This is a genomic window from Pseudomonas sp. JS425 (genome assembly GCF_018223845.1).
GTDB classification, from domain to species: Bacteria; Pseudomonadota; Gammaproteobacteria; order Pseudomonadales; family Pseudomonadaceae; genus Aquipseudomonas; species Aquipseudomonas asiatica.
The window spans coordinates 5751917-5982602 of record NZ_CP073661.1; the positions used below are offsets into that span (position 1 = coordinate 5751917).

The window sequence follows — 230686 nt, forward strand, 5'->3', positions numbered from 1 at the left end:
ATTGCCTACCAGGTGAACGAGAAGACCGAGAACATCGGTGCCCGCCGCCTGCACACCCTGCTCGAGCGTTTGCTCGAAGAGGTGTCGTTCAGCGCTGGCGACCTGGCCAGCACCCATGACGAAGCGCCGATCCAGATCGACGCGGCGTACGTGAACAGCCACCTGGGTGAGCTGGCGCAGAACGAAGACCTGTCGCGTTACATCCTGTAAGACCGCAGGGGGCCGCCTTGCGGCCCATCGCGACGCAAGGCCGCTCCCACAGGTAGGGCGTTGCCCTCCAATGCAGCGCTGAACTTGTGGGAGCGGCCTTGTGTCGCGAAAGGGCTGCGCAGCAGCCCCAATGTCCCTTGAATCCCTCCTCCATAAGCTGGAAGCTTGCACCATCAGCTCCCGAGAGATTCCAGCCATGGCCCGCCTGCCCACCGCCATCAACCTGCACAAAGCCTCGAAAACCCTCAGCCTCACCTACGCCCCCGGCGAGGTCTACCACCTGCCCGCCGAATTCCTGCGCGTGCACTCCCCCTCCGCCGAGGTCCAGGGCCACGGCAACCCCATCCTGCAGTTCGGCAAGATCAACGTCGGCCTCAGCGGGCTGGAACCTGCCGGGCAATACGCACTGAAACTGACCTTCGACGACGGCCATGACAGCGGCCTGTTCACCTGGGAATACCTCGAGCAGCTGTGCCTGCGCCAGGAACAGCTGTGGGCCGAGTACCTCGACGAACTGCACAAGGCCGGGAAATCCCGCGACCCCGCCGAGTCGGTGGTCAAACTCATGCTCTAGCGCAAGGCCTTCAGGATTTAGAGCGCATTTTCTAAATTCATTTGTTTGAATACCTTACAGACAGCCCAGTGACGGGCTGTCTTGCGCATTACATGAAAGTCGGGTAACCAATGGGGGGTGGCAAGTTCCCTGCATCAAACTGCAGATAGCCAGAACCCTCGCAGCACCGCTGTTCCTTATCACTGGTCACCCGAGTAGCAGTACCGGGCTCAGAACTGTGCACCCGCCACAGAAACCGGTACTCGTCTCAGGACAACGGAGCGTCGTAGATGAGTAACAAGAACAACGATGAGCTGCAGCGGCAGGCCTCGGAAAACACCCTGGGGCTGAACCCGGTCATCGGTATCCGTCGCAAGGACCTGTTGAGCTCGGCACGCACCGTGCTGCGCCAGGCCGTGCGCCAACCGCTGCACAGCGCCAAGCATGTGGCCCACTTTGGCCTGGAGCTGAAGAACGTGCTGCTGGGCAAATCCAGCCTTGCCCCGGAAAGCGACGACCGTCGCTTCAATGACCCGGCATGGAGCAACAACCCACTTTACCGCCGCTACCTGCAAACCTATCTGGCCTGGCGCAAGGAACTGCAGGACTGGATCGGCAGCAGTGACCTTTCGCCCCAGGACATCAGCCGTGGCCAGTTCGTCATCAACCTGATGACCGAAGCCATGGCGCCGACCAACACCCTGTCCAACCCGGCAGCGGTCAAACGCTTTTTCGAAACAGGCGGCAAGAGCCTGCTCGATGGCCTGTCCAACCTGGCCAAGGACCTGGTCAACAACGGCGGCATGCCCAGCCAGGTGAACATGGACGCCTTCGAGGTGGGCAAGAACCTGGGCACCAGTGAAGGCGCCGTGGTGTACCGCAACGATGTGCTGGAGCTGATCCAGTACAGCCCCATCACCGAGCAGGTGCATGCCCGCCCGCTACTGGTGGTGCCGCCGCAAATCAACAAGTTCTACGTATTCGACCTGAGCCCGGAAAAGAGCCTGGCGCGCTACTGCCTGCGCTCACAGCAGCAGACCTTCATCATCAGCTGGCGCAACCCGACCAAAGCCCAGCGCGAATGGGGCCTGTCCACCTATATCGATGCGCTCAAGGAGGCGGTCGACGCGGTGCTGGCGATTACCGGCAGCAAGGACCTGAACATGCTCGGTGCCTGCTCCGGCGGCATCACCTGCACGGCATTGGTCGGCCACTATGCCGCGCTAGGCGAGAACAAGGTCAATGCCCTGACCCTGCTGGTCAGCGTGCTGGACACCACCATGGACAACCAGGTCGCCCTGTTCGTCGACGAGCAGACCCTGGAGGCCGCCAAGCGCCACTCCTACCAGGCCGGCGTGCTCGAAGGCAGCGAGATGGCCAAGGTGTTCGCCTGGATGCGCCCCAACGACCTGATCTGGAACTACTGGGTCAACAACTACCTGCTCGGCAACGAGCCGCCGGTGTTCGACATCCTGTTCTGGAACAACGACACCACGCGCCTGCCGGCCGCCTTCCACGGCGACCTGATCGAAATGTTCAAGAGCAACCCGCTGACGCGCCCGGACGCCCTGGAGGTTTGCGGCACCCCGATCGACCTGAAACAGGTCAAATGCGACATCTACAGCCTTGCCGGCACCAACGACCACATCACCCCGTGGCAGTCGTGCTACCGCTCGGCGCACCTGTTCGGCGGCAAGATCGAGTTCGTGCTGTCCAACAGCGGCCATATCCAGAGCATCCTCAACCCGCCAGGCAACCCCAAGGCGCGCTTCATGACCGGTGCCGATCGCCCGGGTGACCCGGTGGCCTGGCAAGAAAACGCTACCAAGCATGCGGACTCCTGGTGGCTGCACTGGCAAAGCTGGCTGGGCGAACGTGCCGGCGAGCTGAAAAAGGCACCGACCCGCCTGGGCAACCGTGCCTATGCCGCTGGCGAGGCATCCCCGGGCACCTACGTTCACGAGCGTTGAGCTGCAGCGCCGTGGCCCCTGCGGGGCGCCACGGTGTTCATTTCACCCCATGAGTCACGCGCATGCCGCAACCCTATATCTTCAGGACCGTCGAGCTGGACAACCAGTCCATCCGCACCGCCGTCCGCCCGGGCAAGTCGCATCTGACGCCGCTGCTGATCTTCAACGGCATCGGCGCCAACCTGGAGCTGGTGTTTCCGTTCATCGAGGCGCTGGACCCGGACCTGGAAGTCATCGCCTTTGACGTGCCCGGGGTCGGCGGCTCGTCCACGCCGCGCCACCCTTACCGCTTCCCCGGGTTGGCCAAGCTGACGGCACGCATGCTCGACTACCTCGACTACGGCCAGGTCAATGCCATCGGCGTGTCGTGGGGCGGCGCCCTGGCCCAGCAGTTCGCCCACGACTACCCCGAGCGCTGCAAGAAGCTGGTGCTGGCCGCCACTGCCGCCGGTGCGGTGATGGTGCCGGGCAAGCCCAAGGTGCTGTGGATGATGGCCAGCCCGCGGCGCTACGTGCAGCCGTCGCATGTCATCCGCATTGCGCCGACGATCTATGGCGGCGGCTTCCGGCGTGACCCGGACCTGGCCATGCAGCACGCCGCCAAGGTGCGATCCGGCGGCAAGATGGGCTATTACTGGCAGCTGTTCGCCGGGCTTGGCTGGACCAGCATCCATTGGCTGCACAAGATCCAGCAGCCGACCCTGGTGCTGGCAGGCGACGACGACCCGTTGATCCCGCTGATCAACATGCGCCTGCTGGCCTGGCGAATTCCCAATGCCCAGCTACACATTATCGACGACGGCCATCTGTTCCTGATCACCCGGGCCGAGGCCGTCGCCCCGATCATCATGAAGTTCCTTCAGCAAGAGCGTCAGCGCGCTGTCATGCACCCTCGCCCGGTTTCGGGTGTGTGAAGGCGATTTGGGACCCTGTGGGAGCGGGTTCACCCGCGAAGAATCCAACTCGGTGTATGGCACCGGCTTCGCCGGTGTTCGCGGGTGAACCCGCTCCCACAGAGACCCTGCTAAATCAGTGAATATGTTTAGTCATGAGGCACCAGGTCAGGACGAGGGAGTGTTGCCATGAAAGACAAAACGGCCAAAGGAACGACAACGCTTCCCGCCACCAGCATGAACGTGCAGAACGCCATCCTCGGACTGCGCGGCCGTGACCTGATTTCCACGCTGCGCAATGTCAGCCGCCAAAGCCTGCGTCATCCGCTGCACACCGCGCATCACCTGTTGGCCCTGGGTGGTCAGCTGGGCAGGGTGATGCTGGGTGACACACCGTTTCAGCCGAACCCGCGGGATCCGCGCTTCAGCGACCCGACATGGAGCCAGAACCCGTTCTACCGGCGCGGCCTGCAAGCCTACCTGGCCTGGCAGAAGCAGACCCGCCTGTGGATCGAGGAAAGCCACCTGGACGATGATGACCGGGCCCGTGCGCACTTCCTGTTCAACCTGATCAACGATGCACTGGCGCCGAGCAACTCGCTGCTCAACCCGCTGGCGGTCAAGGAACTGTTCAACAGCGGTGGCCAGAGCCTGGTGCGCGGCGTGGCCCACCTGCTCGATGACCTGCGCCACAACGATGGCCTGCCACGCCAGGTCGACGAGCGCGCCTTCGAAGTGGGCGGCAATCTGGCTGCAACCGCCGGCGCCGTGGTGTTTCGCAACGAGCTGCTGGAGCTGATCCAGTACAAGCCGATGAGCGAAAAGCAGCACGCCCGGCCACTGCTGGTAGTGCCGCCACAGATCAACAAGTTCTACATCTTCGACCTCAGCTCGACCAACAGCTTTGTCCAGTACATGCTCAAGAGCGGCCTGCAGGTGTTCATGGTGAGCTGGCGCAACCCCGACCCGCGCCACCGCGAATGGGGCCTGTCGAGCTACGTGCAGGCCCTGGAAGAAGCGCTCAACGCTTGCCGCAGCATCAGCGGCAACCGCGACCCCAACCTGATGGGCGCCTGCGCCGGCGGCCTGACCATGGCCGCGCTGCAGGGCCACCTGCAGGCCAAGCACCAGCTGCGCCGGGTGCGCAGCGCCACCTACCTGGTCAGCCTGCTGGACAGCAAGTTCGAAAGCCCCGCCAGCCTGTTCGCCGACGAGCGGACCATCGAGGCCGCCAAGCGCCGCTCCTATCAGCGCGGCGTGCTGGATGGCGCCGAGGTGGCGCGGATCTTCGCCTGGATGCGGCCCAACGACCTGATCTGGAACTACTGGGTCAACAACTACCTGCTCGGCAAGACACCACCAGCCTTCGACATCCTGTACTGGAACGCCGACAGCACGCGCCTGCCCGCCGCGCTGCATGGCGACCTGCTGGACTTCTTCAAGCTCAACCCGCTGACCCACCCCGCCGGCCTGGAGGTATGCGGCACCCCCATCGACCTGCAGAAGGTCGATCTGGACAGTTTCACCGTGGCCGGCAGCAACGACCACATCACCCCGTGGGATGCGGTGTACCGCTCGGCCTTGCTGCTGGGCGGCGACCGTCGCTTCGTGCTGGCCAACAGCGGGCACATCCAGAGCATCATCAACCCGCCCGGCAACCCCAAGGCCTATTACCTGGCCAACCCCAAGCTGTCCAGCGACCCGCGTGCCTGGTTCCACGATGCCAAGCGCAGCGAAGGCAGCTGGTGGCCGTTGTGGCTGGAGTGGATCACCCCGCGCTCCGGCCCGCTCAAGGCACCGCGCAGCGAACTGGGCAATGCCACCTACCCACCGCTGGGCCCTGCGCCGGGCACCTACGTGCTGACCCGATGAGCATGCCGACTGGATGAAGACTCGCGACCGTATCCTCGAATGTGCCCTGCAGCTGTTCAACCAGCAGGGCGAACCGAACGTATCCACCCTGGAAATTGCCAACGAACTGGGCATCAGCCCCGGCAACCTCTACTACCACTTCCACGGCAAGGAGCCGTTGGTGCTGGGGCTGTTCGAGCGCTTTGAAGAAGCGCTGATGCCTTTACTCGACCCGCCGCTGGAGGTACGCCTGGATGCCGAGGATTACTGGCTGTTCCTCCACCTGATCGTCGAACGCATGGCGCAGTACCGCTTCCTGTTCCAGGACCTGTCGAACCTGACCGGGCGCCTGCCCAAACTGGCCCGCGGCATGCGCAGCCTGATCAACGCGCTCAAGCGCACGCTGGCGGCGTTGCTGGCCAGCCTCAAGGGCCAAGGGTTGGTAGAGAGCGAGACCCAGGCGCTGGGGCAACTGGTGGAGCAGATCACCCTGACACTGATGTTCTCGCTGGATTACCAGCGGGTACTGGGGCGCGAGGGGGATGTGGGGATTGTGGTGTACCAGGTGATGATGCTGGTGGCGCCGCATCTGCAGGCCAAGGCGCGGGGGGCGGCAGAGCAGTTGGCGGTGAGGTATCTGGAGGGGTAAGCCTGACAGGAATGTATTGCAGCGGCCGACGCATTCGCGGGTGAACCCGCTCCCACAGGTACGGTGCAGAGCTTACAAGCGGCGCAGCACCTGTGGGAGCGGGTTTACCCGCGAAGAAGGCGACGCGGTATCAGATCAGGGTACCGTTGCCTGTCGGTGCCGAAGGCGGGTTGCTGGCCGGAGCCGCGGTTGGTGCAGGAGCTGCGCTAGCGGCCGGAGCGGCGCTCGCCGCTGGAGCTGCCGGCTTGGCGGCTGCTGGCTTGGCCGGTGCTTTCTTCACTGCCGGCTTCTTCGCCACAGCCGGCTTGGCCGCTGCCGGTTTCGCTGCAGGCTTGGCCGCCGCGGTCTTGACAGCAGGTTTCGCCGCAGCAGTCTTGGCCGCCGGCTTGGCCGCCGCGGTTTTCGCCGCAGGCTTGGCCGCTGCCGTCTTGGCCAGTGGCTTGGCCGCCGCCTTGCTCGCAGCCGGTTTGGCCGCAGCGCGCGACGAAATCGGCGTAACCGAAGCGCCGGTGAGTTTCTCGATCTGCTTGGTCAGGCTGTCCACCTGCTGGTGCAGGGCCTTGATCTCGTTGCGGCTCGGCACGCCAAGGCGCGAGATGGCGCTGTTCAGGCGCTTGTCGAAGGCCTCTTCGAGTTCGCTCCACTTGCCCAGCGCACGGTCCTTCACGCCCGACACACGCGAAGTGGTCGACGACTTGGCAGTTTCAGCAACACCTTCGGCGGTCTTCTTCGCCTGCTTCTCGGCCTTCTCGCCATCCTTCACCAGCGAGTCGAACAGCTTCGGGCCGTCCTGGTCGATCTTCGAATAGATACCAAGCCCCGCCAGCCAGATCTTGCGGGAGTACTTCTCGATCCCGCCGACCCAGGAGCTGCCTTCTTTCTCGGAATTCTTCTTGCCAGCCATCCTGCTCTCCTTATGGTTTGTGCGCGACGCGCTCGAGCAGCTCGTGCAGCTGTTCAAGCTTGATGGACAACGCCTCAACGTCATGTTTAGACGGAATGCCAAGGCGATTCAAGGCGCGACCTACCCGCGCGTCGAAAGCTTTTTCGATCTTGTCCAGTTGAACTTCGACCTTGCCGCGTACGCGACTGACTTCCTGGGTCGCTTCGTCGATCTGGTTGTTGGCAGCATCGAGCTCCTTGTCGATGCGCTTCTTGCCACGCTTCTCGACGCCTTCGCCGGCCTTGACCAGCTCATTGAAGTAGTCGGAGCCTTCCTGGCCCACACGCGCATAGGCGCCGATGCCTGCCAGCCAGATCTTGCGCGCGTAGCCGCGCACCTCGCCCAGCGTGCCCGGGGCGTCGTCCTTTTTCTTCACAGTCACTTTGGCCATGCTCTGTACCTCATGCTCATGAGTGGAGGAGAAACCGCCCATGGAGGTTGGGCTTGAGCACAAGGTAGAGAGGTAAATTAGAATCTTCACCCTAAGGTGAACGAGCATGGCCCCGGGAAGGGGTCAGGCCAGGGCTTTGTCCAGCGCCCGCTCGATCTCGCCCTTGATGGTGCCGCTCATCATCGACAGCATCATGCCCAGCTTCAATTCGACGCGGATGCGGTCATCGAAGATGTGCACACTGCCGTTGGCACCGCTGCGCGCCACCTCGACCCGGTCACCGTTCCAGGTGGCCTTGAGGTCGTACTCGCGGGTCAGTTTGTCGACCAGCGCTTCAGCCTTGGCACGGGCGGCATCGCGGCCGAGGGAATGTTTGCGTTCGACGCTGATCTGGGTCATGCGGGTGTTCCTGAAGATGAAGACATAATGGGCATTATGCCCGCCCCTGCCCACTGGCACACCCCGCCAAGACAAATCTGCCCGTTCGCCCTAGAATGGCGGTAATTTTTTCCGGTGAAGCGATATGAACGACCAGCGCAAAGGCGACCACGCCGAACCCACCACCCATTTCGGTTACCAGGACGTCCCTGAAAGCCAGAAGGCGAAGAAAGTCGCCGAGGTGTTCCACTCGGTAGCGGCCAAGTACGACCTGATGAACGACGTGCTTTCCGGCGGTATGCACCGCCTGTGGAAGCGCTTCACCATCGAGCTGTCGGGCGTACGCGCCGGCAATCGTGTACTGGACATCGCCGGCGGTACCGGCGACCTGGCCGCCAAGTTCTCGCGGCTGGTCGGCCCGACCGGTCAGGTAGTGCTGGCCGACATCAACGAATCGATGCTCAAGGTCGGCCGTGACCGCCTGCTCGACCGTGGCGTGGCCGGCAACATCGAGTTCGTTCAGGCCGACGCCGAGAAGCTGCCATTCCCGGACAACCACTTCGACTGCGTGACCATCGCCTTCGGCCTGCGCAACGTCACCCACAAGGACGAAGCCATCCGCTCGATGCTGCGCGTGCTCAAGCCAGGCGGTCGCCTGCTGGTGCTGGAGTTCTCCAAGCCGACCAACAAGCTGATGTCCAAGGCCTACGACGCCTACTCGTTCGCCTTCATGCCGCTGGCCGGCAAGCTGATCACCAACGACTCGGAGAGCTACCGTTACCTCGCCGAGTCGATCCGCATGCACCCCGATCAGGAAACCCTGAAGGCCATGATGGTCGAGGCCGGTTTCGACCGGGTCACTTACCACAACATGACCAGCGGCATCGTTGCCGTGCATCGGGGGATCAAGCCCTGATGCTGCTGGCCGGGCTGCTCGCCAGCGCCGAACATGGCCTGAACCGCGTCCTGCGCATGGACAGCACGGCCCTGCCGCGGCTGGCCGCGCTGGAGGGCAAGGTCATCGAGATCGACTGCCGCCAGCCAGCCTTGCAGGTGTTCATCCTGCCCGATGAAGAGGGCCTGATGCTCGCCGCCCACTGGCAAGGCGAGGTCGACTGCAGCCTGCGCGCCCCGGCCGGCAGCCTGGCGCAACTGGCCCTGGCCAGGGACAAGACCGCCGTGCTGCACAGCCCGCAAGTCGAACTGCATGGCGACAGCGCCGTGTTGCTGGACCTGTTCGGTGTGCTGCAGGACCTGGATCTGGACTGGGAACACGAACTGCAACGCTGGCTTGGCCCGGTCGCCACGGCGCTGCTGGCCGGCCACATCCGCCTGCGTGCACGCTGGACCCGCCAGGGCCTGGCGCGCTTCAGCCAGAACCTTTCCGAGTACCTGGCCGAAGAGTCCCGTACCCTGGTCGGCAAGCGCGAAGCCGAAGCCGCCTTCAGTGAGCTCGATACCCTGAAGCTCGATACAGAACGCCTCGAGGCGCGCCTCAAGCGCCTCTCCCGATCCCTTGATACCAGCGATAACGCATGAAGCTGCTCGCCGTCCGCCGTCTTTTTCGCATCCAGCGTGTGGTGATCCGCTACCGTCTCGATGACCTGCTGTTCGACCTGCCGCTGCCCTGGTGGCTGATGAGCCTGCGCCTGCTGATGCCGTGGCGCTGGCTGCCGCGCAAGCCGTCCGAGCTCAACCGAGGCGCGCGCCTGCGCCTGGCCCTGCAGGACCTGGGGCCGATCTTCATCAAGTTCGGCCAGTTGTTGTCCACCCGCCGTGATCTGCTGCCCAACGACATAGCCGATGAACTGATGCTGCTGCAGGACCGCGTGCCGCCGTTCGACCCCAAGCAGGCCGTGGCACTGATCGAGGCACAGCTGGGCGCCCCGGTAACGCAACTGTTCAGCCGCTTCGACGTCGAACCACTGGCCTCGGCCTCGGTGGCCCAGGTGCATGCTGCGCGCCTGAAAAGTGGCGAAGAAGTAGTGGTCAAGGTGGTTCGCCCGGGCCTGAAGCCGGTGATCGCCCAGGACCTGGCCTGGCTGTTCCTGATCGCCAAGGCCGCCGAGCGCGCTTCGGCCGACGCCCGCCGCCTGCACCCGGTGGAAATCGTCGGCGACTACGAAAAAACCATCTACGACGAGCTCGACCTGCTGCGCGAAGCGGCCAACGCCAGCCAGTTGCGGCGCAATTTCGAAGGCTCCGAGCTGATGTACGTGCCCCAGGTGTACTGGGACCTGTGCCGCCCCAAGGTGCTGGTGATGGAGCGCATCTACGGCGTGCCGGTGACCGACATGGCCACCTTGGCCGATCAGCGCACCGACATGAAGCTGCTGGCCGAACGAGGCGTGGAGGTGTTCTTCACCCAGGTGTTCCGCGACAGCTTCTTCCATGCCGACATGCACCCGGGCAACATTTTCGTCAGCACGGTCAAACCATGGAGCCCGCAGTACATCGCCATCGACTGCGGCATCGTCGGCAGCCTGACCGCCGAGGACCAGGACTACCTGGCGCGCAACCTGATCGCTTTCTTCAAGCGTGACTACCGCCGCGTCGCCCAGTTGCACATCGACTCGGGCTGGGTGCCGGCGCACACCAAGGTCAACGAGTTCGAAGCGGCGATCCGCACCGTGTGCGAGCCGATCTTCGAAAAACCGTTAAAGGATATTTCCTTCGGCCAGGTGCTGATGCGCCTGTTCCAGACCGCCCGGCGCTTCAACATGGAAGTGCAGCCGCAGCTGGTGTTGCTGCAGAAGACCCTGCTCAACATCGAAGGCCTGGGCCGCCAGTTGTACCCAGACCTGGACCTGTGGAGCACCGCCAAACCATTCCTCGAGCGCTGGATGCGCGACCGCATGAGCCCCAAGGCCGTGCTCGGCAACATCCACAGCCAGGTCGAGCAACTGCCTCACCTGGCCGACATGGCCCGCGACCTGCTCGAGCGCCTGTCGCAACCGCACCTGCACGATCCGCAACTGCCGGAGCGGCGCCGCCAGGGTGACCGCTGGGCGCTGCGCCTGCTCGGCGCCGGCCTGCTCGGAGGTGGCGCGGTACTGGCCGCTGGCGCCGCCGCAGCCGCCAGCCTGGCCGCCCCTGCCGCCTGGCCGGCCTGGCTGATGCTGGCCGCCGGCCTTTACCTGATCGTGCGCCAATAGCCAGCCGCGCCCATGGCTGGCACACTAGCGCAAAGGGCCCGGCACAGGAGCGGGCCCGCTTTGGAGTCGACGATGAAAGACTGGCTGGACGAGATCAAGTGGAACAGCGAGGGCCTGGTACCGGCGATCGCCCAGGACCACAAGACCGGACGCGTGCTGATGATGGCCTGGATGAACCGCGAATCGCTGGCCCTGACCGCCGCCGAGCAACGCGCCATCTACTGGTCGCGTTCGCGTGGCAAGCTGTGGCGCAAGGGCGAGGAATCCGGGCATGTGCAGAAGCTGCATGAAATGCGCTTGGACTGCGATGCCGACGTGATCATCCTGATGGTCGAGCAACTGGGCCATATCGCCTGCCATACCGGCCGTGAAAGCTGCTTCTACCGCGTCTTCGAAGACGGCCAGTGGAAAACCGTCGACCCGGTCCTGAAAGACCCGGATGCCATCTACAGCGCAGGACACTGACATGAGCGACACCCTGAACCGCCTGGCCGAAGTGCTTGAAGAACGCAAGCAAGCGGCCCCCGACAGCTCCTACGTGGCCAGCCTGTACCACAAGGGCCTGAACAAGATCCTCGAAAAGCTCGGCGAAGAGTCGGTCGAGACGATCATTGCCGCCAAGGATGCCGCGGTCAGCAAGGATTACAGCGATGTCATCTACGAAACCGCCGACCTGTGGTTTCATAGCCTGGTAATGCTCAGCGCGCTGGGCCAGCATCCGCAAGCCGTGCTCGATGAGCTGGAGCGTCGCTTCGGGCTTTCCGGGCATGATGAGAAGGCGGCTCGACAGCCGTCTGCCTGATGTAATTCAAGTGCGCGGGGCCCCCTCTCTTTTTTGTGGGAGCGGGTTCACCCGCGAAGAATGCGACGCGGTGTATGGCACCGGCTAAGCCGGTGTTCGCGGGTGAACCCGCTCCCACAGGGGCCGCGTTGCCAGAACAATTCGCTTTACCTGTAAATTTCAGGAGTACGAAATGGGTATCTTTGACTGGAAACACTGGATCGTCCTGCTGGTGGTCGTGGTCCTGGTGTTCGGTACCAAGAAGCTGAAGAACTTCGGCAGTGACCTGGGTGAGTCGATCAAGGGCTTCCGCAAAGCCATGAGCGACGAAGAGAACAAGCCGGCCGAGCAGACCCCGCCGCCTGCCCAACCCGTTCCACCGGTGCAGAACACTGCCCAGCAGAACCAGGGCCACACCATCGAAGGCCAGGCCCAGCCGGTCCAAGAGCCACAGCGGAAAGACTGACCCATGTTCGGCATCAGTTTCAGCGAGCTGCTGCTCGTCGGTCTGGTCGCCCTGCTGGTGCTCGGCCCCGAGCGCCTGCCCGGTGCCGCGCGCACCGCAGGCCTGTGGATCGGCCGGCTCAAGCGCAGTTTCAACAGCATCAAGATGGAAGTGGAGCGCGAAATCGGCGCCGACGAAATCCGCCGCCAGCTGCACAACGAGCACATCCTGCAGATGGAGGAGGAAGCCAAGCGCATCCTCAACCCGATGACGCCGCCGGCGCAGCCGCCTGTCACCACCGCCACCGTTCAGCCCCCCGCCGGGCTCGAAGCCAGGCCGGTCGAGACCGCTGCCGCCCCGGCCACGCCTTCTGAACCGCCTCAACCGCCGCGAGCCCCATGAGCGAAAATCCGGAACACGACCAGCCAATGCCGCTGGTTTCGCACCTGACCGAACTGCGCACCCGCCTGTTGCGCTGCGTTGCCGTCATTTTCCTGATCTTTGCCGGGCTGTTCTCCTTCGCCCAGCAGATCTACACCCTAGTCTCCGCACCGCTGCGCGAGCACTTGCCGGCCAATGCGACGATGATCGCCACCGACGTGGCATCGCCGTTCCTCACGCCGTTCAAGCTGACCATGATCGTCTCGCTGTTCCTGGCGATTCCGTTCATCCTCCAGCAGATCTGGGGCTTCATCGCACCCGGGCTGTACCGCCATGAAAAGCGCATCGCCATTCCGCTGCTGGTGTCGAGCATCTTCCTGTTCTACGCCGGCATGGCCTTCGCCTATTTCCTGGTGTTCCCGCTGATCTTCGGCTTCTTCGCCAGCGCCACGCCGGAAGGCGTGTCGATGATGACCGACATCGCCAGCTACCTCGACTTCGTGATGACGCTGTTCTTCGCCTTTGGCGTGGCCTTCGAAATCCCGGTGGCGGTGGTGCTGCTGGTATGGATCGGCGTGGTCGACGTGAAGTACCTGAAGAAGATTCGCCCCTACGTGATCATCGGCTGCTTCGTGGTCGGCATGGTCCTTACCCCTCCGGACATCTTCTCCCAGACCCTGCTGGCCGTACCCATGTGGCTGCTGTTCGAGATCGGCGTGCTGTGCGGCAGCCTGATCCGCAAGCGCAGCGCCCACGACGAAACCGCCAACGACCACAACGACCAGCCACCAGCGACCCAACCGTGAACCTGTTGCTCCTTGAAGAGGCCGACTTCGTCTCGGCCGACCGCGTCGTCCTCGCAGATCGGCGCTTCACCCACATGCAGGATATCCACCGTGTGGCGGTGGGCGACAACCTGCGCGTTGGCCGTATCAACGGCCTGATGGGCAAGGCCACGGTGCTGCGCCTGGAAAAGCACGAAGCCGAACTGGAAGTCGCCTTTGACCAGCAGCCACCGGCCAAGCTGCCGCTGACCCTGGTGCTGGCCGTACCTCGGCCAAAAATGCTGCGCCGGCTTTTCCAGACCGTGGCCACCCTTGGCGTGCCGCGATTGATCCTGCTGAACAGCTACAAGGTCGAGAAAAGCTTCTGGCAAACACCGTTCCTGCACCCGGACAGCGTTCGCGAGAACCTCATCCTGGGCCTGGAACAAGCCCGCGACACCGTGCTGCCCGAAGTGATCATCGAGAAGCGCTTCAAACCGTTCGTCGAAGACCGCCTGCCGGCCATCGCCGCAGGCACCCTGGGCCTGGTCGGGCACCCCGGCCCCTACCCCGCCTGCCCGCGCGCCGTGGAACAGCCCGTGACCCTGGCCATCGGCCCGGAGGGCGGCTGGATCCCTTACGAAGTCGATCTGCTGGGCAAGGCTGGCCTGGCACCCGTGCAGCTGGGAGACCGCATTTTGCGGGTCGAGACTGCGGTGACAGCACTGCTATCACGAATTTTCTGACACATAAGTCAACTTTCAGCCATAAAGTTTCCCTCCCCCAGGCCGATTGTCTTGGCAACACAACAATTAATCGTGGTGCCAAGCCGCCGGGGAGTCGTACATGTATCAATGGTTCGCCCACTCATTGGGCAATGTGAGTGTCAATCGCAAACTGGGGCTAGGCTTCGGCCTGGTACTGCTGTTGACCCTGGCCATCACCCTGGCCGGCTGGCACGGCATGGACAGCATCATCAACCGTGGCGACAAGCTGGGAAACATCTCTGTCATCCTGCAGTACACCCAGGAACTGCGCATCGCCCGCCAGCATTACCAGCGCCAGCCTGACGAAGCCTCGGTGGCAGAGTTGGAAAAGGCACTGGGCAACCTCGAACGCCAAGTGCAGTTTATGCTCGGGCAGATCGAGCAGCCCGTTGACAGACAGCGCCTTGAGCAGCAGCGCGAGGCCGTGCGCGGCTACCAGCAGGCATTCAACGACCTGAAACAGGCCGGCCAGCGCCGCGAGGCCAGCCGCGCCGTACTTGGCGACACTGCCGATAAGGCCGCGGAGCTGATTGGCCGGGTGCAACGCGGCCTGCTGCAGGGAGGCGATATCAGCCAGTACCAGCACGCAGTGGAAGTCAGCGCCCTTTTGCAGCAGGCGCGCTTCCAGGTACGCGGCTACACCTACAGCGGCAACGCCGACTATCAGCAAACGGCGCTGAAAGCTATCGACCAGGCCTTGGCCGAACTGCGCGCGCTACCGGCCAAAGTGCCGGCGGAGCATGCTGCCAGCCTGGACGATGCCACCACCGCCCTGGCAGGCTACCGCGACGCGGTCACCCAGTTCGGCAGTGCCCAGGTCGCCAGTGAGCAGGCCCTGCAGAGCATGGTCGAGCACGGCACGGTACTGCTGGAGACCAGCCAGGCGATGACCACCTCACAAACCGCCGTGCGCGACGCCGGGGCGGCCCAAGCCAAGACCGTGCTCGCCGTGGCCACCGTGCTGGCGCTGGCTCTCGGCCTGCTGGCGGCATGGGCCATCACCCGGCAGATCATCGTCCCGCTGCGCCAGACCTTGCACGCCGCCGAGCGCGTGGCCAGTGGCGACCTGACCCTGAGCCTGCAGGTACAACGTCGCGATGAACTGGGCCAGTTGCAGGCCAGCATGCAGCGCATGACCCAGGGCCTGCGCGAACTGATCAGCGGCATCGGTGATGGTGTGACGCAGATCGCCAGTGCTGCCGAGGAGCTGTCGGCGGTGACCGAGCAGACCAGTGCCGGAGTCAACAACCAGAAGGTCGAGACCGATCAGGTGGCAACCGCCATGAACCAGATGACCACCACCGTGCATGAGGTGGCGCGCAATGCCGAGCAGGCCTCGGAAGCTGCGTTGATGGCCGATCAGCAAGCCCGCGAAGGCGACCGTGTGGTGGGCGAGGCAGTGGCGCAGATCGAGCGCCTGGCCGGCGAAGTGGTCAACTCCAGCGAAGCGATGAACCAGCTCAAGGCCGAAAGCGACAAGATCGGCAGCGTGCTCGACGTGATCAAGTCGGTGGCCCAGCAGACCAACCTGCTGGCCCTCAACGCGGCGATCGAGGCGGCCCGGGCCGGCGAGGCCGGGCGTGGCTTTGCCGTGGTGGCCGATGAGGTGCGCAGCCTGGCGCAGCGCACCCAGCAATCGACCGAAGAGATCGAAGAGCTGATTGCCGGCCTGCAGAGCGGCACCCAGCGCGTGGCCAGCGTGATGGACAGCAGCCGCCAGTTGACCGACAGCAGCGTCGAACTGACCCGCCGCGCCGGCAGCTCGCTGGAAACCATCACCCGGACCGTATCGTCGATCCAGGCCATGAACCAGCAGATTGCCACGGCAGCGGAAGAACAGACGGCCGTGGCAGAAGAGATCAACCGCAGCGTGATGAACGTGCGGGATATTTCTGACCAGACCTCGGCGGCCAGTGAAGAGACGGCCAGTTCCAGCGTGGAGCTGGCGCGGTTGGGTACCCACCTGCAAGGGTTGGTGGGGCGGTTCAGACTCTAGGCTGATGTGTAAGTCGCCTGTACTGGCCTCTTCGCGGGTAGACCCGCTCCCACAGGTACCGCACAGTTCTCAAAATCTGTGCAGTACCTGTAGAAGCGGGTTTACCCGCGAAGAGGCCGGCACAGATGGAATATTCCTACCTGTTGAAGTGAAATTTCCTACCTGATTATCAGGTCAAGTCCTACAGCTCCGCTGCCGATTGGCAAAGGTGTGATGCCAGCAATACGCCTGCATCCTCGCCCCCAATCGCACGGAGATTCCTCATGCTCGGCTACCTCAACCGCAAGCTCGGCAACATCAGTGTCGCCGCCAAGCTCGCCCTCGGCTTTGCCGTAGTCCTGCTGCTTACCCTGGCCACCACCGTCAGTGGCTGGCGTGCACTGGATGACGCCATTGTGCGCTCGCAGCAACTCAGCGAAATCGGCCTGATCAACGACCTGACCAAAGACTTGCGCGCAGAGCGCATCACTTACCGCGTACTCAACGACAACGCCAGCAGAACGCGGATAGCCAACATTCTCGACCAGCTCAACAGCATGCTGAGCACCTTGCAACAACGTAGCAGCGTGGATGAATCCCGGCAGATGCTGACCGAAAAGCTGGCGTTGCTGCAGCGCCTGCGCGGCGATTTCAGCGAGTTGGAGAATACTGTCGCCAAGCGTATCGCCCTGCGCCAGGCCATGCAGGCCCGTGAGCAGAAGCTCACCGAAGTAATCGACGATCTCCAGACCCAGGCCTTGCTGAGGATGCCTGCCAACAGCCAGCAAAGCGGTGTGCTGGGGCTGATGGACACGCTTAGCCGACATATCGACGGTGCCAACCAGCAGAGCCTGGTTCCGGCCTACACCTTCTCCCCTGTGGAAAGCTTCGCCAAGGTCGGCGACAGCTCCCTGGATGCCGCCGCCAGCAGCCTTGCGCAACTGCTCAAAGGCCTTGCTCCACTTGGCTTGCCGCTTACGCTCACCCAGCAGCCTGGGGAGCAGCTGGCCAACTACCGCGCCAGCCTGGATGAGTATCGTCGGGCTGCGGTGCGTGTCGAACAGCTGCAAAACAATATGGAGAACATGGGCAACGAGCTGCGTGCGGTAAGCCTGGAACTTGGCAAACGCAAGATCGAGCAGCGCGACAGGGAGGCCCTTGAGGCCCGCTCACTGCTGACCACTGTAGCCCTGCTGGCGTTGGCCGTAGGCGTCCTGTCGGGCTGGCTGATCACTTTGCAAATCACCCAGCCGCTGCGTCAGACCCTGGCCGTGGCCGGGCGCATCGCCAAGGGCGACCTGAGCCAGGTCGAACCGGTGCAACGCCGCGACGAGATGGGCCAGTTGCAAACCAGCATGCGCGAAATGACCTTGAGCCTGCGCGAGCTGATCGGTGGCATCGACCAGGGCGTCAGCCACCTGTCACAGGCCGCCACACAGCTGGCGGCCAGTAGCGAAGACACCAAGCTGCGCATCAACCAGCAACGCGAGGAAACCGATCAGGTGGCCACGGCCATGAACCAGATGAGCGCCACCGTGCAGGAAGTGGCGCAGAACGCCGAACAGGCCTCGCTGGCGGCGACCAACGCCGACCAGCAGGCACAGATCGGCGACCAAGTGGTGGCCGAAGCTATTGGCCGTATCGAACAGCTGGCCGGGCAGATGGACCATTGCCTGGCGGCCATGCAGCACCTGGCGGGCGAGAGCCAGCGCATTGGCAGCATCCTCGATGTGATCAAGTCAGTGTCCGAGCAGACCAACCTGCTGGCCCTGAACGCGGCGATCGAAGCGGCACGGGCGGGTGAAGCCGGGCGTGGTTTTGCCGTGGTGGCCGATGAAGTGCGCGGTCTGGCCCAGCGCACCTCGACGGCGACCGAGGAAATCGGCCAACTGATCGACAGCCTGCACAACGGCACCGACGAAGTGACCCGCCTGCTGGACAACAGCAAGAACCTGACCGAGCAGAGTGTGGAGCTGAGCCGCAAGGCTGGGCATGCGTTGAGCCAGATCACCGACACGGTGTCCAGCATCCAGGGCATGAACCAGCAAATTGCCACGGCCAGCGAAGAGCAGAGCGTGGTCGCCGAGCAGATCAACCGCAGTGTGCTGAATGTGCGCGATGTGTCGGATCAGACCAGTGCGGCCAGTGAGCAAACGGCGACTTCGAGTGGGGAACTGGAGCAGTTGGGGCAGCAGTTGCGGGGGATGGTGGGGCGGTTCAATATTTGAGTTTGCCGGGGCTGCTCTGCAGCCCCTCAACCGTTCAACCAGGGCTTGGGTATAAAGAATTAACTGAGCACACCAACCTAGCATTTTTGCCAGTTGTTGGGGCTGCCTTGCTGCCCGCACCCTTGAGGCCATGATTCAATAGGGAGTCATCTCATGGGTAATCGTCAATTACGCTTTTATGAACATGATCGGCTCGCCTCTATTGGAGTGCCCGGCAACCCAGTAAGAATAATGTACGCGGCCGGCAGCCCGATATGCCAGCTAGGGGGCTCATCCTTTGCCGAGGGCAACCTGATTGCTATCGACCAAGCAAACTCCGTCTTGGCTTCGAGCCATAGTTCTGCTGTCAACAGGCTGACATACTGTGCTTATGGATATAACCCCATTGGGCCTTCACCTGTAGCACCAGGTTACAACGGAGAGTATCTTGAGGATTTCGGCGTTTACTTGTTAGGCCGCGGCGAACGAGGATACAGCCCCCGCCTTAGGCGATTTATTTCTTCCGATCGTGCCAGCATCTTCCTGACTGGCAACCTTAATGCATACGCTTACACTGCGGGCGATCCGATTAATTATAACGATCCCTCAGGAAATATCCGCGGACCTATAGCGCGCTACTACGATTGGAAAGCTGGAAAGTCCCTAGTCAAAGCCTCAAAAAATTTGAAAAACCGCATAGACAGCACTCGAAACTTAGAATACAACATCGGCCACGAAAAAAGAAAAGACGCGCAAAGAGCGAGGGACATTAAAACGACTGACATCGCACTTAAGAAAACAGAAACCGAAATGTTAGCGCTCATAGATTCCATGGCGAAAATGGATGGCACAGTAACATACGAGAGCAGCAAGCATGGATTAAAGGCAAGTTATTTGTACGAAGACTACGCCAACCAAGCTGCCAAACTAAAAAGCCTAGAATCCACTTTTGAAGCGCTGAGCACCAAGCGCTCGGAACTAGAGAAAGCAACATCTCAAGTTTCGCGCGCAAAATCGGAATTTGAACAGAATGAATTAGCAATCCAGACAGCCCGCAGCCGTCTAGATTATCTAGAAAAGAAATATCCTCATCTAGCTTCAAAGGCAATAAGAAAAAACCTTTAAGCAACATGCAGCGCAACTTTTCTTTGCCTCCTGCATTCCAAACAACAAATGAGCGAGACAGCCAACCCGCAGGAAGCGAGCTTTGGGGTTGGCTACGCTCTACCGTTCACTACCTGTCACAACACCTGGCGCAGGAACGCCTGCGCACGCGGGTCTTTCGGCGAGGCGAAGAACGCGGCTGGGGCCGAATCTTCCAGCAACTTGCCATGGTCGAAGAACAGCACGCGGTCCGCCACTTCACGGGCAAAGCCCATTTCGTGGGTAACGCAGACCATGGTCATGCCTTCCTGGGCCAAGGTCTTCATCACGTCCAGCACCTCGCCGACCATTTCCGGGTCAAGCGCCGAGGTTGGCTCGTCGAACAGCATCACTTTCGGGTCCATGGCCAGGGCTCGGGCGATCGCCACCCGCTGCTGCTGGCCACCGGACAGGCGCGACGGGTATTCGTTGGCTTTCTGCGCAATGCCTACCTTCTCCAGCAGCGCCCGGGCCTTGGCTTCGCGGTCGGCCTTGTTGCGCTTGCGCACCACCTTCTGTGCCAGGCACAGGTTCTCCAGCACGGTCATGTGCGGGAACAGGTTGAAGTGCTGGAACACCATGCCGACTTCGCGGCGGTAGGCGTTGATGTCGGTCTTCGGGTCGGCCAGTTGCAGGCCGTCGATGGCCACATGGCCTTCGTCGAAATGCTCCAGGCCGTTGAGGCAACGCAGGAAGGTCGATTTGCCCGAACCCGACGGGCCGAGCACCACCACCACCTCGCCCTTGGCGACCTGGGTGGTGACGTTATCCACAGCCCGTACCACGTGGCCACGGGTGTCGAAGACTTTCAGCAGGTCACGGACTTCAATCACTTTGCGCAAGCCTCCGCTCGAGCCGGCTGGCCAGGTGCGACAGCGGCAGGTTGATCAGCAGGTACAGGCCTGCCACGCAGAACCAGATCTCGAAGGTCGAGAACGAGGTGGTAATGGCCTCGCGGCCGCTCTTGGTCAGTTCGGTGATGGCGATCACCGACACCAGCGAGGTGTCCTTGACCAGGCTGATGAACTGGCCGGCCAAAGGCGGCAGCACGCGCTTGAAGGCCTGCGGCAGGATGACGTGGCGCATCGACTGGCCTGCGTTCAGGCCCAGCGAGCGGGCCGCTTCGTTCTGGCCCTTGGCAATGGACTGCACGCCGGCACGAACGATTTCGGCCACGTAGGCGCCGGTGAACAGCGCCAGTGCAGCCACCCCGGCAAACTCGCGGGACAGGTTGAGCACGGTACCGATGAAGAAGTAGAAGATGAAGATCTGTACCAGCAGCGGTGTACCGCGCACCAGCTCGACGTACACCGTCGACAGGTCCCGCAGCGTAGGGTTGCTAGACAGGCGGCAGAGGCCGGCGAACAGGCCGATCAACAGGCCCAAGGCACCGGATACCACCGAAATCCAAAGCGTGGTCCACAGGCCCCAGGCCAGCGGGCCGGCCGCCCAGTGACGGGTGACGCCAATCTGGTCGCCTTCGGAAACATCGTCGCCGCGGGCCAGCTGCAGGCTGTCCTTGGCCACATCGAGCACCTGCTCGGCACCGTTCTCGTCCTTCAGCGTGACACGGGCATTATCGCCAGAGATGACGATGTCCTGCACGGTGCCGTAACCGGCGGCGCGCTGTGCTTCCTCGGCCTTGTAGGCGAAGTACTGCGGTACGCGGTTCCAGCGCCACTCGTAGGAAATCATCGAGGTGGCCATGTACAGGCTGAACGCCAGGCCCACCAGGACCAGGGCAGTCAAACCGTGCCAGGGCCACTGGGCTTTCTTGTGTTTGATCACGTGGGGTACTTCCGTAAATGCGAACGCGCAGGGTTTGCCTGCGCGTCGGGGTCATAAAGCCGGCTTGTGGCCTGGGCCTTATTCCATTTCCTTCAGCCAGTCCTTGTTCTTGAACCACTTGTCGTGAATACGATCGTAGGTCCCGTCATGCTTGATCTGGTGCAGGAAGTTGTTGATGAAGTTGATGCTGTCGTAGTCGCCTTTCTTCAGGCCGAAGGCCAGCGGCTCGTAGGTGAAGGGTTCTTCGAGGAACAGCAGCTTGCCGGCACCGGCCTTGTCCACTGCCACCACGTTGTACGGCGCGTCGTAGACGAAGGCGTCAGCCTTGCCGTTGACCACGTCCATCACCGCTTCCTGCTCGTTGTCGTAGCCGTGGTACTTGGCCTTGGCGATCAGCTTCTTGGAAACCATTTCGCCGGTGGTGCCGAGCTTGGAGGTGATGCGGTACTTCTCGTTGTTCAGGTCCTTGTACGACTTGATCTCGCCCGCCAGTTCCTTGCGGATCAGCAGGGTCTGGCCGACCACGATGAAGGGTTCGCTGAAGTTCAGGCGCAGGTTGCGTTCCTGGGTCAGGGTCATGCCGCTACCGATCATGTCGAACTTGTCGGTCAGCAGGGCCGGGATGATGCCGTCATAGGCCGTGGATACCGGCTCGAACTTGACGCCCATGGACTTGGCCATGGCTTTGAGGATATCGACTTCAAAGCCGATGATCTCGCCACGCTTGTTGGTCATCTGGAACGGCATGTAGGTCGGGTCCATGCCCACGCGCAAGGTGCCGCGCTTGACCGCGTCATCGATCGCGCCCGCCTGGGCGGCCGTTACGGCGACCAGGGCGGTGACACCGACCAGCAGTCGCGAAAGGTATTTCTTGATCATCACCAAGTCCCCTAGCAAGAAAAGTAGCGAATCTTATTGTTGGCATGGCCGTCGTGGCCAATGCGTCATATCGGAGAGGGATGCTAACGCATGGCGGCTCGGGGACCTAGAGCCGGGGGGGACTTTGTTGGCCAAAATCGGTGGGAGCCCTGAAAAGCTTCGCGGGCACGCCCGCTCCCACAGGTACAGCGCATGCCTCAAAGGCTGTGAAGTACCCTGTGGGAGCGGGCGTGCCCGCGAATAGGCCCTGTCAGGCGCCGACGAGTGCCGGTTGGCCTTCATTCTCCGGATGCAACGGCAACAGCGGCGAATGCGGGTCGTTCTTGATCGACGCACGCCACACGTCGATCCACGCCGCATTGTGCTCGGCCCAGACCTGCTCGTGCAGGCGGGTCAGCGCCACCGGGTCGCTGAGCAGGGCCAGGCGGGTATTGAGGTCCAGCCCTTTCGGCCCTACCTCCATCGCCTTGGCCACGCGCTCGGCGCGCAGTGCCTCGATCGGCGCTGCCTGACCATGACGGGCAGTGGCCATGGCGCAGGCCAAGGCGTTCTGCCGCGGGTCGACCACAGCCCGTACGAAGCCGTCATGCAGGGCATGCCAGCGGTTTTCGTGGGTGTACTGGTCGGTGGCCAGCAGCTCCTGCGGAGTGGCGTATTCCTCGGGGATGAGGAACAGCTTCTCGTCCTTGGCCGCCAGGCCCAGGCGGGTACGGCTGGAGATCACCGAAACCGGGATCGACAGCACCAGCGAACCAACGATTGGCGCCAGCCACCACAGGAAGCTCGGGTTCAGCCAGGCCACCAGCGCCGCCCAGGCAATACCCAGCAGGGTCTGCGGGCCGTGGCGGCGCACTGCTTCGCTCCAAGGCGTGGAGTCGTCGTCACGCTGCGGCGAGTTCCAGGTCGCGGCCCAGCCCAGGAACGCGGCCAGCACGAAGCGGGTGTGGAAGATCATGCGCACCGGTGCCAGCAGCATGGAGAACAGCATCTCCATCAGCATCGACAGGGTGACCTTGATGCGCCCGCCAAACTCTGTCGCGCCCTTGGCCCAGATCAGGATGACGCTGAGCAGCTTGGGCAGGAACAGCAGCACGATGGTGGTGGAGAACAGCGCCACGGCCTTCTCCGGGTGCCACTGCGGCCACAGCGGGTAGAGCTGGTACGGTTCGATGAAGTACTGCGGCTCCATCAGCGTGTTGGTGGCCAGCAGCGCGGTCGACAGCACCAGGAACAGGAACCACAGCGGTGCCGACAGGTACGACATCACACCGGTGAGGAACACCGCACGGTGCACCGGGTGCATGCCCTTGACCAGGAACAGGCGGAAGTTCATCAGGTTGCCGTGGCACCAGCGGCGGTCGCGCTTGAGCTCATCGAGCAGGTTCGGCGGCAGTTCTTCGTAGCTGCCCGGCAGGTCGTAGGCAATCCACACGCCCCAGCCGGCACGGCGCATCAGCGCGGCTTCGACGAAGTCGTGGGAGAGGATTGCACCGGCGAACGCACCCTTGCCCGGCAATGGCGCCAGGGCGCAGTGCTCGATGAACGGCTTCATGCGGATGATCGCGTTGTGGCCCCAGTAGTGCGACTCGCCTAGCTGCCAGAAGTGCAGGCCGGCGGTGAACAGCGGGCCGTACACGCGGGTGGCGAACTGCTGCAGGCGCGCATACAGGGTGTCCATGCCCGAGGCCTTCGGCCCGGTCTGGATGATGCCGGCGTCCGGGTTGGCCTCCATCAGGCGCACCAGGCTGCTCAGGCACTCGCCGCTCATGACGCTGTCGGCGTCGAGTACGACCATGTACTTGTATTCGCCGCCCCAACGACGGCAGAAGTCGTCGAGGTTGCCACTCTTGCGCTTCACCCGGCGCCGACGACGACGGTAGAAGATGCGGCCGAAGCCTTTGGTTTCGCGGCACACGTCCAGCCAGGCCTGTTGCTCGGCAACGGCGATGTCGGTGTCGTTGGTGTCGCTGAGCACAAAGAAGTCGAAGCGATCGAGGTTGCCGCTGGCGGCCACCGACTCGAACGTTGCGCGCAGGCCGGCGAACACGCGCGGCACGTCTTCGTTGCAGATCGGCATCACCAGCGCGGTACGCGCCTCGGGCGCGATCGGCTCGTTGCCTGCACTGCTACCCGAAATCTTGTACTTGTCGCGCCCGGTGAGCAGCTCGAGGAAGCCCATCAGCGCAGTCCAGAAGCCCGCCGATACCCAGCAGAACAGGATGCCGAAGAGAACCAGGATGGACGTCTGCAAGGCATACGGCCAAACCTGCACCACGGTGTCCCACAGCGGCTGGTTGACGACTTCGTCAAAGTCCACGAACGACCAGCCCTGGTACGGCAGGATGCCCTTCATGTACCAGCCGGCAACGATGGTCTGGCCGATCATCAGCGCCAGCAGGATGTAACGGCGGATCGAACCGACCGTACGCCAGCGGGCTGGCGGCAGCTCGCGCTTGGGCGGCTGCGGGGCGTTGGTGCGGCCAGTCATGCGCCGCCACATGCGGATCAGCACGTTGGTACGCCATGGCTCGGGCACGACCTTGGTGCGCTTGATCGGCGGGGCGATCTTCAGGCACAGGCGGCCGCTGCCGTCGACACCAAGCATTTCGGCGTCTTCCAGCTCGGCGGCGCTGCCTACGGTCAGGCGCGGGCCCACCGAGGCCTGCACGGCCTCGGCAGAGCTGGCGGCCGGGTTGGCCGCCAGGCGTTGGTGCAGCTCACTGAATGACGTGCAGCTGGCGAGTTCCGCCCGTTGCTCGTCGCTCAGTGGTAGGTGGGCCAGGTACTCGCGAAGCGATTCCGGCCTTGCGCTTGAGTTACTCATCGGCAGGCAACTGATAGCTCCAGGTCTCGGTCAGCACCTTCTCGGTGGTGGCCGGGGTCCCGTTGGTGGGCGCCGCATCGGCGGCAGGTTGTTCGGCCTTGGCGGCTTTCTCGGCCTTGGCTTGCTTGGCTGCAGCCTTGTCCTGCTTGGCGTCCTTGGCAGGCTTGGCGGCTTCGACCGGCACGTCACGCACAAGCGCGGCACGCATTTCGGTCGATTTGTTGGCTTCCTTGACCTTCAAACGCAGGGTCAGGCGCCAGCCCTTGGTCTCAGGGTTATAGCGCAGGTTGTTCTCGACCACCTCGGCATTGTCGCCCACGCTGATCTGGCTGCGCACGGCGGTGTCTTCCGGCAGGGCGGCCAGCGCCGGGCCGGCGAAGTCGACCAGGAAGGCCACGCTGCCGTCTGGCTGGCGGATCAGGTTGGATTGCTTGACGTCGCCGGTGGAACGCAGGGTCTGCTTGACCCAGCCCAGCTCGGGAGCCTGGAACTTCGGCTCGTCGATGGTCCAGTGCAGGCGGTACGCGTACTCGAATGGCTTGCCTGGCTCAGGCAGCTTTTCCGGGCTCCAGAAGGCCACGATGTTGTCATTGGTCTCGTCGGCAGTCGGGATTTCGACCAGGTCGACGGTGCCCTTGCCCCAGTCCCCCTTCGGCTCGATCCAGGCGCTCGGGCGCTTCTGGTAGTTGTCGTCGAGGTCTTCGTAGTCGCTGAAGGCGCGCTGGCGCTGCATCAGGCCGAAACCACGCGGGTTCTCGACGCTGAAGTTGCTCACGGCCAGGTGTTTCGGGTTGTTCAGCGGGCGCCACAGCCATTCGCCGTTGCCGGCATGGATCGACAGGCCTTCGGAGTCGTGCAGGGCCGGACGGTAGTTGAGGACCTTGGACGGCTGGTTGGGGCCGAACAGGTACATGCTGGTCAGCGGGGCAATGCCCAGGCGGCTGACATGGTCACGCAGGAACACGCGGGACTGCACGTCGACCACGGTATCGTTGCCTGGGCGCAGGGTCAGCTTGTAGGCGCCGGTGGAACGCGGCGAGTCCAGCAGGGCGTAGATGACCAGGTGCTTGTCGGCCGGCTTGGGCTTCTCGACCCAGAACTCGGTAAAGCGCGGGAACTCCTCGCCCGACGGCAGTGCGGTGTCGATGGCCAGGCCACGGGCCGACAGGCCATACACATGGCCCTTGCCGACCACGCGGAAGTAGCTGGCGCCAAGCAGGGTCATGATCTCGTCCTGCTTGTCGGCCTTGTTGATCGGGTACAGCACGCGGAAACCGGCGTAACCCAGGTTCTTGGTGGTTTCCGGGTCGTGTGGCACGTCACCGAACTCGAAACGGCTCGGGTCGTACTTGATTTCCTCGACCTTGGTGGCGGTGACCTCGTTGATCTTCACCGGGGTATCGAAGTGCATGCCCTGGTGATAGAACGACAGCTTGAACGGGGTCTTGTCCTTGGCCCACTCGGCCTTTTCCTGCAGGAAATGAATCTTCTGGTAGTCCGCGAACTTCATGTCGCGGAATACGGCCGGCAGGTTGCTTTTCGGTGCTTCGTACTTCTGGCCGGCCAGATCCTTTGCCTTGGCTGCAACATCGTCAAGATTGAATGCCCACAGCTGGCCCGCGCTCATCAGGCCGACCAGTGCAACACTGGCCATCAGGGCCTTGCGCAGCCCGGTACCGGGGATTCTTGATGCTTTTTGGGGACTAACAATCACGAGCAACCCTCGCCGAAAACAGATCATGAAACCAACGGCCAGCGACAAATGCCGGGTTGGCGAGCACTGTTCGGACCCCGTGAGGGCGTAATGATTCCCCAAACGGATCCAGACAATACTCGAGTCAGAGTGAAACGAACCTGCGAACGCAGGTCCATGCAGCGCGCGAATATCCAGCAGGTCGCGTGACAACGCATCAGGCTGGAACAACTATTTATCGTACAAAACCCCTTGTTTTCCTGTGAACAAGGGGTTTTTTAACCTCATATTTGTAACATAAATGTTACGGGGCCATCATTGACCAGGTGCACCTGCATGTCTGCGCCGAATTGCCCGCTTGCCACATCAGCGTGCCGGGCCTTCGCCTGCTGCAAAAGATAGTCGAACAACTCGGCGCCGAGGGCCGGTGGCGCTGCCGTCGAGAAGCTCGGGCGCATGCCGTTGCGGGTGTCTGCCGCCAGGGTGAATTGCGACACCAGCAACAAACCTCCCCCGACATCCTTGAGCGACAGGTTCATCTTGCCCTGCTCGTCGCTGAACACCCGGTAGTTCAACAACTTGTGCAACAGCTTGTCGGCCTGCTCACGGGAATCTTCAGGCTCGACGGCCACCAGCACCAGCAAACCCTGGTCGATGGCACCCACTACCTCCCCCTCTACTTCCACCCGCGCACCACGCACGCGCTGCAGCAGGCCCCTCATGCTTCTTCCAGGGGCAGGTCGAGCAGGCGCCGGGCCATCTGGTCGGCGGCACGCACCAGGGCATCGGTGATGCCCGGCTCGGAAGCCGCGTGGCCAGCGTCACGGATCACCTTCAGTTCGCTGTTCGGCCAGGCCTGGTGCAGCGCCCAGGCGTTGTCCAGCGGGCAGATCACATCATAGCGGCCATGCACGATCACGGCCGGCAGGTGGGCGATCTTCGGCAGGTCGCGGATCAGCTGGTCCGGCTCGAGGAAGGCGTTGTTCATGAAGTAGTGGCATTCGATACGGGCGATCGACAGTGCACGCTGCGGCTCGGAGAAGCGGTCGACCACCAGCGGATTGGGGCGCAGGGTGGCGGTACGGCCTTCCCAGGTGGACCAGGCCTTGGCCGCGTGCATCTGGGCAATCTGGTCGTTGCCGGTCAGGCGCTTGTGGAAGGCCGTGACCAGGTCACCGCGCTCCTCCGGCGGGATCGGCGCGATGTAGTCCTGCCAGTAATCGGGGAACAGGCGGCTGGCGCCTTCCTGGTAGAACCATTGGATTTCCTGGGGCCTGCACAGGAAGATGCCGCGCAGGATCAGGCCATGCACCCGCTCGGGGTGGGTCTGGGCGTAGGCCAGCGCCAGGGTGGAGCCCCACGAGCCGCCGAACAGCACCCACTTGTCGATGCCAAGGTGCTCGCGGATGCGCTCGAGGTCCTCGACCAGGTGCCAGGTGGTGTTGTTCTCCAGGCTCGCGTGCGGCGTGGAACGGCCACAGCCGCGCTGGTCGAAGGTGATGATGCGGTACAGGGTCGGGTCGAAGTAGCAGCGGCTCTGGGCGTCGCAACCGGCTCCCGGGCCGCCGTGGATGAATACCACCGGCAGACCTTCTGGCGAGCCGCTTTCGTCGACATACAGCACATGCGGCGCTTCCACGGCCAGATCGTGCCGGGCGTAGGGTTTGATCTGCGGGTACAGGGTCTGCATTGCGCACTCCGTGTGAGGATTATTCGGCCGTGGGCCATCATAAACCTGAATTGCGCTTTGAGCACTGCCCGCGCTGATGCCGCCGCACCTCGAGGGCACATATATCTACCTCCAGCAGCTCAGACAGGCCCGCGATAGTCCCTCGCCCCAAATCAAGCAAGGGCTTCGCCATGCCAACTGCAGTCACTGCCGTACCTAGTGTTCATTACGCCACCATCGAGCGCAGAATCCCCACCTGGCTCAAGCAGGCTCCGCCAGAAACCCAGAGCGCGATGCGCAACTGACATCAAGCCCCTGCCTGGCTGTCGACGGCAATCCAGCAACAACCGGAAGTCGCCAAGGCATGGCAGGAAGAGCACGCACGTCACCGCGAGCACCAGGTGCAGGTGCACAAGCTGTTCGAAAAGCTTCCAACCCTGGAAGCGTACGCCACCAAGACACTCACCGAAGCCATCAAGCAGCGATTCAGGCTTGACCTGGACGTGCGCAACACCTACCTCGTCGATGCCCGCCAGATCGAAACGACCAATGCCATCGACAGCCGCCAGGCCGTCGACCGGGCTACACGCTCGCTGCTGCACTGCGCCTTGCACAACTTCGACCAGGATGCCGCTGCCGAACATGGCATGGACGCGCCCGCCTCCCTGCTCAAGAGGTCGGTCATAGTCGATCACCGGCGCTTCATGGGCACCGTGCCGATCAACAATGCACTGGATATCGCCGCCGAAGATTTCGCCGACTTGTGTCGTACGCTGGATATCGGCGGCAAATACCATCAACAGGTACATGCCATCTACTATCCAGCGGCCACGCCGCCACTCGGCGCGGATGAAGCCGCACTGGCCGTTTATGAAACACTGGGGCGTGCAGAGGTATCGGCATTCCGGCAATCACTGCATTTCGCCCGCCTCAAGGGGGATATCAGCGAGGCGCTATATTCCGCCGCTCTTGCCACGCCACTTGACCAGGCGCCATCGCCCTCTTCGCCGGTGACGTTCAGCCTGCTCGACTTGTGGGAAGCCGAGCTGACCGGCGTTGTGCTCATCACCCTGCAAGCTGAAGAGCATCACGCAGTGGCGCTGTACATCCCCGAAGACAGCACCACGCCCCTCAAGGAATTCGCCAGCCAGGAAGCCATGAACGAAGAGTTGCGCGACAGGCTCCAGGCCGATATCGGCTACCTGGACAGGCACCTCGCCGACCGCGACAAGGCGCCGATAACCACCCGTCTGAAGGATCGGCTAATGCCCCTGGCCTGGAGTGCCCGCGGCCTGCATGAGCGTGTTCCGGATCCGCACGCCACCCTGTATCCGGTCAAAAAGCCTTTCAGCCACGCCTTCCAGGGCGTGATGACGTTCCAGAAGACCCAGCGTCATGAGAAGGATGTGCTGTTCCACGCCACGCCAACCGAAATCGTCGATCGGCGCACCGCCCAAGCCCACCGAGAGCTGATTGCCGGCCGTGTGCTCACGGCCTTGAACATCGCCGGCTTCTTCGTGCCAGGGCTTGGCGAGGCAATGCTTGCTGTTTGCCTGGCCCAGCTGGCCCATGAGGTGTATGAAGGGATCGACGCCTGGGAAAACGACGAACGTGATACTGCCTATGGCTATCTGGTCGATGTGATCGAAAACGTGGCCATCATGGCCGCCCTCAGCGCAGCAGCCAAAGCTTTGAGAGGCTTGCACGGCAGCGAAACCGGCACGTCGCTGGAAGGGCCGGAGATTGAAGAGCCAGAGGATGAGGAGCCAGGGATAACCCGTATTCCGGTAGAAACGCCTTCATTCATCGAAGAACTGGAAGACGTGGAAACATCCGATGGTCAGACGCGGTTGTGGAAACCCGACCTCACGCCCTACCGGAGTCACGAGACGCTGCCCCATGACCTGGTACCGGACGAACTGGGCCTACGGCATCACCAAGGCAAACGCTGGCTGGTACTGCAGGGCAATCAGTACATCGTCAGCCAAACGCCAACGACTGGCGAATATCGTTTGCAACACCCTGCAAGTCCTCGCCGTTACCAGCCGCCAGTGCGGCACAACGGTGCCGGAGCATGGTTGCACGTTACCGATAAGCCACTGAGTTGGTCGGGCATGACACTCCTGCGCCGCATCGGCCACTTGAGTGGGCACTTCGACGAGCCGACGCTGCAACGGATTATCGCCGTCAGCGGCGTACACGAAGACGAGCTGCGCCGCGCCCTGGCCGAAAGCCAGCGGCTGCCGGCCTTGCTGGAAGACACCCTGCAACGTTTCAAGCTGGACGAAACGGTCCGCCAGCTGGCGGACGAGAGCACTCGGCCCGCTGAGTTTGCCAGGGCCTACGCCGGCCTTTCGCGCGACCTAGCGCCGGGCGCCGAGGCCATCCAGAGGGCGTATCCGAAATTGCCGTCAGCAGTCGCCAATGAGCTGGCGCGCGAGGCCAGTGCCAACGAACTGCAGATACTCGACAACGGCAAGGTACCACTGCGCCTTGCCGAAGAGGCCCGCATCTACCAGCAACAAATTCGCCTTGCCCGCGCCTGCGAAGGGCTGTACCTGTCCAGCGTGCCGAACTGGGATAGCGACCTGTTGATCGTGCATACGCTCGAACGCTTGCCAGGCTGGCCTGCACAGACCAGGCTCCGGCTGCTCCAGCGCATGTCCTGGCCGACCCAGGATCATGCCATAGGCACACTGGACACCCGCCCATTCAAGACCATCACCCATGCCCAGGCAGGGTACATCGTCCACGACGAAAGCCTGCCCAGCGCGGCGGTCAAGGTGTATTCAAGCCTTTACGCTGCATTGTACGAGGCACTGCCAGCGGCCATGGCAAGCATGGACGTCGCCGATCAGCAAGCGCTGCAGCGCCTTGTACAGGAAAGCCCGTTGCTGCCTCGCCCGGCCTTGAGGGTGCTGCTGGGCATGCAGCCCGTACGCCCAGGCTACCGTTCTCCCATGCGCCTGGCTGATGGCCGCCTGGGCTACCCACTCAGTGGCGGCGGCCCGGCCACCCATGGCATCACCCGCCAGCAGCTGTTCGAAGCTATCGAAGCCACAGGGCTCGCCGAACGCACCGGCCGCTCGGCGGCTCAGGTTCTGCAGGCACTTGCCAGCCGCGGCCGTACGCAACTGCAGATATTCGAACATTTGCAGACACTACTGGAGCAGCGCAACGAGCTGCAAAGCAGCCTGGACGATTGGAGTGAAGCCATTTCGCCGGCAAGCGACCAAGCAGCACAGGACTACGACAGCCTGCGTGACTCGATCATGCAACACTGGTACGACACTGCGCTGGACGAGAGCACCGGGCCCACCACGGAACTGCGTATCGCCCGCGTCCCCCTTGCCGATGTGCCCCTCACCTTGCCCGCTTTTTTCAACGCACGCGTGCGCAGCCTGAGCCTGATCGACTTACCGTCAGGGTCCTTGGCGGGCTGGGCGCAAAACGAGCGCCTGCTGCAACGCCTGCTCAGGCAGATGCCGCAGATCGAGTCGCTGGAAATCAGCCGTCCGTTTGACCCCAGGGCAACGCCCTCGCCCTTCCTGTTCAGCGTGCCCACCATCACCGAGTACCTGCCAGGCTTGCAACGACTGGTGCTCACCAACCAGAACATGGCGCTCTCCGAAAGCGACCTGAACCTGCTGTCAGGGCTTCGCCAATTGAGATACCTGGACCTGAGTGGTAACCGGCTGGCGCAGAGCAACAGGCCAAGTTTCCATGAGTTGACCCTGGACTACCTGGGCCTGGACCAGATGCAGCTGGCCCAATGGCCGATCGGGATTGGCAGCGACGCCCTGGCGCGCATTGCCCACCTGTCGTTGCGCCACAACAATCTCAGGTCTTTGCCCTCGTTCCTGCTTCATGAAGCGGACATGCTGACCACCCCACCGGTGATCTCGCTGGAAGGCAACAGCATCAATGAATCTCACCTGCAGCGATTGTTGCTGAACGAGCGCGTCGACACCTCGGGCATCACCACGGACCAGCCAGAGGCAATGTCCGAACAACTCGCACGCATTCGCGATGAGCGACGGCAGATGCGCGATGCGATCGATGGCTGGGCCCAGGCATCCAGTTCGAGCAACCCATTGACCCAGGCCGCACTGACGGACAGGCAACGTATCGCGTCAGCGATCGATCAATTCTGGGAACAACAGGAGCAGGGCCAGTCATACCTGCGCCTGCAACTCGAGGACGTGGCCATCGAGCATTTCCCCAGGCGGCTTCCAGCGTTCTTCGGCGCCCGCGTACACGCGCTCAGCCTGACGCGGTTGCGGGGCAGCGCCTCGCAGCTCGACGAACTACTCAGCCGGTTCCCTAACATCAGCCGGTTGACCATCGATGCACACCAGGCCGCCATGCCCTCGCTGGCATCTGCCCTGGCTCGCCTTCCCCAACTCACCTACCTGGAGTTTCGCAACATGGGGCTGGAGGTCGACCAGGCCATGATGGACATTTTCGCAGGGCTGCGAAACCTGACCTCGCTGGACCTGTCGGGCAACCGTGCAGGCAACATCGACCATGTGCCCGCATCGCTGGCCAGCAACCTGCAGTCACTCGCATTGACCAACATGAACCTCCAAGCCTGGCCCAGCTGGTGTGACAGTTTGCTGCCATTGGAACTTCTGGACCTGAGCTCGAACAACATCACCCAGTTGCCCGAGCACATCCTGACGAACCTGAACAATCCCATGCCAATCTCGTCGATCGCCTTGTTCGACAACCCGCTGCCTCCTGAAACCATCCTGCGGGTACGCAGCTTCTCGGACAGCCAGCACAGCTATTCCTTTGCCCTGGATATCCCCGACGACCTGATGTTCTTCGATACTTCCAGCGAAGGATCTCTCGACCACCTTCACTTCCCACTGCTGGGCGATGATACGCCCAGGCTGAAGGACTGGATGCTGGGTAGCGAAGCACAGAATGCCGCATTGCAGGACTGCTGGGAGCGGCTCGAAGGTAGTGATCTGTTGCGTCTGGTGGGCCGTTTGCACAATGCCGCCCCATACCTTGACCCAAATACGCAAGCCACCTTCTGCGAACGGGTGCGCTTGATGCTGGTGGTGGCTGCAAGCAACGAAACCGAACGCCCGATCATGGAGAGCATCGCCGCAGCGGCATTGCCAGACCCGGTAACCGGCTCGCAGACCTGCCATGACGGAGCGCTGCAGGAGTTCAACAATATTGAACTGTACCTGATGAGCCAACGCCTGTTGGTCGACGCCGGCGATTCCCTGCAAGCACTGCGTCGTCGGCTATTGCAGCTTTTCCGGATCGAACAGCTGGAGCTGCTGGCCAACCAACGGACTGGCCCGGGTGACCTGGTCTCGGTACGTCTGGCCTACCGCCGGGAACTGGCCAGGGAACTGGACCTGCCGATCGCCGATAGCATGCGTTTTCGAGGTGCTGCGAACCTGGCGCGGGACGAGCTATCCAGTGTGCTGGAAAAGGTTCGGAAAAGTGAACTGAGCGATGCACTGGTCGGATACATGCTGGCGAATACGGATTGGACCACGCGTCTGCGAGCCGAATTTGCCGACCGCTTCGCCGAAATAGAAGCACGTTTCCGCCTGCGGGTGCTTGAGCTGGCAAGCAAGGACCACTCGCTTCAGGACGAGTTGAACTTGCAGCAAGGCCTGCAAGATGACAAGGAGCAGGAAGAGAAGGAGCTACTGCGCGAACTTACCATCAAGCAGATCAACAACAACTGAGCAGTAGTGACTGGCGACGCGAACAACCTGCATCGCGTCGCCATTCTTACTGGCGAACTTCACCGCCCGTAATGCGCCTTGCCCCAGTCCAGCACTGCCTGCAGAAGCTGCTTCAACACCTCCTGTGTCGGCCGTGCCAGGTCTTCGCGGTAAGCGAACGGCTCGGCTTCTTCCATGTAAGTGCTCTGCGCCAGCTCCAGCTGCACCGCATGGATGTGGTTGGCCGGATCGCCGTAATGCCGGGTGATATGCCCGCCCTTGAAGCGGCCATTGAGCACGTGGCTGTAACCTTGGGCCTGGGCGCACACCTCTTTCAGCCGTTCGGCCAGGGCCGGGTCGCAGCTGGCGCCGTTGAAGGTACCCAGGTTGAAGTCCGGCAGCTTGCCGTCGAACAGGTGCGGGATCAGCGAACGGATCGAATGGGCGTCCCACAGCAGGGCGTAGCCGAACTGCTCGCGCAGCCGCGCCAGCTCGCGACGAATCGTGTCGTGGTAGGGGCGCCAGATCTGCTCCAGATACTGCTTGCGCTCCTCGCCTGTCGGCACCAGCCCGTCCTTGAACAATGGCTCGCCATCGAACAGCGTGGCCGGGTACAGGCCAGTGGTGGCACCGGCGTACAACGGCTTGTCGTCATCCGGCCGATTCAGGTCGATGACGAAGCGCGAATACTCCGCCGCCACCACGCTGGCGCCCATTTCACGGGCAAAGTCATACAGCCGTGGAATATGCCAGTCGGTGTCCGGCAGGCTGCGCGCCTGGTCGACCAGGCCGTCTCTTACCGCCGGCGACAGTTGCAGGCCGGCATGGGGCATGCTGATCAGCAGCGGCAGGCGCCCCTGGTGAAAACTCAGTACCTTGTCCATCGTGCCTCACTCAGTTGGAAATCTCGTGGCCCTTGCGCACCACGCGCTTGGGCAGGTCGCCGCCCAGCCAGTAGGCCAGGTCGGCGGGGCGTTCGATCTGCCAGGCGACGAAGTCCGCGACCTTGCCCACTTCCAGCGAGCCGTGGCTGTCGCCCAGGCCCAACGCAGTGGCGGCGTGCACGGTGACACCGGCCAGGGCTTCTTCCGGGGTCATGCGGAAGCAGGTGCAGCCCATGTTCAGCATCAGCCGCAGCGACAACCCTGGCGAGGTGCCGGGGTTGAGGTCGCTGGCCAGGGCAATCTTCACGCCGTGGCGGCGCAAGGCGTCCATCGGCGGCAGCTGGGTTTCGCGCAGGAAGTAGAACGCGCCCGGCAGCAGCACGGCGACCGTGCCGGCTTTTGCCATGGCAATGGCGTCTTCCTCGGTCATGAATTCCAGATGGTCAGCCGAAAGCGCCTGGTAGCGCGCAGCCAGGCTGGAGCCGTGCAGCGACGACAACTGTTCGGCGTGCAGCTTGACCGGCAGGCCCAGCTCGCGCGCCTTGATGAACAGCCGCTCGACCTGGGCCGGGGAGAACGCCAGGTGTTCGCAGAAGGCATCCACTGCGTCCACCAGGCCTTCGGCGGCCAGGGCCGGCAGCATTTCATCGCAGATGTGCGCGATGTAGTCGTCAGCCCGGCCGACGTATTCCGGCGGCAAGGCATGGGCTGCCAGGCAGGTGGCGCGCACCGCCAGAGGCAACTCGTCGGCCAGGCGCCGGGCCACACGCAGCATCTTGCGCTCGTTGGCCAGGTCCAGGCCGTAGCCTGACTTGACCTCGATGGTGGTCACGCCATCGCGCATCAACGCCTGGACCCGCTGGCGAGCACTGGCGAACAGCTCGTCCTCGCTGGCCGCACGGGTGGCCCGCACGGTGCTGGCGATGCCACCGCCCTGTGCGGCGATTTCGGCATAGCTCACACCCTGCAGGCGCTGCTCGAACTCACCGCTGCGGTTGCCACCGAACACCGCGTGGGTGTGGCAGTCGATCAGCCCCGGGGTGACCCAGGCGCCGCCCAGGTCCACCGTACGCTCGGCATCGACCGACGCCAGCTCGACGCGTGGGCCGATCCACTCGATCAGCCCGGCGTTGGTGACGATGGCCGCGTCCTCGATGGCCGAGTAACGGCCCTCGGCCATGGTTGCCACATGGCAGTGCTGCCAGACGGTTCTCATACATTGACTCCTGTACTTAGCGGTGCAGCTCGGCCGGTTCCGCTACCGGTTTGCCCTGCCCTGCGCGCGGCTTGCACCACAGCAGGTAGGACGCCACCAGGAACACCACCCAGACCACGCCGACGAGCAGTGCCGCCTGGGTATCCGGGAAGTAACCGAGCACGCCAAAGATGAACACCATGAACGCAATGGCCATGGCCGGGCCGTAAGGCCAGAACGGTACCGGGAACTGTAGCTGGGCCACTTGTTCACGGCTCATGCTGCGGCGCATGGCCACTTGGGTGAGCAGGATCATCAGCCATACCCACACGGTGGCGAAGGTAGCGATCGAGGCGATCAGCAGGAACACGTTCTCCGGGATCAGGTAGTTGAGCAGCACGCCGATCAGCAGCGCAGCCCCCATCACCACCACGGTCATCCACGGCACGCCGTGCTTCGACAGCTTGCTGAAGCCGCGCGGCGCGTGGCCTTGCTGGGCCAGGCCGTACATCATGCGGCCGGCGCCGAAGATGTCGCTGTTGATGGCCGAGATCGCGGCGGAAATCACCACGATGTTCAGCACTGCGGCGGCAGAGCCGATGCCCAGGTTACTGAAGATCTGCACGAACGGGCTGCCCTGGCTGCCGATTTGCGGCCATGGGAACAGGCACATCAGCACGAACAGGGTGAGCACGTAGAACAGCAGGATGCGCAGCGGCACGGCGTTGATCGCCTTGGGGATGACCCGCTGCGGGTCCTTGGCCTCACCGGCGGTGACGCCGATGATTTCGATACCGCCGAACGCGAACATCACCACGGCAAAGGAGGCGATCAGGCCACCCACGCCATTGGGCATGAAGCCGCCGTGGTCGAACAGGTTGCTGACACCCACGGCCTGCCCGGTGCCTACCTGGCTGAAGCCGAAGGCCATGATGCCGAGGCCGGCCAGGATCATCGCCACGATGGCGCCGACCTTGAGCAGCGACAGCCAGAATTCCATTTCGCCAAAGACCTTGACGTTGCACAGGTTGAGGCCGCCGATCAGGAAGACGATGCCCAGCACCCAGATCCAGCGGGCCACTTCCGGGAACCAGAAGCCCATGTAGATACCGAAGGCAGTGACGTCGGCGATGGCGACGATGACCATCTCGAAGGCGTAGGTCCAGCCGAGGATGAAGCCGGCCATGGGGCCGAGGTAGGTGCTGGCGTAGTGGCCGAACGAACCGGCGACCGGGTTGTGCACAGCCATTTCGCCGAGGGCGCGCATGACCATGAACACGGCGGCGCCGCCGATCAGGTAGGCCAGCAGCACAGCCGGGCCGGCCATCTGGATGGCCGAGGCGGAACCGTAGAACAGCCCGGTGCCGATGGCGGAACCGAGGGCCATGAAACGGATGTGGCGGGCACTTAGCCCGCGCTTTAGACCTTGAGCTTGTTGCATGTCACGTCCTTAAATTGTTTTTGTGGTCGTGAGATCGAGGGGGGCTGCCTTGCAGCCCAATCGCCGGCAAGCCAGCCCCCACAGAGATGGTGTGTCGCATCTCCATCTGTGGGAGCCGGCTTGCCGGCAATGAGCCGCACAGCGGCCCCTGGGGGCATTACAGGCTTGGCAGCACACCAGCCGGCAGCAGGCCGGTCAGGCGACCCTTGGCCAACAGTTCCACGGCCTTTTCGATGTCGGGCGCGAAGAAACGGTCACGGTCGTAGTGCGGCACTTCGCTGCGCAGCGCCTGGCGCGCCTGCTCCAGCTTGGCCGAGGTCTTCAGGCCCTTGCGCAGGTCCAGGCCCTGGCAGGCGCCCAGCCATTCGATGGCCAGCACGCCACGGGTGTTTTCGGCCATTTCCCACAGGCGCTTGCCGGCAGCCGGGGCCATCGACACGTGGTCTTCCTGGTTGGCCGAGGTCGGCAGGCTGTCGACGCTGTGCGGATGCGACAGGGCCTTGTTCTCGCTGGCCAGGGCAGCAGCGGTGACCTGGGCGATCATGAAGCCCGAGTTGACCCCGCCGTTTTCCACCAGGAACGGCGGCAGCTGGGACATGTGCTTGTCCATCATCAGCGAGATACGGCGCTCGCTGAGCGAACCGATTTCAGCGATGGCCAGGGCGATGTTGTCGGCGGCCATGGCCACCGGCTCGGCGTGGAAGTTACCGCCGGAAATCACGTCACCTTCGGCAGCGAACACCAGCGGGTTGTCCGACACGGCGTTGGCTTCGATGCCCAGTACCTCGGCGGCCTGGCGCAGCTGGGTCAGGCAGGCGCCCATGACCTGCGGCTGGCAGCGCAGCGAGTACGGGTCCTGAACCTTGTCGCAGTTCTTGTGCGACAGCGACACTTCGCTGGAGTCGCCCAGCAGGTCACGGAAGCAGGCAGCGGTGTCGATCTGGCCGCGCTGGCCACGCACTTCGTGGATGCGCGCATCGAACGGCGAGCGCGAGCCCAGTGCGGCTTCGACGCTCAGGCCGCCGCAGGCGATGGCAGCGGCGTACAGGTCTTCACCCTGGAACAGGCCACGCAGGGCATAGGCGGTGGACGCCTGGGTGCCGTTGAGCAGGGCCAGGCCCTCCTTGGCGGCCAGGGTCAGCGGCTCGAGGCCGGCCACGGCCAGGGCTTCGGTGGCTGGCAGCCACTGGCCCTTGTAGCGGGCCTTGCCTTCACCCAGCAGCACCAGCGACATGTGCGCCAGCGGGGCGAGGTCGCCGGAGGCGCCCACCGAACCCTTCAGCGGGATGTGCGGATAGACTTCGGCGTTGACCAGGGCAATCAGCGCGTCGATGACTTTGCGACGGATGCCGGAGAAACCACGGCTGAGGCTGTTGATCTTCAGCACCATGATCAGCCGCACCAGGGCGTCATCCAGCGGCGCGCCGACACCGGCGGCGTGGGACAGCACCAGCGAGCGCTGCAGGTTTTCCAGGTCGTGGCTGGCGATGCGGGTCGAGGCCAGCAGGCCGAAACCGGTGTTGATGCCGTAGGCGGTACGGTCTTCGGCAATGATCTGCTCGACGCAGGCAACGCTGGCGTCGATGGCCGGCGCGGCGCTGGCGTCCAGTTGCAGGCGCACGGGCGCGGCATGGATGGCGCGCAGCTGGGCCAGGGTCAGGGTGCCGGGCTTGAGGGTCAATTCGGTCACTTCACTACTCCAATCGCGTGGAGCCGCAGGCCCGTTTGTGAGTGCCTGCGTGCTCCTTCTTGTTGTTCAGTATCACCCCTCGTGGGATGCGATCCAAAGCGTGGCGATCAGCCAGTGATCATCGGCAGGTCCAGGCCCTGCTCCTTGGCGCACTCGATGGCGATGTCGTATCCGGCATCGGCATGACGCATCACACCGGTCCCTGGGTCGTTGGTCAGCACGCGAGCGATACGCTCGGCGGCTTCGTCGGTACCGTCGCAGACGATGACCATGCCAGAGTGCTGGGAGAAGCCCATGCCCACGCCACCACCGTGGTGCAGCGAAACCCAGGTAGCACCGCCGGCGGTGTTCAGCAGGGCGTTGAGCAGCGGCCAGTCGGAGACAGCGTCGGAACCGTCGCGCATGGCTTCGGTTTCACGGTTGGGGCTGGACACCGAACCGGAGTCCAGGTGGTCACGGCCGATCACGATCGGTGCCGACAGCTCGCCGCTGCGTACCATTTCGTTGAACGCCAGGCCCAGCTTGGCGCGCAGGCCCAGGCCAACCCAGCAGATACGTGCCGGCAGGCCCTGGAAGCTGATGCGCTCGCGGGCCATGTCCAGCCAGCGGTGCAGGTGGGCGTCGTCGGGGATCAGTTCCTTGACCTTGGCGTCGGTCTTGTAGATGTCTTCGGCATCACCGGACAGCGCCGCCCAGCGGAACGGGCCGATGCCACGGCAGAACAGCGGGCGGATGTAGGCCGGCACGAAGCCCGGGAAGTCGAAGGCATTGGCCACGCCTTCTTCCTTGGCCATCTGGCGGATGTTGTTGCCATAGTCGAAGGTCGGAACACCCTGCTTCTGGAAATCGAGCATGGCTTGCACGTGCACGGCCATCGACTGCTTGGCGGCCTTGACCACTGCAGCCGGCTCGGTCTGCGCACGGTCGCGGTACTGTTCCCAGGTCCAGCCGGCTGGCAGGTAACCGTTCAGCGGGTCGTGGGCGCTGGTCTGGTCGGTGACCATGTCCGGGCGCACGCCACGCTTGACCAGCTCTGGCAGGATTTCAGCAGCGTTGCCGTGCAGGGCGATGGAGATGGCCTTGCCTTCGGCGGTGTACTTGGCAATGCGTGCCAAGGCGTCGTCGAGGTCAGTGGCCTGCTCGTCGACGTAGCGGGTTTCCAGACGGAAGTCGATGCGGCTCTGCTGGCATTCGATGTTCAGCGAGCAGGCACCGGCCAGGGTGGCGGCCAGTGGCTGGGCACCGCCCATGCCGCCCAGGCCGGCGGTCAGTACCCACTTGCCTTTCAGGCTGCCGCCGTAATGCTGGCGGCCGGCTTCGACGAAGGTTTCGTAGGTGCCTTGGACGATGCCCTGGCTGCCGATGTAGATCCAGCTGCCGGCGGTCATCTGGCCGTACATGGCCAGGCCCTTGGCGTCCAGTTCGTTGAAGTGTTCCCAGTTGGCCCAGTGCGGTACCAGGTTGGAGTTGGCGATCAGTACGCGCGGGGCGTTGCTGTGGGTCTTGAACACGCCGACCGGCTTGCCCGACTGCACCAGCAGGGTTTCGTCGCCTTCCAGGCGGGTCAGGGTCTCGACGATCTTGTCGTAGCACGCCCAGTTACGGGCAGCGCGGCCGATACCGCCGTACACCACCAGTTCTTTCGGGTTTTCCGCGACCTGTGGATCGAGGTTGTTCATCAGCATGCGCAGTGGCGCTTCGGTCAACCAGCTTTTGGCAGTCAGCTTGTTGCCACGTGGGGCACGGATTTCAACGTCACGGTATTTGTTGTTGTCGGTCACGGGAAAGGTCCTCTGCGGTCGTCCGCGGGCGGGTATGTCGTGGTAGATATACAAACACACCTTTACTTGTATGTACAAGCATGGACAACCAAAATAATTGGACTTTTCCGCTGAGCGGCAAAAGAAATGGGGCCGCTGCGCGGCCCTTCGCGGGCTTGCCCGCTCCCACAGAGAGCTCCACTGCCTTCAAGGCGTGCGCTGTACCTGTGGGAGCGGGCAAGCCCGCGAAGGGCTGCGCAGCAGCCCCCGGCTATCTCAACGTGAAACGAGTTCGATCAGGCAGAACCGCCCCTGCACATCCAACCCCAGCAACTGGTCATTGCCCTCCAGCCGCAGGCAGTCATACAACCCCAACCGCTGCGTCTCGCGCCCGGCAATGCCAACCTCGACCTGGCTGCTGGCAGCGAACAGCAACACTGTCGACGCCGAACTGTACAAGCGGCTGGTGCCATCGAACCACTGCAACCGCGCCCGGTAGCGCTGCGGTGCGTAGATCAGGTTGAAATCGCGGATCGCCCCGCCCAGCAGCTTGCAGCTGACCTGACTCTCGCCACTGAAGGCGAAGGCATCGAACGGCAGCAACGGCCTGCTGGCCTGGCCGTCGACCAGCAGGCGCATGCCGTCACCCTGCAGCACGGTGATGATCCGCTGGTAGCCGGCGAAGGTGGAAAACCCGCCGGACTCCTCAATATCGGCAATCGACAAGCGCCAGCCAAAGCCGTCCAGGCCTTCGCCACTGTCGCGGGTAATCTCTTCGGTGAAACCGCCACCGTTCTTCCACGGCATGCGCGGGTAGCCCTGCGCACGCAACAACTGCAGCTGACTCATTTACTGAAACGTCCTTCCAGGCGGTGACGGGAACCGGGGTGGATCAGCCGCGCGGCGGTCACCGGCTGGCGGCCGGACCAGGTGCGACGGCGGATCAGCAGGCAGGGCTCGCCCCGCTCGATCTGCAACAGGCGGCATTCTTCCGGCTCGGCCAGGATTGCCTCTACCACGTGCTCACCCTCGGTCAGCGGCGCCACCTGCGACAGGTAGGCGTATGGCGTCTGCCGGGTGAAGTCCTGCTTGAGGTAGTCGGGGGCAATCGCCGCATTGACGTAGCGGTCCTCGATCTGCACCGGCACGCCGTTCTCGAAATGCACGATCAGCGAGTGGAACACTCGCTGGCCTTCGCGCATGTCCAGGGCCAGGGCCCGCTCGGAACCGGCCGTTTCCTCGGTGAGGGTAATCACCTGGCAGCTATGCTGGTGGCCACGCGCGGCAATTTCGTCGGCGATGTTGTTGACCTCGAACAACGCCGAACGTCCCTTGGGCTCGGCCACGAAGGTACCGACCCCTTGCATGCGCACCAGCAGGCCTTCTGCGGTGAGCTCGCGCAGGGCGCGGTTGATGGTCATGCGGCTGAAGCCCAGCTCGCTGACCAGTTCGCTCTCCGAGGGCACCCGGTGATGCGGTGGCCAGCTGCCGTTGTCGATCTGCTGGATGATCATCTGTTTGACCCGGGCGTAAAGCGGAGCCGGGCCCTCGCCCATCTGGGCAACCAGCGCGGAGACAGGAGGTGTCGGCACGGCGTTGGATCCTTGTGCAAATGGAATGAGCGGTAGCTTGCCGCAGTTTACCCGGCAGGCAAACGCCTGTATATGTATATACAAGTTAACAATAACAGGATTTTCACCGATGTCCGCCTACTTCGCCGAACGCGCCCTGCTACCCACGGGCTGGGCCAGCCATGTTCGCATCGAGGTCACCAGTGATGGCCATGTGGCCCGCATCGAACCAGGTGCCTCGGCCGAAGGCGCCGAGCGGCTGGCCGGCCCGCTGCTGCCCGGCATGCCCAACCTGCACTCGCATGCCTTCCAGCGCGCCATGGCAGGGCTGGCAGAAGTCGCCGGCAACCCCAACGACAGTTTCTGGACCTGGCGCGACCTGATGTATCGCCTGGTCGGCCAGATCAGTCCAGAGCAGCTGCAGGTCATCGCCCGCCAGCTGTACATCGAAATGCTCAAGGCCGGCTATACCTCGGTCGCCGAGTTCCACTACGTGCACCATGACCAGGCCGGCAGGGCCTACGCCGATCCGGCCGAACTGTCCCACCGCATCAGCGCGGCTGCAGCCGACAGCGGCATTGGCCTGACCTTGCTGCCGGTGCTTTACAGCCACGCAGGCTTCGGCGGCCAAGCCCCGAATGACGGGCAACGGCGCTTCATAAATTCCACTGAACAGTACCTGCAACTACAAGCGCAGCTGGCCCCGCTGCTGGCCGCGCAACCCGCGCAGCAACTGGGTCTGTGCTTCCATTCGCTGCGCGCGGTGACGCCCGGGCAGATCGCCGAAGTGCTGGCAGCCAGCGACAAACAGTGCCCGGTGCATATCCATATCGCCGAGCAGCAGAAGGAAGTCAACGACTGCCTGGCCTGGAGCGGCCTGCGCCCGTTGCAGTGGCTGTACGAGCATGTAGATGTGGACCCGCGCTGGTGCCTGGTGCACGCAACCCACGCAGAGCCGGATGAAGTCACCGCCATGGCCCGCAGCGGCGCGGTAGCCGGGCTTTGCCTGACCACCGAGGCCAACCTGGGCGACGGGATTTTCCCGGCAGTGGACTACCTGGCGCAGGGTGGGCGCATGGGCATTGGTTCGGACAGCCATGTGTCGCTGAGCGTTGTGGAGGAACTGCGCTGGCTGGAATACGGCCAGCGGCTGCGCGACCAGCGGCGTAACCGCCTGTATCGCGGCGACCAGCCGATGGTCGGGCGAGCGCTGTATGACGCTGCCCTGGCGGGCGGTGCGCAGGCGCTGGGGCAGGCGGTCGGGGAACTGGCCGTGGGCAAGCGCGCCGACTGGCTGGTGCTCGATGGGCAGGACCCTTACATCGCCATGGCCGATGGGGATGCGATTCTCAACCGCTGGCTGTTTGCTGGCGGCGATCGGCAGGTGCGGGATGTGATGGTGAATGGGCAGTGGGTGGTGCGCCAGGGGCGGCATGCGCAGGAAGAGCAAAGCGCGCTGGCGTTTGCCGAGGTACTGCGGCAGCTTTTGGGCTGATCTGCCGGCAGTTCTATCGCATTCGCGGGTAAACCCGCTCCCACAGGTGAGGCGCTGAACTCAGATACTGTGCAGTACCTGTGGGAGCGGGTTTACCCGCGAACACCGGCGAAGCCGGTGCCATAAATCGCGGTTGCGGGTAGGCCCACACCCACAACTACTCTGAACCTCAGTGCATCTTGACGATCTGCTGGTCAGACGCGCGCCAGATCAGCCGGCTGGTGTCATAACCCTGCTGCCGGGCCTTGGACATCAGGTTCTCGCGCTCCCAGGCTGGTAGCGTCGGCGTACGCGACAGCAGCCACAAGTGCTTGCGGTCCGGGCTGCCGACCACCGCCGTGCGATAGCGATCATCCACATACAGAATCCAGTACTCGCCCCTCGCCACCCCTGGCACCAGCTTGGTGAACCAGTTGTCGAACTCGACCCACAATTTGTCGGTGTGCCCTGGCTCCTGGATGTTCGCATGCCCTTCGGCGCGCAGCCATTCGTCACCCATGGTGCGGCAGCGGTTGAGCACGCCGAGGCTACCATCGAGTCTGAGGTTGTAGTGCGCTTCGGACTGCTCACAGCCGGTCTGGTAGCGCATTGGCAGGCGCGCCAGTTCGTACCACTTGCCCTGGTAGCGCTTGAGGTCGATGTTGCCCGCGGTCTTCGGCGCCAGCGGGTCGTGCACGGAGCCGGCACAACCGCCCAGCAGCAACGCCAGGCATACCCCCATCAGCAGATACACGCGCCTCATTTGAGACCCTGCCCTGAATACATGAGCACCTTGTCAGCCGCGTACTGCACACTGATGAAGCTCTTCTCGTCCCCCCAGGTGCAGCTGCTCATCCCCAGCGCGCCAGAGCACTCGGTCGGCGTGCCGAGCAGCTGCTCGACCTCGGCCTTGTTCATACCGGCCTTGATCTTGGAATAGTTTTCCTGGTTGATCTTGCTGCAGGCAGTCAGGACGACGCACAGCGACAACAGGGCGAGGGAACGCAACGACATGAAGGACACTCCTGGAGAGGGGATACAGGCGAGTGGCCTGCAGTGACCTTCGACGGTAAAAACCCTCCCAGGTTCCCTGCTCCCCCTCCTCTACCCCTACGCCATTGGTCGGATGGCCACTACTGTGCGATTAATCACAAAGCATTACCCCGCACAAACAAAAAGGCCGCCCCGTGCAGGAGGCGGCCTTGCGTCGCGACGGCCTGCGCAGCAGGCCACGAAACCTCAGAACCTGGACCCAGGTTCCAGCAAAAAGTCCATCTCTTCGCTGGTACTCGGCCGCTCCAGCACCAGGTTGCGGTGCGGGAAGCGCCCGAAACGGGCAATTACCCGCTGGTGCTGCTCGGCATAGTCGAGGAAGCCTTCGAACAACCGGCGGTTGGCTTCGGGTTGCTCGTCCAGCAGCACCTGGTAGCGCTCGACGCACAGGTTCTGCCAGTCCAGCACTTCGGCATGTTCCAGAACCAGCAGCACGAACACCCGCTGTATCGGCAGCAGTTGGTAATCCCAGTTCTTCTGCAAACCCTGCATCGCCACCACCTGGGCACGCCGGTCGCCCTCGAAGGCACGCGGCGTGTCGCGGTAGATCATGCGCGGCAACTGGTCCAGCAGGATCAGCAGGCCCAGCCAGCCCTGCGGGCTTTGCTGCCACTCGTCGAGCCCACCCGCCAGGGCATGCTCGACCAGGTCGCCAAACAGCGCATGGGCGTCGGCGTCATGATGCTTGCCGAACCACAGCGTGCTCTTCTCGTCAGCCACGGCCTGGGGACTGGTGCCCCAACCGAACCACCACTCCAGCAACGGCTGCCAAGGTGCGAGCATGACTTACTCCTTGTGGTAGGCGGTGACGCGCTCGACCTCTTCCTTCGAGCCGAGGATTACCGACACACGCTGGTGCAGGCTTTCTGGCTGGATGTCGAGGATGCGATCGTAACCGTTGGTGGAGGCACCGCCGGCCTGTTCGATGATGAAGGACATCGGGTTGGCTTCGTACATCAGGCGCAGCTTGCCCGGCTTGCTCGGTTCGCGAGCGTCACGTGGGTACATGAACAGGCCGCCACGGGTCAGGATGCGGTGTACGTCCGCCACCATCGAGGCGATCCAGCGCATGTTGTAGTTTTTCTTCAGCGGGCCGGTCTCGCCTGCCAGCAGTTCGCCCACGTAACGCTGAACCGGGGCTTCCCAGTGGCGCTGGTTGGACATGTTGATGGCGAATTCTGCGGTAGTTTCCGGCACGCGGATGTTTTCGTGGGTGAGGACGAAGCTGCCCAGTTCGCGGTCCAGGGTGAAGCCCTTGACGCCGTTGCCCAGGGTCAGGATCAGCATGGTCTGCGGGCCGTAGATGGCGTAACCGGCGGCGACCTGCTGGGTGCCTGGTTGCAGGAAGGCTTTTTCGTTCAGGGTTTCGTTCTGGCTCAGGTATTCGTTAGGGCAACGCAGTACCGAGAAGATGGTGCCGACCGAAACGTTGACGTCAATGTTGGACGAGCCGTCCAGCGGGTCGAATACCAGCAGGTAGGCGCCTTTCGGGTACTTGCCCGGGATCTGGTAGGCGTTGTCCATTTCTTCGGAAGCCATGCCGGCCAGGTGGCCGCCCCACTCGTTGGCTTCCAGCAGGATATCGTTGGAAATCACGTCCAGTTTCTTCTGGACTTCGCCCTGCACGTTTTCAGTGCCCATGCTGCCCAGCACGCCACCGAGGGCGCCTTTGGACACGTGATGGCTGATTTCCTTGCACGCACGCGCCACCACTTCGATCAGGAAGCGCAGATCGGCAGGGGTATTGTTGCTGCGGGTCTGCTCAATCAGATAGCGACTCAGGGTAACGCGGGACATGTATGGCTCCGAAAGGATTGGGGGATAAAAACCCCCGCAGTTTACAGGGAGAGTTGCAGGCTAGCGAGTGATGAGACTCGCAACGGCTCTCAGACGGCACAATAGGTCGGTAGTTCAGCGCGCGCCAGGCCGGTGGTCTGGTTGTGGGCCCATTCGCGGGCACGCCCGCTCCCACAGGGACTGCACAAGATTTCCAAGGTTGTGCAAATCCTGGGGGAGCGGGCGTGCCCACGAAGAGGCCGGCACAGGCTTACCTCAATCCAAAGCCTTCCAGATCTCGCTGGCATATTCCCGAATGGTCCGGTCCGAGGAGAACCAGCCCATCCGCGCGGTATTCAGCACCGCCATGCGCCACCATTCCTGCGGCGTGTGCCAAAGCTCCTCGACCCGTCGCTGGGCATCCCAGTAGGCATCGAAATCGGCACACACCAGGAAACGGTCATGAGCTACCAGCCCGTCGATCAGCGCGCTGTAGCGCGACGGGTCGTCCGGTGAGAACACCCCGCTGCGAACAGCCTGCAACACGTCGTTCAGGCGGCTGGACGCGGCAATCGCCGCACTGGCGCCAAAGTCACCGTCGCGCCGCCTGGCCTCCACCTGCTGCGCAGTAAGGCCGAAGATGAACATGTTTTCGGTACCCACCTGCTCGCTCATCTCGACATTGGCACCATCCAGGGTACCGATGGTCAACGCGCCGTTCAGGCCGAACTTCATGTTGCTGGTGCCGGACGCTTCGTAACCGGCGGTGGAGATCTGCTCGGAAAGGTCCGCCGCCGGGATGATGCTTTCAGCCAGACTGACGTTGTAGTTGGGCAGGAACACCACCTTCAGCAGGCCGCGCACGGTGGGGTCGTTGTTCACCACCCGGGCGATGTCGTTGGCCAGCTTGATGATCAGCTTGGCCTGGTGATAGCTGGCCGCGGCCTTGCCGGCGAAGATCTTCACCCGCGGCACCCAGTCGGTACCGGGGTCGTTGCGCATGGCCTGGTACAACGCCACGGTGTGCAGCAGGTTGAGCAACTGGCGCTTGTATTCGTGGATGCGCTTGACCTGCACGTCGAACAACGCCTCGGGGTTCACCGTAACGCCCAGGCGGTCCTGGATGATGCTGGCCAGGGCACGCTTGCTGTGCAGGCGCTGCGCGGCGAACTGCTTGCGGAAACCGCTCTTGTCGGCGAACGGTACCAGATTGGCCAGGCGTCCTTCGGGGTCGTCCAGCAGCTCAGGGCCCAGCGCCTCGATCAGCATCGCGGTCAGCTGCGGGTTGGACTGGTACAGCCAGCGGCGGAAGGTAATGCCGTTGGTCTTGTTGTTGATCCGTTGCGGGTAGAGCTTGTGCAGCTCGGCGAACACCGTGCTTTTCATCAGTTTGCTGTGCAGCGCCGACACACCGTTGACGCTGTGCGAGCCGAGGAACGCCAGGTTGCCCATGCGCACCCGGCGGCCATTGTCTTCCTCGATCAACGACACAGCCCGCAACACGTCGAAGTCGTGCAGGCCTTTCGCCCGCAGCGCGTCGATGTGGTAGGCGTTGATCAGGTAGATGATCTGCATGTGCCGCGGCAGCATGCGTTCCATCAGCGCAACGGGCCAGGTTTCCAGGGCTTCGGGCAGCAAGGTGTGGTTGGTGTAGGCCAGGGTGCCGACGGTCAGCTCCCAGGCGGTATCCCAAGGGATCTCATGCTGGTCGACCAGCAGGCGCATCAGCTCGGCCACGGCGATCGACGGGTGGGTGTCGTTGAGCTGGATGGCCGCCGCATCCGGCAGGTTGAGCAGGTTGTCGTGCATGTTCAGATGGCGGCGCAGCAGGTCCTGCAACGAAGCCGAGACGAAGAAGTATTCCTGGCGCAGGCGCAGTTCCTGGCCCGCCTCGGTGCTGTCGGCCGGGTACAGCACCCGCGAAATGCTTTCGGCCCGTGCCACCTCGGCCACCGCGCCCAGGTGGTCGCCGGCATTGAAGCGTTCCAGGTGCAGCTCTTCCAGCGCCCGCGCACGCCACAGGCGCAGGGTATTGACGCTGGCCCCGCGCCAACCGACCACCGGGGTATCGTAGGCCACCGCCCGCACGGTCTCGCCCGGCCACCACACCTGACGCTGCTGGCCGTGGGTGTCGTGCACCGTTTCGACGCTGCCGCCAAAGCTGATGGGGTAGATCACCTCGGCGCGCTCGAACTCCCAGGGGTTGCCGAAGTCGAGCCAGTTCTCGGTCTGCTCCTGCTGCCAGCCATCGACCATGGCCTGACGGAACAGCCCGTGCTCATAGCGGATGCCATAACCGTGAGCAGCGATGCCCAGGGTCGACATGCTCTCCATGAAGCACGCCGCCAGGCGGCCCAGGCCACCGTTGCCCAGCGCAGCATCGGGCTCGAGCAGGCGAATGCGCTCCAGGTCCACATTCAGCCCTTCCAATGCGTCGCGGGCAATGTCGAGCAGGCCCAGGTTGCTCAGGCTGTCATACAGCAGCCGGCCGATGAGGAATTCGAGAGAAAGGTAATAGACCCGCTTCTGGCTGCGGCGATACGCCTGGCGGGTGTGGTCCATCCAGTGATCGACCATGTGATCGCGCGCGGCCAGGGCGATGGCCTCGAACCAGTCGTGGTCGAAGGCGTGCTCTGGGTCCTTGCCAACCGCGTAGGTCAGCTTGTCCAGTACAGCGGCGCGAAATTCGGCCACCTCGGCGTCACGAGCTTTGGGTTCCTGGGACATGCGGCATCCTCGGGCAAGTTGACGAAAACGGAGGGAGACTGTTGAGCCTAGACCCTTCGACAGGGAGTGACAGTTAGCGTTCGCAGTTTTCATGCCCACTTTGCGATTCCGGCAAAAGGTTGTTCATAAATTGAACAATTCCGGTATGATCGCGCGCCCCAAGACCGTGATACACCCCATAAAGATGAAAACGACCCTGATCGCCGCAGCCGAAGTCGACCGCCTGGAGACCTGGCAGCGCTACACCAGCAACATGTGTCATGGCTGCCATTCGACCTGCTGCACCCTGCCGGTGGAGGTGAAGATCAAGGATCTGATCCGTATCGGCGTGGTCGACGAGTTCGAGAAAGACGAACCGCCGAAGAACATCGCCAAGCGCCTGCAGAAGGACGGCATCATCGAACGCTTCAACCAGAAGTCGGGGATCTTCACCCTGACCCGGATGAGCAATGATGACTGCCTGTATCTGGATCGTAAAAGCCGGCTGTGCACCATTTATGACAAGCGGCCGGATACCTGCCGCAACCACCCCAAGGTCGGGCCACGGCCGGGGTATTGTGCGTACAAGCCCAAGGTGGTCGGGCGCTGATCGCTAGACTTCAAGGGCCTCTTCGCGGGCTTGCCCGCTCCCACAAGGGTCGCGCAAATCATGGGTTCAGCGACACACCTGTGGGAGCGGGCAAGCCCGCGAAGGGCCGCAAAGCGGCCACTGCTGGCCAATTATGTGCCAAGCCAGAATTCTACTTTCCGCCAGAGGGAAAGCTCCTGCACGCACCACCCTGCTCCGCCGGTGGATGTCCGGGATAGGTCTGCGGCAGCACGCTGACCGGGCTGGTTGCGATAAAGCCATCAGCAAACTTCGCTTCGACGAACTGCGCCTGCCATCCCACCGCCGGCGGCGTGCGCTGCAGGGTGAAACTCTGCATGGGAGCGAGCGTCTCGGATTGGTAGCGCACCCCGCAGGCAAAACGGAAGTCGCGGTCCTGGCTGTTACTCGCCGTCCAGACCTTAACCGCCACTGGCGGCTCGGAGAATTCGACGCTCATCTGCCCGCCTTGCCCGTTCGGCGACACCTGCACGCTTGGCAGAGGGGCCCCATCGCGCAAGCGCGACACCGCAGGTACCAAGGTACTGACTACCGCTTGACGCACCCCGCCATGGTCGGAGTTCGGCAATACCCTGAGGCTGGTCTGGCCCGGCAGGCGCTGCTGATAATCGGTGACCGGGTCAGGGGCGAAGAAATCGTCACCACTGGCGGACACCAGGTACTTGGGAATGGCCAGACGCTGCCTTTTCTCGTTCAGGTACTGCATCGGGTCCATCATCGCCATCAGCTGCTCGAAAGCCGGGGTGCCCAGCTGTTGCAGGACACCAGCCTGCTGGTAGGAACCCAGCGCCAGGGGCCAGTGACCACCATAGCGCTTGCGCAATCCGGCCAGCATGTCCGAAGTATCCGCGACGTCGATCACACTGGGCACGATGGCCATCACCCGCTCATCGGCCAATGCCGTGAGCCATGCGCTCCAGCCGCGCTTGGAGGCACCCGTGATAATGAAGCGGTCCACCGTGAGCCCTTGCCCTGCCAGCTCTTGCTCGGCCAGATCCATCGCCCGGCTTGCCGCCGCGGCCATCGGCACGTGCAGTGGCAATTCCGGCGCGGCGCCGCGAAGCGCATGAGCCCAGGTATGGGCCACGGCGTCATCCTCGCGCAAGGGCTTCTCGTTATCGTTGAAGGTCACGTACTGATTGGGCACATCGCTGATCATGACCACGGCCATCCGTGCCTTGAGGGCGACTTCGCGCAATGCCTCGCGGGTATAGTCCGGGGTTTGCGCCGGTCCGAACCGTACACCGTTGTTCACCACCAGCAAGGCTTTGCCGGGCACGGCATTGTGCGGGATATGCAGCTCGACATCATGCTCCCAGCGGCGCGGCTCAACCACCGGCGCTGGCTCCCAAACCTGGGAAACCATCTGCAAGCGACGAAACACATAACCAGGCTCGGAGGTTTGCTCGAGCAATACCGCTTCCAAGGGTGCCTGACGCACCTTGCCAATATGGCACTGGACAACATCCTGCGGACGCAGGCTGGCACAATCCTGCATGGTGCAAGCCTGCAAGCCAGCCATCAGGCAGGGGATGGCCAGCGCTAAACGGTAATTCATGTGCATGCTTCCTGCTTCGAGAAAGCACTTCACGCTAGGCATCACAACAAGCGCGCACAAGTCGCAAAAGGCCGTGAAGGATGCAACCTACATCAGCTTGAGATATCACCTACAAAAACCTGCGTCAGACAAACAAAAACGCCCCCGTCCTTTCGACCGGGGGCGTTTTCGTTTCAGCTCAAGCTAGACGATCAAGCCTTGGCTTTCTTGGCAGCGCGGGTACGCTCGCCTTCGTCCAGGATCTTCTTGCGCAGGCGGATCGACTTCGGAGTCACTTCGCACAGCTCGTCGTCCTGGATGAATTCCAGGGCCTGTTCCAGGGTGTGGCGAACCGGCGGTACCAGGGCGATGACTTCGTCTTTGCCCGAAGCACGCATGTTGTCGAGCTTCTTGCCTTTGGTCGGGTTCACGCCCAGGTCGTTGTCACGGCTGTTCAGGCCGATGATCTGACCGTTGTAGATGTCCTGGCCGTGCTCGATGAACAGCTTGCCGCGAGCCTGCAGGGTTTCCAGCGAGTAGGTCAGCGCCTTGCCGGTCTCGATCGAAACCAGTACACCGTTCAGACGACCGGACATCTGGCCGGCTTTCATGGTGTCGTAGCGATCGAAGATCGAGGTCAGGATGCCAGCACCGTTGGTCAGGGTCAGGAACTGGTTACGGAAACCGATCAGACCACGAGCAGGTACGTTGTACTCCAGACGTACACGGCCTTTGCCATCCGGCGCCATGTTGGTCAGGTCGCCTTTACGCAGGCCCATTTCTTCCATGACCTTGCCCTGGGATTCTTCAGGGATGTCGATGGTGACGTTCTCGAACGGCTCCTGCTTCACGCCGTTGACTTCGCGGATGATCACTTCAGGGCGGCCTACAGCCATCTCGAAGCCTTCACGACGCATGGTTTCGATCAGAACCGACAGGTGCAGCTCACCACGGCCGGAAACCTTGAACTTGTCAGCCGAGTCGCCTTCTTCAACGCGCAGTGCAACGTTGTACAGCAGCTCTTTGTCCAGACGTTCCTTGATGTTACGGCTGGTGACGAACTTGCCTTCCTTGCCGCAGAACGGCGAGTCGTTGACCTGGAAGGTCATCGAAACGGTCGGCTCGTCAACGGTCAGTGGCTTCATCGCCTCGACGTTGTTCATGTCGCACAGAGTGTCGGAGATGAACAGCTCGTCGAAACCGCTGATGCAGACGATGTCGCCAGCCTGGGCTTCTTCAACGTCGACGCGGTGCAGGCCGTGGTGGCCCATCAGCTTGAGGATACGGCCGTTACGCTTCTTGCCTTCGGTGTCGATGGCAACAACCGGGGTGTTCGGCTTGATACGACCACGGGCGATACGGCCAACGCCGATAACACCGAGGAAGCTGTTGTAGTCCAGAGCGGAGATCTGCATCTGGAACGGGCCATCGACGTCAACGTTCGGCGCCGGTACGTTGTCGACGATCGACTGGTACAGCGGGGTCATGTCTTCGGCCATGTCGGTGTGGTCCAGACCGGCGATGCCGTTCAGGGCCGAGGCGTAGACAACCTGGAAGTCCAGCTGGTCGTCGGTGGCACCGAGGTTGTCGAACAGATCGAAGATCTGGTCCAGAACCCAGTCAGGACGCGCGCCCGGGCGGTCAACCTTGTTGATCACGACGATCGGCTTCAGGCCAGCTTCGAAAGCCTTCTTGGTCACGAAGCGGGTTTGCGGCATCGGGCCGTCCTGGGCATCGACCAGCAGCAGCACGGAGTCGACCATCGACATTACACGCTCAACCTCGCCACCGAAGTCGGCGTGGCCGGGGGTGTCGACGATGTTGATGTGGTAGCCGTTCCAGTTGATGGCGGTGTTTTTCGCCAGGATGGTAATGCCGCGCTCTTTTTCCTGGTCGTTGGAGTCCATCACGCGCTCGTCGTTGAGCTCGTTACGCTCCAAGGTGCCGGACTGGCGCAGGAGTTTGTCGACCAGGGTGGTTTTACCATGGTCAACGTGGGCGATGATGGCGATGTTACGCAGATTTTCGATCACAACTGTATCTCGATCAGAGGATTCGGTTGCCGCCAGTGTAGGCGGCGAATATGTACGGTTTGAGGCTCAGCGGGCCCGGTGGTCGGGAGGGCGATGGCGGATGCTGCCGCCATACAGCCCTGGCGTCTTATGCCGGACGATAAACACGCACATTGGCATGTCCCTCACTGAGCAGGTGGTGTGCGTGCAGACGGCTCATCACACCTTTGTCGCAATACAGCAAGTACTGGCGGTTGGCATCCAGCTGCTTGAACTTGCTGTTGATGGCATAGAACGGCATGGCCTGGACTTCGATACCGTCCAGCACCAGAGGTTCGTCTTCCTGGGCATCGGGGTGACGAATGTCGATGACGATCTGGCCGGGCAGCGCCTCGGTCACTTCCTCGATTTCGATGTCCTTGCCCAGTTCGTCGATCACATGGTCGATGGAGATCAACCGGGCGCGTTCCAGGGCGCGCTCCAGCACGGCCATGTCGAACTGCTTCTCTTCATGCTCCATGCGGTGGCGCTTGGCGTGGGTGGTCGGGTTTACCGAGATCACGCCGCAGTATTCTGGCATGTGCTTGGCGAAGTCGGCAGTGCCGATCGCGTAGGCCTGGTCGATGATGTCCTGCTTGTGGCTGGCCAGCAGGGGGCGCAGCACCAGCTTGTCGGTGGCCGAGTCGATGATCGACAGGTTCGGCAAGGTCTGGCTGGACACCTGGGAAATCGCTTCGCCGGTGACCAGGGCATCGATCTCCAGGCGGTCGGCCATGTGCGCGGCACCACGCAGCATCATGCGCTTCAGCGTCACACCCATGTAGCTGTTGTCGACCTTGTTCAGAATCTCGCCGACCACTTCCTCGAACGGCACGCTGATGAACAGCACGCGCTGGCTGCTGCCGAACTTCTTCCACAGGTAGTGAGCCACTTCCATCACGCCCAGCTCGTGGGCACGGCCACCGAGGTTGAAGAAGCAGAAGTGGGTCATCAGGCCGCGGCGCATCATCTGATAAGCCGCCACGGTGGAGTCGAAGCCACCGGACATCAGTACCAGTGTCTGCTCCAGGGCGCCCAGCGGGTAGCCGCCGATGCCCTGGTGCTGGTTATGGATCACGTACAGGCGCTGGTCGCGGATTTCGATGCGCACCAGGACTTCCGGGTTCTTCAGCTCGATGCCGGCGGCGCCGCACTGCTGGCGCAGCTGGCTGCCGACGTAACGGTCGACGTCCATAGAGGTGAAGTCGTGGTGACCACCGCGCTTGCAGCGCACGGCGAAGTGCTTACCGGCCAGCAGGTGGCCGAAGTGCTGCTTGCACTTGGCGACGATGTCATCGAAGTCGCCGAGCGGGTATTCCTCTACCTGCAGGAAGTGGGTGATACCCGGGGTGCAGGTGAGGCGCTCGATCATCTCGCGCTGGACCTTTTCGTCTTCGACGCGGGTGACCACTTCGAGATTGTCCCAGACACCATCGACCACGAGCTCAGGATCCAGGTCCTTGAGCACGTTGCGGATGTTCTTGCCGAGCTGGCGGATGAAGCGCTTGCGCACCGGCCGGCTCTTGATGGTGATTTCTGGGAAGACTTTGACGATAAGTTTCATTGGTTAACAGCGCGCGCAGGGCCTGCCGAAAATGAGGGGCGCGAATTATAGCGGAAATTGCTCAGGATTTGACCAACTTTTGTACAGAAGGTCGGATTTATATTGCCTGCACCGGCCTCATCGCCGGCAAGCCAGCTCCCACAGGCTATCCACAGTTCTCAAGACCTGCGCCCTACCTGTGGGAGCTGGCTTGCCAGCGATGAGGCCCTCAAAGAAAGCACATAACTCAAGCAATGCACACTATTGGTGCACTGCTACCAAAATTCGCATCTTAAGAGTGCACTTTTCCCCAGCAACCCACCCCCAGATGCCCGCAAACGCCCCCTTTTATCCCGCCCTCGCCATTTTCGGGCACTGGCATGCAATTTGCTCCCTTGTGAGGCAGGTAAGCTTGGCCGACTATCCGCGCCCGGCAACACCCTTTTTCCAGGGCAGCGGCCCACCGCGCTCTAGACCATCCGGAGGACAACATGTCGAAGTCGGTTCAACTCATCAAAGATCATGACGTCAAGTGGATTGATCTGCGTTTCACGGACACCAAAGGCACTCAGCACCACGTGACCATGCCGGCGCGTGATGCACTGGAAGACGACTTCTTCGAAGTCGGCAAGATGTTCGACGGTTCCTCCATCGCTGGCTGGAAAGGCATCGAAGCCTCCGACATGATCCTGATGCCGGTCGACGAAACTGCCGTACTGGACCCGTTCACCGAAGAGCCGACCCTGATCATCACCTGCGACATCGTCGACCCGTCGAGCATGCAGGGCTACGATCGTGACCCTCGCGCCATTGCCAAGCGCGCCGAAGAGTACCTGAAGAGCACCGGCATCGGTGACACCGTATTCGCAGGCCCGGAGCCAGAGTTCTTCATTTTCGACGAAGTGAAGTTCCAGTCGGACATCTCCGGCTCGATGTTCAAGATCTTCTCCGAGCAAGGCTCGTGGATGACCGGCGCTGACGTGGAAGGCGGCAACAAAGGCCACCGTCCAGGCGTGAAGGGCGGCTACTTCCCGGTTCCGCCGTTCGACCACGACCACGAAATCCGTACTGCCATGTGCAACGCACTGGAAGAAATGGGCCAGACCGTCGAAGTTCACCACCACGAAGTGGCGACTGCCGGCCAGAACGAAATCGGCGTCAAGTTCAACACCCTGGTGAAGAAGGCTGACGAAGTACAGGCGCTGAAGTACGTCGTGCACAACGTTGCCGACGCCTACGGCCGCACCGCTACCTTCATGCCGAAGCCACTGTACGGCGACAACGGCTCGGGCATGCACGTGCACATGTCGATCTGGAAAGACGGCAAGAACACCTTCTCGGGTGAAGGCTATGCCGGCCTGTCCGACACCGCCCTGTACTTCATCGGCGGTATCATCAAGCACGGTAAGGCCCTGAACGGCTTCACCAACCCGTCGACCAACTCCTACAAGCGTCTGGTCCCAGGCTTCGAAGCCCCGGTAATGCTGGCCTACTCGGCTCGCAACCGTTCCGCCTCGATCCGTATTCCTTACGTCGGCAGCCCGAAAGCCCGCCGTATCGAAGCTCGCTTCCCGGACCCATCGGCCAACCCATACCTGGCCTTCGCGGCCCTGCTGATGGCCGGCCTGGACGGTATCCAGAACAAGATCCACCCAGGCGATGCTGCCGACAAGAACCTGTACGACCTGCCGCCTGAAGAGGCCAAGGACATTCCGCAGGTTTGCGGCAGCCTGAAGGAAGCTCTGGAAGAGCTGGACAAGGGCCGTGCGTTCCTGACCAAGGGCGGCGTGTTCTCCGACGACTTCATCGATGCCTTCATCGAGCTGAAGAGCGAAGAAGAAATCAAGGTCCGCACCTTCGTTCACCCGCTGGAATACGAGCTGTACTACAGCTGCTGATCTGATCGGCGCCTCGCGCCGATGACATGATCACGAACGGCCTCCTTCGGGAGGCCGTTTTCGTTTCCGTGGCTGCGTCCTCGATTTCATACAGAACCGGCAGATGCCGCTGACATTTCGCCGCCCCCCTCAGCACGCAGGGTAGGCGTCCCTTCAGTCAAAGGACATCACGCCATGCGCAAACTTCTACCTGCAATGATTACCGTATCCGCCCTCCTCACCGGCTGCGCCAGCAATGGCACCGCGCCAGGCCAGGCAACGTCACAGGTGCTTCACCGCGCCACCGGCAGTTGGGACGGTACTCCCTATCTCGATTACCCCGAAGGACGACCAGTGCTGTCGCTTGTGAAAGTCAGCATTCCCGCCCACACCACCCTTGGCTGGCACTGTCACCAGGCGCTCAATCTAGGCTATCTGACCGAGGGACGACTCGAGGTGGAAACCCGCGACGGCAAGCGGACAAGCCTGGTTGCAGGCCAGACGCTGGCCGAACTTCAAGGGGAAGTGCACCGCGGGCACACCACTGGGCAGCCCGCCACTGTCATGGTGTTCCACGCAAGCAATGAAGACCTTGCGTTTTCAACGCCAGAAGCCGAATGCCCGCCAACTGTGCGATAAACCCTGAAACCACCTATGCTCCATATTGGTGCGCGCTGTGGACTAACGCCCCCGAATGCACCCCAAAAGCGATCACATGAACCGTTTAATCAGTTCATTCTGGTGCGAATTTTCCCGTTTCCAGGGCTTTATCGGCAAATTCCGCTTCTTTTCGGAGCCTTGGTTTGGTTCTTGCATTTTTTGCCCAAAGACTGGAATCAGCGGATCCACCGCGCGCCCGACCATGGCCGCGCCCATGCCCGACACGCGCCAAAAGAGGTCGACGACGCCCTATGACCATCAGCGATGCCCAGCACCGTCTACTTCTGGACAACCTGACCACCGCCACGCTGCTGCTCAACGCCGAGCTGCGCCTGGAGTACATGAACCCGGCCGCGGAAATGCTTCTGGCAGTGAGTGGCCAGCGCAGCCATGGGCAGTTCATCAGCGAGCTGTTCACCGAGTCGACCGAAGCGCTCAGCTCGCTGCGCCAGGCGGTCGAGCAGGCGCATCCGTTCACCAAGCGCGAAGCGCAGCTCACCTCGCTGACCGGGCAGACCATCACCGTCGACTACGCGGTTACGCCGATCCTGCACCAGGGCCAGACCCTGCTGCTGCTCGAGGTGCACCCGCGCGACCGGCTGCTGCGCATCACCAAGGAAGAGGCCCAGCTGAGCAAGCAGGAAACCACAAAGATGCTGGTACGCGGCCTGGCCCATGAAATCAAGAACCCCCTCGGCGGCATTCGCGGCGCAGCTCAGCTGCTGGCCCGCGAGCTGCCTGAAGAAGGCCTGCGCGACTACACCAACGTGATCATCGAGGAAGCCGATCGCCTGCGTAACCTGGTCGACCGCATGCTCGGCTCGAACAAGCTGCCGTCGCTGGCCATGACCAACATCCACGAAGTGCTTGAGCGGGTCTGCAGCCTGATCGAGGCCGAAAGCCAGGGTTGCATCACTTTGGTGCGCGATTATGACCCCAGCCTGCCTGACGTATTGGTCGACCGCGAGCAGATGATCCAGGCGGTGCTCAACATCGTGCGCAATGCCATGCAGGCGATCAGTTCGCAGAACGAACTGCGCCTGGGCCGCATCACCCTGCGCAGCCGTGCCCTGCGCCAGTTCACCATCGGCCATGTGCGCCATCGCCTTGTGGCGAGGGTGGAGATCATCGACAACGGCCCGGGCATCCCGCCGGAACTGCAGGACACCCTTTTCTATCCCATGGTCAGCGGTCGCCCGGACGGTACCGGGCTGGGCCTGGCCATTACCCAGAACATCATCAGCCAGCACCAGGGCCTGATCGAGTGTGAAAGCCATGCAGGCCACACCGCATTCTCGATCTACCTGCCCCTGGAACAAGGAGCCACCGCCTCATGAGCCGAAGTGAAACCGTATGGATCGTCGACGATGATCGCTCCATCCGCTGGGTCCTGGAAAAAGCCCTGCAACAGGAAGGCATGACCACCCAGAGCTTCGATAGCGCCGATGGCGTCATGGGCCGCCTGGCACGCCAGCAACCTGACGTGATCATTTCCGACATCCGCATGCCGGGCACCAGCGGCCTTGACCTGCTGGCACAGATCCGTGAGCAGCACCCGCGCCTGCCGGTCATCATCATGACCGCCCACTCCGACCTGGACAGCGCCGTTGCGTCGTACCAGGGCGGTGCATTCGAGTACCTGCCCAAGCCATTCGATGTGGACGAGGCGGTCTCGCTGGTCAAGCGCGCCAACCAGCACGCCCAGGAGCAACAAGGGCTGGATGTGCCGCAGAGTCTGGCGCGCACCCCGGAAATCATCGGTGAAGCACCGGCAATGCAGGAGGTGTTCCGCGCCATCGGCCGCCTCAGCCACTCCAACATCACCGTGCTGATCAACGGTGAGTCCGGTACCGGCAAGGAGCTGGTGGCCCACGCCCTGCACCGCCACAGCCCGCGTGCGGCCTCACCGTTCATCGCCCTGAACATGGCAGCCATCCCCAAGGACCTGATGGAGTCCGAGCTGTTCGGCCATGAAAAGGGCGCCTTCACCGGCGCCGCCAACCTGCGCCGAGGGCGCTTCGAGCAGGCCGACGGCGGCACCCTGTTCCTCGACGAGATCGGCGACATGCCCGCCGACACACAGACCCGCCTGCTGCGAGTGCTGGCCGATGGCGAGTTCTATCGCGTGGGCGGCCACGTACCGGTCAAGGTCGATGTGCGCATCATCGCCGCCACTCACCAGAACCTGGAGTCGCTGGTGCAGGCCGGCAAGTTCCGCGAGGACTTGTTCCACCGCCTGAACGTGATCCGCATCCACATTCCGCGGCTGGCCGACCGCCGCGAAGATATCCCTGCCCTCGCCCGCCACTTCCTCGCCCGCGCCGCCCAGGAACTGGCGGTCGAACCGAAGATCCTCAAGCCGGAAACCGAGGAATTCATTTGCAATCTGCCGTGGCCGGGCAACGTACGGCAGATGGAAAACACCTGCCGCTGGATCACCGTGATGGCCTCCAGCCGCGAAGTGCTGATCGGCGACCTGCCGCCGGAGTTGTTGAACCTGCCACAGGACGCCGCACCGGTAACCAACTGGGAGCAGGCCCTGCGCCAGTGGGCCGACCAGGCGTTGGCGCGTGGGCAGACCAGCCTGCTGGACAGCGCAGTGCCGAGCTTCGAGCGGATCATGATCGAGACGGCGCTCAAGCACACCGCTGGCCGTCGGCGCGATGCGGCACTGTTGCTGGGTTGGGGACGCAACACCCTGACGCGCAAGATCAAGGAACTGGGGATGAATGTGGCGGGGGGCGATGATGAGGAAGGTGACGAGCACTGAGTTCCAGGTAAACCCATAGTTCTCTGGGGCTGCTGCGCAGCCCATCGCGACACAAGGTCGCTCCTACAGGAGAATGCGATCCCCTGTAGGAGCGGCCTTGTGTCGCGATGGGCCGCAAAGCGGCCCCAAACATTTCAGCCCTTCGATGCACCGATCCTGTGCCCGATGCACCTCACTAAGGCACAAATCCCCTCAAAAAACGGCCAATTCACCCTGAAAGCCCAGATTCACGGGCTTTTCAAAACTGGCACGCCCCCTGCAATAAACAATACATATCCAGTTTCGGGGGCCCTGGTACAGGCAGGCCGGGTGAACCCCTCTTTTATTCGCAACATCGCCAGTTTTGGGGACCTCGGTACAGGCAGGCCGGGCCATCCCCTCTTTATACGCAGTACCCCTTTCGGGGACCCTGGTACAGGCAGGCCGGGATATCCCCTCTTTTATTCGTGCAGTTTCACCTGCAACCGCCAGCGCCCAGCGTCCTCTGCACCGGCCCACTCGCCGTGCAGGGGGCGCGCGGCCACCACCGTCAGCAACAGCCCTTCCTTGCTATTCTGCACCCGCCAACTCACAGGCTTGCCCTGCAGGCTCAGTTGCCCTTGCCGGGCCTTGCCTTGGGCCTGGAACAACAGTGCTACGGTTCCGTCCACATTCTCGCCATGCAGCTGAGGCTCTTCGTTGAACCACAGCTCCAGGCCATCCTGCACCACCTCCACCTGCTGCAACTCGCGCTCGTCGGGTGTAGTCAGGCGGCCGATCATCAACCCTACCATCAAGCCGACGATCGCCAGCGACAGCATCACCCGCGGGAACGCCTTCGAACGCACGTCCGGTTCGGGGGTAGAATGCCCGTCATCTTCACGCTTGGAGCCGTGCATGTTTCACGTCATCCTTTTTCAACCAGAAATTCCGCCGAATACCGGCAACATCATTCGCCTCTGCGCCAACAGCGGCTGCGACCTGCACCTGATCGAGCCCATCAGCTTCGAACTGGACGACAAGCGCCTGCGGCGCGCGGGGCTGGATTACCACGAGTATGCCACGCTCAAGCGCCACGAGAGCCTGGCCGGATGCCTGGAAAGCCTGGGCAACCCACGGCTGTTCGCCTTCACCACCAAGGGCTCGCACCCGTTCCACGAAGTGGCTTACCAGCCGGGTGATGCCTTCCTGTTCGGGCCAGAAAGCCGCGGCCTGCCGGCCGAAGTACTGGACAGCCTGCCGGCCGAACAACGCCTGCGCCTGCCGATGCGGCCGGGGTGCCGCAGCCTGAATCTGTCCAATACCGTGGCTGTGACGGTGTATGAGGCGTGGCGGCAGAATGGGTTTGCCGGCAGTTGATGCGCTGCCTGCACTGGCCCTATCGCCGGCAAGCCAGCTTGTGTCTTCAAGGTCTCTTAAACTCGAAAGGGTGAGAGCAGTGGATGGCAGACTGAAAGCCAGGTGTGCTCTAAAGCACGAGTGGGAGCCTAGTCGCCATCCACCTCCCACTCTGACCTAAGCCCGAACAGTTGAATGAGTGGCGAACTCGCAGTCACAAGCTAGGGCTAAGTCAGAGTGCTCTCACTTCTTGAGTGTAAGAGGGCTTGGCGATGATTTCCTACTTCGTTGGTCTCGACGTTTCGAAAGCGACTCTGGATGTGGGCTTTCTTCCTGAAAGTATTCCCCAGTTCCAGGTCAGGAATGACTCTGAGGGCTTTGCGCAACTGATCGCATGCCTGAACGAGCTTGAGGTCGAACGGGTCTTGCTGGAAGCCACCGGTGGCTATGAACGGGCCGTATTCAAAGCCTTGCGACTGGAGGGTTTGAACGTCGTCAGGGTCAACCCCAGGCGCTGTCGGGACTATGCGAGTGCCATGGGCAAAATTGCCAAGACTGACAAGATCGACGCCCAGATGCTGGCGCGGTTTGCCAGGGACTTCGAGGACTTGCCGCAGATAGAGCCTAATCAAGATCGGGATGAACTGGGAGAGCTCATCAAACTCCGTGGCAATCTTGTCCAGCATCGGGATGATGACAAGCGTCGGATGAAACAAACCACTTCAGCTACGGCCATTACCGTTTATACCGAGCATGTCGCTTACCTGAATGATCAGATTAAGGCCTTGGACAAGGCGATTGAGCGTGCCTCGAACGTGCTGGATCGCACGACAGCCATGCGGCTAAGGTCTGTGAAAGGGATTGGCGTCATCAGTTGTGGCACCTTCATGGCCTACCTACCTGAGCTGGGAAGCGTGACGGGGCGCGAAATTGCAGCCTTGGCTGGGTTAGCGCCGTACAACAAAGACAGCGGCAAGAAGAGTGGCCCGAGGAAGATCGAAGGCGGGCGTTACAGAGTCCGCAAGGCGGCCTACATGTCGATCTGGTCAATGATCCAGCATGTCCCAGAAGTTAGAACCCGCTATGAAGCCCTGATAGCCCGAGGCAAGCGCGCAAAAGTTGCCGCAGTGGCGTGCATGCGCGTGTTGCTGGTGCGCCTGAACGCAATGCTGCGTGACGGAACGGAGTGGAAAGAGCTCAAGCCTCAGGTACCCGCACCCTGATCACGAACGAGGATCGATTTTCTACAAATGCGGGCTTCGCCAGCGACACCGCTACGCGGTATCGAGCGAAGCCCTGCCCGAATGGCACGCTTGAAAATAAATCTCTAAAGACAGTTGCTCCCACAGGGACCGCACCAGCCTTGAAACCTGTGCAGTACCTGTGGGAGCTGGCTTGCCGGCGATAGGGCCGGAACAGGCCAACAAAAAAGGCGACCGAAGTCGCCCTTTTTCAAATGCAGCTATTACTGCACAGTTGGCGCTTCGCCGGCTTCCTGCATGCGCTGCATTTCTTGCGCGTACAGGGCGTCGAAGTTGACCGGCGAGAGCATCAGGGCCGGGAACGAACCGCGGGTCACCAGGCTGTCCAGGGTCTCGCGGGCGTACGGGAACAGGATGTTCGGGCAGAACGCACCCAGGGTGTGGCTCATCGAAGCCGCGTCCAGGTTCTTGATCAGGAAGATACCGGCCTGCTGCACTTCAGCGATGAAGGCCACTTCGTCACCGTTCTTGACGGTAACCGACAGGGTCAGTACCACCTCGTGGAAGTCGCCTTCCAGGGCTTTCTGCTTGGTGTTCAGGTCCAGGGCAACGCTCGGCTCCCAGGTCTGGCGGAAGATCTGCGGGCTTTTCGGGGCTTCGAACGACAGGTCGCGCACATAGATGCGCTGCATGGAGAACTGAGGGCTGTTGTCTTCTGCAGCAGCGCCGTTGGTCTGTTGGTCAGTCATGGCAGATCCTTATCCTAATGTTTTTGAATGCAGTGCAAATCAGGCCGCCAGCAGCGCGTCGAGCTTGCCGGCGCGCTCCAGGGCATAAAGGTCATCGCATCCACCGACGTGGGTGCTGCCGATCCAGATCTGCGGCACAGATGTACGGCCGGCCTTCTGGCTCATCTCGGCACGAACCTGTGGCTTGCCGTCGACCTTGATTTCCTCGAAGGCCACGCCCTTGCTCTCGAGCAGGTACTTGGCGCGCATGCAGTAGGGGCAGTAGTCGCTGGAATAGACGATGACGGGCTTCATATCACTTCACCAGGGGCAGGTTATCGGCTTTCCAGCTGGAAACGCCACCGCTCAGTTTGGCGGCGTTGTAACCAGCCTTGAGCAGCTCGCGGCAGATGGTGCCGGACTGCTGGCCCATCGAGTCGACGACGATCAGGGTCTTCTCTTTGTGCTTGTCCAGCTCGCTCATGCGGTTGACCAGCTTGTCCTGCGGGATGTTCACCGCACCGACGATGTGACCGGCGGAGTATTCCTTGGTCGGGCGGATGTCGATGACCAGGGCTTTCTCGGCATTGACCAGGGCAGTCAGCTGGCCGTTGCTCAGGCTCTGGCCGCCGCGACGGATTTCGTTGACCAGCAGCGCGACCAGCAAAACAACGAAGATCGCCACCAGGATGTAGTGGTTTGTCGCAAATTGAATCAGGTTAGCAACCATCTGGGGTGTTCCACGCGATTGAAAATGCCGGCCAGTATACACAGGCCCTTATTGCCACCAAAGCCCGACGGGCCGGCCGGAAAGGTACCTTCATGTTGCCACATTGGCCACGCTGGTCAGGGAACAGGACGAATATTCGCCGCCGGTGGCGCATTTGCCCTAAAATGCGTGTCTTTATCATCTTTGAACAACCGTGAGTTTGATTGATGACGAGTACGCCCAAACCCCTGGTCCTGATCATCCTGGATGGCTTCGGCCACAGCGAAAGCCCCGAATACAACGCCATCTATGCCGCCAACACACCGGTCTATGACCGCCTGCGCGCCAGCCAGCCGCATGGCCTCATTTCCGGCTCGGGCATGGATGTCGGCCTGCCGGACGGGCAGATGGGCAACTCCGAAGTCGGTCACATGAACCTCGGCGCCGGCCGCGTGGTGTACCAGGACTTCACCCGAGTGACCAAGGCCATCCGCGACGGCGAGTTCTTCGAGAACCCGGTTCTGACCGGCGCCGTGGACAAGGCAGCCAGTGCCGGCAAGGCCGTGCACATCCTCGGCCTGCTGTCGGACGGCGGCGTACACAGCCACCAGGACCACCTGGTAGCCATGGCCGAACTGGCCGCGCAGCGCGGTGCGGAAAAGATCTACCTGCACGCCTTCCTCGATGGTCGCGACACGCCACCACGCAGCGCGCAGTCGTCCATCGAACTGCTCGACGCCACCTTCGCCAAGCTGGGCAAGGGCCGCATCGCCAGCCTGATCGGCCGCTACTACGCCATGGACCGCGACAACCGCTGGGACCGCGTCAGCGCCGCCTACAACCTGATCGTGGACAGCGCTGCCGAATACACCGCCGACACCGCCTTGGCCGGCCTGGAAGCGGCCTACGCCCGCGACGAGAGCGACGAGTTCGTCAAGGCCACGCGCATCGGTGAAGCCGTCAAGGTCGAAGACGGCGATGCGGTGATCTTCATGAACTTCCGCGCCGACCGCGCTCGCGAACTGTCGCGCGTGTTCGTCGAAGCCGACTTCAACGAATTCCCGCGTGCCCGCCTGCCAAAACTGGCCGCCTACATCGGCCTGACTCAGTACTCGGCGAAAATCCCGGCCCCCGCCGCCTTCGCCCCGGCCAGCCTGAACAACGTGCTGGGCGAGTACCTGGCGAAGAACGGCAAGACCCAGCTGCGCATCGCCGAGACCGAGAAATACGCCCACGTCACCTTCTTCTTCTCCGGTGGCCGCGAAGAGCCGTTCGAAGGCGAAGAGCGCATTCTGATCCCATCGCCGAAGGTCGCCACCTACGACCTGCAGCCGGAAATGAGCGCACCGGAAGTTACCGACCGCATCGTCGAGGCTATCGAGCAACAGCGTTATGACGTGATCGTGGTCAACTACGCCAACGGCGACATGGTCGGCCATACCGGCGTGTTCGAGGCTGCGGTGAAAGCCGTCGAGGCCTTGGATGGCTGCGTCGGGCGCATCGTCGAAGCTCTGGACAAGGTCGGCGGCGAAGCGCTGATCACCGCCGACCACGGCAACGTCGAACAGATGGAAGACGAATGCACCGGCCAGGCGCACACCGCGCACACCACCGAGCCGGTGCCGTTCATCTATGTCGGCAAGCGCAACGTCAAGGTGCGTGACGGCGGCGTGCTGGCCGATGTGGCGCCGACCATGCTGAAGCTGCTGGGGCTGGAAAAGCCGGTAGAAATGACCGGCACCTCGATCCTGGTCGACGCCTGACTCGGTGCCAAAGGGGGCCGCTTTGCGGCACATTCGCAGCACAAGGCTGCTCCTACAAAGGGCTCATGCAATGCCTGTAGGAGCAGCCTTGAGCTGCGAATGGGCTGCATAGCAGCCCCAATAACACATGAATTCCAGACAAACGCCCCTCTGCACCCGCAGCGAGGCGTTTTTTTTGCCCGCCCGCGCGGGCATACTAGGCCAGTCTCCATCCTTGGTACGCCAAACCCCATGCTTCGCGCCCTGATCCTCCTAGCCCTGTCTTGCCTGCTCAGCCCGGCCTTTGCCGATGAGCGTGCGCAGACCCAGCAGCAACTGGACGCCACCCGCCAGGACATTGCCGAGCTCAAGAAGACGCTGGGCAAGCTCCAGGAAGAAAAGGCCGGTGTGCAAAAGGACCTCAAAGCCACCGAGACCGATATCGGCAACCTCGAAAAGCAGGTGGAGGCCCTGCAGCAAGAACTAAAAAAGACCGAGGGCGAGCTGGAGCGCCTTGATACCGAGAAAAAAAAACTCCAGAGCGCCCGCGTTGAACAACAGCGACTGATCGCCATCCAGGCCCGTTCGGCCTACCAGAACGGCCGCGAGGAATACCTCAAGCTGCTGCTCAACCAGCAGAACCCCGAGAAGTTTGCCCGCACCCTCACCTACTACGACTACCTGAGCAAGGCGCGCCTGGAGCAACTGCGCACCTTCAACGAGACCCTGCGCCAGCTGGCCAACGTCGAACAGGAAATCGCTACCCAGCAGCAACAGCTGCTGGCCCAGCGCGCGGACCTCGACAGCCGCCGCCAGGCCCTGGAAACCGAGCGTGGCAAGCGCCAGCAGGTGCTGGCCAAGCTCAACAGCGACATGAAGGACCGCGACCAGAAGCTGCAATCGCGCGAGCAGGATCAGGCCGACCTGTCCAAAGTACTCAAGACCATCGAGGAAACCCTCGCCCGCCAGGCCCGCGAAGCCGAAGAAGCGCGCAAGAAGGCCCTGCTGGCCCAGCAGGAAGCGGAAAAACGCCGCCAGCAGGAAGCCCTGGCCGCCGCTGCCGCCCGCGAGCAGGCCCGCGAACCGGTGGAGCCACCGAAAAAGGCCCGCACCACCCTGGGCCCGCTGGTTTCCAGCGACGGCGCGAACTACGGCGGCGCATTTTCTGCCGCACGGGGAAAACTTCCCTGGCCAGTCAATGGTCGATTGCTGGCACGTTTCGGTGATGCCCGCGGCAGCGATGCCCGTGCCAAGTGGGACGGGGTGATGATCAGCGCCAACCCGGGCACCCAGGTCCGTGCCGTGCACGGCGGGCGCGTGGTGTTCGCCGACTGGTTGCGCGGTGCCGGGCTTCTGGTCATTCTCGACCATGGCAACGGTTACCTGAGCCTGTACGGCCATAACCAGAGCCTGCTCAAGAGCGCCGGTGATATCGTCAAGGCTGGCGAGGCCATTTCCACCGTTGGCGACAGCGGCGGCCAGGACGCTTCCGGCTTGTACTTCGCCATCCGCCAGCAGGGCCGGCCTACCGACCCTTCGCAGTGGTGCCGGGGCTAAGTCAAATTTCTACGGGGTAGCCCACGGGCTGCGCCGATGCTCCCAAGGGAGCGCTTACAGGATCAGGAGTTCGTTCGACATGCTGCACTCGCCTCGTCTCACCCAGCTGGCCCTGTCCATCGCCCTGGCGGTCGGCGCGCCCCTGGCCACTGCCGCGGAGCCGGCCAAGCCGGCCGCAGTACCGGCCACCGAGGTGACCGCCAAGGCGCCACTGCCGCTTGAAGAGCTGCGCACCTTCGCCGAGGTCATGGACCGCATCAAGGCGGCCTATGTGGAGCCGGTGGATGACAAGACCCTGCTGGAAAATGCCATCAAGGGCATGCTCAGCAACCTCGACCCGCACTCGGCCTACCTCGGCCCCGAGGACTTCCAGGAGCTGCAGGAAAGCACCAGCGGCGAGTTCGGCGGGCTGGGCATCGAAGTAGGCCAGGAAGACGGCTTCATCAAGGTGGTCTCGCCGATCGACGACACCCCGGCCTCACGTGCCGGCGTGCAGGCCGGCGACCTGATCGTCAAGATCAACGGCGCCCCGACTCGTGGCCAGACCATGACCGAAGCGGTCGACAAGATGCGCGGCAAGGTGGGCGAGAAAATCACCCTGACCCTGGTGCGCGACGGCGGCAATCCCTTCGACGTGACCCTGGCCCGGGCGGTCATTCAGGTCAAGAGCGTGAAGAGCCAGCTGCTGGAGAACGACTACGGCTACATCCGTATCACCCAGTTCCAGGTCAAGACCGGCGACGAAGTAGGCAAGGCCCTGGCCAAACTGCGCAAGGACAACGGCAAGAAGCTGCGCGGCGTGGTGCTGGACCTGCGCAACAACCCGGGCGGCGTGCTGCAGTCGGCGGTGGAAGTGGCCGACCACTTCCTGACCAAGGGCCTGATCGTCTACACCAAGGGCCGCATCGCCAACTCCGAGCTGCGCTTCTCGGCCGACCCGGCAGACGCCAGCGACGGCGTGCCACTGGTTGTGCTGATCAACGGCGGCAGTGCCTCGGCCTCGGAAATTGTCGCCGGCGCCCTGCAAGACCAGAAACGCGCCGTGCTGATGGGCACCGACAGCTTCGGCAAAGGCTCGGTGCAGACCGTGCTGCCACTGGCCAACGATCGTGCGCTGAAGCTCACCACCGCGCTGTACTTCACCCCCAACGGCCGCTCGATCCAGGCCCAGGGCATCGTCCCCGACATCGAAGTGCGCCCGGCCAAGCTCACCGCCGAAGCCGACACCGACAACTTCAAGGAAGCCGACCTGCAGGGCCACCTGGGCAACGGCAACGGCGGCGCCGACCGACCGACCGGCAGCGGCAAGCGCAAGGAGCGCCCGCAGGATGACGACTTCCAGCTGAGCCAGGCCCTGAGCCTGCTCAAAGGCCTGAACATCACCAAGGGCGACTGATCCACCCCATGCGTTATCTGCTGTGTCTGCTGTTCTGCCTGATGGCCGGGGTCGCGCAAGCGGCACCGGCCGGCAAGGCCTACATGAGCATCATCATCGACGACCTGGGCCAGAGCAGCGAGCGCGACAGCCGTACCTTGGCCCTGCCCGGCCCGGTGACCATGGCGATCATGCCCGACACCCCGCATGCCACAACGTTCGCCCGTCAGGCGCACAAGGCCGGCAAGACGGTGATCCTGCACATGCCCATGGACCCGGCCACCGGCCCTTACGCGTGGCACCCCGGCACGCCGATCGATGAACTGGCCAAACGCCTGGACGCAGCCCTGGCCAAGGTTCCGTATGCCGCCGGCATCAACAACCACATGGGCAGCCTCATGACCGCCCAGCGTGAGCCGATGGCCTGGCTGATGGGAGAACTGCAGCGCCGACACCTGTTCTTCGTCGACAGCCGCACCAGCGCCGCCACCGTAGCGGCGGCCGAGGCCCAGGCGCTGGGGCTGGCACATGTTTCGCGGGATGTGTTCCTGGATGACGTGCGCACCCCCGAGGCGATTACCCTACAGCTTCAGCAAGGCATCGCACTGGCGCGCAAGCAGGGTTCTGCCGTGCTGATCGGCCACCCCTACCCGCAGACACTTGAAGTATTGGCGCACGAGCTACCACACCTGCGCAGCCAGGGCGTCAGGCTGATAAACCTGCAGCAGATGATCGCCGAGCGGAGTAATCAGGCCATGCCCGCACATGGCAAGCATGGCCGCTACAGCAACCGCTGAAACATCCACCACTTGGCCGCTGCACTATTCGGGTGGAAGCCTTCAGTCGAACGGAATGATCCCGTCTACCTGCTCCAGGCGCAGGTCACCGCGGTAGATCGATAGCAGCTCTTTACGCTGGGTCGCTGCACGCAACTGGGCCTTGCGCCCTAGCTTGCGCTCCCTCCAGAGCTTGAGGTGGCCTTTGACGAACTCGCGTGCCGCTGCACTTTCACTCGTATAGTGGAAGTGCGCCTCCCACACACAAATGCCCTGTGTTCGCCCAGTCGCCGGCGGCCGACGGATCTCGTAGATGTCGAGGTAGTCCTCGACACTGATCCGCTTCCGCTCAGGGACGCGAGAGATGGTCACTAGGCGCCGCTTCCACAGAAACCGCAAACTTTCAGCCGTGGGACGGTGGCTAGAAAGGTATAGTTCCGTCAAACATTCATCATGCGAAGTTTCCAGCCGGGTGATGCCATCGCTCAGCGCCTCGATCACCTGTTTCGTCGAGTCGAGACGCGGCAACCGCCCAAGCACTTCTTCAAGTTTTTCCTTATGCCCGTCAATGATGGTTGAAAGACTAATGGGCTGATCAGACTTGATATATTGCCTGGCAAGCTTGATGACCGACTCGATGTCACCTATCAGCGCTTGCGCCTGCTTGGTGAGCGCACCCGAAGCCACGGGCGTTACTAAATCCTCTGGAGTAACCGTGACATCCTCGACCCACTTCCCATCCTTTTCACGGAACGTTTTCAGCACGGCCTTGCGATAGTCGAGTTGCTCAATGACCGACCGCCCATCGACCTCCCGCTGTAGGCCGACAACGCTCCTGCCCCGCTGGGTCCGCACGACTCGGCGCTTACCGCCGCGGGCGGGGTAAAGTGATACCCGCGGCCTTGGCTGCTCGGCCAGCTCCTGCTCGCGCACGAGCTCCTCAAACGCAGCCTCGGCCCTTGCCTTCAATCCCTTCAGAACCCTTCGGTAGTCTTGCAGCGACGCCGCTCTGATCGCCTTGCCGCCAAAACTGCGCAGGTACTCACTCATGGCCAGCGCCTGCTCGTAGGCGTCCACCACACCTTTCAGAATTTCAATGCGTTCCACGGTAGAGAACACGCCTCCCGCAAGATCTGCATGAGCGGCCCCGGCGCTCTGCAATTCAGGCCCATTCAGATAGGCCTCGTATTCCACGAGTACGCGCTCGTCGACCTCCGCCAGGCGGTCCAGGCTAGCTTCCGCCAAGTCCGTCAACTGACGAAACGCCAGGCCTGTTGCCGACAGCCGACGCCGCTCGATGAGACCGTTGAGTTCCTTCGTTTTACTCATACTCTTGCCAGTGACGGCATCGGTAAAGACAATCTCGTCGTCCTTGAGCGTGCACTCCAGTAGCCGGTCGAAGTCGACCAATATTTTTTCAAGGTCGCGCTCCCACTCCACCACTTGCTGAAGCTTTGTGTAGAAGTCCCGATAGTGCTGCTTCTCACCTTCCAGTTCAGGCAGGACGACCAGGGATTCGGCAAGCGTGTTTATATCAGCAGCGTTAATCAGGCTCGCCAATTCGTTGTAGTAACTTTCGCAGTTCGAGATCAGCTCTTGCCGGCTTGAACTGCGTTGCTGCTTCAAGGCGTCTTCCAGGCTGAGCCCATAAGAGCTCAGCGGAATGATCTTGGTGAGTACCTCATCGTGCTCGAGCGCGTTGCGTATCACACTTTTCAAATCAGCCAGAACCCGCAACTTGGCTTGGTGATTGAGTGACTCCAGGAGTTTGACCCGTTCACTGCCGCTGCTTCTGGCCGCCTCGAGCTTCTTGGTACTGTCCAGCAGAAACTCACGATGTTTGCGGAATTCCTCGCTAAGTGCGTTATTTTTCAGGGTCAAGTTTTTTTCAAGGTCCATCAATTCTTCAAGCTTCTGCCTGTTCTGCCGCTGCAGAATTTCCCGGCGGGTTTTCGGCCCTCCACCCAACAGTCGCAATGACCGGTCGATGCGCCATGCGCCGTTTTCCAAACTTAGCCAAGGCCCGATGCTGCCCTGCGGACCGACGATGCGGACCTGATCAGTGATCAGCTCGACCCTGTAGACCTCTGCACCCATCTGCGCATATAGCCGATCTTCGATCTGGTACAGCCCTTTGGTAGAGCCTGAAACCACCGGCGTTCGAGCGCTCAAGTCCTGGCCCGAGCGTAGCGCCTTGAGCGATTCACGCTGGGACGGTGTTATCCAGTTGAAACCCTGGTTTCCTCGCCAGGAGAAGTCCAGTTGAATGCCAGTCAGAGACCCTGGCAGCCCCACCTTGCCTTGAGCAGGCACCACCTGCTGCTGGCTGCCTGACGGCAAGGGCCGAGCGCCCCACTCCAACGCCACGGCAGAAGGGGGCGACGCCAGTTGTGGGCCGGGCAACCGCGCGTGCATCAGGGTCATGCCGACGTTGAGTATCAGGTCGACCACCGCAGCCGAACGCTCGAACTCGCTGCCTTCACTCAAAGCCGACACATCGTCCCTGACTGCCGCAACACCCTGCGCCAACCAGGCCACAACGGCGACAGGCCCTCGCAGCAGCGGCGTAACGGTCTGGAACAGCAACCAGGCACCGCGCTCGAGCAGCGCCCAGCGGCTTTCGGCATTGGACGTGACATCTTGCTCTGCAATCGCCACCAGCAGGTCACGATTGGCGTTGTAGAGCTTGGTATCCACATCGATGCTCCACAGACGCAGGGCAAGCTGTGCCGACTCAGGCAGCAGCAAAGGGTCTCCTCCCACGTGCACCAGGCGAGTGTCAGCGCTCAGATCGCTGTGGTAGAACGCACGCGCTTCAGCGCTCATCCACTGCAAGATGCTCGCTTGCAGCGACTCCGACTGGGCAATGTAGGCTTTGAGTTTATCCAGGCTGGCAAACTCCCGGAGCGCTTCGCTTTTGTACAATGGCCGATAGAGCAGAACCACGGAAGGCTCCGCGCAATACAGCAGGTACATGCCCGAGACCAGGTCGTAGCGTTCGGACTGGGTAGCCGTGGTGAATGCCAGCGGGATCAACGACGCCGCCGGCCCCGCGCTGTAAAAGCCTCGGCAGTAGTCGGTAACAACCTGCAGACCGGCATCACTGAGCCTGCGCTCCAGCCTCGCGTCGAGCGCACTGAATATCATCGTCTGCCGCCATTCGCGGGCAAAACGCTCGACCCGTTGCGGGCGCTTCACGGGCTCGTTCATGGCCTGCGCCACATACGCGGGATATTTGCCGCCTATATCAACGCGCTGGACCAGTTCACGCAGGTAGGCGCCTGTCAGCCAAGGCATGATCAACTGGTCATTCTTATGCCGGATACCGGTGATGACGGCATCACCCAGCGAGCTGAGGTTACCGATGGCGAATTCGGTCAACGTCTTGTCGGCAAGCCGTACCCACGGCTCCCCACCGCCCGCCCCAGTAGCAGCACCACCCGGCACGCCTTGGGACAACTTGAGCTCCAGTATCAGATCATCAGGCTGGTAATTGGCCTCGAGCGGATAGTCCGCCAGTAGCGCTTCGCGAAGTTTCTGGCGGGTATAGGAATGCAGATCCAGAATCTCATCCGGCGCCGTGGAGCCTTCGCATATCGCCTGCTCCAGGGCCAGTTCGAATACCGCATCCTGATAGGCAAAACTGTCAGCCGCCTTGGCCTTGAGCAGGCCAGGCAGGGGCTTCGCCGGCTCATCCTGACCGACGAAGTAGCCGTCGATGAACCACTGCTCCGGGGCGCTCAGCGCGTCGAACACCTGCTCCAGTTCCGCCACGTTACCCAGGTGATAATGCCGGACGCCGCTGGCACGGGTAAGCATATTGTCCAGCAGAAGTGCCGTTTGCTGGGCGAAAATATCGCCTTCCAGCTCCTGACGGTGCCAGGTGAATGCATCGTATTGGAACCGTTCAGCCAATGTGTCCCGCAGGGCTTCGGCAAACTCATCAAGCGAATCGAACGCACGAACAACGCTTGAGGGAGAACACCACAGCACGACCTGCCTTTCATCCCATTCTCCGGTAACCAGCAGCATGGTCTGCATCTCGCGGGTTTGCTGCCGCGCAAATCCAGTTGCACTTCCACGACGAACACTGAAGGCGATGCCGTACCACCACCCAGCAGCCCGTGCACACAGGCCTGCTGCTGGGCATCCAGGCCCTGCAGAGGCAAATTACTCAGCAATGCTGTCTTCAGCAGCAACTGCAACCAGCGGTCGCGTGACACACCTGCTGAGCCAATGGCTTGCCAGTAGTCGATCTGCGCCTGGCACCAGTCTTCGTCCAACTGCGCGATCAATGCGTCGAAACCATCCGTCCCGGCAACCAGTTGTATCACACCGAATGCGTCATCGGCCCCTGGGAACAGGACAGGGGAAGCCAGAGTCAGCGCAAAAGCTCGCCCGTTTATCGGCTCCAGATCTAGCGACTTGCCATCCAGCCAAGCCTGCAGCACTGCATCAATCAGGGGCTTTCGATCCCAGTGCGGCTGGCTTGGATGAGGTATCAGCAGCTCCAGCGCTTCAGCGGTAAGTACCGGTTCGACATCAGTCAACACTGGGTGCCGCACTTTCAGCTGCGCCAGCAATTGGTCGCCGACCACCTTTCGCAGGGTAGGTCGGCCTGCGAACTGGCGAGCGACCGCCGCCTTGAAATCGAATACAGAATCAGGGGGGGGTTGGCATGACAGGTCCTCTTGTTGGTGGGGTGGCCAACCTAGAGAAACCGCTCTTATCCATGGTGCTGGATAAATAGCACCCGCCCAACAAAAAAGGCCCTGTTCTTGGGAACAGAGCCTTTCTCACTCAACGCAGCGATCAGCTGTACACACGCCCCAGCAACTGGCGGTGGCTTTCGAACTGGTCCAGCACATCACGCACGATCTGCTCCGGCGCAAAGCCCATCAGGTCGTACTCCTGGCTGCCATCGTGCAGGTACACCTCGGCGCGGTAGAAGCGCTGGCGCACTTCCGGCTCACCTTCCACCGGCGCTTCGCTCGGCGCGGCCAGGTAGCCATCCAGGCTTACTTCATAGACGAACGGGTTGCCCTCTTCCATCAACACCCGCAGGCCCATCATGTTGCGCGACTGGCCAACCCGGGTTTCCACCTCGAAGCCCAGGGTCTGCAACTGCGCGGCGGCTTCTTTCAGCGCCGGGCTGACCTGCTTGTCCATGAAACGCTGCACCACGGCCTGGGTCGGCTGCAGTTCCAGCTGGGTCAGGCGCTCGCTGAAGCCACGACGGCCACGTGCGGCCAGCTCGGCACGCTCCTGCTCCACCACCACGTCCTGCTTCATGGCCTTGTACAGGCCGAACATGAACAGCACCAGCACCACCGAGAACGGCAGGCCCGCCAGTACCACCATGGTCTGCATGGCCTCGAAGTTACCGGCGAACAGCAGGCCGATGGTGACCAGGGTGATGACCACCGACCAGAACACCACCATCCAGTGCGGGGCGTCTTCGTCAACCTTGCCACCTTTGCACGACAGGTTGGCCATCATCACCGCGCCGGAGTCGGCCGGGGTGAGGAACAGCACGAAGCCGACGAACACCGCTACACCGATGACGATCTTGGCCGCCGGGAAGTATTCCAGCAGCTGGTAGATCGACATCGACGGCTGTTCCAGGGCGGTCTTGCCGAGTTCCACGGCGCCCTGGTTGATCACCAGGTCCAGCGCGGTGTTGCCGAAGATCGACAGCCAGGCCAGGGTGAAGCCCAGCGGGATCAGCAACACGCCGCTGACCAGTTGGCGCACGGTGCGGCCCTTGGAGATACGGGCAATGAACATGCCGACGAACGGGCCCCAGGAGATCCACCAGGCCCAGTAGAACACAGTCCACAGGCCCAGCCAGCGCTCGGACTTGCCGGCTTCGCCTTCATACACATAGAGGTCGAAGGTTTTCAGCACGATGCCGTTGAGATAGTCGCCGATGTTCTGCACGAAGCCGTTGAGCAGGTGCAGGGTTTCGCCGCCCAGCAGGACGAAGATCAACAGGCCGCTGAACAGCACGATGTTCAGGTTGGACAGGCGGCGAATGCCGTTTTCCACACCCGAGACCGCCGCCACGGTGGCAACGCCGGCCATGACCAGGATCACCACCAGCAGGTTGGTCTTGCTGTGGTCCATGCCGAACAGGTATTCCAGCCCGGAGGCCACCTGCATCGAACCGATGCCCAAGTTGGTCACCAGGCCCAGAAGTGTGACGAACATGCCGAAGATGTCCACGGCATTGCCGGCAGCACCCTTGACCCAACGCTCACCCACCAGCGGGTACAGCGCCGAGCGCAGCGCCAGCGGCTGGTTGTGGCGGTAGGCGAAGTAACCCACGGCCAGGCCGACCAGGGCGTAGATCGCCCAGCCATGCAGGCCCCAGTGCAGGAAGGTCAGCTGCAGGCCCTGGCGCGCTGCGTCGAGGCTGGCAGAAGTGCCTTCCGGTGGGTTGAAGTAGTGGTCCAGCGGCTCGGAGGCGCCGAAGTACAACAGCGAAATGCCGATACCGGAGGAGAACAGCATGCCGGCCCAGGCGCCATAGCTGAAGTCGGGCTGGTCATCCTTGCCGCCAAGCTTGAGCTTGCCGTAGTCGGAGAAGGCCAGGTAGATGACGAACAGCAGGTAACCGCCGATTACCAGCATGTAATACCAGCCGAAGGTGCGCGTCAGCCATTTCTGGGCTACGCCCAGCACTTGGCCGGCGGTTTCGGGTACAGCGATAAGCAAGGCAGTCAAAACGAGAATCATCAGCGCGGAGGTGAAGAACACCACGCGGTTGACCCGTACCCTCTCGGCCGGAGGGTTGGTAAGTGAGGCAGAACTCATTGCACGAATGCTCCGGGCAGTGCGGCTGTGGAGGCTAATCAGTCTTTCCCGAGCAATTGGTGGAATATCCCCACTGCATCAGGTGTTATAAAAGCACCCTTGGAAACCGTGATCCCGAATCGATACGTTGCAAAAAACAGACAGGTGGCCTGCTGCAAATGCCACGCCTCAGCTGAGGTGCGCGCATTCGTCACAGATCACCCCGCCCGCTCCAAGGGCCCGCCGCAGGGTCCATGACCGCACGGCAGAATCTGCATTTCGCATCGCTCATGCCCGTCAACGCCTTGTATTCAGGGGGTTACGCGATTTCCTGGGGTGTCAATCCGTGCTTTCTCGACCGCCTTAAAAACTGTCAATGGCACAAATTGTCGCAGAGCTTATTCTTTATTGATTGAACGTTCAATCAAAACAAAATAGACTGGCCTTCGCCGAGTCAGCCGCCCGTCGTCTGCTCGCAGGCCTGAGGAGAACGCAAGATGCCCAAGGTCGGTATGCAACCCATCCGCCGCCAGCAGTTGATCGAAGCCACGTTGCAGGCGGTCGATCAGGTCGGACTGGGTGACGCCAGCATTGCGCTGATTGCCCGTTTGGCCGGTGTGTCGAACGGCATCATCAGTCACTACTTTCGGGACAAGAACGGCCTGATAGCAGCGACGATGGGTTACATCATGAACATGCTCAACGAAGGTGTCAGAGCACGTCGCCAGGCCCTGACGGACGACAGCCCGCGCGCCCACCTGAAAGTGATCATCGAGGGCAACTTCGATGCCAGCCAGGTAAACGGCCCGGCGATGAAAACCTGGTTGGCCTTCTGGGCTTCCAGCATGCACCAGCCCGATTTGCACAGGTTGCAGCGGATCAACGACCACCGCTTGTATTCCAACCTGTGCTGCCAGTTCCGCCGCGCCCTGCCGCTCTACCATGCGCGCAAGGCAGCCCGCGGCCTGGCAGCTTTGATCGACGGCTTGTGGCTGCGTGGCGCCCTGTCGGGTGATGCATTCGACACCGACCAGGCGATACGGATTGCTTACGAATACATGGATCTACAACTGGCTAAACAGCACACCCTGGGTACAAACGACCAGGCCGCTGAACAACCGCGCACGGCCCTTGCCAACCCAGCAGGAGCGTGACGCGCAAGCCAAACCACACACTGCACTTGCGAGGACACTATGGCCCGTTTCGGAACGCAAAAACTCTACATTGATGGCGCTTACGTCGACGCTGGCAGCGATGCCACCTTCGAAGCCATCAACCCGGCTACCGGCGAAGTCCTCGCCCACGTGCAACGTGCCACCGAGGCTGACGTCGAGAAAGCCGTCGAAAGCGCCGAGCGTGGCCAGAAAGTCTGGGCCGCGATGACCGCCATGCAGCGTTCGCGCATCCTGCGCCGCGCCGTCGAGATCCTGCGCGAGCGCAACGACGAGCTGGCCATGCTGGAAACTCTGGACACCGGCAAGTCGTACTCGGAAACCCGCTACGTCGACATCGTCACCGGCGCCGACGTGCTGGAGTACTACGCAGGCCTGGTTCCGGCCATCGAAGGCGAGCAGATCCCGCTGCGTGAATCGTCCTTCGTCTACACCCGCCGCGAGCCGCTGGGCGTGACCGCCGGTATCGGCGCCTGGAACTACCCGATCCAGATCGCCCTGTGGAAATCCGCTCCGGCCCTGGCCGCCGGCAACGCGATGATCTTCAAGCCGTCGGAAGTCACCTCGCTGACCACCCTGAAACTGGCCGAGATCTACACCGAAGCCGGCTTGCCGAACGGCGTGTTCAACGTCCTGACCGGCAGCGGCCGTGAAGTCGGCACCTGGCTGACCGAACACCCACGCATCGAAAAAGTCTCCTTCACCGGCGGCACCACCACCGGCAAGAAGGTCATGGCCAGCGCCTCGAGCTCGTCGCTCAAGGAAGTCACCATGGAGCTGGGCGGCAAGTCGCCACTGATCATCTGCGCCGACGCCGACCTGGACAAGGCCGCCGACATCGCCATGATGGCCAACTTCTACAGCTCGGGCCAGGTTTGCACCAACGGCACCCGCGTGTTCATCCCGGCTGAAATGAAAACTGCCTTCGAGGCCAAGATCGTCGAACGCGTTGCCCGCATCCGCGCTGGCAACCCGGAAGACGAAAACACCAACTTCGGCCCGCTGGTCAGCTTCCAGCACATGGAAAGCGTGCTTGGCTACATCGCCAAGGGCAAGGAAGAAGGTGCCCGCGTGCTGTGCGGTGGCGAGCGTCTGACCGCCGGTGATTTCGCCAAGGGTGCATTCGTGGCCCCGACCGTGTTCACCGACTGCACCGACGACATGACCATCGTCAAGGAAGAGATCTTCGGCCCGGTGATGAGCATCCTCACCTACGAAACCGAAGAAGAAGTCATCCGTCGTGCCAACGACACCGAGTACGGCCTGGCCGCCGGTGTCTGCACCAACGACATCACCCGCGCCCACCGCATCATCCACAAGCTGGAAGCCGGTATCTGCTGGATCAACGCCTGGGGCGAATCGCCGGCCGAAATGCCGGTCGGTGGCTACAAGCAGTCGGGCGTCGGCCGTGAGAACGGCGTCAGCTCGCTGGCTCAATACACTCGCATCAAGTCGGTCCAGGTCGAGCTGGGCGGCTACAACTCGGTCTTCTAAGGCCCTGTCCAGCCACGCCCGTGCCTCAGCGCACGGGCGTTCCTGCTCCCTGAACACCGCCAACACGAGGGTACTTTCATGTCCCAAGAATTCGATTACATCATCGTCGGTGCCGGTTCGGCCGGTAACACCCTGGCGACCCGCCTGACCGAAGACGCAGGCGTCACCGTATTGCTGCTGGAAGCCGGTGGCCCCGACTACCGCTTCGACTTCCGCACCCAGATGCCAGCAGCCCTGGCCTTCCCGCTGCAGGGCCGCCGCTACAACTGGGCCTACGAGACCGATCCGGAGCCGTACATGGACGGCCGCCGCATGGAATGCGGTCGCGGCAAAGGCCTGGGTGGCTCGTCGCTGATCAACGGCATGTGCTACATCCGCGGTAATGCCCTGGACTTCGATGGCTGGGCAGAACTGCCAGGCCTGGAAGACTGGACCTATCTGGACTGCCTGCCGTACTTCCGCAAGGCCGAAACCCGCGACATCGGCCCGAACGACTACCACGGTGGCGAAGGCCCGGTCAGCGTGACCACGCCGAAAGCCGGCAACAACCCGCTGTTCCACGCCATGGTCGAAGCCGGCGTGCAGGCCGGTTACCCGCGCACCGAAGACCTGAATGGCTACCAGCAGGAAGGCTTCGGCCCGATGGACCGTACGGTGACCAAGAACGGCCGCCGCTCCAGCACCGCCCGCGGCTATCTGGACCAGGCCAAGAAGCGCCCGAACCTGACCATCGTCACCCACGCCCTGACTGACCGCGTGCTGTTCGACGGCAAGCGCGCCATCGGCGTGACCTACCTGGTCGGTGACAGCGAAGAGCGCGTTGAAGCCCGTGCCCGCAAGGAAGTCATCGTCAGCTCCGGCGCCATCGCTTCGCCGCAGCTGTTGCAGCGCTCCGGCGTTGGTCCGCGCGCCCTGCTGGAAAGCCTCGACATCCCGGTGGTGCACGATCTGCCAGGCGTTGGCGAAAACCTGCAGGACCACCTGGAGCTGTACCTGCAGTACGCCTGCACCCAACCGGTGTCGCTGTACCCATCGTTGCTGTGGTGGAACCAGCCGGCCATCGGTGCCGAGTGGATGTTCAACGGCACCGGCATCGGCGCCAGCAACCAGTTCGAGGCCGGTGGTTTCATTCGTACCCGCCCTGAATTCAAATGGCCGAACATTCAATATCACTTCCTGCCAGTGGCCATTAACTACAACGGCTCCAATGGCGTGAAGGAACACGGCTTCCAGGCACACATGGGTTCCATGCGCTCGCCTGCCCGCGGCCGCATCCAGGCCAAGTCGAAGGACCCGCGCCAACACCCGAGCATTCTGTTCAACTACATGTCCACCGAGCAGGACTGGCAGGAATTCCGTGACGGCATCCGCCTGACCCGTGAAATCATGGCCCAGCCGGCACTGGACCCGTACCGTGGCCGTGAGATCAGCCCCGGCGCGCACGTGCAGACCGATGAAGAGCTGGACAAGTTCATCCGCGAGCACGCCGAAACCGCCTTCCACCCGTCCTGCTCGTGCAAGATGGGCACCGACGACATGGCGGTGGTCGACGGCGAAGGCCGCGTGCATGGCATGAAGGGCCTGCGTGTGGTCGATGCGTCGATCATGCCGCTGATCATCACCGGTAACCTCAACGCCACCACGATCATGATCGCCGAGAAAATCTCGGACAAGATCCGTGGCCGCAAGCCGCTGCCGCGCAGCACTGCCAAGTACTACGTGGCGGGCGATGCACCGGTGAAGGGCAAGCCGATGCGCGAGGTCAAGCAGGCGTAAGCCTGCACCGGCCTCTTCGCGGCTAAAGCCGCTCCCACAGGGCTCACACAGGTTTTGAAACTGTGCAGTACCTGTGGGAGCGGGTTCACCCGCGAAAGGGCCCGCCCAGGCAACACCCGAAAAGGCACCCACCGCGGTGCCTTTTTTTCATCTGCAGAAACGCTTTACAGCCTGCCAATTCATCAGGTTAGAATCATTTGGCACGCGACCTGCTAGCGTCATGCTATCAAGTCCCCTCCCCCGCGGTCCCCGGAGTACCTGCCTTTGGATGCAAGCACCATCAACAGCCTGTTCCTGATCGGCGCATTGCTGGTGGGCGCAAGTATCCTGGTCAGTTCGCTGTCGTCGCGCCTGGGCATCCCTATCCTGGTCATCATCCTTGCGGTCGGCATGATCGCCGGCGTCGATGGTGGCGGCATCATCTTCAACAACTATCCGACCGCCTACCTGGTGGGCAACCTGGCGCTGGCCGTGATCCTGCTCGACGGTGGCCTGCGCACACGGGTGGCGAGCTTCCGCGTGGCGCTGTGGCCGGCGCTGTCGCTGGCCACCATCGGCGTAATGATCACCACCGCCCTCACGGGCCTGGTCGCCGCCTGGCTGTTCGACCTGAGCCTGATCCAGGGCCTGCTGATCGGCGCCATCGTCGGTTCCACCGACGCTGCGGCGGTGTTCTCGCTGCTCGGCGGCAAAGGCCTGAACGAGCGGGTCACCGCCACCCTGGAGATCGAGTCGGGTAGCAACGACCCGATGGCAGTTTTCCTCACCGTCACCCTGATCGACATGATCGCCAGCGGCCAGACCGGCCTGCACTGGAGCCTGCTCACCCACCTGCTGCGCGAATTCGGCATCGGCGGGCTGGTGGGCCTGGGCGGCGGCTGGCTGATGCTGCAACTGGTCAACCGCATCAAGCTGGCTGGCGGCCTGTACCCCATCCTGGTGATCGCCGGCGGCCTGGTGGTGTTCTCGCTGACCAACGCCCTGCACGGCAGCGGATTCCTTGCCGTGTACCTGTGCGGCCTGGTGCTGGGCAACAAGCCCATCCGCAGCCGCCACGGCATCCTGCACATGCTCGACGGCATGGCGTGGCTGGCGCAGATCGGCATGTTCCTGGTGCTGGGGCTGCTGGTCACGCCCCACGACCTGCTGCCCATCGCCCTGCCGGCGCTGGGCCTGGCGCTGTGGATGATCCTGGTGGCGCGCCCGCTGTCGGTGGTCGCCAGCCTGTTGCCGTTCAAGGCCTTCCACGGCCGTGAAAAAGCCTTCATTTCCTGGGTCGGCCTGCGCGGTGCGGTTCCGATCATCCTCGCGGTGTTCCCGCTGATGGCCGGCCTGCCGGACGCCCAGCTGTTCTTCAACCTGGCCTTCTTCATCGTGCTGGTGTCGCTGCTGGTGCAAGGCACCAGCCTGCCGTGGATGGCCAAGCTGCTGAAAGTGACGGTACCGCCAGACCCGGCGCCGATCTCCCGTTCGGCGCTGGAAGTGCACATCACCAGCGAGTGGGAAATGTTCGTCTACCGCCTGGGTGCCGAAAAATGGTGCATCGGCGCCGCCCTGCGCGAGCTGAAGATGCCCGAAGGCACGCGAATCGCCGCGCTGTTCCGGGGCGAGCAACTGCTGCACCCGTCCGGCAGTACGGTACTGGAAGTAGGCGACATGCTCTGCGTGATCGGCCACGAGCACAACCTGCCGGCCCTGGGCAAGCTGTTCAGCCAGGCACCACAACGTGGCCTCGACCTGCGTTTCTTCGGCGACTTCGTGCTCGAAGGCGATGCCGAACTGGGTGCGGTGGCAGCGTTGTACGGTCTGAAACTCGACGGCCTGGACGCGAAAATGCCACTGGCCCAGTTCATCCGACAAAAGGTCGGAGGCGCTCCAGTAGTAGGTGACCAGGTCGAATGGCATGGCACGATCTGGACCGTGGCCACCATGGACGGGAACAAGATTCAGAAAGTAGGCGTCAGATTCCCCGAAGGAACGCGACCCGGACCAGGATTGTTCCTCTAAACTTCGTTTCTGCCGGATCCACAAGTAGTCTGCCTATGTCCCTGCGCGTGTACCTCCGCACAGCCCTGTTCGGGCTGTGCCTGTCTCTCTCGTTCGCCGCTGGCGCGGCCGAGCTTCCCACCACGACTAGCATCCAGAGCAGCCTGAACAAGATTTCCCAGCCCAAGGGTGCCGAGGCCGACCCCAAGGCTGCGCAACAGACACCGGAGCAGAAGGCCCAGCAACAGGTGCTGGAACAGACCCTGGCACTGCTGCTCAGCAAGGAAGACAGCGAAAAGAAGCTTGAGGCACTCAAGCAGCAATTGGCTGGCGCGCCCAAGGAAACCGCCGACAGCCAGCGCGAGCTGATCAAGCTCAAGGCCAGCAAGCCACTGCCGGTGGCCCAACGCTACGCCACCCTGAACGTGCCACAGCTGGAGCAGATGCTCAGCGAGCGCAGTACGCAACAAGGCGAACTGCAAAAGGCACTGTCGGATGCCAACAGCCTGATCATCAACTCGCAGACCCGCCCAGAGCGGGCTCAGGCAGAAATCAGCAACAACCAGACACGTACCCAGCAGATCAACCTCAGCCTCAAGAGCGGCAAGGAGAACGGCAAGCCACTCAACAGCGACCAACGCAACAAGCTCAATGCCGAGCTGGCGTCGCTCAATGCCCTGACCTCGTTGCGTCGCCAGGAACTGGCCGGCAACGGCCTGCTGCAGGACCTGGGCAATGCCCGTCACGACCTGCTGATCGAGCGCGCCACACGAATGGAGCAGGAAATCCAGGACCTGCAATCGCTGATCAACGAAAAGCGCCTGGCCCAGTCGCAGCAGGCGGTCACCCAGCAATCGATCGAAGCGCAGAAAGCCGGCGGCAGCACCCTGCTGGCCAACGAAAGCGCTGCCAACCTGAAACTGTCCGACTACCTGCTCAAGAGCACCGACCGCCTCAACGAGCTGACCCAGCAGAACCTGCGCAGCAAGCAGCAGCTAGACAGCCTGACCCAGGCCGACCAGGCCCTCGATGAACAGATCAGCGTGCTCAAGGGCAGCCTGCTGCTGTCCAAGATCCTCTACAAGCAGAAACAGGCCCTGCCGCACCTGAAAGTGGACCGCGACCTGGCTGACCAGATCGCCGATATCCGTCTTTACCAGTTCGAGGTGAACCAGCAACGCGAGCAGATGAGCAGCCCCGCCGCGTACGTCGACAACCTGCTGCTTGGCCAGCCACAGGAGCAGGTTACCCCTCAGCTGCGCAAGGCGCTGCTGGAGGTGATGATTACCCGCGTCGACCTGCTCGAACGCCTCAGCCGGGAGCTGTCGGCACTGCTCAACGAATCGATCACCTTGCAGCTCAACCAGAAGCAGCTGCTCGGCACCGCCCAGGGCTTGCGCACCACGCTCGAAGAGCAGATGTTCTGGATTCCCAGCAACAAGCCACTGGACTGGGAATGGCTGAGCCTGGTGCCGGCACGCTTTGCCGACCAGGTAGCCAGCCTGCCCTGGGGTTCGGGCCTCAAGGAACTGGCCGATGGGCTGGGCCAGCGCCCGCTGCTGTTCCTGCCCTTGCTGTTGGTGATCGGCGGCCTGCTGTGGCGGCGCAAATACCTGTACCAACGGCTGGGCAAGGTGCACCAGGACATCGGCCACTTCCGCCGTGACAGCCAGTGGCACACGCCCCAGGCGATCTTCATCAACATCCTGCTGGCAATGCCGGTCAGCCTGGGCCTGGCCCTGTGCAGCTACGCCCTGCAGATCGACGCCCGCGGGCAGAATGCCAACCTCGGCGCCGCCCTCTGGCAACTGGCCCAGGCCTGGCTGGTGTTCTACACCGCCTACCGCATCCTCGCCCCGGGCGGCGTGGCGGAAATCCACTTCCGCTGGCACAAGCCGCAGGTCGAGTTCCTGCGCGGCTGGGTGCGGCGCCTGGGCACCGTGGTACTGGCACTGGTCGGTGTGGTGGCGGTGGCCGAACATCAGCCTTCGGCGCTGGCCGATGATGTGCTGGGTATCGGCGTGGTACTGACCTGCTACGCACTGATGGCCTGGCTGCTCAGCCGCCTGCTGCTCAGCAGCCCGGCACACCGCGACACCTCGCTGTTCCGCAAGGCCGTGGGCGTGGCCTTCACCGCCCTGCCCATCGCCCTGTTCGTGGCCGTGTGCTTCGGCTACTACTACACCGCGCTGAAACTTACCGACCGGCTGATCTACACCCTGTACCTGCTGCTGTTCTGGCTGGTGATCGAAGCCGCGTTCGTGCGTGGCCTGTCGGTGGCGGCACGGCGCCTGGCCTACCAGCGCGCGCTGAGCAAGCGGGCGGCGGCCAAGGAAGGGCTGGATGGCGAAGTCATCACCGAAGAACCAACGCTGGATATCGAACAGGTCAACCAGCAGTCGCTGCGCCTGATCCGCCTGGCCCTGCTCGGCGGCTTCATCGCCGGCCTGTACTGGGTGTGGTCGGACCTGATTTCGGTGTTCGCCTACCTCAACAATTTCACCCTGTACGAGTACTCCAGCGGCACCGGAGCCACCGCCAGCATGGTGCCGATCAGCCTGGGCGACTTCCTCGGTGCGCTGGTCATCATCGGCATCACCTTCGCCCTCGCACGGAACTTGCCCGGCCTGCTCGAAGTCCTGGTGCTGTCGCGGCTCAACCTGGCCCAGGGCAGTGCGTATGCCACTACAACCTTGCTGTCCTATGTCATCGTCGGCGTCGGTATCGTCAGCACCCTGTCGACCCTGGGGGTCAGCTGGGACAAGCTGCAATGGCTGGTGGCCGCGCTGTCGGTGGGCCTGGGCTTCGGTATGCAGGAGATCTTCGCCAACTTCATCTCCGGCATCATGATCCTGTTCGAGCGCCCGGTACGGATTGGCGACACCATCACCATCGGCAACCTGTCGGGCACGGTGAGCAAGATCCGCATCCGCGCCACCACCATCACCGACTTCGACCGCAAGGACATCATCGTCCCCAACAAGACCTTCATCACCGGCCAGCTGATCAACTGGTCGCTGACCGACACGGTCACCCGGGTTACGCTGAAGCTGGGCATCGACTATGGCTCCGACCTGGACCTGGTCCGCGACCTGCTGCTCAAGGGAGCCCACGAAAACCCGCGCGTGCTCAAGGACCCGGAGCCGATCGTGTACTTCCTCAACTTCGGTGAGAGCTCGCTGGACCACGAGCTGCGCATGCACGTACGCGACCTGGGCGACCGCAACCCGACGCTGGACGAGATCAACCGCTACATCAACCGCGAGTTCAAGGCTCACAACATCAAGATCTCGGTGCGCCAGGTCGAGGTGTTTCTGATGGATCCGAAGGGCGGCAAACAGCAGCTGATTCCGGTGGAGCAGCCGAAACCGGATGGCACTGCTTCGGCCTGAGTGGGCTCTAATACTTTATTCTGTGCAGAATCCCTGCGAGGGCTTCGCCCTCGTGCGCGCCTGCTCCCACAAGGGCCGCGCCGCTCTCAGGCACTGCGCAATACCTGTGGGAGCGGGCTTGCCCGCGAAGGGCCGCAAAGCGGCCCCAGTCCATCAATTTCTGGAGCCGGCCCCGTGAAAGCCCTCGACCAACTCACCTTCGACAATCGCTTCGCCCGCCTGGGCGACGCGTTCTCCACCCAGGTCCTGCCCGAACCCATCGCAGACCCACGCCTGGTGGTAGCGAGCGAGTCGGCCATGGCGCTGCTCGACCTCGACCCAGCCCAGGCAGAGCTGCCGGTTTTCGCCGAGCTGTTCAGCGGCCACAAGCTATGGGAAGAGGCCGACCCGCGGGCGATGGTCTATTCCGGCCATCAGTTCGGCTCCTACAACCCACGCCTGGGTGATGGCCGCGGCCTGCTGCTGGCCGAAGTGCTGAATGACCAGGGCGAACACTGGGACCTGCACCTCAAGGGCGCCGGCCAGACGCCCTACTCGCGCATGGGCGACGGCCGCGCCGTGCTGCGTTCCTCGATCCGCGAGTTCCTCGCCTCCGAGGCCCTGCACGCCCTGGGCATTCCCAGCAGCCGGGCACTGTGCGTGATCGGCTCGAGCACTCCGGTGTGGCGCGAAACCCGCGAAAGCGCAGCCATGCTCACCCGCCTGGCGCAGAGCCATGTGCGTTTCGGGCATTTCGAATACTTCTACTACACCAGGCAGCCGGAACAGCAGCGCGTGCTGATCGACCACGTGCTGGAGCAGCACTACCCCGAATGCCGCGATGCCGAGCAGCCTTATCTGGCCATGTTCCGCACCATCGTCGAGCGCAATGCCGAGCTGATCGCCCGTTGGCAGGCCTACGGTTTCTGCCACGGGGTGATGAACACTGACAACATGTCGATCCTCGGCATCACCTTCGACTTCGGCCCGTACGCCTTCCTCGACGACTTCGACGCCAACTTCATCTGCAACCACTCCGACGACCGTGGCCGCTACAGCTACGCCAACCAGGTACCGATCGCCCACTGGAACCTCAGTGCGCTGGCCCAGGCGCTGACCACGGTGATCGAAGTCGAACCACTCAAAGAGGCGCTGGGCCTGTTCCTGCCGCTGTACCAGGCACACTACCTGGACCTGATGCGCCGCCGCCTGGGCCTGACCACCGCGGAAGAGGACGACATGGCGTTGGTCGAGCGCCTGTTGCAGCGCATGCAGAGCGGTGGTGTGGACTACAACCTGTTCTTCCGCAAGCTGGGCGATCAGCCCGTGGCCGAGGCGCTGAAGGTGGTGCGTGACGACTTCATCGACCTGGCCGGTTTCGATGCCTGGGGGGCGGACTACCTGGCCCGCTGCGAGCGCGAAGCGGATAATGTCGAAGGGCGGCGTGAGCGCATGCATGCGGTGAACCCGCTGTATGTGCTGCGCAACTACCTGGCACAGAAAGCTATCGAAGCGGCCGAAGCGGGGGACTACAGTGAAGTGCGACGGTTGCATCAGGTGTTGAGCAAACCGTTCGAGGAGCAGGCCGGGATGCAGGGCTATGCCGAACGCCCGCCGGAATGGGGCAAGCACCTGGAAATCAGCTGCTCCTCCTGACCAACTCCGAACCCTGTGGGAGCTGGCTTGCCGGCGATAGGGCCCGAACAAACAACACAAGGAATTGATATGTCCGAACCACTGGTTATCCCCTGCCCCCACTGTAACGGCCTCAACCGCCTGCCCGCCGAGCGCCTGGGCGACGCGCCGAAATGCGGCCGCTGCAAACAGGACGTGCTGCTGAGCACCCCCTTCGAACTCACCGAAGCCAGCTACGCCAGCCAGATCAAAGGCGACCTGCCACTGCTGGTCGACATCTGGGCCGACTGGTGCGGCCCGTGCAAATCCTTCGCCCCCACCTTCGAACAGGCCGCCCGCCAACTGGCCGGCCGCTGCCGCCTGGCCAAGCTCGACAGCGAAGCCAACCGCAACCTGGCCGGGCAACTGGGCATCCGCTCTATCCCCAGCCTGCTGCTGTTCAAGAATGGCCGTGAAGTCAGCCGTCAGGCCGGGGCGTTTCCACTCCAGTCATTGCTGGAGTGGTTGCGTAGCCAGGGGGTTTAAGCGTTCTCTTCGAGCAGCGAATGCAACTCGACAAACTGCTGGGTCAGCTTGTGCCTGGGCTCCAGGTGAATCAGCGGAAGGCTGGCATGGTGCGACTCACGCATCTTCACCGAGCTGCCCAGGTACACCGGTAGCACCGGGAGCCCTTCGGCCAGCAGCTCGTCGAGCATCTGCTGTGGCAGGCTGGCACGGGACTGGAACTGGTTGACCACGATGCCTTCGACCACCAGGTCTTCGTTGTGGTCATCCTTGAGCTCTTCGATCTCAGCCAGCAGGCCATACAGGGCCTGGCGCGAGAAGCTGTCGCAGTCGAAAGGAATCAGCACGCGATCGGCGGCGATCAGTGCGGAAACCGCATAGAAGTTCAGCGCTGGCGGGGTATCGATGTAAATGCGCTCGTAGTCCTCGTCCAGTTCGTCGAGCAACTTACGCAGCTTGTTGATCTTGTGCTTCGCCTCAAGCTTCGGCTGCAGATCGGCCAGCTCGGCCGTGGCGGTGACCACATGGAGGTTGTCGAACGGGGTTTCGTAGATATCGACCTGGTTCTTCTTGCTGAACGGCCCGCTGGACAGGCTTTGCTTGAAGAAGTCGGCGATGCCCATGGGGATATCGTCGCCGGTCAGGCCAGTCAGGTACTGGGTCGAGTTGGCCTGGGCATCCAGGTCGATCAGCAGGGTCCGATAACCTTCGCTGGCGCTCACAGCCGCCAGGTTGCAAGCGATGCTCGACTTGCCCACACCACCTTTCTGATTGAACACCACGCGCCGCATGATTGACCTCCGTGTATCAACGAATGCCCGAGTATGTGGCGCCGCTGCGGCAATGACCAGTGCCATTTGCCCGGAACAACTACACTGCCCCGCCAACCACCTGCCCCGTGAGCAACTCGGCAAATGCCCGTGCCATCGCCGACCCACCATGCTCGCGCTGCACCAGCCACACAGCCGACATCGCCCCTTCATCCAGCAGCGTACGATAGACCACCCCCTCGATGCGCATGCGCTGGAACGACGCCGGCAGCACCGATACCCCAAGCCCTGCCGATACCAGCCCGATGATGGTCATCGCCTCCCCCGCCTCCTGGGCAAAATGCGGGCTGAAACCCGCCTGGCGCGCCAGGCTCAGCAACTGTGCGTGCAACCCGCTGCCATAGCTGCGCGGGAAGAACACGAACGGCTCATGAGCCAGCGCGGCCATTTGCACGCCATGCTCCGTGCCTTCGGCCAACGGATGCGAGGCATTGATCACTGCCACCAGCGGCTCGCGAAACAACTCGGTGGCCATCAGCCCTTCCGGCAGCGGCATCGGCCGCATCAGCCCGACCTCGATGGACTCGTCGAACACCCCTTCCGCCACATCGCGGCTGCTCATTTCCTTGAGGTTCAGGTGCACCGCCGGGAAGCGCTGGCGAAACGCGTGGATGGCCTTGGGGATCTTCGAGGTGAACGGTGCCGAGGAGGTAAAGCCGATCTTCATCTCCCCCAGCTCCCCCAACTGCGCACGCCGGGCGACATCGGCAGCCTTTTCCACCTGCGCCAACACCTGACGGGCCTCCTCGAGGAACAATCGACCCGCCTCGCTCAGCTCCACCCGACGGTTGGTGCGCTCGAACAGCCGGGCACCCAGTTCCTGCTCCAGCGCTTGGATCTGCTGGCTCAAGGGCGGCTGCGAAATACCCAGTTGCTGGGCAGCGCGGCCAAAATGCAGCTCTTCGGCCACGGCGATGAAGTAACGCAAATGGCGCAGTTCCATGATCAGCTCCGAACAGGTCGCAAAACATCTCAAATAGGTCGAACAATATATTGGATCTAATCATTAGCCAGCTATATGCTTTTTTCATTGCGCCAGAGGTACCCCCCGTGAAAACTGCTGCAGCTGCCCTTCCCGCCGAGCCCGAACCTGCCCCGCTGAACGAAATGTGGATCGAAAAAGGCACCCCCGCCTTCATGAAGACCGTGCTGGCGCTATTCAGCGGCGGCTTCGCCACCTTCGCCCTGCTGTACTGCGTGCAGCCGATGATGCCGTTGCTGTCGAAGGAATTTGCCATCAATGCGGCGCAGAGCAGCCTGGTGCTGTCGGTCTCCACAGCCATGCTGGCGTTCGGCCTGCTGATCACCGGCCCTATCTCCGACCGCATCGGGCGCAAGCTGGTGATGGTGTTTGCCCTGGTATGCGCCGCCCTTTCCACCCTGGCCAGCGCGGTGATGCCGAGCTGGGAGCTGGTACTGGCCACCCGCGCCTTGGTCGGCCTGTCGCTGAGCGGCCTGGCGGCGGTGGCGATGACCTACCTGAGCGAAGAGATCCACCCGCAGCACATTGGCCTGGCCATGGGCCTGTACATCGGCGGCAACGCCATTGGCGGCATGAGCGGGCGCCTGATCACCGGCGTGCTGATCGATTTCGTCAGCTGGCACACGGCGATGCTGACCATCGGCGGCCTGGCCCTGGTGGCGGCGCTGGTGTTCTGGAAGGTGCTGCCCGAATCGCGCAATTTCCACCCGCAGGCGATGAACCCACGAAGCCTGCTGGATGGCTTCGTCATGCACTTCAAGGATGCCGGACTACCCTGGTTGTTCCTCGAAGCCTTCCTGCTGATGGGCGCCTTCGTCACCCTGTTCAACTACATCGGCTACCGCCTGCTGGCCGAGCCCTATCACATGAACCAGGCGCTGGTCGGCTTGCTGTCAGTGGTGTACCTGTCTGGCATCTACAGCTCGGCGCAGGTCGGCGCGCTGGCTGACAAACTGGGCCGGCGCAAGGTGTTCTGGGCCAGTATCGTGGTGATGGCGGGCGGTTTGCTGATGACCCTGGCCAGCCCGCTGGTGATGGTGATCCTCGGTATGCTGGTGTTCACCTTCGGCTTTTTTGGCGCGCACTCGGTGGCCAGCAGCTGGATCGGCCGCAGGGCTTTGAAGGCCAAGGGACAGGCGTCGTCGTTGTACCTGTTCAGCTATTACGCAGGGTCGAGTGTGGCCGGTACGGCGGGCGGGGTGTTCTGGCACCAGTGGGGCTGGAATGGCATCGGGCTGTTCATTGGCGGCCTGCTGGCGGTGGCGTTGCTGGTGGCGCTGCACCTGAGCAGGCTACCACCGAAAACTGCTTGAGGCCCATTCGCGGGTAAACCCGCTCCCACAGGGACCGCGTTGGAAATAAGGGAAGCGCCGTACCTGTGGGAGCGGGTTCACCCGTGAAGAGGCCAGCGGATCAGTTGATGATCTCGACCATATCCACATCCACCTCCCGGCTCATCAGGTGCTTCTCCACCTCACCGGTCAGCTTGACCTTGGTCTTGTCGTTGAACGGCGTCGGTGGCAAGTCTTCATCATCGATTTCCACGGTGATGGTGCCGGTGTTGTCCTTGAACTCGTACTTGTCGTCGTTGTTGATCTTCTTGGTCACGAAGCCTTGCAGCACCACTGGAGTGTCGTCGGCAGCATCGTTGGCCGCAGCTACGGTGGTGACCGACTGGGCGCCAGGGCCGGTGTAGCCGGCAGCCAGGGCGGCAGTGCTGAACAAGGGGGCAAGAATCATCGCAATGTAACGTGCTTTCATGAGGATCAGGTCCTGTTTCGGTTTCGATGGGACCAGATTAACGACGATCGCTGAATTAAAACTTAATGAACAAAAAGCCCGACACATGGCCGGGCTTCGTGTTCAGCGATCGACTCACTGATGGTATTGCGCCGACAGCTCATGCACGGCGTTGATGAACACGCCAGCGTGCTCCGGGTCGACTTCCGGTGTGATGCCGTGGCCCAGGTTGAACACATGGCCCGTGCCGTGGCCATAGCTGGCCAGGATACGCGCCACTTCCTTGCGGATGGCCTCGGGCTTGGCGTACAGCACGGTCGGGTCCATGTTGCCCTGCAGCGCAACCTTGTCACCCACGCGGCGGCGGGCATCGCCGATCTCGCAGGTCCAGTCCAGGCCCAGCGCGTCGGCGCCGGCTTCAGCGATGCTTTCCAGCCACAGGCCGCCGTTCTTGGTGAACAGGATCACCGGCACCTTGCGCCCTTCGTGCTCGCGAATCAGGCCGCTGACGATCTTGCGCATGTAGGCCAGGGAGAACTCCTGGTAAGCGGCCGCCGACAGGTTGCCGCCCCAGGTGTCGAAAATCTGCACGGCCTGGGCACCAGCGAGGATCTGGCCGTTGAGGTAGCTGGTGACCGACTGGGCCAGCTTGTCCAGCAGCAGGTGCAGGGCCTGCGGATTGTCGTAGGCCATGGCCTTGGTCTTGCGGAAGTCCTTCGACGAGCCGCCTTCGACCATGTAGGTGGCCAGGGTCCACGGGCTGCCGGAGAAGCCGATCAGCGGCACGCGGCCGTTGAGCTCACGGCGGATGGTGCTGACCGCGTCCATCACGTAGCCGAGGTCTTTCTGCGGGTCGGGGATTGGCAGCGCCTCGATGTCAGCCGGGGTGCTGACGACTTTCTTGAAGCGCGGGCCTTCGCCGCTTTCGAAGTACAGGCCCAGGCCCATGGCATCGGGGATGGTGAGGATGTCCGAGAACAGGATCGCCGCGTCCAGCGGGTAGCGGTCCAGCGGCTGCAGGGTGACCTCGCAGGCGAACTGCGGGTTCATGCACAGGCTCATGAAGTCACCGGCCTTGGCGCGGCTGGCGCGGTACTCCGGCAGGTAGCGGCCGGCCTGGCGCATCATCCACACCGGGGTGACGTCTACGGGTTGCTTGAGAAGTGCACGCAGGAAACGATCGTTCTTCAGGGCAGTCATGTCGGCATCCGGAAAAATAGTGCGGGCATTTTCTCAGACGCCAGCGCAAAAGGCACGGTCAAGGCCATGCGTTTTGTCTATTGGATGCCATGGATCAAGGGTTTTTGTATACAAAAATGCCGTTGGGGCTGCTTTGCAGCCCGTCGCGACACAAGGCCGCTCCTACAGGAAGTACGCGATCCCCTGTAGGAGCGGCCTTGTGTCGCGATGGGCCGCGAAGCGGCCCCGACAATCAATCAGACTTCCAGGTAGTCCAGAATGCCTTCAGCAGCAGTACGCCCTTCGAAGATAGCCGTCACCACCAGGTCCGACCCACGCACCATGTCGCCACCGGCAAACACTTTCGGGTTGCTGGTCTGGTGCTTGAACTTGCCTTTCTCCGGTGCAACCACGCGGCCCTGGCTGTCCAGTTGGATGCCATGCTGCTCGAACCAAGGCGCCGGGCTTGGGCGGAAGCCGAAGGCGATGACCACGGCATCGGCCGGCAGAATCTCTTCAGACCCCGGGATCGGTTCCGGGCTGCGGCGGCCACGGGCGTCCGGTTCGCCGAGACGGGTCTCGACCACCTTCACGCCTTCGACCTTGTCCTCGCCGACAATGGCGATAGGCTGGCGGTTGTAGAGGAACTTCACGCCCTCTTCCTTGGCGTTCTTCACCTCACGACGCGAACCCGGCATGTTGGCCTCGTCACGGCGATAGGCGCAGGTCACCGATTTGGCGCCCTGGCGGATCGAGGTGCGGTTGCAGTCCATCGCGGTGTCACCACCGCCCAGTACCACCACCTTCTTGCCCTGCATGTCGACGAAGTCTTCCGGCGACTTCTCGAAGCCCAGGTTGCGGTTGACGTTGGCGATCAGGAAGTCGAGCGCGTCATGCACGCCCGGCAGGTCCTCGCCCGGGAAGCCGCCCTTCATGTAGGTGTAGGTACCCATGCCCATGAATACCGCGTCGTACTCGGCGAGCAGTTGCTCCATGGTCACGTCCTTGCCCACCTCGGTGTTCAGGCGGAACTCGATGCCCATGCCGGTGAACACTTCACGGCGGTTGCTGAGCACGGTCTTTTCCAGCTTGAACTCGGGAATACCGAAGGTCAGCAGGCCGCCGATTTCCGGGTTGCGGTCGAACACCACCGGGGTCACGCCGGCACGTACCAATACGTCGGCACAGCCCAGGCCGGCCGGGCCGGCACCGATGATGGCAACGCGCTTGCCGGTTGGCTTGACCTTGGACATGTCCGGGCGCCAGCCCATGGCGAAGGCGGTGTCGGTGATGTACTTCTCCACCGAGCCGATGGTCACCGCACCGAAGCCGTCGTTCAGGGTGCAGGCACCCTCGCACAGGCGGTCCTGCGGGCATACGCGGCCGCACACTTCCGGCAGGGTATTGGTCTGGTGCGACAGCTCCGCCGCAGCCAGGATGTTGCCTTCGGAAACCAGCTTCAGCCAGTTGGGGATGAAGTTGTGTACCGGGCACTTCCATTCGCAATACGGGTTACCGCAGCCCAGGCAGCGGTGTGCCTGCTCCACGGACTGCTGCGGCTTGAACGGCTCGTAGATTTCCACGAACTCCTTCTTGCGCTGGCGCAGCAGCTTTTTCTTCGGGTCCTTGCGGCCCACTTCGATGAACTGGAAGTCGTTGTTCAGACGTTCAGCCATTTTTCAAAACCTCTTTACCGCAGTTGCCAGCCTCAGGCTGCAAGCTGCAAGACGATCACTTGAGCACGACGGGCCCCGCGCACGGGGCCGTCACTTGCAGCTGTTGTTACTGCGGGTTGGCACGGGTGCTGGACAGCAGTTGCTTCAGGTTGGCTGCCTTCGGCTTGACCAGCCAGAAGCGCCGCACGTAGTCGTCCAGGTTCTCCGAGAGCTCACGCCCCCACTCGCTGCCGGTCTCTTCCACGTACTCGGCAAGGACCCGCGCCAGGTGGCTGCGGTAGGCCTCCATCGCTTCACCACTGATACGCTGGATTTCCACCAGCTCATGGTTGAGCTTGTCAACGAAGGTATTGTCCATGTCGAGCACGTAGGCGAAGCCGCCAGTCATGCCAGAACCGAAGTTGTAACCGGTCTTGCCCAGCACACAGACAAAGCCGCCGGTCATGTACTCACAGCAGTGATCGCCAGTGCCCTCGACAACAGCGTGGGCGCCGGAGTTACGTACAGCGAAGCGCTCGCCAGCAGTACCGGCGGCGAACAGCTTGCCGCCAGTGGCGCCGTACAGGCAGGTGTTGCCGACGATGGCGCTGTGCTGGGTTTCGAAAGGGCTGCCGGCTGGCGGCACGATGGTGACCTTGCCACCGGTCATGCCCTTGCCGACGTAGTCGTTGGCATCGCCTTCCAGGTGCAGGTTCAGGCCACCAGCGTTCCACACGCCGAAGCTCTGGCCCGCAGTGCCCTTGAAGCGGAAGGTGATCGGTGCCGCGGCCATGCCCTGGTTGCCGTGCAGGCGGGCGATTTCACCCGAGACCCGCGCACCGATGGAGCGGTCGCAGTTGCAGATGTCGAGGCTGAACTCGCCACCGGCCTGGTCGCGGATGGCCGGCATGGCCATTTCCACCATCTTCTCGGCCAGCTCGCCCTGGTCGAACGGCGGGTTCTTGTCGACTTCGCAGAACTGCGGCTTGTCAGCCGGGATGTGCGAGCTGCCCAGCAGCGGCGTCAGGTCCAGGTACTGCTGGCGCTCGGTGTCGCCTGGCAGCACGTCGAGCAGGTCGGTACGGCCGATCAGCTCGCCGAGGCTGCGTACGCCCAGCTTGGCCAGCCACTCACGGGTTTCTTCGGCGACGAAGGTGAAGAAGTTGATCACCATGTCGACGGTGCCGATGTAGTGATCCTTGCGCAGCTTGTCGTTCTGGGTGGCCACGCCGGTAGCGCAGTTGTTCAGGTGGCAGATGCGCAGGTACTTGCAGCCCAGTGCGATCATCGGCGCGGTACCGAAGCCGAAGCTTTCGGCGCCGAGGATGGCTGCCTTGATCACGTCCAGGCCAGTCTTCAGGCCACCGTCGGTCTGTACCCGTACCTTGCCGCGCAGGTCGTTGCCGCGCAGGGTCTGGTGGGTCTCGGCCAGGCCCAGCTCCCATGGGGCGCCGGCGTACTTGATCGAGGTCAGCGGCGAAGCACCGGTACCACCGTCGTAGCCGGAGATGGTGATCAGGTCGGCATAGGCCTTGGCCACACCGGCGGCGATGGTGCCGACGCCGGCTTCTGCCACCAGCTTGACCGAAACCAGGGCCTGCGGGTTGACCTGCTTGAGGTCGTAGATCAGCTGGGCCAGGTCTTCGATCGAGTAGATGTCGTGGTGCGGCGGTGGCGAGATCAGGGTCACGCCCGGTACCGCGTAACGCAGCTTGGCGATCAGGCCGTTGACCTTGCCGCCTGGCAGCTGGCCGCCTTCACCGGGCTTGGCGCCCTGGGCAACCTTGATCTGCAACACTTCGGCGTTGACCAGGTACTCCGGGGTCACGCCAAAGCGGCCGGTGGCCACCTGCTTGATCTTCGAGCTCTTGATGGTGCCGTAGCGCGCCGGGTCTTCACCGCCCTCGCCAGAGTTGGAACGCGCGCCCAGGCGGTTCATCGCCTCGGCCAGCGCTTCGTGAGCCTCCGGCGACAGTGCACCCAGCGAAATACCGGCGGAGTCGAAGCGTTTGAGGATCGCCTCCAGCGGCTCGATCTGCTCCAGCGGCAGCGGCTGGTCAGCCACTTTCACCTTCAGCAGGTCGCGGATCATCGACACCGGACGCTGGTCGACCAGCGTGGTGTATTCCTTGAACTTGGCATAGTCGCCCTGCTGCACGGCAGCCTGCAGGGTGTTGACCACATCCGGGTTGTAGGCGTGGTACTCGCCACCGTGAACGAACTTCAACAGGCCGCCTTGCTGGATCGGCTTGCGCGCGCTCCAGGCTTCGGCTGCCAGCAGCTTCTGGTCGCTTTCCAGGTCTGCGAAACGCGCACCCTTGATGCGGCTGGAAACGCCCTTGAAGCTCAGGCCGACCACTTCCTCGGACAGGCCGATGGCTTCGAACAACTGCGCGCCACGGTACGAGGCGATGGTGGAGATACCCATCTTCGACAGGATCTTCAGCAGGCCCTTGGAGATGCCCTTGCGGTAGTACTTGAAGACTTCGTCCAGGTCGCCCAGCACTTCGCCGGTACGAATCAGGTCAGCCAGCACTTCATAGGCCAGGTACGGGTAAACGGCCGAGGCACCGAAGCCCAGCAGCACGGCGAAGTGGTGCGGGTCGCGGGCGGTGGCGGTTTCCACCAGGATGTTGCTGTCGCAACGCAGGCCCTGTTCGGTCAGGCGGTGGTGTACCGCACCAACGGCCAGCGAGGCGTGCACCGGCAGCTTGCCAGGGGCAATGTAGCGGTCGCTCAGCACCAGCTGGGTCTTGCCAGCGCGCACTGCTTCTTCAGCCTGGTCGGCAATGTTGCGGATGGCCGCTTCCAGGCCGACGCTCTCTTCATAGTTGAGGTCGATCAGCTGGCGGTCGAAACCTTCGCGCTCCAGGTTCATCAGCGAACGCCACTTGGCGGGCGAGATGACCGGCGAGCTGAGGATTACCCGCGAAGCGTGCTCGGGGGATTCCTGGAAGATGTTGCGTTCGGCGCCCAGGCAGATTTCCAGGGACATGACGATCGCTTCGCGCAGCGGGTCGATCGGCGGGTTGGTCACCTGGGCGAACTGCTGGCGGAAGAAGTCGTACGGCGAACGCACGCGCTGCGACAGAACGGCCATCGGCGTGTCGTCACCCATCGAGCCGACTGCTTCCTGGCCCTGCTCGCCGAGCGGGCGCAGGACCTGGTCACGCTCTTCGAAGGTGACCTGGAACATCTTCATGTACTGCTTGAGCTGGTCGGCGTCGTAGCTGGCCACGCCCTGGTCATCGGTCAGCGTCGCCTGGATGCGCGTGGCGTGCTGACGCAGCCAGCGCTTGTACGGGTGGCGCGACTTCAGGCGGTTGTCGATGGCGTCGGTGTCGAGGATCTGGCCGGTTTCGGTGTCCACGGCGAAGATCTGGCCTGGGCCAACGCGGCCCTTGGCGATGACGTCCTCGGGCTTGTAGTCCCATACGCCGATTTCCGACGCCAGGGTGATGTAGCCGTTCTTGGTGGTCACCCAGCGCGCCGGGCGCAGGCCGTTACGGTCGAGCAGGCACACCGCATGGCGGCCTTCGGTCATTACGATACCGGCCGGGCCATCCCACGGCTCCATGTGCATGGAGTTGTATTCGTAGAAGGCGCGCAGGTCGGCGTCCATGGTCTCGACGTTCTGCCAGGCTGGCGGTACCAGCATGCGCACGCCACGGAACAGGTCGATGCCACCAGTGACCATCAGCTCCAGCATGTTGTCCATGCTAGAGGAGTCGGAGCCGACGCGGTTGACCAGCGGGCCGAGCTCCTCGAGGTCGGGGATCAGGTCGTTGGCGAACTTGGTGCGACGGGCCATGGCCCAGTTGCGGTTGCCGGTGATGGTGTTGATCTCGCCGTTGTGGGCGAGGAAGCGGAACGGCTGCGCCAGCGGCCATTTCGGCAGGGTGTTGGTGGAGAAGCGCTGGTGGAACACGCAGATCGCGGTTTGCAGGCGCTCGTCACCCAGGTCCGGGTAGAAGGCCGCGAGATCGCGCGGCATCATCAGGCCTTTGTAGATGATGGTCTTGTGCGAGAAGCTGCAGATGTAGTGGTCGGCGTCGTGGGCGTTGGCCACGGAGGAACGGCGACGGGCACTGAACAGCTTGATGGCGAATTCCTGGTCGCTCAGGCCTTCACCGCCGATGAACACCTGCTCGATCTGTGGCAGGCGCTCAAGGGCCAGGCGGCCGAGCACGCTGGTATCGATCGGCACCTTGCGCCAGCCGACCAGTTTCAGGCCAGCAGCGAGGATTTCGCGGTCCATGTTGGCGCGGGCGGCTTCCGCTTTGACCGGGTCCTGGTTGAAAAACACCATGCCGACAGCGTACTGCTTGGGCAGCTCGACGGCGAAGTGCTCCTGGGCCACGGCACGCAGGAATTGATCGGGCTTCTGCATGAGCAGACCGCAACCGTCACCGGTCTTGCCGTCGGCGTTGATACCGCCGCGGTGGGTCATGCAGGTCAGTGCCTGCATGGCGGTTTGCAGAAGGTGGTGGCTCGGTTCGCCCGTCATATGGGCGATCAGGCCAAAACCACAGTTGTCCTTGAATTCTTCGGGATGGTACAGACCTGTTTTCATAGACACATTCTCACCAGGTTCACCTCTCAACGGAGGTAAATCTCTTTTTTAACAACCACTTACCATCCACGCCGATCAAACGCCAGCTTTTTTGCGGTGGCCATGGAAAACCATTGTTGCACAGCGACAGCGATGCTCACAAATTTTCATGTCTCACCATTGAAAATTTATGTCGCAATTTTGAATGTTTTTGCGCCATGCGCCGTGATATCGGCCTGGCTCGAGTCTGAAGCGTTTCAGCCATGACTGCAAGTAAGGCTTGTGGCCGGCAGTCTGGGACAGAAAAGCCTGCCGCGTGACAACGCAGCAGGCTAGTCGAAAGTCAGTAATCGCTCAGCAACTGGGCGGCGGGGTGGTGCCGCCCGGAAGGTATCAGCGGGCCGAGGCCAGCTCTTGTTGGACGCTGGCGACGGTACGTGGCCAAGGTTTACCAGCCTGGACCTTCGCTGGCAAGTTCTTGATTGCCGCAACCGCTGCGTCGCGGTTGGCGAAGTTGCCGTAAGTGACTACGTACAGCGGCTTGCCCTGCAGGTTTTTCTTGAAGTAGCGATAGTCGCCACCTTGAGCCTTAACGAACGCCTGAGCCGAAGCCTCGGAGCTGGTACCCAGGATCTGCACCACGTAATTGCCCGGTTTCTGCCCGGCGTACCAGCCGCTGTTGCCGCTGCCACCGGCTGCCGGCTTCTCGACTGGCTTGGCGGCCGGCTTGGCCACGGCGACCTGGGTCGGTGCTGGGGCAGGCTTGGCAGGCGCAACCGGCTTGGCAGGTTGGGTTGCGACAGGTTTTGGCGCAGGCGCAACCGGCTGCGGTTGCGTCTGTACTGGCTGGGCAGGTACCGGTGCCGGGCCCGCTGGCACACCTTGCGGCGGTGCGATGGTGGTCACGGTTGGCGGCGGGTTGCCTGGCTGCAGGGCGGTATCACCGGCCGGGCTGCCCTCTTCACCCTCGCCCATGCCCGCGGCCTGGGCCAGTGGCTCGCGCATCACCGGCTGCGACTGGCCAACCAGCGGCAGCGGCATCGGCTGGGACGAACCCGAGAACTCGATGGCGGGATTGCCACCATTGGCCTGGCCCTCGCCAAGCGGCAGCTGGGCCTGGGCGGCCGGCGCTTCGGCAGGCGCCTTGTCACCTTTCTTCGGCATCAACACCGCGGCCGCAACGGCGACCACAACCACAGCGGACAGCGCGAGCACATGTTTTTTAGGCATCTTGAACCCCATGGATGGTCGCTTGGCCGTCGAGCGGCTGGCGATCATGGCTTCGATCAAAGTGTCACGGGCGACCTGGTTGATGTTGCCAGGCCAGCCGTCGGAGTTTTCATGGATATCGACGATCTGTTCACGGCTGAACACCTCGATGCCCCGGCCAGCACCTTCCAGGCGCTGCTCCAGGTACTCGCGGGTTTCTTCTTCACTGTAGGGGGCGAGTTCGATGATGTGGAAGCGTTCTTCCTCGATATTGATCTCGTCCAGCCCGGCAATCAGCGACGGCTCACCGAACAGGAACACGTGCGGGCGCCCTTCCGGTACACCCGCCGCCAATTCCAGCAACGCTTGGAGTGCCGACTCGTCGAGTTGTTCCGCATCGTCCACCAGCAAATACACTTCCTGGCCGGTCAGTGCCAGTTGCACCACCTTGGCCAGGATCGCCTGCATTTCGGCCTCGGCCACATCCAGGTTCTGTGCAACCTGGCCGAGTACGCTGGCGGCATCGCTGGCGCCACGGGCGGACACCACCACGCTCTGCACCGCCTGCTTGTTGGTACTGGCCACCAGGGCCTGGCGCAGCAGGGTCTTGCCACTGCCCAGCGGGCCGGTGACAACCAGCATCAGCTGGCTGTAGCGCGCCAGGTGATGCAGCTGGCCGAGCACGGGCTTGCGCTGGGCCGGGAAGAACTTGAAGCCGGGCACACGGGGCGCGAACGGATCATGGCTCAACTGGTAATGGTCGAGAAAGGCCTCATCGGCATGCAAACTGGTCATTGCGCTGTCACAACCTCAAAGCTGGGCCACGATCGCGCGGTAATCCGCCGACAACGTGGCCTGTAGAATCTCTTTCGGATAGTCGTCGGTCACCACGGCCTCGCCCATCTGGCGCAGCAGCACCAGACGCAGGCGGCCGTCGAGCACTTTCTTGTCGACCGCCATGTGCTCCATGAAATGCGCCGGGGTCATCTCCTGTGGTGGCACCACCGGCAAGCCTGCGTCCTGCAACAGGCGGATTCCGCGATCGCGCTCGGCCTGGTCGATCCAGCCAAGGCGCATGGACATCTCCAGAGCCATCACCGTGCCCGCCGCCACGGCTTCGCCGTGCAGCCACACGCCGTAACCCATGTGGGTCTCGATAGCATGCCCGAAGGTGTGCCCCAGGTTAAGCGTGGCGCGCACGCCAGACTCGCGCTCGTCGGCACCCACCACCGCGGCCTTGGCCGCACAGGAGCGGCGGATGGCTTCGGTCAGCGCCACCGGGTCGAGGGCACGCAGTGCCTGCATATTGTCCTCGAGCCAGGCAAGGAACGGTTTGTCGCAGATCAGTCCGTACTTGATCACTTCGGCCAGGCCTGCGGACAGCTCGCGCGACGGCAGGGTCTTGAGGCTGGTGGTGTCGATCAGCACCGCATTGGGCTGGTAGAAGGCACCGACCATGTTCTTGCCCAACGGGTGGTTGATGCCGGTCTTGCCGCCGACCGAGGAGTCGACCTGGGACAGCAAAGTGGTCGGCACCTGGATGAAGTCGACGCCGCGCTGGTAGCAGGCGGCAGCGAAGCCGGCCATGTCACCGATCACGCCGCCGCCCAGGGCAACCACGGTGGTGCGGCGGTCGTGCCGTGCAGTCAGCAGGCCATCGAAGATCAGCTGCAGGGTCTCCCAGTTCTTGTGGGCTTCGCCATCGGGCAATACCACTGGCAGCACCGAATAGGCACCCAGGGTCTTGCTCAGGCGTTCGAGATACAGGGGAGCGACGGTCTCGTTGGAAACGATGGCAACCTGCCGCCCGGCGATGTGCGGCGCCAGCAGCTCGGGCTGGTCCAGCAGGCCTTCGCCAATGTAGATCGGGTAGCTACGCTCGCCCAGGTCGACCTTTAGTGTCTGCATGTATCCCCACAATGTACTTGGGCGCGGCGCCGCTCGGGCACCTACGCGGTTACGTTGAACCTCGCCTCGGCGCTGGTGGCCGAGAATAGTCCCGGGCTAACGGGGCGGCAACTGCTGCAAGCGCTCGAGAATATCGATCACCACCATGCGTGGCGGCCGCTCGTCGGTTTCTACCACCAGGTCGGCGATCTCGCGGTAGAGCGGGTCGCGGGCTTCCAGCAGGGCGCGCAAGGTCGCCTCGGGATTGGCGGTGCGCAAAAGGGGGCGATTGCGATCACGCGCGGTGCGACCAACCTGCTGTTCGACCGAAGCATGCAGATAGATCACCCGGCCACCCTGATGCAGGGCCTTGCGGTTGGCTTCGCGCATTACCGCGCCACCGCCGGTCGCCAAGACCACGCCGTCGAGTGCGCACAGCTCGGCGATCATCGCCTGCTCGCGGTCACGGAAACCCGGCTCGCCTTCCTTGTCGAAAATCCACGGGATGTTGGCGCCGCATCGCAGTTCGATTTCCTTGTCGGAATCCTTGAACAGCAGGCGCAGCTCTTTGGCCAATAGGCGTCCGATGGTGCTTTTACCAGCACCCATGGGCCCCACAAGTATCAAATTTCGCACAGAATCAACGACTCACAGCAATCGCCTGGTCACTCATGATACGCGGAGTCAGGAAGACCAGCAGCTCGGATTTTTTCTCTTGTAATGCATCGCGTCGAAACAGCCGCCCAACATACGGCAGATCGCCGAAAAATGGCACCTTGTCGACCACATTGTTTTGCGAAGTCGAGTACACGCCACCGATCACGATCGTTTCTCCGTCCGTCACGCGAACCTTGGCATTGACCTCGTTCTTGCGGATCGGCGGTACGTTGTTCAGGGCATTGACGTAATCCGGCTCGTCCTTGGTCACCCTGACGGTCATGATCACCTTGTTGTCCGGAGTGATCTGCGGGGTCACTTCCAGCGACAACGAGGCTTCGCGGAATGCTACCGAGGTGGCGCCGCTCTTGCTGGTTTCCTGGTACGGCACCTCGGTGCCTTTGAGGATCCTGGCCGTTTCCTTGTCGGCCGTGACCACCTTGGGCTGCGAGATGATTTCGCCGTTGCCGCTCTTTTCCATGGCACTGAGTTCCAGGTCGAGCAGCACATCGCCACGCAACAGGCCCAGACCGATGCTACCGCCCACCCGCTCCACCCCGAGATCGACGAACAGATCCTTGCCCGGGCGCGGGCTCTCGACATACAGCGGCCCACCCCAGCGCACCCCCAGGCTTTTCTCGTAATCGACGTTGGCCTCGACGATACGTGCCTCGATCGCCACCTGACGCACCGGCACATCCAGCTGCGCCACCAGTTGCCTCAGCTCGGCAAGGCGGTCTGCCGGCTGGTGCACCACCAGCGTATTGGTGCGCTCATCGACACTGAGGCTGCCCCGACTGGTGAGGATGCCGTCATCCGCCAGGCTCGCCAGCAGCAGCTCTGCCAGATCGGCGGCCTTGGCGTGATGAATGGGCAACAGCTCCCGACGCAATGGCTGCAACTGTGCATCCAGCGCCTGGCCCACATGGGCATCGACAGACTGCGCGGCAAACTCCGCTGCGGGCGCCACCAGCAGCACATTGCCCTCCTGTCGCCGGGCCAAGCCCTTGGTGCGCAGCACCAGATCCAGCGCCTGGTCCCATGGAACATCCTCAAGGCGCAAAGTGACGCTACCCTGCACGGCATCGCTGGCAACCAGGTTGACACCGGCATAGTCAGCCAGCACCTGCAGCACCGAGCGCACTTCCACATCCTGGAAGTTCAGCGACAGTGGTTCACCCTGATAAGGCATTGCCGACGCCAGCGGGAACGGCAGCAGGGCTGCCAGCATCCATTTCATCAATCTTTTCATCGTCATCCGGGGCCTCCTTGCCCAGGTGCTTTGCCAGCGTGATGAACGCCGTGCGTTCATGCCACCCCCCGGCCATGAACAGCCGTTCGCGTACTTCGACCTGGGATTGATCAACTCTCGCCACCACCCCCTGGTCACGCCCGACCCGGTCCCCAGGGCGTACGCGATAGAGCCTGCCCGCCGCCATCAGCAGTGCTTCGTGTTCCGCTCCACGTGACAGGCTGCCGACCATCTCCAGTTGCGCCAAAGGCACGCCGGCCAACCCGCTGGCCGACAATCGCGTCGCTCCAGGCGCAAACGGGTCGACTGCGGGCGCTGCCGTCACGCCCCTGGCTGGCATGCGCGCTAGCATCGCAGGCTGCGGCACTGGCGCCAGCGCCTGATAGGCATCAACCCGCAACTGCAGGCGCAGCAGCCCAGGCTTGCCATCTGCTGGAGCCAGTTGCAGGTCACCACTACGCAAAACACGCGCCTGGCCCAACCAGTCACCCAGCCACTGGCGCAATGCCGCGTATCGCCCCACCACCTGTAGCTCCAGCGGCACCTGGCGGAAACCGGCCTGCTGTTCGTCTTCATGAACGTCGAAGCGCTCGATCAGCAAGCCATGCGCGTGCCCCGAAGCCGCCAGACGTTCGAGAAGGTCACTCATGCCCTCACCGGCCGCCAGGTGCCAGTGCGCCTCGCGCAAGCGTTGCTCGGCGATGGTTACCGACGCGTGGAGTTGCTCCAACTCGGCCAGTTGCACCGCGCCGGCTGAATGCTGTTCGTGCAACTCGGCGTGCCGAGCCTCCTCCTGCGCCTGCTGTTGCAGCGCTGCAGGCAGACGTATGGCACAGCCCAGGCCGAACAACGCCAAGGCCACCAGCACTGGCGCCAGCTGCCTGAAGCGGCTGGAGCTCTCGGCCATGGCCAGCCAGCCGAGCACCTGCGCAGCATTCACGACCAGAACGCCGAAACGCGCGCCCCCAGCAGGAATTCATCGCCGCCTGGCAGGCTCCTGATGCGCTTGAGCTCCAGACCAACCAGCGCACTCGAGCGGCTCAGGTCACGCATGAACTGCGCGACCACGGCACCTGACTTGGCCAGCCCGGTCATCTGCAAATTGCCATCTTCCAGGCTGAGGTCGAGCAGTTGCACACCCACCGGCAACGCCCGCTCGAAGTCAGCGAACACCCCGGCCAGCACATCCTGATGGGCGCGCAGTGCTTCCAGCGCCGCCGCGCGTGCCAGCAGCGCCTCATGCTGCGCATGCACATCGGCCAGCGGCTGCAACTGCTCGCCCAACACTTCAAGGGCTGCCTGGTGCCGGGTATTGGCCAGCGCCTGCTGCTCCCCGCGCTGGCGGGCCAGCTGGTCGACCAACATCACGCCACACAGGGCCAGTAGAGCGCCGGCGACCAGTTGCCTGCGGAAAGACCGCAACGCCGCTTGGCGCTGCCGTTCGCGCCAGGGCAGAAGGTTCAGCCGCATCATCGACGCAATCCTCCGAGAGCCAGGGCGCAAGCCAGAATCATCGCACCATCGACGTGCTCCAGGCGCGCCAGGTCAGGCACCAGGCGACACGGAAGGTTCAGCTGGGAGCCGAGGCTTTGCAACTGGCCCGCTTCGACCGGAGAACAGCTGGCAATCAACAGGCATTCCGGCAAAGGCTCACCGGCAAGCAAGGCCAGCAGGCGCTCTGGCAGCGCCCCGGTTATCGTCGACAGCCCCAGGCTCAGCTCACGCCGTTGCTGAGGCTGCCCCGAATGCCAGCCATAAAGGATGGTGCTGTGCGCCTCGATACGCAGCAACGCCGAGCTCTGGTGCCGGCCCTGCGGCAGCATGCGCCCCAAGGCAATGCTGTCGACCTCCACGGCCTCCAGTTGCAACCCTGCCTCCTCGACGATGCCTTCAAGTGGCGCCAGTGCGCTCTGCCGACATGCCGCCACCATCACCTCGGCGCAGCCTGGCTGGACGCGAGAACCGCCCAGGACCTGAAAATCCAGGGCCAGGTCTTCCAGCGGAAATGGAAACAGCCGTTCGGCGTCAGCCAGCAGCTGCGCCTCCACTTCTGCACCGCCCTGTTCCACTGGCAGGTGGCACAGCTTGCATATCACCTGGTTACCCGGCAGTGCCAGCGCGACCCGGCGCTGTTTGAGGCCGCTGCGCCTGTAGGCGCGCCTCAAGGCAGCCGCCACGGCGCCAGGCTCTGCCGCCCAATCACTGCCAGCCAATGATTCGAACGGCTCTTGTACCGAGGCAAGCACCCGGCAGCGCCGGTTACGCCGCTGCAGTTGCACAATCCGAACGGAGTCAGGGGCAATTTCCACCCCCACAAGTGAACCGGCATCCTTGCCGAAGCGTCCTAGCATCGTGGCATCCTTGTTGTCTGTCGCCGCCATCCTTCGCGGCTACCTGCCCCAACCCCGCGTCAGCACTAGGCCGCGCCTGCCCATCGAGGCGACGGGCAGCCTGGCCGGTAACCCGGAGAGGCGAAAAAATGCTTATAATGCCCAGCGTTTTTTGGTCCGCCGGACCTGCGTGCAATCCACTCCCAACCTGGACACCGAAAAGCCTTGATACGTCTGCTGAAGTTCTTCTGGTGGTCTTCCGTCGCAGTCATCTGCGCGCTCGTACTCGGTGTGAGCGGTGCGTTTCTGTATCTTAGCCCCAACCTGCCCTCGGTCGAGTCGCTCAGAAGCATCCAGTTGCAGATCCCCCTCAGGGTGTACAGCAGCGACGGCAAGCTGATTGCCGAGTTCGGCGAAATGCGTCGCTCACCGATCCGCTTCGAGGAAATTCCCCCACAATTCATCCAGGCGCTTCTGTCGGCCGAGGACGACAACTTCCTCAATCACTACGGTGTCGACCCCAGCAGCCTGATGCGCGCCGCGACCCAGTTGGTGAAAACCGGCCATATCCAGACCGGCGGCAGTACCATCACCATGCAGGTGGCGAAGAACTTCTTCCTCACCAGCGAGCGCAGCTTCTCGCGCAAGACCAACGAAATCCTGCTGGCCCTGCAGATCGAGCGTGAGCTGACCAAGGACGAGATCCTCGAGCTGTACGTGAACAAGATCTACCTGGGCAACCGCGCCTACGGTATCGATGCCGCCGCGCAGGTGTACTACGGCAAGTCGATCCGCGACGTGAGCCTGGCGCAGATGGCGATGATCGCCGGCCTGCCCAAGGCACCCTCGCGCTTCAACCCGCTGGCCAACCCCGTACGCGCCAAAGAGCGCCGCGACTGGATCCTCGGCCGCATGTACAAGCTGGGCAAGATCGACGAAGCCAGTTACCAGGCGGCCCTGGCCGAGCCGCTCAACGCCAGCTACCACGTGCCCACGCCTGAAGTGAATGCGCCTTACATCGCCGAAATGGCCCGCGCCGAAATGGTCGGTCGCTACGGCAGCGACGCCTACACCGAAGGCTTCCGCGTCACTACCACGGTGCCCAGCGACATGCAGGAAATGGCCAACAAGGCCATCCTCAACGGTCTCTCCGACTACGATGAGCGCCACGGCTACCGCGGCCCCGAAGCACGCTTCCCGGGCCGCACCCAGGCAGCCTGGCTGCAGGAACTGGGCAAGCAGCGCAGCCTCGGCGGCCTGGAGCCGGTCATCGTCACCCAGGTCGAAAAAACCGGCCTCAAGGTGCTGACCCGCAGCGGCCAGGAAGAGCAGGTGGCCTGGGACACCATGAAATGGGCGCGCCCGTTCATCAACAGCAACTCCCAGGGCCGTGCGCCGCAGTCACCGGCAGATGTGGCCCAGGTTGGCGACCTGGTGCGCGTGCAGCGCCTCGAGGATGGCAAGCTCAAGTTCAGCCAGGTACCTGGCGCGCAGAGTGCGCTGGTCACCCTCGACCCTTACAACGGCGCCATCCGCGCCCTGGTCGGCGGTTTCTCGTTCGAGCAGAGCAACTACAACCGCGCCATGCAGGCCAAGCGTCAGCCGGGCTCGAGCTTCAAGCCGTTCATCTACAGCGCCGCACTGGACAGTGGCTACACCGCATCCAGTCTGGTCAACGATGCACCAATCGTGTTCGTCGACGAGTACCTGGACAAAGTCTGGCGACCGAAGAACGACACCAATACCTTCCTTGGTCCGATCCGCATGCGCGAAGCGCTGTACAAGTCGCGCAACCTGGTGTCGATCCGCCTGCTGCAGGCCATGGGCGTGGACCGCACCATCGACTACATCGCCAAGTTCGGCTTCAACAAGCAGGACCTGCCACGCAACCTGTCGCTGGCACTGGGCACCGCCACCCTGACCCCTATGGAAATCGCCACAGGCTGGAGTACTTTTGCCAACGGCGGGTACAAGATCACCCCGTACCTGATCGAACGCATCGAAAGCCGCAGCGGCGAGACGCTGTTCACCGCCAACCCGGCTCGGGTACCGCAAGGTGCCGAGGACCAGGCGGGTGTGGCCGCGCCCGAACAGCCGATCAGCACAACCGCCATGCCTGGCGAGGCACCCGCTGCCTTCAGCCAGGTGGCTTCTGCACCGCAGGCGCCGGCCGTGGCCGAGCGTATCATCGACGGTCGCACCACCTACATCCTCACCAGCATGCTGCAGGACGTGATCAAGCGCGGCACCGGACGCCGGGCGCTGGCCCTGGGCCGCACCGATCTGGCAGGCAAGACCGGTACTACCAACGAGTCCAAGGACGCCTGGTTCTCCGGCTACAACGCCGACTACGTGACCACCGTGTGGGTCGGCTTCGATCAGCCCGAAACCCTTGGACGCCGCGAGTACGGCGGCACGGCGGCACTGCCGATCTGGATGAGCTTCATGGGCGCGGCACTCAAGGACAAGCCTGCGCATGCGCCGGCAGAACCGGAAGGCATCCTCAGCCTGCGCGTCGACCCGGTCAGCGGCCGTGCCGCTTCGCCGAGCACGCCGAATGCCTACTTCGAGCTGTTCAAGGCCGAGGACTCGCCGCCGTCGGTGGACGAACTGGGCACTGGCGCAGCACCGGGCAGCCCGCTGCCGGCGGATGAAGCGGCGCCGATGGATCTGTTCTGACCAGATGTAAAGCCGGGGGCGCTTTGCGCCCCTATCGCGACACAAGGCCGCTCCCACAGGAAACGCCTAGCCCCTGTGGGAGCGGCCTTGTGTCGCGATGGGCTGCAAAGCAGCCCCAGAATCCGACAGGCAACCAAAAATAGCAGCATGGCGCACCGCCAAACAAAAAGCCCCGGCTCATACGAGCCGGGGCTTTTTGTGTCGCCAGGCAGCAATCAGCCTTTGAACACGTCATCCACGCTGGTCAGCGGGTAGTGCTTCGGATACGGCAGGGTTGCCACGCCGGATTCGATGGCGGCCTTGGCCACAGCGTCGGAAACGACGGTGATCAGACGTGCGTCCAACGGCTTCGGAATGATGTACTCACGACCAAATTCCAGAGCCTGTACGCCGTAGGCGTCGCACACTTCCTTCGGCACTGGCAGCTTGGCCAGATCTTTCAGGGCGATGGCGGCGGCGATTTTCATTTCTTCGTTGATGCGCTTGGCGCGAACGTCCAGGGCACCACGGAAGATGAACGGGAAGCCCAGTACGTTGTTGACCTGGTTCGGGTAGTCGGAACGACCGGTAGCCATGATCACGTCGCTGCGAGTGGCATGCGCCAGCTCTGGCGAGATTTCCGGGTCCGGGTTCGAGCAGGCGAACACGATCGGGTTGGCAGCCATCGACTTCAGGCCTTCGGCGCTCAGCAGGTTCGGGCCAGACAGGCCTACGAACACGTCGGCACCGTCGAGTGCGTCAGCCAGGGTGCGCTTGTCGGTGGCGTGGGCGAACTGCGCCTTGTACTGGTTCAGGTCGTCACGGCCAGCGTGGATCACGCCGCTGCGGTCGATCATGTAGATGTTTTCGACCTTGGCACCCATGCTTACCAGCAGCTTCATGCAGGAGATGGCGGCAGCGCCGGCACCCAGGCAGACGATCTTGGCGTCCTCCAGCTTCTTGCCGGCGATTTCCAGGGCGTTGATCATGCCGGCCGCGGTCACGATGGCGGTACCGTGCTGGTCATCGTGGAATACCGGGATGTCGCACTGTTCGATCAGGGTGCGCTCGATTTCAAAGCACTCAGGCGCCTTGATGTCTTCGAGGTTGATGCCACCGAAGGTGATCGAGATGCGGCGAACGGTGTCGATGAACGCCTGCGGGCTTTCCGATTCCACTTCGATGTCGAACACGTCGATACCGGCGAAACGCTTGAACAGAACACCCTTGCCTTCCATGACCGGCTTGGAAGCCAGTGGGCCGAGGTCACCCAGACCGAGGATGGCGGTGCCATCGGAAATCACCGCAACCAGGTTGCCTTTGCCGGTGTATTTGTAAGCCAGCTCTGGATCACGGCCGATTTCACGCACGGGCTCAGCAACACCTGGGCTGTAGGCCAGGGCGAGGTCACGGGCGGTGGCTGTGGGCTTGGAGAGTTCGACGCTCAGTTTCCCCGGACGAGGTTGAGCGTGATATTCGAGAGCGGCGGTTTTCAGGTCTGACATGGTGGGCATTCCGCTATTTACTGTTCTGACGGACCGCCGAGGATACGCAAAGAGCCGGGGAGCCACAAGACTGGTCGGTCACTTGTGTCAAGGCCTTTAGCCTACGACTTTACGCTATAACCCACGGGGCATACGCCTAACAGTGTGTACAATCCAATAGCGAAATGTCTACATCTTTTAGCCTGAAATGCGCTCCAACATGCTTGGATCGGTCAACGGCAACAGCCAGCGTCGCTGCCCGGGCTTGAGGCCGCCCTTGCGGGAACGATCCAGCACCCAGCCACGCGCCTCGACCTGGCGTCCCTTGAGGTTATCGAAGAAGCTGGCGGGGAAGTTGCGCTGCAGACGAGCGGGAACCTGCAGCACCACCGCACCGTCCAGGTTCAGCCAGACCCCGCCACGGTTGCGCTCCACGCCTTCGATGCGGCCCGCAATGACCGCGAATCCCGACTGCCGGACATCCCCTGCACGCACCACCGGCGAACGACGCCACAGCCCGGAGCCAGCCTTGCGCGCAGCCTGCTCGGCAAGCTGCTGGCAAGCGCTGAGGCGCACATTGGGGGCAACCGCGACGCGATAGCCCAAGCCCTCGCTGAGCAGCTGTGCTTCGATATTGTCGCCATTGCGGCCGTAGATATGCGCCAGCGTGCGGCCGTATTTGTCCTTGGACTCGACGCCCGGCTCCAGCCCGATACGCCCATCGCTGGCTTTGACCAAGGCCTGCAAACGCTGCCTGGCAGCCTCGGCATAGGGCTCGCTGGAGCGCCCGTTACGGCCGATTTCCGGGGCATTGATGCCGATCAATCGCACGCTGCGGCCATCGACCAGGCGCAAGGTATCGCCATCGACCACCTGGCGCACCGCCACCTGCTGAGGGCTGCCTGGTAGCGGGCAGAACGCCAGGGCCGGGAAATGCCAGATGACGCCCATAAAAAAGGCGCCCACAAGGGGCGCCTTTTTTTGCAGCAATGCGAAACCCGAGGGGTTCGCCATGCGCATGATTACTTCTTGGTACCGAACATACCGAAGCGATCGGCGAACTTCTGTACGCGACCACCGGTGTCCAGGACTTTCTGCTTACCGGTGTAGAACGGGTGGCACAGGTTGCAAACGTCGATCGCCAGGGTGCTGCCCAGGGTCGAACGGGTTTCAAACTTGTTGCCGCAGCTGCAGGTGACTGCAACTACTTCGTAGTTCGGATGAATATCTGCTTTCATGGTCACTTCCTCGAGCTGCGTGCCGCCACCCAACACCAATTGTTGAATACCGCACGTAATTAGGCGGCGAATAATACCAGAGCATCACGCCAACGCAAGTTGTCGCTTGCACCGACCGTCGTCTGCTAGGCTCGCCAGTCTTTGAAACGCCCTCCGAGACTTTCCGCGTGTCCGACGTCATCCTGCGCCTTGCCCTGCCCTCCCCGCTGCGTCGCCTGTTCGACTACAAGGCGCCGGCAAGCATGGCGCGCCAGGCCTTGACTCCGGGCATGCGCATTCGCGTGCCATTCGGCCGCCGCGAAATGATCGGCGTGCTGGTGGAGGTGTGCGAGCAGAGCGAAGTGCCCGCCGACAAGCTCAAGCCGGCCAGCGCCCTGCTCGACCCGGTATCACCGATCCCGCCGTCGCTGTTCAAGTTGTGCTTGTGGACCGCCCAGTACTACCAGCACAGCCTGGGTGACACCCTGAGCTGGGCCTTGCCGACCCTGCTGCGCCAGGGCGAACCCTCCGAGATGCGTCAGGAGCGCTTCTGGCACGTCGCCCCCGGCGCCCGCCTGGAAGACCCGCGCATCGCCCGCGCACCGCGCCAGCGCGATGCCCTCAAGACCCTGGCCCAGCACCCGCACGGCGTGGCCCATAGCCTCCTGGCCAAGCTCAATCTGAACAAGGACAGCCTGGACCTGCTGCTGGCCAAGGACCTGGTGCAGATCGAGGTCCGCCGCCATCTGCCGGCACTGCGCCACGAACACTGGCTGGCACAGCCGGAACTACCGCTCAACGAAGAGCAACGCGATGCCTTCGACGCCGTGCGCGAAGGCTTTGGCGGCTTTGGCGCCTTCCTGCTGGCCGGTGTCACCGGCAGCGGCAAGACCGAGGTGTACCTGCAACTGATCCGCGAAACACTGGAAGCCGGCAAGCAGGCCCTGGTACTGATCCCGGAGATCAACCTCGGCCCGCAGACCCTGGCCCGCTTCGAGCAGCGCTTCAACGCCCGCATCGCCCTGCTGCATTCGGCGGTGAACGACCGCGAACGCCTGGATGCCTGGCTGGCAGCCCGGGACGGCGAGGCCGACATCATCATCGGCACCCGCTCGGCACTGTTCACGCCGATGAAGAACCCCGGCCTGATCATCATCGACGAGGAGCACGACGGCTCCTATAAACAGCAGGAAGGCCTGCGCTACCACGCCCGCGACCTGGCACTGGTGCGCGCCCACCAGGAAAACGTCCCGATCCTGCTCGGTTCCGCCACGCCATCGCTGGAAACCCTGCACAATGCCCTGACCGGTCGCTACCGCCTGTTGCGCATGAACCAGCGCGCCGGCGGTGCCCGCCCGCCACGCATGCTGCGCCTGGATGTGAAGAGCCTGCCGCTGGACAGCGGTATCAGCGGCCCACTGCAGCAGGCCATCCGCCAAACCCTGGAGGCAGGCCAGCAAGTGCTGGTATTCCTCAATCGCCGCGGTTTCGCCCCGACCTTGCTGTGCCATGATTGCGGCTGGCTGTCCGAATGCCCACGCTGCGATGCACGCATGACCGTGCACCAGCGCTCCGGCGTGCTGCGCTGCCACCATTGCGGCTATGACGAGCGCCTGCCGCAGCAGTGCCCGCAGTGCAACCATGTTGACCTGCGCCCGGTCGGCGCCGGCACCGAGCGTGCCGAGGAGCGCCTGAAAGTGCTGTTCCCGGATTACCCGATCCTGCGTGTGGACCGCGACAGCACCGCGCGCAAGGACGCCATGCACAACCTGTTCAGCACCATCCAGCGCGGCCAGCCGAGCATCCTCGTCGGCACCCAGATGCTCGCCAAGGGCCATCACTTCCCGCGGGTGACCCTGGTGGCCATCCTCGATGCCGATGGCGGGCTGTTCTCCGGCGACTTCCGTGCCAGCGAACGCATGGCACAGTTGATCGTGCAGGTCGCCGGGCGGGCCGGGCGGGCCGAAGAGCCCGGCAAGGTCATCATCCAGACCCACCTGGCCGACCATCCACTGCTGGTGCAGCTTACCGAGCAGGGCTACTTCGCCTTCGCCGAGCAGGCCCTGGACGAACGCCGCGCCGCCGGGCTGCCGCCTTACTCGCACCTGGCGCTGCTACGCGCCGAAGCGCACAAGCCCGGGCAGGCCGAAGGTTTCCTCGACGAGGCCTGCGCCGCCGCCGAGCGCCTGGTGGCCGAACAGCGCCTACCTGGCATCGAGCTGCTGGGGCCGGTGCCAGCACCGATGGAGCGCCGCGCCGGGCGCTTCCGCGCACAACTGTTGATACAGGCCAATACGCGGGCGCCTTTGCATCGACTGATCAGCGCCTGGTTGCTAGTGTTGGAGCAGATGCCGAGCGGGCGCCAGGTGCGGTGGTCGCTGGATGTCGACCCGGTAGACCTTTATTGATCCTGCGGGCTGCTTTGCAGCCCCAAAGGTTGGCAACCCGCCCCCAGCCACGGATAATGCCCAGTTTTTCCACCTGCGCATCCAAGCGCTCCACCGCGCTTGCGGTCGAAAAGAGATCCCCATGAAAGACACCATTCGCCAGCTGATCCAGCAAGCCCTCACCCAACTCGTCACCGACGGTGTGCTGCCTGAAGGGCTGTCGCCGGCGATCCAGGTGGAAAACGCCCGGGACAAGACCCACGGCGACTTCGCCAGCAACATCGCCATGATGCTGGCCAAGCCGGCCGGCATGAAGCCGCGCGACCTGGCCGAGAAACTGATCAATGCCCTGCCGGCCAGCGCCGACATCAGCAAGGTCGAAATCGCCGGCCCCGGCTTCCTCAACTTCTTCCAGAACACCGACGCCCTGGCCAACCGCCTGGATGCCGCACTGGCCGACGCCCACCTGGGCGCGCGCAAGGCCGGCCCTGCGCAAAAGGTTGTGGTCGACATGTCGGCACCCAACCTGGCCAAGGAGATGCACGTCGGCCACCTGCGTTCGACCATCATCGGTGACAGCGTGGCGCGCGTGCTGGAGTTCCTCGGCGATGACGTGATCCGCCAGAACCACGTGGGCGACTGGGGCACCCAGTTCGGCATGCTGCTGGCCTACCTGGAAGAAAACCCGATCACCAGCGACGAGCTGTCGGACCTGGAAAACTTCTACCGCGCCGCCAAGAAGCGCTTCGACGAATCCGAAGAGTTCGCCACCCGTGCCCGTGGCCTGGTGGTCAAGCTGCAGGCCGGCGACCCGGACTGCATGGCCCTGTGGACGCGCTTCAAGGACATTTCGCTGTCGCACTGCCAGAAGACCTACGAGCTGCTGAACGTCAAGCTGACCATGGCCGACGTGATGGGTGAAAGCGCCTACAACGACGACCTGGCCAACGTGGTCGCCGACCTCAAGGCCAAGGGGCTGCTGGTCGAAGACCAGGGCGCCCAGTGCGTGTTCCTCGACGAGTTCAAGAACAGCGAAGGCGAGCCACTGCCGGTGATCGTGCAGAAGGCCGACGGCGGCTACCTGTACGCCACCACCGACCTGGCCGCCGTGCGCTACCGCAGCAACGTCCTCAAGGCGGACCGCGCCCTGTACTTCGTCGACCAGCGCCAGGCCCTGCACTTCAACCAGGTGTTCGAAGTTGCACGCCGCGCAGGCTTCGTGGGCCACCCGATGCAGATGGAGCACATGGGCTTCGGCACCATGAACGGTGCCGACGGCCGCCCGTTCAAGACCCGTGACGGCGGTACCGTGAAGCTGATCGACCTGCTCACCGAGGCCAAGGAACGCGCCTACGCGCTGGTCAAGGAAAAGAACCCGAGCCTGGCCGACGAAGAACTGCGCCACATCGGTGAAGTGGTTGGCATCGGCGCTGTGAAGTACGCCGACCTGTCCAAGCACCGCACCAGCGACTACAGCTTCAACTTCGAGCTGATGCTCAACTTCGAAGGCAACACCGCGCCTTACCTGCTGTACGCCTACACCCGCGTGGCCGGCGTATTCCGCAAACTGGGCAAAGGCTTCGATGAAGTCGATGGCAACATTGTGCTGCAGGCTGCCCACGAGCAGGACCTGGCCGCGCGCCTGGCGCAGTTTGGCGAAATCCTCAACAACGTCGCCGACAAGGGTACGCCGCACGTGCTGTGCAGCTACCTGTACGACCTGGCCGGCCTGTTCTCCAGCTTCTACGAGAACTGCCCGATTCTTGCCGCCGAAACCCCGCAGCAGCAGCAGAGCCGCCTGCGCCTGGCGGCCCTGACCGGCCGCACCCTCAAGCAAGGTCTGGAACTGCTCGGCCTGGAAACCCTGGAGCGCATGTAAGTTGGCTGCCAAGAAAAAACCTGCACCCAAACGCGGCGCCAGCCGCCAGACGGCGCCGGCCAAGCAGCCGATTCCCGGTTGGGTATGGCTGGCGGTCGGCCTGACCGTAGGCGCGTTCATCGTGTTCCTGATGAAGCTCGAGCCTGGTGGCGAAGACATCAAGCGCACCAAGCCGGAGCAGCAGAAAGCGGACAAGGTGGCCGAAGCCGGCAAGTCGGCGCAGCCCACTCCGCAGCAGCCGGTGAAGCCGAAGTACGACTTCTACACGCTGCTGCCGGAGTCCGAGGTGATCGTACCGCCGGAGGCCGTACCAGAGAAGACGCCACCCGTCCCGGCCCAGCCGGTGACCCCGGTGACGCCAGCCGAAGCGGCAAAGATCGACACGGCGCGAGCCCAGGCAGCATTGATGGGCCAGACACCGCCACCGGCACCGCCAGTCATCAAGCCGGCGGCGACCACCCAGTTCTTCCTGCAGGCCGGCTCGTTCCGCAAGCAGGCCGATGCTGACAAGGTGCGCGCGCAGATCATCCTGCTGGGGCAGTCGGTAAAGGTAGAGTCGGGCACGGTCAAGGACGAAACCTGGTACCGCGTGCTGGTGGGGCCGTTCAGCAACCGCGAGCAGCTGACCGGGGCGCAGAAGCAACTGGCCGGGGCAGGCTTCAGCAACCTGCTGCTGCAACAGCGGCAGACCCGTCAGTAACCTGGAATTCGGGGGCGCTTTGCGCCCCCTGTGTCCTCAACCCCGCCCCGCATTCCGCTCGGAAACCTGGCTGTTCAGCGTCCAGAAGTCGTACAGCACCCCCACCAGAAACAGCCCGCCGGTAAAGAAGTAGATGATCGCGGTGATCCACTTGCCCTGATACAGCCGGTGCAGACCAAACACCCCGAGGAAGGTCAGCAGGATCCAGGCGATGTTGTAGTCAATGCGCCCGGACTGGAACCGGAGGTCGGCTTCACGGTCCATGGACGGGATCAGGAACAGGTCGATCAACCAGCCGATGCCCAGCAGGCCCAGGGTGAAGAACCAGATAGTGCCGGTTACGGGCTTGCCGTAATAGAAACGATGCGACCCGGTAAAGCCGAAAATCCATAGCAGGTAGCCAATGGTCTTGCTGTGGGTGTCGTGAAACGGCGCCCCCTGTTGATAACTGTTCATTCATAGCCCCCGTGGGTTATCCGAAAATTTTCTAAGAAAAAATGTGACTTTCTCGTCGCAGGCCGACGTACGGCACCTGGACAATCGACCAACGGATCAAAGATTGATCAAAAAGCTGTTATAAAGTTGCGCGCCCAACACATAACTATTCATAAGAGCTTCATCTATGCCGCCTTTACTCAAGACATGGCTGACCCTCTGCCTATTATTGCCCCTGGCCGCCCACGCCACCAATCGTGAGCAACGTCTTCCCAATGGTTTTACCGGCTACACCACCAATGCCTCGGTAAAACATGCACCGGTCAAGCAGACCGCAATGCGCACCCGTCCAAGCAATGCCGCCAACAGCCGCGGCGTGCCCGGTGTGCCAGTCGCGGCAATGTCGCCGAAGCAGAGCAGCGATGTGCTCAGCCGTGCGGTGAATGTGCTCGGCACCCCTTATGTCTGGGGCGGCAGCAGCCCGAAGAAAGGCTTCGACTGCAGCGGGCTGGTCAAATACGCCTTCAACGACGTCGCCGACGTCGACCTGCCGCGCACCTCCAATGCCATGGCCCAGGGCCACGGCGTCAAGGTAGCCAAGGGTGACCTGAAGCCAGGTGACCTGATCTTCTTCAACATCAAGAGCCGTCGGGTGAACCACGTTGCCATCTACCTGGGCAACGACCGCTTCATCCATGCTCCACGCCGTGGCAAGCGGGTAAGCATCGACACCCTGAGCAAGCCTTACTGGCAGAAGCATTACGTGGTGGCCAAGCGAGTGCTGCCGAAAGAACAGCAGCAACTGAGCCTGGCCAAGCGCTGATCTGATCGGCGCTCTCCTGTCCGGGCCTCTTCGCGGGTAAACCCGCTCCCACAGGTACACCACAGCATTCGAAGGCTGTGTTATCCATGTGGGAGCGGGTTTACCCGCGAAAGGGCCAGCACAGGCACTATAGATCGCTGATCAGCCCCCTCTCCTTCAACCCCCGCATCGCCCCTTCCATCGTCCGCATCCCGTCCGCACCACCCGCCTGCATCACCGAACACAACTGCGCCATCCGCCCTTCCCGAACCAGGTTACGCACCGCTGGCGTCACCACCAGCACTTCCCGCGCAGCAACCCGCCCTCCGCCCGCGCGCCTGACCAGCACCTGCGCTACCACCAGGCGCAACGACTCGGCCAGCATCGCCCGCACCAACGGCTTCTCTTCGGCAGCGAACACCTCCACCAACCGGTCAATACTGCTCACCGCCGAACGGGTATGCACGGTCGCCAGTACCAGGTGCCCGGTCTCAGCCGCACGCAAGGCCAGGCGAATGGTTTCCAGGTCGCGCAGCTCACCGATCATGATCACATCCGGGTCTTGGCGCAGGGCACTGCGCAGCCCCTGGGCGAACCCACCGCAATGGCGGCCGACCTCACGCTGGTTGACCAGGCTGCGCTGGCTGCTGTGGATAACTTCGACAGGGTCTTCGAGGGTGATGATATGCAGAGCCCGATCGCGGTTCAGTTGGTCAAGCAGTGTCGCCAAGGTGCTGGACTTGCCGCTGCCGGTCGGCCCACCGACGAGGATCAAGCCATCTCGGCACTGCGCAACAGCTTGAAACACATCGCCCAGGTCGAGTTCATCGAGCGTGGCGATATGCCCCGGGATCAGGCGAAAGGTGGCCGCAGGGCCGTGCAACTGGCGAAACAGATTCAGCCGAAAGCGCCCTAGCGCCGGCAATTCCAGCGCCAGGTCCAGCTCATCACCCTGGGCCCACTGTCGGCGCTGGTCTTCATCCAGCATGGGGGCCATGCCCTCGATCAAGGCGACCGGACCCAAGGTCGGCAGGGCCATGCGCTGCAGCTCGCCATCCAGGCGCAACATCGGTAACTGGCCCGCCGCCAGGTGCAGGTCGGAAGCCCCCGCATCCACGGCCCGGGCCAACAGGTCGGTCACATCCATGAGACTCCCCAAAGGCCTTCAAGTAGGTAGAATGCCGCAAACCCTCCAGCCGCCGGCATCAGTCCATGTCCACCCTAGCAGACAACCTTTCCGCTATTTCCGCCCGTATCGCCAGCGCTGCCCAGGCTGCCGGGCGTGATCCGGCCAGCGTCCAGTTGCTGGCCGTGAGCAAGACCAAGCCAGCTAGCGCCATCCGCGAAATCCACGCCGCCGGCGTATGCGATTTCGGGGAAAACTACCTACAGGAAGCGCTGACAAAGCAGCAGGCACTCGGCGACCTGCCCTTGATCTGGCACTTCATCGGCCCCATCCAGTCGAACAAGACCAAAGCCATCGCCGAGCATTTCGACTGGGTACATTCCGTGGACCGCTTGAAAATCGCCCAACGCCTCTCGGAGCAGCGCCCGGCCGGTCTGCCACCACTGAACATCTGCCTGCAGGTGAACGTCAGCGGCGAAGACAGCAAATCCGGCTGCACCCCTGCCGACCTGCCGGCCCTGGCCAAAGCGGTAGCCGCACTGCCCAACCTGCGCCTGCGCGGGCTGATGGCCATTCCCGAACCCACTGATGACCGCGCCACCCAGGAAGCCGCCTTCGCCACCCTGCGCCAGTTGCAGGAAGGCCTTGGCCTTGGTCTGGACACTCTGTCCATGGGCATGAGCCACGATCTGGAAGCGGCCATTGCACAGGGTGCGACCTGGGTGCGTATCGGTACCGCCCTGTTCGGTGCCCGCGATTACGGGCAGCCCTGATTCCATGCTTTACTCACTCTTTCCTACAAGGACCTGACATGAGCAAGACTCGTATTGCCTTTATCGGCGCCGGCAACATGGCCGCCAGCCTGATCGGTGGTCTGCGTGCCCAGGGCCTGGACGCCTCGCAGATCCGCGCCAGCGACCCGGGCGCCGAGACCCGCAGCCGCATCCAGGCCGAGCACGGCATCGAAACCTTCGAGAACAACGCCCAGGCCATCGATGGCGCCGACGTCATCGTGCTGGCGGTCAAGCCGCAGGTCATGAAAGCCGTATGCCAGGCCCTGCAACCGAACCTGCAGGAAGGCCAGCTGATCGTTTCCATTGCCGCCGGCATCACCTGCGCCAGCCTGCAAAGCTGGGTCGGCGCTCGCCCTGTCGTGCGCTGCATGCCCAACACCCCGGCACTGCTGCGCCAGGGCGTCAGCGGCCTGTACGCCACCGCGGAAGTATCCAGCGAACAACGCCAGCAGGCCGAGCAACTGTTGTCGGCCGTGGGCACCGCCCTGTGGCTCGAGCAGGAGCAGCAACTGGACGCCGTGACGGCAGTCTCCGGCAGCGGCCCGGCGTACTTCTTCCTGCTGATCGAAGCCATGACCGCGGCAGGCGAAAAGCTTGGCCTGCCACGTGAAACTGCCTCCCGCCTGACCCTGCAGACAGCCTTGGGCGCCGCACGCATGGCGGTTGCCAGCGATGTCGACGCTGCCGAACTGCGCCGCCGAGTCACCTCGCCTGCAGGCACTACCGAAGCGGCGATCAAGTCGTTCCAGGCCAGCGGCTTCGAAGCCATCGTCGAACAGGCGCTGCAGGCTGCGGCTACACGTTCCGCCGAGCTGGCCGAACAACTGGGCAAATAAGGAGCTTCAGATGAATGCACTGTCCGGCGCCGCGATCTTCGTGGTGCAAACCCTGGTCAGCCTGTACCTGGTGATCGTCCTGCTGCGCTTTGTCCTGCAGCTGGTCAAGGCCAACTTCTACAACCCGCTGTGCCAGTTCGCCGTGCGCGCCACACAGCCGCTGCTCAAGCCGATTCGCCGAGTCATCCCCAGCGTTGGTGGGCTGGATACCTCGTCGCTGCTGTTGTCGGTGGTCATCCAGGCGCTGCTGATGGCTTTCGTGCTGATGGTCACCTACGGGACCTTCGGTGACATCCTGCACCTGCTGATGTGGGCCATCATCGGTATCACCTCGCTGTTCCTGAAGATTTTCTGGGTCGCGATGATCGTCATGGTGATCGTGTCCTGGGTTGCTCCCAACAGCCACAACCCGGCGGCTGAGCTGGCCTACCAGATCAGTGAACCGGTGCTGGCACCGTTCCGCCGCATCGTGCCCAACCTGGGTGGCATGGACATCTCGCCGATCTTCGCCTTCCTCGCGATCCAGGTAATCCAGTCGTTCGTCATGCCGCCTCTGGCCGCCTACGCCGGCATGCCACAAGAGCTGTGGCGGATGATCTGAGCCCCACCTGACTCTGGTTGCTTCCAGCGACAAGCCTCTGCTTGCCGCTGGGGGTAGCGCTCTTTAGACTTACGCCTCCGTCAAGCGTGAGCAGGGTCGATGTCCACTGTCTTTCCCGAAGATTCCGTCGGTCTGGTAGTACCGCAAACCGCCCGGTTCGATGAACCGCTGGCCCTGGCCTGCGGCCGCTCCCTGGCCAGTTACGAACTGGTCTACGAGACCTATGGCACCCTGAACGCCAGCGCGAGCAACGCCGTGCTGATCTGCCATGCCCTCTCCGGCCACCACCATGCCGCTGGCTACCATGCCGCCACCGACCGCAAGCCGGGCTGGTGGGACAGTTGTATCGGCCCTGGCAAGCCGATCGACACCAACCGCTTCTTCGTGGTCAGCCTGAACAACCTGGGCGGCTGCAACGGCAGCACCGGCCCCAGCAGCATCAACCCGGCCACCGGCAAGCCCTACGGCGCCGACTTCCCGGTGCTGACCGTGGAAGACTGGGTGCACAGCCAGGTGCGCCTGGCCGAGCGCCTGGGCATCCAGCAGTGGGCCGCCGTGGTCGGTGGCAGCCTGGGTGGCATGCAGGCGCTGCAGTGGACCATCAGCTACCCCGAGCGCGTGCGCCATTGCGTCGACATCGCCTCGGCGCCCAAGCTGTCGGCACAGAACATCGCTTTCAATGAAGTGGCACGCCAGGCCATCCTCACCGACCCCGAATTCCACGGCGGTTCGTTCCAGGACCAGGGCGTGATCCCCAAGCGTGGCCTGATGCTGGCGCGCATGGTCGGCCACATCACCTACCTGTCGGATGACTCGATGGGTGAAAAATTCGGCCGCGAGCTGAAGAGCGACAAGCTCAACTACGACTTCCACAGCGTCGAATTCCAGGTCGAGAGCTACCTGCGCTACCAGGGCGAGGAGTTTTCCGGGCGCTTCGACGCCAACACCTACCTGTTGATGACCAAGGCGCTGGACTACTTCGACCCCGCCGCCGCCCAGGGCGGCGACCTGGCAGCCACCCTGGCCCACGTCAAGGCGGATTACTGCATCATGTCGTTCACCACCGACTGGCGCTTCTCCCCGGCCCGTTCGCGCGAGATCGTCGACGCCCTGATGGCCGCGCGCAAGAATGTCTGCTACCTGGAGATCGACTCGCCTTACGGGCACGATGCCTTCCTGATCCCCACGCCTCGCTACATGCAGGGTTTCTCGAACTACATGAACCGCATTGCCATCTGAGGACAGCATGAGAGCCGATCTGGAAATCATCCACGACTGGATCCCCGCCGGCAGCCGGGTACTCGACCTGGGCTGCGGCAGCGGCGAACTGCTGGCCTCGCTGCGCGACCGCAAGCAGGTCACCGGCTATGGCCTGGAGATCGACGCCGACAACATCGCGGCCTGTGTGGCCAAGGGCGTCAACGTCATCGAGCAGGACCTGGACAAGGGCCTGGGCAACTTCGCCAGCAACAGTTTCGACGTGGTGATCATGACCCAGGCCCTGCAGGCCGTGGAGTACCCCGACCGCATTCTGGACGAGATGCTGCGCGTGGGCCGCCAGTGCATCATCACCTTCCCCAACTTCGGCCACTGGCGTTGCCGCTGGTACCTGGCGACCAAAGGCCGCATGCCGGTTTCGGACTTCATGCCGTACACCTGGTACAACACGCCAAACATCCACTTCTGCACCTTCGCCGACTTCGAAGAGCTGTGCCACGAGCGCCGCGCCAAGGTGCTAGACCGCCTGGCAGTCGACCACTTGCACCGCAACGGGTGGGCTGGCCGGCTTTGGCCTAATCTTCTAGGTGAGATCGGCATCTATCGTGTCAGCAGCCCGGGCCTGCAAGAACATCAGCTCGCGGTCTGACGCCCACCGGAGGAATCACCCCATGCGTCGCCTAGCCCTGTTCCTGATCAGCCTGTGCCTGGCCCTGCCGGTACTGGCTGCCGATGCTGCCCGCCCCGAGCGCAAGGAAGTGTTTGGCGACGTGACGGTGCACTACAGCGCGTTCACCTCGAGCATGCTTACACCGGAGGTGGCCGCAGCCACCGGCCTGGTACGCAGCAAGAACCAGGGCGTACTCAACATCGCCGTGCTCAAGGCCAACAAGCCCGCCATGGCGGTGGTCAGCGGCACGGTCAAGGACTTGACCGGGCGCAGCAGCCCGCTGTCGTTCAAGCAGATCACCGAACAGGGCGCGGTGTACTACATTGCCCAGTTCAAGATCGACCAGCCAGAAACCGTCACCTTCGACCTGAATATCGAAACCGGCGGCATCAGCAACTCCCTCAGTTTCAACCAGGAAGTGTTCCCAGGCGAATGATGAATTTCCAGCAACTCGTATTGGCCAGCCACAACGCCGGCAAACTCAAGGAACTCCAGGCCATGCTCGGCGCGTCCGTGCAACTGCGCTCGATCGGTGAGTTCAGCCAGGTCGAGCCGGAAGAAACCGGCCTGTCGTTCGTCGAGAACGCCATCCTCAAGGCGCGCAACGCCGCACGCATTTCCGGCCTGCCGGCCCTGGCCGACGACTCGGGCCTGGCGGTGGACTTCCTCGGCGGCGCGCCGGGCATCTACTCGGCGCGCTATGCAGACGGCAAGGGTGATGCGGCGAACAATGCCAAGCTGCTCGAAGCACTGAAAGACGTGCCTGAAGCCGAGCGCGGCGCACAGTTCGTCTGCGTCCTGGCACTGGTGCGCCATGCTGACGACCCGCTGCCGATCCTGTGCGAAGGCCTGTGGCACGGGCGCATCATGTTCGAGGCCAGTGGCGAGCACGGCTTTGGCTACGACCCGCTGTTCTGGGTACCGGAGCGCAGCTGCTCCAGCGCCGACCTGGCCCCTGTGGACAAGAACCAGCTCAGCCACCGCGCCCGCGCCATGGCCCTGCTGCGCCAACGTCTGGGCCTGGCATGATCGAAACGCTGTCCAACCCCGGCGCGGCGTGCTTCACCAGCCTGCCGCCGCTGGCGCTGTACATCCACATCCCGTGGTGCGTACGCAAATGCCCTTACTGCGACTTCAACTCCCACGCTGCCGGGCCTGAACTGCCGGAAGATGCCTACGTCGCCGCCCTGCTGACCGACCTCGACCAGGAGCTGGCTGCCGTGCAAGGCCGGCCGATCAGCTCAATCTTCTTCGGCGGCGGTACCCCCAGCCTGTTCAGTGCCGACGCCCTTGGCTGGCTGCTGCGTGGCGTGGAACAACGTATCCCGTTTGCACCGGACATCGAAATCACCCTGGAGGCCAACCCGGGCACGTTCGAGCAGGACAAGTTCAAGGCCTACCGGCAAACCGGTATCAATCGTCTGTCCATCGGTGTGCAGAGCTTCCAGCCAGCCAAACTGCAGGCGCTGGGGCGTATCCACAATGGCGATGAAGCGGTCCGCGCCGCCGGCATGGCGCGCGCCGCCGGCTTCGACAACTTCAACATGGACCTGATGCACGGCCTGCCCGACCAGTCGCTCGACGACGCGCTGGGCGACCTGCGCCAGGCCATCGACCTGGGGCCAACGCACCTGTCGTGGTACCAGCTGACCGTGGAGCCGAACACGGTGTTCTGGAACCAGCCGCCCGAGCTGCCCGAGGACGACATCCTCTGGGATATCCAGGAGGCCGGCCAGGCACTGATGGCCGAACACGGCTTCCGCCAGTACGAAGTCTCGGCCTATGCCCAAGCGGGGCGCGCTGCCCGGCACAACCTCAACTACTGGCGCTTTGGCGACTTCATCGGCATCGGCGCTGGTGCCCACGGCAAGCTGACCTTCGCCGACGGGCGCATCCTGCGCACCTGGAAGACCCGCCTGCCCAAGGACTACCTGAACCTGGCCAAGCCGTTCAAGGCCGGCGAAAAGCTACTGCCAGTCGACGAGCTGCCGTTCGAGTTCCTGATGAACGCCCTGCGCCTGACCGATGGGGTGGAAGCCGAACTGTTCACCCAACGCACCGGTTTGCCGCTGGCACAACTGCGCGAGGCACGCCGCGCTGCCGAACAAAAGGGCCTTTTGCAGGTCGAACCGGATCGGCTGGTGGCCACGCCGAGGGGCCAATTGTTCCTCAATGACCTGCTGCAGTATTTCTTGACCTAAGGATGACCCATGGATCTGGTACTTGATCTGCTCGCGACGGTTTCTCGCTGGAGCCGCAGCAACCTGTCGGAGATTTCACTGGCCTTGGTAGGCTGCCTGCTGGTGCTGTTCGGCACCGATATCAAGGGCTGGGTGGAACAGCGCCTGGGCGGCCTGGCGGGCGCCCTGCGCGTACCGTTCATGGCCTTGCTGGTGATGATCGGCAGCGGTGCGGCGCTGATCTATGCCACGCCTTGGGTGGTGAAAGGGCTGAGCCAGTTCAACAACTACGCGCTGGCGCCGGTGCTGCTGGTGGTACTGGTGCTGATCGGGGTGGTGGCGGATCGACGGGGCTGAGCCACGGCCTTGCACTGAACCTTGCAGGAGCGGCCTTGAGTCGCGATGGGCCGCAAAGCGGCCCCAGCAATTGCTGCCTCACCGCTGACATCCTGGGGCCGCTACGCGGGCCATCGCGACACAAGGCCGCTCCTACAATGACCGCGTAATCTGGCGAGTACAGAGATGGGTTGTAAAAGCTGCCCCGGAGAACCAGGGCAGCCCTACCACCTGACTAGCCCTTACTGGGCATCATCGAAGTGATCGCGCATGAAGTCCCGAACGGTCTTGAGCACAGTCAAGATCCGGATGAACGTCCAAACGCGGCTCAGCGCATCAAGCAAACGCTTCATATGCCTTGGCCTCCGTGTTGGCGGGCCAATCTTCCAGCATCTAACCGGTACTTCGATGCCTTCAAAAACTGTGTGAGAGTCTTCTGTGAAGTGGCCAGGTCAATGGCCCTTCGAGAGGTGCACCGGCACGGTTCTCAGGCCGTGTCGAAGGGGTCGGAAAGCAGAATTCTTCTCCTACCCGGCCCATCACTGATTTCATCCACACAGGAGCAGCGCGATGATACTTGGAATGCTCACCCAAGACTGTTAACCGCTCCGACACACGTGATGCCGGATATTTCTGAGCATTGACGTTCCCCCGCTACGCTGCCTATGATCAGCCAACTGTGTGAGGGTTTTCTGTGAAACCTCAGAGCGAAGGATACTCAGTCCTGTTGCTCACATAAAAAACCGCCCTTTCAAAGGCGGTTTTTTTTCGCCTGCATTTCTGCAGGCATCGGCAAATCGAAAGGCCGTATCAGCCGGTCAATCCACCTTCTCGAACTTCAAATCCCAAACCCCATGCCCCAGCCGCTCGCCGCGGCGCTCGAACTTGGTGATCGGGCGTTCTTCCGGCCGTGGCACGTAAGTACCGTCGGCCGCACGGTTGCGATAGCCCGGGGCAGCGCTCATCACTTCCAGCATGTACTCCGCATACGGCTCCCAGTCGGTGGCCATGTGGAACACGCCACCGGGCTTGAGCTTGCGCCGTACCAGTTCGGCGAACTCCAGCTGGACGATGCGGCGCTTGTGGTGGCGCGCCTTGTGCCATGGGTCGGGGAAGAACAGCATCAGGCGGTCGAGGCTGTTGTCCGCCACGCAGCGGTTCAGCACTTCGATGGCATCGCAGTCATATACCCGCAGGTTTTTCAGGCCCTGGGTCAGCACGCCGTTGAGCAGCGCACCAACACCCGGGCGGTGTACTTCCACACCAATGAAGTCCTGTTCAGGCGCGGCAGCAGCCATTTCCAGCAGGGAATGGCCCATGCCGAAGCCGATCTCCAGGGTGCGCGGCGCCGAGCGGCCGAACACCTGGTCGTAGTCCACCGGGCTGTCGGCCAGCGGCAGGATGTACAGCGGGCCGCCCTGCTCCAGGCCACGTTGCTGGCCTTCGGTCATGCGCCCGGCGCGCATCACGAAACTCTTGATGCGGCGGTGCGGGCGGGCTTCGCCGTCGGGGGTGATCGGCGTATCGTGCGATTCAGTCATCAGGGGCTCTTACTTGATCAGACCATCCAGCGGCGAAGAGGCGCTGGCATAGAGTTTCTTCGGCATACGGCCGGCCAGGTAGGCCATGCGACCGGCGACGATGGCGTGCTTCATGGCCTCGGCCATCAGCACCGGCTGCTGGGCGTGGGCGATGGCCGAGTTCATCAGCACAGCTTCGCAGCCCATTTCCATGGCGATGGTGGCGTCGGACGCAGTACCCACACCAGCATCCACCAGCACCGGCACCTTGGACTCTTCCAGGATGATCTGCAGGTTGTAGGGGTTGCAGATACCCAGGCCGGTACCGATCAGGCCAGCCAGCGGCATGACCGCAATGCAACCGGCTTCGGCCAACTGGCGGGCGATGATCGGATCATCGCTGGTGTAGACCATCACATCGAAACCGTCTTTGACCAACACTTCGGCGGCCTTGAGGGTTTCGATCACATTGGGGAACAGGGTTTTCTGGTCGGCCAGTACTTCCAGCTTGACCAGGTTGTGGCCATCCAGCAGTTCGCGGGCCAGGCGGCAGGTGCGCACGGCTTCGACCGCGTCATAGCAGCCAGCAGTGTTCGGCAGGATGGTATAGCGGTCCGGAGGCAGCACATCGAGCAGGTTCGGCTCGCCCGGGTTCTGGCCAATGTTGGTGCGGCGCACGGCTACGGTGACGATCTCGGCACCCGAGGCTTCGATGGCCAGGCGGGTTTCTTCCATGTCACGGTACTTGCCGGTACCGACCAGCAGGCGCGACTGGAAAGTACGCCCGGCCAGGGTGAAGGGCTTGTCGCTACGAACGTTGCTCATGGTTGTTCCTCGGGAAAAGGTTGCTGGGCTTGCAGGTGAATCGCCGGCCAGAATCAGCCGCCACCGATGGCGTGGACCACTTCGACCTGATCGCCGTCGTTCAACAGCGTGCTGTCGTGCTGGCTACGCGGCACGATATCCAGGTTCAGTTCCACCGCGACGCGGCGCCCGGTCAGCTCCAGGCGGGCCAGCAGGGCCGCGACGCTTTCGCCAGCGGGCAATTCGTAAGGTTCACCGTTCAGTTGAATGCGCATGCGCACGGCCACCATTGTTCTTTGGGGGCCCGCATTCTAGCGCTGAACCGCCCTGCAACCCAAGGGCGCTGCACGCCATTAGTCGCGATTGTGGACCACTCGGTCAACCGAGCCGCCAGGCTGCCAGGCCCAGGCACAGCCAGCCGGCCAGGAAGCACAGGCCACCAAGCGGGGTGATGATGCCGAGCTTGCCCAGGCCGCTGAGGGTCAGCAGGTACAGGCTACCGGAGAACAGCACTATCCCCAGGGCAAACAGGCCGCCAGCCCAGCCGACCAGGCGCCCTGGCAGGTGCACCGAAAGCACGGCGACAGCGAAGATGGCCAGGGTATGTACCAACTGGTAGGTCACACCAGTCTGGAAGATCGCCAGGTAGTCGGCCGTCAGCCGGCTTTTCAGGCCGTGGGCGGCGAAAGCGCCCAGGGCGACACCGGTGAAGCCGAAAAAGGCGGCAAGCATCAGGAAGCTGCGAAGCATGGGACGACTCCTTGGATCGGGTCTGTATAATGGCCCCTTCCACCCGTACGGCCAAGCCATCGCCATGCTGCCAACCCTTCTCCGCCGCCTCTCTCGCGCCCTGCTCTGGTTCGCTGCCGGCAGCATCGTGCTGGTACTGGTGTTCCGCTGGATCCCACCACCCGGTACGGCGTTGATGGTGGAGCGCAAGGTGCAGTCCTGGGTGAATGGCGAGCCGATCGACCTGCAGCGCGACTGGGAGCCGTGGGAGAACATCTCCGACGACCTCAAGGTCGCGGTCATTGCCGGCGAGGACCAGAAGTTCGCCAACCACTGGGGCTTCGACATCCCGGCCATCCAGGCAGCGCTGGCCTACAACGAGCGCGGCGGCAGCATTCGCGGTGCCAGCACCCTGACCCAGCAGGTGGCCAAGAACCTGTTCCTGTGGTCCGGGCGCAGCTGGTTCCGCAAAGGCCTGGAGGCCTGGTTCACCGCGTTGATCGAGCTGTTGTGGTCGAAGGAGCGGATTCTCGAGGTCTACCTGAACAGTGCCGAATGGGGCAAAGGTGTGTTTGGCGCCCAGGCGGCAGCGCGCTACCACTTTGGCGTCGATGCCAGCCGGCTTAGCCGCCAGCAGGCGGCGCAGCTCGCAGCGGTGCTGCCGAGCCCGATCAAGTGGAGCGCCAGCCGGCCGAGCACCTATGTGGCCAGCCGGGCCGGCTGGATACGCCGGCAGATGAGCCAGTTGGGTGGGCCCAGCTACCTGATGCAGCTCGACACTTCGCGCAAGCCTTGAGGGCCTCTTCGCGGGCACGCCCGCTCCCACAGGGCCAGCATTACCCCTGAGGCCTGTGCAGTACCTGTGGGAGCGGGCGCGCCCGCGAAGAGGCCGGTAAATCTTGCACAAAAAAAAGCCGCTAACCCTATGCGGGCCAGCGGCTTTTCCTTGCAGCCAGGGCTCGATCAGGCCGCGATCAGCGCCTTGACCTTGTTCATCGCATTCTTTTCCAGCTGGCGAATCCGCTCAGCCGAAACGCTGTACTTGTCCGCCAGCTCATGCAACGTGGCCTTCTCTTCCGCCAACCAGCGCTGGTAGAGAATGTCGCGGCTACGCTCGTCCAGCCCTTGCAATGCTTCGTGCAAGTTGCTGGTAGAGTTGTCGCTCCAGTCGGCATCCTCCAGCTGCACCGCCGGGTCGTAACGGTGGTCTTCCAGGTAATGCGCAGGCGACTGGAAGGCACTGTCGTCGTCAGCTTCCGCTGCCGGGTCGAACGCCATGTCCTGGCCGCTGAGGCGGCTTTCCATCTCGCGCACTTCACGTGGCTCCACGCCCAGGCTTTCCGCCACGCGGTGCACTTCGTCGTTGTTCAGCCAGGCCAGACGCTTCTTCTGGCTGCGCAGGTTGAAGAACAGCTTGCGCTGGGCCTTGGTGGTGGCCACCTTGACGATGCGCCAGTTGCGCAGGATGAACTCGTGGATCTCTGCCTTGATCCAGTGCACGGCGAACGACACCAGGCGCACGCCCATTTCCGGGTTGAAGCGCTTGACGGCTTTCATCAGGCCGACGTTGCCTTCCTGGATCAGGTCGGCCTGGGCCAGCCCGTAGCCGGCATAGCTACGGGCGATATGTACGACGAAACGCAGGTGGGCCATCACCATTTGACGAGCGGCCTCGACATCCTGCTCATAATAGAGACGCTCGCCCAGATCACGCTCCTGCTCGACAGTCAGCAGCGGGATGCTGTTGACCGTGTGCACGTAGGCTTCCAGGTTTGCACCAGGTACCAGGGCATAGGCAGGTTGCAACGATGTGGTCATTCAAGAACCTCCGACTTACAGAACTCGCGCCTTGTGGGCGCTGCCAACATTGACCTGGAACGACGGTACAAGTTCCATGGTGAATAATTTGTCAATGCTGGCACGTAAAAACTATCGCGGCGCCAGCTCGTTCAGATGGCGGGCCACTGCGATCCATGCACCGATATACCCCAACAGCACCGCTCCGATCAAGAGCGACAGACCATCGGACGCCGGCACCCCACCTAGGGCGAAGTCGCTGCCGTACAGCCCGGAAAGCCCTACCACCGCCTCGTTCAGCCAGTTCAGGCCAAACGCCAGGATACCCCAGGCAATCACCCCTGCACCCAGGCCATACAGTGCGCCCATGTAAAGGAAAGGCCGGCGTACGTAGGCGTCTGTACCACCGACCAGCTTGATCACTTCGATCTCGGTACGGCGGTTTTCAATATGTAGACGAATTGTGTTACCGATTACTAACAGCAGGGCAGAAATCAGCATCACGGCCAGGCCGAAGACGAAGCGGTCACCCAGTTTGAGGATGGCCGCAAGGCGCTCGACCCATACCAGGTCGAGTTGCGCCACTTCCACCCGCGGCAGCTCCGACAGGCGCTGACGCAAGGCTTCCAGGGCCGGCTTGTCGACTTCGGTCGGGGTCACCACCACTACGCCGGGCAGCGGGTTGTCAGGCAGTTCACGCAGAGCTTCGCCCAGGCCGGACTGTTGCTGGAACTCCTCCAGCGCCTGCTCGCGGCTGACATACTGGGCGTCGGCCACACCGGGCATGCCCTTGATCTCGTCGCGCAGCGCCTCGCCTTCGCGGCTACCGGCATCGAGCTTGAGGTATAGCGAGATCTGTGCGGCGCGCTGCCACGAGCCGCCAAGCTTCTCGACGTTCTTCAGCAGCAATGACAGGCCCATGGGCATGCTCAGCGCCACCGCCATCACCAGGCAGGTGAAGAAGCTGCCGATCGGCTGCTTGCCCAGCCGGCGCAGGCTGTCGGCCATGCTGGCACGGTGGCTTTCCAGCCAGGCATGCAGCAGTGTGCGGAAATCCGGGCCGTCATCGTCGTCGTGCTTTTTCTTCGCCGGTTGCGGGTCGGCCGGCTTCGGCGCAACCCGCTCGGAAACCTTCGGCGTACGTGTAGTGCTCATTGCCCGGCCTCCCCATCGCCGATCAAGCGGCCGCGCTGCAAGGTCAGCATGCGGTGGCGCATGCGCGCAATCAGTGCCAGGTCGTGGCTGGCGATCAATACCGTGGTACCCAGGCGGTTGATGTCCTCGAACACCCCCATGATCTCCGCGGCCAGGCGCGGGTCGAGGTTACCGGTGGGTTCGTCGGCCAGCAGCAGGGCTGGCTGGTGAACGATGGCGCGGGCGATGCCCACCCGTTGCTGCTGCCCGGTGGACAGGTCGGCCGGGAACAGCTCGCCCTTGTCGGCCAGCGACACTCTCTCCAGCGCCGAGTCCACGCGCTTGGCGACCTCGGCCTTGGACAGGCCGAGAATCTGCAGCGGCAAGGCGATGTTGTTGAACACCGTGCGGTCGAACAACAGCTGGTGGTTCTGGAACACCACGCCGATCTGCCGGCGCAGGAACGGGATCTGCGAGTTGCTGATCTGGCCCAGGTCCTGCCCGGCCAGCATCAGCTTGCCGCTGGTCGGGCGCTCCATGGCCAGCAGCAGGCGCAGCAAGGTGCTCTTGCCCGCGCCCGAGTGGCCGGTGACGAACAGGAATTCGCCCCGGCGCGCCCGGAAACTCAGCTCATGCAAACCCACATGACCATTGGGATAGCGCTTGGCAACCTGTTCGAATCGGATCATGTTCAGTCTCGCTCGGCGAACAGAGCCTTGACGAACGGCTCGGCTTCGAAGGTACGCAGGTCGTCGATGCCTTCACCGACACCGATGAAGCGGATCGGCAGCTTGAACTGCTTGGCCAGGGCGAAGATCACCCCGCCCTTGGCAGTGCCGTCCAGCTTGGTCAGGGCCAGGCCGGTCAGTTCGACGCTCTGGTTGAAGTACTTGGCCTGGCTGATGGCGTTCTGGCCGGTGCCGGCATCGAGTACCAGCAGCACCTCGTGTGGCGCTTCGGCGTCGAGCTTGCCGATGACCCGGCGGACTTTCTTCAGCTCTTCCATCAGGTTGTCTTTGGTGTGCAGGCGGCCAGCGGTGTCGGCGATCAGCACGTCGACGCCACGGGCCTTGGCGGCCTGTACGGCATCGAAGATCACCGAAGCAGAGTCGGCGCCGGTGTGCTGGGCGATTACCGGGATCTGGTTACGCTCGCCCCACACCTGCAGCTGCTCGACTGCAGCGGCACGGAAGGTGTCGCCAGCAGCCAGCATCACTTTCTTGCCTTCGAGCTGCAGCTTCTTGGCCAGTTTGCCAATGGTGGTGGTCTTGCCGGCGCCGTTCACACCGACCACCAGAATCACATAGGGTTTGTTCTGCGCCTGCACCACCAGCGGCTGCTCGACCGGGCGCAGCAGCGCAGCCAGTTCTTCCTGCAGCGACTTGTACAGGGCATCGGCATCAGCCAGCTGCTTGCGGGCAACCTTCTGGGTCAGGTTCTGGACGATGGTGGAAGTGGCTTCCACACCAACGTCGGCGGTCAGCAGGCGGGTTTCGATTTCGTCGAGCAGGTCGTCATCGATGACCTTCTTGCCCAGGAACAGGCTGGCCATGCCCTCGCCGATACTGGCGCTGGTCTTCGACAGGCCCTGCTTGAGGCGGGCGAAGAAACCGGGCTTGGCCTGCTCGGCCTGCACGGCGACCGGGGCTGCAGCCACAGGGGCAGCAGGCTCTGGTGCAGGGCGTTCCGGGATGGCGGGCGGCGCTTTCGGCTCCAGATCCGGCACCAGAGCCACGGGCTCTTCAGCAACCGGCAGCACCAGGTTGCTGACCGGCGCGGCCGGTTCAACGACCGGGGCCGCCTCGACAGGGGCTGGCTCGATCGGGGCCGCCTGCAAGGGCATCGACGCGACCGGCCGCGGTGCAGGTGCCACCAGCGGCTGGGAAGCGACCGGCTCGGGTTCAGGGGCCTGCAACGGTTGGGAAGCAAGCGGTTCGGGGACAGGGGCCTCGACCACCGGGGATTGGACGGGTGCGGCGACCTGCTGCGGTTCTGTCAGCTGTGGCGCCGCAGGGGCCTGAACGGGTTCAGGGGCCTGTGGCGCTTCGGCGGTAGCCCCTTCGACCGGAGCGGCTGCAGGCTGCTCGACGGCTGGGGGTTCATTCGCGGGCACGCCCGTTGCCACAGGTTGCTGCGGTTTCTTGCGAAACCAGCTGAACAGGCCTTTCTTCTCACCAGCCTCGGCTGGCGCTTTTTTGTCGTCGTTGGAACCAAACATGGAAGACGGCTATCTCAGGGTAGCGATGGGCCAGCTATGGCGCATCGGGAATTCTCTCTACGCAGAACAGACTATCTTGAAGCCGGCTGGTTCATGCGCAACGTTTTGTCTTAGTGTCCTGCGGGCCAGAACGGCGACAGGCATGGTCGCCAGGCAACCGGATCAGTATCCTAGCACCTCCTGGCCCGCCGACGCTAAACCAGCGGGCCGCCGAACAGGTTAAACACCGTATGAATGCTCTAGCCCGCCGCGCCGCTGGCCTGTTGCTCGGCACGCTCTGCCTGCCGCTCGCGGTCTTCGCCGCCGATGTGCAACCCACCCACGAATTCATCCTCGACAACGGCCTGAAAGTAGTCGTGCGCGAGGACCACCGCGCCCCGGTGGTGGTCTCGCAGATCTGGTACAAGGTTGGCTCCAGCTACGAAACCCCTGGCCAGACCGGCCTGTCCCATGCGCTGGAACACATGATGTTCAAGGGCAGCGCCAAGGTCGGCCCCGGTGAGGCCTCGCGCATCCTGCGTGACATAGGCGCCGAAGAAAACGCCTTCACCAGCGACGACTACACCGCCTATTACCAGGTGCTGGCCCGCGACCGCCTGCCGGTGGCCCTGGAGCTGGAGGCCGACCGCCTGGCCAGCCTGCGCCTGCCCGCTGACGAATTCAGCCGCGAAATCGAGGTGATCAAGGAAGAACGCCGCCTGCGCACCGACGATCAGCCCAACTCCAAGGCGTTCGAGCTGTTCCGCGCCATGGCCTACCCGGCCAGCGGCTACCATACCCCGACCATCGGCTGGATGGCCGACCTGGAGCGCATGAAGGTCGAGGAACTGCGCCACTGGTACGAATCCTGGTACGCCCCCAATAACGCCTCCCTGGTGGTGGTCGGCGATGTCACCGTCGATGAGGTCAAGGGCCTGGCGCAGAAGTACTTCGGCAGCATCCCCAAACGCGCCGTGCCACCGGCCAAGTTGCCGCTCGAGCTGGCCCAACCAGGCCAGCGCCAGCTGACGCTGCACGTGCGCACCCAGTTGCCGAGCCTGATCTACGGTTTCAACGTACCTGGCCTGCCCACCGCCAAGGATCCGCGTACGGTGCATGCCCTGCGCCTTATCTCGGCATTGCTCGACGGCGGCTACAGCGCCCGCATGCCGGCACGCCTGGAACGCGGCCAGGAACTGGTGGCCGGCGCTTCGTCCAGCTACAACGCCTTCACCCGCGGCGACAGCCTGTTCCTGATCTCGGCCACGCCGAACGTGCAGAAGCAAAAAACCCTCGCCGATGTCGAGAAAGGCATCTGGCAGCTGCTTGATGAGCTCAAGACCACCCCGCCCAGCGCCGAAGAGCTGGAGCGCGTACGCGCCCAGGTCATTGCCGGCCTGGTCTACGACCGCGACTCCATCAGCAGCCAGGCCACTACCATCGGCCAGCTGGAAACCGTCGGCCTGTCGTGGAAGCTGATCGACAGCGAGCTGGACGAGCTCAAGCGCGTTACCCCGCAGGACATCCAGAACGCCGCGCGCACCTACTTCACCCGCGAACGCCTGAGCGTTGCCCATGTATTGCCCGAGGAGTCCGCTCATGAGTGATCGCCGCGCACCACGCCCAACCCTGCTGGCCACGGGCATCCGCGCCCTGGCGCTGGCGGCGGTGCTGGCCGCCCCGGCCATGGCCGACAACGCCGCCAAGGCCGACAGCAACGCGGCACGCCCGGCCAATACCTTGCAGTCACTGGCCGAACTGGATGGCAAGGCGCCCAGCCGGCGCCAGTTGAACATACAGCACTGGAACACTGCAGAAGGCGCCCGCGTGCTGTTCGTCGAGGCCCGCGAACTGCCGATGTTCGACCTGCGCATCACCTTCGCCGCCGGCAGTAGCCAGGATGGCGGCACGCCAGGCCTGGCCGCCCTGACCAACGCCATGCTCAACGAAGGCGTGGCCGGCAAGGATGTGACTGCCATCGCCGAAGGCTTCGAGGGGCTGGGTGCCGACTTTGGCAACGGCTCCTACCGCGATATGGCCGTGGCTTCGCTGCGCAGCCTCAGTGCCAAGGACAAGCGTGAACCGGCGCTCAAGCTGTTCACCGAAGTGACTGGCAAGCCGACCTTCCCTGAAGACGCCCTCAAGCGCATCAAGAACCAGATGCTGGCCGGCTTCGAGTATGAAAAGCAGAACCCTGGCAAGGTCGCTGGCAAGGCCCTGTTCGCCAAGCTCTACGGCGACCACCCCTACGCCCACCCGAGCGACGGCACTGCCGAAAGCATCAGCGGCATCACCCTGGAACAGCTGCGCGCCTTCCACGCCAAGGCCTACACCAGCGGCAACGCGGTCATCGCCCTGGTCGGCGACCTCAGCCGCGCCGAGGCCGAAGTCATCGCCGCCCAGGTATCAGCTGGCCTGCCCAAGGGCCCCGCGCTGGCCGCACCGGCCCAACCCGGCGAAGCCAAGGCAGGCCTGACCCACATCGACTTCCCGTCCAAGCAGACCCACCTGATGCTGGCCGAACTCGGCATCGACCGCCAGGACCCGGACTGGCCGGCCCTGTCACTGGGCAACCAGATCCTCGGCGGCGGTGCGTTCGGCACCCGGCTGATGAGCGAGGTACGTGAAAAGCGCGGCCTGACCTACGGTGTGTACTCGGTGTTCAGCCCGATGCAGGTTCGCGGCCCGTTCATGATCAACCTGCAGACCCGTGCCGAACTCAGCGAGGGCACGCTCAAGCTGGTGCAGGATATTCTCGCCGACTACCTCAAGGCCGGCCCCACCCAGCAGGAGCTGGACGATGCCAAGCGCGAACTGGCCGGCAGCTTCCCGCTGTCCAATGCCAGCAACGCCAGCATCGTCGGCCAACTGGGTGCCATTGGCTTCTACAACCTGCCGCTGACCTGGCTGGAGGACTTCATGCAGCAGTCCCAGGCCCTCACCGTCGAGCAGGTAAGGACGGCCATGAACAAACACCTGTCAGCCGATAAACTGGTGATCGTCACCGCTGGCCCGAAAGTGCCGCAAAAACCGCTGCCAGCCCCTACTGACAAGCCCTCCGAGCAGCCGCTCGGGGTACCGGAGCACTAATGCCAAGATCCACCCCTACCGCCCGCCCACAACCGGGCCACAGCAAGGGCCAGGGCCACCTGCGCATCATCGCCGGCGAGTGGCGCAGCCGACGTCTGGCGGTGCCGGAAGGCGAAGGCCTGCGGCCAACGCCTGACAGAGTGCGGGAAACCCTGTTCAACTGGCTGGCCCCCTGTATCGAGGGTGCCCGCGTTCTGGACGCCTTCACCGGCAGCGGTGCCCTGGTGCTCGAAGCCCTGTCCCGCGGGGCCGAGGACGCGGTCGCGCTGGACAGCAACCCGGCGGCCATCGCCAACCTGAAGAACAACCTCGAGATCCTGCGCTGCCCGCGCGGGCAAATCCTGCAGACCGACGCCCTGCGCTATCTGCAAGGCCCGGCCAAGCAGCAGTTCGACGTGGTGTTCCTCGACCCGCCGTTCCACCAGGACCTGCTGGCAGACACCTGCAACCTGCTGGAACAGAACCAGTGGCTGCGCGAGCAGGCGTGGGTCTACACAGAAAGCGAGGCTGCCCCGTCGACCTTGCAGTTGCCGGGCAACTGGCGCCTGCACCGCGAGAAAAAGACCGGCCAGGTGCACTACGCACTTTGGCAACGGGGTTGATCCGGTAACCCTGGGTTGCCGTATTTAGTTACCACAAACCCGCCGCCTTCATGGCTGAAGCTGCTCCTCCGATTCCTGCAGGAGCACTTCAACCATGACCGACCACCCCGCCCCACCCGCGCCGGCAGGCTCGGTGCACAGCTTTACCCTCGCCAACGGCCTGCGCGTCTACCTGCGTGAAGACAACCGCGCGCCGCTGGTCAGCGTGCAGCTGTGGTACCACGTAGGCTCCAGCTACGAGCCTGAGGGCCACACCGGCCTGTCCCACGCCCTGGAGCATCTGCTGTTCGAGGGCAGCAGCAAACTGGCTCCAGGCCAGTATTCAGCCCTCATGAGCCGCCTGGGCGGTGACCCAAATGCCTTTACCTACCCCGATGCCACGGTCTTTCCGCTGACTTTGCCACGCAACCGCCTGGAAATTGCCTTGGAGGCGCTGGCCGACGTCATGGCCAGCGCCACCCTCAGCGACGTGCCTTTTGCCCGTGAACTGGCAGTAGTCATGGCCGAGCGCCGCGAGGATATCGACAACAGCCCCTTGGCACTGGCAGTGGAACATCACCAGTTGCTGGCCTATGGCAACAGCGGCTATGGCAACCCCGTGACCGGCCACAAGACCGACCTCGACCATATGACCCCGACGGCGGCGCGCACCTGGTACCAGACCTGGTACCACCCCAACAATGCCACGCTCGCCGTGGCTGGTGACATTGCCCTGGCCCAGCTGCAAAAGCTGGTTACACGGCACTTTGCAGCGATCCCCGCCAACCGCCTGCCAACACGGCAAAAACCCACAATGCCTTCTGGGCAGGTTCGGCGCAGCCAGACCCTGCGCTGGCATGGCCTGAACACCGGCGTGCTCATCAGCTTCAACCTTCCCAGCCAATGCACCGCCCGCTCTGGCTCACAAGCCTGCGCACTGCGCCTGCTGCCGGACATTCTTGCTGAAGGCCACGCCAGCACGCTGCAGCGCCTGTTGATACAAGACACTCCGCTGCTACAGGGCCTGAGAGCGACCTATGAGCCATGGCAGCGCGGTGACAGCCTGCTGACCTTGTACGCGTTCTGCAGCCCGCAGGTTACGCCGGAGGCAGCAGCCGAAAGGCTGATGCAGGAAATCGAAGCGTTCCGCCAGTCGGCCCCCTCCAAGGAAGATCTTCAACGCGCCAAGGCTCGCCTGCTGGCCAGGCAACTATTCGCAAGAGACGACATCGGCAAACAGGCAGAGGCCATCGGCAAACAGGCCGCCTGCGGTCTGGACCCCGTTGCCCTGGACGATGAGCGACAAGCCATCGAAGCCGTGACAGCCGAGCAGGTAGGCCTGATTGCGCTGGAATTCCTGACTGAAGCCCGTGCGGCCATCACCTTCATGCACCACAAGGAAAGTACCGATGAATGACAAGATCGCGAGCATCCCGCAACCGGCTGTAGCCAACGGAAGTCACAGTGGTCTGGTCTCGGTCCAAGGCGTTGATCTGGACCAGCTCGAAACCCCTCAGACGCAGGTGCAGGCGTGGACCACGGAAGCAGGTACAGGCGTGAAGTTCGTCGAAGCCCGCGGGCTGCCTATCGTAGATGTGGTCTTGCGGTTCAAGGCAGGCACGGCCCAGGACACCTTGCAACCCGGCCTGGCAGCCTTGACGCTGTACATGCTCGACGAGGGCAGCCGGCGCTACACCAGCGCCAGGCAAGCTGAGGGCATGGAGCGCCTGGGCGCGATCATGGAAAAGCAGATACGCCTGGAGCATGCAACGCTGAGCCTGCGCAGCGTGAGCACGAAAACGATACTCGCACCAGCCCTGGACCTGTTTACCGACCTTGTGGCAAACCCGGCTTTCCCCGCGCCTGCCCTGGAAAAGATCAAGCGCCAGTTCGTGCAGCACAACGCATCCCGCGAACGGCGCCCCAGGCTCAGGGCGCGTAGCGAGGCGTTTCGCCATCTGTTCCAGGGGCATCCCTATGGCAACCCGCTGGGCAGCACCATTCAAGGCGTGAACGCCGTCAGCCCTGAAGACTTGCGGGCATTCCACCAACGCGCCTATAGCGCCAGCAACCTGGAAATGGTGCTTGTCGGGGACCTGGCCCTGAGCGAGGCGCAAGCCATCGCGCAACAGATCAGCCAAGCCCTGCCGCAAGGCTGGTCCGCCGCTGACCTGCCAGCCGTTCCGGAAGCTACCCATGCAACCATCAACGTCGAACAGCCCGGCAACAGCAGCGCAGTGCTGCTGGCATTGCCCATGAACGTTCCCGCCAATGACCCGGATTTCCCAGCCATTGTGCTAGCCAGTGAAGTGTTGGCTTCAGGCCTTGAATCGCGCCTGATGGTGGAACTGCGCCAACGTCGCGGGTTGACCTACGGCATCTACAGCCGCGCTTCGCCGTTGAGTGCCGGCGGGCTGTTCACCATAGAGTGGGACATCGCGCCACGGTACGTGCAATGCTCGCAGGAACTGGTAGCAACCTTGCTGTGCGATTTCATCGAGCAAGGGCCAACCAAGGCCGAACTGCAGCTGGCGTGCAAACAGCTGGCCGGGCAATTACTGCGTGGTGTGGCGCAAAACAACAGCCTGGCAGCATTGCTGACGGAGATAACCCACCAACATCAGCCTGCAGACCACCTGAACAGCTACATCGAGCGCATCGGTAGGCTGAGCCCGGCAGATATCTGCGCGGCGATGCAAGACCGTCTCGACTTGAACTGCGAGGTACTGGTCAGTGTCGGCCCACGTGTCGACCAGCAACCGCTGCCAGCCACCGACCAATAGCGCAGGTACAGTGGCGTTGTTTCATGGCACTCTAGGCAGGCACATCACGAGTCGCCTAGCATGCCCAGCCCCAGCGCCACATTCCGCCCGGCCATCGGCCTGTCCAACCCCCACCTGCAAACTCTGTGGGGGCCACTGTGGCGCAAGCTGCCTGAACTGCAGCGCAACCGCGAGCGGCTATGGCTGGCCGATGGCGACTTCATCGACCTGGACTGGCACGGCCCGCACCAGCCCCACGCGCCGTTGGTGCTGGTCCTGCACGGTTTGACCGGCTCCTCCCACTCGCCCTACGTCAAAGGTTTGCAGCAAGCGCTGCACGGCCGCGGCTGGGCCAGCGTGGCGGTGAACTGGCGCGGTTGCTCGGGCGAGCCCAACCTGCTGCCACGCAGCTACCATTCCGGTGCCAGCGAAGACCTGGCCGAAATCGTCAGCCACCTGCGCGCCCAGCGCCCGTTGGCGCCGTTGTATGCGGTGGGTTATTCGCTAGGGGGCAATGTGCTGCTGAAATACCTTGGCGAAAGCGGTGTCGCCAGCCAGTTGCAGGCTGCGGTGGCAGTGTCGGTGCCGTTTCGCCTGGATCACTGCGCCGACCGCATCGGCCAGGGCTTTTCAAAGGTGTACCAGGCGCATTTCATGCGCGAGATGCTGGCTTATGTTCAGCTCAAGCAGCGGCACTTCCACGACAAGGGCCAGCATGAACGGCTAGCGACGCTGCAACGGCTGGGGCCGCTGGTCAACCTGCGCACGTTCTGGGAATTCGACGGCAAGGTCACCGCACCGCTGAACGGTTTTCGCGATGCGCACGACTACTACCGCCGCTCATCGAGCCATTTCTTCCTCGGCCAGAACCGCACGCCGACGCTGATCATCCATTCCAGCGATGACCCTTTCGTCTCCGGCCACAGCCTGCCAACGGCCCGCGAACTGGCGCCGCAGACCCGCTTCGAACTGCACAGCCGCGGCGGCCATGTGGGGTTTGTCGATGGCAGCCTGCGTAACCCGGGGTATTACCTGGAGCGGCGGATTCCACAGTGGTTGGTGGAAGGCCAATAGGAGCTGCAGTTTTCATTGGCAGTACCGACCTAATCGCCGGCAAGCCAGTTCCCACAGGTGTGGCACAGGCCCGATGGGTAGTGATGTACCTGCGGGAGCTGGCTTGCCGGCGATGAGGCCGGGCCTGCTTACTCGCCAGTGGCTACGCCATGCTGCGGATCGTTGATCCACTCGCTCCACGACCCGGCATACAGCTTGCCCAGTGGATATCCCGCCAACGCCAAGGCGAAAAGGTTATGACACGCCGTCACCCCCGACCCGCAATACGCCACCAACTGCTCCGGTGCACGCCCGGCGAGCTTTTCAGCAAAGCGCTGTTTTAGCTGGTCCGAAGGCAGAAAACGCCCATCAGCCCCAAGGTTGTCGGTAAACGCCGCGCACTGCGCCCCCGGAATATGTCCCGCAACCGGGTCGATCGGTTCCACTTCGCCACGGAAGCGCGGCAAGGCACGCGCATCGATCAAGGTCAGGTCTGGGTTACCCAGACGCTTGGCCAGGTGCTCGGCATCGATCAGCAGCTTGCCGTCCGGCTCACCGTTGAAGGTGCCTTCCCGCTTGAGCGGCGGGTCCAGGCTGAGCGGCAGGTGCGCCGCATGCCAGGCCTTCAGGCCACCATCGAGGATCGCTACACCGCTGCGCTTGCCCAGCCAGGCCAGCAGCCACCAGGCACGGGCGGCAAAAGCGCCAGGGCCGTCGTCGTACAGCACCACCTCGCTGTCATCGTCCAGGCCCCACTCACGCAGGCGCTCGACCAACCGGCGCGCATCCGGCAATGGGTGGCGCCCGGTGCGTCCCTTGCTCACAGGCCCGCTGAGGTCACGCTCCAGGTCAGCAAAATGCGCTCCGGCAATATGCCCCTGGGCATAGCTGCGTTGGCCATAGTCCACATCCTCGAGGGCAAAGCGGCAGTCGAGGATCACCAACTTGGGCGAGCCCAGACGCTCGGCCAACTGCTGCGGGGTGATCAATTGCTCAAGGGGCATGACAATCTCCTGATCGAAGGCACTATCGATAACACTGAGGCCCTGGGTTAGTGCTCCAGGGCCTGGTTGAACGGTACATGGAATTCCTGGCAAAGGGCGTCCACCGCATTGCGGGCGTTGTCGGTGACGAAACCGAGCTCCAGCACCAGTACCTGGTAGACGCCGCGCTTGAAGGCTTCTTCACCCAGATGCGCGGAATGTTCCCGCGTGGTGCTGAGAAAACGTACCCAGGACGTCAATACGATCCAGGCATTGATGGTCAGCGATTCGATCTGGGCTTGTGTCATGGCCAGGATGCCCGCCTCGACGAAACCGCGGTAGATCGCCTGGCCCTGACGCAGGCATCGTTCGGAAAAGCGCCGATAACGTGCGGCCAGCTCCGGGTCGCTGTCCAGCAGGTGTTCCAGATCACGATGCAGAAAACGGTAGTTCCACATCGCCGCCAACAGCGCCTTCAGGTAGAAGCGCTTGTCCTCCACGGTCGCCGCACGGCCTTGCGGCGGGCGCAGGAAGCTGTCCACCAGTTCTTCGTACTGACTGAACAGCAAAGCGATGATCGCCTGCTTGTTGGGGAAGTGGTAATACAGGTTGCCGGGCGAAATTTCCATGTGCGCGGCAATGTGGTTGGTACTGACGCTGCGTTCGCCCTGCTGGTTGAACAGCTCGAGGCTGTTCTGCACGATGCGCTCTCGGGTCTTCATGCGCGGGGCCATGCTCAGCTCCCAGTCTGCGGGCCTTCATCAAAGGGTCATCTTACGGCGTATTGGCAATGGAATGCACCGCTCGACAACGCGGAAAAATTCGCACCATCGTACAAATTAGAGTATAGGCTCTAGGGATTCCCTCCCCGGACTCGACGCCGCCATGAACTCGCCCAGTGCCTTGCCCCCTGTGCAATCCGACCTCGACCTTGCGGCGACGTTCGCCACCCAGCGCCAGGCTTTTGCCGGCAACTCATCGCCAGCGGCGGCGCAGCGGCGCCAATGGCTGAAAAGCCTGCGGGAAGCCTTGCTGGCCGGCCAGGCCGAACTGATCGAGGCAATCGGCCAGGACTTTGAGGGGCGCAGCGCCGACGAGACCCTGCTGGCCGAGCTGCTGCCCTCGGTGCAAGGCCTGCGTCACGCCGAAAAGCACCTGCAGCGCTGGATGCGCGCCAGCCGGCGCAAGGTCGGCCTGGCCTTCCAGCCGGCCAGCGCGCAGGTGCGCTACCAACCCCTGGGCGTGGTCGGCATCATCGTGCCGTGGAACTACCCGCTGTTCCTTGCCATCGGCCCACTGACCTGTGCCCTGGCCGCCGGCAACCGGGTCATGCTCAAGCTCAGCGAAGCCACGCCTGCCACTGGCCAGGCGCTCAAGCAACTGCTGGAGCAGGTGTTCCCCACCGATCTGGTCAGCGTGGTGCTCGGCGAAGTCGAGGTAGGCCAGGCCTTTGCCCGCCTGCCGTTCGATCACCTGCTGTTCACCGGCGCCACCAGCGTGGGGCGCCAGGTAATGCTGGCTGCGGCGCACAACCTGACCCCCGTCACCCTAGAACTGGGCGGCAAGTCGCCGGCCATAGTCTCTGCCGACGTACCGCTGGACAGCGCCGCCGAGCGCATCGCCTTCGGCAAGACCCTCAATGCCGGCCAGACCTGCGTCGCCCCCGACTACGTGCTGGTGCCACGCGAGCGCCTGGATGCCTTCAGCGATGCCTACCAGCGTGCCGTACGCCGGCTGTACCCGCGCATCGCCGACAACCCCGACTACACCGCCATCATCAACCAGCGCCAGCTGCAGCGCTTGCAGCATCTACTGGACGATGCCCACGCCAAAGGTGCGCAGGTACTCGACCTGTACCCCGGTGAAGCCCGCCAGGGCCGGCGCCTGCCACCCCACCTGCTACTGGGGGTGAACGACGGCATGCAGGTGATGCAGGACGAAATCTTCGGCCCATTGCTGCCGCTGGTGCCCTACGACAGCCTCGAGCAGGCACTGGCCTACATCAACCAGCGCCCGCGCCCGCTGGCGCTTTACTACTTCGGCTATGACCGCGCAGCCCAGGAGCAGGTGCTGCGCCACACCCACTCCGGCGGAGTGTGCCTGAACGACACCCTGCTGCACGTGGCCCAGGATGACTTGCCGTTCGGCGGCATCGGCCCTTCAGGCATGGGCCATTACCATGGCCACGACGGCTTCCTGACCTTCAGCAAGGCCAAGGCGGTGTTGGCCAAGCAACGCTTCAACGCTGCCCGGCTGATCTACCCGCCCTATGGCAAAGCCTTGCAGCGCCTGGTCTTCAAGCTTTTCATCCGCTGAGGGCGAGCCCATGCACCGCCGCGAACTGCTGCGCTTCAGCCTTGGCGCCAGCGTCTTTCTGGCGGGTACCAGCCTGGTCGGCTGCAGCGCACAGACAGCCGCAACGGGTTACCAGGTACTGCGCGACGACGACCTGCCGCTGCTGCGCGCGCTGATCCCGGTGGTACTGGCCGGCACCCAGGCCGCCGAGACACTGGTGCTGCATAGCCTCGACCACAAACTGGCGGCGCTGTCGCCGGAAATACTCAAACTCACCCGGCAGTTGTTCGACGTGCTCAACCTGCCGCTCACCCGCGGCCCACTGACCGGGGTCTGGGGCGCCTGGGAGCAAGCCAGCGCCGCGCAGGTCACGGCCTTCCTGAAACGTTGGCAGGACAGCTCGCTGAACCTGCTGCGCATGGGCCACGCCTCGCTGCTGCAGTTGCTGCAGATGGCCTGGTACGAACGCCCCGAATCCTGGGCCGCCTGCGGCTACCCCGGGCCACCGAAAATCTGAAAACAACAAGAGCAGCGCCAATGCCTGTACCCGACCCGTTTCGCCAAGGCCTGGAAAGCGGCTGGATCACCCACGACGCCTCGCGCCTGGAGCACGACCTCACGCTGGAAGCCGACGTTGCCGTGATCGGCAGCGGTGCCGGTGGCGCTACCAGCGCGCAAATGCTCAGCACTGCCGGCTTCAAGGTGCTGCTGATCGAAGAAGGCCCACTGAAGACCAGCAGCGATTTCCACCTGCTGGAAAACGAAGCCTATGCCAGCCTGTACCAGGAAGGCCTGGGCCGCATGAGCAAGGACGGCGCCATCACCATCCTCCAGGGCCGCGCCGTGGGCGGCACCACGCTGGTCAACTGGACCTCCAGCTTTCGCACGCCGCCACAGACCCTGGCCCACTGGGCCGCAGCCCACAAGGTGAGCGGCCTGGGCGAGGAGCAGATGCGCCCCTGGTTCGAGCGCATCGAGCAAGAGCTGGGCATCACCCCTTGGGCCCTGCCACCGAACGCCAACAACGAAGTGCTGCGCCGTGGCTGCGAACAGCTGGGCTACCGCTGGGCGGTGATCCCGCGCAACGTGCGCGGCTGCTGGAACCTAGGCTACTGCGGCATGGGTTGCCCGGTGAATGCCAAGCAGTCGATGCTGGTCACACGTATTCCCGCCACCCTCGAACAAGGCGGCGAGCTGCTGTACCTGGCTCGGGCCGAGCGCTTCGAACACAACGGCGAGCGCATCCAGGGCCTGTCATGCCAGGCGCTGGATAGCCAGGGCATACACACCACAGGCCGGCAGATCCGCGTTCGCGCGCGTCACTACATCCTTGCCGGTGGTGGCATCAACAGCCCGGCCCTGCTGCTGCGTTCCGACGCGCCCGACCCGCATGGCCGCCTGGGCAAACGTACCTTCCTGCACCTGGTCAACTTCAGCGCAGCACGCTTCAACGATCGTATCGACCCCTACTACGGCGCTCCGCAGTCCATCTACAGCGACCACTTCCAATGGCAAGGCGGCAACGATGGCCCGATTGGCTACAAGCTGGAGGTGCCACCGCTGCACCCGGCCCTGGCCACCACGCTGCTGGGCGGGCATGGCCACGAGAATGCCCAGCGCATGGCCGCGCTGCCACATACCCACGTGATGCTGGCGCTGCTGCGTGACGGCTTCCACCCGCAAAGCCAGGGCGGGGCCGTGGAGCTGCGCGGCGATGGCTCACCGGTGCTCGATTACCCGATCACCGACTACCTGCGCGACGGGCTGCGCCGCGCCTACCGCAGCATGGCGCAGATCCAGTTCGCCGCCGGCGCCACCCAGGTCACCCCCGTGCACAGCGATGCCAGCGCCGCGTCCAACCTGGCGCAGGCCTTGGCCATGATCGACCGGTTGCGCCTGGAGCCGTTCCGCACACGCCTGGGCAGCGCTCACGTGATGGGTGGCTGCGCCCTCGGCGACGACCCGCGCCAGGCGGTATGCGACAGCCTTGGCCGCCATCACCAGCTGGAAAACCTGTCGGTTCACGACGGCTCGCTGTTCCCCACCAGTATCGGCGCCAACCCGCAACTGTCGGTGTATGCCATCAGTGCCAGGCTCACCGAAGCACTGGTCGCCCGCCTGGCACACAGTGCATGACAAGGAACAGGCCCCCTGTCTATAGTGCCGTCAGCCGGCCGCATGACTTGGCCGGGGCGCCGTCGCTGCGCTACCATCCGACTCCCCCACGCACTCCAGCCAGGATGACGCGATGAACCGAGTGTTGTACCCGGGTACTTTCGACCCCATTACCAAAGGCCATGGCGACCTGGTCGAGCGCGCCTCGCGGCTGTTCGACCACGTGATCATCGCGGTGGCGGCCAGCCCGAAGAAAAACCCGCTGTTCCCGCTGGAACAACGGGTGGAGCTCGCCCGTGAGGTCACCAAGCACCTGCCCAATGTCGAAGTCATCGGCTTCTCCTCCCTGCTGGCGCATTTCGCCAAGGAGCAGGGCGCCAACGTCTTCCTGCGTGGCCTGCGTGCGGTGTCCGACTTCGAGTACGAGTTTCAGCTGGCGAACATGAACCGGCAACTGGCCCCCGACGTCGAGAGTCTGTTCCTCACGCCTTCGGAGCGTTATTCGTTCATTTCCTCGACCCTGGTCCGGGAAATTGCCGCGCTGGGTGGTGATATCAGCAAGTTCGTCCACCCAGTGGTGGCCGATGCGCTGACCGAACGCTTCAAGAAATGACCTTTAGCGGCTGATCATCGCGCCCGCGTGCACTGCGGGCGCGAATGCGGCACAATTGTGCCCACTGCGTTGAACATGCCCGGGCGCGGAGCCCCGGCCGGAGTCCCCATGTCCCTGATCATCACCGACGATTGCATCAACTGCGACGTCTGCGAACCCGAGTGCCCGAACGAGGCCATCTCCCAAGGCGAAGAGATCTACGTGATCGACCCTAACCTGTGCACCCAGTGTGTAGGCCATTACGACGAGCCGCAATGCCAGCAGGTCTGCCCGGTCGACTGCATCCCGCTGGATGAAGCGCACCCGGAAACCGAAGAAGAGCTGATGGCCAAGTACCGCCGGATTACTGGCAAGGCCTGATCGCTGCCTGAACGCCTCCACGCGGTCCCTGTGTGGGAGCGGCCTTGCGTCGCGATGGGGCGCGAAGCGGCCCCAGGATTTCAGCTTCGCAGCAGAAACTGCCGGGGCCGCTGTGCGGCCCTTTCGCGACGCAAGGCCGCTCCCACAAGGGGTTCCGCGTAACTTGCCTCAGCGCTGGCAACGCGGGCAATACACACTCGCCCTCTGCCCCAGCTTCACCTCGCGCAACTCCGTGCCACACACCTTGCACGGCTGCCCGCCCCGCCCGTACACGAACAATTCCTGCTGGAAGTACCCCGGCTGCCCATCACCACCGATGAAGTCGCGTAGCGTGGTGCCGCCCTGTTCGATCGCCGCCGCCAGCACACGCTTGATCTCGATCGCCAGCTTCAAGTAGCGCGCCCGGGAAATCCCGCCCGCTTCCCGACGGGGGTCGATGCCAGCGGCAAACAGCGCCTCGGTGGCGTAAATGTTGCCCACCCCCACCACTACCGCGTTATCCATGATGAACGGCTTGACCGCCATCGACCGCCCACGGGACAACTGGAACAGTCGCTCGCCGTCGAACAGGTCGGTCAGCGGTTCAGGCCCCAGGCGCAGCAGCAGTTCGTGATTGAGCGGGTCCAGGCTCCACAGCATCGCGCCAAAGCGGCGCGAGTCGGTGTAGCGCAGCATCAACCCCGACTCAAGCTCGATATCCACATGCTCATGCTTGGCCGCCGGCAAGCCCAGTTCGACCAGGCGCAGGTTGCCCGACATGCCCAGGTGACTGATCAGGGTGCCGACCTCGGCATTGATCAACAGATACTTGGCGCGCCGCTCGACACTGACGATGCGCTGCCCCGACAGGCGCACATCCAGGTCTTCCGGAATCGGCCAGCGCAGGCGCCGGTCACGTACCACCACCCGGCTGACGCGCTGGCCTTCCAGATGGGGCGCAATACCGCGCCGGGTGGTTTCTACTTCTGGCAATTCCGGCATGTGTCAGTGCCCGCCCATCTCGCGAATGTTCTGCTTGAGGTTCTCGAAATCGTATTCCGACAAACCAATGTAATCGAGCACCAGCGGGCCAACCACACTCCATTCGTGGTCCACGGCCTGGCTGCCCAGCACCCGGTACGATGCGCAGATGTGCTCGGCCATCTTCAGCACTGCCAGCAGGTTTTTCAGTTGGCTCTGGGTATTGCGCGCGCTCTCGTCGCGGAACACCGCCAGGGCGTTGTGGTGGTTGGCAATGGCCGCGCTGAGGTGCTCGGGCAGGCGCCAGGACTTGGCCGTGAAATAGCCGACCACCGAATGATTGGTGTTGAACACGCGGTTTTCGGTGTCGACCACGCGGGTTTCCTCGTCGGCCTTGGCATAGGCGTCCTCCAGCACATCCATATAGTTGGGGAAGCGCTTGAGCATCAGCGGCACGCCACAGTCATGGAACAGGCCCAGGGTATAGGCCTCGTCTGCCGCCTGGATGCCGGTGCGCTTGGCCAGAGTGAGGCAGGTCATCGCCACGTCCTGGGCAGTGTCCCAGAAGCGGTTGAGGGTAACGATGGTCTCGTCGGTCATTTCACCCTTGATCGACTGGGCGTTGATCAGGTTGATGATCGAACGGCTGCCCAGCAGGTTCACCGCGCGCTGGATCGAACCGATCTTGTTGGAAAGGCCGAAATGCGGGGAATTGACCAGCTTGAGCAAGGCGCCCGAGAGGCCCGGGTCCTGGGAAATCAGCTTGGCGATGGTTTCCAGGTCCGGGTCAGGCATGTACTGCTCGAACTGCAGGTCGACCATTATCTGCGGTTGCGGCGGGATGGTGATGCCTTGCAAGGCTTGCTGGATCTGTTCGGCGCTGAGTTCTTGGGACATACGTGCACACTCGTTTGGGACCGGCGATTCTAACCCTCCAGACCGGAAATGGACCAACCACTGAATCGTTGCGCCGGAACTTTACTCTATCCATGCGGGCCTCTCTCTCATATTCATCAAGGAAAGGAGCAAGGCCCATGAGTGCAGAACTGAACGGCAAGCGAGTGGCTTTCCTGGTCACCGACGGCTTCGAGCAAGTGGAGCTGACAGGCCCTCGCGAGGCCCTGGAACAGAGCGGCGCGGTGGTGGACATCCTCAGCGACAAAGAGGGAACGGTACGCGGCTGGAACCACGACCAGCCGGCTGACGCATTCGCCGTGGACGCAACCTTCGAAAGCGCCCACCTGGATCTCTACGATGCTCTGGTGCTGCCCGGTGGCGTGCAAAACTCTGACACGATTCGGTTGATCCCCGCCGCGCAGAAACTGGTGAAAAGCCACGATTCAGCTGGCAAGCCGCTGGCGGTGATCTGTCATGGTGGCTGGTTGCTGGTGTCCTGCGGGTTGGCCAAGGGCAGGCGGCTGACCAGCTATAAGACCCTGCAGGACGACATCCGCAATGCCGGCGGAGACTGGGTGGATGAAGAAGTGGTGGTCGATGGCAACCTGATCACAAGCCGCCAGCCCGATGACATTCCGGCGTTCAACCGGCAGTTGATCAAGGCATTGGCAGCCTGACGTCATCTCATGGCCGACGCGAGGCTGCTCCCGCAAGGGACGAGTGCCCAGGCAACAGGCTATAATCCCGCTCTTTTTCCCGGAGCGACGTCATGCCCCTGCCCAGCCTACGCCTCAAAGCCAATGCCGACCGCCGCCTGCGTGCCGGCCACCTGTGGGTCTACAGCAACGAAGTCGACGTCAGTGCGACCCCGCTGCAAGGCTTCCAGGCCGGCCAGCAGGCTGTTCTCGAGGCAGCCAACGGCAAGCCGCTAGGCATCGTCGCACTGAGCCCGAACAATCTGATCTGCGCCCGCCTGCTGTCGCGCGACGCCAAGCTGCCGCTGGACAAGTCGCTGCTGGTGCACCGCCTGAACGTCGCCCTGTCGCTGCGTCAGCGCCTGTTCGACCAACCGTGCTACCGCCTGGTCTATGGCGATTCCGACCTGTTGCCAGGCCTGGTTGTCGACCGCTTCTTCGACATCCTCGTAGTGCAATTGGCCTCCGCCACCATGGAAGCACATAAGGACGACGTGATTGCAGCCCTGGTACAGGTGCTCAAGCCAAGCGGCATCCTGTTCAAGAACGACTCCTCCGCGCGAGATGCCGAAGGCCTGCAGCGCTATGTCGAAACCGTCTATGGCGAGGTGCCGGACTGGGTGCCGCTGGAAGAAAACGGCGTCAAGTTCGAAGCCCCGGTACGCGAAGGCCAGAAGACCGGCTGGTTCTACGACCACCGCATGAACCGTGCACGCCTGGCGCCGTACGTGAAAGGCAAGCGCGTGCTCGACCTGTTCAGCTACATCGGTGGCTGGGGCGTGCAGGCCGGTGCCTTCGGCGCCAGCGAAGTGTTCTGCGTCGATGCCTCGGGCTTTGCCCTGGACGGCGTCGAGCGTAACGCCGCCCTGAACGGCATCAGCGAGAAACTGACCTGCATCGAAGGCGATGTGTTCGAGGCGCTGCGCGAACTGAAGGCCGCCGAAGAGCGCTTCGACGTGATCATTGCCGACCCACCCGCCTTCATCAAGCGCAAGAAAGACCTGAAGAACGGCGAAGCGGCCTACCGCCGCCTGAACGAGCAGGCCATGCGCATGCTGACCAAGGATGGCATCCTGGTCAGCGCCTCGTGCTCGATGCACCTGCCCGAGGACGACCTGCACAACATCCTGCTGACCAGCGCCCGTCACCTGGACCGCAACCTGCAGTTGCTCGAACGCGGCGGCCAAGGCCCCGACCACCCGGTGCACCCGGCCATCGCCGAAACCCGCTACATCAAGAGCATCACCTGCCGGTTGCTGCCAAACAGCTGATATCCGCTAATAAGGGCCGCCAAGCGGCCCTTTCCTGCTGCAATCTCCCCGCCAGCTATCCACATCTGCATTCCCTCGCCGCGCCAGCGGTGTAGAATCGGCCTATTCATCGCCAGTCATCCCCGGCGGGTTTATGAGCTCTGCCCAAGCACGCGGCGATCCCGCGCGGTCTTCGGCCCCATCCGTGCCAGTGGCAACCGGCCTGCGGTACAAAGGACAAGAGAAGCTCACTCCCCTTTTTGTGACCTGATTAAGCCGCCAGGAGTGTTTCATGCCTGATTATCGTTCCAAGACTTCCACCCAAGGCCGCAACATGGCCGGCGCCCGTGCCCTGTGGCGCGCCACCGGGATGAAGGACGAAGATTTCAAGAAACCGATCATCGCCATCGCCAACTCGTTCACCCAGTTTGTCCCGGGCCACGTGCACCTGAAGGACCTGGGCCAGCTGGTCGCCCGCGAAATCGAACGCGCCGGTGGCGTGGCCAAGGAATTCAACACCATCGCGGTCGATGACGGCATCGCCATGGGCCACGACGGCATGCTCTACTCGCTGCCAAGCCGCGAGATCATCGCCGACGCCGTGGAGTACATGGTCAACGCCCATTGCGCCGACGCCATCGTGTGCATCTCCAACTGCGACAAGATCACCCCCGGCATGCTGATGGCCGCCCTGCGCCTGAACATCCCGGTAATCTTCGTCTCCGGCGGCCCGATGGAAGCCGGCAAGACCAAGCTGGCCAGCCACGGCCTGGACCTGGTCGACGCCATGGTCATTGCCGCCGACTCCTCGGCTTCCGACGAAAAAGTCGCCGAATACGAGCGCAGCGCCTGCCCTACCTGCGGTTCGTGCTCCGGCATGTTCACCGCCAACTCGATGAACTGCCTGACCGAAGCCCTGGGCCTGGCCCTGCCGGGCAACGGTTCGACCCTGGCCACCCACGCCGACCGCGAGCAGTTGTTCCTCACTGCCGGCCGCACCATCGTCGAGCTGTGCAAGCGCTACTACGGCGAGAACGATGAGTCGGTACTGCCGCGCAACATCGCTAACTTCAAGGCGTTCGAGAACGCCATGATGCTCGACATCGCCATGGGCGGCTCGACCAACACCATCCTGCACCTGCTGGCTGCCGCCCAGGAAGCCGAGGTGGCGTTCGACCTGCGTGACATCGACCGCCTGTCGCGCAAGGTGCCGCAGCTGTGCAAGGTTGCGCCGAACATTCAGAAATATCACATGGAAGACGTGCACCGTGCCGGCGGCATCTTCAGTATCCTCGGCTCGCTGGCCCGTGGCGGCCTGCTGCACACCGACCTGCCGACCGTGCACAGCCGTAGCATGGAAGAAGCCATCGCCAAGTGGGACATCACCCAGACCGATGACGAAGCCGTGCACACCTTCTTCAAGGCTGGCCCTGCCGGCATTCCGACCCAGACGGCATTCAGCCAGTCGACCCGCTGGCCGAGCCTGGACCTGGATCGTGCCGAAGGCTGCATCCGCAGTGTCGAGCACGCCTATTCGCAGGAAGGCGGCCTGGCCGTGCTGTACGGTAACATCGCGCTGGATGGCTGCGTGGTGAAAACCGCCGGTGTCGACGAGTCGATCCTGGTGTTCGAAGGCACCGCGAAGATCTTCGAGAGCCAGGACAGCGCCGTACGCGGCATCCTCGCCGACGAAGTGAAGGCCGGCGACATCGTGATCATCCGCTACGAAGGCCCGAAAGGTGGCCCGGGCATGCAGGAAATGCTGTACCCGACCTCGTACCTGAAGTCCAAGGGCCTGGGCAAGGCTTGCGCCCTGCTCACCGACGGCCGCTTCTCGGGCGGCACCTCGGGCCTGTCGATCGGCCACGCCTCGCCGGAAGCCGCCGCTGGCGGTGCAATCGGCCTGGTGCGCGACGGCGACAAGGTGCTGATCGACATCCCGAATCGTTCGATCAACCTGCAGGTCAGCGATGAAGAGCTGGCTGAGCGCCGTGTCGAACAGGACAAGAAAGGCTGGAAACCGGCTGAAGTACGCCCACGCAAGGTGACCACCGCGCTGAAGGCCTACGCCCTGCTGGCGACCAGTGCCGACAAGGGTGCTGTGCGTAACAAGGCGATGCTGGAAGGGCTGTAAGGCTTCCTGGCGTTTGAAAAGCCGGCGCCTTGTGCGCCGGTTTTTTCATGGCTATGAAAAATGCTCGATCAAAGCTCACCCCGCGCAGCGCATTGGCGCAATTGCGCCAGCAACAGAGCAACTGAACGCTTCGGCTTCGCTGTCGATGTCAAAATGAACTGCGCATGAGGAAGGGGGGCAACGTTGGCACTTCCTGTAAACCTGAAGCCAGTGCAGACGATCGGGTGATTGGCGTTACACCCAGCCCACCGCTGACAGCGGTCATCAGCCCACCGGCACTTGGGCTCTGGCAAACGATCCGCCATTGTCGCCCCGCATGCGCCAGGGCTTCGATGGCTGCAGCACGATATGGGCATTGATCGGAAAACACCGCCAAGGGTATCGGAGCAGTTGCATCATCGGGGTTCACTGCAACCGGCCCTGTCGCCCAGACCAAAGGCTCGGACCAAAGCAGTTCGCCTCGGTCCTCATCGCCGCAGCTGCTTCCCAATACGATATCGAGCCCACCCGATTGCAGAAGGGCAAGCAGATCACCGGTCAGGCCGACTTTCAGGGAGATCTCTGCATCGGGATGTGTCACCGAGAATCGACGCAGACAGTCGATGATGGGCGGTTTCACCACCTCCTCGCTCAACCCGACAAACACTGTACCTGACACCCGACGGCCTGCGCCAAGGCTCGCGCGAGCATCATCATGCAGCGCCAGAATCGTGCGGGCATACCCCGCCAGGCGAGCACCTGCCGGCGTCAGGCTGACCGAACGGGTCGTGCGCTCCAGCAATTTTTGCCCAGCTTCGCTCTCAAGCCGCCTGATGTGAGCGCTGATCGCCGACTGCGTTAGGTGCAGTCTTTGCGCTGCACGCGTGAAACCACCGCTGTCGGCAACGGCAAGCAGGCTACGCAAAAGCACAGGGTCGAACACAGATTAATCACCTAGCTCACTCAATATGCAGAGCATACGTGATTTCTATAACCAATCATTCTGAATCAGACTTGCACTTAACACCTGAGCGAACGAACGCCAGGGAAAGTGCCCTCAATGCTGACAAGGAAACGCCCCATGGTTGAACGTATTTTGTATGTCTGTGCATCACCGAGAGGCGAGCGGTCCGTTTCCACCCAGATTGCAGACGTGTTTCTGACCGCATTGGCCAAGCGCAAAGCCGTAGAAATTGACCGCCTGGACCCTTGGGAATGCGAACTCCCGGAGGTAGATGGCGCTTTGCTCGCGGCAAAATACGCAGGCCTTGCCGATGTCCCGTTGTCGAGCGAACAGGTCGCGGCATGGGAGCAGATCAAGGCACTCGCTGAACGGTTCCACCGGGCTGATACCTTGGTGTTCAGGGTACCGCTGTGGAATTTCGGCATCCCGTACAAGCTCAAGCATCTGATCGACGCAATTTCGCACAAAGGCGTCCTGTTCACCTTCGATGAGCAAGGGTTGAATGGCATGCTGGGCGGACGTCGAGCTGTTGCAATCTACTCCCGTGGGCTTGGTTACGGCTCTGACTCACAGACACCCGACCAGGCTTTTGGACTGGAAAAACCCTTCATCGATACGTGGTTCCGCTTCGTCGGGATTAACCAGGTGCACAGTGTCGTGGTCGAACAGACGCTTGGCCCGGTGGGGGCCAGCGTCCGTGCAAGCGCCATCGAAGCAGTGACCTTGTTGGCACAGAACATCGATCAGGAAGCGGCCCGGACTCTCATCGTGGGCCGCAACGGCTGACAGGCCTCGTTACTGGATCTGCTCCGGTGTCACGATCACCCAGTTCTTGTCTGCTGTCACCGGCAGCCCTTCCTTGGCCTGCGCCGCTGCATTCCTGGCAATCATCCCGTTCATCTGGTCCATGTACTTGGCCTTGCGATTTATCCACAGGTGGATGCCGCCCTTGCCCACGTCCACCCCATGAAACTGCATGTAGCCATCGCTGGTCGGTGTGTCGCCCCCCACGAGTACCGGTTTCTTCCACTCATCGATATAGGTGAGGATCGCCGCCTGCTTGCCCGCCATCCAGGTGGCCGGAGTCCACAGGTACGGGGTCAGCTCCAGCCCCAGGTTGGCCTTGGCATCATAGTGCCCGGCGCTGATCTGCTTGCGTGCGGTGGTCAACTGGCCGCTGGCACGGTCCTTCAGCAACAGGCTGACGCCAATCACGTTCTGCGGCTTCACGTTGTAGCCGTACTTGGGGTCCGACGCGACCATGCGCACCAGTTCCTCTGAGGCCGCGGAAATCACATAGACCTCGATACCGTTCTCCATGAGCTTGTTGTACAGCTCAGCCTGGCCCTGGAAGACCTTGGGGGGCTGTACCTCGATGGTCTTGACCTGATCGCCTTCGTAATAGGTGCTGGGGATCGGCTTGCCGGAGGCCATCAGCTCATCCACCTGCACTTTCAGCTCCTGTAGGGTAAAGCCGGAGAACACCTGGGCCACCCACGGGTAGCAGACCATGTCATCGACTTCGCACAGACGGTAGTAGTAACTGAACAGGCTTTCCTTATGTTCGGCGGTGTCCTTGAACGGCATCAGCTTCAACGACGGGTCGAGCTTGTCACGGCTCAACAGGCCCTTGTTTTCCATGAAAGGCAGCAAGGCCTCTTCAAGATCGTAGCGGTAGCTGGTGTTGTCCATGTCGAACACCGCGTAGTTACCCTTGTTGGCATTGGCGGCGATCATGCTGTCGAGCTGCTTGGCCGCCTCGGCGGGCCAGTGTTTGAGCTCGGTGGCGAAGGTTTCGATACTGAACAACAGGGACAGGCCGACGGCGACGGCTTTCGGAGCAAACTTCATGTACGAATCTCCTGAAATGACCCAGAAACGCTAGTGCAACACCCTCCGCTGGCAGCCCTCGATAACGACCTCCATGCAGTTGCAAACGCCGCGTTCATTGCAATCCGCGACACATCGTTATTCCATAAACGACTATACACATTCCATTTGGGTATAAATTCGTTTGTTTTCAGGCTGTTAGCATTTCCGTTCGCAATCGCTCACAGGGGCGATGCCTCTTCTGCTTTTTTCTGCTGGAGCTTCAATGAACCTGCCGCTGTCCCTTAACCTGCTGGCGTTCCTGGCCCTGTTGCTGGGCCTGGCACAAACCCGCCGCACCGACTGGAGCCTGGCCAAGAAGGTATTGCTGGGCCTGGTGTTGGGCGTGGTGTTCGGCCTGATCCTGCATACCGTCTATGGCGCGGGCCACCCTGTGCTCAAGGCCACCATCGCCTGGCTCGACCTGGTCGGCAACGGCTACGTCGGCTTGCTGCAGATGATCGTCATGCCGCTGATCTTCGCCTCGATCCTCAGTGCAGTGGCGCGCCTGCACAATGCCTCGTCGTTGGGCCGCATCAGTGTGCTGAGCATCGGCACCCTGCTGCTGACTACCGCCATCGCTGCGTTGATCGGCATCGTCCTGACCAACCTGTTCGGCCTCAGCGCCGAAGGCCTGGTGGCCGGCGCCCAGGAAAGCGCGCGCATGCAGGTTATCCACAGCGACTACGCCGGCAAGGTCGCCGACCTCAACATTCCGCAACTGCTGCTGTCGTTCATCCCCAGCAACCCGGTAGGTGACTTGGCACGGGCCAAGCCGACCTCGATCATCAGCGTGGTGATCTTTGCCGTGTTCCTCGGCCTGGCCGCGCTGCAGCTGATCAAGGACGATGCCGAGAAAGGCGAACGCGCGCTGTCGGCCATCGACACCCTGCAGGCCTGGGTGATGCGCCTGGTGCGGGTGGTAATGAAGTTGACCCCGTATGGCGTACTGGCGCTGATGACCAAGGTGGTGGCCAGCTCGAACATGGAAGACATCCTCAAGCTGGGCAGCTTCGTGGTGGTGTCGTACCTGGGCCTGGCGCTGATGTTCGTGGTGCACGGCGTTATCCTCGCCGCTACCGGCGTGAGCCCGCTGCGCTTCTTCCGCAAGGTGTGGCCGGTGCTGACCTTCGCCTTCACCAGCCGCTCCAGCGCCGCCAGCATTCCGCTGAACATCGAAGCGCAAACCCGCCGCCTGGGCGTACCGCAGTCGATTGCCAGCTTCAGCGCATCGTTCGGTACCACCATTGGCCAGAACGGCTGCGCCGGGCTCTATCCCGCGATGCTGGCGGTGATGGTGGCGCCGGCGGTGGGCATCGATACCTTCGACCCGCTGTGGATCGCCACCCTGGTGGCCATCGTCACCTTGAGTTCGGCAGGTGTTGCCGGCGTAGGTGGCGGTGCGACTTTCGCCGCGCTGATCGTGCTGCCGGCCATGGGCTTGCCGGTGGAGCTGGTGGCGTTGCTGATTTCGGTGGAGCCCCTGATCGACATGGGCCGCACGGCGTTGAACGTGAACGGCTCGATGACCGCAGGGGTGGTGACCAGCCAACTGCTGAAAGAGACCGACAAGGATGTGCTGGCTGGCGATGAACATGCCGAGCTAAGTCATTCCTGACAGATTGCCGGGGGCGCGTTGCGCCCCTGTCGCGACACAAGGCCGCTCCTACAATGGTCCCGCGTACGCCGATCAATGAGGGAGCGGCCTTGCCGGGGCGCCGGACCGGTCGGATAGGGCTGCAAGGCAGCCCCGGCAATCTCAAACCTTGTCCCAGACCTCGAAATGATACCCAGGCTTGCCTTCCTCAGCCTGCGCCTCGCTCGACACCAAGGTCCACTGCCCCCGATCAAACTCAGGGAACCACGCATCCCCTTCCGGCGACAACTCGACCCGCGTCAGGTACATGCGGCTGACCAGCCCTTTCTCCAGCGCCTGCCCATACAGCTGCGCCCCGCCAATCAGCATAAGCTCATCAACGCCCTGCTCACGCGCCCACTGCTCGGCCCGCACCAGCGCCTCTTCCAGCGAGCCAAACACCTCGGCCCCCGCCAGTTCCAGCCCGGCCTGCCGGCTGACGACGATATTCAACCGCCCGGGCAATGGCCTGCCCAGCGAGTCCCAGGTCTTGCGCCCCATGATGATCGGCTTGCCCAGGGTAGTGGCCTTGAAGTACTTGAAGTCCCCCGGCAGATGCCAGGGCATGGAGTTGTCGATGCCGATCACGCGGTTCTCGGCGTGAGCCGCGATCAGGCTGAGGGGGAGTGATGTATTCATGCCAGCGAGGATAGCACCGGGCGTGTGGGTTATGCTTCTGCCCTGACCTGTGCAATGGAAGACCTTGTGACTGCACCCACTTCACTGGACAAGCGCTGGCTCACCGAAGCGGTACGCCTGCGCGAGGAACATGCCGGCCCCCTGGAGGACCAGGAAGCCAACCGCCGCGCCCGCCAGGCAGGCGGTGACCTGGCGGCCCGCATCGAAACCCGTGCCCTGTTCCTGGCCGAACGCGACGGCATCACCACCGCCCTGCGCCACTGGAAACAGGGCGCACGCCTGGCGCTGCTGGCCTTGCTGGTGCTGGCCGTGCTCAGCGGCGCAGGGTTGGCACTGGCCGCCCTGGGCGACGGGCAGCGCCCGGTGAATGTGTTCTGGGCCCTGGGTAGCCTGCTCGGGCTGAACCTGCTGATGCTGCTGGGCTGGGCCATCGGCTTTGCCCTGAGCGGCGAGCATGGCGCGGGGCTGGGCCGTTTGTGGCTGTGGCTGAGCGAACGCTTTGCCCGTGACGCCAAGGCCGCGCACCTGGCACCGGCGCTGCTGGTGCTGCTGCAACGTCAGCGCCTGAACCGCTGGCTGCTCGGCCTGCTGGTGCATGGCCTGTGGCTGCTGGCGATGATCACCGCACTGGGCATGCTGCTGGCCTTGCTGGCGACCCGGCGCTATGGCTTTGTCTGGGAGACCACCCTGCTCGCCGCCGACCCGTTCATCCACCTGACCCAGGCCTTGGGCGCGCTGCCCTCGTTGCTGGGCTTCACGGTACCCGACGAGGCCATGATCCGCGCCAGCGGCGACAGCCAGCCGGCCCTGGACCTGGCGCGCCAGGCCTGGGCCAGCTGGCTGCTTGGCGTGGTGCTGGTGTACGGCCTGCTGCCGCGTCTGCTGCTGGCCGGGCTGTGCCTGTGGCGCTGGCGTCAAGGCCGCCAACGCCTGGCGCTGGACCTCAGCCTGCCCGGCTACGCGCAGCTGCGTGAAGCGCTGATGCCGCGCAGCGAACGCATCGGCGTCCAGGATGCCGCGCCCGAGGCCTTGCCGCAGTTTGCCGCTGGCCAGCTGGAAAGCGGCAGCAGCGGTGCCCTGCTGGTCGGCCTGGAGCTGGACGACCAGCATCCCTGGCCACCCGCGCTGCCAAAAAGCGTAACCAGTGCCGGCGTGCTCGACAGCCGCGAATCGCGTAACCGCCTGCTGGAACAGCTCAGCCGTTTCCCGCCAGCACGCCTGGCCATCGCTTGCGACCCGCGCCGCTCTCCCGATCGTGGCAGCCTGGCGTTGCTCGCCGAACTGGCACGCAACGCCGGTGCCACCCGTATATGGCTACTGCAGGCCGCACCGGGCGAGGCCCTGGACGCCCAGCGCCTGGGCGACTGGCACGAAGCCCTCGACCGCCTTGGCCTGGCGCATGCCGATACCTCGCCGCTGACCTGGCTGGAGCATGGCCATGACTGAGCCGCTGAAACTGGCCGTGGTCGGCCACACCAACGTCGGCAAGACCTCGCTGCTGCGCACCCTGACCCGCGACGTCGGCTTTGGCGAAGTCTCCCACCGTCCCAGCACCACCCGCCATGTGGAAGGTGCGCGGCTGTCGGTGGACGGCGAACCCTTGCTCGAGTTGTATGACACCCCGGGCCTGGAAGACGCCATTGCCCTGCTCGACTATCTCGAACGCCTGGAGCGCCCGGGCGAGCGCCTGGACGGCCCGGCCCGCCTCGAGCGCTTTCTGCAAGGCAGCGAGGCACGCCAGCGTTTCGAGCAGGAGGCCAAGGTGCTGCGCCAGCTGCTGGCCAGCAATGCCGGCTTGTATGTGATCGACGCCCGCGAACCGGTGCTGGCCAAATACCGCGACGAACTGGAAGTGCTGGCCAGCTGCGGTAAGCCGCTGCTACCGGTGCTCAACTTCGTCGCCAGCCACCAGCACCGCGAGCCGCAATGGCGTGAAGCCCTTGCCAGGCTTGGGCTTCACGCGTTGGTGCGGTTCGACAGCGTGGCCCCGCCAGAGGATGGCGAGCGCCGGTTGTACGAAAGCCTGGCCCTGCTGCTGGAAGACGCCCGCCCAGCCCTGCAGCGGCTGATCGACGACCAGCTGGCACAGCGCCTGGCACGCCGCCACAGCGGCAAGCGCCTGATTGCCGAGCTGCTGCTGGACTGCGCCGCCTGCCGGCGCAGCGTCGAGGCCGAGCCGGCTGCCGAAGCCCGGGCCATCGAGGCATTGCGGCAAGAGGTGCGCCAGCGCGAACAGCGCTGTGTCGAGGCACTGCTCAAGCTGTATGCCTTCCGCCGCGAGGACGCCCATGCCAGCGACCTGCCGTTGCTGGATGGCCGTTGGGGCGATGACCTGTTCAATCCCGAAACCTTGAAGCTGCTGGGCGTGCGTTTGGGCAGCGGTGTGGCCGCCGGTGCTGCGGCGGGTGCCGGGGTGGACCTGCTGGTCGGCGGCCTGACACTGGGGGCTGCCGCCCTGGCCGGGGCAATTGCCGGCGGCGCGCTGCAGACGGCGCGCAACTATGGGTCGCGGCTGATGGGCAAGCTCAAGGGCAAGCGCGAGCTGACGGTGGACGACACGGTGTTGCGCCTGTTGGCCTTGCGTCAGCAGCAGTTGATGGTGGCGCTGGAAAACCGCGGGCATGCGGCGCAGGACAGCATTCGGCTGGGGGAACTGGATGAGAAGGCCTGGCGGGAGGGCAAGTTGCCGGAGGCGCTGAGCAAGGCGCGGGCGCATCCGCAGTGGTCCACCCTCAACCCTGGGGCGAAGCTGAACCAGGCTGAGCGGCAGGAACAGCTGGAGGCTCTGGTTTCACAATTTTGAGTGGGCAGGTCTGGCCTCTTCGCGGGTAAACCCGCTCCCACAGGTATCTCACATTCCTTGAGATGTGCACTATTCCTGTGGGAGCGGGTTCACCCGCGAAGAGGCCCGCACAGGCAGCCCACATCTCAAAGTAATGCCAAAGCCTTCCGCTTCAACCCATCCAGGTCAATCACCGCCACCCCGACCACCTTGGCCCGCTCATCCCACTCCCTCATCCGCAAGCTCACCTCGAACAGCGGATCCCGCTCGAACACATCCGCCTCGTCCTCGCTCATCACGCCCCCCTGATACTCCAAGGTCCGCCGGCTCGCTTCACTCAACCTCTGGTAATACCCAGGCTGGCGCAAAGTCAGGTAGCGCTTGGCCTCCACGTGATACTGCACCAGCCGCGCCATGCGTTCGCCGAAGCCACAGCGGCGTAAATACTCAGCGCCGATGCGCTCATGGCTGACCACGCCATAACCGCCCATGCTGGCGTCACCGCCGCACAGGTGGCCGATGTCGTGGAAGAACGCCGCCAGCACCACTTCGTCGTCGAAGCCTTCGGCCATGGCCAGTTGCGCGGCCTGGGACATGTGCTCGAGCTGGGTGATGGCTTCGCCGATGTAGTCGTCACTGCCGTGGCGTTCGTACAGCGCGAAGGTGCTGTCGATGATCTGGGCTGGGGTCGGCATCACTGTCTTCTCCTGGCTTGATTGGGTGCTGCGAAGTGGCCGGTGCAGGTTACTGCTGAGCCACCTTCTCCGACTTGCCGTCATAGCGTTTGCGCCACTCGGCCAGGATCTGGTCACGGTTCTTCGAGGCCCAGGCAAAGTCGTTCTTGATCAGGCGCTGTTCATAGTCCGCCGGCAGTTCGGTCTGCGGCTTGGCAATACCCGGGGCAGCCAGCACGGCGAAGTTCTCCTTGTACAGCTCCATGGCCGCCGGGCTTGCCGAGAAATCAGCCAGGCGCCTGGCCGCATCCGCTTTTGGCGAACCTTTGATCACCGCAGTCGCCTCGATCTCCCAGCCCAGGCCTTCCTTCGGCAGCACGATGTCCAGCGGCGCGCCCTGGCGCTTGAGCTGCACGGCCGGGTACTCGAACGAGATACCGATCGGGTATTCACCCGCTGCGGCAAGCTTGCACGGCTTGGAACCGGAATGAACGTACTGGCCGATGTTCTGGTGCAGCGCATCCATGTACGCCCAACCCTGTGGCTCGCCAAAGGTCTGCAGCCAGGCACTGACATCCAGGAAGCCGGTGCCGGACGAGCCCGGGTTCGGCATGACGATCTTGCCTTTGTACTCGGGCTTGGTCAGGTCCTGCCAGCTCACCGGCTTGCTCAGGCCCTGCTTCTCGGCCTCGATGGTATTGAAGCAGATGGTCGCGGCCCACACGTCCATACCGACCCAGGCTGGCGGGTTGGCAGCATCGCGGTAATTGGCGGCAATCTTGCCCAGGTCCTTCGGTGCGTAGGCTTCGAGCATGCCGTTCTGGTCGAGGATAGCCAGGCTGGAAGCAGCCAGGCCCCACACTGCGTCGGCTTGCGGGCGGTCTTTCTCGGCCAGCAGCTTGGCGGTGATGATGCCGGTGGAGTCACGAACCCACTTGATTTCGATGTCCGGGTTGGCCTTCTCGAAGGCCTGCTTGTAGCTCTTCAGCTGTTCGGCTTCCAGGGCGGTGTAGACCGTCAGCTGGGTGCCAGCGGCCGAAGCCTGCAGGCTGAACACGGCGGAAACGGCAGCAGCAAGTGCAAGGTGCTTGTACATGGGTAGGTTCCTTACAGGTCAGACGGTCGCGGCGCGTTGGCGCCAGGCTTGGGAGCGGCGCAGCAGGCCGCGTGAGGCTGCGGCCAGCAGCAGTGAAGCGCCGGCACTGGTCAGCAGGATCAGGGTGGACATGGCGGCGGCACCACCGACATTGCCGGCGTCATCCATGTTCAGCACGGCAACGGCAGCCAGGATGGTGTCGGGGCTGTACAGAAAGATCGCCGCCGACACGGTGGTCATCGCCGAAACGAACAGGTAGCGGATGATGTCCAGCAGCGCCGGCAGGCAGATCGGCATGGTCACCCGCAGGAAGTGCCTGTACAGCGGCGCCTTCAGCGACAGCGCGGCGGCCTCGAACTCGCCGTCGAGCTGGCGCAGGGCGGTGGTCGCGGTCATCTGCGCGGTGGTCAGGTAGTGGGCGATGGTGCACACCACCAGCAGCCCCATGCCGCCGTAGAACACATGCAGCGGGTTACCGTTCAGGTTGAAGAAGAATACGTAGCCCAGGCCCAGCACCAGGCCCGGCACGGCCATGGGGATGAAGCTGAGCAGGCGCAGCGCCTGGTTGAGCAGGCGTTGGCCCTGGGTCTTCTCCATCAGGTTGGCGCCGGTGAAGATCACGATGCTGCCGATCAGCGCGGTGCCGATGGCCATGGTCACGCTGTTGCGGTAGGCCAGCCAGCCACCACCGGCGGTGTCCTCGAACATGTAGTGACGCAGCGACAACGACAGGTTGTAGGGCCAGAACGTGACCAGCGACGAATACACCGCCATGCCGATCACCAACAGCAATGCCGCGCACACCAGCAGCACGATCGCCAGGAAGCAGGCATCACGGCCCCGCGACGGCTTGGGCTCGAACACCTGGGCACGGCCGCTCATGGCCTCGCCCTGGCGCCGACGTAGCCAGGCATCGACGGTAAAGCTGAACAGCGCCGGCAACAGCAGCACCATGCCGATCAGCGCGCCGCGGCCGAACTGCTGCTGGCCGACCACCGCCTTGTAGGCTTCCAGCGCCAGCACCTGATAGTCGCCGCCGACCACGACCGGTACACCGAAGTCGGTGACGGTCAGGGTAAATACCAGGCAGAACGCCGCGAATACTGCCTGGCGAGTGGCCGGCCAGGTGATGCTGGTGAACGCTCGCCAAGGGCCGGCACCCATGCTGGACGCTGCGTCGAACAGGCGTGCATCGGCCAGCGATAGCGCCGACAGCAGGATCATCAGGGCATGCGGGAAGGTGTAGATGGCCTCGCCCAGCACAATGCCCCAGAAGCCATAGATGTTGTCGCTGAGCAACCCGCGCAGCAGCCCCTGGTTACCGAACAGGTAGACCAGGGCGATGGCCGGCAGCATTGACGGCGCCAGCAGCGGCAGCAACGAAATCCCCCGCCACAGGCCTTTGCCCGGAATCAGCGTGCGTTGCAGGGCATAGGCGAACAGGTAGGCCAGCGGCACCACGATGGCTGCCACCGTGAAGGCCACCGACAGGCTGTTGCCCAGCAGCCAGTGGAAGTTTTCACTGGCGAACAGTTCGCGGGCCGCCAGCAGGCCGCCACCCTGGCCCGCTTCTGCGCTGAAGCCGCGCCAGAAGATCGCCAGCAGCGGCATCAGCACCGCCAGCACCAGAAGGATCAGCAGCAGGCTCTTGCCGCCGACGACGAACAACCGGTCGCCCAGGGCGACGCCAGCACGCGGCGTGGCCTTGGCCTGGCTCAGCGGCAGGGACATTGGCGCGGCCATCTCAGGCAAACACCTGCAGGCTCTGCGGCGGCAGCGCCACCCAGATGTCCTGCGAGCCCAGCCGCGGCATGGCCTCGGGAGCCAGTTCCGCCAGCAGTGCATGGCCAGGCAGCGCCTTGAGCTCGAAGCTCATGCGGCAGCGGTTACCGAGGAAGGTGATTTCACGAACCATGGCCGGGAACAGGTTTTCTTCGTGCACCGCCGGGTTGACCGTGATCGCCTCCGGGCGGCAGAACAGCCGACCGCTGCTGGGTCGGGCCGAACCTGGTGCCAGACGCATGTTCATGCCACCGACCTGGGCATGGCTGTCACTGCTGCGCTGGAACGGCAACCAGTTGCCCTGGCCGACGAACTCGGCAACGAACGGCGTGGCCGGCTGGTCGTAGATTTCCTGCGGGGTGGCGTATTGCTCGACCTGGCCGTTGTTCATCACCGCAATGCGGTCGGCCATCAGCATGGCCTCGTCCTGGTTGTGGGTGACCATCAGCGTGGTGATACCCAGCTGGCGCTGCAGTTGGCGCAGTTCGGTGCACAGGTGCTCGCGCACCCGGGCATCCAGCGCCGACATCGGCTCGTCCAGCAGCAGCAACGACGGCGATGGTGCCAGCGCGCGGGCCAGGGCCACACGCTGCTGCTGGCCACCGGAAAGCTGACCGGGGTATTTCTTCTCGCTGCCGGCCAGGCCCACCAGTTCGAGCATTTCGGTCACTCGCTGGCGGGCCTGTTCACGGCCGCTGCCAGTCAGGCCATAGGCGATGTTGGCTTCGACAGTAAGGTTGGGGAACAGCGCGTAGGACTGGAACAGGATGCCGTAGTCACGGGCCTGGGGTGGCAGCTCGGAGATATCACGCTCGCCGATGTACAACGTACCGCGGTCCTGGCGCTCCAGGCCGGCGATGCAGCGCAGCAATGTGGTCTTGCCGCAGCCGGAAGGCCCGAGCAGGCACACCAGTTCGCCGGCGGCGATGTCCAGCGAGACATCGTTCAGCGCCGTGAAGGCGCCGAAGCGCTTGTGGATGTTGCGCACTTTCATCTGTGCGCCGGGGGTGGTGTGGTTCATGGCAGGGCCTCATCGAAGAGATGAGGGCCATGCTAGGAAGGCTGTGCGAAGGTTCTGTGGCTTTAGGGCAAAAGCCAGTGATAGTGGTATAGGCAGATTTTGTAGTGGTCTTTGCGGGCCTCTTCGCGGGTAAACCCGCTCCCACAGGAATCTCGCCGCATCTGAAGGCTGTGCAGTACCTGTGGGAGCGGGTTTACCCGCGAAGAAGCCAACACAGGTCTAGAACTATGAACCGGCCACTTCCTGCGCCACCCCAAGGAAGGCCGCCGGCAACCGGGCCTGGCGCCGCTCCTTCAGGCAATACAGGTACTCATGCATCACCGGCGCGTTCTCCAGCGTCAGCACCCGCAACTCAGGGTTGTGCGGCACCTCGTGCCGGGCAATCACGCTGATGCCGATATTGCGCAGCACCGCCTCGCGGATCGATTCGCGGCTGCCAATCTCCAGCAACGCCCCGGCCTTCACCCCGGCCTCTTGCATCATCTGCTCGGTCAGCTTGCGTGTGGTCGAGCCCTTCTCGCGCATCAGCAGGCAATGCCCGGCCACCACGTCAATGGACACCGCCTGGCGGTGTGCCAACGGGTGGTTGCGATGCACCGCCACCACCAACGGGTCAGTCCCCAGCACCCGCCGCACCAGCCGAGCATCTTCCAGCAGTTGCGACGAAGCGGCGATATCCACCCGGTAGTCCTCGAGCATCTCCAGCACCTGCTGCGAGTTGCCGATTTCCACCGCCACCTCCACCTGCGGCAGGCGTTCACGGTAGATCTTCACCAGGTCGAGGATGTAGTAAGGCGCCGTGGCCGCGATGCGCAAGCTGCCCTGGGCCTGGCCGCTGTTGCGCAGCTCGAACTCGATGTCGGCCTCCTGCTGCAGCAGTGCCTTGACCATCGGCAGCAGGCGCACGCCCTCCTCGCTCAGCACCAGGCGCCGCCCGCCGCGGTAGAACAGCTCCACCGCGTACTGGCTCTCCAGGTTGCGAATCTGCGTGGTCACCGTGGGCTGGCTGAGGCCGAGCTTCTTCGCCGCCAGGGTGATGCTGCCCAGGCGGGCCACCATGTAGAAGGCTTTCAGCTCCGAACTCAGCATGCACGTCCTCTATCTGCGCAACAGGCGCAAGCCGTTGAACACCACCAGCAGGCTCACGCCCATGTCGGCGAACACCGCCATCCACATGGTGGCCATGCCGGCAAAGGTGATCGCCAGGAATATCGCCTTGATGCCCAACGCCAGAACGATGTTCTGCATGAGGATCGCCGCACTTTGGCGCGACAGCCTGACGAAGGCCGGGATTTTCCGCAAGTCGTCGTCCATCAGCGCCACATCGGCGGTCTCGATGGCGGTGTCGGTACCGGCCGCCGCCATGGCAAAACCGATCTCGGCACGAGCCAGCGCCGGGGCGTCGTTGATACCGTCACCGACCATGCCCACCCGATGGCCCTGGGCGTACAGGGTTTCGATGCTCTTGAGCTTGTCGGCAGGCAGCAGGTTGCCTTCGGCACGGTCGATACCCACCACGGTGGCGATGGCCTGGGCGGTATGCGGATTGTCACCGGTCAGCATGACAGTCTTGATGCCCAGCTCGTGCAGCTCGGCGATGGCCTGGCGACTGCTTTCCTTGACCGTGTCGGCCACCGCGAACAGCGCCAACGGGCCGGAGCGGTCGAGCAGCAGCACCACGGTCTTGCCCTGGCGCTCCAGCGCATCCAGCTGGGCCTCGAGCTCGGGCGAGCACAGCCCCAGCTCCTCGACCAGACGGTGGTTACCCAAGTGGTAAACCTCACCCGCGATGGTACCGCGCACACCGCGCCCGGCCAGGGCGGCGAAGTCATCAACCTCGCTCAAGGCCAGGCCTTGCTCCTTGCCGAACTGGGCAATGGCGCGGGAGACCGGGTGGTCGGAACGCTCGCCCAGGCTGGCGGCCAGGGCTTGCGCGCGGCCTTCGAACAGCGGCTCCAGTATCTTGGCATCGGTTTGCACCGGCTTGCCGTGGGTGATGGTGCCGGTCTTGTCCAGGGCCAGGAAGTCCAGCTGGCGCCCGCCTTCCAGGTACACGCCACCCTTGATCAGGATGCCCTTGCGCGCGGCGGCAGCCAGGCCGCTGACGATGGTCACCGGGGTCGAGATCACCAGGGCGCATGGGCAGGCCACCACCAGCAGCACCAGGGCGCGATAGACCCAGTCGAACCAGGCACCGGCCATGAACAGCGGCGGTATCACCGCAACGGCCAGGGCAATGGCAAACACCACTGGGGTGTAGATGCGCGAGAAGCGGTCGACGAAACGCTGGGTAGGCGCCCGCGCGCCTTGCGCTTCCTCGACGGCCTTGATGATCCGCGCCAGAGTCGATTGCCCGGCAGCGGCGGTAACGCGGAACTCCAGCGCCCCTGCCTGGTTGATGGTGCCGGCGAACAACTTGTCGCCCACGGCCTTTTCCACAGGCAGGCTTTCGCCGGTGATCGGCGCCTGATCGACAGTGGATTGCCCGCTGGTCACTTCACCGTCCAGGCCAATGCGTTCGCCGGGGCGCACCCGCACCAGGGCCCCGATGGCCACCTCCCGCACCTCCACTTCCCGCCATTGGCCATCGGCCTGGCGCACGGTGGCCATGTCCGGGGTGAGCTGCATCAGGCCGCCAATGGCGTTGCGCGCGCGGTCCAGCGAGCGGGCTTCGATCAGCTCGGCGACGGTGAACAGCACCATCACCATGGCCGCTTCCGGCCACTGGCCAATCAGCACCGCGCCAGTCACGGCAATGCTCATCAGCGCGTTGATGTTGAGGTTGCGGTTTTTCAGGGCGATCCAGCCCTTCTTGTAGGTACCCAGGCCACAGCCGAGAATCGCTGCCAGCGCCAGCGCCGCCACCACCCACTCCGGGGCCAGCGCGGCAAAGTGCACGATTTCGGCGGCGATCGCGGCAATACCGGACAGCGCCAGCGGCCACCAGCGGGTCTTGGCCACTTGCGGTGCGCTGGCAGTGCTATCGTCTTCGGCGCCAAGCGGCTCGGCTTTCATGCCCAGGCTGTCGATGGCCTGCTCGATTTCAGCAGTGCCACCCAGAGTGTGGCGAACGCCAAGCACACGGTTGATCAGGTTGAATTCCAGCTGCTCGATACCGGCCAGCTTGCCCAGCTTGTCCTGGATCAGGGTCTGCTCGGTAGGGCAGTCCATGGCCTCGATGCGGAAACGGCTGAACTGGGCGTGGCTGCTGGCCTTTTCGCTCAGCTGGACCAACGCTGGCGCAGCAGCGCTGCCACAGCAGCTGTGGGCGTGGTGATCGTGCTTGTGTTCGTGGCTGACAGGCTGGTTCATGGGGTCATCCTTAATTTGAGCCTGTTGCCAAGTGAACACCCTGTAGCCACTATAAGGTCAAGCCACTTGCTGGAGAATTTCGTGATGAAGATCGGAGAACTGGCCAAAGCCACCGACTGCGCCGTGGAAACCATCCGCTACTACGAGCGTGAACAGCTGCTGCCGGAGCCGGCGCGAAGCGACGGCAACTACCGGCTGTACACCCAGGCCCACGTCGAGCGGCTGACGTTCATCCGCAACTGCCGCACCCTGGACATGACCCTGGATGAAATCCGCAGCCTGCTACGCCTGCGCGACAGCCCCGATGATTCGTGCGGCAGCGTCAATGCGCTGATCGACGAGCATATCGAGCATGTGCAGGCGCGGATCGATGGATTGGTGGCGTTGCAGGAGCAGTTGGTGGAGCTGCGGCGGCGCTGCAATGCGCAAGGGGCGGAGTGTGCGATCTTGCAGCAACTGGAGACGAACGGGGCGGTATCGGTGCCAGAAACCGAGCATTCGCATGTAGGGCGAAGCCACGGGCATTAAGCCAAAAGCTTCGCGGGTAAACCCGCTCCCACAGGTACTGCACAGGCCTGAGCTTTGTGCGGTCCCTGTGGGAGCGGGTGTACCCGCGAAGAGGCCGGTACAGGCAATAGAGATCTGTCACACCGCCATCGGCGCCGTCATCGGCGCATGGTGCTCATACCCTTCCAGCCAGAAATCGCTCGGCTCGATCTTCTCCAGCCACTCCGGCTCGTACTTGCCCGTCTCGGCAAACGCTGGCACGCGGTCGCTGATCACCAGCTTCGGCGCCTCCAGCGGCTCACGCTTGAGCTGCTCGTTGAGCATGTCCAGGTGGTTCTCATACACATGGGCATCGCCGATGAAGTAGGTGAACCAGCGCGGGGTGTAGCCGGTCAGGCGGCCGAACAGCGACAGCAGCGCCGCGCCTTCGGTGAGGTTGAACGGCGTACCCAGGCCCAGGTCGTTCGAGCGGATGTAGAGGGTCAGGGAAATTTCCCTGGTCTCAACGTTCGGGTGGAACTGGTACAGCAGGTGGCACGGCGGCAAGGCCATTTCGTCCAGCTGCGCACAGTTCCAGCCGTGGAACAGGATACGGCGGCTGCCCGGGTCGTTGGCGATGGTGTCCAGGCACTGGCGCACCTGGTCGATGGCCTTGTACAGGATGACGAACGCGACGCCGTCCTCCTCGTCCTGGGCGATGCGGCGGAAGCCCGCCTTTTCGGCCATTTCGATGGCCGCCGGATTGCTCAGCGGGATGCGCTTGTAGCCCGGCCACTGGCGCCATTGCACGCCGTAGATCTCGCCCAGGTCGTCATGGCCCTGGCGGAACGGGTTGGCCAGCCACTGGGCGTTTTCGTTGGCGTTCTGGTCCCAGACCTTGCAGCCCAGTTCGCGGAATTCACCGGCGTTCTTCACGCCACGCAGGAAACCGACCATTTCGCCGATCGCCGACTTGAACGCCAGTTTGCGCGTGGTAATGGCCGGGAAGCCCTTCTGCAAGTCGAAACGCAGCATGGCGCCCGGCAGGCTGATGGTGCGGATGCCGGTGCGGTTGCCCTGCAGCGTGCCGTTGTCGATGACGTCGCGGACCAGGTCCAGATACTGTTTCATGGCTTACCTGTAGCAAAAACGGCAGGGGGATCGCCCCTGCCGTGGGATTAATCAGGCGGGTTTCGCCGTAGGCTTGCGATTATAAGCCCACCAGATCAGGCCAAGGCCAGCCAGGATCATCGGCACGCACAGAATCTGACCCATGGTCAGCCAGCCCCAGGCCAGGTAGCCAAGCTGGGCATCCGGTACGCGGACGAATTCGACGATGAAGCGGAAGATGCCGTAGAACAGCGCGAACATGCCGGATACCGCCATGGTCGGCCGCGGCTTGCGCGAGAACGCCCAGAGGATCAGGAACAGCGCCACACCTTCGAGTGCGAACTGGTACAGCTGCGATGGGTGACGCGGCAGCTGCGCCGGGTCGCTGAACGGCGGGAAGACCATCGCCCATGGCACGTCGGTGGCCTTGCCCCACAGCTCGGCGTTGATGAAGTTGCCGATGCGCCCGGCCCCCAGGCCGATCGGCACCAGCGGGGCGACAAAGTCCATCAGCTCGAAGAACGACTTGTTGTTGCGCTTGCCGAACCACAGGGCCGCCAGCATCACGCCGATGAAACCGCCGTGGAACGACATGCCACCCTTCCACACCTCGAAGATCAGCGTCGGATTGGCCAGGTAGGCGTGCAGGTCGTAGAACAGCACGTAGCCCAGGCGACCACCGACGATCACACCCATCGACAGCCAGAACACCAGGTCGGAGAGCTTTTCGCGCGTCCAGGTTGGGTCGAAGCGGTTCAGCCGGCGCGAGGCGAGCAGCCAGGCACCGCCGATGCCGACCAGGTACATCAGGCCGTACCAATGGATTTTCAGCGGCCCGATGGCCACGGCCACGGGGTCTATCTGCGGGTAAGGCAGCATGGAACTTCCTCTCGATTCAAATCAAAAAGCTGAGGCCGACACAGAACAGCAGGGCTGCGAACAGGCGTTTCAACAAACGTGGCGACAGCTTGTGCGCCAGGCGCGCGCCGAAGCGGGCGAAAAACATGCTGGTCACGGCAATGCCGAGCAGCGCCGGCAAGTACACGTAGCCCAGGCTGTGGGCCGGCAGGTGCTCTTCGTGCCAACCCAGCAGCATGAAACTCAGGGCACTGGCCAAGGCAATGGGCAGGCCACAGGCCGAAGACGTGGCCACTGCCTGCTGCATGGGCAGGCTGCGCCAGGTCAGGAACGGCACGGTCAGCGAACCGCCGCCGATGCCGAAAATGGCCGAAGCCCAGCCGATCACCCCACCTGCACCGATCAGCGCGGGCTTGCCGGGGATGCCACGACTGGCCTTGGGCTTGAGGTCCAGGGCCATCTGCGCGGCGATGACCAGGGCGAACACACCGATGATCTTTTGCAGCAGCGGCCCCTGAATCAGCGAGGCGGTCTTGGCGCCGACACCGGCCCCAAGGAGGATGCCGAGGGTCATCCAGGCGAAGATCGGCCATTGCACCGCGCCCTTGCGATGGTGCTCGAGCACGGCGTTGATCGAGGTGAAGACGATGGTTGCCAGCGACGTACCGACAGCCAGGTGGGTCAGCACCGAGGCATCGAAACCCTGCAAGGTGAAGCTGAACACCAGCACCGGCACGATGATGATACCGCCGCCCACGCCGAACAGCCCGGCCAGCACACCGGCGCAGGCGCCCAACAGCAGATAGAGCACGAATTCCATTCGTCTTCCCCAAGAAATCAATCCGGCATGGTAACGGAAGCCGGGCTCACGGCTCTAGTGAACTGTGTGTCAGGTTGGAAGTGCCCCATCGGAGTGGGTACATTGGGAAAAAACCGGAGGCCCTACCGATGTGCCTGATCGTATTCGCCTGGCGACCGGGGCACGCCCTGCCGCTGATCGTGGCGGCCAACCGCGATGAGTTCTATGCCCGCCCCACCCAAGCCCTGGCGGCCTGGGAGGATGCTCCCGGGGTATATGCCGGGCGGGACCTGGAGGCAGGCGGCACCTGGCTGGGCGTCGGTCCGCAGGGGCGGTTCGCGGCGCTGACCAATATTCGCGACCCGGCGCAAGCTTTGGGGCCGCGCTCGCGGGGCGAGCTGGTGGCGGCGTATCTGCAGGGGGAGTTGGGGGTCGAGGCCTATCTGGACCAGGTGGCCAGCCGCAGCAGGCAATATTCAGGGTTCAACCTGCTAGTGGGCGATGGACGGCAGCTGGGCTATCTGCATGCCCGAGACGCGGCGCCGCGCTTGCTGGAGGCTGGGGTTTACGGGCTTTCCAATGCCGGGCTGGATACGCCTTGGCCGAAGCTGGTGAAGGCACGCAGTGGGCTGGAAGGGTTACTGGAAACGCCAGAGCCACAGCGCTTGCTGGCATTGCTGGCCGATGCCGAACCTGCGCCGGAGGGCGAGTTGCCGGAGACGGGCGTGGGGTTGGCGACCGAGAAGCTGCTGTCGAGCGTGTTCATTGCCAGCCAGAACTACGGGACGCGGGCGAGCACGGTGCTGATTGTGGATGATCAGGGGAAAAGGCTGCTTATTGAGCGCAGTTTCGGGCCATTTGGCGGGCACTTGGGGGAAGTTGAGCTTTCGGTCTGAGCACTGTGCTGGCCTTTGTGGGAGCGGGCGAGCCCGCGAACACCGGCGAAGCCGGTGCCATACACCGAGTCGCCTGCTTCGCGGGCACGCCCGCTCCCACAAGCCCGCTCCCACAAACCCGCGAAGAGGCCGGAACAGGCACCCCACATTCAGAGGGTCTTATTGGCCCCAGGCCCGATCATCCGCGCCAACCCAAGGTTTTTCAGGGCCAGTTGCAGCGAGCTGTGGATAACCTGCGGGTTGTCATGGCTCAGGGCCTCAGTCAGCAATTCCTTGGCCTTGCCCAGGTTGATCTGACGCAGCATCCACTTCACCTTCGGCAGGTTGGTGGCGTTCATCGACAGACTGTCGAAGCCCATGGCCATCAACAGGATCGCCGCTGCCGGGTCACCGGCCATCTCACCACAGATACTCACCGGCTTGCCTTCGCCATGGGCGTCGCGCACCACCGTGTTCAGCGCCTGCAACACCGCCGGGTGCAGGTAGTCGTACAGGTCGGCGACCCGCGGGTTGTTGCGGTCCACCGCCAGCAGGTACTGGGTCAGGTCGTTGGAACCGACCGACAGGAAGTCCACCTGCCGCGCCAGCTCCTTAGTCTGGTACACCGCCGCAGGAATTTCCACCATCACGCCAACCGGTGGCATCGGCACATCGGTGCCTTCGTCACGCACCTCGCCCCAGGCGCGGTGGATCAGGTGCAGCGCCTCTTCCAGCTCATGGATACCGGAAATCATCGGCAGCAGGATACGCAGGTTGTTCAGCCCCTCGCTGGCCTTGAGCATGGCGCGGGTCTGCACCAGGAAGATTTCCGGGTGGTCGAGGGTGACGCGAATGCCGCGCCAGCCGAGGAACGGGTTTTCTTCCTTGATCGGGAAGTACGACAGCGACTTGTCGCCACCGATGTCGAGGGTACGCATGGTCACCGGCAGCGGGTGAAAGGCCGCCAGCTGCTCGCGGTAAATGGCCAGCTGCTCTTTCTCGCTGGGGAAGCGCTGGTTGATCATGAACGGCACTTCGGTGCGGTACAGCCCCACCCCTTCGGCGCCGCGCTGCTGGGCACGGGCCACATCGGCGAGCAGGCCGGTGTTGACCCATAGCGGCATGCGGTGGCCGTCCGGGGTAACGCACGGCAGTTCGCGCAGGGCATCCAGGCCCTGGGCCAGCTGGCGCTCCTCCTCGACCACGTCGCTGTACTGCTTGCGCAGCACTTCGCTGGGGTTGGTGAACACCTCGCCCTTGTAGCCGTCGACGATCATCTCGATGCCGTCGACCTTGGAATAAGGCAGATCGACCAGGCCCATCACCGTGGGGATGCCCATGGCGCGAGCCAGGATGGCGACGTGGGAGTTGCCCGAGCCCAGTACCGAGACCAGGCCGACCAGCTTGCCTTCCGGCACTTCGCCGAGCATCGCCGGGGTCAGCTCTTCACTGACCAGGATGGTGTTGTCGGCATACACCAGCGACTGCGCGCGGGCTTCCTGCAGGTAGGCCAGCAGGCGCCGGCCCAGGTCCTTGACGTCGGAGGCGCGCTCGCGCAGGTAGTCATCGTCCATCAGCTCGAAGCGGTTGACGTGCTCGCCCACCACCTGACGCAGTGCGCCCTGGGCCCACTGGCCGGTCTTGATGACTTCGGTCACCTCACCGCCCAGAGCCGCGTCTTCGAGCATCATCAGGTACACATCGAACAGTGCACGCTCCTCCGGGCGCAGCTGGGTGGCCAGCTTGGCCGACAGCTTGCGCATATCGTCGCGCACACCTTCGAGGGCGTTCTGGAACAGCTTCAGTTCGGCGTCGATGTCATCGACGGTCTTGTCCGGCACCACTTCCAGATCGGCTGGCGGCAGCATCACCACTGCGCGCCCCACGGCGGCGCCAGGCGAGCCCGGTACGCCGACGAAGCGCGCTTCCTGAATACCCTTGCCCTGGCGGCCCAGGCCACGGATCGAGCCAGTAGCCTCGGCGTGGGCGATAACCCCGGCGAGCTGGGCGCTCATGGTGACCAGGAAGGCTTCTTCGCCCTCGTCGAACTGGCGGCGCTCCTTTTGCTGGATGACCAATACCCCAACCACGCGGCGGTGGTGGATAATCGGTGCACCGAGGAAGGAGGCGAATTTTTCCTCGCCGGTCTCGGCAAAGTAGCGGTAACGCGGGTGGTCGGCAGCGTTTTCCAGGTTCAGCGGCTCTTCCCGGGTACCGACCAGGCCGACCAGGCCTTCGTTGGGGGCCATGCTGACCTTGCCGATGGAACGCTTGTTCAGGCCTTCGGTGGCCATCAGCACGAAGCGGTTGGTTTCCGGGTCGAGCAGGTAGACCGAGCAGACCTGGCTGCCCATGGCCTCCTTGACACGCAAGACAATGATCCCCAACGCCGACTTGAGATCTTTGGCGGAGTTTACTTCCTGGACGATCTTGCGCAGCGTATTGAGCATGGCTCGGGGTCGAACTCCGTCGTCAGTCGCGCGTCAGCAGACGCGGTGCTAGCTCTTTCAGGGCGCGTCGGTAGACCTCGCGCTTGAATGTCACAACCTGGCCCAGCGGGTACCAATAGCTGACCCAACGCCAGCCGTCGAATTCCGGCTTGCCGGTCAGGTCCATCCGCACCCGTTGTTCGTTGCTGACCAGACGCAGCAGGAACCATTTCTGCTTCTGGCCGATGCACAGCGGCTGGCTATGCGTACGCACCAGTCGCTGGGGTAAACGATAACGCAACCAGCCACGGGTGCAGGCAAGAATTTCCACATCATCGCGTTCAAGGCCAACTTCTTCGTTCAGCTCGCGGTACAGGGCATCTTCCGGCGTCTCGTCAGGGTTGATGCCACCCTGGGGAAACTGCCAGGCATCCTGGTTGATCCGTCGAGCCCATAGCACCTGCCCGGCATCATTCGTGAGAATGATCCCGACATTGGGGCGAAAACCATCCGGGTCGATCACGGCAGCAACCTCGCAAACGCATGTCACCGCATTGTTCCACAAAGCTTGCGAGCGCAGCAACGCGCCCGCCAAGCTTATGTGCAGCAGCGTGAAAACTCCGTATTCTGCGGACCTACCCTGTGGCTTATGCGAGTGACCGCGATGCGCCTGGCTTTATTCGACCTGGACAATACCCTCCTCGGTGGCGACAGCGACCATGCCTGGGGTGACTACCTTTGCCAGCGCGGCATCCTCGACCCGGTTGCCTACAAGCGACGCAACGATGGCTTCTATCAGGAATACCTGAATGGGACCCTGGACCTGCAGGCCTACCTGGCCTTTTCCATGGAAATCCTTGCGGCAACACCAGTATCCCAGCTCGACGAATGGCACCATGATTTCATGCGCGACTGCATCGAGCCGATCATCCTGCCAAAGGCGCTTAGCTTGCTGCAGCAGCACCGCGAGGCCGGCGACCAGCTGGTGATCATCACCGCCACCAACCGCTTCGTCACCGCACCGATTGCCCGGCGCCTGGGGGTTCGCGTGTTGCTGGCGACCGAATGCGAAACGCGTGATGGCCGCTATACCGGACGTAGTACCGATATACCGTGTTTCCGTGAAAGCAAGGTGACGCGGCTGGAGCGCTGGATGCTGGAGAACGGCTTCGACCTTGAGGACAGCTATTTCTATAGCGACTCGATGAACGATTTGCCGCTGTTGCAGCGGGTGGCGCATGCGGTGGCGGTGGACCCCGACCCGAAGCTGCGGACGGAGGCCGAGATGCGTGGGTGGCCGGTGGTTTCGCTGCGGGATTGAGGTTTTCCTGTGCCGGCCTCTTCGCGGGTAAACCCGCTCCCACAGGTACTGCACAGCGCTCAAGCCTTGCTCAGACCCTGTAGGAGCGGGTTTACCCGCGAAGAGGCCAGCACATACAGCACAAAGCTGTCAGACCGGCTTGGCTCCCATCAGCCCGGCGATGGACAGGAAGCAAACCCCACTGAACACCGCCAGTGCCAGGGTAAAGCGCAACCCCACCACCTCGGCCTTGCGCAGCCGGTTCAACCGCACCAGCAGCCACCACACGGCAAACGCGCCCAGCGTATAGATGACGCTGGACGCCAGCACCCAGGCCTGCCCCAGCGGCCAGCCCACCAGGTGCACCAGCCACCAGCCGGTTAACGGCATGCTCACCAGGCACAGGCCCATCACCAGCCAGACGAACACCAGCGGCCGACGCAGCAGCTTGGCGAAAGCCTCGGCATCGCCCTGGCGGCGGGCGCGCACGGTCCAGAGCGCCAGGCCCAGAGCACCCAGCAGCAGGAGCGCAGTGGCGATGATGTGCAGGGTCTTGAGGGTGGTCAGGTGTTCCATGTCTCGGTTGTCCTTAAGCAGGCCATTTTGTGCAGGCTTCTTCGCCGGCTTGCCTGCTCCCACAGGGATATCACAGGCCCTGAAGCCTGCGCAGTACCTGTGGGAGCGGGCAAGCCCGCGAAAGGGCCGTCAGCCCCAGCTTAGCCGCTCAGCCCAGGAACAGCTTGTAAGCCGGGTTGTCGGTTTCGTCCCAGTACGGGTAGCCGATCTTGGCCAGCGCCGCCGGCACCAGGTGGCGCTCGTCCTCCGGCACCTGCAACCCCGCCACCACGCGCCCGTCAGCGGCGCCATGGTTGCGGTAATGGAACATCGAAATGTTCCAGCGCCCGCCCAGCTTGTTGAGGAAGTTGAACAGCGCCCCCGGCCGCTCGGGGAACTCGAAACGCAGCACCATCTCGTCACTGGCGCCGGCCGAATGACCACCAACCATATGGCGAATATGCAGCTTGGCCAGCTCGTTGTCGGTCAGGTCGGTAACCGGGAAGCCCTGCTCGGTCAGTTGCTGTACCAGCGCCGCACGCGGGTCGTTTTCCGGGTGGGTCTGCACGCCGACGAAGATATGCGCCTCGTCGGAGGTGTGCTTGCGGTAGTTGAATTCGGTGATCTGGCGCTTGCCGATAGCCTCGCAGAAGGCCTTGAAGCTGCCCGGGCGCTCGGGAATGGTAACGGCGATGATCGCTTCGCGCTTTTCACCCAGCTCGGCACGCTCGGCCACATGGCGCAGGCGGTCGAAGTTGACGTTGGCACCGGAGTCGATGGCCACCAGGGTCTGCCCGGTCACGCCGTACAACTCGACGTACTTCTTGATGCCCGCCACGCCCAAGGCACCGGCAGGTTCGGTGATCGAGCGGGTATCATCGTAGATATCCTTGATAGCCGCGCAGATTTCGTCGGTACTGACGGTGACCACTTCATCCACATGATGGCGGCAGATGTCGAAGGTGTGCTGGCCGATCTGCGCCACCGCCACACCGTCGGCGAACAGCCCGACCTGCGGCAGCACCACGCGCTCGCCGGCCGCCATGGCCGCCTGCAGGCAGTTGGAGTCGTCCGGCTCGACACCAATCACCTTGATTTCCGGGCGCAGGTATTTCACGTAGGCAGCAATGCCGGCGATCAGGCCACCGCCACCCACCGGCACGAAGATCGCGTCCAGCTGGCCTGGGTGCTGGCGCAGGATCTCCATGGCCACGGTGCCCTGCCCGGCGATAGTGTGCGGGTCGTCGTAGGGGTGCACGTAGACGAAGCCCTTTTCATCGACCAGTTTCAGCGAATAGGCCAGCGCCTCGGGGAACGAGTCGCCATGCAGGACCACCTTGCCGCCCCGCGAACGCACGCCTTCGACCTTGATTTCCGGGGTGGTCTTGGGCATCACGATAGTGGCTTTGATACCCATCTCGCGCGCAGCCAGGGCCAAGCCCTGGGCGTGGTTGCCGGCCGAGGCGGTGACCACGCCACGGGCCAGTTCTTCCGGGGTCAGTTGGGCCAGCTTGTTGTAGGCCCCGCGGATCTTGAACGAGAACACCGGCTGCAGGTCTTCGCGCTTGAGCAGAATCTGGTTGCCCAGGCGCTTGCTCAGCTGCCCGGCGCTCTGCAGCGGGGTTTCGACCGCGACGTCGTAGACGCGCGAGGTGAGGATCTTCTTGACGTACTGTTCGAGCATCGGGAATGCATCACTGGGCCGCGGGACAAGGGCTGGGAGTCTACCCCAGCGCTACGTCGGGCGACCACAGCAAAGCCGCCCGAGCCGTTATACTAGGCTCTTTTCGAAACCGCCCTGCCCCTCTCGGAGCCCGCATGACCCAGGACCAACTCAAACAGGCCGTCGCCCAGGCCGCTGTCGACTTCATTCTGCCCAAGCTGGATGAAAAGAGCGTCGTCGGCGTCGGCACCGGTTCGACCGCCAACTTCTTCATCGACGCCCTGGCTCAGCACAAGACCGCCTTCGACGGCGCGGTCGCCAGCTCCGAAGCCACTGCCCAGCGTCTGAAGGGCCATGGCATCCCGGTCTACGAGCTGAACAGCGTCAGCGAACTGGAGTTCTACGTGGACGGCGCCGACGAGAGCGACGCGCACCTGAACCTGATCAAAGGCGGCGGCGCAGCCCTGACCCGCGAGAAGATCGTCGCCGCCGTGGCCAAGACCTTCATCTGCATCGCCGATGCCAGCAAGCTGGTACCGGTGCTGGGCGCGTTCCCGCTGCCGGTCGAAGTGATCCCGATGGCCCGCAGCCACGTGGCGCGCCAGCTGGTCAAATTGGGCGGTGACCCGGTGTACCGTGAGGGCGTGGTTACCGACAACGGCAACGTGATCCTCGATGTGCACAACCTGCAGATCACCAACCCGGTGGAGCTGGAAGCGCAGATCAATGCCATTGTTGGCGTGGTGACCAACGGCCTGTTCGCGGCACGGCCGGCGGATTTGCTGCTGCTGGGTACCTCTGAGGGCGTGAAAAGCCTGAAGGCTGAGTAACCTTCTTCGCGGGCGCGCCCGCTCCCACAGGTATTGCACAGGGTCCGAAACCTGTGGCGTACCTGTGGGAGCGGGCATGCCCGCGAATAGGCTCTCACAGGCACTCACTCCGCTGGCTGTTTGAACACATAGAACAAGTTCGGCTCACTGACCAGATAGATGGTCCCCGCCTCATCCATCGCAATCCCCTCCGCCTGCGGCACCGTCGCCTGCAACCCCTGGAACCCCTTGCGTAACGACAAGGTACTCAGCGGCCGGCCTTCCACATCCAGCTCCAGCACCAGCCGCGACTCGTCCGACAGTGCCAGCAGGTGCCCGCTGCGCTCATCGAACTGCAAGCTCGACAGGTCCCGCACGAACAGCCGCTAATCGCGCTTGCGGTCCTGCACCACATGCACCGCATAGGGCTGCTCAGGATTGTCGTGCGGGAAGCCATGCACCTCGTAGATCAGCATTGGGTCACGCTCCTTGGCCACGAACAGGCGCTTGCCCGCCGAATCATAGGCCAGCCCCTCGAAGCCCTTGTTGCCATTCAGGCCAATGCCCAGGGTCAGCTGCTCGGCATCGCCGGCATCGAGGAACATCGTGTCGTCCTCCAGGCGCACGCGAATCAGCCGCTGCTGACGCTCGTCGGTGATCACATAGCTGTTGGGCCCGACGTACTCCACGGCTTCCGGGTCGCCGAAGCCGGTCAGCGGCACTCGGCGCAGGATGCGCCCGTCCAGCGACAGCTCGATCAGCTCCGAGCGTGCATTGGTTACGGTAAACAGAGTCTTGCGGTCGGGGTCGTAGGTCAGCGCCGAGATGTCGTCATCCAGCCCCTCGATCGGCTGCGCCTCCACCAACACCCGGTAACGGTCCAGGCCGATGCTTTGCTCGGCTGGCTGCCACCAGGCCTTGAGGTTGAACCAGCCACGCTCGAACAGGCGAAACTCCTGCCCGGCCAAGCCGAGCAGGATCAGGCCGATAACGACCAGAACAGGGAACGGACGAACAAAACGGCGCATGAGGGAAGACTCGACACAGGGGTGACGAATCTAATCACGAACAACTGAAGTAAAGCTTAATGCCAGCATCCGAAAAGTCGGATGTTTGGGTCAGTTTTTGCTGAAGCGATAGAACAGTGCCGGCTCGCTGACCATGTACAGGTTGCCCTTGTCGTCCATGGCCACCCCTTCGGCACGCGGGATGGTGTGCTGCAGGCCGTTGAAACCGCCGAGCAGGGTCATGAAACTGACTTGCTGGCCCTGCTCGTCCAGTTCCAGAAGCATGTTGGAGTCGGACGACAGCACCAACAAGTGGCCGGTACGCGGATCCACGCCAAGCGCCGAGAGGTTGCGCAGGTCCAGTTCATCACTGGGCAAAAGCTGTTTTTCACCCGTGAGCGGGCTGCGACCGTCGGTTTTCCAGGTATACAGCCGGGGCGGGCGCTCCTCGCCGATTACCAGGCGCTGGCGCAGCGGGTCCCAGGCCACCGCCTCGAAGCCCTTGTTGCTCTTCACCGACGGGCCCAGGTCGTGGTTCTGGAAATCATCATGGTTCAACGAGGTGGTTTGCGCATCCACCTTGACCACGGTCAGGTCGTGCAGGCGCTCATCGGTGATTGCCAGGTAGCCGTCTTCCAGTACGGCGACGCCTTCCGGGTTGTTCCAGCCGTTGAGGGGGATCTTGCGCAGTACATCGCCATTGAGGCTCAGTTCGACCAGGATCGGGTTCTTGCCCATGACTGCGAACAGGGTGCGGGTACGCGGGTTGAAGGCAACGTCCGAAGCCTCATCGTCGTCCATGCCCGGCAACGGTTTGGCATCGATGTCGACCTGGTAGTCCGGCAGCCATACGCTTTCGCTGCGTTCGGCGGTGCTTTCGAAGCTTTCCTTGACCCACAGCGCGCCGCGGTCATCCCAGTGCATGGCCACGGCCACGCCATAGCCGATTACCGCCGCCGCGGCCAGGCCGAAGGGCCAGCGCAGGAAGAAACGACGCTTGGGGGTTGCCGGGGCGCTGGAGGGAGATGGCATGCGGGGGTCCTGGGGAAATGGGCGTAGATTCGCGCATTATCCGGATCAGGTGTGAAAAATCGGTAAACAGGACCGGCCTCTTCGCGGGTAAACCCGCTCCCACAGGCATAGCGTCGCCCTTGAGGGTTGCGCAGTACCTGTGGGAGCGGGTTTACCCGCGAAGAAGGCGACGCGGTCTCGAGTCAGAGCACCCGGCTTTCGAAGCGGCTCACACCCGGCAACTCCAGCACCAATTCGTCACCGACATTGAACGGCCCCACACCCGCCGGGGTACCGGTAAGGATCACATCCCCCGCCTGCAGCGAGAAATGCGCGGCCATGTGCTGGATCATCGGCACGATCGGGTTGAGCATCATCGCGCTGTTACCATCTTGGCGAACTTCGCCGTTGACTGTCAGGCGCACCGGGATGTCGGTCACATCCTCGAAGCTGGCGGCCGACACGAACGGCGGCAGTACGCAGGCGCCATCGAAGCACTTGGCCAGCTCCCAGGGCAGGCCCTTCTCTTTCAGCTTGGCCTGCACGTCACGCAGGGTAAGGTCCAGCGCCGGTGCGTAGCCGGAAATGGCGTCCAGCACCTCTTCCTCGCTCGGGTGAGTCGACAGCGGCTTGCCGAGCAGCACGGCAATTTCCGCCTCATAGTGCACCGAGCCACGTTCCGTCGGAATCTTGAAGCCACCCTCGGCTGGTACCACGCAGCTGCCCGGCTTGATGAACAGCAGCGGTTCGGTGGGGATCGGATTGTCCAGCTCCTTGGCATGCTCGGCATAGTTACGGCCGATGCACACCACCTTGCCCAGCGGGAAGTGAATGCGTGTGCCGTCTACGTACTGATGCTGGTAACTCATGGCCGACTCCTCTGGATACTGCTTTCTATTCAGGTGCGAAGATCTTACCCGGATTCATGATGCCGTTAGGGTCGAACACGGCCTTTATTGCCTTCATGCAGGCAATTTCTTCGGGCGAGCGGCTGTAGCCCAGGTAGTCACGCTTGGTCATGCCCACACCATGCTCGGCGGAGATCGAGCCGTTGTAGCGCTCGACGATCTCGAACACCCACTTGTTGACCTTGGTGCACGAGGCGAAGAAGTCGTCCTTGCTCATGTGCTCGGGCTTGAGGATGTTCAGGTGCAGGTTGCCGTCGCCGATGTGGCCGTACCACACCACTTCGTAATCCGGGTAATGTTCGGCGACGATGGCATCTATATCGCGCAGGAACGCTGGCACTTTCGACACCGTGACAGAAATGTCGTTCTTGTACGGGGTCCAGTGCGAGATTGTTTCCGACAGGTACTCGCGCAGTTTCCACAAGTTTTTCAGCTGGGTCTCGCTCTGGCTCATCACCCCGTCCAGCACCCAGCCTTGTTCGACGCAGTGCTCGAAGGTGGCCAGCGCTTCGTTGGCCACCTCCTCGGTGCTGGCCTCGAACTCCAGCAGCGCGTAGAACGGGCAGTCGGACTCGAACGGCGCCGGCACGTCGCCACGCGCCAGGATCCTGGCCAGGCCCTTGTCGGAGAAGAACTCGAAGGCAGTCAGGTCCAGCTTGCCCTGGAAGGCATGCAGCACAGGCATGATCGAGTCGAAATCGGGGGTACCCAGCACCATCGCGGTGAGGTTGCGCGGCGCACGGTCCAGACGCATGGTGGCCTCGACCACGAAGCCAAGGGTACCTTCGGCACCGATGAACAGCTGGCGCAGGTCGTAGCCGGTGGCGTTCTTGATCAGGTCCTTGTTCAGCTCCAGCAGCTCACCCTTGCCGGTCACCACTTTCAACCCGGCCACCCAGTTGCGGGTCATGCCGTAGCGAATCACCTTGATTCCACCGGCATTGGTGCCGATATTGCCGCCAATCTGGCTGGAACCGCTGGAGGCGAAGTCCACCGGGTAATACAAGCCCTGTTCTTCGGCGTAGGCCTGCAGCTGACGGGTAATCACCCCTGGCTGGCAGACCACGGTGCGGTCGAAGGCATTGAAGCCGAGAATCTGGTTCATGTAGTCGAAGGCGACCACCACTTCGCCATTGGCCGCCACGGCGCCTGCAGAAAGCCCGGTACGCCCGCCAGACGGCACCAGCGCCACCTTGTGCGTGTTGGCCCAGCGCACGATCGCCTGCACCTGCTCCACCGTCTTGGGAAAGACGATGGCGCTGGGTGCCGGTGGGTAATGCTTGGTCCAGTCCTTGCCATAGGCTTCCAGGGAAGCTGCGTCGGTCAGGACCTTGCCAGGGTCGACAAGGGTCATCAGTTCATCAATTACAGCGGGGTGGGTCATCGCTGGAACTCTCGACTTATTCATAGTCACCCTGAGCACTCTTCACCTGTCGGGATAAGCTCAGATTGTGTCGCGTATGCTAGCATAGCCCTCCCGCTGTTCATGCTAAGGCTGCCTTTGCGCCTGGCATCACCCTCGCCATTTTTTCTCCGGGATACAGGTTTACGCAGATGAGCAAGACTTCTCTCGACAAGAGCAAGATCCGGTTCCTTCTTCTTGAAGGTGTGCACCAGAACGCGGTCGATACCCTCAAGGCCGCCGGCTACACCAACATCGAATACCTCACTGGTTCGCTGCCGGAAGCCGAGCTGAAGGAAAAGATCGCCGATGCCCACTTCATCGGTATCCGTTCGCGCACCCAGCTGACCGAAGAGATCTTCGACTGCGCCAAGAAACTGGTCGCTGTTGGCTGCTTCTGCATCGGCACCAACCAGGTCGACCTGGAAGCTGCCCGCGAGCGCGGTATCGCCGTGTTCAACGCGCCATATTCCAACACCCGTTCGGTAGCCGAACTGGTACTGGCCGAAGCCATCCTGCTGCTGCGCGGCATCCCCGAGAAGAACGCTTCCTGCCACCGTGGCGGCTGGATCAAGAGCGCGGCCAATTCCTTCGAAATCCGCGGCAAGAAGCTGGGTATCGTCGGTTACGGCTCGATCGGCACCCAGCTGTCGGTCCTGGCCGAGAATATGGGCATGCAGGTGTATTTCTACGACCCGCTGACCAAGCTGCCACTGGGCAACGCCGTGCAGGTCACCAGCCTGCACGAGCTGCTGGGCCTGGCCGACATCGTTTCGCTGCACGTGCCTGAGCTGCCGTCCACCCAGTGGATGATCGGCGAGAAGGAAATCCGCGCGATGAAGAAGGGCGCGATCCTGATCAACGCCGCACGCGGCACCGTGGTCGAGCTGGACCACCTGGCCGCCGCCATCAAGGACCAGCACCTGATCGGCGCCGCCATCGACGTGTTCCCGGTGGAGCCGCGCTCCAACGACGAGCAGTTCGAAAGCCCGCTGCGTGGCCTGGACAACGTGATTCTGACCCCGCACATCGGTGGTTCCACTGCCGAAGCCCAGGCCAACATCGGCCTGGAAGTGGCCGAGAAGCTGGTCAAGTACAGCGACAACGGTACCTCGGTATCCTCGGTCAACTTCCCGGAAGTGGCCCTGCCGGCGCACCCAGGCAAGCACCGTCTGCTGCACATCCACGAAAACATCCCGGGCGTGCTCAGCGAGATCAACAAGGTCTTCGCCGAGAACGGCATCAACATCTCCGGTCAGTTCCTGCAGACCAACGAGAAAGTCGGTTATGTGGTGATCGACGTTGACGCCGAGTACTCCGACCTGGCGCAAGAGAAGCTGCAACAGGTCAAGGGCACCATCCGTTCCCGCGTCCTGTTCTAAGTTCGCTGGCGGCATGAAAAAGGGAGGCCCCGGTGGCCTCCCTTTTTTTGCCTGTGACATTGGTGTCGCTTGCTTCGCGGGCTTGCCCGCGAAGAGCTCAACCCCTATTTCACGTCGACAGTAATCTTCTGCGACACGACGCTCGGCTTGAACGGCACGTGATACTGGTCACCCAGCACCAGCTGCAGGGTGTGCTTGCCTGGGGTCAGGGTAATGCTGGTTTCGGTCTGCGCCTTGCCGAAGTGCAGTACTTGCGGGCCGTCCGGCAACGCGGTGCCGGCCTGTGGCATCAGGCTGGCCGGCAGGGCCATGTCGGCCACCGGCTCTTTATCCACATCCACCAGCAGGTGGTGGTGGCCGGTGTGCGGGGTGCTGTCACCCGCAGGCTTGAGTGCCATGCCCTCGATGCCGAACTTGACGGTGAAGGTTTTGTCGACCGTGGCGCCATCGGCGGGGGAAACGATGAAGACCTTGGCATCCTTGGGCGGCTCCTGGCTCTTCAGGGCATCTGCGGCACTGGCGAACATTGACGCTCCCATCAACAGACCAGCAACGGCAGCACGCGAAAATAGGCTGTTCATTCACTTCTCCTGTGATTCACTTATTGACCGCCGCCAGTATTCCGGTGGCGGCGGTGGTTCACCTTAGTTGATATGTTTGCCCAGATGTTCACATCGTCAGGCAGAAATATTTCAATCAGGGTTAAACAATGCCGAGGCTTCAAGGTCATAGGCTGCGCTCGACCACGGCGAGGAAGAAAGCCGTGGCGAAGGTTATTCATCTGCCAAAGAGAAAAGGGGCTTTAATGCGTTCGATCATAGGAGTAATGCTGGCGGTACTGATCACGCCATTGGCTCAGGCCGAGCTGATTGACGAAATTGCCGACCGGGGCGAACTGCGCATTGCCGTACAGGCCGACAACTCGCCGTACGCATTCAAGGAAAATGACCACCTGAGCGGCTTCGAGATCGACTTCGGCCAGGCGCTGGCCAAGGAACTGGACCTGCGCGCCGAGTTCATCGAAGCCCCTGCGGCAGAGGTACTGCCCGGTGTCGAGAGTGGCAAGTACGACATCGCACTGACCCCGTCGAGCGAATCACCCAAAGGTGACAGCCCGCTCGATGTGAGCCTGCCGTTTGGCGAGAAGCAGCTGGTAATCCCGTTCCAGAAGGACAACCCGGCGTTCGAGAGTGCGGTGAACAATGCACTGCAGCGGCTCAAGGACAGCGGGCGGACTGCCGAACTTGAGCAAAAGTGGTTCAAGGGTGTGCCTGAGACTGCGGCCGGGCAATAGGATTTTTGCTGCCTGTACCGGCCTCTTCGCGGGTGAACCCGCTCTCACAAGTTCTCCACAGCCCTCAACGCTTGTGATGTCCCTGTGGGAGCGGGTTCACCCGCGAAAGGGCCGGAACAGGCTTAAGCTGAAAGCCCGGCCAGAGCCTGCTGTGCCTCGTCCAGCTCCAGCTCGCTGAACACCAGCACCCCCGCCCGCCGCAGCAATGCCGTGGTCACCCCTTCCCCGGCCACCTTCACACCACTGAACGTGCCGTCATAGGTCAACCGGTTGCCACACGAAGGGCTTCCAGCCTTCAGCACGGCCACACGAATGCCATGCCGGTGCACCAACTCCAGCGCCCGTTGCGCCCCAGCCAGGAACTCGGCGCTGACATCCTCGCCCGTCACCGTCAGCACCTGCGCGCCACCGTCGAGCACCTCCCCACCCTGCCCGCCCGGTATCTCTGCAGGCGGCCGTGGGGTCGGCAAGCCACCCGCCACTTCCGGGCACAACGGTACCACGCGCCCTTCGGCCTGCCAGCGCTGCAACAGGTCGGGGTGGCCACTGGCGCGGCCGTCATAGCGCACTGGCTGCCCCAGCAGGCAGGCGCTGACCAGCACCTTGGGCAGGTCAGAAGGGGTCATTGCCACGGCGCCGGAACCAGCCGGTCAACGAAAGCCGCTCACGCCCTGCCGGCAGCACCTCATGGGGCACCTCGCCCGACAGGAACACCACCAGGCAGCCCGCCACCGGCTCGACATCATGCTCGACACCGTCCGCCAGGAACATGCGCAACTGGCCACCGTCCTGCGGCTGCCAGCCTTCATTCAGGTACAGGACTGCCGACACCATGCGCCGGTCATCATCGCGGAAGCGGTCCAGGTGCCGGCGATAGAACGCCCCTGGCGGGTACAAGGCAAAATGGCACTCGAAGTCTTCCAGGCCAAGGAACAGGCCCTGGTTGATGGCCTGGCGCAGCTGGTCCATGGCGCTCAGGTACTGGTCGCAGGCCTCGGCCTGGCCGGGGTCGATCCACTGGATCTGGTCGCCGCGAATGGCCTCGCGCACCTCCTGGGCAGCACCGCGCCCAACCCCTGCAGGGTTGAGTTCGCCTTCGGCATCACGGCGCCGACACTCGGCCGCGAGCGCACGCACCAGGTCGGCGGGCAGGAAAAGCGCCTGCTGGGACCAGCCATGGGTGGCCAGATCGTCGACGACGGCCGCAAGCATCGGGTGTTCAGGGGAGATGTGCATGGCGCGCATCATATCCATTAGCCATGCCGGCGCACAGCGCCACTTGGCCGAGAAGCACGCGGATATCTCGACAAACCGGCGCCCGGCCACGGACAATAGCCACCTGCCGACAGGAGTCCTGAATGCGCCGTCTGTTTTCCCTGATTCTGCTGATGATCTGCACCGTGCCTGTCTGGGCAGACAACCTGGATCAACTGTACAAGGCCGCCGGCTGGCCCGACCAGCGCGCCCATTTCAATGATGCCCTGACCGCTGCCCAGGAACGCTACCGCAACAGTTTGCCACCCGCCGTGTACCAGGCGCTGGTAAACAACAGCAACCAGCGCTTCCAGGCCCAGGCGGTGGACCGTCGCGCCCAGGCGCAGCTGCGCGCAACCTTGGCCAACCCGGCTCCGGCTCTGGCGTTCTTCCGGTCGCCGCTGGGGCGCAAGGTGGTGGCTGCGGAGCTCAAGGCCACACGCAAGGACGAACTGGCCAAGAATGCCAAGGGCTTGCCGAAGATCCAGGCCAGCGATGATCGCCTGCTGATAATCGGGCATCTGGCCCAGGCCCTGCCGGCGCGCGAAGCCGGTGCCGAAGTGAGCCTGGCCATTGCCGGCGTGGCGGCCGACAGCCTCAGCTCGATGATCCCCGGCCTGTTCGGCGGCGGTCAGGCCCAGAACCTGCTCGACGGCCAGCGCCAGCGCCTGATGGGCCAGATCGGCGAAGACCTCAACAACACCCTGCTGTATGTCTATCGCGACCTGTCCGATGCCGAGCTGGAAGAGTTCGCTACCTTTGCCGAGTCGCCAGACGGCAAGGCTTACTACCAGGCCGCCTTGGCCGCCGTTCGCGCAGGCCTGGCAGTTGGCCAGAGTAGCAGCGACCTTAAGTGATCAGCCCAGGCGCTGGTCGATGAAGTCGAAGTAGCGCTGGCGAATGCCCGGCAGCTCGTTGGCCAGGTGGTGACGGGCCTCGGGCAGCATCAGAATCTGCGGCTCGGCAAACTTGGCCTTGAGTACTTCGAGGTTGTACTGCCAGTCCACTGTGCCATCCGCTTCTCCTTGCACGATCAACGGCCGCCGCGTGCTGCGCGGCGCGGCCTCGATGCGTTTGACCCAGGCAATCAAGGCGCCCACCCAAGCTGTAGGCAGGCGGCGCGGTTGCAGCGGGTCGGCTTCGAGGAACGGCAGGAAGGTCGGGTCATTGGTGTTCTCGCTGAAGCGCCGCTCGATGCCATTCACGAAGTGACGCAACACACGATAGCTCAGCTTCGACCAGCGCCAGGCACAGGGCCGCACCAGCGGTGCCAACAGGATGACCTGGCCATCGATGGGGCTGCGCGCGCCTTGGTACAACAGGTGGTCCACGGCGATGGCGCCACCGGTGCTTTGACCGCATAGGTGCCACGGGCGCGGCAGTTGCAGCGTGCGCGCCTGCTCGAACAAAGCCTCCAGCACCTGCTGGTACACCGCGAAATCACTGATGCTGGCTCGCTCGCCGCTGGACAGGCCGTGGCCGGGCAGGTCGCAACTGATCACGGCGAACTCCTGTTTGAGCGCCCAATCGATCACATGCCTGTAGAGGCCCATATGGTCGTAATAGCCGTGCAGCAGGAACAGCGTCGCGCTCGGCTGGTCGGGTAGCCAGGCCTGCCCGACCAGCTCGAAGCCTGCGGCCTGGAAGCCGCCCAGCCAGCTGTGGGCCGACAGGTTCAGGCCATAGAAGCGCTGGTAGTCCTGCGCCTGCGCCGACAACGGCTGGCGAGCGGTCAGCGGCGCCAGGCTGGTGCGCAGGAGGTCTGGGTGAAAGGCAGCGGGCATCGGGTACATCCACAGTGAAGCAAGTATTGATCTGGGATATTCAGCTCTGGCTGGCGTCGTGGCAAGCTTGCTCACCTTCGAACTTGTAGGAGCGGCCTTGTGTCGCGATAGGGCCGCAAAGCGGCCCCAGCAATATCAGCTTGATGCACACATCCTGGGGGCGCTTCGCACCCCTTTCGCGACACAAGGCCGCTCCTACAGGGGGCCGCGGAAACTTCATGAAGACTCGGATCATCAAACCGCTGTGCATGGCAATCGCCCTTCTGGTCGGCCTGACCATCCTCTGGCAGGCCTACACCACGTTCCAGGCCCGCTACCTGCGCCCGTTCGACAATCAAGCCACGCTGTTCGACGGCAGCCAGCTGCAGTTGCCCCCCGAGCTGGCCGGCCCCGGCCCGATCAGGGTAGTGCATTTCTGGGACCCGGCCTGCCCGTGCAACGTCGGCAACCAGCAGCACCTGGGCGACCTGGTCAGCCAGTTCGCCAGCCAGGGTGTGACCTTCCACGTGCTGCAAAAGCCCGACAGCCACGGCCAGCTGCCCGCCAACCTCACCGCCCTCAAGCCACTCGCCAGCCTGCCCGGCAGCGAACACCTGCCCGCCTCCCCGGCCGTGGCCATCTGGGACCGGCAAGGCCACCTGGCCTACTTCGGCCCCTACAGCGAAGGCGCCGTGTGCAATGCCAGCAACAGCTTTGTGGAACCCATCATCAAGGCCTTGCTTGAAGACCGGCCGGTGCAGGCCAGCAATACATTGGCCATAGGGTGTTACTGCCCCTGGTAGTTAGTGGCTACCCGATAGATATCTACAGCTTCAGCCCGAGGGAGGATTTTTACCGTAGCGACATACAGATCAATGGAGAAACTGTATGTCACAAGGTTCCACCGAGCTTCCCAACAGCTATGTAGACAGCACCCGTCTTCCCGTCGGCCCTCAACTTTGGGGCACCCACCCCGGTGCATCGTTTCAACTGGTATCCGTTTTCGAGCCTGGGCGCCTGGATATCGACCTGATCGTACAGACCGAAAACGGCAAGTTAGGCGTTCAAAAGGCGCATGAACAGCGCCTCGCCACGTTACAGCAAGACCTCGACCAGGCCTTACGTGATCAAGCGGGCTCGCTGAATGGTCTTGGCGAAATCCAGGCGACAGAACGCACCATCGCTGCCATCAATGAGCTTCAGGCATTGTTCGCTACACGCCTGCAAGCAACGCGTGATCAGGCTTACAGCTTCTTCGGCGGTGACCCGGTAAATCGCAACCTTCATGAATTCCTGGCTGTAGCCCGAAAACCAAACGCTCCAGCAGACCCTCAGCAAGCGTGGCTCGACTCTTACCGAGCGGCGTTCGACGTGAAGTACCTGGAGCAGGTAAGCGGCGAGTTGGCCCAACGCCAACAACAGCTGCAGAGCACCTTGTCCACTCTCAGGATGAGGGAAAGTCATGATCAGGATATTGACCGGACGCTCCAACAGTACCATCAGGCCCTTGCTCAACTGGGCACAGCCAGCCAGGCGTTCCTGCAAGCCAGCAGCGCGTTGAAAGCGATGCTGACGGCCTTCGAGCGCCATCAGCAAGAAAGCGTTGCCCCGCAAGCAGCACTCGAGCATAGCCGCGAGCTAGAACGGGAAACGTCCGACCTGCTCAAGGCGCGCGAGCAGCTTGCCTCAACCTACTCCAGCATGAACCTGAGTCAAGGCCACTTGGCGTCGCAAGCTACCTGGATCGATTCCGCGCTCCAGTACCACGCGCCAGAAGGTTCCGCAGACCGCAAAGCGGCATTGCTAAACGTGCAGGCACAGCTACAAGCCCAAATTGCCGCCCATACCCAGACATCGCCCGCTGAAAGTACGGAGGTGATGCGGTTACTGGCACAAACAGACAACACCGTCGCCACCGTTTTCGACGAGCAGACTTCGCTGGCCGTCTTGTCTGGCCGTACTCCTGGCAATACACCTGTAACGTTCAACGCCTGGGTAGCCAGTATCCACCACCCGCTGATCCTGGCGACCTCACGCGGTGGCATAGCCCATTTCGAACCGATCTGGCTCGACTTTGGCGAAGCACTCGGCAAAGGCGCCCAACGTCTGCTCACCGGTGGGCTCCTGGCGGTCGCCAGGTATGTTCCTCTGATGCTGTATTCAGCTCGTCTGGGCGATGGTGAGCGCATGGGGGTGACCGTCCCGCTCGCCCTGATGAGTCCCGGCGCGGACCTTACCCTCGAAGCAAACCGCAAAGCTGGTCAGACGCTTGAGCTGCCCTTGCGGATGGACGCTGTCCCTCAGGGCAAGCAGACGGAGGTGTACTTGGCAGCCACGGATGGCAGCGCCCTTCTGCGCGATGTGCGCGTACGCCAGGCACAGTGGGACGCAGCCCAAGGCGCGTACAGATTTACCGCCGAAGGCCCAGGTGGCGCAACGCTATTTTGGCACCCGGCGACGCCGCCCTCGACGCTGTCTGCCACCGGCGAGAACGGTACGGTCATCCCTGGCTCCCCTATCGTCGAGGATCTGCAGAAGCACCTTCCGGGCCCTATCATCGTCCCGCCGGATCCGGATATCCGTACGCTCCCTGAACTGCCCGAACTGCAGATCGACGACTACGTCATCATCTTCCCGGCAGACTCGGGGCTGGCGCCGATTTATGTGATGTTGCGCAACCCACGGAATTTACCAGGGGTTGCAAGCGGCAACGGCGTTATCACACCAGACAGGGTTCTGGATGCAGCCACTACTGCGGCGGGCGCGCCGATTCCAGCAAAGATTGCGGAAAGGCTCAGGGGGCGGAGGTTTGCCAGATTCGATAGGCTAAAGGAGGCAATCTGGATGGAGATTGCGACAGATGAGGTATTCAGTCGCCACATCATGCCCGCAATCCTCGACGACATGCGTAGAGGGCTAGCGCCATTCGCCAAGCGCGACCAGCGAGTAGGAAAGCGAGTCAAGTTAGAGATTCACCACAAGCACGAAATTGCAAAGGGTGGCGCAGTGTACGACTTCGATAATCTCGTGTTCATGACTCCCCAAGTCCACATAAACCATCACAGAGGAAACAATCAATGACGTTGAAACAGAGTTTGACGGAGTACACAGAGCCTGAGTTTCTCGCATTGGTGTCGGATCTATATGCGGATCGGACGGGCCTCAAGGGTGCTGAGCTGGAAAAGCACCGGATTGATATTGTTCTTCTTTTCGAGAAGTTGACCGAGCACCCTGACGGGTCAGACGTGATTTATTACCCCCCAGATGGGGCAGATGTCAGCCCGCAAGGCGTCGTCAACCGTATTAAAGAATGGCGCGCCGCCAACGGCAAACCCGGCTTCAAAGCCGCCTGACCCTAAGCCCTGCGGCCAACACCGCAGGGCTTTTTCATATCAACCACGCACCCGCGCCGGGCTACCTACAACCGTCACCCCCGCCGGCACATCCCGAGTCACCACACTACCGGCACCCACCACGGCGTTATCACCAATGGTCACCCCCGGCAGGATGATCGCCGCGCCGCCGATCCACACGTTGTTGCCGATGGTCACCGGCCGGCCACTCTCCAGCCCTGTGCGGCGCACCTCGGGGTCGAGCGGGTGGTCGGCGGTATAGATCTGCACGTTGGGGCCGATCTGGCAATCATCACCGATATGCACCGGCAGCACATCGAGGATCACGCAGTTGAAATTCATGAAGGTGTTGCGGCCGACGCTGATGTTGTAGCCATAGTCGCAATAAAACGGTGGGCGGATCACCGCGCCTTCGCCGACCTGGCCAAAGTGCTCTACCAAGAGCCCATGACGTGCGTCGTTGAGCAATTCGACACTGCTGTTGTAGCGGTGCATCCAGTGCTTGTTGGCGATCTGCTCGGCCTGCAGCTCGGGGCAGCCAGCGTGATAGAGCTGGCCTGTAAGCATTTTCTGTTTTTCGCTGAGGGACATGGAAACTCCTTCCTGGGGCTATGCTCTGGTCGCGAATCCGCCGATCATCGGACCACATTTTTCGCTTGAACGCACAAGGAGCCTGCATGAAGCGCAGCTTGACCCTGTTGGCCGTGATGGTTGCCGTGGCCGCCGGCGCCGGATACTGGTATGTGCAGGGCAAGCTGCCGCAACGCGAGGGCGAGGTGGCCATCGCCGGCCTGCAGGCGCCGGTCAACGTGCGCTACGACGCCCGTGGGGTGCCGCACCTGCAGGCGCAGAGCGAGCCGGACCTGTATCGTGCTCTCGGTTACGTGCATGCCCAGGACCGGCTGTTCCAGATGGAGATCCTGCGGCGCCTGGCCCGGGGCGAGCTGGCCGAGGTACTGGGCGACAAGCTGCTGCCCACCGACACCCTGTTCCGCAGCCTGCGCATTCGCGAACAGGCAGCACTGATGGCCAAGCGTCAGGACCGCCAGTCACCCGCCTGGCAAGCCCTGCAGGCCTACCTCGACGGGGTGAACAGCTGGCAGGCCAGCCACCCAAAACCCGTGGAGTTCGACCTGCTCGGCATCACCCCACGCCCCTTCAGCGCCGAAGACACCCTGAGCATCGCCGGCTACCTGGCCTACAGCTTCGCCGCCGCGTTTCGCACCGAACCCGCGCTTACCTATATCCGCGACCAGCTGGGCCCTGAGTACCTGAACATCTTCGATCTCGCCTGGCAGCCCGAGGGTGCCTTGGGTACACCGCTGGCCGCTGCCGACTGGCAAAGCCTGGAGGCCCTCGCCCGCCTCAGCCATGACGCGCTGGGCGATGCGGGCATCCCTCAATTCGAGGGCAGCAACGCCTGGGCCGTGGCCGGCAGCCGCACCCGCAGCGGCAGGCCGCTGCTGGCCGGCGACCCGCACATCGGTTTTGCGGTGCCGGCGGTGTGGTACGAGGCCGAGCTGTCGGCGCCGGGCTTCAACCTGTATGGCTACTTCCAGGCGCTCAACCCGTTCGCCCTGCTCGGCCACAACCGCGACTTCGGCTGGAGCCTGACCATGTTCCAGAATGACGACGTCGACCTGATCGCCGAGCACACCAACCCTGCCGACGCCAACCAGGTGATGGTCGATGGCAAATGGCAGGCGCTGGAAAAGACCGAGCAGCAGATTGCCGTTAAAGGCGAAGCACCGGTCACCCTCAGCCTCCGCCGGTCGCCCCATGGCCCGATCGTCAACGACGTGCTGGGTGCCACTGCCGGGCCCACGCCAATCGCCATGTGGTGGGCGTTCCTGGAAACCGAAAACCCGCTCCTCGACGGTTTCTACCATCTCAACCGCGCGGATACCCTGGGCAAGATGCGCGAGGCTGCGGCCAAGGTGCATGCGCCAGGGCTGAACCTGGTCTGGGCCAATGCCCGTGGCGATATCGGCTGGTGGGCGGCGGCGCAGTTGCCGATCCGCCCCGACGGCGTCGACCCCGTGTTCATCCTCGATGGTGCCAGTGCGCAGGCGGACAAGCTCGGCTTCTACCCCTTCAGCGTCAACCCCCAGCAGGAGAACCCGGCACGCGGCTACATTGTCTCGGCCAACTACCAGCCTCCGGCGGCAGTGCCGATACCCGGTTACTACAACCTGCCGGACCGAGGCCGCCAGCTCGATCGCCACTTGGCCAACCCCGATGTGAAGTGGGATACCCAAAATAGCCAGGCGCTGCAGTTGGACACTGCCAGCGACTATGGCCCGCGCACCCTTGCACCACTGCTGGCAACGCTACGCGCAGTGGCCGAAGGGGACGAAGAGAAGGAGCTGGTCGAGCAACTGGCAGCCTGGAGCGGCGACTACCCGCTCGACTCGACCAGTGCCACGCTGTTCAACCAGTTCCTCTACGAGCTGGCATTCGCGGCCCTGCATGACGAGCTGGGCGACACCTGGTTCCCGGTACTTATCAGCACCCGCGCCATCGACGCCGCCCTGCCGCGCCTGGCGGCGGATGCCGATTCGCCGTGGTGGAACACCCGCGGAGCCAACCAGCGCACCGACCGTAACGCCGTGGTGCGCATGGCGTGGCAGAACACCTTGAAGCACCTGCGGGAAACCCTGGGCAACGACCCGGCCAGTGGGCAGTGGGGCAAGGCCCATACCCTGACCCACAACCACCCGCTGGGGGTCAAAAAGCCGCTGAACCTGCTGTTCAACGTCGGCCCGTTCGCCGCACCGGGCACCCATGAAGTGCCGAACAACCTCTCGGCGAAGATCGGCCCGGCGCCATGGCCGGTGACCTATGGGCCGTCGACGCGGCGGCTGGTCGACTTTGCCGATGCCGGGCAGGCGCTGACCACCAACCCGGTCGGGCAGAGTGGCGTGCCGTTCGACAGGCATTTTGCGGATCAGGCCGAAGGGTATGTGCAGGGGCAGTACCAGAAGGCGCAGATGGGGGTGATTCCGGCGCAGAGTACCTTGCGTCTGGTGCCAGCTCAGTAAAGGGGCTGCAAAGCGGCCCCGACAATTTCGAATACCCTACAGCACTCCCAGCCGAGACCCATTCCATGCAAAGACACTTCATCGAAATCGACGGCGCCCGCATGAGCTACATCGACCAGGGCCAGGGTTTCCCGGTCCTGCTCGGTCACAGCTACCTGTGGTCCGCCGAGATGTGGCAGCCACAAATCGAAGCCTTGTCAGCACACTTCCGCGTCATCGTCCCCGAACTGTGGGGCCACGGCGGCTCCGATGCTCCGCCTGCCACGACCATCGACATGAACAGCTTGGTCCACCAGCACCTGACGTTGCTGGACAAACTGGAAATTACCAAGTGCCACCTGGTCGGGCTGTCGGTAGGCGGTATGTGGGGGGCACCGCTGGCTGCTACCCACCCTGAACGAATTGATCGCCTGGTGCTCATGGACACTTACCTGGGCGCCGAGCCGGAGGAAACTCGGCTCAAGTATTTCGCCTTGCTGGATACCGCCAGCGCAGCCGGCGAATTCAGCGACCCGTTGCTCGACATCATCGTGCCTATTTTTTTCCACGCAGGCGGCCAGACCGTGCCTGAAATCCGTGAGCGGTTTCGTGCTCAGCTGAAGGCAAGCAGTGCACAAATCATTCGCGAGAGCCTCGATCCCATGGGGCGGATAATCTTTGGACGACACGACCTGCTGGCGCAACTCGAGCAGCTGCCGAGCGAGAGAACCATCCTGATGTGCGGCGACCAGGACATTCCGCGGCCGCCGGAAGAGTCCAATGAAATGGCGCGGATCATTGGCTGCCTGGCGGCGCAGATTCCGTTTGCGGGGCATATCTCCAGCCTGGAGAACCCGCGGGTGGTGAATGAGTTCCTGTTGAACTGGCTACCGCGTAACCAGTGAGATCGCCGGGGCTGCTTTGCAGCCCTTGTGGGAGCGGGTTTACCCGCGAAGCAGGCAACGCGGTGGATGGCACGGGCTTCGCCCGTGTTCGCGGGTAAACCCGCTCCCACAGGTAACTATGCCCACACATAAAAACGCCGACACAAGGGTGTCGGCGTTGGGTCATGCCAGGTAATGCAAGCGCATCAGAACGCCGGCAGCACCGCACCTTGGTACTTCTTGGCGATGAACTCCTTCACTTCCGGGCTGGTCAGGGCCTTGGCCAGTTTCTGGATGGCTTCGCTGTCCTTGTTGTCCGGGCGGGCGACCAGGAAGTTCACGTATGGCGAGTCGCTGCCTTCGATCACCAGCGCGTCCTTGGCCGGGTTCAGGCCGGCTTCCAGGGCGTAGTTGGTGTTGATCATGTCCAGGTCGACCTGGTCCAGCACGCGCGGCAGCATGGCCGACTCAAGCTCGCGGAACTTCAGCTTCTTCGGGTTCTCGGCAATGTCCTTGGGGGTGGCCAGGGCGTTCTTCGGATCCTTCAGGGTGATCAGGCCAGCCTTCTGCAGCAGTAGCAGGGCGCGGCCGCTGTTGCTGCCCTCGTTAGGGATGGCAACGGTAGCGCCTTCTTTCAGTTCGCTCAGGCTCTTGACCTTCTTCGAGTAACCACCAAAGGGTTCGACATGCACGCCGATCACGGTTTCCAGGTGGGTGCCCTTGCCTTCGTTGAAGTTCTGCAGATAAGGCAGGGTCTGGAAGTAGTTGGCGTCCAGGCGCTTCTGGTCAACCTGCACGTTCGGCTGCACGTAGTCGGTGAAAACCTTGATCTGCAGGTCCACACCTTCCTTGGCCAGGGTCGGCTTGATCAGCTCGAGGATTTCGGCGTGCGGTACCGGGGTGGCGGCGACAACCAGTTTCTCGGCGGCGGTAGCCAGGCCGGCAAACGACAGGGCAGCGGCCAGGGCAGTGGTCAGCAGGGTCTTCTTCATGGTGATCCTTGTTCTGGTTCTGGGCCATCGACGATGGCGAATCGGGTGCCCAACCGGTTCACCAGCGGGCGTGAGGCGGACAATACCCAGATTTTTTATTCCGTAAAAATATCTTTTATTTAGCTGCTTATTCCAAAAACAAAATGCTATCAGCCATTTTGCTTTTGAGCAGTGCCTAGCGCGCAGGGTCGGGCAGGTCCAGGTCCTCTGCCAGGATCTCCTCGCCATCATTCAGCAGCAAGGCAAAGTGGATGACATTCTCCAGTTCACGGGTGTTGCCGGGCCAGGGGTGTGCCTCCAGCGCCTGCTGTGCCGCCTCGCTAACCAGCGGCACAGGCCGCTGCAGGCGCACGCTGTAGATGCCCACGAAGTACTCGGCCAACGGCAGAATATCGCCCGGCCGCTCGCGCAGTGGCGGCAGCTCCAGCGTGCCCTCGCGCAGGTACTGGTACAGGCGCTCGTTGAAACGCCCCGCGCGCACCACCCGCGCCAGGTCGATACTGGTGGCGGCTACCAGGCGCACGTCCACCGGTTGCGGCTGCTGCGCGCCCACCCGGGTAACCTCACGGTTTTCAAGGGCGGCCAGCAGCTTGCCCTGGATGGCCAGCGGCAAGTCGGCGATCTCGTCCAGGTACAACGTGCCGCCGTTGGCCGAGCCGAACCAGCCGGCACGGCTGCTGGCTGTGCCGCCTTGGCTGCCGGCACTGTAGCCGAACAGCTCGGCATCGGCGTAGGTGGGGCTGATGGCAGCGCAGTTGACCGACACGAACAACCCGCTGCGGTCACTGGCACGGTGGATCTGCCGAGCCAGCAGTTCCTTGCCGGTACCGGTTTCGCCACGGATCAGCACTGGCAAGGGTTGTGGCGCCAGGTGCTCGAGCTCCTCGCGCAGCTGCTGCGAACGTGGGTCGATGAACACCAGCGCCTTGGCGCGGATGCTCAGCGGGCTCTTGTCCAGTTCAGGGAAGGTCAGCAACGGCTGGCCAAAAGGGTTTTGAAAAGTCATGACGAACTCCCGCCCCAGACCTTCAATGGCCGGGCGTCAGGCAAACGGTAAACAGTAAGGGCGATCAGGCGCGGCGCAGTGCGCGCTGCTCGACCCGGCTCTGCAAGCGATACAAGTAGGCGAAACCTTGTTCCCAGCGCTCATGGCCGGACTTGACGTTGATGTGCCCGGCGTTGGTCAGCAGCCCTGCTTCGGCGCCCCAGACCTGGGCCAGATACAACGCCCTTGGCACGCTCACGGCCGGGTCGTTGTCCGAGCTGACCACCTGGCTGGGGAATGGCAGTGCTTCGGTCGGGATCGGCGCGAAGTTGCGCAGAGCCGGCGCGCAGGTTGGCCGCTCTACGTCAGCGGGTGCCACCAGCAGCGCGCCACGTACCCGCCGCAGCAGGGCCGGGCTGGCCTGCGCGGCCCAATGAGCGACGGTTATGCAGCCCAGGCTATGGGCAATCAGAATCACCGGTGAGCGCTCGGCGGCAATCGCCTGCTCCAGTGCCTGCACCCAGTCCTGGCGTTGCGGGGTCAGCCAGTCGTGCTGCTCGACCCGGGCACTGTTGGGCAAGGTGCGCTGCCAGTGACTTTGCCAATGGTTGTCTGGCGATCCTTGCCAGCCCGGCACAATCAGGTAACGAATCGACTCATTGCGCATGGGGACGCCTCCAGTGAGTTTGCGTGCTTGGAGACAAGTATAGGGAGGGAGTTATATCAGTAAAGGAATAAGAAGATATTTATTAATAACCAAAATATCAATATTGTGCGCGCCCCCTGTGGGAGCGGGCATGCCCGCGAAGCAAGCACCGCGGTGGATGGCACGGGCTTCGCCCGTGTTCGCGGGCACGCCCGCTCCCACAGGAATCACGCAAAAAAAGGGGCCATCCCCTGCCAAGAGATATGGCCCCTAAGCACTTGCCTGAAGAAAGTTGACGGGTTCAGCGCGCGGTAATCACCGCCAGCTTGCTGATCCCCGCACGTTCGATAGCCGCCATGGCCCGCGCTGGACATTACCCATTGATCAAGCTCCTGGGGCTCGATTCAGGTGTGTGGCTGAATCATCGGGGTCAGGGGCTTATCTCTCAAAGTAATTTTTAAAATTATGGTTAGAACTTTACTGAATATATTTTTTGAAGGATTGTGGCAAAGCTGCGGAATTCGCGGGCTGTAGCCGGGCGGGCTTTCAATCATGCATTGCTTGGCATGCGAAATATTCGCGAAAGGCATGAGATTGCCGCGAGGGCTGCGCCCTCGATCCATCAGGCATAAAAAAACCCGGGACCAACCCCGGGCTTTTTCATTATCAAAGGCGACTCAGATATCCGCCACCTTCTGCCAAACCTTCGGCCGGAAGAACAATGTCTCCCCCCGCGCCAACCCGGTCAGGCTGTCATGGTCCTTGACCACTTCGGCCTCGATCAGCTCGCTCTGCCCCTCCACCTTCAAGGTCACCCGCGTGGTCGCGCCCAACGGCCGAATGTCGCGCACCTCGGCCGCATGGTGCCCTTCGGTCTCGTGCCGCGACAGCGACACTTCGTGGGGGCGGAACAGCACATGATGCCCTTCGCTCAGGGCCAGGCGGTTGGAGTCACCAAGGAAGTGGTAGACAAAATCGTTGGCCGGGTGCTCGTACACCTCGCCCGGCGAGCCGATCTGCTCGATCACGCCCTTGTTCATCACCACGATGCGGTCAGCCACCTCCATGGCTTCTTCCTGGTCGTGGGTGACGAACACCGACGTCAGGTTGATGTCCTCGTGCAGGCGCGCCAGCCAGCGGCGCAGCTCCTTGCGCACCTTGGCATCCAGCGCACCGAAAGGCTCGTCCAGCAACAGCACCTTGGGTTCCACCGCCAGCGCACGGGCCAGGGCGATACGCTGGCGCTGGCCACCGGACAACTGCTCGGGGTAGCGGTCGGACAGCCAGTCCAGCTGCACCATGTTCAGCAGTTCATGCACCTTCTCGGCTATCTTGCTCTCGCTCGGGCGCTCGCCCTTGGGCTTCATGCGCAGGCCGAAGGCAACGTTGTCGAACACACTCATGTGGCGGAACAACGCGTAGTGCTGGAACACGAAACCGACGTTGCGGTCGCGCACGTCATGGCCGGACACGTCCTCGCCATGGAACACGATATTGCCCTGGTCGGGGGTTTCCAGGCCGGCGATGATGCGCAGCAACGTGGTCTTGCCGCAGCCGGACGGGCCAAGTAGCGCCACCAATTCGCCGCTGTTGATGTCCAGGTTGATGTTGTCCAGGGCCTGGAAGCTGTTGAAGCGCTTGCTGACGTTACGAACTTCGATCGACATGAATCATTCCTCCGCGGCGCTGTGGCGCAGGCGGTTAATACGGTTCTCGCTCCACTGCTTGAGCAGCAGGATGAAGAGCGCCAGGATCAGCAACAGGCTGGCCACGCTGAAGGCCGCGACATGGTTGTACTCGTTGTAGAGGATCTCCACGTGCAGCGGCAAGGTGTTGGTCACGCCGCGAATGTGGCCGGACACCACCGACACCGCGCCAAACTCGCCCATGGCCCGCGCGGTGCACAGCACCACCCCATAGATCAGGCCCCATTTGATGTTTGGCAGGGTCACGTGCCAGAACATTTGCCAGCCATTGGCACCGAGCAGGCGCGCGGCCTCCTCTTCCTGCGTGCCCTGCTCCTGCATCAGCGGGATCAGCTCACGGGCCACAAACGGTACGGTGACGAAGATGGTGGCCAGGACGATGCCCGGCAGGGCGAACACGATCTGGATATCGTGGTCCTGCAGCCATGGCCCGAACAGGCCTTGAGCGCCGAACATCAGCACGTAGACCAGGCCGGCGATCACCGGCGACACCGAGAACGGCAGATCGATCAGGGTGACCAGGATACTCTTGCCACGGAAGGTGTACTTGCTCACGCACCAGGCGGCGCTGACACCGAACACTAGGTTCAGCGGCACCGAAATGGCCACGGCGAGCAGGGTCAGCTTCAGCGCCGACAATGCGTCAGGCTCGAAGATCGCCTCGAAGAAGGTGCCGAAGCCGTTCTTCAGCGCCTGCGACACCACGATCACCAGTGGCAGCAGCAGGAACAGCGCGAACACCAGCCAGCCAAGGCCGATCAGGATACGCCGCGAAGTGGCGCTGCCCCGGCGGGCAGCGTTGGCGGCGGCGGTTGCATTCAGGGATGAACTGGACATGCCGGCCTCCTTCAAGGGGTTTCGATGCGGCGCTGCAGCAGGTTGATCAGCAGCAGCAGGATGAAGGAAACCACCAGCATCAGCACGCCGATGGCGGTCGCGCCGGTGTAGTCGTATTGGTCGAGCTTGACCATGATCAGCAGCGGCAGGATCTCGGTCTTCATCGGCATGTTGCCGGCAATGAAGATCACCGAACCATACTCGCCCACGCCGCGGGCGAAGGCCAGGGCAAAACCTGTCAGCCAGGCAGGCAGTAGCGCTGGCGCCAGCACGTGGCGGAACACCTGCAGCGGCTTCGCGCCCAGGCAGGCGGCGGCCTCCTCCACTTCACGTGGGATGTCGGCCAGTACCGGCTGCACCGTCCGCACCACGAACGGCAGGGTGACGAAGGTCAGCGCCAGGGTGATACCCAGCGGGGTGTAGGCGATCTTGAAGCCCAGGTCGGTGGCGAACTGGCCGACCCAGCCCGAGGGCGCGTACAGGGCGGTCAGGGCGATACCGGCTACGGCCGTGGGCAGGGCGAACGGCAGGTCGATCATTGCATCGATGATCTTGCGCCCGGGGAAGGTGTAGCGCACCAGCACCCAAGCCAGCAGGGTTCCGATCAGGCCGTTGATGATGGCGGCGAACAGGGCGGTGCCGAAGCTCAGCTTGAGCGCGGCGATCACCCGCGGCGCACTGATGACGGTCCAGAACTGCTCCCAGGTAAGCTGCGCGGCATGCACGAACATGGCGGCCAGCGGTATCAGCACTATCAGGCTGAGGTACACCAAGGTGTAGCCCAGCGTCAGCCCGAAGCCGGGTATGACGGGGGAAATGCGACGTGACATAAATATCCCTGGTTGAACGCACGAAACCCGGGACAGATCCCGGGCCGGTGCAAGCTTCTGAATCCTGGGGCTGCTTTGCAGCCCAATCGCGACGCAAGGCCGCTCCCACAGGAGATTACGGTTCCTTGTGGGAGCGGCCTTGCGTCGCGAATGGGCCGCATGGCGGCCCCGCTTTTCCTTGGCCCTTACTGTGCCTGATAGATCTGGTCGAACACACCGCCATCATTGAAAAATTTAGGTTGTGCAGTCTTCCAGCCACCAAAGTCCTTGTCGATGGTTACCAGGTCCAGTTTCGGGAACTGCTTGCCAAACTCGGCAGCGACCTTCTCGTCACGCGGGCGGTAGAAGTTCTCGGCTGCGATCTTCTGCCCGGCCGGGCTGTACAGGTGCTTGAGGTATTCGGTGGCAATCTCGGTATTGCCCTTCTTCTCGGCGTTCTTGTCCACCACCGCCACCGGCGGTTCGGCGAGGATCGACAACGACGGCACGACGATCTCGAACTTGTCGGCGCCACCGTCTTCCTTCAGCGCCAGGAAGGCTTCGTTTTCCCAGGCCAGCAGCACATCGCCCTGGCCGTTATTGACGAAGGTGATGGTCGAGCCACGGGCGCCGGTATCCAGCACCGGGACGTGCTTGAACAGCTCCTGCACGTACTCCTTGGCCTTTTCTTCGCTACCGCCGGCCTTCAGGCCATAGGCCCAGGCCGCCAGGAAGTTCCAGCGGGCGCCGCCGGAGGTTTTCGGGTTGGGGGTGATGACCGACACATCCTTCTTGATCAGGTCGCCCCAGTCCTTGATGCCTTTCGGGTTGCCCTTGCGCACCAGGAACACGATGGTCGAGGTGTACGGGGTGCTGGCCTCCGGCAGGCGGGTCTGCCAGTTGTCTGGCAGGGTCTTGCCGAGCTTGGCGACTTCATCGATGTCGCCGGCCAAGGCCAGGGTCACCACGTCGGCACGCAGGCCGTCGATCACCGCACGGGCCTGCTTGCCCGAACCGCCGTGGGATTGCTGGATCTTCACCTTGTCGCCCGGGTGGGCCTGCTGCCAGTGCTTGATAAACTCGGCGTTGTACTGCTGGTACAGCTCGCGGGTCGGGTCGTAGGACACGTTCAGCAGTTCGTAGTCCTTGGCGATGGCGGAACCGGCAAAAACAGCACTGGCCAGGGCGGCAAGCGCATAACGGCGGATGGACATGGTGAAGCTCCCGATTGGCATTTTTCTAGTTTTGAATGTGTGGCGCGATCAGCCGGTCTTGTTGCCGGGCTGCTGCAGGCGGAACTTCTCCTTGCGCTCGATCTGTACGACCTGAGCGTTGTGCACGGTTATCTCCACCGCACCGAATCGCAGGTCGCGCAGAGCGCTCTGGATTTCACGCAGAATGGTGGCTTCGTCCTGACCGTCGATGCTACGCAGAGATGCACTCATGCTCGTTCTCCTTGGAGTGAGGGTGCCGGGCTGAGGTTTGAAGGGGATTTGCGCCTGGCTTGAGGGCAATAGTAGTGAGGCGGGGTTATTCTTAAAAATACTGTTTGAGAATGTTTATATAACCAAAACAAAATACAATTTTGAAAGCGACGGAAGACCCTGTGGGAGCGGGTTCACCCGCGAATGCGGCGGTGGTTCCACCATCGCATTCGCGGGTGAACCCGCTCCCACAGAGCCCGTGCAGGGCTTCAGTTGTGTTTCTGTGGCTCGCGGATCTTGTACCAAGCCACATACAAGGCCGGCAGGAACAGCAGCGTCAGCAGGGTCGCCACGATGATCCCGCCAATCATGGCGTAGGCCATCGGCCCCCAGAACACCTCGCGGGCAATCGGGATCATGCCCAGGCTCGCCGCCGCCGCGGTCAGCAGAATCGGCCGGCGCCGGTGGTTGGTTGCCTCCACCACCGCATCCCACGGCGACAAGCCCTGGGCTTCGAACTCGTCGATCTGCGTCACCAGGATCACCGAGTTACGAATGATGATGCCCGCCAGCGCGAGAATGCCGAGAATCGCCACGAAGCCCATGGGCGTACCTGTGGGCACCAGCGCAATGATCACGCCAATCAACCCCAGCGGCGCCACGCTGACCACCAGGAACAGCTTCTGCACGCTGTGCAGCTGGATCATCAGGAACGTCGCCATCAGGAACAGCATCAGCGGGATGACCTTGCGGATCGGCCCCTGCGCCTTGGCGCTCTCCTCCACCGTACCGCCGGTGGCCACTTCGAAGCCCACCGGCAACTTGCTGGCGAACTCGTCGATCTTCGGCTTCAGCTGGGCCACCAGGTCGGTGGGCTGGATGTCGCCGTTGACCGAAGCCTTGATGGTGATGGTCGGCTTGCGGTCGCGACGCCACACCAGCGGCTGCTCCAGCTCGTAGCGCACGGTGGCGAACGCCAGCAGCGGGATCGAAGTGCCGTTGGGTGTCAGGATCTGCAGGTTCTGCAGGGTATCCGGCGAGCCACGCTCGCTGTCCTCGGCACGGGCGACCACGTCGACCAGGTAGATGTTGTCGTTGACCTGGGTGATCTGCACGCCGCTGACGATGCTGTTCATCACATTGGCCACGTCCTCCGACGACAGGCCCAGCTGGCGCGCCTTGTCCTGGGCGATTTCCACGCGCAGCACCTTACCCGGCTCGTTCCAGTCGTAGATCATCTCGCCGATGTGTTCGTTCTGGTCGAGCAAGGTGGCCAGCTCGATGGCGTGCTTGCGAACCTCGTCGATATTGGCACCGCTTACCCGATACTGGATCGGTCGGCCCACCGGTGGGCCCATTTCCAGCGATTGCACGTTGGTGCCGACGCCAACGAATTCTTCATGCAGGATCTTCTGCAGGCGCTCCATCATGGCCTGGCGTTCTTCGAAGCCCTTGCTGACGATCACCAACTGCGCGTAGTACGGGTTCTGCAACTGCTGGTCGAGGGGCAGGTAGAAGCGGATCGCGCCCTGGCCGATATAGGTACTCCAGTGCACCAGGTCCGGGTCGTCCTTGATCCGCGCCTCGAAACGGTCGACCACCTTGCGCGTCTCCTCGATCGAGGCGTTCTGCGGCAGGTTGAGGTCGACGAGGATTTCCGGGCGGTCAGAGGACGGGAAGAACTGGTTCTGCACGAAGCGTTCGCAGAAGATCGCCAGGGCGAACAACACCACGGTGCCGATGATGGTCAGCCAGCGGTTGCGCATGCACCACAACAAACCATGCTCGAAGGCCCGGCCGACGCGCCCCGGCTCGGCTTCATGGTGTTTGAGCTTGGCACTGCTGAGGATGTGCACGCCTAACACCGGGGCGAAGAATACCGCTACCACCCACGACACCATCAGTGCCACGGCAATTACCGCAAACAGCGTGTAGGTGTATTCACCGGCCGAACTGGCGTTGAGGCCGATCGGCACGAAGCCGGCCACAGTCACCAGGGTGCCGGTGAGCATGGGGAAGGCTGTGGAGGTATAGGCAAAAGTCGCCGCCTGCTCCTTGCTTTCGCCCATTTCCAGCCGTGTGACCATCACTTCCACAGTGATCATCGCATCATCCACCAGCAGGCCCAGGGCGATGATCAGCGCCCCCAGCGAAATCCGCTGCATGGTGATACCGCTGTACTCCATGAACACGAACACCATGGCCAGCACCAGCGGGATCGAGCAGGCCACCACCAGCCCGGCACGCACGCCGAGGCTGACGAAGCTCACCGCCAGCACGATCACCACCGCCTCGAACAGCGCACTGGTAAAGCCGCCGACCGCTTGCTTGACCACCACGGCCTGGTCGGAAACAGTGTGCACCCCGACGCCCACCGGCAGGTCTTCGACCACCTGGTCCATGCGTTTTTTCAGCGCCGCGCCGAACACCTGGATATTGCCGCCGGCCTTCATGCCGATGGCCAGGCCCAACGCCGTCTGGCCGTTGTAGCGGAACATTGGCGAAGGGGGGTCGACGTAACCACGCTCGATATCGGCGATGTCGGCCAGGCGGAAGAAGCGGTCGTTGATCTTCAGGTTGACGGTTTCCAGGTCTTTTTCCGAGGTGAACTGCCCGGAGGTACGCACCGAGATACGTTCCGGCCCGGCCTCGATCACGCCGGCAGGGGTCACGGCGTTTTGCGATTGCAGGGCCTGCATGACCTGGCGCTGATCGATGCCCAGGGCTGCCAGCTTGCGGGTAGAGAAGTTCAGGTACAGCACTTCGTCCTGGGTGCCGATCAGCTCGATCTTGCCGATGTTGGGCACATCGCGCACTTCGGCCCGCGCCTGTTCCACGTAGTCGCGCAGCTGGCGCAGGGTCAGGCCGTCGGCGGTGAAGGCATAGATAGAACCGAACACATCGCCGAATTCATCGTTGAACCCGGGCCCCTGGATGCCTGCAGGGAACTCACCGCGAATGTCCTGGATCTTCTTGCGCACCTGGTACCAGATTTCCGGGATGTCCTTGGCCTTGGTGGTGTCGCGCAGGTACACGTAGACCGTGGATTCGCCGGGGCGGGTGTAGCTTTTGGTGTAGTCGAGGGAGTCGAGTTCCTCGAGCTTCTTCTCGATACGGTCGGTGACCTGGTACAGGGTTTCGTCCTGGGTCGCGCCGGGCCAGCGGGTCTGGATGACCATGGTCTTGATGGTGAACGACGGGTCTTCCTCACGGCCCAGGTTGAAGTAGGAAAAGATCCCCATCAGCAGGCCGACGAACATCAGGTACCAGACGAACGATTGATGCTTGAGTGCCCAGTCGGACAGGTTGAAGCTTCCTTTCATTGCGCATCCTCGTCGAAGGTGACCTTCTGGCCAGGCTTGAGGCTGTTCACGCCCGCAGTCACCACCCGCTCGCCGGGCTGTACGCCCGAGGTCAGGACGATGCTGTCGGCGGTTCGACCGATCAGGGCCACATCACGGGTGGCCACGGTCTTCTGCTGCGTATCAATCACCCATACCTGGGTCTTGCCGTCGCGCTCGAGCAAGGCACTCAAGGGCAGTTCGCTGCGCGGCGACACCTCCGAACTCAGGGTCACGCTGATGGCAGTGCCCAGGTGGAAGGCCGCCGGGGTGCTGGCCAGGGTCAGGCGCGCGCGGCGGGTGCGCGTGGTGGCGTCGGCCTGGGGTTCCAGTTCCCGCAGGCTGGCGGTGGTGTTGATGGTCGGGTCCAGCTGCGAAGCAACGGTGAAGGTCAGGCCTTTGCTCAACTGCTCGGCCAGGCCGATCGGCAGATCGATCACCGCTTCCTTCACATCCGGCCTGGCCAGGGTTACCACGGCCTGGCCGGCGGTGACGGTTTGCCCGGCTTCGGCCTGCCAGGCAGTGATTACCGCGGCGTGGTCGGTGCGCAGGGTGCTGTAGTCGAGCTGGTCACGCGCCTGGCTGAGTGCAGAGCGCGCCTGCTCCAACGCCGCGCTGGTGGTTTTCAGGTTGGTCTGGGCGATATCCAGCTGGGCCTGGGCGCCTACGCCACGGTCATATAGCTGTTGCTGCCGGCGGGCATCGGCCTGGGCGTTGATCCACTGCGCCTGCACCTTGGCCAGGTCGCCTTCGGCGGCGCGCAACTGGTTCTGCTGGTCGGTCGGGTCGAGGGTGGCCAGGGTATCGCCCGGTTTCACCTGGGCGCCCACATCCAGCCAGCGCCGGGCAATACGCCCGGAAACCCGGAAGCCCAAGGTGCTTTCGAAACGGGCCTGGATACTGCCGGCGAAGCGGCCGAGCTGCGACTGCACCTGGGGTTCGACCTTGACCGACAGCACCGGCCGAATCGGTTCCGGCACTTCATCCTCGCTACTGCAGCCGGCCAACAGCACGCCGGCCGACAGCATCAGCAGCAGGCGCTTCATAGCTCACCCCCTTTGGCCTTGGCATCGATCTTCAGCACCTGCATGCCGGGGTGCAGCAACTGCCCGCCATTGACCACCACGGTCTCGCCGCCTTTCAGGCCACTGGCGACCACGATCCTGCCGGTGAGGTAACGGCTGACCTCGACCTTGCGCAGCTCTACCTTGTCACCCTCGCCCACCACCCACACGGCGGGCTCATGCAGGGCTTTGGTCAGTGCCGACCATGGCAGCTCGATACTTGGCCGGCCCTGGGCATTGGTGGTGGCCGTCACCGGTGCACCCAGTTGCATCCCTGGCGGCACATCCCTCAGCCCGACCTTGACCTGTACCGTGCCGCTTTGCGCGGACACCGTGGGGGTGATTTCGCGCACGAAGCCACGGGCCTGGACCTTGGGGTCGTCCAGCAGGCTGACGATCACGCCGGCGTCGCTTGGCGGAGCCACCAGCAGCGATTCGTAGACATTGAACACGGCATCACGGTCGCCATCGGTGGCCAGGCTGAAGATCGGCATGGTCGCCTGCACCACCTGGCCAACCTCGGCCTGGCGCTCGGTGATGACCCCATCGGCCTCGGAGACCAGCGCGGTATAGCTCAGTTGTTCGTTGGCATTGGCCAATTGTGCCTGTGCGGCCTTGAGCGCGCTCTGGTTGCTACGCAGCGCGGCTTCGGCGGAATCGTATTCGCTCTGGCTGGTGTAGCCCTTGGGCAACAGCTTTTGCTGGCGTACGAAGGCAGCGCTGGTCTGGGTGACCCGCGCCTGCGCGGCGAACACCTCGGCCTTGGCCGAGTCGACATTGTTCTGCAGGTCTTTCGGGTCCAGCCGCGCCAACACCTGGTTGGCCTTTACGTGGTCGCCGACATCGACGCTGCGCGAAATGATCTTGCCGCCCACCCGGAACGACAGGTCGGTCTGCACCCGCGCCTGCACATCGCCAGTCAGGGTGACCCTGGCAGCGAAATCGGTGGGGGATACCTGTTGCACGCCTACGCGTGGCAATGTTTCGGTGGTTTCTTCCTTACTACAGCCCGACAGCAGGGACACAAGCCCCAGGCAGACGACCAACAGCGGACGTATCAACGTCATGCAGGCTCCTTGCTTGCGCGCAAATGATTCGTGGGATGCGACTGTTAGCGTAGATCAGGGTTCGATAAACATCACTGACGGGGATCAGTTCAGCATTTTCAGCGCCTGTCGGGCGGGCGGGTCTGCGAATCGGCCGCACAGGTCAGACGGTCCACCAAAAACCTAGCATTTATGCCAGTAGCTGGAAGCATGCGACCGTTACATAGTGAGATGACCTTGGTCGAACCGACAAACTCAGCTACGCCTGGGCAATTTCTGTCAAAGTCTGAAACTGAGAAGCCATATGGACGCGCGCGAAACTTCACTCCGTTTTTACCAGAACAACAGATGCACCACCGAAATCTGCGGGTCTGTAACACGCTCGTATTTTCACCATGAGGGGAACCTCTTGGCACAACGCACGGCAGGTGCAGATACACCGCTTTTACTCTTCGCAGTGAACAGCAGCAACACAGTGATGAGTGCGTTCGAACAGGCTGGTAGAACGCAGTACCGTTATACCCCGTACGGCCAACGCCCGGCCTCTGCCGATTCTAATATGCCTTTGGGATTCAATGGCGAGCAGCTGGACGAAGTAACAGACTGTTACTCGCTGGGTAATGGCTATCGTCAGTATAGTCCCGTGCTGCAGAGGTTGTGCAGCCCCGATGATGAAAGCCCGTTTGAGGAAGGTGGGTTGAACCCCTACGCGTATTGTGTAGGGGACCCGGTGAACAACGTTGACCCCACCGGGCACTTTTCTTTCTCATTACTTTTTATGGCTACGACATAATTAGCCAGCCTTGGAACACTCACTGCAAGTTTTATTGTAAAAGATCCTAAAGCCCGAGATGTTCTACAGGGCGTATCTGGGTTACTTACAGCCGTCGCGCTTGCGGCGGGTGCCTATAACCTGGGTAAGCGCATCCCTCTACGACCATCGCGGGGTGCCCCCGTGGGCAGAGGGAATACTGCTCAACCGCCCGGGATTCCCCAAAACAATAATCACCGAAGTGCCGCGAGAAGCCTAAATTCCGTTCCGCCCGAGAGCAACAACGAGAGTTTCGAACTCAATGGGCTTTACATGGCTCCACGAACGTACATTATCCCTCGAGCAAGGATCCAGCCTAGTGTAGGTTCGAGCACACCAGCGAATTTTGGAAGCACACCAGCGAATAGACATCCAACACCGGGCGCACCAACGACAGAGCTCCCTGCTGGCGTGAAAAAGATTCGTAATTTAAAGAACTGACGGGAATTTATTAGGCATTTCCAGCGCCTGCGCGGGCCTCTTCGCGGGCACGCCCGCTCCCACAGGATGGTCGCCAGCCTCAAGCCTGCGCTGTACCTGTGGGACCGGGCGTGCCCGCGAAAGGGCCGGTACAGGTCAGAGCTGAACTGAAGCCTTGTTCAGTCCCAGTTCGATGTCATCGATCAGTGCTTTGGCAAAGCCACTGAGAATTCTCGCGGCACTACCGGCCAGCCGGTCATTTTCCATCTCGGCTTCGGTCGTCAGGTGATTGATGCACCCGAGCATGACGGAGAGTTCGGAGAAGGCATGGTTGAAAGGGATATTGGCCTGGACGCGGAAAAGGTCCATGCAGGTTTCTTTACCGACGGTGCTGCTGTTTTTTGGGTGATCTGGAACGTGCGTTGTCATGGTCGGAATCCAATGTCGTTTATAGAACCGCCAGCTCATCTTTCTCACGGATAAGGGGTGGCAGCCGTACGCGGGGTGAGAAAACCGAGGACATTGAACCCGGCCAGGCCGAGGCCTGCCCACGCAAGGCCGCCATGACAGGAAGCCTGTTCAACATCGAGCGGGTTTCTCACACCCGGTCACCTTGATTGGCGACTCGACGACGTTATCCCTGGGGCATTTCCCCTACAACAGAGCAGCTTCCACACGGCTCGTAGGATAATTCCCAAGCCGATCCAACTGAAGCCTTTGGTTTGAGTTGATGAAAAGTCGTACACCTTCAGGGCCTCTTCGCGGGTGAACCCGCTCCCACAGGGTTATGTGCAGCCTTCAGGACCTGCGCAATACCTGTGGGAGCGGGTTCACCCGCGAAAGGGCCGGTACTGCCATCCGCAAGCTTCTGCCATATTCAGAAACCATGATCTACGCAGCACCTGTATCTCAGCCACTACCTTTGAAAAGTCACCTGCTTTTCAAGGAAGAAGCCAATGTCGCGAGCCCAGTCTCACCTGCTTCGCCGTGGTCGCTATTCAGAACTTGGCCGGCTCTATCTGCTGACCACCGTCACCCACCAGCGCAAGCCGCTGTTCCATGATTTCCACCATGCCCGGCTGGTCATTCACCAACTGCGACAATCAGACCAGGAACATGCCTGCCGATCATTGGCCTGGGTGCTGATGCCGGACCATCTGCATTGGCTGATTGAGTTGAAAGGTACGACGTTGGGCACCTTGATGCGAAGGTTCAAGTCCAGGTCCAGTCTGGTTTTGCATCAGGCGGGGGTTGAGCATGATCCGGTATGGCAGTCTGGGTATCAGGACCGGGCATTAAGAAGGGAAGAAAGCATGGTGCATGTCGCCAGGTACATTGTTGCCAACCCCTTGCGGGCAGGCCTGGTCAGAAGTGTCAGGGACTATCCACATTGGGATGCAGTCTGGCTTTGAATCTGTGCTGGGGCCTTCGCGGGTAAACCCGCTCCCACAGGGATTAACACAGGCTCGAGGCAGTGATATTCCTGTGGGAGCGGGTTCACCCGCGAAGAGGCCAGATCAGGCAGACGCCGCAACCTGCGCCGGGCGCTTCACCTGTGGCTGCGAAGCATTCGCTGCAGCGCCCTCTTCGATCGCCTGCTGTATCGCCTTGCGACGGCGCTCTTCGGCCTGGCGGCTGAAGTACCAGACGAAGAAGGTCACCAGCGATACCGACAGCAGGATCAAGCTTGCCACGGCGTTGATCTCCGGCTTCACGCCCAGGCGCACCGCCGAGAACACTTCCATCGGCAAGGTGGTCGAACCAGGGCCGGAGACGAAGCTCGCCAGTACCAGGTCATCCAGCGACAGGGCGAACGACATCATGCCGCCCGCAGCCAGCGACGGCGCGATCATCGGGATGGTGATCAGGAAGAACACCTTCCACGGCTTGGCACCCAGGTCCATCGCCGCTTCCTCGATCGACAGGTCCAGCTCCCGCAGGCGTGCCGACACCACCACCGCTACATACGCGGCACAGAACGTGGTATGGGCGATCCAGATGGTGACGATGCCGCGCTCCTGCGGCCAGCCAATCATCTGCGCCATGGCCACGAACAGCAGCAACAGCGACAGGCCGGTGATCACCTCAGGCATTACCAGCGGCGCGGTAACCAGGCCACCGAACAGCGTGCGGCCCTTGAAGCGGGTAACCCGGGTCAGCACGAACGCCGCCAAGGTACCCAGCGCCACCGCCGCCACCGCCGTGTAGCAGGCGATTTCCAGCGAACGCATCACCGAACCCATCAACTGGGTGTTGTCGAGCAGGCCGACGTACCACTTCACCGACCAGCCACCCCACACCGTCACCAGCTTGGAGGCGTTGAACGAGTAGATCACCAGGATCAGCATCGGCAGGTAGATGAACAGCAAGCCGAGCACCAGCATCAGCTTGGAGAAACTGAAGCGCTTCATGCCCTGCCCTCCATTTCTTTGGCCTGGCTGCGGTTGAACAGCAGGATCGGCACGATCAGGATCGCCAGCATGACCACCGCCAGCGCAGAGGCCACCGGCCAGTCACGGTTGTTGAAGAACTCTTGCCACAGCACCTTGCCGATCATCAGGGTTTCCGGGCCGCCAAGCAGTTCAGGAATCACGAACTCGCCCACCACCGGGATGAACACCAGCATGCAGCCGGCGATGATGCCGTTCTTCGACAGTGGTACGGTGATCTTCCAGAAGCTGTTGAAGGTGCTCGAACCCAGGTCCGAAGCGGCCTCGAGCAGGCTCGGGTCGTGCTTCACCAGGTTGGCGAACAGCGGCAGGATCATGAACGGCAGGTACGAATAGACCACGCCGATGTACACCGCCAGGTTGGTGTTGAGGATCTGCAGCGGCTGGTCGATCAACCCGGTCCACAGCAGGAAGCCGTTGAGCAGGCCGTTGTTGCTGAGAATGCCCATCCAGGCATAGACGCGGATCAGGATCGCGGTCCAGGTCGGCATCATGATCAGCAACAGCAGGACCGTCTGGGTCTCCTTCTTGGCGTTGGCAATGGCATAGGCCATCGGGTAGCCGATCAGCAGGCACAGCAGGGTGCTGAAGAAGGCCATCTTCAGCGAGCCCAGGTAGGCCGAGATATACAGCTCATCCTCGGTCAACAGGCCATAGTTGGCCAGGTTGAGCACCAGCTGCAGCTTGTCTTCGACGTAGCTGTAGATCTCGGTATACGGCGGGATCGCCACGTCGGCTTCGGCGAAGCTGATCTTCAGCACGATGAAGAACGGCAGCATGAAGAACAGGAACAGCCAGATGAACGGCACGCCGATCACCAGGTGCCGCCCCTCCGGGGTAATACGCTGGAAGGCTCGCTTGAGCTTGCGCAGTTTCATGACCGCAGTACCACGCCGCTGTCGTCTTCCCACCACACGTACACTTCATCGCCCCAGGTCGGGCGGGTGCCCTGGCGCTCGGCGTTGGCGACGAACGACTGGACGACCTTGCCACTCGGTAACTCGACGTAGAACACCGAGTGGCCACCCAGGTAGGCAATGTCGTGAACCTTGCCGCGCGACCAGTTGTGCTCGCAGGTCGGTTGCTGGGTGGTGACCAGCATCTTTTCCGGGCGCAGGGCGTAGGTGATGTGCTTGTCTTCCACCGACGTGGTGATGCCGTGGCCGACATAGATCTTGCGCTCCAGCTCCGGGCTGGCAATGATCGCGTGGCCTTCGGCGTCGTCGACCACTTCACCTTCGAACAGGTTGACGTTGCCGATGAACTCGCACACCAGGCGGCTGGTAGGCGTCTCGTAGATGTCCACCGGCGAGCCGATCTGGGCGATCCAGCCCAGGTGCATGATGGCGATGCGCTGGGCCATGGTCATGGCCTCTTCCTGGTCGTGGGTCACCATCACGCAGGTCACGCCAACGCGCTCGATGATCTCCACCAGTTCCAGTTGCATCTGCGAACGCAGTTTCTTGTCCAGTGCACCCATCGGCTCGTCGAGCAGCAGCAGCTTGGGGCGCTTGGCCAGCGAGCGGGCCAGTGCCACGCGCTGGCGCTGGCCGCCGGACAGCTGGTGCGGCTTGCGCTTGGCGTACTGGGTCATGTGCACCAGCTTGAGCATCTCGGCCACGCGGGCGTCGATCTCGGCCTTGGGCATCTTGTCCTGCTGCAGGCCGAAGGCGATGTTCTGCGCCACGGTCATGTGCGGGAACAGCGCGTAGGACTGGAACATCATGTTGATCGGCCGCTCGTAGGGCGGCATGTCGGTAATGTCGACGCCATCGAGGAAGATCCGCCCTTCGGTCGGGCGCTCGAAGCCGGCCAGCATGCGCAGCAAGGTGGACTTGCCGGAACCGGAGCCCCCCAGCAGAGCGAAGATCTCGCCCTTGCGGATTTCCAGGGACACATCGTCCACGGCTACCGTTTCGTCGAACTTTTTCGTGACCCGGTCGATCTTGACCAGCACCTGCTTGGGTTGCTGGCCACCCTCGAGGGCTTTTTTATAGGCACCGGAGGCAACTGCCATGAGTGAAACTCCCAACAAGATTTTTGTGCCCGCGAGCCCTGTTCTAAAGGTGCCGCCACGGGCCTGGATTTTTACTTGCCCGACTTGACCTTGGTCCAGCTACGGGTCATCAGCCGTTGCACCTTGGGTGGCAACTCTGAATTCACGAACATCTTGTTCAGCACTTCCTGCGGTGGGTAAACCGCGGCGTCAGTCCTCACGGCCTGGTCCATCAGGTCGCCAGCCTTGGGGTTCGGGTTGGCGTAACCGACGTAATCACTGACCTGGGCGATAACCTCAGGCTTCAGCAAATAGTTGATGAAGGCATGCGCCTCTTTGACGTTCTTGGCGTCCTTGGGAATCGCCAGCACGTCGAACCAGAGGTTGCCGCCTTCCTTGGGAATTGCGTAGGCCAGGTTCACGCCCTTCTTCGCTTCTTCGGCGCGGGTCTTTGCCTGGAACACATCACCTGAGAAGCCTGCCGCGACGCAGATGTCGCCGTTGGCCAGGTCGGTGATGTACTTGGACGAGTGGAAGTAGGTCACGTACGGGCGTACCGCCAGCAGTTTCTTCTCGGCGGCCTGGTAGTCCTTGGCATTGGTGCTGTTGGGGTCCAGCCCCATGTAGTTGAGCACCGCCGGCAGCATTTCGTCCGCCGAATCGAGGAAGGCCACGCCGCACTTGGCGAGCTTCTTCATGTTCTCGGGCTCGAACAGCACTGCCCAGGAGTCGATGGTGTCCACGCCCAGCGCGGCCTTCACCTTGTCGACGTTGTAACCGATGCCGTTGGTGCCCCACAGGTAAGGCACGGCGTACTGGTTGCCCGGGTCGTTCCTTTCCAGGCGCTTCATCAGCGCCGGGTCCAGGTTGGAATAATTGGGCAGCAGGTTCTTGTCGAGCTTCTGGAACGCGCCCGCCTTGATCTGCTTGCCGAGGAAATGGTTGGACGGCACTACCACGTCATAGCCGGTATTGCCGGCCAGCAGCTTGCCTTCCAGGGTTTCGTTGGAATCGAACACATCTTGCACGGGCTTGATGCCCGTGGCTTTCTCGAAGTCCGCGAGTGTGGTCGGGCCGATGTAGTCGGACCAGTTGTAGAAGTGCACCGTAGGCGCCGCTTGGACGCTGCATGCCAGCGTCAGGCCCGCTCCAGCCATCAAGGCCTTGCGGAATACAGAAATGGACAAGTGGGTGGTCCTCACAATCAGTGCCTGGGTAGCGACAATGCTGCCGCACACGCAAAACCGGCGCGCAACTTACCTTCGCAGCTTCGATGCCGCAATCATCAATTGCCTTTCACTGGCTCTGGGCCGGGATTCCCCGGCCCAGAGGTACCGCATCGGGCTTATTTGCCCGACTTGATCTTGGTCCAGCTGCGGGTGATCACACGCTGGGCAGAAGCTTCAGGCGCAGCGATCGCGTACAGCTGCTTCTTCACTTCAGCTGGCGGATAGATGCTCGGATCGCTGGTGATTTCCTTGTCCACGAACTGGGTGGCGGCAGCGTTGCCGTTCGGGAAGCGCACGGCGTTGGTGATCTCGGCCATGATTTCCGGCTGCATCAGGAAGTTCATGAACTGGTAGGCAGCGTCTTTATGCTCGGCATCCTTGGGGATGGCGACCATGTCGTAGAAGGTACCGGCACCTTCCTTCGGAATGACGTAGTCCACCTTGACCTTGTCGCCAGCTTCGTGGGCACGGGCCTTGGACTGCTCCAGGTCACCCGAGTAACCGACAGCTACGCAGATGTTGCCGTTGGCCATGTCGCCGATGTACTTGGACGAATGGAAGTAGGTGATCGAAGGACGGATCTTGAGGAACAGGTCCTCGGCGGCCTTCAGGTCTTCCTTCTTGGTGCTGTTGCTCGGCAGGCCCAGGTAGTGCAGCGCAGCCGGGAGCATTTCGGTCGGGGCATCGAGGAAGCTCACGCCGCAGCTCTTGAGCTTGGCGATGTTCTCAGGCTTGAACACCACGTCCCACGAGTCGATCTTGTCCACGCCCAGCGCGGCCTTGACCTTCTCCGGGTTGTAGCCGATACCGATCGAGCCCCACATGTACGGGAAGGCGTGCTTGTTGTCCTTGTCGCTGGCATCGCCAACGGCCTTGAGCAGGTCAGGGTCGAGGTTCTTCCAGTTCGGCAGCTTGGAGCGGTCCAGTTCCTCGTACACGCCAGCCTTGATCTGCTTGGCCAGGAAGTTGTTCGAAGGCACGACGATGTCATAGCCCGACTTGCCTGCCAGCAGCTTGGCTTCGAGGGTTTCGTTGCTGTCGAAGACGTCGTACTTGACCTTGATGCCCGACTGTTTCTCGAACTTGGCGATAGTGTCCGGAGCGATGTAGTCCGACCAGTTGTAGACGTTCAACACCTTGTCTTCAGCCTGAACAGCGGTAGCCATGGCACCCATCAGGGCGGTGGCCAGCAACGTCTTGCCCAATTTATTCATGCGTAATGCTCCAGAATTTTTTATTTAGCCATCTGTTCAGCAGCCAGGACCTACGGTGCAGAGCGCGCGGCGACTGAAACAGTCGCTAGTCTGGCAAGTTACAAGGCTCTGTATCAAGGAAAGCAGGGCCTTGTAACGACTTAATGTCACATCGCTAGCCTAGCAAACTGTCAACGAATCGCTTCGAGCGTCAGGTCCAGGCATTTGCGTGCCTTTTCCACCAGTTCGTCGATCTCTGCATGGCTGATCACCAGCGGCGGCGCAATGATCATGGTGTCACCCACCGCACGCATGATCAGGCCGTTTTCGAAGCAGAAGGTGCGGCAGATCATGCCTACGCCCTTGCCTTCGTAACGGCTGCGGGTGGCCTTGTCCTTGACCAGCTCGATCGCGCCGAGCAGGCCCAGGCCGCGTACCTCGCCCACCAGAGGGTGGTCCTGCAGCTCACGCAAACGCTTTTGCAAATAAGGTGCCGCTTCGGTGCGCGCCTTCTCGACGATTTTCTCGTCGCGCAGGATGCGCAGGTTTTCCAGGCCCACCGCCGCCGCTACCGGGTGGCCGGAGTAGGTGAAGCCGTGGTTGAAGTCGCCGCCTTCGCTGAGTACCTGGGCCACGGTGTCACGCACGATCACACCGCCCATGGGGATGTAACCGGAAGTCAGGCCCTTGGCGATGGTCATCAGGTCGGGCTTGAGGTCGTAGTAGTCGGAGCCGAACCACTCGCCGGTACGACCGAAACCGCAGATCACTTCGTCGGCGACGAACAGGATGTCGTACTTGGCGAGGATCTCCTTCACCTTCGGCCAGTAGGTTTCCGGCGGGATGATCACGCCGCCGGCGCCCTGGATCGGCTCGGCGATAAAGGCGGCGACGTTGTCTTCGCCGACTTCGAGGATTTTCTGCTCCAGCTGATCGGCCGCCCACACCCCGAACTCGTCCGGGGTCATGTCGCCGCCTTCGCCGAACCAGTAAGGCTGCAGGATATGCACGATGCCAGGAATCGGCAGGCCGCCCTGCTCGTGCATGCCGCTCATGCCGCCCAGGCTGGCGCCAGCCACGGTGGAGCCGTGGTAGCCGTTGATGCGGCCGATGATGGTCTGCTTCTGTGGCTTGCCTTTCAGCGCCCAGTAATGGCGGACCATGCGCAGCACGGTGTCGTTGCCTTCGGAGCCGGAGCCGGTGAAGAACACATGGGTCATGCCTTGCGGCGCCACGTCGGAGATTGCCTTGGCCAGTTCCAGCGCAGGCGGGTGGGCAGTCTGGAAGAACAGGTTGTAGTACGGCAGCTCGCGCATCTGCTTTTCTGCCGCCTGCACCAGTTCTTCACGGCCATAGCCCACAGCCACGCACCACAGGCCAGCCATGCCGTCGAGGATCTTGTGCCCCTCGCTATCCCACAAATGCACACCCTGGGCCTTGGTGATGATGCGCGGCCCCTTCTCCTTCAGCTGCTTGTAGTCGCTGAAGGGCGCGAGGTGATGCTCCCCGCTCAGGGTTTGCCATTCACGGGTTTGCGGGTTGTTGACGCTCATGTGCTTCTCCGTTGTTCGACAGCCGCGTCCTGCGGCACCAAGTTGATCAGACAGCAAACAGCAGGAACTCACGCTCCCAGGAACTGATGACTCGCTTGAAGTTCTCGTGCTCGGCGCGCTTGGTAGCGACGTAGCCGGTGATGAACTTCTTGCCCAGGTACTGCACCAGTGCACGGCTGTTTTCCATGCGTTCCAGGGCATCTTCGATGGTCAGTGGCAGGCGCAGGTTGCGGCGTTCGTAGCCACGGCCCTGCACCGGCGCGCTGGCGTCGATGCCTTCGACCATGCCGATGTAGCCACACAGCAGGCTGGCAGCGATGGCCAGGTATGGGTTGGCGTCGGCGCCTGGCAGGCGGTTCTCGACCCGGCGGCTTTGCGGGCCGGCGTCCGGCACGCGCAGGCCGACGGTACGGTTTTCCTCGCCCCACTCCACGTTCACCGGCGCCGAGGTGTCGGGCAGGAAGCGACGGAACGAGTTGACGTTGGGGGCGAACAGCGGCAATGCCTCGGGGATGAACTTCTGCAGGCCACCGATGTGGTGCAGGAACAGTTCGCTCATGCTGCCGTCGTCGTTGCTGAAGATGTTCTTGCCGGTGGCCACGTCGACCACGCTCTGGTGCAGGTGCATGGCACTGCCTGGCTCACCGGTCATGGGCTTGGCCATGAAGGTGGCGGCCACATTGTGCTTGAGCGCGGCCTCGCGCATGGTGCGCTTGAACACCAGGATCTGGTCGGCCAGGTGCAGGGCGTTGCCATGACGGAAGTTGATCTCCATCTGCGCCGTGCCGTCCTCATGGATCAGCGTGTCGAGATCCAACTGCTGCAGTTCGCACCAGTCGTAGACGTCTTCGAACAGCGGGTCGAATTCGTTGGCGGCTTCGATCGAGAACGACTGACGGCCGGTTTCCGGCCGGCCCGAACGGCCTACCGGGGGCTGCAGCGGGAAGTCCGGGTCTTCGCTGCGCTTGGTCAGGTAGAACTCCATCTCCGGCGCGACGATCGGCTGCCAGCCCTTGTCGGCGTAGAGCTTGAGGACTTTCTTCAGCACGTTGCGCGGCGACAGTTCGACCGGGTTGCCCTTCTTGTCGTAGGTATCGTGGATCACCTGGGCGGTCGGCTCGATGGCCCATGGCACCAGGAACACGGCGTTCTCGTCGGGGCGGCAGATCATGTCGATGTCCGCCGGGTCCAGCAGTTCGTAATAGATGTCGTCATCGACGTAGTCGCCGGTCACGGTCTGCAGCAGCACGCTCTCGGGCAGGCGCATGCCTTTTTCGGCGATGAACTTGTTGGTAGGCGAAATCTTGCCGCGCGTGATGCCGGTCAGGTCACTGATCATGCATTCGACTTCGGTGATCTTGTGCTCTTTCAACCAATCGGTGAGCTGGTCGAGGTTGTTACTCATAAATACCTCAGGAGGTAAGGTGGTCCGCGCACTGATTCTGGATGGAGTACATTGCTAAAGCAAAAACCCCCGCGCAGAGCCGCAGTGGATACACTGAAAACAAGTGTGTCCGTAATGAGTTCGAAAGGCAGGAAGACGAAACGAAGGGCGGCAAGCCGCTACGAGGGCAGGTCCGGGAGCGCCAAACGTCAATTATTGCGGCCAGGGCGGCCACGCCATTGACGAAGCTTGCAAAAATGACGGATGTACCCGATGGCACTGCGCAGGCAGTACTTTCAGGTCTCGGCAAGCGGACCATGTGACCCTCGTATTATTGTGTTCTGGGTTGAGACCGAGCTTAGCCTTGTTCATTTTTTTACACAACACCTCCGTAAAAAATAAAACACGGTTGGTCGGAGATAGCCCTTTGCGAGGGAAATAGCGGATAATGGCTTGCCCCGATATGCAGCAAATCTGCCGTCGATGTGCCATTTCAGGGCATCATGGGGTTGGCTTGACATCAGTTTGTCTTTTCGATTGACTGGTCTTGCAAGCCCCCCTTGATTGATATTTTTAACAACAAAGGTGTTGCATCATGTCGGTACCCCCGCGTGCCGTTCAGCTTAACGAAGCGAACGCGTTCCTTAAGGAACATCCTGAGGTTCTCTACGTTGACCTTCTGATTGCAGATATGAATGGTGTGGTGCGTGGCAAGCGCATAGAGCGCACCAGCCTCCACAAGGTTTACGAGAAAGGCATCAACCTGCCTGCCTCCCTCTTCGCCCTGGACATCAACGGTTCCACCGTTGAAAGCACCGGGCTGGGCCTGGACATCGGCGATGCTGACCGCATCTGCTATCCAATCCCTGACACCCTCTGTAACGAGCCGTGGCAAAAGCGCCCAACCGCTCAGCTGCTGATGACCATGCACGAGCTCGAAGGCGAGCCGTTCTTCGCCGACCCGCGTGAAGTGCTGCGTCAGGTGGTGAGCAAGTTCGACGAACTGGGCCTGACCATCTGTGCCGCGTTCGAGCTGGAGTTCTACCTGATCGACCAGGAGAACGTGAACGGTCGCCCGCAGCCACCGCGCTCGCCAATTTCGGGCAAGCGCCCGCAGTCGACGCAGGTGTACCTGATCGACGACCTCGATGAATATGCCGACTGCCTGCAGGACATCCTGGAAGGCGCGAAGGAGCAAGGCATCCCGGCCGACGCCATCGTCAAGGAAAGCGCCCCGGCGCAGTTCGAAGTCAACCTGCACCACGTGGCCGACCCGCTCAAGGCCTGCGACTACGCAGTACTGCTCAAGCGGTTGATCAAGAACATCGCCTACGACCATGAAATGGACACCACCTTCATGGCCAAGCCCTACCCGGGCCAGGCAGGCAACGGCCTGCATGTACACATTTCCGTGCTGGACAAAGATGGCAACAACATCTTCACCAGCGAGGATCCCGAGCAGAACGCCGCGCTACGTCACGCTGTCGGCGGTGTGCTCGAGACCCTGCCCGCGTCCATGGCGTTCCTTTGCCCGAACGTCAACTCGTACCGCCGCTTCGGCGCGCAGTTCTATGTACCGAACGCGCCAAGCTGGGGCCTGGACAACCGCACCGTGGCCCTGCGCGTGCCGACCGGCTCGCCGGACGCCGTACGCATCGAGCACCGCGTGGCTGGTGCCGACGCCAACCCGTACCTGATGATGGCCGCCGTACTGGCCGGCGTGCACCATGGCCTGACCAACAAGGTAGAACCGGGTGAGCCGATCGAAGGCAACTCGTACGAGCAGCTGGAGCAGAGCCTGCCGAACAACCTGCGCGATGCCCTGCGCGAGCTGGACGACAGCGAGATCCTGAACAAGTACATCGATCCGAAGTACATCGACATCTTCGTCGCGTGCAAGGAGAGCGAGCTGGAGGAGTTCGAGCACTCGATCTCCGACCTCGAGTACAACTGGTACCTGCATACCGTGTAAACGAAAACGCCGCCCACAAGGGCGGCGTTCTTGTTCAAGATTGGTGTCGACTGCTTCGCGGGTAAACCCGCTCCCACAGGGACCGCGCCGGCCTCAGGCCCGGTGAAGATCCTGTGGGAGCGGGTTCACCCGCGAAGAGGCCAGTACAGGTTTACAAGGGCTTCTCGAAAATCTTCGAATTACGCTGGTAGTTGTACAGCGAAGCCCGCGCCGCTGGCAGTCGCTCGACCCCACTCGGCGCAAACCCGCGTTCGCGGAACCAGTGCGCGGTACGCGTCGTCAGCACGAACAGGGTGTTCAGCCCCAGCTGTCGCGCCCGGCTTTCGATGCGCTCCAGCAGCTCGTCGCCACGCCCGCCATGGCGGTACTCGGGGTTCACCGCCAGGCACGCCAGCTCGCCGGCGTCGGAGTCGGCAATCGGGTACAACGCCGCACAAGCGATGATCATGCCTTCGCGCTCGACCACGCTGAACTGCTCGATCTCCCGCTCCAGCACCTCACGCGAACGGCGTACCAGGATGCCCTGCTCTTCCAGCGGGCTGATCAGCTCCAGCAAACCGCCCACGTCCTCGATGGTCGCCTCGCGTACCACTTCGAACTGCTCCTGCGACACCAGCGTGCCGCCACCGCCACGGGTGAACAGCTCGGTCAGCAAGGCGCCGTCCTCGGCATAGCTGACAATATGGCTGCGCGCCACGCCGCCTTTGCAGGCTTCGGCCGCGGCATCCAGCAATTCGCCCTGGTAATCGCTGCCCAGACGCTGCAGATGCGGGGCAACCTGCTGCGGGCGCAGCTCACGTACCAGCTTGCCATCGGCATCCAGCAGGCCCGGCTCGGCACCGAACAGCAGCAGCTTGTCGGCACCCAGTTCGATGGCGGCGCGGGTGGCCACGTCTTCGCAGGCCAGGTTGAAGATTTCACCCGTGGGCGAGTAGCCCAGCGGCGACAACAGCACGATGGAGCGCTCGTCGAGCAGGCGGCTGATACCCTTGCGGTCGACCCGACGCACTTCGCCGGTGTGGTGGTAGTCCACGCCTTCGAGCACGCCGATCGGCCGCGCCGTGACCAGGTTGCCGGACGCCACACGCAGGCGCGAGCCCTGCATCGGCGAAGCGGCGATGTCCATCGACAGGCGTGCCTCGATGGCCAGGCGCAAGGCGCCGACGGCATCGATCACGCAATCCAGGGTGGCGGCATCGGTGATGCGCAGGCCACGGTGGTAGTGCGGGGTCAGGCCGCGATCAGCCAGGCGGCTTTCGATCTGCGGGCGCGAGCCATGCACCAGCACCAGGCGCACGCCCAGGCTGTGCAGCAGCACCAGGTCGTGGACGATGTTGCCGAAATTAGGGTGTTCCACCCCATCGCCAGGGAGCATGACCACGAAGGTGCAGTCGCGATGGGCATTGATATACGGGGAGGCATGACGCAGCCAGTTGACGTAGTCGGGCATGACAGGGCCTGTGGATAAGTGGACGGAGAACGGCGATACAGGGGGCGTTCAGGATCATCGTCGGAACAGGCTTGCGGTCACACGCGGTCTCCTCTAGGCAGGAACGAAACAGTTCGGTTGACGTTTAGTCCAGGCAATAGTGCCGGATCAGGTCACGCAATAGACGCACGGTAGGCTCGATTCGTGACATTTCAAGGTATTCGCCGGGCTGGTGAGCACAGGCGATGTCGCCGGGGCCCAGCACGATGGTCTGGCAACCCAGTTGCTGAAGATAAGGCGCTTCGGTGCCGAACGCCACCGCTTCGGCGCGATGGCCGGTCAGGCGCTCCGCCACTTGCACCAACTCGGCGTCGGCTGCCTGCTCGAAAGGCGGCACCTCCGGGAACAACGGCGCATAGTCGATGCGCACCTCAAAGCGCTCTGCCACCGGCATCAGCTTGGCGCGAATGGCCGCGCGCAGTTGCTCCACATCCATGCCTGGCAGCGGGCGCAGGTCGAACTCCAGGGCACATTGGCCGCAGATTCGGTTGGGGTTGTCGCCGCCGTGGATGCAGCCGAAGTTCATGGTCGGGGTCGGTACGGTGAACTGCGGGTTGCGGTAGGTCTGCTGCCATTGCTGGCGCAACCCCATCAGCTCGCCCATCACTGCGTGCATGGCCTCCATGGCGCTGCGGCCCAGGCTTGGGTCCGAGGAGTGGCCGCTGCGCCCGAGGATGTCGATGCGGTCCATGAGGATGCCTTTGTGCATGCGGATCGGCCGCAGCCCGGTGGGCTCGCCGATCACCGCCGCACGGCCGAGCGGCTGGCCAGCCTCGGCCAAGGCACGGGCCCCGGACATGGAGCTTTCTTCGTCACAGGTGGCGAGGATCAGCAGCGGCTGCTTGAAATCGTGCTCCAGCAATGGGATGACCGCTTCGATGACCAGGGCGAAGAAGCCCTTCATGTCACAGCTGCCCAGGCCGACCCAGCGGCCGTCGGTTTCGGTCAGTTTCAGCGGGTCGCTGGCCCACAGCTGTTCGTCGTAGGGCACCGTGTCGCTGTGCCCCGCCAGCACCAGGCCACCCGGGCCGGTGCCACGGCTGGCCAGCAGGTTGAACTTGCCGGGGCTGACCTGCTGGATGTCGCACTTGAAACCCAGGTCACCCAGCCAGCCGGCCAGCAGGTCGATGACCTGGCGATTGGACTGGTCCAGCGCAGGCTGGGTGCAACTGACCGAGGGCGCGGCGATCAGGGCGGCGAACTGGTCTTTCAGCGTCGGCAACGGCATGCGCGTACTCCTCGGAAGCGTTGCCCATCATAACAATGCCGTCCAATCATGTGGGCTTCTTCGCGGGTAAACCCGCTCTCACAGGGAAAGCGCCGCACCTGAGGGCAACACAGGACCTGTGGGAGCGGGTTCACCCGCGAAGAAGGCCACCACGATCCAACAGACGAGAGCCGACTCCTGTAGACTGCTGGGCAACCACGCCCCTCCTTCGAGCCTGTGATGCACAAAGAAACCGAACTCAAGCTCCGCGCCAGCCGCGAGACCCTTGCCGCCCTGCGCGAGCACCCTCTGCTGAAAAAGCGCAACAAGTCCGGCTGGCAGACCCGCGAACTGCTCAACCAGTACTTCGACACCCCCGAGCGCGAGCTCTCTGCTGCCCGTGTCGCCCTGCGCCTGCGCCGCGATGGCGAGGCCATCATCCAGACCCTCAAGTGCCGCGGCACCAGCGTGGCCGGCCTGTCCGAGCGCAACGAGCATGAATGGCAGCTGGACAAGGTCAAGCTCGACCTGAAGAAGCTCGACGACAGCTGCTGGCCCGCGCAACTGGCCAACCTGGACAAAAAGACCATCAAGCCGTTGTTCACCACCGACTTCAGCCGTGAATACGCCGAAATCGCCTGGGGCCGTGGCAAGAGCAAGGTGGTGATCGAGGCCGCGCTGGACCAGGGTTTCGTGATCGCCGGCAAGCGCAAGGAAGAAATCTGCGAGCTGGAACTGGAACTGCGTGAAGGTGAGCCGCAGGCACTGCTGGAACTGGCCGCCGAGCTGGCCGCCAGCCTGCCGCTGATGCCATGCGACATCAGCAAGGCCGAGCGTGGCTACCGTCTGCTGGAGCCGGACAGCTACGAGCTGGGCCTGCCGCACACCGAGCTGGAAGCCGAAATGGCCGTGGACGACGCCTACGCCGCACTGGCCTGGCAACTGCTGGGTAGCAGCCAGCGTCTGGCCGAGCAATACCGCCACAACGGCCACTGGCGCCTGCTGCAGGATTGGGTCGAGTGCCTGAGCGAGCTGCGCGCCATTACCGCTAGCCTGGGCCAGGCCGCGCCACGCGCCACCACCCGCGACCTGCGCAGCAGCCTGGACGCCTTGCTCGAAGACTGGCGTCCGCTGGTGCAGGCCGGTAACGAAGACGAAGATATCCGCCGCGCCGCCCCAGAGCAGTTCGCCGAAGAGCTGGAGGACGTGCGCTGGGGCCAGTTCTCGCTGGAAACCTCGCGCTGGCTGCTGGCCCGTGCCTGGACCGTGGAGCGCAAAGGCCGTGGCGAGCGCCAGGGCAAGGCGCAGCTGGCAAGCTGGCTGGCGCACCTGCTGGGCGAAGAAGGCCGAGCGTTGAAGCTGCCGCTGTACACGCAGCGTCCGGAAGATCTGGCCGAGCAACTGCCGCGTATCGAGCAGCTGCTGGCCTGGCTGCACCACGCTCGTCAGGTGCTGGAAGCGCCGCAGATGGACCGCCTGTATGGCGACCTGAAGAAGCTGCACGAGCTGGCTGAGCAGCCGATCAGCGATGAAGTGCTGGAAGCGCGTATCGAACAGGCTCGTGCAGTGGATCAGAGCCGCGGCTGGAAGCACTTGCTCAAGGCGTGATACCGCGTCGCATTCTTCGCGGGTAAACCCGCTCCCACAGGGGTCGCGCTGCTCTCTGGCTCACTGATAACCCTGTGGGAGCGGGTTTACCCGCGAATGCCTCAGCGCGACAGTGGCAGGCTGGTGGTGGACTTGATCTCCGACAGCGCCACGATCGAGTTCACTTCCTGTATCCCCGGCACGTTCGACAGCTTTTCGAAGAAGAACCGTTCATAAGCCTCGATATCCGGGGTGACGATGCGCAACAGAAAGTCCACCGACCCCATCAGCACATAACACTCCAGCACCTCCGGAAACCCGCGGATTGCGTCGGTGAACTCTGTGAAGTTGGAGCGCCCGTGGGCGTTCAGTTTCACCTCGGCGAAAATCTGCGTGTTCAGGCCGACCTTCTTGCGGTCCAGCAAGGTCACCTGCCCACGAATCACTCCCTCCTCCTTCAACCATTGGATACGCCGCCAGCACGGCGATTGCGACAGCCCCACGCGTTCGGCGATCTGCGCGCTGGACAGCGAAGCGTCCTCCTGCAGCAGTTCGAGGATACGGCGGTCGTAGGCATCCAGCTCGCTGTGCATCAATAATTCTCCTGAACAGCACTTCATGAATATAACAATTCGCCAATACAGCGAAATGATCAAATCATAGCGAAAAAATACCGCCGCCAACGTGCAAGAATTTCTCCCACATTTGCGGAGACCAGCATGAACGCACAGCCCCGTACCGACGCCTGGGCCGCCAGCAGCGCCCACAGCACCGTGCACTATCGCCTGCAGGCCGAGGCCGAGCCTGACAGCCTGTGCCGGGTGCTCAACCTGTTTGCCCTGCAGTTCCTGACCCCGCACAGCGTGCAGGTCAGTCAGCAGGACGACTGGCTGGATATCGAGGTCGGCATCGGCGGCCTCAGCTGGCACCGGGCCGAGGTGATTGCGCAGAAACTGCGCAACCTGGTGTGTGTGGGTGAAGTGAGCCTGAGCAACCTGCAGCGGGTGGAGCTGGCGGTGGTCTGAGCCATGCTCGGTGCTTGTGCCGGCCTCTTCGCGGGTAAACCCGCTCCTACAGGTACTGCACAACATTCAAGTTTGTGCGGTCATGTGGGAGCGGGTTTACCCGCGAAGAGGCCGGCACAAGCAAAGCAAAATTTCGAAACCTTTCACCCTCGGTAACCCTCCCTCGCCCGGCTAGCCTTGATCAGCACTCCCCTATCAGGCACGGACGCCAATCATGCACACCCCCGACAACCCGGCACTCGACCTCAAGCGCGTACTCCAGGGCCTGCTCACCGACCAGCACCTGCACGCCAACGACACCCTGCAGGTACTCGAGCACGCCGCCAATCACCCCACCGCCCACCCGCTGGAACAGATCGCCGCCTGCGCCCTGGAAGACCGCCGACACCCTGGCAAGCCCCTGGACCTGGATCGCCTCTGCCAATGGCTGGCCAACAAGGTCGGCCAGCCCTACCTGCGCATCGACCCGCTGCAACTGGACCTGCCCCAGGTCACCGGCCTGATATCCCCGGCCTTCGCCCAGCGCCACGGCATCCTTATCGTCGCCGCCGACGCCTCCAGCGTCACCGTCGCCAGCGCCCAGCCCTACCAGGACGACTGGCTGGCCGACCTCACCCGCAGCCTGGGCCGGCCGATCCGGCGCGTTCTGGCCAGCCCGCAGCAGGTCCGCCAGGCAGGGCAGTCGTTCCACCGCCTGGCCCAATCGGTAAAGGGCGCGCAACACCAGCAGTCAGCCAGCCTGGGCGAACTCGAACAGCTGCTGGAGCTGGGCAAGCGCCAGGCCGAGGCCAGTGCGGACGACGCGCACATCGTGCATATCGTCGACTGGCTGCTGCAGTACGCCATCGAGCAACGCGCCAGTGATATCCACCTGGAACCACGCCGCGAACTGGGCCAGCTGCGCTACCGTATCGACGGCCTGCTGCACAACGTCTATGCCTTCCCCGCCGGGGTGACCCTGGCGCTGGTCAGCCGCCTGAAACACCTGGGGCGCATGGACGTCGCAGAAAAACGGCGGCCGCAGGATGGCCGGCTGCAAAGCCGCCTGCCTGGCGGCGGCGAGGTGGAACTGCGGCTGTCGACCTTGCCGACTCCGTTCGGCGAGAAACTGGTGCTGCGCCTGTTCGACCCGCAACAGTTGCAAGAAGGCTTCGACCGGCTCGGCCTGGACGGGGCGCAACTGGACCAGTGGCAAGGCCTGCTGCGTCATCGTCAGGGCATCATTCTGGTTACCGGCCCGACCGGGTCCGGCAAGACCAGCACGCTTTACGCCAGCCTC

General features: G+C 62.9%; 197 protein-coding genes and 1 pseudogene (2 of these 198 cut by a window edge). 90 read left to right on the plus strand and 108 right to left on the minus strand.

Annotated features, from left to right (window positions below; translation table 11 throughout):
- The 6 genes from hslU to KDB76_RS26470 all read left to right on the plus strand — a co-directional run.
- Positions 1-210, plus strand: the end of a protein-coding gene (gene hslU, locus KDB76_RS26445; protein WP_015272084.1) for an ATP-dependent protease ATPase subunit HslU. It extends 1134 nt beyond the left edge of the window; 210 of the gene's 1344 nt are visible here — the last part of the coding sequence; its start codon lies off the left edge, out of view; the stop codon is at positions 208-210.
- Positions 211-406: 196 nt separating this feature from the next.
- Positions 407-784 (plus strand): DUF971 domain-containing protein, encoded by a 378-nt coding sequence (locus tag KDB76_RS26450; protein ID WP_003249306.1) that lies wholly within the window; start codon positions 407-409, stop codon positions 782-784.
- Positions 785-1053: 269 nt separating this feature from the next.
- Positions 1054-2733: a class II poly(R)-hydroxyalkanoic acid synthase gene (gene phaC / locus KDB76_RS26455; protein WP_015272085.1), complete on the plus strand. Its 1680-nt coding sequence runs from the start codon at positions 1054-1056 to the stop codon at positions 2731-2733.
- A 62-nt stretch (positions 2734-2795) separates the two neighbouring features.
- Complete coding sequence (gene phaZ / locus KDB76_RS26460; protein WP_013974535.1) at positions 2796-3647, plus strand: poly(3-hydroxyalkanoate) depolymerase; 852 nt, start codon at positions 2796-2798, stop codon at positions 3645-3647.
- Between the two features lie 168 nt (positions 3648-3815).
- Entirely contained in the window at positions 3816-5498 is a 1683-nt protein-coding gene (phaC, locus tag KDB76_RS26465) for a class II poly(R)-hydroxyalkanoic acid synthase (protein ID WP_038410193.1), read from the plus strand.
- A 13-nt stretch (positions 5499-5511) separates the two neighbouring features.
- Positions 5512-6126 carry a TetR/AcrR family transcriptional regulator gene (locus tag KDB76_RS26470; protein ID WP_013974537.1) on the plus strand — a complete coding sequence of 205 codons (615 nt, stop codon included), beginning with the start codon at positions 5512-5514 and terminating at the stop codon, positions 6124-6126.
- A 130-nt stretch (positions 6127-6256) separates the two neighbouring features.
- On the opposite strand, the gene KDB76_RS26475 is transcribed toward KDB76_RS26470, so the two are convergent.
- The 3 genes from KDB76_RS26475 to KDB76_RS26485 all read right to left on the minus strand — a co-directional run bounded on the left by KDB76_RS26475 (position 6257) and on the right by KDB76_RS26485 (position 7859).
- A complete protein-coding gene (locus KDB76_RS26475) occupies positions 6257-7030 on the minus strand; it encodes a phasin family protein (RefSeq protein WP_038410194.1) in 774 nt (257 codons plus the stop codon).
- 10 nt (positions 7031-7040) lie between these two features.
- Entirely contained in the window at positions 7041-7460 is a 420-nt protein-coding gene (locus tag KDB76_RS26480; RefSeq protein WP_023663112.1) for a phasin family protein, read from the minus strand.
- Between the two features lie 123 nt (positions 7461-7583).
- Positions 7584-7859, minus strand: a complete 276-nt coding sequence (locus KDB76_RS26485; RefSeq protein ID WP_013974540.1) for a polyhydroxyalkanoic acid system family protein — start codon at positions 7857-7859, stop codon at positions 7584-7586.
- A gap of 124 nt (positions 7860-7983) precedes the next feature.
- On the opposite strand from KDB76_RS26485, the gene ubiE reads away from it, so the two are divergent.
- From ubiE to KDB76_RS26545, 12 genes are all read left to right on the plus strand, one after another.
- On the plus strand, positions 7984-8754 hold the full coding sequence (gene ubiE, locus KDB76_RS26490) for a bifunctional demethylmenaquinone methyltransferase/2-methoxy-6-polyprenyl-1,4-benzoquinol methylase UbiE (RefSeq protein WP_013974541.1): 771 nt from the start codon (positions 7984-7986) through the stop codon (positions 8752-8754).
- The gene (locus KDB76_RS26495) at positions 8754-9377 is read left to right on the plus strand and encodes an SCP2 sterol-binding domain-containing protein (protein WP_013974542.1); all 624 of its coding nucleotides are present in this window, start codon (positions 8754-8756) and stop codon (positions 9375-9377) included. The genes ubiE and KDB76_RS26495 overlap by 1 nt, the downstream gene beginning before the upstream one ends.
- Entirely contained in the window at positions 9374-10993 is a 1620-nt protein-coding gene (ubiB, locus tag KDB76_RS26500; protein ID WP_013974543.1) for a ubiquinone biosynthesis regulatory protein kinase UbiB, read from the plus strand. The genes KDB76_RS26495 and ubiB overlap by 4 nt, the downstream gene beginning before the upstream one ends.
- 72 nt (positions 10994-11065) lie before the next feature.
- Complete coding sequence (gene hisI, locus KDB76_RS26505) at positions 11066-11458, plus strand: phosphoribosyl-AMP cyclohydrolase (protein WP_013974544.1); 393 nt, start codon at positions 11066-11068, stop codon at positions 11456-11458.
- Between the two features lies 1 nt (position 11459).
- Entirely contained in the window at positions 11460-11795 is a 336-nt protein-coding gene (locus KDB76_RS26510) for a phosphoribosyl-ATP diphosphatase (RefSeq protein WP_013974545.1), read from the plus strand.
- A 172-nt stretch (positions 11796-11967) separates the two neighbouring features.
- A complete protein-coding gene (locus KDB76_RS26515) occupies positions 11968-12240 on the plus strand; it encodes a twin-arginine translocase TatA/TatE family subunit (RefSeq protein WP_003259853.1) in 273 nt (90 codons plus the stop codon).
- A gap of 3 nt (positions 12241-12243) precedes the next feature.
- On the plus strand, positions 12244-12621 hold the full coding sequence (tatB, locus tag KDB76_RS26520) for a Sec-independent protein translocase protein TatB (protein WP_003259854.1): 378 nt from the start codon (positions 12244-12246) through the stop codon (positions 12619-12621).
- The gene (tatC, locus tag KDB76_RS26525) at positions 12618-13406 is read left to right on the plus strand and encodes a twin-arginine translocase subunit TatC (protein WP_013974546.1); all 789 of its coding nucleotides are present in this window, start codon (positions 12618-12620) and stop codon (positions 13404-13406) included. Before tatB ends, tatC begins: the two co-directional genes overlap by 4 nt.
- Positions 13403-14110 carry a 16S rRNA (uracil(1498)-N(3))-methyltransferase gene (locus tag KDB76_RS26530; protein ID WP_013974547.1) on the plus strand — a complete coding sequence of 236 codons (708 nt, stop codon included), beginning with the start codon at positions 13403-13405 and terminating at the stop codon, positions 14108-14110. Before tatC ends, KDB76_RS26530 begins: the two co-directional genes overlap by 4 nt.
- Before the next feature lie 100 nt (positions 14111-14210).
- Positions 14211-16127, plus strand: a complete 1917-nt coding sequence (locus KDB76_RS26535; protein ID WP_013974548.1) for a methyl-accepting chemotaxis protein — start codon at positions 14211-14213, stop codon at positions 16125-16127.
- Between the two features lie 263 nt (positions 16128-16390).
- Positions 16391-18334 carry a methyl-accepting chemotaxis protein gene (locus KDB76_RS26540; RefSeq protein ID WP_023661321.1) on the plus strand — a complete coding sequence of 648 codons (1944 nt, stop codon included), beginning with the start codon at positions 16391-16393 and terminating at the stop codon, positions 18332-18334.
- A 153-nt stretch (positions 18335-18487) separates the two neighbouring features.
- Entirely contained in the window at positions 18488-19438 is a 951-nt protein-coding gene (locus tag KDB76_RS26545) for an RHS repeat-associated core domain-containing protein (protein WP_080563828.1), read from the plus strand.
- Between the two features lie 116 nt (positions 19439-19554).
- Here the strand turns inward: KDB76_RS26545 and KDB76_RS26550 are convergent, their stop codons facing one another.
- From KDB76_RS26550 to pip, 7 genes are all read right to left on the minus strand, one after another.
- Positions 19555-20289 carry an amino acid ABC transporter ATP-binding protein gene (locus KDB76_RS26550; RefSeq protein ID WP_013974550.1) on the minus strand — a complete coding sequence of 245 codons (735 nt, stop codon included), beginning with the start codon at positions 20287-20289 and terminating at the stop codon, positions 19555-19557.
- The gene (locus KDB76_RS26555; protein ID WP_013974551.1) at positions 20282-21244 is read right to left on the minus strand and encodes an amino acid ABC transporter permease; all 963 of its coding nucleotides are present in this window, start codon (positions 21242-21244) and stop codon (positions 20282-20284) included. Before KDB76_RS26555 ends, KDB76_RS26550 begins: the two co-directional genes overlap by 8 nt.
- A 78-nt stretch (positions 21245-21322) precedes the next feature.
- On the minus strand, positions 21323-22120 hold the full coding sequence (locus tag KDB76_RS26560) for a transporter substrate-binding domain-containing protein (protein ID WP_024087841.1): 798 nt from the start codon (positions 22118-22120) through the stop codon (positions 21323-21325).
- Positions 22121-22373: 253 nt separating this feature from the next.
- Positions 22374-24947: a glucans biosynthesis glucosyltransferase MdoH gene (mdoH, locus tag KDB76_RS26565; protein ID WP_013974553.1), complete on the minus strand. Its 2574-nt coding sequence runs from the start codon at positions 24945-24947 to the stop codon at positions 22374-22376.
- The gene (locus tag KDB76_RS26570; protein ID WP_015272100.1) at positions 24940-26661 is read right to left on the minus strand and encodes a glucan biosynthesis protein G; all 1722 of its coding nucleotides are present in this window, start codon (positions 26659-26661) and stop codon (positions 24940-24942) included. The genes mdoH and KDB76_RS26570 overlap by 8 nt, the downstream gene beginning before the upstream one ends.
- 263 nt (positions 26662-26924) lie before the next feature.
- A complete protein-coding gene (gene dtd, locus KDB76_RS26575; RefSeq protein WP_038410195.1) occupies positions 26925-27362 on the minus strand; it encodes a D-aminoacyl-tRNA deacylase in 438 nt (145 codons plus the stop codon).
- A complete protein-coding gene (gene pip, locus KDB76_RS26580) occupies positions 27359-28330 on the minus strand; it encodes a prolyl aminopeptidase (RefSeq protein ID WP_013974556.1) in 972 nt (323 codons plus the stop codon). Before pip ends, dtd begins: the two co-directional genes overlap by 4 nt.
- Before the next feature lie 380 nt (positions 28331-28710).
- Here pip and KDB76_RS26585 point away from each other — a divergent pair, with 380 nt between their 5' ends.
- Positions 28711-34026, plus strand: a complete 5316-nt coding sequence (locus KDB76_RS26585) for a DUF6543 domain-containing protein (protein WP_249206212.1) — start codon at positions 28711-28713, stop codon at positions 34024-34026.
- Between the two features lie 59 nt (positions 34027-34085).
- Here KDB76_RS26585 and hutG read toward each other — a convergent pair whose 3' ends face one another.
- From hutG to hutC, 7 genes are all read right to left on the minus strand, one after another.
- Complete coding sequence (gene hutG / locus KDB76_RS26590) at positions 34086-34889, minus strand: N-formylglutamate deformylase (protein ID WP_013974557.1); 804 nt, start codon at positions 34887-34889, stop codon at positions 34086-34088.
- Positions 34890-34899: 10 nt separating this feature from the next.
- On the minus strand, positions 34900-36105 hold the full coding sequence (gene hutI / locus KDB76_RS26595) for an imidazolonepropionase (RefSeq protein ID WP_013974558.1): 1206 nt from the start codon (positions 36103-36105) through the stop codon (positions 34900-34902).
- 16 nt (positions 36106-36121) lie between these two features.
- Entirely contained in the window at positions 36122-37525 is a 1404-nt protein-coding gene (locus KDB76_RS26600; protein ID WP_023663049.1) for an amino acid permease, read from the minus strand.
- A 157-nt stretch (positions 37526-37682) separates the two neighbouring features.
- Positions 37683-39215: a histidine ammonia-lyase gene (hutH, locus tag KDB76_RS26605; protein ID WP_038410196.1), complete on the minus strand. Its 1533-nt coding sequence runs from the start codon at positions 39213-39215 to the stop codon at positions 37683-37685.
- Positions 39216-39322: 107 nt separating this feature from the next.
- Complete coding sequence (gene hutU / locus KDB76_RS26610; protein ID WP_038410197.1) at positions 39323-40996, minus strand: urocanate hydratase; 1674 nt, start codon at positions 40994-40996, stop codon at positions 39323-39325.
- 255 nt (positions 40997-41251) lie between these two features.
- The gene (locus KDB76_RS26615; protein WP_013974562.1) at positions 41252-41824 is read right to left on the minus strand and encodes a HutD family protein; all 573 of its coding nucleotides are present in this window, start codon (positions 41822-41824) and stop codon (positions 41252-41254) included.
- Positions 41821-42531, minus strand: coding sequence for a histidine utilization repressor (gene hutC / locus KDB76_RS26620; protein ID WP_013974563.1), 711 nt, complete (start codon positions 42529-42531; stop codon positions 41821-41823). Before hutC ends, KDB76_RS26615 begins: the two co-directional genes overlap by 4 nt.
- A gap of 145 nt (positions 42532-42676) precedes the next feature.
- Here hutC and KDB76_RS26625 point away from each other — a divergent pair, with 145 nt between their 5' ends.
- Positions 42677-44041 carry a formimidoylglutamate deiminase gene (locus KDB76_RS26625; protein ID WP_013974564.1) on the plus strand — a complete coding sequence of 455 codons (1365 nt, stop codon included), beginning with the start codon at positions 42677-42679 and terminating at the stop codon, positions 44039-44041.
- A 169-nt stretch (positions 44042-44210) separates the two neighbouring features.
- Here KDB76_RS26625 and KDB76_RS26630 read toward each other — a convergent pair whose 3' ends face one another.
- From KDB76_RS26630 to KDB76_RS26650, 5 genes are all read right to left on the minus strand, one after another.
- Positions 44211-44783, minus strand: coding sequence for a lipocalin family protein (locus KDB76_RS26630; RefSeq protein ID WP_003259870.1), 573 nt, complete (start codon positions 44781-44783; stop codon positions 44211-44213).
- On the minus strand, positions 44780-45034 hold the full coding sequence (bamE, locus tag KDB76_RS26635; RefSeq protein ID WP_003249234.1) for an outer membrane protein assembly factor BamE: 255 nt from the start codon (positions 45032-45034) through the stop codon (positions 44780-44782). The genes KDB76_RS26630 and bamE overlap by 4 nt, the downstream gene beginning before the upstream one ends.
- A gap of 225 nt (positions 45035-45259) precedes the next feature.
- A complete protein-coding gene (locus KDB76_RS26640) occupies positions 45260-45856 on the minus strand; it encodes a DUF924 family protein (protein ID WP_013974567.1) in 597 nt (198 codons plus the stop codon).
- 3 nt (positions 45857-45859) lie between these two features.
- Positions 45860-46870, minus strand: coding sequence for a class 1 fructose-bisphosphatase (locus KDB76_RS26645; protein WP_013974568.1), 1011 nt, complete (start codon positions 46868-46870; stop codon positions 45860-45862).
- Between the two features lie 255 nt (positions 46871-47125).
- The gene (locus KDB76_RS26650; protein WP_038410198.1) at positions 47126-49576 is read right to left on the minus strand and encodes a glycogen/starch/alpha-glucan phosphorylase; all 2451 of its coding nucleotides are present in this window, start codon (positions 49574-49576) and stop codon (positions 47126-47128) included.
- A gap of 184 nt (positions 49577-49760) precedes the next feature.
- Between KDB76_RS26650 and KDB76_RS26655 the strand changes: the two genes are divergently transcribed.
- Positions 49761-50165 (plus strand): YkgJ family cysteine cluster protein, encoded by a 405-nt coding sequence (locus KDB76_RS26655; RefSeq protein WP_003259873.1) that lies wholly within the window; start codon positions 49761-49763, stop codon positions 50163-50165.
- A gap of 151 nt (positions 50166-50316) precedes the next feature.
- Here KDB76_RS26655 and KDB76_RS26660 read toward each other — a convergent pair whose 3' ends face one another.
- From KDB76_RS26660 to thiI, 3 genes are all read right to left on the minus strand, one after another.
- Positions 50317-51741, minus strand: coding sequence for a PhoPQ-activated pathogenicity-related family protein (locus tag KDB76_RS26660; protein ID WP_038410199.1), 1425 nt, complete (start codon positions 51739-51741; stop codon positions 50317-50319).
- A gap of 191 nt (positions 51742-51932) precedes the next feature.
- Positions 51933-53753 carry a translational GTPase TypA gene (gene typA / locus KDB76_RS26665; protein ID WP_003259874.1) on the minus strand — a complete coding sequence of 607 codons (1821 nt, stop codon included), beginning with the start codon at positions 53751-53753 and terminating at the stop codon, positions 51933-51935.
- Positions 53754-53880: 127 nt separating this feature from the next.
- Entirely contained in the window at positions 53881-55335 is a 1455-nt protein-coding gene (thiI, locus tag KDB76_RS26670; RefSeq protein ID WP_013974574.1) for a tRNA uracil 4-sulfurtransferase ThiI, read from the minus strand.
- A 470-nt stretch (positions 55336-55805) separates the two neighbouring features.
- Here thiI and glnA point away from each other — a divergent pair, with 470 nt between their 5' ends.
- The 4 genes from glnA to ntrC all read left to right on the plus strand — a co-directional run bounded on the left by glnA (position 55806) and on the right by ntrC (position 60621).
- Positions 55806-57212, plus strand: coding sequence for a type I glutamate--ammonia ligase (glnA, locus tag KDB76_RS26675; RefSeq protein WP_015272115.1), 1407 nt, complete (start codon positions 55806-55808; stop codon positions 57210-57212).
- 174 nt (positions 57213-57386) lie between these two features.
- Entirely contained in the window at positions 57387-57830 is a 444-nt protein-coding gene (locus KDB76_RS26680) for a cupin domain-containing protein (RefSeq protein WP_015272116.1), read from the plus strand.
- A gap of 272 nt (positions 57831-58102) precedes the next feature.
- Positions 58103-59188 carry a nitrogen regulation protein NR(II) gene (glnL, locus tag KDB76_RS26685; protein ID WP_038410200.1) on the plus strand — a complete coding sequence of 362 codons (1086 nt, stop codon included), beginning with the start codon at positions 58103-58105 and terminating at the stop codon, positions 59186-59188.
- Entirely contained in the window at positions 59185-60621 is a 1437-nt protein-coding gene (gene ntrC / locus KDB76_RS26690) for a nitrogen regulation protein NR(I) (RefSeq protein WP_038410202.1), read from the plus strand. Before glnL ends, ntrC begins: the two co-directional genes overlap by 4 nt.
- A gap of 440 nt (positions 60622-61061) precedes the next feature.
- Here the strand turns inward: ntrC and KDB76_RS26695 are convergent, their stop codons facing one another.
- Positions 61062-61499: a hypothetical protein gene (locus KDB76_RS26695; RefSeq protein WP_015272117.1), complete on the minus strand. Its 438-nt coding sequence runs from the start codon at positions 61497-61499 to the stop codon at positions 61062-61064.
- On the opposite strand from KDB76_RS26695, the gene trmL reads away from it, so the two are divergent.
- Together trmL and KDB76_RS26705 are read left to right on the plus strand one after the other, a co-directional pair.
- A complete protein-coding gene (trmL, locus tag KDB76_RS26700; RefSeq protein WP_013974580.1) occupies positions 61498-61959 on the plus strand; it encodes a tRNA (uridine(34)/cytosine(34)/5-carboxymethylaminomethyluridine(34)-2'-O)-methyltransferase TrmL in 462 nt (153 codons plus the stop codon). The genes KDB76_RS26695 and trmL overlap by 2 nt on opposite strands.
- A 251-nt stretch (positions 61960-62210) precedes the next feature.
- Positions 62211-63161 carry an IS110 family transposase gene (locus tag KDB76_RS26705; RefSeq protein ID WP_013970357.1) on the plus strand — a complete coding sequence of 317 codons (951 nt, stop codon included), beginning with the start codon at positions 62211-62213 and terminating at the stop codon, positions 63159-63161.
- A 242-nt stretch (positions 63162-63403) separates the two neighbouring features.
- Here the strand turns inward: KDB76_RS26705 and secB are convergent, their stop codons facing one another.
- The 3 genes from secB to KDB76_RS26720 are packed head-to-tail and all read right to left on the minus strand — an operon-like array spanning position 63404 to position 64598.
- Positions 63404-63889, minus strand: coding sequence for a protein-export chaperone SecB (secB, locus tag KDB76_RS26710; protein ID WP_013974581.1), 486 nt, complete (start codon positions 63887-63889; stop codon positions 63404-63406).
- 39 nt (positions 63890-63928) lie between these two features.
- Positions 63929-64183 (minus strand): glutaredoxin 3, encoded by a 255-nt coding sequence (grxC, locus tag KDB76_RS26715; protein ID WP_003249204.1) that lies wholly within the window; start codon positions 64181-64183, stop codon positions 63929-63931.
- Between the two features lies 1 nt (position 64184).
- Positions 64185-64598, minus strand: a complete 414-nt coding sequence (locus tag KDB76_RS26720; protein WP_003259887.1) for a rhodanese-like domain-containing protein — start codon at positions 64596-64598, stop codon at positions 64185-64187.
- A gap of 206 nt (positions 64599-64804) precedes the next feature.
- On the opposite strand from KDB76_RS26720, the gene gpmI reads away from it, so the two are divergent.
- The 4 genes from gpmI to KDB76_RS26740 all read left to right on the plus strand — a co-directional run bounded on the left by gpmI (position 64805) and on the right by KDB76_RS26740 (position 70048).
- Positions 64805-66340 (plus strand): 2,3-bisphosphoglycerate-independent phosphoglycerate mutase, encoded by a 1536-nt coding sequence (gene gpmI / locus KDB76_RS26725; protein ID WP_013974582.1) that lies wholly within the window; start codon positions 64805-64807, stop codon positions 66338-66340.
- Positions 66341-66571: 231 nt separating this feature from the next.
- On the plus strand, positions 66572-67876 hold the full coding sequence (locus tag KDB76_RS26730) for a murein hydrolase activator EnvC (protein ID WP_038410203.1): 1305 nt from the start codon (positions 66572-66574) through the stop codon (positions 67874-67876).
- A 79-nt stretch (positions 67877-67955) separates the two neighbouring features.
- Positions 67956-69272 (plus strand): S41 family peptidase, encoded by a 1317-nt coding sequence (locus tag KDB76_RS26735; protein ID WP_023660970.1) that lies wholly within the window; start codon positions 67956-67958, stop codon positions 69270-69272.
- An 8-nt stretch (positions 69273-69280) separates the two neighbouring features.
- On the plus strand, positions 69281-70048 hold the full coding sequence (locus tag KDB76_RS26740; RefSeq protein WP_024087848.1) for a divergent polysaccharide deacetylase family protein: 768 nt from the start codon (positions 69281-69283) through the stop codon (positions 70046-70048).
- Between the two features lie 42 nt (positions 70049-70090).
- On the opposite strand, the gene KDB76_RS26745 is transcribed toward KDB76_RS26740, so the two are convergent.
- Both KDB76_RS26745 and KDB76_RS26750 read right to left on the minus strand, forming a co-directional pair.
- Positions 70091-74059, minus strand: a complete 3969-nt coding sequence (locus KDB76_RS26745) for a DUF6543 domain-containing protein (protein WP_212632206.1) — start codon at positions 74057-74059, stop codon at positions 70091-70093.
- Between the two features lie 780 nt (positions 74060-74839).
- Entirely contained in the window at positions 74840-76786 is a 1947-nt protein-coding gene (locus tag KDB76_RS26750; RefSeq protein ID WP_230684671.1) for a BCCT family transporter, read from the minus strand.
- A gap of 533 nt (positions 76787-77319) precedes the next feature.
- On the opposite strand from KDB76_RS26750, the gene betI reads away from it, so the two are divergent.
- From betI to trxC, 7 genes are all read left to right on the plus strand, one after another.
- Positions 77320-77976: a transcriptional regulator BetI gene (gene betI, locus KDB76_RS26755; protein ID WP_003259891.1), complete on the plus strand. Its 657-nt coding sequence runs from the start codon at positions 77320-77322 to the stop codon at positions 77974-77976.
- Positions 77977-78015: 39 nt separating this feature from the next.
- A complete protein-coding gene (gene betB / locus KDB76_RS26760; protein WP_013974588.1) occupies positions 78016-79488 on the plus strand; it encodes a betaine-aldehyde dehydrogenase in 1473 nt (490 codons plus the stop codon).
- Between the two features lie 78 nt (positions 79489-79566).
- A complete protein-coding gene (gene betA, locus KDB76_RS26765) occupies positions 79567-81264 on the plus strand; it encodes a choline dehydrogenase (protein WP_013974589.1) in 1698 nt (565 codons plus the stop codon).
- Between the two features lie 264 nt (positions 81265-81528).
- Positions 81529-83271, plus strand: a complete 1743-nt coding sequence (locus KDB76_RS26770) for a potassium/proton antiporter (protein ID WP_013974590.1) — start codon at positions 81529-81531, stop codon at positions 83269-83271.
- Positions 83272-83306: 35 nt separating this feature from the next.
- On the plus strand, positions 83307-86642 hold the full coding sequence (gene mscK, locus KDB76_RS26775; RefSeq protein ID WP_013974591.1) for a mechanosensitive channel MscK: 3336 nt from the start codon (positions 83307-83309) through the stop codon (positions 86640-86642).
- 174 nt (positions 86643-86816) lie between these two features.
- Positions 86817-88277: a protein adenylyltransferase SelO gene (gene selO / locus KDB76_RS26780; RefSeq protein WP_013974592.1), complete on the plus strand. Its 1461-nt coding sequence runs from the start codon at positions 86817-86819 to the stop codon at positions 88275-88277.
- A 69-nt stretch (positions 88278-88346) separates the two neighbouring features.
- Positions 88347-88781 (plus strand): thioredoxin TrxC, encoded by a 435-nt coding sequence (gene trxC / locus KDB76_RS26785; RefSeq protein WP_013974593.1) that lies wholly within the window; start codon positions 88347-88349, stop codon positions 88779-88781.
- Here trxC and KDB76_RS26790 read toward each other — a convergent pair.
- Both KDB76_RS26790 and KDB76_RS26795 read right to left on the minus strand, forming a co-directional pair.
- The gene (locus KDB76_RS26790; protein WP_013974594.1) at positions 88778-89551 is read right to left on the minus strand and encodes a ParA family protein; all 774 of its coding nucleotides are present in this window, start codon (positions 89549-89551) and stop codon (positions 88778-88780) included. The two genes, trxC and KDB76_RS26790, sit on opposite strands and share 4 nt — an antisense overlap.
- A 79-nt stretch (positions 89552-89630) precedes the next feature.
- Positions 89631-90533, minus strand: a complete 903-nt coding sequence (locus KDB76_RS26795) for a LysR family transcriptional regulator (RefSeq protein ID WP_023660965.1) — start codon at positions 90531-90533, stop codon at positions 89631-89633.
- A gap of 164 nt (positions 90534-90697) precedes the next feature.
- Between KDB76_RS26795 and KDB76_RS26800 the strand changes: the two genes are divergently transcribed.
- The gene (locus KDB76_RS26800) at positions 90698-91885 is read left to right on the plus strand and encodes an MFS transporter (RefSeq protein WP_235208052.1); all 1188 of its coding nucleotides are present in this window, start codon (positions 90698-90700) and stop codon (positions 91883-91885) included.
- Positions 91886-91985: 100 nt separating this feature from the next.
- Here KDB76_RS26800 and KDB76_RS26805 read toward each other — a convergent pair whose 3' ends face one another.
- The 11 genes from KDB76_RS26805 to pilM form a co-directional block, all read right to left on the minus strand.
- A complete protein-coding gene (locus KDB76_RS26805) occupies positions 91986-92333 on the minus strand; it encodes a NirD/YgiW/YdeI family stress tolerance protein (protein WP_003257844.1) in 348 nt (115 codons plus the stop codon).
- A gap of 114 nt (positions 92334-92447) precedes the next feature.
- Complete coding sequence (gene hemE, locus KDB76_RS26810) at positions 92448-93512, minus strand: uroporphyrinogen decarboxylase (RefSeq protein WP_013974598.1); 1065 nt, start codon at positions 93510-93512, stop codon at positions 92448-92450.
- A gap of 236 nt (positions 93513-93748) precedes the next feature.
- The gene (locus KDB76_RS26815) at positions 93749-95167 is read right to left on the minus strand and encodes an FAD-dependent oxidoreductase (RefSeq protein WP_013974599.1); all 1419 of its coding nucleotides are present in this window, start codon (positions 95165-95167) and stop codon (positions 93749-93751) included.
- 106 nt (positions 95168-95273) lie between these two features.
- Positions 95274-99719, minus strand: a complete 4446-nt coding sequence (gene gltB / locus KDB76_RS26820; protein WP_013974600.1) for a glutamate synthase large subunit — start codon at positions 99717-99719, stop codon at positions 95274-95276.
- A 372-nt stretch (positions 99720-100091) separates the two neighbouring features.
- Positions 100092-101702, minus strand: coding sequence for an AAA family ATPase (locus KDB76_RS26825; RefSeq protein ID WP_013974601.1), 1611 nt, complete (start codon positions 101700-101702; stop codon positions 100092-100094).
- A gap of 15 nt (positions 101703-101717) precedes the next feature.
- Complete coding sequence (aroB, locus tag KDB76_RS26830; RefSeq protein WP_013974602.1) at positions 101718-102815, minus strand: 3-dehydroquinate synthase; 1098 nt, start codon at positions 102813-102815, stop codon at positions 101718-101720.
- Between the two features lie 96 nt (positions 102816-102911).
- A complete protein-coding gene (gene aroK, locus KDB76_RS26835) occupies positions 102912-103430 on the minus strand; it encodes a shikimate kinase AroK (RefSeq protein ID WP_015272136.1) in 519 nt (172 codons plus the stop codon).
- Between the two features lie 4 nt (positions 103431-103434).
- The gene (locus tag KDB76_RS26840; protein ID WP_080563829.1) at positions 103435-104703 is read right to left on the minus strand and encodes a secretin N-terminal domain-containing protein; all 1269 of its coding nucleotides are present in this window, start codon (positions 104701-104703) and stop codon (positions 103435-103437) included.
- Positions 104627-105628, minus strand: a complete 1002-nt coding sequence (locus KDB76_RS26845; protein WP_031325416.1) for a pilus assembly protein PilP — start codon at positions 105626-105628, stop codon at positions 104627-104629. Before KDB76_RS26845 ends, KDB76_RS26840 begins: the two co-directional genes overlap by 77 nt.
- 11 nt (positions 105629-105639) lie before the next feature.
- Complete coding sequence (locus KDB76_RS26850; RefSeq protein ID WP_038410208.1) at positions 105640-106176, minus strand: PilN domain-containing protein; 537 nt, start codon at positions 106174-106176, stop codon at positions 105640-105642.
- Positions 106173-107054, minus strand: a complete 882-nt coding sequence (gene pilM, locus KDB76_RS26855; protein WP_024087852.1) for a pilus assembly protein PilM — start codon at positions 107052-107054, stop codon at positions 106173-106175. The genes KDB76_RS26850 and pilM overlap by 4 nt, the downstream gene beginning before the upstream one ends.
- A 204-nt stretch (positions 107055-107258) precedes the next feature.
- Between pilM and KDB76_RS26860 the strand changes: the two genes are divergently transcribed.
- Complete coding sequence (locus tag KDB76_RS26860; RefSeq protein WP_038410209.1) at positions 107259-109712, plus strand: penicillin-binding protein 1A; 2454 nt, start codon at positions 107259-107261, stop codon at positions 109710-109712.
- 215 nt (positions 109713-109927) lie between these two features.
- Here KDB76_RS26860 and KDB76_RS26865 read toward each other — a convergent pair whose 3' ends face one another.
- From KDB76_RS26865 to rpmE, 3 genes are all read right to left on the minus strand, one after another.
- Positions 109928-111196, minus strand: a complete 1269-nt coding sequence (locus tag KDB76_RS26865) for a malic enzyme-like NAD(P)-binding protein (RefSeq protein WP_024087853.1) — start codon at positions 111194-111196, stop codon at positions 109928-109930.
- Positions 111197-111373: 177 nt separating this feature from the next.
- Positions 111374-112195 (minus strand): thermonuclease family protein, encoded by an 822-nt coding sequence (locus KDB76_RS26870; protein WP_023662593.1) that lies wholly within the window; start codon positions 112193-112195, stop codon positions 111374-111376.
- Positions 112196-112197: 2 nt separating this feature from the next.
- Positions 112198-112413, minus strand: a complete 216-nt coding sequence (rpmE, locus tag KDB76_RS26875; RefSeq protein ID WP_003257833.1) for a 50S ribosomal protein L31 — start codon at positions 112411-112413, stop codon at positions 112198-112200.
- 167 nt (positions 112414-112580) lie between these two features.
- On the opposite strand from rpmE, the gene KDB76_RS26880 reads away from it, so the two are divergent.
- The 3 genes from KDB76_RS26880 (at position 112581) to KDB76_RS26890 (ending at position 117358) form a co-directional block, all read left to right on the plus strand.
- Positions 112581-114800 (plus strand): primosomal protein N', encoded by a 2220-nt coding sequence (locus KDB76_RS26880; protein ID WP_013974612.1) that lies wholly within the window; start codon positions 112581-112583, stop codon positions 114798-114800.
- Positions 114801-114921: 121 nt separating this feature from the next.
- The gene (argS, locus tag KDB76_RS26885; RefSeq protein WP_038410210.1) at positions 114922-116658 is read left to right on the plus strand and encodes an arginine--tRNA ligase; all 1737 of its coding nucleotides are present in this window, start codon (positions 114922-114924) and stop codon (positions 116656-116658) included.
- Position 116659: 1 nt separating this feature from the next.
- A complete protein-coding gene (locus tag KDB76_RS26890) occupies positions 116660-117358 on the plus strand; it encodes an SPOR domain-containing protein (RefSeq protein ID WP_003257831.1) in 699 nt (232 codons plus the stop codon).
- 36 nt (positions 117359-117394) lie between these two features.
- On the opposite strand, the gene KDB76_RS26895 is transcribed toward KDB76_RS26890, so the two are convergent.
- Positions 117395-117814, minus strand: coding sequence for a TM2 domain-containing protein (locus tag KDB76_RS26895; protein WP_013974614.1), 420 nt, complete (start codon positions 117812-117814; stop codon positions 117395-117397).
- Between the two features lie 166 nt (positions 117815-117980).
- On the opposite strand from KDB76_RS26895, the gene KDB76_RS26900 reads away from it, so the two are divergent.
- Positions 117981-118616: a C40 family peptidase gene (locus KDB76_RS26900; RefSeq protein ID WP_013974615.1), complete on the plus strand. Its 636-nt coding sequence runs from the start codon at positions 117981-117983 to the stop codon at positions 118614-118616.
- 127 nt (positions 118617-118743) lie between these two features.
- Here the strand turns inward: KDB76_RS26900 and KDB76_RS26905 are convergent, their stop codons facing one another.
- Positions 118744-119742 (minus strand): PilT/PilU family type 4a pilus ATPase, encoded by a 999-nt coding sequence (locus KDB76_RS26905; protein ID WP_013974616.1) that lies wholly within the window; start codon positions 119740-119742, stop codon positions 118744-118746.
- A 65-nt stretch (positions 119743-119807) separates the two neighbouring features.
- Here KDB76_RS26905 and KDB76_RS26910 point away from each other — a divergent pair, with 65 nt between their 5' ends.
- From KDB76_RS26910 to KDB76_RS26950, 9 genes are all read left to right on the plus strand, one after another.
- On the plus strand, positions 119808-120494 hold the full coding sequence (locus tag KDB76_RS26910; RefSeq protein ID WP_038410211.1) for a YggS family pyridoxal phosphate-dependent enzyme: 687 nt from the start codon (positions 119808-119810) through the stop codon (positions 120492-120494).
- 38 nt (positions 120495-120532) lie between these two features.
- Positions 120533-121351, plus strand: coding sequence for a pyrroline-5-carboxylate reductase (proC, locus tag KDB76_RS26915; protein ID WP_023661482.1), 819 nt, complete (start codon positions 120533-120535; stop codon positions 121349-121351).
- 10 nt (positions 121352-121361) lie between these two features.
- Positions 121362-121952 (plus strand): YggT family protein, encoded by a 591-nt coding sequence (locus tag KDB76_RS26920; RefSeq protein WP_013974619.1) that lies wholly within the window; start codon positions 121362-121364, stop codon positions 121950-121952.
- Between the two features lie 99 nt (positions 121953-122051).
- A complete protein-coding gene (locus KDB76_RS26925) occupies positions 122052-123191 on the plus strand; it encodes a homoserine O-acetyltransferase (protein ID WP_013974620.1) in 1140 nt (379 codons plus the stop codon).
- 7 nt (positions 123192-123198) lie between these two features.
- Positions 123199-123819, plus strand: coding sequence for a methionine biosynthesis protein MetW (gene metW, locus KDB76_RS26930; protein WP_013974621.1), 621 nt, complete (start codon positions 123199-123201; stop codon positions 123817-123819).
- Between the two features lie 22 nt (positions 123820-123841).
- Positions 123842-124276 (plus strand): DUF4426 domain-containing protein, encoded by a 435-nt coding sequence (locus KDB76_RS26935; RefSeq protein WP_013974622.1) that lies wholly within the window; start codon positions 123842-123844, stop codon positions 124274-124276.
- Positions 124273-124869 (plus strand): RdgB/HAM1 family non-canonical purine NTP pyrophosphatase, encoded by a 597-nt coding sequence (rdgB, locus tag KDB76_RS26940; RefSeq protein ID WP_003257822.1) that lies wholly within the window; start codon positions 124273-124275, stop codon positions 124867-124869. Before KDB76_RS26935 ends, rdgB begins: the two co-directional genes overlap by 4 nt.
- Positions 124866-126041, plus strand: coding sequence for a radical SAM family heme chaperone HemW (gene hemW, locus KDB76_RS26945; protein WP_038410212.1), 1176 nt, complete (start codon positions 124866-124868; stop codon positions 126039-126041). Before rdgB ends, hemW begins: the two co-directional genes overlap by 4 nt.
- A gap of 9 nt (positions 126042-126050) precedes the next feature.
- Positions 126051-126377: a DUF3392 domain-containing protein gene (locus KDB76_RS26950; RefSeq protein WP_003257821.1), complete on the plus strand. Its 327-nt coding sequence runs from the start codon at positions 126051-126053 to the stop codon at positions 126375-126377.
- Positions 126378-127174: 797 nt separating this feature from the next.
- Here the strand turns inward: KDB76_RS26950 and trmB are convergent.
- The 4 genes from trmB to KDB76_RS26970 all read right to left on the minus strand — a co-directional run bounded on the left by trmB (position 127175) and on the right by KDB76_RS26970 (position 129430).
- On the minus strand, positions 127175-127897 hold the full coding sequence (trmB, locus tag KDB76_RS26955; RefSeq protein ID WP_013974624.1) for a tRNA (guanosine(46)-N7)-methyltransferase TrmB: 723 nt from the start codon (positions 127895-127897) through the stop codon (positions 127175-127177).
- 9 nt (positions 127898-127906) lie between these two features.
- Positions 127907-128701 (minus strand): thiazole synthase, encoded by a 795-nt coding sequence (locus tag KDB76_RS26960; RefSeq protein ID WP_013974625.1) that lies wholly within the window; start codon positions 128699-128701, stop codon positions 127907-127909.
- Positions 128702-128754: 53 nt separating this feature from the next.
- Positions 128755-128955: a sulfur carrier protein ThiS gene (gene thiS, locus KDB76_RS26965; RefSeq protein ID WP_003257817.1), complete on the minus strand. Its 201-nt coding sequence runs from the start codon at positions 128953-128955 to the stop codon at positions 128755-128757.
- Positions 128956-129058: 103 nt separating this feature from the next.
- Positions 129059-129430: a DUF423 domain-containing protein gene (locus KDB76_RS26970; RefSeq protein ID WP_013974627.1), complete on the minus strand. Its 372-nt coding sequence runs from the start codon at positions 129428-129430 to the stop codon at positions 129059-129061.
- Between the two features lie 64 nt (positions 129431-129494).
- On the opposite strand from KDB76_RS26970, the gene mtgA reads away from it, so the two are divergent.
- Positions 129495-130205 carry a monofunctional biosynthetic peptidoglycan transglycosylase gene (gene mtgA, locus KDB76_RS26975; RefSeq protein WP_013974628.1) on the plus strand — a complete coding sequence of 237 codons (711 nt, stop codon included), beginning with the start codon at positions 129495-129497 and terminating at the stop codon, positions 130203-130205.
- Between the two features lie 167 nt (positions 130206-130372).
- Here mtgA and rpoH read toward each other — a convergent pair whose 3' ends face one another.
- The 4 genes from rpoH to ftsY all read right to left on the minus strand — a co-directional run bounded on the left by rpoH (position 130373) and on the right by ftsY (position 134558).
- Positions 130373-131227, minus strand: coding sequence for an RNA polymerase sigma factor RpoH (gene rpoH, locus KDB76_RS26980; RefSeq protein WP_003249083.1), 855 nt, complete (start codon positions 131225-131227; stop codon positions 130373-130375).
- A 111-nt stretch (positions 131228-131338) separates the two neighbouring features.
- Positions 131339-132361, minus strand: coding sequence for a permease-like cell division protein FtsX (gene ftsX, locus KDB76_RS26985; protein ID WP_013974629.1), 1023 nt, complete (start codon positions 132359-132361; stop codon positions 131339-131341).
- Positions 132358-133029, minus strand: a complete 672-nt coding sequence (gene ftsE, locus KDB76_RS26990; protein WP_013974630.1) for a cell division ATP-binding protein FtsE — start codon at positions 133027-133029, stop codon at positions 132358-132360. Before ftsE ends, ftsX begins: the two co-directional genes overlap by 4 nt.
- Before the next feature lie 2 nt (positions 133030-133031).
- On the minus strand, positions 133032-134558 hold the full coding sequence (gene ftsY, locus KDB76_RS26995) for a signal recognition particle-docking protein FtsY (RefSeq protein ID WP_024087859.1): 1527 nt from the start codon (positions 134556-134558) through the stop codon (positions 133032-133034).
- A gap of 230 nt (positions 134559-134788) precedes the next feature.
- Between ftsY and KDB76_RS27000 the strand changes: the two genes are divergently transcribed.
- The 6 genes from KDB76_RS27000 to KDB76_RS27025 all read left to right on the plus strand — a co-directional run bounded on the left by KDB76_RS27000 (position 134789) and on the right by KDB76_RS27025 (position 142044).
- The gene (locus tag KDB76_RS27000) at positions 134789-136144 is read left to right on the plus strand and encodes a pitrilysin family protein (RefSeq protein WP_013974632.1); all 1356 of its coding nucleotides are present in this window, start codon (positions 134789-134791) and stop codon (positions 136142-136144) included.
- The gene (locus tag KDB76_RS27005; protein WP_013974633.1) at positions 136137-137627 is read left to right on the plus strand and encodes a pitrilysin family protein; all 1491 of its coding nucleotides are present in this window, start codon (positions 136137-136139) and stop codon (positions 137625-137627) included. The genes KDB76_RS27000 and KDB76_RS27005 overlap by 8 nt, the downstream gene beginning before the upstream one ends.
- Positions 137627-138229 (plus strand): 16S rRNA (guanine(966)-N(2))-methyltransferase RsmD, encoded by a 603-nt coding sequence (gene rsmD / locus KDB76_RS27010; RefSeq protein WP_013974634.1) that lies wholly within the window; start codon positions 137627-137629, stop codon positions 138227-138229. Before KDB76_RS27005 ends, rsmD begins: the two co-directional genes overlap by 1 nt.
- 94 nt (positions 138230-138323) lie before the next feature.
- On the plus strand, positions 138324-139625 hold the full coding sequence (locus KDB76_RS27015) for a pitrilysin family protein (RefSeq protein ID WP_013974635.1): 1302 nt from the start codon (positions 138324-138326) through the stop codon (positions 139623-139625).
- Positions 139618-140991, plus strand: a complete 1374-nt coding sequence (locus KDB76_RS27020) for a pitrilysin family protein (protein WP_023663003.1) — start codon at positions 139618-139620, stop codon at positions 140989-140991. The genes KDB76_RS27015 and KDB76_RS27020 overlap by 8 nt, the downstream gene beginning before the upstream one ends.
- A gap of 60 nt (positions 140992-141051) precedes the next feature.
- The gene (locus KDB76_RS27025) at positions 141052-142044 is read left to right on the plus strand and encodes a hydrolase (RefSeq protein ID WP_013974637.1); all 993 of its coding nucleotides are present in this window, start codon (positions 141052-141054) and stop codon (positions 142042-142044) included.
- Positions 142045-142172: 128 nt separating this feature from the next.
- Here KDB76_RS27025 and KDB76_RS27030 read toward each other — a convergent pair whose 3' ends face one another.
- Together KDB76_RS27030 and KDB76_RS27035 are read right to left on the minus strand one after the other, a co-directional pair.
- Positions 142173-143027, minus strand: a complete 855-nt coding sequence (locus KDB76_RS27030) for a sulfurtransferase (protein ID WP_038410213.1) — start codon at positions 143025-143027, stop codon at positions 142173-142175.
- Positions 143028-143074: 47 nt separating this feature from the next.
- Positions 143075-143740 carry a TetR/AcrR family transcriptional regulator gene (locus KDB76_RS27035; protein ID WP_023663002.1) on the minus strand — a complete coding sequence of 222 codons (666 nt, stop codon included), beginning with the start codon at positions 143738-143740 and terminating at the stop codon, positions 143075-143077.
- A 151-nt stretch (positions 143741-143891) separates the two neighbouring features.
- On the opposite strand from KDB76_RS27035, the gene KDB76_RS27040 reads away from it, so the two are divergent.
- From KDB76_RS27040 to KDB76_RS27060, 5 genes are all read left to right on the plus strand, one after another.
- Positions 143892-145322: a coniferyl aldehyde dehydrogenase gene (locus KDB76_RS27040; protein WP_013974640.1), complete on the plus strand. Its 1431-nt coding sequence runs from the start codon at positions 143892-143894 to the stop codon at positions 145320-145322.
- A 10-nt stretch (positions 145323-145332) separates the two neighbouring features.
- Positions 145333-145818: a hypothetical protein gene (locus KDB76_RS27045; protein WP_023663000.1), complete on the plus strand. Its 486-nt coding sequence runs from the start codon at positions 145333-145335 to the stop codon at positions 145816-145818.
- A 20-nt stretch (positions 145819-145838) separates the two neighbouring features.
- Positions 145839-147437: a GMC family oxidoreductase gene (locus KDB76_RS27050; RefSeq protein ID WP_013974642.1), complete on the plus strand. Its 1599-nt coding sequence runs from the start codon at positions 145839-145841 to the stop codon at positions 147435-147437.
- Positions 147438-147549: 112 nt separating this feature from the next.
- Positions 147550-148029 (plus strand): pantetheine-phosphate adenylyltransferase, encoded by a 480-nt coding sequence (gene coaD, locus KDB76_RS27055; RefSeq protein WP_003249065.1) that lies wholly within the window; start codon positions 147550-147552, stop codon positions 148027-148029.
- A gap of 108 nt (positions 148030-148137) precedes the next feature.
- Positions 148138-148389, plus strand: a complete 252-nt coding sequence (locus KDB76_RS27060) for a YfhL family 4Fe-4S dicluster ferredoxin (protein ID WP_013974644.1) — start codon at positions 148138-148140, stop codon at positions 148387-148389.
- Between the two features lie 168 nt (positions 148390-148557).
- Here the strand turns inward: KDB76_RS27060 and mutM are convergent, their stop codons facing one another.
- Positions 148558-149370, minus strand: coding sequence for a bifunctional DNA-formamidopyrimidine glycosylase/DNA-(apurinic or apyrimidinic site) lyase (mutM, locus tag KDB76_RS27065; RefSeq protein WP_038410214.1), 813 nt, complete (start codon positions 149368-149370; stop codon positions 148558-148560).
- 3 nt (positions 149371-149373) lie between these two features.
- Positions 149374-150192, minus strand: a complete 819-nt coding sequence (locus KDB76_RS27070; RefSeq protein WP_169774634.1) for an HDOD domain-containing protein — start codon at positions 150190-150192, stop codon at positions 149374-149376.
- 191 nt (positions 150193-150383) lie between these two features.
- On the opposite strand from KDB76_RS27070, the gene KDB76_RS27075 reads away from it, so the two are divergent.
- The 3 genes from KDB76_RS27075 (at position 150384) to ilvD (ending at position 154325) form a co-directional block, all read left to right on the plus strand.
- Entirely contained in the window at positions 150384-150923 is a 540-nt protein-coding gene (locus KDB76_RS27075) for a type 1 glutamine amidotransferase domain-containing protein (RefSeq protein WP_013974647.1), read from the plus strand.
- A gap of 92 nt (positions 150924-151015) precedes the next feature.
- Positions 151016-152212 carry a class I SAM-dependent rRNA methyltransferase gene (locus tag KDB76_RS27080; RefSeq protein ID WP_038410215.1) on the plus strand — a complete coding sequence of 399 codons (1197 nt, stop codon included), beginning with the start codon at positions 151016-151018 and terminating at the stop codon, positions 152210-152212.
- A 271-nt stretch (positions 152213-152483) separates the two neighbouring features.
- A complete protein-coding gene (gene ilvD, locus KDB76_RS27085) occupies positions 152484-154325 on the plus strand; it encodes a dihydroxy-acid dehydratase (protein ID WP_015272169.1) in 1842 nt (613 codons plus the stop codon).
- Positions 154326-154473: 148 nt separating this feature from the next.
- Here the strand turns inward: ilvD and KDB76_RS27090 are convergent, their stop codons facing one another.
- A complete protein-coding gene (locus KDB76_RS27090; RefSeq protein WP_235208018.1) occupies positions 154474-155247 on the minus strand; it encodes a LysR family transcriptional regulator in 774 nt (257 codons plus the stop codon).
- A 138-nt stretch (positions 155248-155385) separates the two neighbouring features.
- On the opposite strand from KDB76_RS27090, the gene KDB76_RS27095 reads away from it, so the two are divergent.
- Positions 155386-156054 carry an NAD(P)H-dependent oxidoreductase gene (locus KDB76_RS27095; protein WP_080708195.1) on the plus strand — a complete coding sequence of 223 codons (669 nt, stop codon included), beginning with the start codon at positions 155386-155388 and terminating at the stop codon, positions 156052-156054.
- A 9-nt stretch (positions 156055-156063) separates the two neighbouring features.
- Here the strand turns inward: KDB76_RS27095 and KDB76_RS27100 are convergent, their stop codons facing one another.
- The gene (locus tag KDB76_RS27100) at positions 156064-157119 is read right to left on the minus strand and encodes a phosphorylcholine phosphatase (RefSeq protein ID WP_013974652.1); all 1056 of its coding nucleotides are present in this window, start codon (positions 157117-157119) and stop codon (positions 156064-156066) included.
- 244 nt (positions 157120-157363) lie between these two features.
- On the opposite strand from KDB76_RS27100, the gene KDB76_RS27105 reads away from it, so the two are divergent.
- On the plus strand, positions 157364-158755 hold the full coding sequence (locus KDB76_RS27105) for an L-cystine transporter (protein WP_024087863.1): 1392 nt from the start codon (positions 157364-157366) through the stop codon (positions 158753-158755).
- A gap of 141 nt (positions 158756-158896) precedes the next feature.
- On the opposite strand, the gene KDB76_RS27110 is transcribed toward KDB76_RS27105, so the two are convergent.
- On the minus strand, positions 158897-159412 hold the full coding sequence (locus KDB76_RS27110) for a dihydrofolate reductase (RefSeq protein ID WP_038410217.1): 516 nt from the start codon (positions 159410-159412) through the stop codon (positions 158897-158899).
- Between the two features lie 54 nt (positions 159413-159466).
- Between KDB76_RS27110 and KDB76_RS27115 the strand changes: the two genes are divergently transcribed.
- Positions 159467-160858 carry a DUF2868 domain-containing protein gene (locus tag KDB76_RS27115; protein ID WP_038410218.1) on the plus strand — a complete coding sequence of 464 codons (1392 nt, stop codon included), beginning with the start codon at positions 159467-159469 and terminating at the stop codon, positions 160856-160858.
- Positions 160851-162215, plus strand: a complete 1365-nt coding sequence (locus KDB76_RS27120) for a GTPase/DUF3482 domain-containing protein (RefSeq protein WP_038410220.1) — start codon at positions 160851-160853, stop codon at positions 162213-162215. Before KDB76_RS27115 ends, KDB76_RS27120 begins: the two co-directional genes overlap by 8 nt.
- Before the next feature lie 125 nt (positions 162216-162340).
- Here the strand turns inward: KDB76_RS27120 and KDB76_RS27125 are convergent, their stop codons facing one another.
- From KDB76_RS27125 to KDB76_RS27150, 6 genes are all read right to left on the minus strand, one after another.
- Complete coding sequence (locus KDB76_RS27125; RefSeq protein ID WP_024087867.1) at positions 162341-162889, minus strand: phosphonate degradation HD-domain oxygenase; 549 nt, start codon at positions 162887-162889, stop codon at positions 162341-162343.
- 49 nt (positions 162890-162938) lie between these two features.
- The gene (locus tag KDB76_RS27130) at positions 162939-163964 is read right to left on the minus strand and encodes a putative 2-aminoethylphosphonate ABC transporter substrate-binding protein (protein WP_038410221.1); all 1026 of its coding nucleotides are present in this window, start codon (positions 163962-163964) and stop codon (positions 162939-162941) included.
- Between the two features lie 18 nt (positions 163965-163982).
- Complete coding sequence (locus KDB76_RS27135; protein ID WP_038410222.1) at positions 163983-165707, minus strand: putative 2-aminoethylphosphonate ABC transporter permease subunit; 1725 nt, start codon at positions 165705-165707, stop codon at positions 163983-163985.
- Position 165708: 1 nt separating this feature from the next.
- Positions 165709-166767 carry a putative 2-aminoethylphosphonate ABC transporter ATP-binding protein gene (locus KDB76_RS27140; protein ID WP_015272180.1) on the minus strand — a complete coding sequence of 353 codons (1059 nt, stop codon included), beginning with the start codon at positions 166765-166767 and terminating at the stop codon, positions 165709-165711.
- A gap of 225 nt (positions 166768-166992) precedes the next feature.
- Positions 166993-167856, minus strand: coding sequence for a LysR family transcriptional regulator (locus KDB76_RS27145; RefSeq protein WP_024087871.1), 864 nt, complete (start codon positions 167854-167856; stop codon positions 166993-166995).
- Positions 167857-167865: 9 nt separating this feature from the next.
- A complete protein-coding gene (locus tag KDB76_RS27150) occupies positions 167866-170079 on the minus strand; it encodes a heavy metal translocating P-type ATPase (protein ID WP_038410223.1) in 2214 nt (737 codons plus the stop codon).
- Positions 170080-170163: 84 nt separating this feature from the next.
- On the opposite strand from KDB76_RS27150, the gene cadR reads away from it, so the two are divergent.
- Positions 170164-170607, plus strand: a complete 444-nt coding sequence (gene cadR, locus KDB76_RS27155; RefSeq protein ID WP_015272183.1) for a cadmium resistance transcriptional regulator CadR — start codon at positions 170164-170166, stop codon at positions 170605-170607.
- A 117-nt stretch (positions 170608-170724) separates the two neighbouring features.
- On the opposite strand, the gene KDB76_RS27160 is transcribed toward cadR, so the two are convergent.
- The 3 genes from KDB76_RS27160 to KDB76_RS27170 are packed head-to-tail and all read right to left on the minus strand — an operon-like array spanning position 170725 to position 173353.
- Entirely contained in the window at positions 170725-171696 is a 972-nt protein-coding gene (locus tag KDB76_RS27160) for a thymidylate synthase (protein WP_013974664.1), read from the minus strand.
- Positions 171697-171747: 51 nt separating this feature from the next.
- Complete coding sequence (gene lgt / locus KDB76_RS27165; RefSeq protein WP_013974665.1) at positions 171748-172554, minus strand: prolipoprotein diacylglyceryl transferase; 807 nt, start codon at positions 172552-172554, stop codon at positions 171748-171750.
- A gap of 16 nt (positions 172555-172570) precedes the next feature.
- Positions 172571-173353 (minus strand): sulfite exporter TauE/SafE family protein, encoded by a 783-nt coding sequence (locus KDB76_RS27170; RefSeq protein WP_024087873.1) that lies wholly within the window; start codon positions 173351-173353, stop codon positions 172571-172573.
- A gap of 128 nt (positions 173354-173481) precedes the next feature.
- Here KDB76_RS27170 and KDB76_RS27175 point away from each other — a divergent pair, with 128 nt between their 5' ends.
- Positions 173482-174228 (plus strand): NRDE family protein, encoded by a 747-nt coding sequence (locus tag KDB76_RS27175; protein WP_038410224.1) that lies wholly within the window; start codon positions 173482-173484, stop codon positions 174226-174228.
- A 149-nt stretch (positions 174229-174377) separates the two neighbouring features.
- Here KDB76_RS27175 and ptsP read toward each other — a convergent pair whose 3' ends face one another.
- The gene (gene ptsP, locus KDB76_RS27180; protein WP_023660917.1) at positions 174378-176657 is read right to left on the minus strand and encodes a phosphoenolpyruvate--protein phosphotransferase; all 2280 of its coding nucleotides are present in this window, start codon (positions 176655-176657) and stop codon (positions 174378-174380) included.
- Between the two features lie 22 nt (positions 176658-176679).
- Positions 176680-177159: an RNA pyrophosphohydrolase gene (locus tag KDB76_RS27185; RefSeq protein ID WP_003249017.1), complete on the minus strand. Its 480-nt coding sequence runs from the start codon at positions 177157-177159 to the stop codon at positions 176680-176682.
- 141 nt (positions 177160-177300) lie between these two features.
- On the opposite strand from KDB76_RS27185, the gene KDB76_RS27190 reads away from it, so the two are divergent.
- Positions 177301-177957 carry an HAD family hydrolase gene (locus KDB76_RS27190; protein WP_038410225.1) on the plus strand — a complete coding sequence of 219 codons (657 nt, stop codon included), beginning with the start codon at positions 177301-177303 and terminating at the stop codon, positions 177955-177957.
- A 129-nt stretch (positions 177958-178086) separates the two neighbouring features.
- On the opposite strand, the gene KDB76_RS27195 is transcribed toward KDB76_RS27190, so the two are convergent.
- The gene (locus KDB76_RS27195) at positions 178087-178512 is read right to left on the minus strand and encodes a DUF2269 domain-containing protein (protein WP_013974670.1); all 426 of its coding nucleotides are present in this window, start codon (positions 178510-178512) and stop codon (positions 178087-178089) included.
- Positions 178513-178660: 148 nt separating this feature from the next.
- Positions 178661-180175: a threonine ammonia-lyase, biosynthetic gene (gene ilvA / locus KDB76_RS27200; protein ID WP_013974671.1), complete on the minus strand. Its 1515-nt coding sequence runs from the start codon at positions 180173-180175 to the stop codon at positions 178661-178663.
- A 134-nt stretch (positions 180176-180309) separates the two neighbouring features.
- On the opposite strand from ilvA, the gene rpiA reads away from it, so the two are divergent.
- Positions 180310-180984 (plus strand): ribose-5-phosphate isomerase RpiA, encoded by a 675-nt coding sequence (gene rpiA, locus KDB76_RS27205; RefSeq protein WP_013974672.1) that lies wholly within the window; start codon positions 180310-180312, stop codon positions 180982-180984.
- A 104-nt stretch (positions 180985-181088) separates the two neighbouring features.
- On the opposite strand, the pseudogene KDB76_RS27210 reads toward rpiA, so the two are convergent.
- The 4 genes and pseudogenes from KDB76_RS27210 to KDB76_RS27225 form a co-directional block, all read right to left on the minus strand.
- Positions 181089-181991, minus strand: a pseudogene (locus tag KDB76_RS27210) (SdiA-regulated domain-containing protein).
- A gap of 90 nt (positions 181992-182081) precedes the next feature.
- Positions 182082-183002 (minus strand): SdiA-regulated domain-containing protein, encoded by a 921-nt coding sequence (locus KDB76_RS27215; protein ID WP_024087875.1) that lies wholly within the window; start codon positions 183000-183002, stop codon positions 182082-182084.
- A gap of 182 nt (positions 183003-183184) precedes the next feature.
- Positions 183185-183850 carry a fumarylacetoacetate hydrolase family protein gene (locus KDB76_RS27220; protein ID WP_015272191.1) on the minus strand — a complete coding sequence of 222 codons (666 nt, stop codon included), beginning with the start codon at positions 183848-183850 and terminating at the stop codon, positions 183185-183187.
- Positions 183851-183875: 25 nt separating this feature from the next.
- A complete protein-coding gene (locus tag KDB76_RS27225) occupies positions 183876-185273 on the minus strand; it encodes an FAD-binding oxidoreductase (RefSeq protein ID WP_013974677.1) in 1398 nt (465 codons plus the stop codon).
- 170 nt (positions 185274-185443) lie between these two features.
- On the opposite strand from KDB76_RS27225, the gene serA reads away from it, so the two are divergent.
- Positions 185444-186673, plus strand: coding sequence for a phosphoglycerate dehydrogenase (gene serA, locus KDB76_RS27230; RefSeq protein WP_003258542.1), 1230 nt, complete (start codon positions 185444-185446; stop codon positions 186671-186673).
- A 104-nt stretch (positions 186674-186777) separates the two neighbouring features.
- Here serA and KDB76_RS27235 read toward each other — a convergent pair whose 3' ends face one another.
- Positions 186778-187254 carry a DUF4399 domain-containing protein gene (locus KDB76_RS27235; RefSeq protein ID WP_024087878.1) on the minus strand — a complete coding sequence of 159 codons (477 nt, stop codon included), beginning with the start codon at positions 187252-187254 and terminating at the stop codon, positions 186778-186780.
- 224 nt (positions 187255-187478) lie between these two features.
- On the opposite strand from KDB76_RS27235, the gene KDB76_RS27240 reads away from it, so the two are divergent.
- Complete coding sequence (locus KDB76_RS27240) at positions 187479-187967, plus strand: transporter substrate-binding domain-containing protein (RefSeq protein WP_024087879.1); 489 nt, start codon at positions 187479-187481, stop codon at positions 187965-187967.
- Positions 187968-188089: 122 nt separating this feature from the next.
- Here KDB76_RS27240 and KDB76_RS27245 read toward each other — a convergent pair whose 3' ends face one another.
- Positions 188090-188593: a DUF523 domain-containing protein gene (locus KDB76_RS27245; protein ID WP_013974680.1), complete on the minus strand. Its 504-nt coding sequence runs from the start codon at positions 188591-188593 to the stop codon at positions 188090-188092.
- Positions 188580-189212 carry a 2OG-Fe(II) oxygenase gene (locus tag KDB76_RS27250; RefSeq protein ID WP_024087880.1) on the minus strand — a complete coding sequence of 211 codons (633 nt, stop codon included), beginning with the start codon at positions 189210-189212 and terminating at the stop codon, positions 188580-188582. The genes KDB76_RS27245 and KDB76_RS27250 overlap by 14 nt, the downstream gene beginning before the upstream one ends.
- 113 nt (positions 189213-189325) lie before the next feature.
- Here KDB76_RS27250 and KDB76_RS27255 point away from each other — a divergent pair, with 113 nt between their 5' ends.
- Positions 189326-190078 (plus strand): DUF2059 domain-containing protein, encoded by a 753-nt coding sequence (locus KDB76_RS27255; protein ID WP_013974682.1) that lies wholly within the window; start codon positions 189326-189328, stop codon positions 190076-190078.
- Here the strand turns inward: KDB76_RS27255 and KDB76_RS27260 are convergent, their stop codons facing one another.
- Positions 190079-191005, minus strand: a complete 927-nt coding sequence (locus KDB76_RS27260) for an alpha/beta hydrolase (protein WP_024087881.1) — start codon at positions 191003-191005, stop codon at positions 190079-190081.
- A gap of 218 nt (positions 191006-191223) precedes the next feature.
- Between KDB76_RS27260 and KDB76_RS27265 the strand changes: the two genes are divergently transcribed.
- The 3 genes from KDB76_RS27265 (at position 191224) to KDB76_RS27275 (ending at position 194337) form a co-directional block, all read left to right on the plus strand.
- A complete protein-coding gene (locus KDB76_RS27265; protein ID WP_013974684.1) occupies positions 191224-191787 on the plus strand; it encodes a DUF6436 domain-containing protein in 564 nt (187 codons plus the stop codon).
- A gap of 85 nt (positions 191788-191872) precedes the next feature.
- Positions 191873-194065, plus strand: coding sequence for an S-type pyocin domain-containing protein (locus tag KDB76_RS27270; protein WP_013974685.1), 2193 nt, complete (start codon positions 191873-191875; stop codon positions 194063-194065).
- A complete protein-coding gene (locus KDB76_RS27275; protein WP_023662887.1) occupies positions 194062-194337 on the plus strand; it encodes a bacteriocin immunity protein in 276 nt (91 codons plus the stop codon). The genes KDB76_RS27270 and KDB76_RS27275 overlap by 4 nt, the downstream gene beginning before the upstream one ends.
- Positions 194338-194376: 39 nt before the next feature.
- Here the strand turns inward: KDB76_RS27275 and KDB76_RS27280 are convergent, their stop codons facing one another.
- Positions 194377-194928, minus strand: coding sequence for a sugar O-acetyltransferase (locus tag KDB76_RS27280; protein WP_013974687.1), 552 nt, complete (start codon positions 194926-194928; stop codon positions 194377-194379).
- Between the two features lie 86 nt (positions 194929-195014).
- On the opposite strand from KDB76_RS27280, the gene KDB76_RS27285 reads away from it, so the two are divergent.
- Together KDB76_RS27285 and KDB76_RS27290 are read left to right on the plus strand one after the other, a co-directional pair.
- On the plus strand, positions 195015-197378 hold the full coding sequence (locus KDB76_RS27285) for a penicillin acylase family protein (protein ID WP_038410226.1): 2364 nt from the start codon (positions 195015-195017) through the stop codon (positions 197376-197378).
- 65 nt (positions 197379-197443) lie between these two features.
- Positions 197444-198262, plus strand: coding sequence for an alpha/beta hydrolase (locus KDB76_RS27290; RefSeq protein WP_038410227.1), 819 nt, complete (start codon positions 197444-197446; stop codon positions 198260-198262).
- 185 nt (positions 198263-198447) lie between these two features.
- Here KDB76_RS27290 and KDB76_RS27295 read toward each other — a convergent pair whose 3' ends face one another.
- The 12 genes from KDB76_RS27295 to KDB76_RS27355 form a co-directional block, all read right to left on the minus strand.
- Entirely contained in the window at positions 198448-199233 is a 786-nt protein-coding gene (locus KDB76_RS27295; protein ID WP_013974690.1) for a MetQ/NlpA family ABC transporter substrate-binding protein, read from the minus strand.
- A gap of 175 nt (positions 199234-199408) precedes the next feature.
- Complete coding sequence (locus KDB76_RS27300; RefSeq protein ID WP_013974691.1) at positions 199409-200239, minus strand: sigma 54-interacting transcriptional regulator; 831 nt, start codon at positions 200237-200239, stop codon at positions 199409-199411.
- A gap of 64 nt (positions 200240-200303) precedes the next feature.
- The gene (locus tag KDB76_RS27305) at positions 200304-200885 is read right to left on the minus strand and encodes an alpha/beta hydrolase (protein ID WP_013974692.1); all 582 of its coding nucleotides are present in this window, start codon (positions 200883-200885) and stop codon (positions 200304-200306) included.
- A gap of 656 nt (positions 200886-201541) precedes the next feature.
- Positions 201542-202531 (minus strand): sulfate ABC transporter ATP-binding protein, encoded by a 990-nt coding sequence (locus tag KDB76_RS27310; protein WP_013974693.1) that lies wholly within the window; start codon positions 202529-202531, stop codon positions 201542-201544.
- A 3-nt stretch (positions 202532-202534) separates the two neighbouring features.
- Positions 202535-203407: a sulfate ABC transporter permease subunit CysW gene (cysW, locus tag KDB76_RS27315; protein ID WP_015272212.1), complete on the minus strand. Its 873-nt coding sequence runs from the start codon at positions 203405-203407 to the stop codon at positions 202535-202537.
- 11 nt (positions 203408-203418) lie between these two features.
- Positions 203419-204237, minus strand: coding sequence for a sulfate ABC transporter permease subunit CysT (gene cysT, locus KDB76_RS27320; protein WP_024087884.1), 819 nt, complete (start codon positions 204235-204237; stop codon positions 203419-203421).
- Positions 204238-204422: 185 nt separating this feature from the next.
- The gene (locus KDB76_RS27325) at positions 204423-205430 is read right to left on the minus strand and encodes a sulfate ABC transporter substrate-binding protein (RefSeq protein WP_024087885.1); all 1008 of its coding nucleotides are present in this window, start codon (positions 205428-205430) and stop codon (positions 204423-204425) included.
- A gap of 48 nt (positions 205431-205478) precedes the next feature.
- Positions 205479-205661: a sulfur starvation response protein OscA gene (gene oscA, locus KDB76_RS27330; protein WP_003258557.1), complete on the minus strand. Its 183-nt coding sequence runs from the start codon at positions 205659-205661 to the stop codon at positions 205479-205481.
- A gap of 248 nt (positions 205662-205909) precedes the next feature.
- A complete protein-coding gene (locus tag KDB76_RS27335) occupies positions 205910-208963 on the minus strand; it encodes an efflux RND transporter permease subunit (RefSeq protein ID WP_013974698.1) in 3054 nt (1017 codons plus the stop codon).
- Entirely contained in the window at positions 208960-210027 is a 1068-nt protein-coding gene (locus KDB76_RS27340; RefSeq protein WP_013974699.1) for an efflux RND transporter periplasmic adaptor subunit, read from the minus strand. The genes KDB76_RS27335 and KDB76_RS27340 overlap by 4 nt, the downstream gene beginning before the upstream one ends.
- A complete protein-coding gene (locus KDB76_RS27345) occupies positions 210024-211112 on the minus strand; it encodes an efflux RND transporter periplasmic adaptor subunit (protein ID WP_024087886.1) in 1089 nt (362 codons plus the stop codon). Before KDB76_RS27345 ends, KDB76_RS27340 begins: the two co-directional genes overlap by 4 nt.
- Before the next feature lie 1366 nt (positions 211113-212478).
- The gene (locus KDB76_RS27355) at positions 212479-212751 is read right to left on the minus strand and encodes a DUF3077 domain-containing protein (RefSeq protein ID WP_023660782.1); all 273 of its coding nucleotides are present in this window, start codon (positions 212749-212751) and stop codon (positions 212479-212481) included.
- A 527-nt stretch (positions 212752-213278) separates the two neighbouring features.
- On the opposite strand from KDB76_RS27355, the gene KDB76_RS27360 reads away from it, so the two are divergent.
- Positions 213279-213734 carry a transposase gene (locus tag KDB76_RS27360; RefSeq protein ID WP_013974702.1) on the plus strand — a complete coding sequence of 152 codons (456 nt, stop codon included), beginning with the start codon at positions 213279-213281 and terminating at the stop codon, positions 213732-213734.
- 105 nt (positions 213735-213839) lie between these two features.
- Here KDB76_RS27360 and KDB76_RS27365 read toward each other — a convergent pair whose 3' ends face one another.
- The 7 genes from KDB76_RS27365 to KDB76_RS27395 all read right to left on the minus strand — a co-directional run bounded on the left by KDB76_RS27365 (position 213840) and on the right by KDB76_RS27395 (position 222148).
- Complete coding sequence (locus KDB76_RS27365) at positions 213840-214733, minus strand: ABC transporter permease subunit (RefSeq protein WP_003258560.1); 894 nt, start codon at positions 214731-214733, stop codon at positions 213840-213842.
- The gene (locus KDB76_RS27370; protein WP_013974703.1) at positions 214730-215650 is read right to left on the minus strand and encodes an ABC transporter permease subunit; all 921 of its coding nucleotides are present in this window, start codon (positions 215648-215650) and stop codon (positions 214730-214732) included. Before KDB76_RS27370 ends, KDB76_RS27365 begins: the two co-directional genes overlap by 4 nt.
- A complete protein-coding gene (gene potA / locus KDB76_RS27375) occupies positions 215647-216789 on the minus strand; it encodes a polyamine ABC transporter ATP-binding protein (protein WP_013974704.1) in 1143 nt (380 codons plus the stop codon). Before potA ends, KDB76_RS27370 begins: the two co-directional genes overlap by 4 nt.
- Before the next feature lie 71 nt (positions 216790-216860).
- Positions 216861-217955 carry a polyamine ABC transporter substrate-binding protein gene (locus KDB76_RS27380; RefSeq protein WP_015272218.1) on the minus strand — a complete coding sequence of 365 codons (1095 nt, stop codon included), beginning with the start codon at positions 217953-217955 and terminating at the stop codon, positions 216861-216863.
- Positions 217956-218113: 158 nt separating this feature from the next.
- Positions 218114-219211, minus strand: coding sequence for a polyamine ABC transporter substrate-binding protein (locus KDB76_RS27385; RefSeq protein ID WP_023660780.1), 1098 nt, complete (start codon positions 219209-219211; stop codon positions 218114-218116).
- A 170-nt stretch (positions 219212-219381) separates the two neighbouring features.
- Complete coding sequence (locus KDB76_RS27390) at positions 219382-220743, minus strand: aspartate aminotransferase family protein (protein ID WP_038410228.1); 1362 nt, start codon at positions 220741-220743, stop codon at positions 219382-219384.
- Positions 220744-220789: 46 nt separating this feature from the next.
- A complete protein-coding gene (locus tag KDB76_RS27395; RefSeq protein ID WP_013974708.1) occupies positions 220790-222148 on the minus strand; it encodes a glutamine synthetase family protein in 1359 nt (452 codons plus the stop codon).
- Positions 222149-222189: 41 nt separating this feature from the next.
- Between KDB76_RS27395 and KDB76_RS27400 the strand changes: the two genes are divergently transcribed.
- Entirely contained in the window at positions 222190-222450 is a 261-nt protein-coding gene (locus KDB76_RS27400) for a hypothetical protein (RefSeq protein WP_023663073.1), read from the plus strand.
- A 272-nt stretch (positions 222451-222722) separates the two neighbouring features.
- Positions 222723-224099 (plus strand): glutamine synthetase family protein, encoded by a 1377-nt coding sequence (locus KDB76_RS27405; RefSeq protein WP_003259348.1) that lies wholly within the window; start codon positions 222723-222725, stop codon positions 224097-224099.
- A 151-nt stretch (positions 224100-224250) separates the two neighbouring features.
- On the opposite strand, the gene argA is transcribed toward KDB76_RS27405, so the two are convergent.
- Together argA and argE are read right to left on the minus strand one after the other, a co-directional pair.
- Positions 224251-225549 carry an amino-acid N-acetyltransferase gene (gene argA, locus KDB76_RS27410; RefSeq protein WP_013974710.1) on the minus strand — a complete coding sequence of 433 codons (1299 nt, stop codon included), beginning with the start codon at positions 225547-225549 and terminating at the stop codon, positions 224251-224253.
- A 124-nt stretch (positions 225550-225673) separates the two neighbouring features.
- Positions 225674-226816, minus strand: a complete 1143-nt coding sequence (gene argE / locus KDB76_RS27415) for an acetylornithine deacetylase (protein WP_013974711.1) — start codon at positions 226814-226816, stop codon at positions 225674-225676.
- A gap of 219 nt (positions 226817-227035) precedes the next feature.
- On the opposite strand from argE, the gene KDB76_RS27420 reads away from it, so the two are divergent.
- Entirely contained in the window at positions 227036-228403 is a 1368-nt protein-coding gene (locus KDB76_RS27420) for a CYTH domain-containing protein (protein ID WP_003259352.1), read from the plus strand.
- Between the two features lie 101 nt (positions 228404-228504).
- On the opposite strand, the gene KDB76_RS27425 is transcribed toward KDB76_RS27420, so the two are convergent.
- On the minus strand, positions 228505-228975 hold the full coding sequence (locus tag KDB76_RS27425) for an Lrp/AsnC family transcriptional regulator (RefSeq protein ID WP_038410229.1): 471 nt from the start codon (positions 228973-228975) through the stop codon (positions 228505-228507).
- Positions 228976-229101: 126 nt separating this feature from the next.
- Between KDB76_RS27425 and KDB76_RS27430 the strand changes: the two genes are divergently transcribed.
- Positions 229102-229407, plus strand: a complete 306-nt coding sequence (locus KDB76_RS27430; protein ID WP_003259353.1) for a hypothetical protein — start codon at positions 229102-229104, stop codon at positions 229405-229407.
- Positions 229408-229621: 214 nt separating this feature from the next.
- On the plus strand, positions 229622-230686 hold the 5' portion of the coding sequence (locus KDB76_RS27435) for a GspE/PulE family protein (RefSeq protein ID WP_024087887.1). 621 nt of this gene lie beyond the right edge of the window; 1065 of the gene's 1686 nt are visible here — the first part of the coding sequence; it begins with the start codon at positions 229622-229624; the stop codon falls past the right edge of the window.

Coding starts and splice junctions, on each gene's coding strand:
- KDB76_RS27130 (WP_038410221.1), bottom strand. CDS start 163,964: ATGTACAAGCACCTTGCACTTGCTGCTGCCGTTTCCGCCGTGTTCAGC.
- betI (WP_003259891.1), top strand. CDS start 77,320: ATGCCCAAGGTCGGTATGCAACCCATCCGCCGCCAGCAGTTGATCGAA.
- KDB76_RS27295 (WP_013974690.1), bottom strand. CDS start 199,233: ATGAAGAAGACCCTGCTGACCACTGCCCTGGCCGCTGCCCTGTCGTTT.
- ftsX (WP_013974629.1), bottom strand. CDS start 132,361: ATGAGCACTACACGTACGCCGAAGGTTTCCGAGCGGGTTGCGCCGAAG.
- KDB76_RS26795 (WP_023660965.1), bottom strand. CDS start 90,533: ATGGAACTGCGCCATTTGCGTTACTTCATCGCCGTGGCCGAAGAGCTG.
- KDB76_RS27310 (WP_013974693.1), bottom strand. CDS start 202,531: ATGTCGATCGAAGTTCGTAACGTCAGCAAGCGCTTCAACAGCTTCCAG.
- KDB76_RS26470 (WP_013974537.1), top strand. CDS start 5,512: ATGAAGACTCGCGACCGTATCCTCGAATGTGCCCTGCAGCTGTTCAAC.
- KDB76_RS27390 (WP_038410228.1), bottom strand. CDS start 220,743: ATGAGCGTCAACAACCCGCAAACCCGTGAATGGCAAACCCTGAGCGGG.
- KDB76_RS27015 (WP_013974635.1), top strand. CDS start 138,324: ATGACCGACCACCCCGCCCCACCCGCGCCGGCAGGCTCGGTGCACAGC.
- KDB76_RS27025 (WP_013974637.1), top strand. CDS start 141,052: ATGCCCAGCCCCAGCGCCACATTCCGCCCGGCCATCGGCCTGTCCAAC.
- KDB76_RS26625 (WP_013974564.1), top strand. CDS start 42,677: ATGTCCGCCTACTTCGCCGAACGCGCCCTGCTACCCACGGGCTGGGCC.
- KDB76_RS27260 (WP_024087881.1), bottom strand. CDS start 191,005: ATGCCCGCTGCCTTTCACCCAGACCTCCTGCGCACCAGCCTGGCGCCG.
- KDB76_RS27150 (WP_038410223.1), bottom strand. CDS start 170,079: ATGAACCAGCCTGTCAGCCACGAACACAAGCACGATCACCACGCCCAC.
- KDB76_RS27105 (WP_024087863.1), top strand. CDS start 157,364: ATGAACCTGCCGCTGTCCCTTAACCTGCTGGCGTTCCTGGCCCTGTTG.
- KDB76_RS27000 (WP_013974632.1), top strand. CDS start 134,789: ATGAATGCTCTAGCCCGCCGCGCCGCTGGCCTGTTGCTCGGCACGCTC.
- KDB76_RS26800 (WP_235208052.1), top strand. CDS start 90,698: ATGTGGATCGAAAAAGGCACCCCCGCCTTCATGAAGACCGTGCTGGCG.
- KDB76_RS26870 (WP_023662593.1), bottom strand. CDS start 112,195: ATGCGCATGGCGAACCCCTCGGGTTTCGCATTGCTGCAAAAAAAGGCG.
- cysT (WP_024087884.1), bottom strand. CDS start 204,237: ATGTCACGTCGCATTTCCCCCGTCATACCCGGCTTCGGGCTGACGCTG.
- KDB76_RS27385 (WP_023660780.1), bottom strand. CDS start 219,211: ATGAATAAATTGGGCAAGACGTTGCTGGCCACCGCCCTGATGGGTGCC.
- KDB76_RS26905 (WP_013974616.1), bottom strand. CDS start 119,742: ATGGATGTGACCGACCTGTTGGCCCGGGCCGTGGATGCGGGGGCTTCC.
- KDB76_RS26865 (WP_024087853.1), bottom strand. CDS start 111,196: ATGTCAGACCTGAAAACCGCCGCTCTCGAATATCACGCTCAACCTCGT.
- KDB76_RS27430 (WP_003259353.1), top strand. CDS start 229,102: ATGAACGCACAGCCCCGTACCGACGCCTGGGCCGCCAGCAGCGCCCAC.
- trxC (WP_013974593.1), top strand. CDS start 88,347: ATGTCCGAACCACTGGTTATCCCCTGCCCCCACTGTAACGGCCTCAAC.
- pip (WP_013974556.1), bottom strand. CDS start 28,330: ATGCAGACCCTGTACCCGCAGATCAAACCCTACGCCCGGCACGATCTG.
- dtd (WP_038410195.1), bottom strand. CDS start 27,362: ATGAGGGGCCTGCTGCAGCGCGTGCGTGGTGCGCGGGTGGAAGTAGAG.
- KDB76_RS26900 (WP_013974615.1), top strand. CDS start 117,981: ATGCCGCCTTTACTCAAGACATGGCTGACCCTCTGCCTATTATTGCCC.
- KDB76_RS26730 (WP_038410203.1), top strand. CDS start 66,572: ATGCTTCGCGCCCTGATCCTCCTAGCCCTGTCTTGCCTGCTCAGCCCG.
- KDB76_RS27175 (WP_038410224.1), top strand. CDS start 173,482: ATGTGCCTGATCGTATTCGCCTGGCGACCGGGGCACGCCCTGCCGCTG.
- KDB76_RS26630 (WP_003259870.1), bottom strand. CDS start 44,783: ATGAGGCGCGTGTATCTGCTGATGGGGGTATGCCTGGCGTTGCTGCTG.
- KDB76_RS26510 (WP_013974545.1), top strand. CDS start 11,460: ATGAGCGACACCCTGAACCGCCTGGCCGAAGTGCTTGAAGAACGCAAG.
- KDB76_RS27075 (WP_013974647.1), top strand. CDS start 150,384: ATGAGTGCAGAACTGAACGGCAAGCGAGTGGCTTTCCTGGTCACCGAC.
- KDB76_RS27405 (WP_003259348.1), top strand. CDS start 222,723: ATGTCGGTACCCCCGCGTGCCGTTCAGCTTAACGAAGCGAACGCGTTC.
- KDB76_RS26650 (WP_038410198.1), bottom strand. CDS start 49,576: ATGTCCCAGGAACCCAAAGCTCGTGACGCCGAGGTGGCCGAATTTCGC.
- ubiB (WP_013974543.1), top strand. CDS start 9,374: ATGAAGCTGCTCGCCGTCCGCCGTCTTTTTCGCATCCAGCGTGTGGTG.
- KDB76_RS27035 (WP_023663002.1), bottom strand. CDS start 143,740: ATGGCCCCGCGCATGAAGACCCGAGAGCGCATCGTGCAGAACAGCCTC.
- cysW (WP_015272212.1), bottom strand. CDS start 203,407: ATGTCCAGTTCATCCCTGAATGCAACCGCCGCCGCCAACGCTGCCCGC.
- KDB76_RS27125 (WP_024087867.1), bottom strand. CDS start 162,889: ATGCCGACCCCAGCCCAGATCATCGACAGCACCTTCGCGCTGTACGAA.
- phaC (WP_015272085.1), top strand. CDS start 1,054: ATGAGTAACAAGAACAACGATGAGCTGCAGCGGCAGGCCTCGGAAAAC.
- KDB76_RS27300 (WP_013974691.1), bottom strand. CDS start 200,239: ATGACTTTTCAAAACCCTTTTGGCCAGCCGTTGCTGACCTTCCCTGAA.
- KDB76_RS27345 (WP_024087886.1), bottom strand. CDS start 211,112: ATGACGTTGATACGTCCGCTGTTGGTCGTCTGCCTGGGGCTTGTGTCC.
- KDB76_RS27045 (WP_023663000.1), top strand. CDS start 145,333: ATGCACCGCCGCGAACTGCTGCGCTTCAGCCTTGGCGCCAGCGTCTTT.
- KDB76_RS26815 (WP_013974599.1), bottom strand. CDS start 95,167: ATGGCTGAACGTCTGAACAACGACTTCCAGTTCATCGAAGTGGGCCGC.
- thiI (WP_013974574.1), bottom strand. CDS start 55,335: ATGAAACTTATCGTCAAAGTCTTCCCAGAAATCACCATCAAGAGCCGG.
- KDB76_RS26720 (WP_003259887.1), bottom strand. CDS start 64,598: ATGGTTGCTAACCTGATTCAATTTGCGACAAACCACTACATCCTGGTG.
- KDB76_RS26495 (WP_013974542.1), top strand. CDS start 8,754: ATGCTGCTGGCCGGGCTGCTCGCCAGCGCCGAACATGGCCTGAACCGC.
- KDB76_RS26705 (WP_013970357.1), top strand. CDS start 62,211: ATGATTTCCTACTTCGTTGGTCTCGACGTTTCGAAAGCGACTCTGGAT.
- lgt (WP_013974665.1), bottom strand. CDS start 172,554: ATGCTGCCTTACCCGCAGATAGACCCCGTGGCCGTGGCCATCGGGCCG.
- KDB76_RS26680 (WP_015272116.1), top strand. CDS start 57,387: ATGCGCAAACTTCTACCTGCAATGATTACCGTATCCGCCCTCCTCACC.
- tatC (WP_013974546.1), top strand. CDS start 12,618: ATGAGCGAAAATCCGGAACACGACCAGCCAATGCCGCTGGTTTCGCAC.
- hemW (WP_038410212.1), top strand. CDS start 124,866: ATGATCGAAACGCTGTCCAACCCCGGCGCGGCGTGCTTCACCAGCCTG.
- KDB76_RS27135 (WP_038410222.1), bottom strand. CDS start 165,707: ATGGCCGCGCCAATGTCCCTGCCGCTGAGCCAGGCCAAGGCCACGCCG.
- KDB76_RS26475 (WP_038410194.1), bottom strand. CDS start 7,030: ATGGCTGGCAAGAAGAATTCCGAGAAAGAAGGCAGCTCCTGGGTCGGC.
- KDB76_RS27355 (WP_023660782.1), bottom strand. CDS start 212,751: ATGACAACGCACGTTCCAGATCACCCAAAAAACAGCAGCACCGTCGGT.
- KDB76_RS27340 (WP_013974699.1), bottom strand. CDS start 210,027: ATGAAGCGCCTGCTGCTGATGCTGTCGGCCGGCGTGCTGTTGGCCGGC.
- serA (WP_003258542.1), top strand. CDS start 185,444: ATGAGCAAGACTTCTCTCGACAAGAGCAAGATCCGGTTCCTTCTTCTT.
- coaD (WP_003249065.1), top strand. CDS start 147,550: ATGAACCGAGTGTTGTACCCGGGTACTTTCGACCCCATTACCAAAGGC.
- argS (WP_038410210.1), top strand. CDS start 114,922: ATGAAAGACACCATTCGCCAGCTGATCCAGCAAGCCCTCACCCAACTC.
- KDB76_RS27325 (WP_024087885.1), bottom strand. CDS start 205,430: ATGTCCATCCGCCGTTATGCGCTTGCCGCCCTGGCCAGTGCTGTTTTT.
- argA (WP_013974710.1), bottom strand. CDS start 225,549: ATGCCCGACTACGTCAACTGGCTGCGTCATGCCTCCCCGTATATCAAT.
- KDB76_RS26790 (WP_013974594.1), bottom strand. CDS start 89,551: ATGCGGCGCGTGGTGTTCAATCAGAAAGGTGGTGTGGGCAAGTCGAGC.
- KDB76_RS26740 (WP_024087848.1), top strand. CDS start 69,281: ATGCGTTATCTGCTGTGTCTGCTGTTCTGCCTGATGGCCGGGGTCGCG.
- KDB76_RS27270 (WP_013974685.1), top strand. CDS start 191,873: ATGTCACAAGGTTCCACCGAGCTTCCCAACAGCTATGTAGACAGCACC.
- KDB76_RS26660 (WP_038410199.1), bottom strand. CDS start 51,741: ATGAATTACCGTTTAGCGCTGGCCATCCCCTGCCTGATGGCTGGCTTG.
- KDB76_RS27170 (WP_024087873.1), bottom strand. CDS start 173,353: ATGGAATTCGTGCTCTATCTGCTGTTGGGCGCCTGCGCCGGTGTGCTG.
- KDB76_RS27365 (WP_003258560.1), bottom strand. CDS start 214,733: ATGAAGCGCTTCAGTTTCTCCAAGCTGATGCTGGTGCTCGGCTTGCTG.
- KDB76_RS26920 (WP_013974619.1), top strand. CDS start 121,362: ATGAATGCACTGTCCGGCGCCGCGATCTTCGTGGTGCAAACCCTGGTC.
- KDB76_RS27005 (WP_013974633.1), top strand. CDS start 136,137: ATGAGTGATCGCCGCGCACCACGCCCAACCCTGCTGGCCACGGGCATC.
- ptsP (WP_023660917.1), bottom strand. CDS start 176,657: ATGCTCAATACGCTGCGCAAGATCGTCCAGGAAGTAAACTCCGCCAAA.
- KDB76_RS26850 (WP_038410208.1), bottom strand. CDS start 106,176: ATGATGCGGCTGAACCTTCTGCCCTGGCGCGAACGGCAGCGCCAAGCG.
- KDB76_RS27225 (WP_013974677.1), bottom strand. CDS start 185,273: ATGACCCACCCCGCTGTAATTGATGAACTGATGACCCTTGTCGACCCT.
- mtgA (WP_013974628.1), top strand. CDS start 129,495: ATGCTGCCAACCCTTCTCCGCCGCCTCTCTCGCGCCCTGCTCTGGTTC.
- KDB76_RS27215 (WP_024087875.1), bottom strand. CDS start 183,002: ATGCCATCTCCCTCCAGCGCCCCGGCAACCCCCAAGCGTCGTTTCTTC.
- KDB76_RS27050 (WP_013974642.1), top strand. CDS start 145,839: ATGCCTGTACCCGACCCGTTTCGCCAAGGCCTGGAAAGCGGCTGGATC.
- tatB (WP_003259854.1), top strand. CDS start 12,244: ATGTTCGGCATCAGTTTCAGCGAGCTGCTGCTCGTCGGTCTGGTCGCC.
- thiS (WP_003257817.1), bottom strand. CDS start 128,955: ATGCGCATTCAACTGAACGGTGAACCTTACGAATTGCCCGCTGGCGAA.
- KDB76_RS26640 (WP_013974567.1), bottom strand. CDS start 45,856: ATGCTCGCACCTTGGCAGCCGTTGCTGGAGTGGTGGTTCGGTTGGGGC.
- KDB76_RS26825 (WP_013974601.1), bottom strand. CDS start 101,702: ATGACCAGTTTGCATGCCGATGAGGCCTTTCTCGACCATTACCAGTTG.
- KDB76_RS27305 (WP_013974692.1), bottom strand. CDS start 200,885: ATGCGCAATGAGTCGATTCGTTACCTGATTGTGCCGGGCTGGCAAGGA.
- KDB76_RS27400 (WP_023663073.1), top strand. CDS start 222,190: ATGGAGTACATTGCTAAAGCAAAAACCCCCGCGCAGAGCCGCAGTGGA.
- glnA (WP_015272115.1), top strand. CDS start 55,806: ATGTCGAAGTCGGTTCAACTCATCAAAGATCATGACGTCAAGTGGATT.
- hemE (WP_013974598.1), bottom strand. CDS start 93,512: ATGACTGCCCTGAAGAACGATCGTTTCCTGCGTGCACTTCTCAAGCAA.
- KDB76_RS27060 (WP_013974644.1), top strand. CDS start 148,138: ATGTCCCTGATCATCACCGACGATTGCATCAACTGCGACGTCTGCGAA.
- KDB76_RS26935 (WP_013974622.1), top strand. CDS start 123,842: ATGCGTCGCCTAGCCCTGTTCCTGATCAGCCTGTGCCTGGCCCTGCCG.
- mscK (WP_013974591.1), top strand. CDS start 83,307: ATGTCCCTGCGCGTGTACCTCCGCACAGCCCTGTTCGGGCTGTGCCTG.
- mutM (WP_038410214.1), bottom strand. CDS start 149,370: ATGCCGGAATTGCCAGAAGTAGAAACCACCCGGCGCGGTATTGCGCCC.
- metW (WP_013974621.1), top strand. CDS start 123,199: ATGAGAGCCGATCTGGAAATCATCCACGACTGGATCCCCGCCGGCAGC.
- aroB (WP_013974602.1), bottom strand. CDS start 102,815: ATGCAGACACTAAAGGTCGACCTGGGCGAGCGTAGCTACCCGATCTAC.
- KDB76_RS26600 (WP_023663049.1), bottom strand. CDS start 37,525: ATGCAACAAGCTCAAGGTCTAAAGCGCGGGCTAAGTGCCCGCCACATC.
- KDB76_RS27195 (WP_013974670.1), bottom strand. CDS start 178,512: ATGGAACACCTGACCACCCTCAAGACCCTGCACATCATCGCCACTGCG.
- KDB76_RS27115 (WP_038410218.1), top strand. CDS start 159,467: ATGGAAGACCTTGTGACTGCACCCACTTCACTGGACAAGCGCTGGCTC.
- KDB76_RS27370 (WP_013974703.1), bottom strand. CDS start 215,650: ATGAAACTGCGCAAGCTCAAGCGAGCCTTCCAGCGTATTACCCCGGAG.
- rdgB (WP_003257822.1), top strand. CDS start 124,273: ATGATGAATTTCCAGCAACTCGTATTGGCCAGCCACAACGCCGGCAAA.
- mdoH (WP_013974553.1), bottom strand. CDS start 24,947: ATGAGTAACTCAAGCGCAAGGCCGGAATCGCTTCGCGAGTACCTGGCC.
- ilvD (WP_015272169.1), top strand. CDS start 152,484: ATGCCTGATTATCGTTCCAAGACTTCCACCCAAGGCCGCAACATGGCC.
- argE (WP_013974711.1), bottom strand. CDS start 226,816: ATGCCGTTGCCGACGCTGAAAGACCAGTTCGCCGCCCTGATCGCCGCG.
- glnL (WP_038410200.1), top strand. CDS start 58,103: ATGACCATCAGCGATGCCCAGCACCGTCTACTTCTGGACAACCTGACC.
- KDB76_RS26615 (WP_013974562.1), bottom strand. CDS start 41,824: ATGAGTCAGCTGCAGTTGTTGCGTGCGCAGGGCTACCCGCGCATGCCG.
- KDB76_RS27265 (WP_013974684.1), top strand. CDS start 191,224: ATGAAGACTCGGATCATCAAACCGCTGTGCATGGCAATCGCCCTTCTG.
- betA (WP_013974589.1), top strand. CDS start 79,567: ATGTCCCAAGAATTCGATTACATCATCGTCGGTGCCGGTTCGGCCGGT.
- phaC (WP_038410193.1), top strand. CDS start 3,816: ATGAAAGACAAAACGGCCAAAGGAACGACAACGCTTCCCGCCACCAGC.
- KDB76_RS27140 (WP_015272180.1), bottom strand. CDS start 166,767: ATGAACCACACCACCCCCGGCGCACAGATGAAAGTGCGCAACATCCAC.
- KDB76_RS27240 (WP_024087879.1), top strand. CDS start 187,479: ATGCGTTCGATCATAGGAGTAATGCTGGCGGTACTGATCACGCCATTG.
- gpmI (WP_013974582.1), top strand. CDS start 64,805: ATGACGAGTACGCCCAAACCCCTGGTCCTGATCATCCTGGATGGCTTC.
- KDB76_RS27145 (WP_024087871.1), bottom strand. CDS start 167,856: ATGCTGAGTTCGGAGCTGAAAGCCTTCTACATGGTGGCCCGCCTGGGC.
- KDB76_RS27420 (WP_003259352.1), top strand. CDS start 227,036: ATGCACAAAGAAACCGAACTCAAGCTCCGCGCCAGCCGCGAGACCCTT.
- KDB76_RS27040 (WP_013974640.1), top strand. CDS start 143,892: ATGAACTCGCCCAGTGCCTTGCCCCCTGTGCAATCCGACCTCGACCTT.
- KDB76_RS27110 (WP_038410217.1), bottom strand. CDS start 159,412: ATGAATACATCACTCCCCCTCAGCCTGATCGCGGCTCACGCCGAGAAC.
- KDB76_RS27250 (WP_024087880.1), bottom strand. CDS start 189,212: ATGCGCGCCATGCACATCTCCCCTGAACACCCGATGCTTGCGGCCGTC.
- KDB76_RS27245 (WP_013974680.1), bottom strand. CDS start 188,593: ATGACCCCTTCTGACCTGCCCAAGGTGCTGGTCAGCGCCTGCCTGCTG.
- gltB (WP_013974600.1), bottom strand. CDS start 99,719: ATGAAAACAGGTCTGTACCATCCCGAAGAATTCAAGGACAACTGTGGT.
- KDB76_RS27425 (WP_038410229.1), bottom strand. CDS start 228,975: ATGCACAGCGAGCTGGATGCCTACGACCGCCGTATCCTCGAACTGCTG.
- KDB76_RS26745 (WP_212632206.1), bottom strand. CDS start 74,059: ATGCTGCTGGTTACCGGAGAATGGGATGAAAGGCAGGTCGTGCTGTGG.
- potA (WP_013974704.1), bottom strand. CDS start 216,789: ATGGCAGTTGCCTCCGGTGCCTATAAAAAAGCCCTCGAGGGTGGCCAG.
- rpiA (WP_013974672.1), top strand. CDS start 180,310: ATGACCCAGGACCAACTCAAACAGGCCGTCGCCCAGGCCGCTGTCGAC.
- KDB76_RS27290 (WP_038410227.1), top strand. CDS start 197,444: ATGCAAAGACACTTCATCGAAATCGACGGCGCCCGCATGAGCTACATC.
- KDB76_RS26515 (WP_003259853.1), top strand. CDS start 11,968: ATGGGTATCTTTGACTGGAAACACTGGATCGTCCTGCTGGTGGTCGTG.
- KDB76_RS26480 (WP_023663112.1), bottom strand. CDS start 7,460: ATGGCCAAAGTGACTGTGAAGAAAAAGGACGACGCCCCGGGCACGCTG.
- oscA (WP_003258557.1), bottom strand. CDS start 205,661: ATGAGTGCATCTCTGCGTAGCATCGACGGTCAGGACGAAGCCACCATT.
- KDB76_RS26910 (WP_038410211.1), top strand. CDS start 119,808: ATGTCCACCCTAGCAGACAACCTTTCCGCTATTTCCGCCCGTATCGCC.
- rsmD (WP_013974634.1), top strand. CDS start 137,627: ATGCCAAGATCCACCCCTACCGCCCGCCCACAACCGGGCCACAGCAAG.
- rpmE (WP_003257833.1), bottom strand. CDS start 112,413: ATGAAAGCAGATATTCATCCGAACTACGAAGTAGTTGCAGTCACCTGC.
- KDB76_RS27030 (WP_038410213.1), bottom strand. CDS start 143,027: ATGCCCCTTGAGCAATTGATCACCCCGCAGCAGTTGGCCGAGCGTCTG.
- ubiE (WP_013974541.1), top strand. CDS start 7,984: ATGAACGACCAGCGCAAAGGCGACCACGCCGAACCCACCACCCATTTC.
- KDB76_RS26960 (WP_013974625.1), bottom strand. CDS start 128,701: ATGAGCAACGTTCGTAGCGACAAGCCCTTCACCCTGGCCGGGCGTACT.
- hutC (WP_013974563.1), bottom strand. CDS start 42,531: ATGGGCGAGGGCCCGGCTCCGCTTTACGCCCGGGTCAAACAGATGATC.
- KDB76_RS27235 (WP_024087878.1), bottom strand. CDS start 187,254: ATGAACAGCCTATTTTCGCGTGCTGCCGTTGCTGGTCTGTTGATGGGA.
- KDB76_RS26450 (WP_003249306.1), top strand. CDS start 407: ATGGCCCGCCTGCCCACCGCCATCAACCTGCACAAAGCCTCGAAAACC.
- KDB76_RS27095 (WP_080708195.1), top strand. CDS start 155,386: ATGGTTGAACGTATTTTGTATGTCTGTGCATCACCGAGAGGCGAGCGG.
- KDB76_RS27395 (WP_013974708.1), bottom strand. CDS start 222,148: ATGAGTAACAACCTCGACCAGCTCACCGATTGGTTGAAAGAGCACAAG.
- KDB76_RS26970 (WP_013974627.1), bottom strand. CDS start 129,430: ATGCTTCGCAGCTTCCTGATGCTTGCCGCCTTTTTCGGCTTCACCGGT.
- KDB76_RS26735 (WP_023660970.1), top strand. CDS start 67,956: ATGCTGCACTCGCCTCGTCTCACCCAGCTGGCCCTGTCCATCGCCCTG.
- KDB76_RS27335 (WP_013974698.1), bottom strand. CDS start 208,963: ATGAAAGGAAGCTTCAACCTGTCCGACTGGGCACTCAAGCATCAATCG.
- ntrC (WP_038410202.1), top strand. CDS start 59,185: ATGAGCCGAAGTGAAACCGTATGGATCGTCGACGATGATCGCTCCATC.
- ftsY (WP_024087859.1), bottom strand. CDS start 134,558: ATGTTTGGTTCCAACGACGACAAAAAAGCGCCAGCCGAGGCTGGTGAG.
- hutG (WP_013974557.1), bottom strand. CDS start 34,889: ATGGACAAGGTACTGAGTTTTCACCAGGGGCGCCTGCCGCTGCTGATC.
- KDB76_RS26545 (WP_080563828.1), top strand. CDS start 18,488: ATGGGTAATCGTCAATTACGCTTTTATGAACATGATCGGCTCGCCTCT.
- KDB76_RS27220 (WP_015272191.1), bottom strand. CDS start 183,850: ATGAGTTACCAGCATCAGTACGTAGACGGCACACGCATTCACTTCCCG.
- KDB76_RS27255 (WP_013974682.1), top strand. CDS start 189,326: ATGCGCCGTCTGTTTTCCCTGATTCTGCTGATGATCTGCACCGTGCCT.
- phaZ (WP_013974535.1), top strand. CDS start 2,796: ATGCCGCAACCCTATATCTTCAGGACCGTCGAGCTGGACAACCAGTCC.
- rpoH (WP_003249083.1), bottom strand. CDS start 131,227: ATGACCACATCGTTGCAACCTGCCTATGCCCTGGTACCTGGTGCAAAC.
- KDB76_RS27080 (WP_038410215.1), top strand. CDS start 151,016: ATGCCCCTGCCCAGCCTACGCCTCAAAGCCAATGCCGACCGCCGCCTG.
- KDB76_RS27280 (WP_013974687.1), bottom strand. CDS start 194,928: ATGTCCCTCAGCGAAAAACAGAAAATGCTTACAGGCCAGCTCTATCAC.
- KDB76_RS26485 (WP_013974540.1), bottom strand. CDS start 7,859: ATGACCCAGATCAGCGTCGAACGCAAACATTCCCTCGGCCGCGATGCC.
- KDB76_RS27160 (WP_013974664.1), bottom strand. CDS start 171,696: ATGAAACAGTATCTGGACCTGGTCCGCGACGTCATCGACAACGGCACG.
- KDB76_RS26925 (WP_013974620.1), top strand. CDS start 122,052: ATGTCCACTGTCTTTCCCGAAGATTCCGTCGGTCTGGTAGTACCGCAA.
- KDB76_RS26655 (WP_003259873.1), top strand. CDS start 49,761: ATGAAAACGACCCTGATCGCCGCAGCCGAAGTCGACCGCCTGGAGACC.
- trmB (WP_013974624.1), bottom strand. CDS start 127,897: ATGACTGAATCGCACGATACGCCGATCACCCCCGACGGCGAAGCCCGC.
- trmL (WP_013974580.1), top strand. CDS start 61,498: ATGTTTCACGTCATCCTTTTTCAACCAGAAATTCCGCCGAATACCGGC.
- ilvA (WP_013974671.1), bottom strand. CDS start 180,175: ATGCTCGAACAGTACGTCAAGAAGATCCTCACCTCGCGCGTCTACGAC.
- KDB76_RS27100 (WP_013974652.1), bottom strand. CDS start 157,119: ATGAAGTTTGCTCCGAAAGCCGTCGCCGTCGGCCTGTCCCTGTTGTTC.
- cadR (WP_015272183.1), top strand. CDS start 170,164: ATGAAGATCGGAGAACTGGCCAAAGCCACCGACTGCGCCGTGGAAACC.
- KDB76_RS26805 (WP_003257844.1), bottom strand. CDS start 92,333: ATGAAAGCACGTTACATTGCGATGATTCTTGCCCCCTTGTTCAGCACT.
- proC (WP_023661482.1), top strand. CDS start 120,533: ATGAGCAAGACTCGTATTGCCTTTATCGGCGCCGGCAACATGGCCGCC.
- KDB76_RS27360 (WP_013974702.1), top strand. CDS start 213,279: ATGTCGCGAGCCCAGTCTCACCTGCTTCGCCGTGGTCGCTATTCAGAA.
- pilM (WP_024087852.1), bottom strand. CDS start 107,054: ATGCTAGGACGCTTCGGCAAGGATGCCGGTTCACTTGTGGGGGTGGAA.
- KDB76_RS26540 (WP_023661321.1), top strand. CDS start 16,391: ATGCTCGGCTACCTCAACCGCAAGCTCGGCAACATCAGTGTCGCCGCC.
- KDB76_RS26895 (WP_013974614.1), bottom strand. CDS start 117,814: ATGAACAGTTATCAACAGGGGGCGCCGTTTCACGACACCCACAGCAAG.
- KDB76_RS27275 (WP_023662887.1), top strand. CDS start 194,062: ATGACGTTGAAACAGAGTTTGACGGAGTACACAGAGCCTGAGTTTCTC.
- KDB76_RS26695 (WP_015272117.1), bottom strand. CDS start 61,499: ATGCACGGCTCCAAGCGTGAAGATGACGGGCATTCTACCCCCGAACCG.
- hisI (WP_013974544.1), top strand. CDS start 11,066: ATGAAAGACTGGCTGGACGAGATCAAGTGGAACAGCGAGGGCCTGGTA.
- grxC (WP_003249204.1), bottom strand. CDS start 64,183: ATGAAGCCCGTCATCGTCTATTCCAGCGACTACTGCCCCTACTGCATG.
- bamE (WP_003249234.1), bottom strand. CDS start 45,034: ATGTCGTTGCGTTCCCTCGCCCTGTTGTCGCTGTGCGTCGTCCTGACT.
- KDB76_RS26840 (WP_080563829.1), bottom strand. CDS start 104,703: ATGAAAAGATTGATGAAATGGATGCTGGCAGCCCTGCTGCCGTTCCCG.
- KDB76_RS27120 (WP_038410220.1), top strand. CDS start 160,851: ATGACTGAGCCGCTGAAACTGGCCGTGGTCGGCCACACCAACGTCGGC.
- KDB76_RS27020 (WP_023663003.1), top strand. CDS start 139,618: ATGAATGACAAGATCGCGAGCATCCCGCAACCGGCTGTAGCCAACGGA.
- betB (WP_013974588.1), top strand. CDS start 78,016: ATGGCCCGTTTCGGAACGCAAAAACTCTACATTGATGGCGCTTACGTC.
- KDB76_RS26950 (WP_003257821.1), top strand. CDS start 126,051: ATGGATCTGGTACTTGATCTGCTCGCGACGGTTTCTCGCTGGAGCCGC.
- ftsE (WP_013974630.1), bottom strand. CDS start 133,029: ATGATCCGATTCGAACAGGTTGCCAAGCGCTATCCCAATGGTCATGTG.
- secB (WP_013974581.1), bottom strand. CDS start 63,889: ATGACTGACCAACAGACCAACGGCGCTGCTGCAGAAGACAACAGCCCT.
- hutI (WP_013974558.1), bottom strand. CDS start 36,105: ATGAGAACCGTCTGGCAGCACTGCCATGTGGCAACCATGGCCGAGGGC.
- KDB76_RS27190 (WP_038410225.1), top strand. CDS start 177,301: ATGCGCCTGGCTTTATTCGACCTGGACAATACCCTCCTCGGTGGCGAC.
- KDB76_RS27285 (WP_038410226.1), top strand. CDS start 195,015: ATGAAGCGCAGCTTGACCCTGTTGGCCGTGATGGTTGCCGTGGCCGCC.
- KDB76_RS26535 (WP_013974548.1), top strand. CDS start 14,211: ATGTATCAATGGTTCGCCCACTCATTGGGCAATGTGAGTGTCAATCGC.
- KDB76_RS26645 (WP_013974568.1), bottom strand. CDS start 46,870: ATGTCCCGCGTTACCCTGAGTCGCTATCTGATTGAGCAGACCCGCAGC.